At 60.6% G+C, this 228,203-nt stretch carries 217 protein-coding genes, 2 tRNA genes and 8 pseudogenes (2 of these 227 cut by a window edge); 121 read left to right on the forward strand and 106 right to left on the reverse strand.

Annotated features, from left to right (window positions below; genetic code table 11):
• The 5 genes from pcaD to QO231_RS03595 all read left to right on the forward strand — a co-directional run.
• Positions 1–242 carry the 3' portion of a 3-oxoadipate enol-lactonase gene (pcaD, locus tag QO231_RS03575; protein ID WP_316773423.1) on the forward strand. 547 nt of this gene lie to the left of the window's left edge, so only the last 242 of its 789 coding nucleotides appear in the window; the start codon falls outside the window, past its left edge; it ends in the stop codon at positions 240–242.
• Entirely contained in the window at positions 235–960 is a 726-nt protein-coding gene (locus tag QO231_RS03580) for an alpha/beta fold hydrolase (RefSeq protein WP_316773424.1), read from the forward strand. Before pcaD ends, QO231_RS03580 begins: the two co-directional genes overlap by 8 nt.
• A gap of 145 nt (positions 961–1,105) precedes the next feature.
• Positions 1,106–2,311, forward strand: a complete 1,206-nt coding sequence (locus tag QO231_RS03585; protein ID WP_316773426.1) for a TCR/Tet family MFS transporter — start codon at positions 1,106–1,108, stop codon at positions 2,309–2,311.
• 66 nt (positions 2,312–2,377) lie between these two features.
• Positions 2,378–3,463 (forward strand): Zn-dependent alcohol dehydrogenase, encoded by a 1,086-nt coding sequence (locus tag QO231_RS03590; protein WP_316773428.1) that lies wholly within the window; start codon positions 2,378–2,380, stop codon positions 3,461–3,463.
• Between the two features lie 56 nt (positions 3,464–3,519).
• On the forward strand, positions 3,520–4,752 hold the full coding sequence (locus tag QO231_RS03595) for a mandelate racemase/muconate lactonizing enzyme family protein (RefSeq protein ID WP_316773430.1): 1,233 nt from the start codon (positions 3,520–3,522) through the stop codon (positions 4,750–4,752).
• A gap of 138 nt (positions 4,753–4,890) precedes the next feature.
• Here QO231_RS03595 and QO231_RS03600 read toward each other — a convergent pair whose 3' ends face one another.
• Positions 4,891–7,836: an ABC transporter transmembrane domain-containing protein gene (locus tag QO231_RS03600; protein WP_316773432.1), complete on the reverse strand. Its 2,946-nt coding sequence runs from the start codon at positions 7,834–7,836 to the stop codon at positions 4,891–4,893.
• 285 nt (positions 7,837–8,121) lie between these two features.
• On the opposite strand from QO231_RS03600, the gene QO231_RS03605 reads away from it, so the two are divergent.
• Positions 8,122–8,487, forward strand: a complete 366-nt coding sequence (locus QO231_RS03605) for a DUF3307 domain-containing protein (RefSeq protein ID WP_394356569.1) — start codon at positions 8,122–8,124, stop codon at positions 8,485–8,487.
• Between the two features lie 92 nt (positions 8,488–8,579).
• Here the strand turns inward: QO231_RS03605 and QO231_RS03610 are convergent, their stop codons facing one another.
• The 4 genes from QO231_RS03610 to QO231_RS03625 form a co-directional block, all read right to left on the reverse strand.
• A complete protein-coding gene (locus QO231_RS03610) occupies positions 8,580–9,617 on the reverse strand; it encodes a calcium-binding protein (protein ID WP_316773436.1) in 1,038 nt (345 codons plus the stop codon).
• A 27-nt stretch (positions 9,618–9,644) separates the two neighbouring features.
• Positions 9,645–11,591, reverse strand: a complete 1,947-nt coding sequence (locus QO231_RS03615) for a TonB-dependent receptor domain-containing protein (RefSeq protein WP_316773438.1) — start codon at positions 11,589–11,591, stop codon at positions 9,645–9,647.
• Between the two features lie 75 nt (positions 11,592–11,666).
• A complete protein-coding gene (locus tag QO231_RS03620; protein ID WP_316773441.1) occupies positions 11,667–12,635 on the reverse strand; it encodes a calcium-binding protein in 969 nt (322 codons plus the stop codon).
• A gap of 269 nt (positions 12,636–12,904) precedes the next feature.
• The gene (locus tag QO231_RS03625) at positions 12,905–13,522 is read right to left on the reverse strand and encodes a TetR/AcrR family transcriptional regulator (protein WP_316773443.1); all 618 of its coding nucleotides are present in this window, start codon (positions 13,520–13,522) and stop codon (positions 12,905–12,907) included.
• Positions 13,523–13,657: 135 nt separating this feature from the next.
• On the opposite strand from QO231_RS03625, the gene mbfA reads away from it, so the two are divergent.
• The 8 genes from mbfA (at position 13,658) to QO231_RS03665 (ending at position 20,902) form a co-directional block, all read left to right on the forward strand.
• The gene (mbfA, locus tag QO231_RS03630; RefSeq protein ID WP_316773447.1) at positions 13,658–14,632 is read left to right on the forward strand and encodes an iron exporter MbfA; all 975 of its coding nucleotides are present in this window, start codon (positions 13,658–13,660) and stop codon (positions 14,630–14,632) included.
• Between the two features lie 41 nt (positions 14,633–14,673).
• Positions 14,674–15,603: an AEC family transporter gene (locus QO231_RS03635; protein ID WP_316773448.1), complete on the forward strand. Its 930-nt coding sequence runs from the start codon at positions 14,674–14,676 to the stop codon at positions 15,601–15,603.
• Positions 15,604–15,704: 101 nt separating this feature from the next.
• On the forward strand, positions 15,705–16,535 hold the full coding sequence (gene fghA / locus QO231_RS03640) for an S-formylglutathione hydrolase (protein ID WP_316773449.1): 831 nt from the start codon (positions 15,705–15,707) through the stop codon (positions 16,533–16,535).
• A gap of 5 nt (positions 16,536–16,540) precedes the next feature.
• Positions 16,541–16,999: a YaiI/YqxD family protein gene (locus tag QO231_RS03645; protein ID WP_316773451.1), complete on the forward strand. Its 459-nt coding sequence runs from the start codon at positions 16,541–16,543 to the stop codon at positions 16,997–16,999.
• A 34-nt stretch (positions 17,000–17,033) separates the two neighbouring features.
• Complete coding sequence (locus tag QO231_RS03650) at positions 17,034–17,654, forward strand: HAD family hydrolase (protein WP_316773453.1); 621 nt, start codon at positions 17,034–17,036, stop codon at positions 17,652–17,654.
• A complete protein-coding gene (locus QO231_RS03655) occupies positions 17,651–18,568 on the forward strand; it encodes an ornithine cyclodeaminase family protein (RefSeq protein ID WP_316773455.1) in 918 nt (305 codons plus the stop codon). The genes QO231_RS03650 and QO231_RS03655 overlap by 4 nt, the downstream gene beginning before the upstream one ends.
• A gap of 109 nt (positions 18,569–18,677) precedes the next feature.
• A complete protein-coding gene (accD, locus tag QO231_RS03660; RefSeq protein ID WP_316773457.1) occupies positions 18,678–19,631 on the forward strand; it encodes an acetyl-CoA carboxylase, carboxyltransferase subunit beta in 954 nt (317 codons plus the stop codon).
• Complete coding sequence (locus tag QO231_RS03665; protein ID WP_316773459.1) at positions 19,628–20,902, forward strand: bifunctional folylpolyglutamate synthase/dihydrofolate synthase; 1,275 nt, start codon at positions 19,628–19,630, stop codon at positions 20,900–20,902. The genes accD and QO231_RS03665 overlap by 4 nt, the downstream gene beginning before the upstream one ends.
• A 140-nt stretch (positions 20,903–21,042) precedes the next feature.
• On the opposite strand, the gene zapE is transcribed toward QO231_RS03665, so the two are convergent.
• Positions 21,043–22,101, reverse strand: a complete 1,059-nt coding sequence (zapE, locus tag QO231_RS03670) for a cell division protein ZapE (protein ID WP_316773461.1) — start codon at positions 22,099–22,101, stop codon at positions 21,043–21,045.
• 147 nt (positions 22,102–22,248) lie between these two features.
• Here zapE and QO231_RS03675 point away from each other — a divergent pair, with 147 nt between their 5' ends.
• The 6 genes from QO231_RS03675 to QO231_RS03700 all read left to right on the forward strand — a co-directional run bounded on the left by QO231_RS03675 (position 22,249) and on the right by QO231_RS03700 (position 27,554).
• Positions 22,249–23,487: an MFS transporter gene (locus QO231_RS03675; protein WP_316773463.1), complete on the forward strand. Its 1,239-nt coding sequence runs from the start codon at positions 22,249–22,251 to the stop codon at positions 23,485–23,487.
• A gap of 67 nt (positions 23,488–23,554) precedes the next feature.
• The gene (gene ilvD / locus QO231_RS03680) at positions 23,555–25,318 is read left to right on the forward strand and encodes a dihydroxy-acid dehydratase (protein WP_316773465.1); all 1,764 of its coding nucleotides are present in this window, start codon (positions 23,555–23,557) and stop codon (positions 25,316–25,318) included.
• Between the two features lie 111 nt (positions 25,319–25,429).
• Positions 25,430–25,564 carry a hypothetical protein gene (locus QO231_RS03685; RefSeq protein WP_316773467.1) on the forward strand — a complete coding sequence of 45 codons (135 nt, stop codon included), beginning with the start codon at positions 25,430–25,432 and terminating at the stop codon, positions 25,562–25,564.
• A 214-nt stretch (positions 25,565–25,778) separates the two neighbouring features.
• Positions 25,779–26,540, forward strand: coding sequence for a DUF6478 family protein (locus QO231_RS03690; protein ID WP_316773469.1), 762 nt, complete (start codon positions 25,779–25,781; stop codon positions 26,538–26,540).
• A 15-nt stretch (positions 26,541–26,555) separates the two neighbouring features.
• The gene (locus QO231_RS03695; RefSeq protein ID WP_316773471.1) at positions 26,556–26,945 is read left to right on the forward strand and encodes a hypothetical protein; all 390 of its coding nucleotides are present in this window, start codon (positions 26,556–26,558) and stop codon (positions 26,943–26,945) included.
• Positions 26,946–27,119: 174 nt separating this feature from the next.
• A complete protein-coding gene (locus tag QO231_RS03700) occupies positions 27,120–27,554 on the forward strand; it encodes a glyoxalase superfamily protein (protein WP_316773473.1) in 435 nt (144 codons plus the stop codon).
• A 164-nt stretch (positions 27,555–27,718) separates the two neighbouring features.
• On the opposite strand, the gene QO231_RS03705 is transcribed toward QO231_RS03700, so the two are convergent.
• The 3 genes from QO231_RS03705 to gpmI are packed head-to-tail and all read right to left on the reverse strand — an operon-like array spanning position 27,719 to position 31,680.
• Positions 27,719–29,059: a S41 family peptidase gene (locus QO231_RS03705; RefSeq protein WP_316773475.1), complete on the reverse strand. Its 1,341-nt coding sequence runs from the start codon at positions 29,057–29,059 to the stop codon at positions 27,719–27,721.
• 6 nt (positions 29,060–29,065) lie between these two features.
• A complete protein-coding gene (locus tag QO231_RS03710; protein WP_316773478.1) occupies positions 29,066–30,163 on the reverse strand; it encodes a murein hydrolase activator EnvC family protein in 1,098 nt (365 codons plus the stop codon).
• On the reverse strand, positions 30,160–31,680 hold the full coding sequence (gene gpmI / locus QO231_RS03715) for a 2,3-bisphosphoglycerate-independent phosphoglycerate mutase (RefSeq protein ID WP_316773479.1): 1,521 nt from the start codon (positions 31,678–31,680) through the stop codon (positions 30,160–30,162). The genes QO231_RS03710 and gpmI overlap by 4 nt, the downstream gene beginning before the upstream one ends.
• 210 nt (positions 31,681–31,890) lie before the next feature.
• Here gpmI and QO231_RS03720 point away from each other — a divergent pair, with 210 nt between their 5' ends.
• Positions 31,891–32,343, forward strand: a complete 453-nt coding sequence (locus tag QO231_RS03720; RefSeq protein WP_316773481.1) for a MarR family winged helix-turn-helix transcriptional regulator — start codon at positions 31,891–31,893, stop codon at positions 32,341–32,343.
• 6 nt (positions 32,344–32,349) lie between these two features.
• Here the strand turns inward: QO231_RS03720 and doeA are convergent, their stop codons facing one another.
• A complete protein-coding gene (gene doeA / locus QO231_RS03725; RefSeq protein ID WP_316773482.1) occupies positions 32,350–33,528 on the reverse strand; it encodes an ectoine hydrolase DoeA in 1,179 nt (392 codons plus the stop codon).
• A 203-nt stretch (positions 33,529–33,731) separates the two neighbouring features.
• Here doeA and QO231_RS03730 point away from each other — a divergent pair, with 203 nt between their 5' ends.
• A complete protein-coding gene (locus QO231_RS03730) occupies positions 33,732–35,102 on the forward strand; it encodes an aspartate aminotransferase family protein (RefSeq protein ID WP_316773483.1) in 1,371 nt (456 codons plus the stop codon).
• On the opposite strand, the gene QO231_RS03735 is transcribed toward QO231_RS03730, so the two are convergent.
• The 5 genes from QO231_RS03735 to QO231_RS03755 all read right to left on the reverse strand — a co-directional run bounded on the left by QO231_RS03735 (position 35,099) and on the right by QO231_RS03755 (position 40,080).
• Positions 35,099–35,947 carry an ABC transporter permease gene (locus QO231_RS03735; RefSeq protein WP_316773484.1) on the reverse strand — a complete coding sequence of 283 codons (849 nt, stop codon included), beginning with the start codon at positions 35,945–35,947 and terminating at the stop codon, positions 35,099–35,101. The two genes, QO231_RS03730 and QO231_RS03735, sit on opposite strands and share 4 nt — an antisense overlap.
• A gap of 4 nt (positions 35,948–35,951) precedes the next feature.
• Positions 35,952–36,809, reverse strand: a complete 858-nt coding sequence (locus tag QO231_RS03740) for an ABC transporter permease (protein WP_316773486.1) — start codon at positions 36,807–36,809, stop codon at positions 35,952–35,954.
• Positions 36,810–36,812: 3 nt separating this feature from the next.
• On the reverse strand, positions 36,813–37,907 hold the full coding sequence (locus tag QO231_RS03745) for an ABC transporter ATP-binding protein (protein WP_316773488.1): 1,095 nt from the start codon (positions 37,905–37,907) through the stop codon (positions 36,813–36,815).
• 70 nt (positions 37,908–37,977) lie between these two features.
• The gene (locus QO231_RS03750; RefSeq protein ID WP_394356570.1) at positions 37,978–39,030 is read right to left on the reverse strand and encodes an extracellular solute-binding protein; all 1,053 of its coding nucleotides are present in this window, start codon (positions 39,028–39,030) and stop codon (positions 37,978–37,980) included.
• Between the two features lie 177 nt (positions 39,031–39,207).
• Positions 39,208–40,080 carry a MurR/RpiR family transcriptional regulator gene (locus tag QO231_RS03755; protein ID WP_316773491.1) on the reverse strand — a complete coding sequence of 291 codons (873 nt, stop codon included), beginning with the start codon at positions 40,078–40,080 and terminating at the stop codon, positions 39,208–39,210.
• A 136-nt stretch (positions 40,081–40,216) separates the two neighbouring features.
• On the opposite strand from QO231_RS03755, the gene QO231_RS03760 reads away from it, so the two are divergent.
• From QO231_RS03760 to QO231_RS03790, 7 genes and pseudogenes are all read left to right on the forward strand, one after another.
• Positions 40,217–40,999: an N-formylglutamate amidohydrolase gene (locus QO231_RS03760; protein ID WP_316773492.1), complete on the forward strand. Its 783-nt coding sequence runs from the start codon at positions 40,217–40,219 to the stop codon at positions 40,997–40,999.
• Complete coding sequence (locus tag QO231_RS03765) at positions 40,996–41,517, forward strand: TRAP transporter small permease subunit (protein ID WP_316773493.1); 522 nt, start codon at positions 40,996–40,998, stop codon at positions 41,515–41,517. The genes QO231_RS03760 and QO231_RS03765 overlap by 4 nt, the downstream gene beginning before the upstream one ends.
• On the forward strand, positions 41,517–42,842 hold the full coding sequence (locus tag QO231_RS03770; protein WP_316773494.1) for a TRAP transporter large permease: 1,326 nt from the start codon (positions 41,517–41,519) through the stop codon (positions 42,840–42,842). The genes QO231_RS03765 and QO231_RS03770 overlap by 1 nt, the downstream gene beginning before the upstream one ends.
• Positions 42,843–42,896: 54 nt before the next feature.
• A complete protein-coding gene (locus QO231_RS03775) occupies positions 42,897–43,928 on the forward strand; it encodes a TRAP transporter substrate-binding protein (protein ID WP_316773495.1) in 1,032 nt (343 codons plus the stop codon).
• Between the two features lie 87 nt (positions 43,929–44,015).
• On the forward strand, positions 44,016–45,380 hold the full coding sequence (locus tag QO231_RS03780) for a glutamine synthetase family protein (protein WP_316773496.1): 1,365 nt from the start codon (positions 44,016–44,018) through the stop codon (positions 45,378–45,380).
• 46 nt (positions 45,381–45,426) lie between these two features.
• Positions 45,427–45,642 (forward strand): annotated as a pseudogene (locus QO231_RS03785) (aldehyde dehydrogenase family protein); the annotation flags it as partial.
• A complete protein-coding gene (locus QO231_RS03790; RefSeq protein WP_316773497.1) occupies positions 45,639–46,784 on the forward strand; it encodes an iron-containing alcohol dehydrogenase in 1,146 nt (381 codons plus the stop codon). The pseudogene QO231_RS03785 and the gene QO231_RS03790, both read left to right, overlap by 4 nt.
• A gap of 94 nt (positions 46,785–46,878) precedes the next feature.
• Here the strand turns inward: QO231_RS03790 and QO231_RS03795 are convergent, their stop codons facing one another.
• From QO231_RS03795 to QO231_RS03805, 3 genes and pseudogenes are all read right to left on the reverse strand, one after another.
• A complete protein-coding gene (locus tag QO231_RS03795) occupies positions 46,879–47,409 on the reverse strand; it encodes a hypothetical protein (protein ID WP_316773498.1) in 531 nt (176 codons plus the stop codon).
• A 242-nt stretch (positions 47,410–47,651) separates the two neighbouring features.
• Positions 47,652–47,789: pseudogene (locus QO231_RS03800) on the reverse strand (ABC transporter permease); the annotation flags it as partial.
• A 12-nt stretch (positions 47,790–47,801) separates the two neighbouring features.
• A pseudogene (locus QO231_RS03805) lies at positions 47,802–48,018 on the reverse strand (ATP-binding cassette domain-containing protein); the annotation flags it as partial.
• A gap of 222 nt (positions 48,019–48,240) precedes the next feature.
• Here QO231_RS03805 and QO231_RS03810 point away from each other — a divergent pair.
• The 3 genes from QO231_RS03810 (at position 48,241) to pdxR (ending at position 52,326) form a co-directional block, all read left to right on the forward strand.
• The gene (locus QO231_RS03810; RefSeq protein WP_316773499.1) at positions 48,241–49,632 is read left to right on the forward strand and encodes an aminotransferase family protein; all 1,392 of its coding nucleotides are present in this window, start codon (positions 48,241–48,243) and stop codon (positions 49,630–49,632) included.
• A 213-nt stretch (positions 49,633–49,845) separates the two neighbouring features.
• Positions 49,846–50,793, forward strand: coding sequence for a class I SAM-dependent methyltransferase (locus QO231_RS03815; protein WP_316773500.1), 948 nt, complete (start codon positions 49,846–49,848; stop codon positions 50,791–50,793).
• Between the two features lie 60 nt (positions 50,794–50,853).
• Positions 50,854–52,326, forward strand: a complete 1,473-nt coding sequence (gene pdxR, locus QO231_RS03820) for a MocR-like pyridoxine biosynthesis transcription factor PdxR (RefSeq protein ID WP_316773501.1) — start codon at positions 50,854–50,856, stop codon at positions 52,324–52,326.
• Here pdxR and QO231_RS03825 read toward each other — a convergent pair.
• A complete protein-coding gene (locus QO231_RS03825; RefSeq protein WP_316773502.1) occupies positions 52,316–52,771 on the reverse strand; it encodes a hypothetical protein in 456 nt (151 codons plus the stop codon). The two genes, pdxR and QO231_RS03825, sit on opposite strands and share 11 nt — an antisense overlap.
• Positions 52,772–52,962: 191 nt before the next feature.
• Here QO231_RS03825 and xsc point away from each other — a divergent pair, with 191 nt between their 5' ends.
• Positions 52,963–54,738: a sulfoacetaldehyde acetyltransferase gene (gene xsc / locus QO231_RS03830; protein ID WP_316773503.1), complete on the forward strand. Its 1,776-nt coding sequence runs from the start codon at positions 52,963–52,965 to the stop codon at positions 54,736–54,738.
• 105 nt (positions 54,739–54,843) lie between these two features.
• Here the strand turns inward: xsc and QO231_RS03835 are convergent, their stop codons facing one another.
• Entirely contained in the window at positions 54,844–55,695 is an 852-nt protein-coding gene (locus QO231_RS03835) for a phosphate acyltransferase (RefSeq protein ID WP_316773504.1), read from the reverse strand.
• Positions 55,696–55,728: 33 nt separating this feature from the next.
• On the opposite strand from QO231_RS03835, the gene QO231_RS03840 reads away from it, so the two are divergent.
• The 4 genes from QO231_RS03840 (at position 55,729) to QO231_RS03855 (ending at position 61,437) form a co-directional block, all read left to right on the forward strand.
• Positions 55,729–56,865, forward strand: coding sequence for a citrate/2-methylcitrate synthase (locus QO231_RS03840; protein ID WP_316773505.1), 1,137 nt, complete (start codon positions 55,729–55,731; stop codon positions 56,863–56,865).
• A gap of 122 nt (positions 56,866–56,987) precedes the next feature.
• Positions 56,988–59,783: a molybdopterin oxidoreductase family protein gene (locus QO231_RS03845; protein WP_316773506.1), complete on the forward strand. Its 2,796-nt coding sequence runs from the start codon at positions 56,988–56,990 to the stop codon at positions 59,781–59,783.
• Positions 59,780–60,559 carry a 4Fe-4S dicluster domain-containing protein gene (locus tag QO231_RS03850; RefSeq protein WP_316773507.1) on the forward strand — a complete coding sequence of 260 codons (780 nt, stop codon included), beginning with the start codon at positions 59,780–59,782 and terminating at the stop codon, positions 60,557–60,559. Before QO231_RS03845 ends, QO231_RS03850 begins: the two co-directional genes overlap by 4 nt.
• Positions 60,559–61,437 (forward strand): dimethyl sulfoxide reductase anchor subunit family protein, encoded by an 879-nt coding sequence (locus QO231_RS03855; RefSeq protein WP_316773508.1) that lies wholly within the window; start codon positions 60,559–60,561, stop codon positions 61,435–61,437. Before QO231_RS03850 ends, QO231_RS03855 begins: the two co-directional genes overlap by 1 nt.
• A 201-nt stretch (positions 61,438–61,638) precedes the next feature.
• Here QO231_RS03855 and QO231_RS03860 read toward each other — a convergent pair whose 3' ends face one another.
• Positions 61,639–63,216 carry a DUF5928 domain-containing protein gene (locus QO231_RS03860; protein WP_316773509.1) on the reverse strand — a complete coding sequence of 526 codons (1,578 nt, stop codon included), beginning with the start codon at positions 63,214–63,216 and terminating at the stop codon, positions 61,639–61,641.
• A gap of 143 nt (positions 63,217–63,359) precedes the next feature.
• On the opposite strand from QO231_RS03860, the gene QO231_RS03865 reads away from it, so the two are divergent.
• Complete coding sequence (locus QO231_RS03865) at positions 63,360–64,178, forward strand: sulfotransferase family protein (RefSeq protein WP_316773511.1); 819 nt, start codon at positions 63,360–63,362, stop codon at positions 64,176–64,178.
• 40 nt (positions 64,179–64,218) lie between these two features.
• Here QO231_RS03865 and QO231_RS03870 read toward each other — a convergent pair whose 3' ends face one another.
• On the reverse strand, positions 64,219–65,364 hold the full coding sequence (locus QO231_RS03870; RefSeq protein ID WP_316773512.1) for a lytic murein transglycosylase: 1,146 nt from the start codon (positions 65,362–65,364) through the stop codon (positions 64,219–64,221).
• Positions 65,365–65,505: 141 nt separating this feature from the next.
• Here QO231_RS03870 and smpB point away from each other — a divergent pair, with 141 nt between their 5' ends.
• Entirely contained in the window at positions 65,506–65,982 is a 477-nt protein-coding gene (smpB, locus tag QO231_RS03875; protein WP_316773514.1) for an SsrA-binding protein SmpB, read from the forward strand.
• A 19-nt stretch (positions 65,983–66,001) separates the two neighbouring features.
• On the opposite strand, the gene QO231_RS03880 is transcribed toward smpB, so the two are convergent.
• Both QO231_RS03880 and QO231_RS03885 read right to left on the reverse strand, forming a co-directional pair.
• Positions 66,002–66,343, reverse strand: a complete 342-nt coding sequence (locus QO231_RS03880; protein WP_316773516.1) for a hypothetical protein — start codon at positions 66,341–66,343, stop codon at positions 66,002–66,004.
• A 21-nt stretch (positions 66,344–66,364) separates the two neighbouring features.
• On the reverse strand, positions 66,365–66,940 hold the full coding sequence (locus QO231_RS03885) for a hypothetical protein (protein ID WP_316773518.1): 576 nt from the start codon (positions 66,938–66,940) through the stop codon (positions 66,365–66,367).
• A gap of 166 nt (positions 66,941–67,106) precedes the next feature.
• Here QO231_RS03885 and sseA point away from each other — a divergent pair, with 166 nt between their 5' ends.
• The 4 genes from sseA (at position 67,107) to QO231_RS03905 (ending at position 72,348) form a co-directional block, all read left to right on the forward strand.
• Positions 67,107–67,961 carry a 3-mercaptopyruvate sulfurtransferase gene (sseA, locus tag QO231_RS03890; protein ID WP_316773853.1) on the forward strand — a complete coding sequence of 285 codons (855 nt, stop codon included), beginning with the start codon at positions 67,107–67,109 and terminating at the stop codon, positions 67,959–67,961.
• Positions 67,961–69,145: an amino acid aminotransferase gene (locus tag QO231_RS03895; RefSeq protein WP_316773519.1), complete on the forward strand. Its 1,185-nt coding sequence runs from the start codon at positions 67,961–67,963 to the stop codon at positions 69,143–69,145. The genes sseA and QO231_RS03895 overlap by 1 nt, the downstream gene beginning before the upstream one ends.
• Before the next feature lie 219 nt (positions 69,146–69,364).
• Positions 69,365–71,497, forward strand: coding sequence for a polyribonucleotide nucleotidyltransferase (pnp, locus tag QO231_RS03900; RefSeq protein WP_316773521.1), 2,133 nt, complete (start codon positions 69,365–69,367; stop codon positions 71,495–71,497).
• 134 nt (positions 71,498–71,631) lie between these two features.
• Positions 71,632–72,348: a glycosyltransferase family 25 protein gene (locus tag QO231_RS03905; RefSeq protein WP_316773523.1), complete on the forward strand. Its 717-nt coding sequence runs from the start codon at positions 71,632–71,634 to the stop codon at positions 72,346–72,348.
• Here QO231_RS03905 and QO231_RS03910 read toward each other — a convergent pair.
• Positions 72,345–72,998: a peroxiredoxin gene (locus QO231_RS03910; protein ID WP_316773525.1), complete on the reverse strand. Its 654-nt coding sequence runs from the start codon at positions 72,996–72,998 to the stop codon at positions 72,345–72,347. The genes QO231_RS03905 and QO231_RS03910 overlap by 4 nt on opposite strands.
• Positions 72,999–73,164: 166 nt before the next feature.
• Between QO231_RS03910 and QO231_RS03915 the strand changes: the two genes are divergently transcribed.
• On the forward strand, positions 73,165–74,604 hold the full coding sequence (locus tag QO231_RS03915; RefSeq protein ID WP_316773527.1) for an aldehyde dehydrogenase family protein: 1,440 nt from the start codon (positions 73,165–73,167) through the stop codon (positions 74,602–74,604).
• A 48-nt stretch (positions 74,605–74,652) separates the two neighbouring features.
• Here the strand turns inward: QO231_RS03915 and QO231_RS03920 are convergent, their stop codons facing one another.
• On the reverse strand, positions 74,653–75,492 hold the full coding sequence (locus QO231_RS03920) for an alpha/beta fold hydrolase (RefSeq protein WP_316773529.1): 840 nt from the start codon (positions 75,490–75,492) through the stop codon (positions 74,653–74,655).
• Positions 75,493–75,610: 118 nt separating this feature from the next.
• On the opposite strand from QO231_RS03920, the gene QO231_RS03925 reads away from it, so the two are divergent.
• Entirely contained in the window at positions 75,611–76,450 is an 840-nt protein-coding gene (locus QO231_RS03925) for an alpha-1,2-fucosyltransferase (protein WP_316773531.1), read from the forward strand.
• 8 nt (positions 76,451–76,458) lie between these two features.
• Here QO231_RS03925 and QO231_RS03930 read toward each other — a convergent pair whose 3' ends face one another.
• Complete coding sequence (locus tag QO231_RS03930; RefSeq protein WP_316773533.1) at positions 76,459–77,112, reverse strand: RluA family pseudouridine synthase; 654 nt, start codon at positions 77,110–77,112, stop codon at positions 76,459–76,461.
• A 110-nt stretch (positions 77,113–77,222) separates the two neighbouring features.
• On the opposite strand from QO231_RS03930, the gene QO231_RS03935 reads away from it, so the two are divergent.
• Positions 77,223–77,633 carry a nuclear transport factor 2 family protein gene (locus tag QO231_RS03935; RefSeq protein ID WP_316773535.1) on the forward strand — a complete coding sequence of 137 codons (411 nt, stop codon included), beginning with the start codon at positions 77,223–77,225 and terminating at the stop codon, positions 77,631–77,633.
• A gap of 86 nt (positions 77,634–77,719) precedes the next feature.
• Here QO231_RS03935 and QO231_RS03940 read toward each other — a convergent pair whose 3' ends face one another.
• The 7 genes from QO231_RS03940 to QO231_RS03970 all read right to left on the reverse strand — a co-directional run bounded on the left by QO231_RS03940 (position 77,720) and on the right by QO231_RS03970 (position 85,689).
• Positions 77,720–80,158, reverse strand: coding sequence for a GcvT family protein (locus QO231_RS03940; protein ID WP_316773537.1), 2,439 nt, complete (start codon positions 80,156–80,158; stop codon positions 77,720–77,722).
• Between the two features lie 49 nt (positions 80,159–80,207).
• Positions 80,208–81,104, reverse strand: coding sequence for a homocysteine S-methyltransferase family protein (locus tag QO231_RS03945; RefSeq protein WP_316773539.1), 897 nt, complete (start codon positions 81,102–81,104; stop codon positions 80,208–80,210).
• Entirely contained in the window at positions 81,101–83,548 is a 2,448-nt protein-coding gene (locus tag QO231_RS03950; protein ID WP_316773541.1) for a GcvT family protein, read from the reverse strand. Before QO231_RS03950 ends, QO231_RS03945 begins: the two co-directional genes overlap by 4 nt.
• A gap of 11 nt (positions 83,549–83,559) precedes the next feature.
• Positions 83,560–83,940 (reverse strand): GFA family protein, encoded by a 381-nt coding sequence (locus QO231_RS03955; protein WP_316773542.1) that lies wholly within the window; start codon positions 83,938–83,940, stop codon positions 83,560–83,562.
• Positions 83,941–83,942: 2 nt separating this feature from the next.
• Positions 83,943–84,566 carry a LysE family translocator gene (locus QO231_RS03960; RefSeq protein ID WP_316773543.1) on the reverse strand — a complete coding sequence of 208 codons (624 nt, stop codon included), beginning with the start codon at positions 84,564–84,566 and terminating at the stop codon, positions 83,943–83,945.
• A gap of 4 nt (positions 84,567–84,570) precedes the next feature.
• Positions 84,571–85,143: a helix-turn-helix domain-containing protein gene (locus QO231_RS03965; protein ID WP_316773854.1), complete on the reverse strand. Its 573-nt coding sequence runs from the start codon at positions 85,141–85,143 to the stop codon at positions 84,571–84,573.
• Positions 85,144–85,212: 69 nt separating this feature from the next.
• Positions 85,213–85,689: a GAF domain-containing protein gene (locus tag QO231_RS03970; RefSeq protein ID WP_316773544.1), complete on the reverse strand. Its 477-nt coding sequence runs from the start codon at positions 85,687–85,689 to the stop codon at positions 85,213–85,215.
• Positions 85,690–85,839: 150 nt separating this feature from the next.
• On the opposite strand from QO231_RS03970, the gene mtgA reads away from it, so the two are divergent.
• From mtgA to QO231_RS03990, 4 genes are all read left to right on the forward strand, one after another.
• Positions 85,840–86,595: a monofunctional biosynthetic peptidoglycan transglycosylase gene (gene mtgA / locus QO231_RS03975; protein ID WP_316773546.1), complete on the forward strand. Its 756-nt coding sequence runs from the start codon at positions 85,840–85,842 to the stop codon at positions 86,593–86,595.
• Between the two features lie 57 nt (positions 86,596–86,652).
• Positions 86,653–87,318: an FtsZ-binding protein FzlA gene (fzlA, locus tag QO231_RS03980; protein WP_316773547.1), complete on the forward strand. Its 666-nt coding sequence runs from the start codon at positions 86,653–86,655 to the stop codon at positions 87,316–87,318.
• Between the two features lie 81 nt (positions 87,319–87,399).
• Entirely contained in the window at positions 87,400–88,431 is a 1,032-nt protein-coding gene (queG, locus tag QO231_RS03985; RefSeq protein WP_316773548.1) for a tRNA epoxyqueuosine(34) reductase QueG, read from the forward strand.
• A 68-nt stretch (positions 88,432–88,499) separates the two neighbouring features.
• The gene (locus tag QO231_RS03990; protein ID WP_316773549.1) at positions 88,500–90,506 is read left to right on the forward strand and encodes a hydantoinase/oxoprolinase family protein; all 2,007 of its coding nucleotides are present in this window, start codon (positions 88,500–88,502) and stop codon (positions 90,504–90,506) included.
• Here QO231_RS03990 and msrA read toward each other — a convergent pair.
• Complete coding sequence (gene msrA / locus QO231_RS03995; protein WP_316773551.1) at positions 90,503–91,009, reverse strand: peptide-methionine (S)-S-oxide reductase MsrA; 507 nt, start codon at positions 91,007–91,009, stop codon at positions 90,503–90,505. The two genes, QO231_RS03990 and msrA, sit on opposite strands and share 4 nt — an antisense overlap.
• The gene (gene msrB / locus QO231_RS04000) at positions 91,006–91,455 is read right to left on the reverse strand and encodes a peptide-methionine (R)-S-oxide reductase MsrB (RefSeq protein WP_316773552.1); all 450 of its coding nucleotides are present in this window, start codon (positions 91,453–91,455) and stop codon (positions 91,006–91,008) included. The genes msrA and msrB overlap by 4 nt, the downstream gene beginning before the upstream one ends.
• Positions 91,456–91,600: 145 nt before the next feature.
• On the opposite strand from msrB, the gene QO231_RS04005 reads away from it, so the two are divergent.
• On the forward strand, positions 91,601–92,122 hold the full coding sequence (locus QO231_RS04005; protein ID WP_316773553.1) for a glutathione peroxidase: 522 nt from the start codon (positions 91,601–91,603) through the stop codon (positions 92,120–92,122).
• A gap of 125 nt (positions 92,123–92,247) precedes the next feature.
• Positions 92,248–94,545, forward strand: a complete 2,298-nt coding sequence (locus tag QO231_RS04010; RefSeq protein WP_316773554.1) for a heavy metal translocating P-type ATPase — start codon at positions 92,248–92,250, stop codon at positions 94,543–94,545.
• 149 nt (positions 94,546–94,694) lie between these two features.
• On the opposite strand, the gene QO231_RS04015 is transcribed toward QO231_RS04010, so the two are convergent.
• A complete protein-coding gene (locus QO231_RS04015; RefSeq protein WP_316773556.1) occupies positions 94,695–95,285 on the reverse strand; it encodes an outer membrane protein in 591 nt (196 codons plus the stop codon).
• A gap of 325 nt (positions 95,286–95,610) precedes the next feature.
• Between QO231_RS04015 and QO231_RS04020 the strand changes: the two genes are divergently transcribed.
• A complete protein-coding gene (locus QO231_RS04020) occupies positions 95,611–96,543 on the forward strand; it encodes a ketopantoate reductase family protein (protein ID WP_316773558.1) in 933 nt (310 codons plus the stop codon).
• 67 nt (positions 96,544–96,610) lie between these two features.
• Here the strand turns inward: QO231_RS04020 and QO231_RS04025 are convergent, their stop codons facing one another.
• Both QO231_RS04025 and mutL read right to left on the reverse strand, forming a co-directional pair.
• The gene (locus QO231_RS04025; protein ID WP_316773560.1) at positions 96,611–97,846 is read right to left on the reverse strand and encodes a DNA recombination protein RmuC; all 1,236 of its coding nucleotides are present in this window, start codon (positions 97,844–97,846) and stop codon (positions 96,611–96,613) included.
• Positions 97,843–99,678, reverse strand: a complete 1,836-nt coding sequence (gene mutL, locus QO231_RS04030) for a DNA mismatch repair endonuclease MutL (protein WP_316773562.1) — start codon at positions 99,676–99,678, stop codon at positions 97,843–97,845. Before mutL ends, QO231_RS04025 begins: the two co-directional genes overlap by 4 nt.
• A gap of 125 nt (positions 99,679–99,803) precedes the next feature.
• On the opposite strand from mutL, the gene QO231_RS04035 reads away from it, so the two are divergent.
• Positions 99,804–103,379, forward strand: a complete 3,576-nt coding sequence (locus QO231_RS04035) for a hydantoinase B/oxoprolinase family protein (RefSeq protein ID WP_316773564.1) — start codon at positions 99,804–99,806, stop codon at positions 103,377–103,379.
• Positions 103,380–103,464: 85 nt separating this feature from the next.
• On the forward strand, positions 103,465–105,525 hold the full coding sequence (locus tag QO231_RS04040) for a DEAD/DEAH box helicase (protein WP_316773566.1): 2,061 nt from the start codon (positions 103,465–103,467) through the stop codon (positions 105,523–105,525).
• Positions 105,526–105,529: 4 nt separating this feature from the next.
• Here the strand turns inward: QO231_RS04040 and QO231_RS04045 are convergent, their stop codons facing one another.
• Genes QO231_RS04045 through QO231_RS04060 form a run of 4 tightly spaced genes read right to left on the reverse strand, consistent with a single transcriptional unit; the run spans position 105,530 to position 109,435 of the window.
• The gene (locus tag QO231_RS04045) at positions 105,530–106,459 is read right to left on the reverse strand and encodes a metal ABC transporter permease (protein WP_316773568.1); all 930 of its coding nucleotides are present in this window, start codon (positions 106,457–106,459) and stop codon (positions 105,530–105,532) included.
• Entirely contained in the window at positions 106,456–107,661 is a 1,206-nt protein-coding gene (locus QO231_RS04050) for a metal ABC transporter permease (protein WP_316773570.1), read from the reverse strand. Before QO231_RS04050 ends, QO231_RS04045 begins: the two co-directional genes overlap by 4 nt.
• Positions 107,662–107,664: 3 nt before the next feature.
• Positions 107,665–108,474 carry a metal ABC transporter ATP-binding protein gene (locus QO231_RS04055; RefSeq protein ID WP_316773572.1) on the reverse strand — a complete coding sequence of 270 codons (810 nt, stop codon included), beginning with the start codon at positions 108,472–108,474 and terminating at the stop codon, positions 107,665–107,667.
• Position 108,475: 1 nt separating this feature from the next.
• On the reverse strand, positions 108,476–109,435 hold the full coding sequence (locus QO231_RS04060) for a metal ABC transporter solute-binding protein, Zn/Mn family (protein ID WP_316773856.1): 960 nt from the start codon (positions 109,433–109,435) through the stop codon (positions 108,476–108,478).
• Between the two features lie 308 nt (positions 109,436–109,743).
• Between QO231_RS04060 and deoC the strand changes: the two genes are divergently transcribed.
• The gene (deoC, locus tag QO231_RS04065; protein WP_316773573.1) at positions 109,744–110,733 is read left to right on the forward strand and encodes a deoxyribose-phosphate aldolase; all 990 of its coding nucleotides are present in this window, start codon (positions 109,744–109,746) and stop codon (positions 110,731–110,733) included.
• 51 nt (positions 110,734–110,784) lie between these two features.
• Positions 110,785–113,121 carry an aldehyde dehydrogenase family protein gene (locus tag QO231_RS04070; protein WP_316773574.1) on the forward strand — a complete coding sequence of 779 codons (2,337 nt, stop codon included), beginning with the start codon at positions 110,785–110,787 and terminating at the stop codon, positions 113,119–113,121.
• Positions 113,122–113,159: 38 nt separating this feature from the next.
• Here the strand turns inward: QO231_RS04070 and QO231_RS04075 are convergent, their stop codons facing one another.
• The gene (locus tag QO231_RS04075; RefSeq protein ID WP_316773576.1) at positions 113,160–113,879 is read right to left on the reverse strand and encodes a helix-turn-helix transcriptional regulator; all 720 of its coding nucleotides are present in this window, start codon (positions 113,877–113,879) and stop codon (positions 113,160–113,162) included.
• Between the two features lie 101 nt (positions 113,880–113,980).
• On the opposite strand from QO231_RS04075, the gene QO231_RS04080 reads away from it, so the two are divergent.
• On the forward strand, positions 113,981–114,376 hold the full coding sequence (locus QO231_RS04080; RefSeq protein ID WP_316773578.1) for a RidA family protein: 396 nt from the start codon (positions 113,981–113,983) through the stop codon (positions 114,374–114,376).
• 64 nt (positions 114,377–114,440) lie between these two features.
• On the opposite strand, the gene QO231_RS04085 is transcribed toward QO231_RS04080, so the two are convergent.
• From QO231_RS04085 to QO231_RS04115, 7 genes are all read right to left on the reverse strand, one after another.
• The gene (locus QO231_RS04085; protein WP_316773579.1) at positions 114,441–115,754 is read right to left on the reverse strand and encodes a M16 family metallopeptidase; all 1,314 of its coding nucleotides are present in this window, start codon (positions 115,752–115,754) and stop codon (positions 114,441–114,443) included.
• The gene (locus tag QO231_RS04090; protein WP_316773581.1) at positions 115,751–117,106 is read right to left on the reverse strand and encodes a M16 family metallopeptidase; all 1,356 of its coding nucleotides are present in this window, start codon (positions 117,104–117,106) and stop codon (positions 115,751–115,753) included. The genes QO231_RS04085 and QO231_RS04090 overlap by 4 nt, the downstream gene beginning before the upstream one ends.
• Before the next feature lie 105 nt (positions 117,107–117,211).
• On the reverse strand, positions 117,212–117,724 hold the full coding sequence (locus QO231_RS04095) for a DUF3035 domain-containing protein (protein ID WP_316773582.1): 513 nt from the start codon (positions 117,722–117,724) through the stop codon (positions 117,212–117,214).
• Positions 117,725–117,762: 38 nt separating this feature from the next.
• The gene (gene lspA, locus QO231_RS04100; RefSeq protein WP_316773584.1) at positions 117,763–118,263 is read right to left on the reverse strand and encodes a signal peptidase II; all 501 of its coding nucleotides are present in this window, start codon (positions 118,261–118,263) and stop codon (positions 117,763–117,765) included.
• A 3-nt stretch (positions 118,264–118,266) separates the two neighbouring features.
• Positions 118,267–119,856, reverse strand: coding sequence for a bifunctional phosphoribosylaminoimidazolecarboxamide formyltransferase/IMP cyclohydrolase (gene purH / locus QO231_RS04105; RefSeq protein WP_316773586.1), 1,590 nt, complete (start codon positions 119,854–119,856; stop codon positions 118,267–118,269).
• A gap of 137 nt (positions 119,857–119,993) precedes the next feature.
• Positions 119,994–121,736, reverse strand: coding sequence for a heparinase II/III family protein (locus tag QO231_RS04110; RefSeq protein ID WP_316773587.1), 1,743 nt, complete (start codon positions 121,734–121,736; stop codon positions 119,994–119,996).
• Positions 121,737–121,806: 70 nt separating this feature from the next.
• On the reverse strand, positions 121,807–123,108 hold the full coding sequence (locus QO231_RS04115; RefSeq protein ID WP_316773588.1) for an RsmB/NOP family class I SAM-dependent RNA methyltransferase: 1,302 nt from the start codon (positions 123,106–123,108) through the stop codon (positions 121,807–121,809).
• Positions 123,109–123,192: 84 nt separating this feature from the next.
• Here QO231_RS04115 and QO231_RS04120 point away from each other — a divergent pair, with 84 nt between their 5' ends.
• Complete coding sequence (locus tag QO231_RS04120; protein ID WP_316773590.1) at positions 123,193–123,375, forward strand: DUF1674 domain-containing protein; 183 nt, start codon at positions 123,193–123,195, stop codon at positions 123,373–123,375.
• A 21-nt stretch (positions 123,376–123,396) separates the two neighbouring features.
• Here the strand turns inward: QO231_RS04120 and QO231_RS04125 are convergent, their stop codons facing one another.
• Positions 123,397–123,759 (reverse strand): hypothetical protein, encoded by a 363-nt coding sequence (locus QO231_RS04125; protein ID WP_316773593.1) that lies wholly within the window; start codon positions 123,757–123,759, stop codon positions 123,397–123,399.
• Between the two features lie 111 nt (positions 123,760–123,870).
• Here QO231_RS04125 and QO231_RS04130 point away from each other — a divergent pair, with 111 nt between their 5' ends.
• Positions 123,871–124,464: a hypothetical protein gene (locus tag QO231_RS04130; RefSeq protein ID WP_316773595.1), complete on the forward strand. Its 594-nt coding sequence runs from the start codon at positions 123,871–123,873 to the stop codon at positions 124,462–124,464.
• 486 nt (positions 124,465–124,950) lie between these two features.
• Here QO231_RS04130 and dapB read toward each other — a convergent pair whose 3' ends face one another.
• Positions 124,951–125,766: a 4-hydroxy-tetrahydrodipicolinate reductase gene (dapB, locus tag QO231_RS04135; RefSeq protein WP_316773598.1), complete on the reverse strand. Its 816-nt coding sequence runs from the start codon at positions 125,764–125,766 to the stop codon at positions 124,951–124,953.
• Positions 125,767–125,849: 83 nt separating this feature from the next.
• On the opposite strand from dapB, the gene rbfA reads away from it, so the two are divergent.
• The 3 genes from rbfA (at position 125,850) to truB (ending at position 128,221) form a co-directional block, all read left to right on the forward strand.
• The gene (gene rbfA, locus QO231_RS04140; RefSeq protein WP_316773600.1) at positions 125,850–126,245 is read left to right on the forward strand and encodes a 30S ribosome-binding factor RbfA; all 396 of its coding nucleotides are present in this window, start codon (positions 125,850–125,852) and stop codon (positions 126,243–126,245) included.
• Positions 126,242–126,982, forward strand: a complete 741-nt coding sequence (locus QO231_RS04145; protein WP_316773602.1) for a phosphodiester glycosidase family protein — start codon at positions 126,242–126,244, stop codon at positions 126,980–126,982. The genes rbfA and QO231_RS04145 overlap by 4 nt, the downstream gene beginning before the upstream one ends.
• Before the next feature lie 330 nt (positions 126,983–127,312).
• Positions 127,313–128,221, forward strand: a complete 909-nt coding sequence (truB, locus tag QO231_RS04150) for a tRNA pseudouridine(55) synthase TruB (protein WP_316773604.1) — start codon at positions 127,313–127,315, stop codon at positions 128,219–128,221.
• Positions 128,222–128,234: 13 nt separating this feature from the next.
• On the opposite strand, the gene QO231_RS04155 is transcribed toward truB, so the two are convergent.
• Positions 128,235–128,660 (reverse strand): hypothetical protein, encoded by a 426-nt coding sequence (locus QO231_RS04155; protein WP_316773606.1) that lies wholly within the window; start codon positions 128,658–128,660, stop codon positions 128,235–128,237.
• A gap of 66 nt (positions 128,661–128,726) precedes the next feature.
• Between QO231_RS04155 and QO231_RS04160 the strand changes: the two genes are divergently transcribed.
• From QO231_RS04160 to rpsO, 3 genes are all read left to right on the forward strand, one after another.
• Positions 128,727–129,236, forward strand: a complete 510-nt coding sequence (locus tag QO231_RS04160; RefSeq protein WP_316773608.1) for a DUF1643 domain-containing protein — start codon at positions 128,727–128,729, stop codon at positions 129,234–129,236.
• Positions 129,237–129,324: 88 nt separating this feature from the next.
• Positions 129,325–130,317: a calcium-binding protein gene (locus QO231_RS04165; protein ID WP_316773609.1), complete on the forward strand. Its 993-nt coding sequence runs from the start codon at positions 129,325–129,327 to the stop codon at positions 130,315–130,317.
• A gap of 171 nt (positions 130,318–130,488) precedes the next feature.
• Positions 130,489–130,758: a 30S ribosomal protein S15 gene (gene rpsO / locus QO231_RS04170; protein ID WP_316773611.1), complete on the forward strand. Its 270-nt coding sequence runs from the start codon at positions 130,489–130,491 to the stop codon at positions 130,756–130,758.
• Positions 130,759–130,985: 227 nt separating this feature from the next.
• Here rpsO and QO231_RS04175 read toward each other — a convergent pair whose 3' ends face one another.
• Together QO231_RS04175 and QO231_RS04180 are read right to left on the reverse strand one after the other, a co-directional pair.
• Complete coding sequence (locus tag QO231_RS04175; RefSeq protein ID WP_316773612.1) at positions 130,986–132,311, reverse strand: ammonium transporter; 1,326 nt, start codon at positions 132,309–132,311, stop codon at positions 130,986–130,988.
• A gap of 28 nt (positions 132,312–132,339) precedes the next feature.
• Positions 132,340–132,678, reverse strand: a complete 339-nt coding sequence (locus QO231_RS04180) for a P-II family nitrogen regulator (RefSeq protein ID WP_316773613.1) — start codon at positions 132,676–132,678, stop codon at positions 132,340–132,342.
• A 254-nt stretch (positions 132,679–132,932) separates the two neighbouring features.
• On the opposite strand from QO231_RS04180, the gene QO231_RS04185 reads away from it, so the two are divergent.
• Positions 132,933–135,170, forward strand: coding sequence for a transglycosylase domain-containing protein (locus tag QO231_RS04185; RefSeq protein ID WP_316773614.1), 2,238 nt, complete (start codon positions 132,933–132,935; stop codon positions 135,168–135,170).
• A gap of 12 nt (positions 135,171–135,182) precedes the next feature.
• On the opposite strand, the gene QO231_RS04190 is transcribed toward QO231_RS04185, so the two are convergent.
• A complete protein-coding gene (locus tag QO231_RS04190; RefSeq protein ID WP_316773616.1) occupies positions 135,183–135,791 on the reverse strand; it encodes an MlaC/ttg2D family ABC transporter substrate-binding protein in 609 nt (202 codons plus the stop codon).
• Complete coding sequence (locus QO231_RS04195; RefSeq protein ID WP_394356563.1) at positions 135,781–136,575, reverse strand: MlaA family lipoprotein; 795 nt, start codon at positions 136,573–136,575, stop codon at positions 135,781–135,783. The genes QO231_RS04190 and QO231_RS04195 overlap by 11 nt, the downstream gene beginning before the upstream one ends.
• A 192-nt stretch (positions 136,576–136,767) precedes the next feature.
• Between QO231_RS04195 and QO231_RS04200 the strand changes: the two genes are divergently transcribed.
• From QO231_RS04200 to QO231_RS04225, 6 genes are all read left to right on the forward strand, one after another.
• Positions 136,768–138,492, forward strand: coding sequence for a type I secretion system permease/ATPase (locus QO231_RS04200; protein ID WP_316773618.1), 1,725 nt, complete (start codon positions 136,768–136,770; stop codon positions 138,490–138,492).
• Positions 138,489–139,790: an HlyD family type I secretion periplasmic adaptor subunit gene (locus QO231_RS04205; RefSeq protein WP_316773620.1), complete on the forward strand. Its 1,302-nt coding sequence runs from the start codon at positions 138,489–138,491 to the stop codon at positions 139,788–139,790. Before QO231_RS04200 ends, QO231_RS04205 begins: the two co-directional genes overlap by 4 nt.
• A 71-nt stretch (positions 139,791–139,861) precedes the next feature.
• Positions 139,862–140,320, forward strand: coding sequence for a RidA family protein (locus tag QO231_RS04210; protein WP_316773622.1), 459 nt, complete (start codon positions 139,862–139,864; stop codon positions 140,318–140,320).
• Complete coding sequence (locus tag QO231_RS04215) at positions 140,317–141,087, forward strand: glycerophosphodiester phosphodiesterase family protein (protein WP_316773624.1); 771 nt, start codon at positions 140,317–140,319, stop codon at positions 141,085–141,087. The genes QO231_RS04210 and QO231_RS04215 overlap by 4 nt, the downstream gene beginning before the upstream one ends.
• 45 nt (positions 141,088–141,132) lie before the next feature.
• Positions 141,133–142,320 (forward strand): GNAT family N-acetyltransferase, encoded by a 1,188-nt coding sequence (locus tag QO231_RS04220; protein WP_316773626.1) that lies wholly within the window; start codon positions 141,133–141,135, stop codon positions 142,318–142,320.
• Complete coding sequence (locus QO231_RS04225; RefSeq protein ID WP_316773627.1) at positions 142,317–142,610, forward strand: 4a-hydroxytetrahydrobiopterin dehydratase; 294 nt, start codon at positions 142,317–142,319, stop codon at positions 142,608–142,610. Before QO231_RS04220 ends, QO231_RS04225 begins: the two co-directional genes overlap by 4 nt.
• A gap of 219 nt (positions 142,611–142,829) precedes the next feature.
• On the opposite strand, the gene QO231_RS04230 is transcribed toward QO231_RS04225, so the two are convergent.
• The gene (locus QO231_RS04230) at positions 142,830–143,318 is read right to left on the reverse strand and encodes a peroxiredoxin (RefSeq protein ID WP_316773628.1); all 489 of its coding nucleotides are present in this window, start codon (positions 143,316–143,318) and stop codon (positions 142,830–142,832) included.
• Positions 143,319–143,411: 93 nt separating this feature from the next.
• On the opposite strand from QO231_RS04230, the gene QO231_RS04235 reads away from it, so the two are divergent.
• Complete coding sequence (locus QO231_RS04235) at positions 143,412–144,623, forward strand: NAD(P)/FAD-dependent oxidoreductase (protein WP_316773630.1); 1,212 nt, start codon at positions 143,412–143,414, stop codon at positions 144,621–144,623.
• Entirely contained in the window at positions 144,620–145,177 is a 558-nt protein-coding gene (rsmD, locus tag QO231_RS04240) for a 16S rRNA (guanine(966)-N(2))-methyltransferase RsmD (protein WP_316773632.1), read from the forward strand. Before QO231_RS04235 ends, rsmD begins: the two co-directional genes overlap by 4 nt.
• Here the strand turns inward: rsmD and map are convergent, their stop codons facing one another.
• Together map and sfsA are read right to left on the reverse strand one after the other, a co-directional pair.
• Positions 145,178–146,005 carry a type I methionyl aminopeptidase gene (map, locus tag QO231_RS04245; RefSeq protein WP_316773634.1) on the reverse strand — a complete coding sequence of 276 codons (828 nt, stop codon included), beginning with the start codon at positions 146,003–146,005 and terminating at the stop codon, positions 145,178–145,180.
• A gap of 54 nt (positions 146,006–146,059) precedes the next feature.
• Positions 146,060–146,764, reverse strand: coding sequence for a DNA/RNA nuclease SfsA (gene sfsA / locus QO231_RS04250; RefSeq protein WP_316773636.1), 705 nt, complete (start codon positions 146,762–146,764; stop codon positions 146,060–146,062).
• A 48-nt stretch (positions 146,765–146,812) separates the two neighbouring features.
• Here sfsA and QO231_RS04255 point away from each other — a divergent pair, with 48 nt between their 5' ends.
• The 4 genes from QO231_RS04255 (at position 146,813) to QO231_RS04270 (ending at position 149,762) form a co-directional block, all read left to right on the forward strand.
• Entirely contained in the window at positions 146,813–147,535 is a 723-nt protein-coding gene (locus tag QO231_RS04255) for a competence/damage-inducible protein A (RefSeq protein ID WP_316773637.1), read from the forward strand.
• A complete protein-coding gene (locus QO231_RS04260) occupies positions 147,532–148,269 on the forward strand; it encodes a GNAT family N-acetyltransferase (protein ID WP_316773639.1) in 738 nt (245 codons plus the stop codon). The genes QO231_RS04255 and QO231_RS04260 overlap by 4 nt, the downstream gene beginning before the upstream one ends.
• Before the next feature lie 6 nt (positions 148,270–148,275).
• Positions 148,276–148,848, forward strand: a complete 573-nt coding sequence (locus QO231_RS04265; RefSeq protein WP_316773641.1) for a peroxidase-related enzyme — start codon at positions 148,276–148,278, stop codon at positions 148,846–148,848.
• Positions 148,849–148,919: 71 nt separating this feature from the next.
• Complete coding sequence (locus QO231_RS04270) at positions 148,920–149,762, forward strand: OmpA family protein (protein WP_316773643.1); 843 nt, start codon at positions 148,920–148,922, stop codon at positions 149,760–149,762.
• A 74-nt stretch (positions 149,763–149,836) separates the two neighbouring features.
• Here QO231_RS04270 and QO231_RS04275 read toward each other — a convergent pair whose 3' ends face one another.
• Positions 149,837–150,742 (reverse strand): LysR family transcriptional regulator, encoded by a 906-nt coding sequence (locus QO231_RS04275; RefSeq protein ID WP_316773645.1) that lies wholly within the window; start codon positions 150,740–150,742, stop codon positions 149,837–149,839.
• 252 nt (positions 150,743–150,994) lie between these two features.
• On the opposite strand from QO231_RS04275, the gene QO231_RS04280 reads away from it, so the two are divergent.
• Positions 150,995–151,435, forward strand: a complete 441-nt coding sequence (locus QO231_RS04280) for a DUF4399 domain-containing protein (RefSeq protein ID WP_316773647.1) — start codon at positions 150,995–150,997, stop codon at positions 151,433–151,435.
• 13 nt (positions 151,436–151,448) lie between these two features.
• Here QO231_RS04280 and QO231_RS04285 read toward each other — a convergent pair whose 3' ends face one another.
• Positions 151,449–152,123 carry an ArsR/SmtB family transcription factor gene (locus tag QO231_RS04285; protein WP_316773650.1) on the reverse strand — a complete coding sequence of 225 codons (675 nt, stop codon included), beginning with the start codon at positions 152,121–152,123 and terminating at the stop codon, positions 151,449–151,451.
• Positions 152,124–152,195: 72 nt separating this feature from the next.
• Here QO231_RS04285 and QO231_RS04290 point away from each other — a divergent pair, with 72 nt between their 5' ends.
• A complete protein-coding gene (locus QO231_RS04290) occupies positions 152,196–152,519 on the forward strand; it encodes an NIPSNAP family protein (protein WP_316773652.1) in 324 nt (107 codons plus the stop codon).
• Positions 152,516–152,863: an antibiotic biosynthesis monooxygenase family protein gene (locus tag QO231_RS04295; protein ID WP_316773654.1), complete on the forward strand. Its 348-nt coding sequence runs from the start codon at positions 152,516–152,518 to the stop codon at positions 152,861–152,863. Before QO231_RS04290 ends, QO231_RS04295 begins: the two co-directional genes overlap by 4 nt.
• Here the strand turns inward: QO231_RS04295 and QO231_RS04300 are convergent.
• Positions 152,860–154,887: an NADPH-dependent 2,4-dienoyl-CoA reductase gene (locus tag QO231_RS04300; RefSeq protein ID WP_316773655.1), complete on the reverse strand. Its 2,028-nt coding sequence runs from the start codon at positions 154,885–154,887 to the stop codon at positions 152,860–152,862. The two genes, QO231_RS04295 and QO231_RS04300, sit on opposite strands and share 4 nt — an antisense overlap.
• A 126-nt stretch (positions 154,888–155,013) precedes the next feature.
• Between QO231_RS04300 and QO231_RS04305 the strand changes: the two genes are divergently transcribed.
• Positions 155,014–155,496 carry an RNA pyrophosphohydrolase gene (locus tag QO231_RS04305; protein ID WP_316773657.1) on the forward strand — a complete coding sequence of 161 codons (483 nt, stop codon included), beginning with the start codon at positions 155,014–155,016 and terminating at the stop codon, positions 155,494–155,496.
• A gap of 6 nt (positions 155,497–155,502) precedes the next feature.
• Here the strand turns inward: QO231_RS04305 and QO231_RS04310 are convergent, their stop codons facing one another.
• From QO231_RS04310 to fliK, 6 genes are all read right to left on the reverse strand, one after another.
• Positions 155,503–156,507 carry an aldo/keto reductase gene (locus tag QO231_RS04310; RefSeq protein ID WP_316773658.1) on the reverse strand — a complete coding sequence of 335 codons (1,005 nt, stop codon included), beginning with the start codon at positions 156,505–156,507 and terminating at the stop codon, positions 155,503–155,505.
• A gap of 81 nt (positions 156,508–156,588) precedes the next feature.
• Complete coding sequence (locus QO231_RS04315; RefSeq protein WP_316773659.1) at positions 156,589–157,191, reverse strand: GNAT family N-acetyltransferase; 603 nt, start codon at positions 157,189–157,191, stop codon at positions 156,589–156,591.
• Positions 157,192–157,195: 4 nt separating this feature from the next.
• Positions 157,196–158,185 (reverse strand): adenosine kinase, encoded by a 990-nt coding sequence (locus QO231_RS04320; protein WP_316773660.1) that lies wholly within the window; start codon positions 158,183–158,185, stop codon positions 157,196–157,198.
• Positions 158,182–158,826 carry an endonuclease III gene (gene nth, locus QO231_RS04325; RefSeq protein WP_316773662.1) on the reverse strand — a complete coding sequence of 215 codons (645 nt, stop codon included), beginning with the start codon at positions 158,824–158,826 and terminating at the stop codon, positions 158,182–158,184. Before nth ends, QO231_RS04320 begins: the two co-directional genes overlap by 4 nt.
• Positions 158,827–159,034: 208 nt before the next feature.
• Positions 159,035–159,718, reverse strand: a complete 684-nt coding sequence (locus QO231_RS04330; RefSeq protein ID WP_316773663.1) for a flagellar hook capping FlgD N-terminal domain-containing protein — start codon at positions 159,716–159,718, stop codon at positions 159,035–159,037.
• A gap of 2 nt (positions 159,719–159,720) precedes the next feature.
• Positions 159,721–161,196, reverse strand: a complete 1,476-nt coding sequence (gene fliK, locus QO231_RS04335) for a flagellar hook-length control protein FliK (protein ID WP_316773665.1) — start codon at positions 161,194–161,196, stop codon at positions 159,721–159,723.
• 205 nt (positions 161,197–161,401) lie between these two features.
• Between fliK and QO231_RS04340 the strand changes: the two genes are divergently transcribed.
• The 7 genes and pseudogenes from QO231_RS04340 to QO231_RS04375 form a co-directional block, all read left to right on the forward strand.
• A complete protein-coding gene (locus QO231_RS04340) occupies positions 161,402–161,662 on the forward strand; it encodes a rod-binding protein (protein ID WP_316773860.1) in 261 nt (86 codons plus the stop codon).
• Positions 161,652–162,011, forward strand: coding sequence for a flagellar biosynthesis protein FlgN (locus QO231_RS04345; RefSeq protein ID WP_316773667.1), 360 nt, complete (start codon positions 161,652–161,654; stop codon positions 162,009–162,011). Before QO231_RS04340 ends, QO231_RS04345 begins: the two co-directional genes overlap by 11 nt.
• A 209-nt stretch (positions 162,012–162,220) precedes the next feature.
• Positions 162,221–163,045 carry a flagellin N-terminal helical domain-containing protein gene (locus QO231_RS04350; RefSeq protein WP_316773669.1) on the forward strand — a complete coding sequence of 275 codons (825 nt, stop codon included), beginning with the start codon at positions 162,221–162,223 and terminating at the stop codon, positions 163,043–163,045.
• A gap of 76 nt (positions 163,046–163,121) precedes the next feature.
• Positions 163,122–163,493, forward strand: coding sequence for a flagellar biosynthesis regulator FlaF (flaF, locus tag QO231_RS04355; RefSeq protein WP_316773670.1), 372 nt, complete (start codon positions 163,122–163,124; stop codon positions 163,491–163,493).
• A gap of 1 nt (position 163,494) precedes the next feature.
• Positions 163,495–163,899, forward strand: coding sequence for a flagellar biosynthesis repressor FlbT (flbT, locus tag QO231_RS04360; RefSeq protein ID WP_316773671.1), 405 nt, complete (start codon positions 163,495–163,497; stop codon positions 163,897–163,899).
• A complete protein-coding gene (locus QO231_RS04365; protein ID WP_316773672.1) occupies positions 163,896–164,705 on the forward strand; it encodes a DUF1217 domain-containing protein in 810 nt (269 codons plus the stop codon). Before flbT ends, QO231_RS04365 begins: the two co-directional genes overlap by 4 nt.
• 1,160 nt (positions 164,706–165,865) lie before the next feature.
• Positions 165,866–166,388 (forward strand): annotated as a pseudogene (locus QO231_RS04375) (transposase); the annotation flags it as partial.
• 36 nt (positions 166,389–166,424) lie between these two features.
• Here the strand turns inward: QO231_RS04375 and QO231_RS04380 are convergent.
• Genes QO231_RS04380 through QO231_RS04390 form a run of 3 tightly spaced genes read right to left on the reverse strand, consistent with a single transcriptional unit; the run spans position 166,425 to position 169,213 of the window.
• Positions 166,425–167,099 (reverse strand): GntR family transcriptional regulator, encoded by a 675-nt coding sequence (locus QO231_RS04380; RefSeq protein WP_316773675.1) that lies wholly within the window; start codon positions 167,097–167,099, stop codon positions 166,425–166,427.
• A 6-nt stretch (positions 167,100–167,105) separates the two neighbouring features.
• Positions 167,106–168,128, reverse strand: coding sequence for a Gfo/Idh/MocA family protein (locus QO231_RS04385; protein ID WP_316773677.1), 1,023 nt, complete (start codon positions 168,126–168,128; stop codon positions 167,106–167,108).
• Positions 168,125–169,213: an isocitrate/isopropylmalate dehydrogenase family protein gene (locus QO231_RS04390; RefSeq protein WP_316773678.1), complete on the reverse strand. Its 1,089-nt coding sequence runs from the start codon at positions 169,211–169,213 to the stop codon at positions 168,125–168,127. Before QO231_RS04390 ends, QO231_RS04385 begins: the two co-directional genes overlap by 4 nt.
• 519 nt (positions 169,214–169,732) lie before the next feature.
• On the opposite strand from QO231_RS04390, the gene QO231_RS04395 reads away from it, so the two are divergent.
• From QO231_RS04395 to QO231_RS04410, 4 genes are all read left to right on the forward strand, one after another.
• Positions 169,733–170,539, forward strand: a complete 807-nt coding sequence (locus QO231_RS04395) for a transporter substrate-binding domain-containing protein (protein ID WP_316773680.1) — start codon at positions 169,733–169,735, stop codon at positions 170,537–170,539.
• Positions 170,540–170,601: 62 nt separating this feature from the next.
• Complete coding sequence (locus tag QO231_RS04400) at positions 170,602–171,345, forward strand: amino acid ABC transporter permease (RefSeq protein ID WP_316773682.1); 744 nt, start codon at positions 170,602–170,604, stop codon at positions 171,343–171,345.
• Positions 171,345–172,181 carry an amino acid ABC transporter permease gene (locus tag QO231_RS04405; RefSeq protein WP_316773684.1) on the forward strand — a complete coding sequence of 279 codons (837 nt, stop codon included), beginning with the start codon at positions 171,345–171,347 and terminating at the stop codon, positions 172,179–172,181. Before QO231_RS04400 ends, QO231_RS04405 begins: the two co-directional genes overlap by 1 nt.
• Positions 172,182–172,190: 9 nt before the next feature.
• Positions 172,191–172,937 (forward strand): amino acid ABC transporter ATP-binding protein, encoded by a 747-nt coding sequence (locus QO231_RS04410; RefSeq protein ID WP_316773686.1) that lies wholly within the window; start codon positions 172,191–172,193, stop codon positions 172,935–172,937.
• Between the two features lie 55 nt (positions 172,938–172,992).
• On the opposite strand, the gene QO231_RS04415 is transcribed toward QO231_RS04410, so the two are convergent.
• The 3 genes from QO231_RS04415 to QO231_RS04425 form a co-directional block, all read right to left on the reverse strand.
• Positions 172,993–175,128 (reverse strand): hypothetical protein, encoded by a 2,136-nt coding sequence (locus tag QO231_RS04415; RefSeq protein ID WP_316773688.1) that lies wholly within the window; start codon positions 175,126–175,128, stop codon positions 172,993–172,995.
• Between the two features lie 337 nt (positions 175,129–175,465).
• Complete coding sequence (gene leuB, locus QO231_RS04420) at positions 175,466–176,572, reverse strand: 3-isopropylmalate dehydrogenase (protein WP_316773689.1); 1,107 nt, start codon at positions 176,570–176,572, stop codon at positions 175,466–175,468.
• 82 nt (positions 176,573–176,654) lie between these two features.
• On the reverse strand, positions 176,655–177,545 hold the full coding sequence (locus QO231_RS04425; protein WP_316773690.1) for a LysR family transcriptional regulator: 891 nt from the start codon (positions 177,543–177,545) through the stop codon (positions 176,655–176,657).
• 98 nt (positions 177,546–177,643) lie between these two features.
• Here QO231_RS04425 and QO231_RS04430 point away from each other — a divergent pair, with 98 nt between their 5' ends.
• The gene (locus QO231_RS04430) at positions 177,644–178,552 is read left to right on the forward strand and encodes a Rossmann-fold NAD(P)-binding domain-containing protein (protein ID WP_316773693.1); all 909 of its coding nucleotides are present in this window, start codon (positions 177,644–177,646) and stop codon (positions 178,550–178,552) included.
• Here the strand turns inward: QO231_RS04430 and QO231_RS04435 are convergent.
• The 5 genes from QO231_RS04435 to leuC all read right to left on the reverse strand — a co-directional run bounded on the left by QO231_RS04435 (position 178,502) and on the right by leuC (position 183,470).
• Positions 178,502–179,593, reverse strand: a complete 1,092-nt coding sequence (locus QO231_RS04435) for an endonuclease/exonuclease/phosphatase family protein (protein ID WP_316773695.1) — start codon at positions 179,591–179,593, stop codon at positions 178,502–178,504. The two genes, QO231_RS04430 and QO231_RS04435, sit on opposite strands and share 51 nt — an antisense overlap.
• Complete coding sequence (locus QO231_RS04440) at positions 179,590–180,423, reverse strand: hypothetical protein (RefSeq protein WP_316773697.1); 834 nt, start codon at positions 180,421–180,423, stop codon at positions 179,590–179,592. Before QO231_RS04440 ends, QO231_RS04435 begins: the two co-directional genes overlap by 4 nt.
• A gap of 406 nt (positions 180,424–180,829) precedes the next feature.
• On the reverse strand, positions 180,830–181,435 hold the full coding sequence (leuD, locus tag QO231_RS04445) for a 3-isopropylmalate dehydratase small subunit (protein ID WP_316773699.1): 606 nt from the start codon (positions 181,433–181,435) through the stop codon (positions 180,830–180,832).
• Between the two features lie 42 nt (positions 181,436–181,477).
• Positions 181,478–182,032 (reverse strand): HdeD family acid-resistance protein, encoded by a 555-nt coding sequence (locus QO231_RS04450; RefSeq protein ID WP_316773701.1) that lies wholly within the window; start codon positions 182,030–182,032, stop codon positions 181,478–181,480.
• Between the two features lie 34 nt (positions 182,033–182,066).
• Positions 182,067–183,470, reverse strand: coding sequence for a 3-isopropylmalate dehydratase large subunit (leuC, locus tag QO231_RS04455; RefSeq protein WP_316773703.1), 1,404 nt, complete (start codon positions 183,468–183,470; stop codon positions 182,067–182,069).
• Between the two features lie 298 nt (positions 183,471–183,768).
• Between leuC and QO231_RS04460 the strand changes: the two genes are divergently transcribed.
• The 3 genes from QO231_RS04460 to rlmH all read left to right on the forward strand — a co-directional run bounded on the left by QO231_RS04460 (position 183,769) and on the right by rlmH (position 186,161).
• Positions 183,769–185,130 carry a mechanosensitive ion channel family protein gene (locus tag QO231_RS04460; RefSeq protein ID WP_394356564.1) on the forward strand — a complete coding sequence of 454 codons (1,362 nt, stop codon included), beginning with the start codon at positions 183,769–183,771 and terminating at the stop codon, positions 185,128–185,130.
• 162 nt (positions 185,131–185,292) lie between these two features.
• The gene (gene rsfS, locus QO231_RS04465) at positions 185,293–185,655 is read left to right on the forward strand and encodes a ribosome silencing factor (RefSeq protein WP_316773705.1); all 363 of its coding nucleotides are present in this window, start codon (positions 185,293–185,295) and stop codon (positions 185,653–185,655) included.
• 35 nt (positions 185,656–185,690) lie between these two features.
• On the forward strand, positions 185,691–186,161 hold the full coding sequence (gene rlmH / locus QO231_RS04470; RefSeq protein WP_316773706.1) for a 23S rRNA (pseudouridine(1915)-N(3))-methyltransferase RlmH: 471 nt from the start codon (positions 185,691–185,693) through the stop codon (positions 186,159–186,161).
• Positions 186,162–186,239: 78 nt separating this feature from the next.
• Here rlmH and QO231_RS04475 read toward each other — a convergent pair whose 3' ends face one another.
• A complete protein-coding gene (locus tag QO231_RS04475) occupies positions 186,240–186,599 on the reverse strand; it encodes a hypothetical protein (RefSeq protein WP_316773708.1) in 360 nt (119 codons plus the stop codon).
• A gap of 194 nt (positions 186,600–186,793) precedes the next feature.
• Here QO231_RS04475 and QO231_RS04480 point away from each other — a divergent pair, with 194 nt between their 5' ends.
• The 6 genes from QO231_RS04480 (at position 186,794) to QO231_RS04505 (ending at position 191,783) form a co-directional block, all read left to right on the forward strand.
• Positions 186,794–187,741 (forward strand): aspartate carbamoyltransferase catalytic subunit, encoded by a 948-nt coding sequence (locus tag QO231_RS04480; RefSeq protein ID WP_316773710.1) that lies wholly within the window; start codon positions 186,794–186,796, stop codon positions 187,739–187,741.
• A complete protein-coding gene (locus QO231_RS04485) occupies positions 187,738–188,265 on the forward strand; it encodes a hypothetical protein (protein ID WP_316773712.1) in 528 nt (175 codons plus the stop codon). The genes QO231_RS04480 and QO231_RS04485 overlap by 4 nt, the downstream gene beginning before the upstream one ends.
• Entirely contained in the window at positions 188,262–188,651 is a 390-nt protein-coding gene (locus QO231_RS04490; protein ID WP_316773713.1) for a hypothetical protein, read from the forward strand. The genes QO231_RS04485 and QO231_RS04490 overlap by 4 nt, the downstream gene beginning before the upstream one ends.
• Positions 188,648–189,928, forward strand: a complete 1,281-nt coding sequence (gene pyrC / locus QO231_RS04495; RefSeq protein ID WP_316773715.1) for a dihydroorotase — start codon at positions 188,648–188,650, stop codon at positions 189,926–189,928. Before QO231_RS04490 ends, pyrC begins: the two co-directional genes overlap by 4 nt.
• Positions 189,928–190,536, forward strand: a complete 609-nt coding sequence (gene plsY, locus QO231_RS04500) for a glycerol-3-phosphate 1-O-acyltransferase PlsY (protein ID WP_316773717.1) — start codon at positions 189,928–189,930, stop codon at positions 190,534–190,536. Before pyrC ends, plsY begins: the two co-directional genes overlap by 1 nt.
• A 104-nt stretch (positions 190,537–190,640) precedes the next feature.
• On the forward strand, positions 190,641–191,783 hold the full coding sequence (locus QO231_RS04505; protein ID WP_316773719.1) for a beta-ketoacyl-ACP synthase III: 1,143 nt from the start codon (positions 190,641–190,643) through the stop codon (positions 191,781–191,783).
• Here the strand turns inward: QO231_RS04505 and QO231_RS04510 are convergent.
• The gene (locus QO231_RS04510) at positions 191,780–192,241 is read right to left on the reverse strand and encodes a hypothetical protein (RefSeq protein ID WP_316773721.1); all 462 of its coding nucleotides are present in this window, start codon (positions 192,239–192,241) and stop codon (positions 191,780–191,782) included. The two genes, QO231_RS04505 and QO231_RS04510, sit on opposite strands and share 4 nt — an antisense overlap.
• A gap of 331 nt (positions 192,242–192,572) precedes the next feature.
• Between QO231_RS04510 and QO231_RS04515 the strand changes: the two genes are divergently transcribed.
• Complete coding sequence (locus QO231_RS04515; RefSeq protein ID WP_316773723.1) at positions 192,573–193,163, forward strand: thymidine kinase; 591 nt, start codon at positions 192,573–192,575, stop codon at positions 193,161–193,163.
• 45 nt (positions 193,164–193,208) lie between these two features.
• Here the strand turns inward: QO231_RS04515 and QO231_RS04520 are convergent, their stop codons facing one another.
• The 4 genes from QO231_RS04520 to QO231_RS04535 form a co-directional block, all read right to left on the reverse strand.
• Positions 193,209–193,547, reverse strand: a complete 339-nt coding sequence (locus QO231_RS04520) for a tRNA-binding protein (RefSeq protein ID WP_316773725.1) — start codon at positions 193,545–193,547, stop codon at positions 193,209–193,211.
• Positions 193,540–194,355 (reverse strand): pyrroline-5-carboxylate reductase, encoded by an 816-nt coding sequence (gene proC / locus QO231_RS04525; RefSeq protein WP_316773732.1) that lies wholly within the window; start codon positions 194,353–194,355, stop codon positions 193,540–193,542. Before proC ends, QO231_RS04520 begins: the two co-directional genes overlap by 8 nt.
• A 35-nt stretch (positions 194,356–194,390) precedes the next feature.
• Positions 194,391–194,891, reverse strand: coding sequence for a type III secretion system chaperone family protein (locus QO231_RS04530; RefSeq protein WP_316773734.1), 501 nt, complete (start codon positions 194,889–194,891; stop codon positions 194,391–194,393).
• Between the two features lie 298 nt (positions 194,892–195,189).
• Positions 195,190–195,438 carry an accessory factor UbiK family protein gene (locus QO231_RS04535; RefSeq protein WP_316773735.1) on the reverse strand — a complete coding sequence of 83 codons (249 nt, stop codon included), beginning with the start codon at positions 195,436–195,438 and terminating at the stop codon, positions 195,190–195,192.
• A 93-nt stretch (positions 195,439–195,531) separates the two neighbouring features.
• Between QO231_RS04535 and lgt the strand changes: the two genes are divergently transcribed.
• The 4 genes from lgt to QO231_RS04555 all read left to right on the forward strand — a co-directional run bounded on the left by lgt (position 195,532) and on the right by QO231_RS04555 (position 199,391).
• Entirely contained in the window at positions 195,532–196,410 is an 879-nt protein-coding gene (gene lgt / locus QO231_RS04540; protein WP_316773737.1) for a prolipoprotein diacylglyceryl transferase, read from the forward strand.
• The gene (locus QO231_RS04545; protein ID WP_316773864.1) at positions 196,407–197,474 is read left to right on the forward strand and encodes a class I SAM-dependent methyltransferase; all 1,068 of its coding nucleotides are present in this window, start codon (positions 196,407–196,409) and stop codon (positions 197,472–197,474) included. Before lgt ends, QO231_RS04545 begins: the two co-directional genes overlap by 4 nt.
• Positions 197,471–198,226, forward strand: a complete 756-nt coding sequence (gene pgeF, locus QO231_RS04550) for a peptidoglycan editing factor PgeF (RefSeq protein ID WP_316773739.1) — start codon at positions 197,471–197,473, stop codon at positions 198,224–198,226. The genes QO231_RS04545 and pgeF overlap by 4 nt, the downstream gene beginning before the upstream one ends.
• Before the next feature lie 379 nt (positions 198,227–198,605).
• Complete coding sequence (locus QO231_RS04555; RefSeq protein ID WP_316773741.1) at positions 198,606–199,391, forward strand: Hint domain-containing protein; 786 nt, start codon at positions 198,606–198,608, stop codon at positions 199,389–199,391.
• A gap of 36 nt (positions 199,392–199,427) precedes the next feature.
• Here the strand turns inward: QO231_RS04555 and QO231_RS04560 are convergent, their stop codons facing one another.
• A complete protein-coding gene (locus QO231_RS04560; protein ID WP_316773743.1) occupies positions 199,428–199,928 on the reverse strand; it encodes an Lrp/AsnC family transcriptional regulator in 501 nt (166 codons plus the stop codon).
• Positions 199,929–200,133: 205 nt separating this feature from the next.
• On the opposite strand from QO231_RS04560, the gene trxB reads away from it, so the two are divergent.
• Both trxB and QO231_RS04570 read left to right on the forward strand, forming a co-directional pair.
• Complete coding sequence (trxB, locus tag QO231_RS04565; RefSeq protein ID WP_316773746.1) at positions 200,134–201,078, forward strand: thioredoxin-disulfide reductase; 945 nt, start codon at positions 200,134–200,136, stop codon at positions 201,076–201,078.
• 372 nt (positions 201,079–201,450) lie between these two features.
• A complete protein-coding gene (locus QO231_RS04570) occupies positions 201,451–203,166 on the forward strand; it encodes a bifunctional sulfate adenylyltransferase/adenylylsulfate kinase (RefSeq protein WP_316773748.1) in 1,716 nt (571 codons plus the stop codon).
• Positions 203,167–203,290: 124 nt separating this feature from the next.
• Here the strand turns inward: QO231_RS04570 and QO231_RS04575 are convergent, their stop codons facing one another.
• Positions 203,291–204,073 (reverse strand): DUF1013 domain-containing protein, encoded by a 783-nt coding sequence (locus QO231_RS04575; RefSeq protein ID WP_316773750.1) that lies wholly within the window; start codon positions 204,071–204,073, stop codon positions 203,291–203,293.
• A gap of 148 nt (positions 204,074–204,221) precedes the next feature.
• Here QO231_RS04575 and QO231_RS04580 point away from each other — a divergent pair, with 148 nt between their 5' ends.
• Positions 204,222–204,857 (forward strand): ribonuclease T2 family protein, encoded by a 636-nt coding sequence (locus tag QO231_RS04580; RefSeq protein ID WP_394356565.1) that lies wholly within the window; start codon positions 204,222–204,224, stop codon positions 204,855–204,857.
• A gap of 4 nt (positions 204,858–204,861) precedes the next feature.
• On the opposite strand, the gene QO231_RS04585 is transcribed toward QO231_RS04580, so the two are convergent.
• The 3 genes from QO231_RS04585 to QO231_RS04595 all read right to left on the reverse strand — a co-directional run bounded on the left by QO231_RS04585 (position 204,862) and on the right by QO231_RS04595 (position 207,482).
• Positions 204,862–205,359 (reverse strand): hypothetical protein, encoded by a 498-nt coding sequence (locus QO231_RS04585; protein WP_316773752.1) that lies wholly within the window; start codon positions 205,357–205,359, stop codon positions 204,862–204,864.
• A gap of 151 nt (positions 205,360–205,510) precedes the next feature.
• Positions 205,511–206,179, reverse strand: coding sequence for a VPLPA-CTERM sorting domain-containing protein (locus QO231_RS04590; RefSeq protein ID WP_316773754.1), 669 nt, complete (start codon positions 206,177–206,179; stop codon positions 205,511–205,513).
• 328 nt (positions 206,180–206,507) lie between these two features.
• Entirely contained in the window at positions 206,508–207,482 is a 975-nt protein-coding gene (locus tag QO231_RS04595) for a quinone oxidoreductase family protein (RefSeq protein WP_316773756.1), read from the reverse strand.
• A 232-nt stretch (positions 207,483–207,714) separates the two neighbouring features.
• Here QO231_RS04595 and QO231_RS04600 point away from each other — a divergent pair, with 232 nt between their 5' ends.
• Positions 207,715–208,569 carry a DUF2189 domain-containing protein gene (locus QO231_RS04600; protein ID WP_316773757.1) on the forward strand — a complete coding sequence of 285 codons (855 nt, stop codon included), beginning with the start codon at positions 207,715–207,717 and terminating at the stop codon, positions 208,567–208,569.
• A gap of 6 nt (positions 208,570–208,575) precedes the next feature.
• Here the strand turns inward: QO231_RS04600 and QO231_RS04605 are convergent, their stop codons facing one another.
• Positions 208,576–209,562, reverse strand: coding sequence for an NAD(P)H-quinone oxidoreductase (locus tag QO231_RS04605; protein WP_316773759.1), 987 nt, complete (start codon positions 209,560–209,562; stop codon positions 208,576–208,578).
• A 61-nt stretch (positions 209,563–209,623) separates the two neighbouring features.
• Complete coding sequence (locus QO231_RS04610; RefSeq protein ID WP_316773761.1) at positions 209,624–210,319, reverse strand: COQ9 family protein; 696 nt, start codon at positions 210,317–210,319, stop codon at positions 209,624–209,626.
• Between the two features lie 108 nt (positions 210,320–210,427).
• Here QO231_RS04610 and rpsU point away from each other — a divergent pair, with 108 nt between their 5' ends.
• Together rpsU and QO231_RS04620 are read left to right on the forward strand one after the other, a co-directional pair.
• Complete coding sequence (rpsU, locus tag QO231_RS04615; RefSeq protein ID WP_008207378.1) at positions 210,428–210,634, forward strand: 30S ribosomal protein S21; 207 nt, start codon at positions 210,428–210,430, stop codon at positions 210,632–210,634.
• Positions 210,635–211,084: 450 nt separating this feature from the next.
• Positions 211,085–211,909, forward strand: coding sequence for a CAP domain-containing protein (locus tag QO231_RS04620; RefSeq protein WP_316773771.1), 825 nt, complete (start codon positions 211,085–211,087; stop codon positions 211,907–211,909).
• A 132-nt stretch (positions 211,910–212,041) separates the two neighbouring features.
• Here QO231_RS04620 and QO231_RS04625 read toward each other — a convergent pair whose 3' ends face one another.
• The 10 genes from QO231_RS04625 to QO231_RS04665 all read right to left on the reverse strand — a co-directional run bounded on the left by QO231_RS04625 (position 212,042) and on the right by QO231_RS04665 (position 221,886).
• Positions 212,042–213,538, reverse strand: coding sequence for a class I adenylate-forming enzyme family protein (locus QO231_RS04625; RefSeq protein WP_316773773.1), 1,497 nt, complete (start codon positions 213,536–213,538; stop codon positions 212,042–212,044).
• Entirely contained in the window at positions 213,535–214,311 is a 777-nt protein-coding gene (locus tag QO231_RS04630) for an oxepin-CoA hydrolase, alternative type (RefSeq protein WP_316773774.1), read from the reverse strand. The genes QO231_RS04625 and QO231_RS04630 overlap by 4 nt, the downstream gene beginning before the upstream one ends.
• On the reverse strand, positions 214,308–214,733 hold the full coding sequence (locus QO231_RS04635; protein ID WP_316773867.1) for a PaaI family thioesterase: 426 nt from the start codon (positions 214,731–214,733) through the stop codon (positions 214,308–214,310). Before QO231_RS04635 ends, QO231_RS04630 begins: the two co-directional genes overlap by 4 nt.
• A complete protein-coding gene (locus QO231_RS04640; protein ID WP_316773776.1) occupies positions 214,723–215,850 on the reverse strand; it encodes an acyl-CoA dehydrogenase family protein in 1,128 nt (375 codons plus the stop codon). Before QO231_RS04640 ends, QO231_RS04635 begins: the two co-directional genes overlap by 11 nt.
• Positions 215,851–215,853: 3 nt before the next feature.
• Complete coding sequence (locus QO231_RS04645) at positions 215,854–217,044, reverse strand: acyl-CoA dehydrogenase family protein (protein WP_316773778.1); 1,191 nt, start codon at positions 217,042–217,044, stop codon at positions 215,854–215,856.
• 12 nt (positions 217,045–217,056) lie between these two features.
• Entirely contained in the window at positions 217,057–218,232 is a 1,176-nt protein-coding gene (locus tag QO231_RS04650) for an acetyl-CoA C-acyltransferase (protein WP_316773780.1), read from the reverse strand.
• Complete coding sequence (locus QO231_RS04655; RefSeq protein WP_316773782.1) at positions 218,229–220,325, reverse strand: FAD-dependent oxidoreductase; 2,097 nt, start codon at positions 220,323–220,325, stop codon at positions 218,229–218,231. The genes QO231_RS04650 and QO231_RS04655 overlap by 4 nt, the downstream gene beginning before the upstream one ends.
• Positions 220,326–220,793: 468 nt before the next feature.
• Positions 220,794–221,108: a hypothetical protein gene (locus QO231_RS04660; RefSeq protein WP_316773784.1), complete on the reverse strand. Its 315-nt coding sequence runs from the start codon at positions 221,106–221,108 to the stop codon at positions 220,794–220,796.
• Positions 221,092–221,295 (reverse strand): transposase, encoded by a 204-nt coding sequence (locus QO231_RS26080; RefSeq protein WP_394356566.1) that lies wholly within the window; start codon positions 221,293–221,295, stop codon positions 221,092–221,094. The genes QO231_RS04660 and QO231_RS26080 overlap by 17 nt, the downstream gene beginning before the upstream one ends.
• Before the next feature lie 515 nt (positions 221,296–221,810).
• Positions 221,811–221,886 (reverse strand) — tRNA-Thr (locus QO231_RS04665).
• Between the two features lie 402 nt (positions 221,887–222,288).
• On the opposite strand from QO231_RS04665, the gene QO231_RS04670 reads away from it, so the two are divergent.
• A tRNA-Gly gene (locus QO231_RS04670) sits at positions 222,289–222,362 on the forward strand.
• A gap of 77 nt (positions 222,363–222,439) precedes the next feature.
• On the opposite strand, the gene QO231_RS04675 is transcribed toward QO231_RS04670, so the two are convergent.
• The gene (locus tag QO231_RS04675) at positions 222,440–222,628 is read right to left on the reverse strand and encodes an IclR family transcriptional regulator domain-containing protein (protein WP_316773786.1); all 189 of its coding nucleotides are present in this window, start codon (positions 222,626–222,628) and stop codon (positions 222,440–222,442) included.
• 22 nt (positions 222,629–222,650) lie between these two features.
• Between QO231_RS04675 and QO231_RS04680 the strand changes: the two are divergent.
• The 5 genes and pseudogenes from QO231_RS04680 to QO231_RS04695 all read left to right on the forward strand — a co-directional run.
• Positions 222,651–223,132, forward strand: a pseudogene (locus QO231_RS04680) (serine--glyoxylate aminotransferase); the annotation flags it as partial.
• 48 nt (positions 223,133–223,180) lie between these two features.
• Positions 223,181–223,671: pseudogene (locus QO231_RS04685) on the forward strand (pyridoxal-phosphate dependent enzyme); the annotation flags it as partial.
• On the forward strand, positions 223,610–223,867 hold the full coding sequence (locus QO231_RS26085) for a hypothetical protein (RefSeq protein WP_394356572.1): 258 nt from the start codon (positions 223,610–223,612) through the stop codon (positions 223,865–223,867). The pseudogene QO231_RS04685 and the gene QO231_RS26085, both read left to right, overlap by 62 nt.
• Positions 223,866–224,412, forward strand: a pseudogene (locus QO231_RS04690) (DSD1 family PLP-dependent enzyme); the annotation flags it as partial. The gene QO231_RS26085 and the pseudogene QO231_RS04690, both read left to right, overlap by 2 nt.
• Positions 224,388–224,777: pseudogene (locus QO231_RS04695) on the forward strand (ornithine cyclodeaminase family protein); the annotation flags it as partial. The pseudogenes QO231_RS04690 and QO231_RS04695, both read left to right, overlap by 25 nt.
• Before the next feature lie 77 nt (positions 224,778–224,854).
• On the opposite strand, the gene QO231_RS04700 reads toward QO231_RS04695, so the two are convergent.
• Positions 224,855–228,203: the 3' portion of a CHAT domain-containing protein gene (locus QO231_RS04700; RefSeq protein ID WP_316773787.1), read on the reverse strand. Its footprint extends 2,069 nt past the window's final position; 3,349 of the gene's 5,418 nt are visible here — the last part of the coding sequence; its start codon lies beyond the right edge, outside the window; the stop codon is at positions 224,855–224,857.

Consider the following 228,203-nt stretch of genomic DNA (forward strand, 5'->3'; position numbering starts at 1 on the left):
CGGCGGCCATTGCAGGCACCGATTTCTATACACCGACCAGTGGGTTGCGCCTGCCGACACTCGGGATCGCAGGTGATCAGGATGGTGCGACGCCTCCTGATCTGGTCCGCGAAACAGTCGAATTGATCCCCGGCTCGCAATTCCACCTGATGAGAGGTTCGGGGCATCTGCCCTGTGTCGAAAGCCCGCAAGAATACGCGCGGGTACTGTCGAAGTTTCTTGTCGATACTGGCCATGTCTGAGCACGGGGCCGATTTTCTTCTGGTCCATGGCTCTTGCCATGGTGCGTGGTGCTGGCGCGACCTGATCCCGGAACTGGCAGCACTTGGCCATTCCGCCAAGGCCATCGACCTGCCCGGTCACGGTCAGGACACAACGCCCGCCAAGGGGCAAACGCTCGACGCGTGCCGCGATGCAGTTCTTGCCGCCAGCCAACCGGACACCGTCATTGTCGGACACTCATGGGGCGGCTACCCGATTGCTGCTGCTGCCGAGACTGATGCGGATGCCATGCGCGGTCTGGTCTTTCTCTGCGCCTATGTGCCGGTCTCCGGGCTGTCGATGGTCGATATGCGCAAGCGCGCGCCGCGACAGCCGATCCTGCCCGCAGTCGTGCGGGCACCAGATGGCCTGACGATCACCATTGATCCCGAACAGGCCCCCGCACTGTTCTACAACGATTGCACGCCCGAAACCGTTGCCTTTGCGCTGGAGCATCTCGGTCCGCAGGCGATCGTGCCGCAGGCGACACCACTGACGGTCACCGATCGTTTCGAACGCGTTCCTAAAGCCTATATCCGCTGCACCGACGACCAGACGATCCCGCCGGAATACCAGGCCGAAATGACCCGTGATTGGCCGCGGAACCGCGTGCACGAACTGCCCACGTCGCATTCTCCGTTTTTCTCGGATCCCGCTGCGCTTGCCGCCCTGTTGGGCCGGATTTGCAAAGATTTGTGAATGTCCAGATCGTTGCCTGTCGCCGGTCAGAGCTGATGACCGTTGCGATCACACCTCTGACGCGCGGCATTGATTGCCTTCGCGACGTGACATTTGCCCACGCAGGACTTAGGCCGGTTTGAACCGCTACTCAGGAACCTAGCCGTTGCGCCTGCCCATCTTGTTCATCGTCATTACTGTCATGCTCGATGCCATTGGCATCGGGCTGATCATGCCGGTGATGCCCGCCCTCATTCTTGAGGTGCAGGGCGGCTCACTCGCCTCTGCCGCGCTGTGGGGCGGCGTGCTCTCGACGGTTTTTGCCGTGATGCAGTTCCTGTTCAGCCCGTTATTGGGCAACCTGTCAGATCGCTATGGCCGCAGGCCGGTGCTGCTGTTATCGCTGGTCGTCATGGTGCTCGACTACATCCTGATGGCCGTGGCCAGCACCATGTGGCTGTTGGTTATCGGCCGGATCATCGGGGGCATCACCGCAGCCACCCACGGCACCGCAAGCGCCTATATGGCCGACATTTCCAAACCGGGGGAAAAGGCCGCGAATTTTGGCCTGATCGGGGCCGGGTTCGGGGTCGGCTTTGTCCTTGGCCCGCTTGCCGGTGGCCTGCTTGGCGAATACGGCACCCGCGCGCCCTTCTATGCCGCCGCCGTTCTCGCCGCTCTGAATGCGGTATTTGGCTGGCTGATCCTGCGCGAGAGCCTGGCCGAAGCGAACCGCCGTCCGTTCCGGTGGAGCCGTGCCAACCCGCTTGGCGCCTTTGTCAGCGTTTCGCGCCTTCCCGGCATCGGTCGGTTGCTGGTCGTCTATTTTCTCTATTCGGTGGCCTTTTACGTCTATCCCGCCGTCTGGTCGTTTTTCACACAGGCCCGGTTTGGCTGGACCCCGCAGACAATCGGAATTTCGCTGGCGCTGTTCGGGATCACGATGGCCATCGTCCAGGGCTGGCTGATCCGTCATGTCCTGCGATGGCTCGGAGAATGGCGCACGGTCATCTACGGGCTGGTCTTTGATATGTTTGCCTTCGGCCTGATTGCGGCCGTCACGCACAGCACCTTTGCGCTCATCCTGACCCCGATCGCGGCGCTTGGCGCGGTGATTACCCCCGCGCTTCAGGGTATCATGTCCCAGGCGGTGCCGGATGATGCACAGGGTGAGTTGCAGGGCGTGCTGACCAGCGTTGCGGCACTGTCGATGATCGTATCGCCCCTGATGATGACCTCGGTCTTTGCCGCGTTCACCCGCGAAGGGGCGGCAGTTCACTTTGCCGGGGCACCTTTCCTCGTTTCGCTCGTCCTGATGGTCCTTGCGCTGGTGATCTTTCTGCGCAGCCGGGAGGCCTCGGAGGCGTCGTAAGGGATTCCTGCTTGCGATGCTGATTTGCCCGGTCCACGGTAAATTCAGCAAACGGAGAGACAGTTCATGCAGACAATCAAGGCCGCAGTGTGCCGTGAATTCGGCGCGCCCCTCGTCATCGAAGATATTCGGCTCGCCGATCCGGGTGTTGCAGAGGTCGAGGTCACGCTTGATGCCGTCGCGATCTGCCATTCCGACATATCCTATGCCGAAGGCGCGTGGGGCGGGCATCTGCCTGCGGTCTATGGGCACGAGGCGGCTGGCGTCATCACAGCGCTCGGCGACGACGTGTCAGAGTTCCAGACCGGCGATACCGTGGTTGTCACGCTGATCCGCGCCTGTGGCACCTGTCCGAACTGCGCAGGAGGCCGGCCAACGATCTGCGAGAACCCGACTGATGGGGTGAAAGGGCCGATCAGGACTGCCGATGGCGCACCCTTGTTGCAGGCCATGGCCTGTGGCGCCTTCGCTGAAAAGGTCGTGGTGCACCGCAGCCAGATGGTAAAAATTCCCGCTGACATGTCGCGCGAAGCCGCCTGTCTGCTGTCCTGCGGGGTGATCACCGGCGTGGGCGCCGCAGTCAACGCGGCGAACCTGCGGGCCGGACAGGATGTTGTCGTGATCGGGGCCGGCGGTGTCGGGCTCAACGCGATCCAGGGCGCGCGGATTGCCGGGGCACGACGTATCGTGGCCGTGGACATGACCGAGGAAAAGCTCGAAATCGCCAGGGAATTCGGTGCGACCCATGGCGTACTGGCGAGTGACCCGACACCCTGGCGCAAGGCCCACAAGGCCTTTGGCGGACGCGGTGCGGATGCGGTGATGGTGACGGTCGGTGCTGCGCGCGCCTATGACGACGCTCCGAGATACCTGGGCTGGGGCGGCAAGGCGATCATGATCGGCATGCCCCATGCCGACGCGCAGTCCGGGTACAGCCCGATGGGCATGTCCTATCAGGGGCAGGGTCTGATCGGATCCAAGATGGGGGATACGGTCATTCAGCGCGATATTCCGTGGATGGTGGATCTCTACCAGCAAGGACGCTTGAAGCTGGACGAACTAATCTCGGGCCGTTGGACACTCGATCAGATCAACGAGGCGATTGCCGATACCAAGACCGGCAGCGCCAAGCGCAACGTGATCCTGTTCTGAGCCGGTCTCGCACCTCGCGGAAACGAACGGATGACGCCAAATGTACGGAGCCGCACATGAAACTGCGTGACCTTGATATCATCGTGACCGCGCCGCCCGCGCCGGGCTGGGGCGGGCGGTACTGGATATTGGTGAAGGTGACCACCGACACCGGGATCAGCGGATGGGGCGAATGCTATGCCTCGTCTGTCAGTCCCACCGCGATGCGCGCAGTGATCACTGACGTTTTCGACCGGCACATGCGCGACGAAAATCCCGAGAACATCGAACTGATGTTCCGCCGCGCCTATTCATCCGGCTTTACACAACGACCGGACCTGACGGTGATGGGCGCGTTTTCCGGTCTTGAAATCGCCTGCTGGGACATTCTGGGCAAGGATCGCGATCGTCCGGTTCATGCCCTGATCGGGGGGCGGATGAATGACCGCATCCGCGCCTATACCTATCTCTACCCCCTGCCACAGCATGACCTGAACGACTTCTGGACCTCGCCGGATCAGGCCGCCGAAGCCGCGGCTGCAATGGTGCGGCAGGGATATACTGCGGTCAAATTCGACCCCGCCGGCCCCTATACTCTGCGTGGCGGCCACATGCCCGCGATGAGTGACATTTCCCAATCGGTCGCCTTCTGCCGTGCCATCCGTGAGGCTGTCGGCGACAAGGCCGACCTGCTCTTCGGCACCCATGGGCAGTTCACCACCGCAGGCGCAATCCGGCTGGGACAGGCGCTGGAGCCCTACGCGCCGCTCTGGTTCGAAGAACCGGTTCCGCCTGACAACGTGACGGAAATGGCCCGCGTCGCCGCCGCCGTTCGTATTCCGGTTGCCACTGGTGAACGTCTGACCACCAAGGCAGAGTTCGGTGCCGTGCTGCAATCAGGGGCCGCGTCGATTCTGCAACCGGCTCTTGGGCGTGCGGGCGGAATTTGGGAGATGAAAAAGGTTGCGGCGATGGCAGAATGTTACAATGCCCAGATGGCGCCACACCTCTATGCCGGTCCCATCGAATGGGCCGCGAACATCCAGCTTGCGGCGTCGATCCCGAATCTCCTGATGGCCGAAACCATTGAAACACCGTTTCATACCGCCCTGATCAAAGGGACGATCGCGGTTCAGGATGGCTTTGTCACGCCACCGACGGCACCGGGTCTGGGGATAGATGTCGACGAGGACCTGGCCCGCGCGCATCCCTACACGGGCGACGGCCTGCATCTGCAGATGCAGGAAGACCCCTGTGACTATGTCCATGGCAATGCATTTCAAGGCGGTGCACCGGCGGCAGAAGGATGACTCCGGACCGCAATATGCCGGATGCTGGCGCGGCTGCGCGACGGCAGGACGATCTGTTGTTCGTTGTCGAATGATGACACCAAACAGGTGATCGGCCTGCTCTGTGCCTTGTTTCGCGACGAGGTTTGATTTACCAGATCACCTGTTTACATAGCCGGCGACAACCTGCAGCAGTTTGAAAGCCGTCGCCGCATCATTTTCGACAACCGCGAGGAACTCCTCGGCACCGACCCGCAGACATTTGAGGTCTGATGTCGCGACCATGCTCAACGCGCGTGGTTCGCTGCGGATCAGGCCAAGCTCTCCGACCAGCGCACCCGGACCGACGGTTGCAATCAACTCGTCCTCTTCATTCGCGTGCGGCTGAAAGAGATCCGCGGTCCCTTCGATCAGCATATAGGCCCCGTCTTTTGGCGGATCGCCCTTGTTGAAGACGATCTCTCCCTTGGTCGCTGTGAACCATCGCGCGCCAAAGGCCAGAAGCCTCAGCTGCTTGCGGTTAAGCCCCGAAAACATGTCTGTTTCTTCCAGCGCCCGCAGCTTGCGGGCAAGATCGGCCCCACCGACACTGTCGCCCTCGCCCTCGCGCTCCATATCGTCGCTCACCATGCGGCCCTGCCTAAGCTCGAAATGATGGTCAAAGACATCCTCTCGCTCGAAACTGTCACTCAGGTAAATCAGGGTGGACTCCGGCAAGAGATCACGCAGCTTCCTGTGCACGCCGACCTGTATCGCAATGTCGTAACTGGCGAGCGCCTTGTTCAGGATCAGGATGTCAGGCCGCTTGATCGCGGCGCGGCTGAACGCCAAAGGTTCCGCAAACAGCGCGGGCAGGTTCGTGCCGCCCAGACCGATTTGCAGATCGTAGATCAACTCGACCACCAACTGTTCCGCGCCGTTTTCGGCCAGAACCTTGGTGATCAGATCGTGCACTTCGTCCGCCTTGCCGCCCGCCGTCTCTGAAATCTTGCCGAACAGCGCGTTCTCGATCACCGTCCGGCCGGGCACGAACTGATCCTTGTCCAAAGGCGCGAAAAGATCATCGAGTGCCTTTTGCATATCCTGCGAGTGACTTTGGCGAAGTTCCAGGATCCGCGCCTTTATCTCTTCCGGAAAGGCCGGGCCAAGCTGTTCCGCCGTGATCTGGAACGGTACGGTCAACAGGATCGAGAGTTCCTCCGCCGTCAGCTTGTCGGTCCCCCCTTTGCGCGTCCGCTCGACCAGTTCCACAGCCGTTTCATACGTCTGGGCATTCAGCCCAAGTTTCCGAAACAGGGGATGGTCGGTGCCATCAAGCCCAAATGTCCGGCGTAGCAGGTCGATGACATCCCGGCTGAGTGTCAGCAAATCCCGGTCAAGCCGCAATGCCTTGAGCTGCGCCATGAAGTCGGTCTTCTTTGCCAGCAATTCCTGCGTGATCTGAACCCGCGGCGTCGCATACAGCAGGTTCTCTCCCACCGGCAAGCCGGGGTTGTAGAGTGTCGGATCAAACAGGAACACGTACTTGGCCAGCCCCGCCTCACGCACTGCCGCCTGCACCTTTGGCCGCAGCTCAATCAGGCGCGCGGTCAACTCCGGGTGATTGCTGGCCTCAAATCGCTGCTCGACACCGCGCCGAAACAGGTCTGATTCCGACCCGATTCCACCGATGAGCTTCAACCACCAGTCGCGCAGCCCCTGCACGTCTTCCAGTTCTGCGATCGACGGGGTCATCCAATCCACGCCGAACGGATCGGGGCTGTTGCCTGCCCGGACCGCTTCGCTCAGCTGCGCCTCGTCCGTGGCCGGCCCGCGTGGTTCCGCCATGACCGGCATCATGACGTTTTCCCCGAAGGTGCCCTGGAACAGAACCGGTCGTGAACTCGCATAGCCAATCCGCGTCGCGATCACGGTCTGATGCAAAGTCGCAAGATCCTGATCTCCGATGGTGATCTTTCCGGATGACGGAATGAACTCGCGAACAATCAACTCGGCCATGACCCTGCGATCTTCGGCACTTGGCGCAGTGATCCCCACCACCGATCCGGCAGGAAAACTAGCGGAGATGTCTTCCAGGACGGTGTTGCCGTCCGCATCATGGACCGTCACATGATCCAGCTCGACATCTCCCGTCAGATGCGGGATCTTCTCGGGGGGATCAACGAACAGCGTTTCGCTCACCATGCCGTCCGGCGCGAACCGCTCGAGGATCACGTCCCACCGCACCGCCATATCCTGTGTCTGATTGTAGTAGGCCAGCAGCTCTTTCCAAGGGCTCGACAGATCCTTGTAGGCCGCCAACGCCGCGACCAGGGCACCCAGCGACACCGATCCCTGCAAAACCAGATAACCGCCCACCGAAAAAAAGAAGAACGGTGTAAGCTGGGTGATGAAGTTGTTGAGAAACTTCATGAAGAATTTTTTCTGGTAGATCAGGAAGCGGATGTCGAACAGCCGCCCCAGTTGCCCGGTGATCCCGGCCATCCGATAACGCCAGCCTCCGTTGCTGCGCAGGGTAGATGCCCCGGCGGCACTCTCACCGATCATGCTCGCAAGAACCCGCACCTCCTTGATCCGGGACTTGTTCAGCAGGTTGATTTCACGCTGCAGTTTCGGAATGAGCCAGGCCTGCAACGGGATCAGCGCCACCGCCGCGAGACCGAACCAGAAGCTCTGCAGAAAGAGAAAGCCAAGAATCGTCAACATCTGTCCGGCCTGCAGGACGGGCTGGCTGATTGCATCGCCCATCAGTCCGCCCATCGGCTCGGACTCGGCGGTCACCATCGACACCAGCTCTCCCTGGCTGACGCGTTCGAAATAGGGCTGTGGAAACCGCAGGATGCGCGAGATCAGCTGAAAGCGGAACCGGCGCAGCATCCGTTCCGACAATATGCCCTTCATCGTGTTGATACGCATCTTCAACAGGCCATGGCAGAGGACCGCCAGCAAGAATGCGCCGCACAGCAGCCATAGGAACGTGACCTGCGGGATCTGCATGCCGAACACGTCGATGACAGAGCCCTGCGCACCAATGGCATCGTTGATGATCCGCTTGGGCAACTCCAGCGTCAGATAGAGCAGGGGAAACAACAGGCTGGTCACCATCAGCAATATCAGCTGATCGCGTTTCGAATACTTCCAGATGAAACCAAATATTGTAGGTTCTATAAGTGCATTCCAAATGTGTTTCCGTACACGCGACCGATACGAACGCCCGCGCCAACCCAATGTAGTCGTCAAAGCCTAGCAACCACACCCCCCGCGGCGCAAATCATTTAGCCATTGTGTTTCAATCGCTGCATGATTGCAGCGGCTCCGCGAAAGTCCTAAGCTAACGTTGGAGCGCACGGACAGGAGGCTGATTTGTCCGAAGTAACAAGTACGATTTTGGTGCTTTTCTGCTTGCTGCAGATAAAGCACATGTTTGCCGACTACTTCATGCAGACCCCGCGAATGCTGGCGGATCGTGCAGTCTATGTGCATGTGGGGCGCGCGCAGCATGCGGCCATTCATGCCGCCGGCTCTGCGATTGCGTTTTTTCTGATCGGCGCACCGATCGGGTTTATTGTCGCGATCTGCGCTGCCGAATGGGTTGTGCATTTTCATATCGACTGGGGCAAAGCCCGTCATGGCGAGGCCAGCGGATGCGGCCCGAATGACGCAGGCTTTTGGCGTGCCGCAGGAATCGATCAGGCGCTACATCAATTGACGTATATCGCCATGGTCTGGGCGTGGATTTACTTCGTCGCAACCTGACCAGTTGTCAAGGCGATCAAACTCTGCCTTTCGCCCGGCCCGGTGCGGCGCATCAGCCACCGCCGGTCCGAAGCACCCGGACCTGTGCCCGCTCAGAGGATGAAATCATCAACTGTCAGATCGTGCACCCCGTACACCTCGATCCGAAAATCGCGATCTCCGTCGCCATCCGTATCGCCAACGACAAATGTCGATTGCCCATTGTTCCACACCCGGAGCTCGCCCGATTGTCCTGAGAACCCGGCTTGACCGATCAGCGAGAAATCCTGATTGCCCGCGATATCCTCGCGCGCATCAATTCCCTTCAACTCGATCTGGTCGCCCTGTCCCGAACGGAAATCGGTGATCCTGTCGTTCTTCATATGCGCAAGTTTTGCGAAGACAAATGTATCTGCACCCCTGCCACCGGTCTGCGTGTCCTTTCCGGTGCCGCCGACAAGCCGGTCTGCGCCCTTGCCGCCGTCCAGCGTATCGATGCCTGCGCCCCCAAACAGCCGGTCGGCGCCGCCTTCTCCGAGTATCGTGTCAGCGCCACCTTTGCCCTTCAGCACGTCCTTGCCCGCAGCACCGTGAACTGAATCGGCAAAATCGGTTCCCTTGTAGCGATCTCTCCCGCTCGACCCGGTGACATCATGCCCCTCGGCCCAGATATGACCATAGATTGGCGTGGGGTCAGCGGCGTTGCCGCTCGGGCCGCCCCCCATCATGCCCGCCACGATTTCATGCACCTCGCCCGCCACGCCAACGGGATTGACGATGTTCATGCCCGATATGGTGATCATGTCCCCCATGTCCGTCACCAATCCATTCTGCAGCGCGAGGTCTTGTGTCGCCGGATTCCACGCTTCGTCCAAGGTGCCGAAGCGGATGGTATCGATGGTGCCGCTGACAGTATGATTGGAGAACGTATAGGCAAAATCACTGCCTTCGAGCAGGACAATCCGCGTGTCCGCTTCGCTGCCGGGCGTCGGCGTATCAAGATGCAGGATCTGGGTCGTTTCGCCGGTTTCGGGCAGGAAAACCGGTGTCTGGTAAGGTGCAAACCCGGCGAAATGCCCGACAAGATCGGCGTTGAAGTTCACACCGGCGCCAGTGATCGCATTTGCAGTGAGTTGGATGGAAAGTGTCATGGAGTATCCTTTCTGCGGCGCCTGCGTTCAGAACCGAACGATCAGTGACGCCTGTGCGTTGAACCCTGGCGACGGCTGGGTTTCGAGGTGAGGGGTGTAGTTTTTGTTGAGAATGTTGTTGAGAGTCACACCAAGCGTGGTGCGATCGGAAAGCGCCTGCTGATAGAACAGGTCAACGGTCTGCCAGGCGGGCGAGGGAAGGGTTCCGCCCTCCTTGGTTCCGACGGATGTGAGCCGTGCGCCAAGTTCGCGGCGCCCGTCAAGGCTGCGATATCCTGCGGTCAGCACAAGCCGGTCCGGAGGCACGCTGGTCAGCTCATCACCAGTGGCAAGGTCGATCCCGTCCAGTACCTGTCCTGCGAGATCGCCAAAGAAGACGCCCGTCTGATAGGACGCCTCAAGCTCGAGACCGCGAATGCGCACGTTGTCGATGTTGTCGTACTGATAGTAGCCGTTGAACAACCCGCCGACGCGGACAAGCCCGATGTAATCCTCGATCTTGTTGTGAAACCCGGTCGCGTGAAGCTCCAGGAAATCGCCCGATGTGAAGAGGTCCTGCCGTGCATAGCCGATGCCGATTTCAAACGACCGCATGCGCTCTGGCAGGAGATCGGGGTTTGGCCGGATCGCGAAATCTGCGGGTTCGGGATGCAGACCGTTGACAAGCGTTTCGTTCAATGATGGAAAGCGCGACGCCAGCGCCATTCCGCCATAAAGTGTCACGGCGGAACCCACCGGAATTTCCAGCGCGATCCGGGGCGACAGGGCTTGGCCGGTCACTGTGGCGTCGGAACTGCCCAGCTTGTAGCGGTCGGCACTCAGCCCCAGCGTAACGATTGCACCACCAAGCGCGATGCGGTCTTCAATGGACAGTGACCAGAGTTCGCGATTGCCCGATGGCGTCAGGCTTGCGTTTGCCGGATCATCGGTGGTGACCGTGTCGCGAAACCCTTCGAAAGCGACCCCGACGTCGTGATCCGTCGTACCGATCGCGAACAGGCGCGCTCCCTCGATCAGGATGCCCGTGGTACCCGTGTGATAGGAGCGGTCCACTCCCGTCTGGACAAGCTCTTCGGTCAGCAGCCGCTGGGACACCTGGGTAGAAACATCATAGAGTTTGGCATTGACCGCCCAGCCGCCAAGCACGTCATCCGCCCGGTAGCCGAAGGAATAGCTGTCGGTGCGCAGATTATTGTCGCGCGGAAGCCCGGAGGTACGACCGGTATAGTAATCCATGTCCAGACGGCTGGCGCTGAAGGTCAGTTGCCCACCATTTTCGTTGGTGAACCCCACTGTCGCAAGACGGCTCCGGGTTTCCTGCCAAGCGTAGACATTCGTTCCATCGGGCGATGTATAGTCGCCAACCTCGGCACGCGTGGCGGCGACGGTCAGATCAACGGCATCACTGAGTTGCGCGGCAACGGCACCATGCAGCGTCGGCTTTTCGGACAGCGTACCATAGCGCAAACGGAATTCGCCGCCCACGGCTCCGCCCTCAACCGGCAAAACGTCAGCCGCCTCGACCGTTCGCATCTCCAGTGCTCCGCCGACCGCGCCTACCTTGGCTCCCGGCCCGCGAGAAACAGAAATCTCGCGCAGCATTTCGGTGTCCACCGCGAAACTGCCGTTGGCACCATGACCAGAGCGGGCAAAGTTCTGGCGCATACCGTCGACGGTGACTGCAACCCGGCCATAGTCCTGCAGTCCGCGGATATTGACAGCGGTTTCCGCCCCACCGGCAGCACCGCCACGGACCGTGACTCCGGGCGCGCTGCGCAGGATGGTTTGAAGGGTGCTTCCCTGAAACCGGGTCTCAAGCTGATCTCCGGCAATGCTGGTCTCGTCCCATGCCAGGGCTTCGGGCACGTCGTCGACAACGTCGATCGTGTCCAAAACGTAGGGCTGGGTTTCCTGCGCGGTGACAGGACCGGCGAGCAGGGCGCATAGCCAGAACAGATTTGGGATTTTGGGCATGGGGAACCACATTGCTATTGCAGGACCGGCCTTGCACCACCGCTCAGTGGAAGGCCCGCCATTGCTCCGTGTCGCTTAGAACAAGAAGATGTCGTCAGACAGGTCGGCCAGCTCGACACCGAAAAGGCGGATCGTCGCGTCGCCTGCCGAAAGTTCGGTCCAGTTGCCTGTCTCGACCACTGTAAAGTCGCCGAGGGTCGTCAGGCCAAGTGCCGTCACATCGATCATGTCCTCAGCAACGTCGAGATCCGTGACGATATCGCGCGTATTGTTGGCAACGATCTCGAAAACATCCGCCCCGGCACCGCCGAACAACCGGTCGGCACCCGCGCCACCTTGCAGAACGTCGTCGCCTGCGCCACCGCGCAGCAGATCCCGTTGCGCGCCGCCCATCAATGTATCGTTGCCGGCACCACCGCTCAGGAAATCCGTGCCAGACCCACCGGAAATGACATCGTCACTGTGTCCACCGATCAGGGTGTCGTCGCCGGAACCACCCGTCACGTTGACCGCATACCCTGACCAGATGTCATGGATTGCATCCGCATCTGCATCCTGTACCGCCTTGTAGATGGCATAGACGGGGTTCGCAGCGACGTCCGTTCCAGCACCCGGCTCAACATCAAGATCGAACCCGCTCACGACGAGACCCGCCTCGAAATCAGTGATGCGGCCAGCGTCCCCGGTTCCTTGTTCGCCATTGGTGACGCCTTCGACCCAAACGCCGGACACCAGCGCATCGAGTTCACCGGTTATGCCGTGGCCCAAGGACGCCCCGTGATGCAAATAGTCATAAGCTAGGCCGGAACCTTCAAGGATCACGGCAGAGGCCGACAGGGCACCGCTGGCGTCGGTGTCATCCGAGTAACGCCCGAGCACCTCTGACCCATTCAGGTAGTAAGTCGTGCCAAACACCGGGTCCGGCGAACCGCCGTAGAAATCCATCGAGTCCCCGGTCAGGGTCTCAAAGAAATCGGCAAGATAGGTTTGCATGTCAAAGCCACCGCTCAGGGTGGAGGCATCAAAGTTGAGAATAGGGGGCAATGGTCCTCTCCGGTCAATCAGTTGAATTCACAGATTCATGCTGACTGGCGGACCGCTCGCTCGCACAACTCGGGTCGCTCCTATCTTAATCTTACTAATTTTGTCAACAAATGAATTACTGCCTCTCACAATGGATGTATTGTGTGGGGTTTCGGCAAATCTGCGGGCGTGCCTGCGCCCATGACCTTGAGCAATTGGCGATTGAGGGAGCGATTTCGTTGGGTGCGGTGGTGCTGGTTGTGACCCTCACCGCAACAAGGCGCCGATCTTTATGCCTCGTATCGCGCCAGGAACGTTTCCACCGCGTTCCGGACCACATCGTCGATTTCCTGCTGGGTAAACTCGGACTGAATGCCAAACACCGCGCGCACCCACAGCTTGGCGCGGCACAGCTCGGAAAACTGTTCCGCTGCCATATCCACGTCGCTGATATTCAGTTCTCCGCGCGCCATGGCCTCGAGAAAATAAGCGCTCAACCGTTGACGGCCCATTTCGGGGCCATTCGCATAGAACGCCCGTCCCAGTTCCGGGAACCGCTCACGCTCGGCCACGCAGATGCGAAAACACTGTTGCGCGAAGGGGGACAGCAGAAACGGAACCAGTTGTTCGGCGGCGATCGTCAGGACCTCGCGCGGCGGCGCGGTTTCCTCGATCAACTCCAGCGCCCTGTCTGCCATGTGTCTGCACTCGGTTGTCGCCACTTCCATGAACAACAGTCGCTTGTCCGGGAAATAGCTGTAGAGCGTTGCCTTGGACACACCTGCCGCCCGCGCGATATCGTCGACGCTCGCCCCCTCAAAGCCGTCAGCCATGAATACGGCACGCGCACCTTTGATCACCTGATCGAACTTGCGGCCGGTCCGTACGATGGTGCCTGGCTGATTCATGAAGTCTCCGTTCAAAGCAATCCGCTCACTCAACTTAAACCGAACGGTTCAGTTTCGACAACCATCATCACCGATACGGTTGTCATTCCCGACGGCATGTCTATGTTTAGAACAATTCTAAAACACGGACCACAAATGCGATTCTTCAGCCAGCGCAAACGCTTTCGCGATCTCTCCGAACAAGAGGTCCTTGCACTTGCCATATCCTCCGAAGAGGACGACGCCCGCATCTATCGCGGATATGCGGAAACCCTGCGCGCGGATTACCCGGCAAGCGCACGGATGTTCGAAGGCATGGCCGTGGAAGAAGACCAGCATCGCGCCCGTCTGATCGACCTGCACAGGCACCGCTTTGGCGATACCATTCCGCTGATCCGCCGGGAACATGTCGCCGGATATTATGCGCGACGCCCGATCTGGCTGATGGAAAATCTCGGGCTTGATCGCATTCGCGAAGAGGCCGAATTGATGGAACGCGATGCCGAGCGTTTCTATCTGGCCGCTGCAGCGCGGGCGACGGACGCCGATACCCGCAAGCTGCTCGGCGACCTTGCCGCGGCAGAGGCCGGACACCAGGCCACAGCATCGGAATTGGCAGACGAGAATCTAGACGGGGATACCCGCCAGCGCGAAGACGCGACCGCGCACCGCCAATTCGTGCTGACCTGGGTGCAACCGGGGTTGGCAGGTTTGATGGACGGCTCCGTTTCGACCCTCGCACCGATCTTTGCCACGGCGTTCGCCACGCAGGATACGTGGACCACCTTTTTGGTCGGCGTTGCCGCGTCGGTAGGGGCCGGCATTTCAATGGGCTTTACCGAGGCCGCCTCGGATGACGGCGAAATCTCGGGGCGCGGCTCTCCCATGAAACGCGGATTGGCTTCGGGTGTCATGACCACGATCGGCGGGCTGGGCCATGCCCTTCCCTACCTGATCGCCGACTTCTGGACGGCAACGATCATCGCGTTCGTCATCGTCTTTATCGAGCTCTGGGCGATTGCATGGATCCAGAACAAATACATGCAGACGCCGTTCTTTCGCGCAGCATTTCAGGTCGTTCTGGGCGGGGCCCTGGTGCTCGCAGCAGGCATTCTGATCGGCTCGGGCTAGTGGGCCTTGCAGCCCGGCGGGCTTGGCGCTACGCCTGAGATATGGTCGAGATCTTTCTGAGAACCCTGCCCTTCTTTGCGATCATCGGCCTGGGCTACTGGGCTGGCCGCATTCGTTTTTTCAGCGAAGAAGCCACCGCCTACCTGACCAAGTTCGTGTTCTATTTCGCTCTGTCCGCGATGATCTTTCGTTTCGCGGCAAACCTGCAGCTTGCCGAGATCTTCAATGGCCGCCTCGTGCTGGGTTATCTCTGCGGCACAGTCGTGGTCTACTGCATCGCCACGATCGTCGGTTTTGCCCGGAAACTGGACGTCCCGACCGCCGCGATCGAGGCGCAATGCGCTGTGATCGGCAATGTCGGGTTCCTCGGTTTGCCGATGTTCGTGATGCTGTTTGGCGAAGCCTCCATCGGCCCGATGATGCTGATCCTGGCAACCGATCTGATCGTATTTTCCAGCCTGATCGTGATCCTGATCAATGGCGGGCGCGATGGTCGGCTTTCGTTGTCCATCCTGCGGACGATTGCCCTTGGTCTCGTGCGCAACCCGATGATCGTTTCAATTGTTCTGGGGCTGACATGGTCGGGTCTGGCGCTGCCCATTCCCGAACCGATGAATGACTTTCTGTCGATCCTCGGCGGAGCTGCTACGCCGGGCGCCTTGTTCGCGATCGGTGCCTCGCTGGCGAGCAAATCCGCCGAGCGGGTCGAGGTCGCCCTGTGGCTGACATTCTGCAAGCTGATCCTGCATCCGATCTTTGTCGGCATCGGCGTGCTGATCCTGTTCCCGCTTGATACCTACTCTGCAATCATCGTGGTATCTGCGGCGGCCATGCCGGTTGCCGGAAATGTCTACATGCTCGCGCAACACTATGGCATCGCCCCGCACCGCGTCTCTGCCGCCATTCTGTTTTCTACCGCGATCAGCATTCTGACCCTGCCCGTCATCATGTCGTGGATGTCCGGCGGCTAGTCGGAGAACTCCTGACAATTTATCACGCGTTCGGGCTCGGGCACTGGACGGCGCGCGGTGCGCCCGCTAGCTGATGATCGACAAGTGTAAAGGGAGCCACTATGCAAACCGTATCGGAAAACGCCTGCTTTGGCGGCACGCAAGGTGTTTACAGTCACAAATCAACCGCTTGCAGCTGCGACATGACATTCGGTCTGTTCCTGCCCGAAGAGGCCAAGGACGGCCCGGTGCCGCTGCTCTGGTATCTCTCGGGGCTGACCTGCACCCACGAAAACGCGATGACCAAGGCGGGTGCACAGGCCTGGGCCGCAGACCATAGCATTGCGCTGGTCTTTCCCGACACTTCGCCACGCGGCGAAGGGGTCGCCGATCACGAGGACTATGATCTTGGCCAGGGCGCCGGTTTCTACGTCAACGCCACGCAAAAACCGTGGGTACCGCATTTCCGGATGTGGGATTACATCGCCGATGAACTCCCTGCCTTGCTCACCGAGAAGTTTGCCATCGACGGCGACCGTCAGGCGATCACCGGGCATTCCATGGGCGGGCATGGCGCGTTGACGCTGGCGATGAACCTGCCGGGGCGTTTTCGCTCGGTGTCGGCCTTTTCGCCCATCTGCAACCCGACGGGTGCCGACTGGGGCCGCAAGCAACTGGCGGCCTATCTGGGCGAGGATGAAAGCCTGTGGGAACGGCATGATGCCAGCATCATGATGCGCAAGACCGGCTTTGACGGTCCCGTTCTGATCGACACCGGAAGCAGCGACCAGTTCATCGAACTGCTGCGCCCCGAAACGCTCGCCGAGGCGATCGCCACGCGTCGGCAGCCCGCGACCCTGCGACTTCAACCCGGCTATGATCACAGCTACTTTTTCGTGTCGTCCTTTATCGAGGACCACGTCGCCTTTCACGCCCAGGCGCTCTGGTCCTGAGTCCGTTGGGTGCAGTCTACATCGATGCCGATGCCTGCCCGGTCAAGGCCGAGGCAGAGCGCGTCGCCACCCGCCACGGCCTGCGATTGCTCGTTGTCTCGAACGGCGGGTTGCGCCCCTCGGTCAACCCGCTGGTGGAAACGGTGATCGTGGCAGAAGGCCCGGATGCCGCCGACATGTGGATCGCCGAGCGGTGCGGGGTCGGCGATGTGGTCGTGACCGGTGATATCCCGCTGGCCGCCAAATGCGTGGCAACCGGCGCTCGCGTGCTCCGCCACAACGGCGAGGCATTCACCGAGGCCAATATCGGACAGCAACTGGCAATGCGCGACCTGATGGCCGATCTGCGCGCTGCCAACCCGCTTGGCGCGGGCGGCGGCGGCAAGGGCTTTACAAAGGCCGACCGCTCCCGTTTTCTGGACGCTCTGGAGCGGGAGATCAGAGCGGCCTCTCGTCGCAGCTGACCGCAAGACGCTCTTCGATACAGGGAGGCCCGCAATGCAACCAGAAGCCGTGGTTTTCGACATCGGCAATGTGCTGATCGAATGGCAACCGAAGCGGTTTTATGATCGCGTGATCGGCCCGGCCCGCCGTCGCGCCATGTTTCAGTCCGTCGATCTGTACGCCATGAACGAGTGCGTCGATCGCGGCGCGCATTTCACCGAGACCATCTATGCCACCGCCGAGGAATTCCCGGACTGGCGCAATGAAATCCGCATGTGGCACGATCGCTGGATCGAACTGGCACAGCCGGAGATCCCGCATTCCATCCGCCTGCTGCGCGCCTTGCGCAGCAAGGGTGTGCCGGTCTTTGCCCTGTCCAACTTCGGCATTCAGAGCTTTGACTACGCCGCCTCGCATTATCCGTTTCTGCACGAATTTGACCGGCACTATATCTCGGGCCACCTGCAGGTGATCAAACCCGATCCGAAAATCTATGACATCGTCGAAACCGACAGTGGCGTCGCCCCGACCGCGCTGCTTTTTACCGATGACATCGTTGACAATATCGACATCGCAAATAGCCGCGGCTGGCAGACCCATCTGTTTGAGGGCCCGCAAGGCTGGGCCGACCGGCTGGTCGGGGCCGGGTTGCTCACAACAACGGAGGCCGCATGACCATTCCATTCATCTCCTTTGCCGAGGGCGAGGCACAGCTTGACTGGCTCGGCCTGACCGAGGCGCTTGCGCGGGGTCACGATCTGCCCAAGGCCGAAATCGGAGATACGTTCCTCTATCGCGATCCTGACACGCTGCTGTCTCGTTCCGCCTGGATCGACGGCATGGGGCTGGCGGTCAAGACTGCGACGATCTTTCCGCAAAACCCCGAGCGCGGCACACCGATGGTCAATGGCGCAGTCTGTCTGTATTCTGACCGCGATGGAACCATCTCGGCCTTGATCGACTTTCACCTCGTGACCAAATGGAAAACCGTGGGCGACAGCCTGCTCGCGGCAAAACGGCTTGCGCGTGTCGACAGCAAATCCATTCTGATCGTAGGCACCGGCACAGTCGGCGGTGGGCTTTGCGACGCCTTTGCCGCCGGGTTTCCGGACGCAGAAATCACGCTCTGGAACCGCACCCGTGCCAAGGCCGATGCGCTGGCGGAACAACATCCCGGCGTCACCGTCGCCGATGATCTGGAACAGGCGGTCCGCGCCTCTGACATCATCATCACCGCAACCATGTCCTCGTCGCCGATCATCAATGGAGACTGGCTGCAACCGGGTCAGCACCTCAACCTGATCGGGGCCTACCGTCCCGACATGCGCGAAGCCGACGACGCCGCATTCAGGCGCGCGCGGCTGTTCGTGGATAGTTTTGACACCACCATCGGCCACATCGGCGAAATCCAGATACCTCTGGACGAGGGCGTGATCACGCGAAACGACCTGATCGCCGACTATTACGATCTGGCCGCCTTTGTGCGTCAGTCTGATGATGAAATCACACTGTTCAAGAACGGCGGTGGTGCGCATCTGGACCTGATGACAAGCCGCCATATCCTCGATCGCTGGCAAGCGAGTCAGTGAACACCCCCCATTTGCCGATGTGATCGCGGAGCGTAATGGTCGGGTACCAATTGCATTTCACTGAAAGGGCGCTTATCTGGGCGCCAGACCGGCCAACAGAGGCATCGCAATGAACTGGATTACCAACTACGTCCGACCCAGGATCAACTCGATCTTTTCGCGCCGCGAAACGCCCGAGAACCTCTGGCAGAAATGCGATGAATGCGGGACCATGCTGTTTCACCGCGAGTTGCGTGAACATCTGAACGTCTGCACCAGTTGCGGCCACCACATGGTGATCAGCCCGCGCGAACGCTTCAAGGCCCTTTTCGATGGCGGCGTCTTTGCCGAAATCGCGGTCCCCACTCCGATTGCCGACCCGCTGCATTTCCGCGACCAGAAGAAATACCCCGACCGGCTGAAGGCTGCGCAGCGGGACACCGGCGAAGCCGAGGCAATGCTGGCCGCGACAGGCGAAATCGGCCGGACTCCGATCGTGGCCGTGGCACAGGACTTCGGCTTCATGGGCGGGTCCATGGGCATGTACGTGGGCAATGCGATCATCGCTGCCGCGCAGGAGGCCGTGAAACTCGAACGGCCCTTGATTCTGTTTTCGTCCGCTGGCGGCGCCCGGATGCAGGAAGGTATTCTCAGCCTCATGCAGATGCCCCGAACAACGGTGGCTGTGCAGATGCTCAAAGAAGCCGGCCTGCCCTATATCGTGGTGCTGGCACATCCTACGACGGGTGGCGTCACCGCATCCTATGCCATGCTGGGCGATATCCAGATCGCGGAACCCAATGCGCTGATCTGCTTTGCCGGCCCGCGCGTGATCGAACAAACGCTGGGCGAACGCCTGCCCGACGGCTTCCAGCGCGCCGAGTACCTGCTGGATCACGGCATGCTGGACCGAGTCATTGCACGCACCCATATGCGCGACGAACTGATTACGCTCACGCGCATGCTGCTCGGCCTGCCACCCGCCGTTCGCGGCGAACTTCCAGCGCCCGAACCGACCAGTCCGAAAGCGGAACCCGACAAGGCAGAACCCAAGGCTCCTGCCGCAAAACCAGACAAGAAATGACCGCAGCCTCATCCGATATCATCCTTGAACGGATGATGGCCCTGCACCCCAAGATCATTGACCTGACGCTGGATCGAATGTGGCGCCTGCTCGCCGCGTTGGATCATCCGGAGCGTGAGTTGCCGCCGGTGATCCATATTGCGGGCACCAACGGCAAAGGCTCGACACTTGCCATGATACGGGCCGGGCTCGAAGGGGCCGGGCGCACGGCGCACGCCTATACCAGCCCGCATCTGGCACGGTTTCACGAGCGTATCCGCGTATCAGGCGACCTGATCAGTGAACCCGACCTGATCGCCGTTCTCGACGAATGCTATGCTGCCAACGGCGATGCCGAGATCACCTATTTCGAAATCACGACCTGCGCAGCCCTGCTCGCGTTTTCCCGCGCAGCGGCGGATTACACCTTGCTCGAGGTCGGTCTCGGCGGGCGATTGGATGCCACCAATGTCGCTGCCGCGCCCAAGGTGACGGTGATCACCCCGATTTCCATCGACCACCAGCAATACCTTGGCGATACGCTGGAAGAAATCTCATTGGAAAAGGCCGGCATCATCAAGCGCGGTGTCCCCTGCGTCGTTGCACCGCAAGCGGACGCGGCGATGTCCGTCATCGAAGACGTCGCCGCCCGGCTTGGCGCGCCGCTCCTGGTCCATGGCCAGCACTGGCACATCACCGAAGAACGCGGGCGGCTGGTGTATCAGGATGAAACCGGGCTGCGCGATCTGCCACTGCCTAACCTGATGGGTGCGCACCAGATCGTGAACGCAGGCACCGCTCTTGCCACATTGCGCCATCTGGATCCGGGCGAAGGTGCCTGCGAAGCGGCGGTCACACACGCCGAATGGCCCGCAAGGATGCAGCGGTTGACCTCCGGACCGCTCTTTGACGCGGCTCCCGACACCGAATTGTTCCTTGACGGTGGACATAATGCCGCTGCGGGTCAGGCGCTTGCGGATGTGCTTGACCGCCTGCCGAAACGGCCAACACATCTCATTTGCGGAATGTTGAACACCAAGGATGTCACCGGATACATGCGGCCCCTGGCAGATCACGCGGAATCGCTGACTGCTGTATCAATTCCTGGCGAGGCCAACACGCTCAGCGCCGATCAGACAGCAAAAGCAGCAAGCTCCGTCGGGTTGACGGCAACTACGGCGAGCACAGTGCGTGACGCGGTGCGAGCGATCACGACCCATACACCCCGCGCCCGCGTCCTGATTTGCGGATCACTGTACCTTGCCGGCGCCGTTCTGCGTGAAAACAGCTGACCAATCCGCGCTTGGCGACCCGGGTATCTTGAGTATTTGGACAAAGATGAAGCACTGGTTTCATCATTTCATCTTTGTCAAAATACTCCGGGGGAGACGCCCGCAGGGCGGCGGGGGCAGCGCCCCCAATGTACGATCGGTCAAGTTCCCCAATCCGCCGCCTGCATTTCGCGCAAGCGGCTGGCGGTACGTTCAAATTCAAATGTGCCCTCGCCTTCCACATAGAGCATTTCGGGTTGGTCCGCTGCTGAGGCGATCAGCCGCACACGCGCTTCGTATAGCGCATCGATCAGGGTCACGAAGCGTTTCGCTTCGTTGAAGTTCTGCCGAGAAAGACGTGGGATGTCCTCTAGGATCAGAACCCGGGTGGCCTCGGCCAGGGCAAGGTAGTCCGCAGGACCGAGCGCCGCGCCGCACATATCGTAAAAGCTTGCACGGGCGACACCGTTTCGGAAAGCCGGGATCAAGACCTCTCGCTTGTTCACGACCAGGGTCAACGGGTCGGCGGCCCCCCCCGCCAGGTCTTCCCAGACCGATTGGATATCAGCCCGCGCTTCGGGGCCGATCGGGGTGAAATACACCTGGGTGCCTTCCAGCCGGTCTTGCCGATAGTCCGTCGGGCTGGCCAGCTCATGCACGACCAGCCGTGCCTTGATCAGATCGATGAAGGGCAGGAAGAGCTGTCTGTTCAGCCCGTCCTTGTAAAGATCATCGGGCACGCGGTTGGACGTGGTCACGATCACGATCCCGGCGTCGAACAGCTTTTCGAACAGCCTCCCGACAATCATCGCATCGGTGATGTCGGTGATCTGCATTTCGTCAAAGGCCAGCACCCGAACCGATTTGATCACTTCTGCAGCAGCAGGTTCCAATGCGTCGCGCGCGCCGGCCTTGCGCGCCTTGTGCATCGCCGTGTGAATTTCCTGCATGAATGCATGAAAATGCACCCGGCGCGCGGGAACATCGTCCAGCGACACAACGAACAGGTCCATCAGCATCGATTTACCGCGCCCGACTCCGCCCCAAAGGTACAGCCCCTGGATCGGCTCTGCGGCCTTGCGAAACAATCCGCGTTTGACCGGTTTGGAGAGCGCGGTCGCGATGCGTTCGAACTCGGGCATCACGGCTTGCTGCACCGGGTCCGCCCGCAGGCTGCCATCCGCAATGCGCGCGGCGTAGATGTCGGAAACACGGCTCATGCGCCACGCATACCGCGCCGATGCGGGGTTGAAAAGCGGGATGGTGGGGGAGACATATCAGCGACTGTGATATGACAGCCAAAATATCCTGAATTGCAGTTGCAACATTTTCCGTTAGGTTTTCGGTCTGCGCCGCAGGAGCATCGTATGAGTCAGAAATCGCCCTTGTTTACCTCCGTGCTTCTCGTCGGGTGTGCCGTTATTCTGGTCAGTTTTGCGATCCGGGGCTCTTACGGCGTATTCCAGATTCCGATTGCCGAGGAGTTCGGCTGGCTCAGGACCGAATTTTCGCTGGCCATCGCGATCCAGAACCTCGCCTGGGGGGTCGGGCAGCCGATTTTCGGGGCGTTGGCGGAAAAGATCGGCGATCGCAAGTCGATCATCGTCGGGGCCCTATTCTATGCCTTGGGCCTGTTGCTTTCGGCGCAATCAGTCACGCCGTTCGAACACCAGGCCTATTCGTGGCTGGTCGGGTTTGGCATCGCGGGAACCGGATTTGGCGTGATCCTCGCGGTCGTGGCACGCGCGGCGAGCGATGAAAACCGCTCCATGTCGCTCGCGATCGTAACCGCGGCGGGCAGCGGTGGGCAGATCGTCGGCCCGCCGCTCGTCGAGTGGATGCTTGGCTTCATGGCATGGCAACAGATTTTCATGGTCTTTGCCGCCGCCATCCTCGCGATGATCTTTACGCTGCCCTTCATGCGCGCACCGGCCCGACCAGGTGGCGTGGAAACCGACCAGGGCATGGGTCGGGTGCTCGGACAGGCGTTGCGCGATCCGACCTTTCTCATGATCTTCATGGGTTTTTTCAGCTGCGGCTATCAGATAGGCTTTATCACCGCCCACTTCCCCGCCTTCGTGACCGAACTCTGTGGCCCGATCCAGCCCGGAGGCGTGCTGCATGGGATGGGCATCAGCAGCACCTCGGCACTTGGCGCCATCGCCATTTCCCTGATCGGAGCCGCCAATATCGCGGGGACGCTTTTTGTGGGTTGGGCCGGCAGCCGATACTCCAAGAAATATCTGTTGGCCGGGATCTATGCCGGCCGGACAGTGATTTCGGCACTCTTCATCCTGCTCCCGATCACGCCGCTGACGGTCATCCTGTTTTCGGTCGGCATGGGCGCGCTCTGGCTTGCAACCGTGCCACTGACCTCGGGGCTGGTCGCACAAATCTATGGCTTGCGCTACATGGGGACGCTTTACGGCATCATCTTCTTCAGTCACCAGCTTGGCAGCTTTCTCGGTGTCTGGCTCGGCGGGCGCATGTACGACATCTATGGCGACTACACGATAGTCTGGTGGATCGGCATTGCCGTCGGTGCCTTCAGCGCGATCGTCCACTTGCCGATACGCGAACGCCCGATCACGCTGGCCCCGGCCTAGCTTCTCCCTTGTGCCTCACCGGGCGCGCGGCTATTCCCGATCTCAGCAAGTTTTTCGGAGACCCGCCATGCTCAAGCGTAAGTTCGACAAGACCAATCTGCCCAGCCGTCACGTGACCGAAGGACCGGAACGCGCGCCGCACCGCTCCTATCTGTATGCGATGGGCATCAGCGATGAAGAAATTCATCAGCCGCTGGTCGGCGTCGCAACCTGCTGGAACGAGGCCGCTCCCTGTAACATCTCGCTCAGCCGTCAGGCACAGGCGGTGAAATTGGGCGTCAAGGCCGCCGCAGGCACGCCGCGTGAATTCACCACCATCACCGTGACCGACGGCATCGCCATGGGCCACGAAGGCATGCGCAGTTCGCTGGCCAGCCGCGAAGCCATTGCCGATACCGTGGAACTTACCATGCGCGGACATTGCTATGACGCGCTGGTCGGACTCGCTGGCTGTGACAAATCCCTGCCCGGCATGATGATGGCCATGGTGCGGCTGAACACGCCGTCCGTGTTCATTTATGGCGGCTCGATCCTGCCGGGCAAGGCCCCTCAGGTCGATGAAATCCCCGAGGACTTCCGCACCCGAGACCTGACCGTGCAGGATATGTTCGAGGCGGTTGGCCGCCACCAGAACGGCACCATGTCGGATGCGGCACTTGATATGCTGGAGCGGGTGGCCTGCCCCTCTGCGGGCGCCTGCGGTGGACAATTCACGGCCAACACGATGGCCTGCGTCTCTGAGGCGATTGGTCTGGCGCTGATGAACAGTTCGGGCATGCCCGCGCCCTATGAAAGCCGCGATCAATTTGCCGAGGCGTCCGGTCAGGCGGTGATGAACCTGCTGGAAAGGAACATCCGCGCGCGTGACGTCGTGACCCGGCAATCGCTGGAAAACGCCGCGCGCGTTGTTGCCTGCACCGGCGGTTCGACCAATGCCGGTCTGCACCTGCCGGCCATCGCACATGAAGCCGGGATCGATTTCTTTCTTCAGGATGTCTGTGACATCTTCCGTGACACCCCCTATTTCGTCGACCTGAAACCGGGCGGCGCCTATGTCGCCAAAGACCTCTACGACGCAGGCGGCATCCCTGTCGTGATGAAAGAACTGCGCAAGGCCGGGCTGATCCACCAAGATTGCATGACCGCAACGGGGCGTTCGATCGGTGAAGAGCTTGACCTGATCGACCGCGAGGCGGACGGCAAGGTAATCTATCCCATCGACAACCCGCTGACCAAGACCGGCGGCGTTGTGGGTCTGAAGGGCAATCTTGCTCCCGAAGGCGCGATCGTCAAGGTCGCGGGCATCCCGACGAACCACCAGCGCTTTGTCGGTCCCGCCCGCGTATTCGAGTGCGAAGAAGACGCGTTTGAAGCGGTCAAGGCGCGCGGCTATGAGGAAGGCGAAGTCATCGTCATCCGCAACGAGGGCCCCGCAGGCGGCCCCGGCATGCGCGAAATGCTGTCCACCACTGCCGCCCTCTCGGGTCAGGGCATGGGCAAGAAGGTGGCGCTGATCACGGATGGACGTTTCTCGGGCGCAACCCGTGGCTTCTGCGTGGGTCATGTCGGCCCAGAGGCGGCACAGGGCGGCCCAATCGCGTTGATCAAGACCGGCGACATCATCACAATCGATGCGCCAAACGGAGAAATCAGCGTCGATCTGACCGATGAAGAGTTTGAGGCGCGCAAAGCCGACTGGAAAGGCGCGCGCGACACGATCTATGCGTCAGGCGCGCTGTGGAAATACGCCCAGCTGGTTGGCGCGACCTACAAAGGTGCTGTGACCCATCCCGGTGGGGATGCCGAAAAGCACATCTATATGGACCTCTGATCAACCTGCCCGGGCGGGAACACCGGCCCAGGCGCACCTGCGACGGTGCGAGCGTTCCCCTATGAAACACCTTTGTGTGGTACACTCAGGTATCCTATTTGCGGATGTTTCATGGCCTTTGCCACCATTTCGACCTGGAAATCGGAGGACGATGCACAGAACACCGACGCTATCTGGCACATTGTTCAGGACAAATATGTGCCATATGAGCAGGGCTTTGGGAGCCACTTCAACCCCGATCCTTGAAATCGGAGAGGGTCCAACCGAGCTCACCACGAAGATGACCGGCGAAATGCGGCGCGAGGTTCGCGCCTCCAGCGGCTGATCTTCTGAACCATTGCATCACAATCCATTGACTGCAGGCCAGAATTTTAGGCGCATCCTCATTTGCCGGTTTATCCCATTGCAAGGATTTCGTTAGATAGTCACCGATCACACAAGCATGGTGGCAGACCGACGAATGAGCAGATATGTGGACCGGCTGGTACATGCAAAGACCCGTCGCCGCTGGCGCCGGTTGGCGGATGCCGCTGAACTGGCCGATCTGTCGGACCTGAGGCAACAGCGCAATCAGGCTCGCAAACTCTGTGCAGAGCTGGACCGCCTGATCCATGTGGCGGATGGCCGGTTGGCTCTGCCAAAACTCGGGTCGTCCTCTTTTCCCCGACCGCATGGCACCGATTGGGCCTGGCGACCGCAGCTTTGGTGTGGCCCGCTTCCCCGTCCCGGTTTGAGCTCTGCTCCCAGCGAGGCCATGCTTGGGGATGAGGTGCAGGTGTTCCACGACTGCACAGCCTGGGAACTGACCCTGCGCCAGTTGCGCAATACGCGGCCGCAGGACCTTGCGCCGTTCGCGCTGCGATTGGACGTGTTCAGATTTGACGGCTCGTTCCTGTCATTGGCGATCGACCTGCCACCCGACTCCGCCGAGGGCCTGTGCCGGGATCATATCCTGCGCGCCGAAACCATCCTTGAAATCGAAACGCCTCTGGAAATCTATGCACGCCTGAACATTCAGAACGGGCCGAACACGGAACAGATCATCCGGAAATTGCCTCTCCTGGATGAGACGGTACGCGTCGATTTTGATATGGCCGATACCAGGATCAACGAGAAACGCATCGAGAAGATCTGGCTCGATCTGATTTTCGGGACCCCCACCATGAACCAGGTGATCCTGCGCGACCTGACCTTTGCCCGCCACCGCCGCGCGGCCCTGTAGAAAGAAGCTCCTGTGATGAGTAATCTGACCCTGACCAAGACCCGCCTGGCACATGGCCGATGGGAAGGCCGCGTGTCGGGTCCGGCCACCGGTGCCAGACCCGACATACAGGTCCGGCATCTGGATCAGATTGTCCCCGGCACCGAACTCTCCGAAGGTTTAAAACCGGGGCAATGGGAGCTTGTGATCCCGGTCCCCACCTGGGCGATCGGTGACGGCATCCAGACCTTTGTCATTCTGGACGGGGTGGATGGCACAAAGCTCGGAGAATTCGGCCTGATCGCCGGAGATGCGGCGGCAGACAACCTGCGGGCCGAAGTCGATCTGCTCCGTGCGGAGCTCGACATGCTGAAGCGGGCGTTTCGTCGGCACTGCCGCGAAACCAGCGAGCCACGCAGGGGTTGACGTCGCGCCAACGCGTCCCTATCTGCCGCTCAGGGTGATGAGCCCCTGCCGCTCGCAGGCTATGCCATGGTGAAGCTCATCCTGATATCGACACTCCGCTCTTGTCTTTGCGGTACGTTGGCAATGCGAGCGCCCAACCGGTTTTTCCGCATCAGGAAAGGAACGAGGTGTGTTATGTCCATGCCCATCATGTCACTGGATGATCTGAAATCACAAGCGCGGTCCCTGCGCCAGGCGCTGACCGCTTCCGGTCACGCGGTGTCCCACAGCCAATCGCTGGAGCTTTTGGCCCGGCAACTTGGTCATCGCGACTGGAACACCCTGCACGCAAATGTCGGCAATACGCAGCCCAGCCCCTATCAGCTGGGTCAAAAGGTCAGGGGTGCCTATCTGGGTCAGCGCTTTACCGGCGAGATCGTTGGCTTGCGCGAAATGGCCGACGGCGCGCGCTATCACGTGACCCTGCGCTTTGACGCCCCTGTCGATGTGATCCGCTTTGAAAGCATGACCAACCTGCGCTCGCAGATCACGGCGATCGTCGACCGCAAGGGTGTCACCGCTGAAAAGACGTCGGACGGTCAACCGCATCTGGTGCTCGACAGGTCCTGACGATGCCAGCACCATCAACAAGCAAGGCCGCGCAATCCCTGCGCGGCCTTGTCTTTTCTGCGACCGAAAGACCTGAAATGTCTTGGTACATGTTGTATCACCCAGCGCGTTGAAATCTATGATTTCAGGCCGCGTTAGGTGGTACAGGTTTGACGCGAAACGCTTTAGTCCTGCGGACCCAGGGCAGACAACCCCTTGAGAATGTCGATGGCATAGGCCAGCTGGTAATCCTCTTCGCGTAGTTCGGCGGATTTCTCTGCTTTTTCGCGATCTGCCTCGATCTGGCGGATTTCATCCTCTGACAGGCTGTCATTGTTCAGACGCCCACGCAGATCAGCCTCCGAACGGATGCGCGCTGCGACACCGGTCTCGTCTTCTTCCTCGGTCTCGGGCTTGCGGCGCGGCTGTGCCACGACGATATCGGGCGACACCCCAAGGGCCTGAATCGACCGCCCCGACGGGGTGTAATACCGCGCCGTAGTCAAACGCATCGCGCCATCGCCACGCAGCGGCATCACCGTCTGCACCGATCCCTTGCCAAAGCTCTTGGTGCCGACAACGATCGCCCGGCGATGATCCTGCAAGGCACCGGCAACGATTTCGGAGGCCGAAGCGGACCCGCTGTTGATCAGAACCACCATCGGTTTACCCTCGATCAGATCGCCCGCCGTCGCGTTGAACCGCTCACCATCGGCGACGTTACGTCCACGGGTGCTGACGATCTCGCCTTCATCGAGAAAGGCGTCGGACACCGAGATCGCCTGAGTCAGCAACCCACCCGGATTGTTGCGCAGATCCAGAACCAGACCGTTGATATTGTCCAGACCCCCTGCGGCCTCGATCTGTTCTTTCAGTCCGGCCTCGAGGTTGGGCGTGGTCTGGTCGTTGAACGTGGTGACTCGCAGAACCACGCTCTCGCCTTCGGTCCGCGTGCGGACGGCGGTCAGCTTGATCGTATCGCGGATGATCGATACGTCAAAGGGTTCGGTCTCGCCTTCCCGCACCACGGTGATCACGATCTCCGACCCTACGGGGCCGCGCATCATGTCGACGGCCTTGTCCAGCGTCAGACCCAACAGGCTTTCGCCATCCACGTGGGTGATGAAGTCGCCCGCTTCCATTCCGGCCTCTGCCGCAGGCGTGTCATCGATTGGCGACACGACTTTGACAAAGCCTTCTTCCTGCGTCACTTCGATACCCAGCCCGCCAAACTCGCCACGGGTCTGCACCCGCATCTGCGTCGCGTCGTCCGGTGAAAGATAACTGGAATGCGGGTCCAGCGATGTCAGCATCCCGTCAATCGCGGCTTCGATCAGCTCCGCCTCGTCGACGTCCTCGACATATTGCGCGCGAATACGCTCGAAGATGTCGCCGAACAGATCAAGCTGTTCATATACGTTTGAACTGCGCTCGTTTTCCTCTGCCACCAGCGGGCCAGCGATCTGCGTTGTCGCCACGACGCCTGCAAGCGTGCCGCCCAAGGCAGCCATCACGAATTTCTTCATGTTCGTTTATCCATCCTTATCGGTTCGGAACCACGTTGCCGGATCAACCGGCCGCCCGCCCTCTCTGACTTCCATATAGAGCGCTTCTGACTGATGCGCACCAGTACCATCACCGCTTAGTGACAGAATTGTGCCGATTTCAGGGGTGTTCCCCCCCATAAACCCCACAGGTGTGCCAGCGGGAATCACATCTCCGATGCGACCGAACGCATCTTCCAGTCCCGCAAATAGCAGCAACAGGTCCGGCTGAGGCTCCAGTATCACCACGTTTCCCATGTCCAGCAGCGGGCCCCGATAACGGATCGTCGCCGCAGTGGGGGATGTCACCAACGCTCTCGGGCGGGTCGTCACGGTGATGCCTGCGCCTGATGGCCCTTGCACGTTGCCTTGCACCGGCAGGTCCAGCGCCCCTTTCCGGTCGCTGACATCGCCTGTCGACAGTGCAATCGGTTGTGCCGAAATCTGGGACAATCCGCTTGTAAACTCGTCCAGCGTTTCGACAGACGAGATCAGGATCGCGGTTCTGACCGGGTCCTCGCGAAAACGCGTTGGTAGCTCCGTGCGCGCGGCTATGGCGTCGCTCAGCGCCGAACGCGCCTGCTCGGCCCCGGGCAGGGCTTTCTGCAACACCGTCGCCGCCTGCGCCTGCGCCGCTTGCAGGATTCGCACTTCATCCAGCGCGATGCGCAGTTCTTCTGCCTGTTGCTGCAAGGCGGGCTTCATCTCGGCCATCATTATCTGTGCCCGCGCAGCACCGTCCGGTCCGGCCGGATGCATCAACGCGACTGCTGGCGGAGCCGCCTCGGCCGCTTGAAGCACCATGAGAAACCGCGCGATTTCCGTTTCGCGCAGTGCGAGCGCCTGGTTGAGCTGCGCTTCGCGCGCTGCCGCAATGCGCAGCCCATCGCCCATTGCATCCAACCCTGCCTCATAGGCGTGGATCGTTCGGGTCAATGCCTGTACCGGGTCCGGCGATGCCTCTGCCGCACGCAACGACTGGTGCGCCGTCTCCAATTGCTCGATCGCCGCTGTCGCCGGATCGGTCTGCGCAGCCCCGACCGCGCCACAGATCACCCCCGCGCAAAGGGCCAGACGCAGGATCATTTGAGCAGGCTCTTGCCGGTCATCTCCGGCGGTTGTGACAACGCCATGAGATCCAGAAGCGTCGGCGCAAGATCAGACAATCGCCCCCCCGCGCGCAGGTCTGCCCCCTCCGGCCCGTTGACCAGCACCACGGGCACCGGGTTGAGCGTATGCGCCGTGTGCGCTCCGCCGGTCTCCGGATCGACCATCACCTCGCAGTTGCCGTGATCCGCCGTCACGATCATCGCCCCGCCGACCTGACGTAGAGCATCGACAACGCGGGACAGCCCCGAATCAACGGCTTCACACGCCTTGATCGCCGCCTCCAGATCGCCGGTGTGCCCAACCATGTCCGGGTTGGCATAGTTGGTGACAATCAGGTCGTACCCCGAATGGATCGCCTCGACGAATTTGTCGGTCACCTCGCCCGCCGACATTTCCGGCTGCAGATCATAGGTCGCGACCTTTGGTGATTTCGGCATGAACCGATCCTCACCGTCTTCGGGCTGCTCCTTGCCGCCGTTCAGAAAGAAGGTGACATGCGGGTATTTCTCGGTCTCCGCCAGTCGGAACTGCCGCTTGCCCTGCGCCGCAACCCACGCACCCAGCGTGTTCACGATCTCGGCTTTGGGGTAGGCGGTTGTCATATAGGTTGAATGCGCGTCGGAATAGCCGACCATTCCCAGAAACGCCGCCAGATCGGGGCGCACGCCGGTGTCGAACCCGTCGAAATCGGGTTGTCCGATCGCGGCCAGGATCTCGCGCGCGCGGTCGGCGCGGAAGTTCAGGCAGAAAAATCCGTCGCCATCCTGTATTCCCGCGTACCCACCGATCACGGCCGGGGTGACGAATTCATCGGTTTCTCCGCGCCCGTAAGCCTCGGCGACCACCGCAGCTGGCGTTTCGGCAACCGCGCCCTTGCCCCGGACAATCGCGTCATAGGCCTGGCTGACCCGCTTCCAGCGATTGTCGCGATCCATGGCATAATAGCGCCCCGAAACGGTGACTGTCCGCACAGCCTCGGGCAATTTCTCGGATAGCATGCGCAGGTACCCTTCGGCGGATTCGGGTGCCACGTCGCGCCCATCGGTAACCGCATGCAGCGCAACCGGCACGCCAGCCTCGGAAATCACCGTGGCCGCTGCGATGATATGGTTCAGATGGCCATGCACGCCACCATCCGACACAAGCCCCATAAGATGCGCGGTGCCGCCGCTGTCCTTCAGCGCCGCGATAAACGCAAGCAGCGCCTCGTTCCTGAAAAAGCTGCCGTCTTCGATCGCCAGATCGATCTGACCCAAATCCATCGCGACCACACGCCCCGCGCCGATATTGGTGTGGCCAACCTCGGAGTTGCCCATTTGCCCGTTGGGCAGGCCCACATCAGGCCCGTGTGTGGTGAGCGTGGCATGCGGCCCGGCCTGCATGATCGCGTCGAATGTCGGGGTTTTGGCCAGATACGGCGCGTTGGCGTCGATCTGATCCGAGAGCCCCCAACCATCAAGGATACACAACACAACGGGCTTGGGGGCAGACATGGTTTCGCTCCGACGTTCTGAACATGCCGCCTTCTAGCGCCTGCATCCGGCAGGGTGAACCGGTAATAGGGCCCGATAGCCTGTAATACAGCCATAATCCGCCTTTCACGCGGCGTGACGCCGCTGATTCAGGCGTTTCCTGCCTCCCTTGCAGTCAGGGTTTGTGCGGGTATGTTCGCAACAGTTTCAATCGCAACAAGAGGCCAAACAATGGGGCTGACACTCAGCGAATTTCTGCCTTACCGTCTGAACTGCCTGTCCGAAGCGATGAGTCAGGAAATCAAGCCGATCTACCGCGACCATTTTGGCCTCAACCGCCCGGAATGGCGGGTCCTGGTGGCGCTGGCCGATCTTGGCACAGCCACGGCAAAAGACGTCGGCGCGCACAGTGCGCAACACAAGACGCGAATCAGCCGCGCCGTGCGCGCTCTTGAGCAGCGCCGTTGGCTGACGCGGGAATCCGACCCCAAGGACCGCCGCTCCGAAATGCTGACACTGACGGCGGCGGGCCACCGCGCCTATTGCGATCTTGTTGGCCCGATGCGCGCCCAGGAGGCCGGCATACTCGACCGGCTCAGCCCCGAGGACCGTGCAGCGCTCGGTACCGCGCTCAGCGCATTGGAAAACGCCCTGGGTCTCTCGGTTGCGCAGCCGCCCGAATGACGCGTTCTATTTCACGAACAGGGCCCGCGGTGTATCGCAGAAACAGTCACAGCCATCCTCGGTGATCAGGATCGGCTCGGTGATTTCCAGACCGCCATCCTCCAGCCAAAGCGCCGGCATGAAATGGAACGACATGCCCGGTTCCAGCACCGTCATGTCGCCACGCCGGAATGAGATCGTCCGTTCGCCCCAGTCTGGCGGATAGCTGATCCCGATGGCATAGCCACAGCGGCTGTCCTTGACAAACCCGGCCTTGTTCAGAGTCGCATTGAAGGCGTTGGCGATGTCCTCTGCATGGTTGCCAGGACGGGCCTGCTCCAGCCCCGCCTCGATTCCGTCCAGAACCGCCGCCTCGGCATCACGGTATTTTTGCGGCACCGTGCCAAAGAACAGCGTCCGCGATTGCGGGCATTGATACCGGCGATGCGCGCCGGCAACCTCGAAAAAGGTGGCCTCTCCCGAGATCATCGGTCGATCATCCCACGTCAGATGAGGTGCCGTGGCATCCATGCCCGATGGCGCCATCGGAACAATTGCCGGGTAGTCTCCCCAATAGCCGTCCGCACCGCGAATGCCCGCCGCATAGATCTCGGCCACCAGATCGTTCTTGCGCATGCCCGGTTCGGCAACATTCAGGATACGATCATGTATCGCCTCCACAATCCGGGCCGCACGCCGCATGTACTCGATCTCGCGTTCCGATTTCACAGCGCGTTGCCAGTTGACCAACCCGGTGGCATCCTGAAATGTTGCCTCGGGCAGACACTGTTCCAGTGTGCGATGGGCGGCGGCCGAATAGTAGTAGTTGTCCATCTCGACGCCGATCCGCGCCTTGGTCAGGCCAAGCTCCGAGAGCAGTCGCGACAGGTCTTCCATCGGGTGTTTCTCGGGGTTCTGCACGTAGGTATCGTCATACCCGCGAATACAGTCATCCTGCATGAACACGGTGCGGCGCGCGCCCATTGTATCCATGCCGCGTCCCCACCAGACCGGCTCGCCCTCTTGTCTGAGGATCACGCCCTGATGGACATAGAACGACCAGCCATCATAGCCGGACAGCCACGACATGTTGGATGGATCGCTGACCACAATCGCATCCAGCCCCAGCACTGTAATCTTGGATCGGGTCTTGTCGATTCGGTTCAGATACTCCCCAGTGGTGAAATTTGCTTCGAAGGTCGTCATGCTCAGTTTCCTAAAACTGGTTGTTGGTATGCCAACAACCCTCCGCCCGTTTGTCCGCCTCGTCAAGCATGCCCCACTCACATTTTTCGGAATGGTGAGCCTTGGCCAACGCCCCTTGCCGAGTCGATTGCACCATCAGCCCGCAGCGCCTAACACTTGCCATATGGCATTCGGACCGACGCAATTGCCCAAGAGGAAAGATCATGCTCAAGAACGACCTGCTGGAACAATGGGACCGCGAGAGTTTCTTTCATCCCTCGACCCATCTTTCCCAACATGCGCGCGGTGAGACACCGACGCGGGTCGTGACCGGTGGCAAGGGCTGTCACATCACCGACCGCGAGGGCAACCGGTTGCTGGATGCCTTTGCCGGGCTCTATTGCGTGAACGTCGGCTACGGTCGCCCCGAGATTGCAGAGGCCATTGCCGAGCAGGCGCGCGAATTGGCCTATTACCACGCCTATGTCGGGCACGGCACCGAGTCGTCGATCACCCTGGCCAAGATGATCCTCGACCGCGCACCAAAAGGGATGAGCAAGGTTTACTTCGGCCTCTCCGGGTCCGATGCGAACGAGACCAACGTCAAGCTGATCTGGTACTATTACAACATCCTCGGACGGCCCGAGAAGAAGAAAATCATCAGCCGCTGGCGCGGGTATCACGGCTCTGGGCTGATGACCGGCTCGCTGACCGGGTTGGAGCTGTTTCACAAGAAGTTCGATCTGCCGCTGGCGCAGGTGATCCACACCGATGCACCCTATTATTATCGTCGGCCCGATGCGGAGATGAACGAGGCGGCGTTTACCGCGCATCTGGTTTCCGAGCTCGAGGCGCTGATCGAAGCGGAAGGGGCCGACACCATCGCCGCCTTTATCGGCGAACCGGTTCTGGGCACCGGTGGCATCGTGCCGCCGCCGGACGGCTATTGGCCTGCGATACGCGAGGTGCTGAACAGGCACGACATCCTGCTGATCGCGGACGAGGTCGTTACCGGCTTTGGCCGACTGGGCAGCATGTTCGGATCGGACCACTACGATATCCAGCCTGATCTGATCACCATCGCCAAGGGTCTGACATCGGCCTATGCGCCGTTGTCCGGGTCCATCGTCGGCGACAGGATGTGGACCGTGCTCGAGCAGGGCACGGATGAAAACGGCCCCATCGGGCATGGCTGGACCTATTCCGCACATCCCATCGGGGCCGCCGCCGGCGTGGCCAACCTGAAACTGCTGGATGATCTGGACCTGATCGCCAATGCCAAGGACATCGGGGCCTATCTGAACGAGCAGATGCGCGGCGCACTGGCCGATCATCCGCATGTAGGCGACATCCGGGGCGAAGGCCTGCTCTGCGCCGTCGAACTGGTTGAGGATCGCGACAGCCGCACGTTCTTTGATCCGGCGCGCAAGGTCGGCCCGGCGATTTCCGCCGCCATGGCCGCACGCAACGTGATTGCCCGCGCCATGCCCCAAGGCGACATCATCGGTTATGCCCCGCCCTTCTGTCTGACGCGCGAAGAGGCGGATATCGTGGTGGCCACCACGGTCGAGGCCGTGGCCGAGGTGCTTGGCTAGCGTTTCTGGAACGCGATCATCGCCAGTGCCAGCAGGGACGAGCCGACCATCAACAACAGCGATACCGCATTGAGCAGCGGCGTCGACCCTTCCTTGAGCCGGTCGAACATGGTGATCGTCAGCGGCGCATCGGACCCGACCAGCATCAGAGTCGTGTTGAAGTTCTCGAAACTCATCAGGAATGCGACCACCCCGGCCCCGATCAGCGCAGGCATCAGATAGGGCAGCGTGATCGTACGCACCGCGGTCAGCCGGTTCGCACCAAGGTTCAGTGCCGCCTCTTCCAGCGTCTGGTCGAATTTCTGCAATCGCGCAGAGATCACCAGCGTTGAAATCGTAGTGACAAAGGAAAACTGCCCCAACACGACCAGAACCAGACCGGGGCGCAGGATCTCGGCGTCGTAGCCCACCCGATCCCACAGCCCGTTTGACACCGTCGAGGAAAACACCAGGATCGAGATTCCCAGCACGATCCCCGGAATGACCAGAGGCAGCAGCATCAGCACGTAGAGCACCCCTCTGCCCCGGAACTGGTAGCGATTGAACAGGAAGGCGTTGGCGGTGCCGACAGCGACGGACAATGCCGCGACGCAGACCCCGACAAAGGCCGACGTGCCTATGGATCGCAGAATGCTGCGGTCGTGAAACACGCCGATCATCGGACGTTCGTCGCCAAAGAACCAGTTCCAGGTGAACCCCTGCCAAGGTAGCGACGGAAACTGGCTGTCGTTGAAGGCAAAGACGGCGACCACCAACAGCGGCAAGGCAAGGTAGACAAAGAACAACGCGACATAGGCGTTATAGATCAGGCGCACAGCGCGGGGTTGCGGGATCGACGGTATCATCAGCCTATCCCATCGTCTTTTCAAGCGTCTGACCGGTCAGGCGCAACGTGCCCCAGACGATCAGCGAGGACAGGATCAGCAGCATGAAGCCAAAGGCCGCACCAAGTTCCCAGTTAAATCGCACGATGAACTGGGAATAGATCAACTCGGTAAACCACAGGCTGTCCTTGCCGCCCAGCATCGTGGGCGTCAGGTAATTGCCCAGCGACAGCATGAACACCACGATGCTGCCCGATACGATGCCGGGCGTGGCATGGGGAATGACGATTTCGCGCAAGACGCTGACCCCGGATCCGCCAAGATCATAGCCCGCCTCGATCACCGCGTCATCCAGGCTTTCGAGCGTAGTGACGAGGGGCACCACCATGAACAGCATCGAGGTATAGACCAGCCCGACCATCATCGCGACGTCGTTGTAGAGCATCTCGACCGGGCCATCGGTCAAACCGATCCACTGCAAGAGCGACGAAAACAGCCCGGTTTCCCTGAGCAGGATCATCCAGCCAAAGGTGCGCACGAGTTCGGAGACCCAGAACGGTACGAGGCACAACAGGAACAGCACCGATTGCACCCGGCCCCTGGCGATCTTGGCGATGTAGTAGGACACTGGGAAGGCGATGATCAGGGTCGCGATCGTCGCGAGTATCGACATCATCGCAGTGCGCAGGAACGTCCACATATAGAGCGGTTCGCCAAAGAACGTACCATAGTTGGCAAGGCTGGTAGCGTATTGCCTGACCCCGACCCGCTCGCGCAGCGACAACAACGCCATATCGATATGCGGGATGATGATGAGCAGGCTCAGCCACAGCAGGAGCGGCGTCAGCAGCAGGTAGAAACCCAGTTTTGTGCCCTGTGCCATCACTCAGGGCTCTGCGCTGAAACAGGCGGTCTGTTCGCCGGCCCAGCCGATATGCACCGGGGCGCCCTTGGCCAGACTGGCGAATTCACCGGATTGCGGCAGCGTCACCTCGATCTGCTGTCCGGTGTCACCACGCACCAGAATGCGGCTGGCGGCTCCGTTGAACAACAGGCTGCTGACTTCCCCGCTCAGACGATTGTCAAAGCGGGCGAGATCGGCGGCATCATGGGCGACTCGCACCGCTTCGGGGCGCAGGAAAATCTCGGCCATGCTGCCGGTGGGCAGGGATCCACCCTGCGTGGCGCTGGTGATCAGCATGCCGTCCTGTGTGCGCAGAGCGATGCGGTTGCCTTCGGCCTGTTCGACCGTCCCGGTCCAGCGATTACTGTCTCCGACAAACCCCGCGACAAAGGCGGATTGAGGACGGTAATAGAGATCGCGTGCGGTGCCGACCTGTTCGAACTGACCCTCGTTCATCACCGCGATCTGGTCGGACATCACCAATGCTTCGGACTGGTCGTGGGTGATGTAAACGAACGTGGTATCAAAGGCCGCCTGCAAGGATTTCAACTCGATCTTCATCCGTTCGCGCAGCTTGAGATCCAGCGCGCCAAGCGGTTCGTCCAGCAACAGCACATCGGGCTCCAGCACCATGCAGCGGGCGATGGCCACACGCTGTTTCTGGCCGCCCGACAGTTCGTCGATCTTGCGGTTTTCGATGCCCGGCAGGCCGACCCGATCCAGCACCTCTCCCACCTTGCGGGTGATCTCGGCCTTGGGCAAACCCACACGGCGCAGCCCGTATCCGATATTCTCCGCGATATTCATCATCGGAAACAGGGCCAGATGCTGAAACACCATGTTCACAGGCCGCTTGTTTGGCGGCACGTTCAGCATCGATTTTCCCTTGATCCGGATGTCTCCACCCGTTGGCTCGAGAAACCCGGCGATCATCCGCATGATCGTTGTTTTGCCACAGCCCGACGGGCCAAGGATCGAAAAGAAGGACCCCGGCGCGACCGAAAAGGACACGCCCTTTACGGCAGTCGTTTCGGTAAAGCTCTTGGTCAGGCTCTGGCATTCCAGATCGGGTATCATATTGGTCTTGCTCGTCTCAAATGACAGCGGCACCCGCAAGGCTGCGGATGCCGCAAGGATGTTTCAGGTCTCAGTTGGCGGCTTTGACGCGATCCAGAATGCCGCCTTCGATGGCTTCAAGACCGGCTGGCACCGGCGGATACCACTTGATGTTGTCGATTGCCGCGGGCGGAAAACTCTCCTGGAACCGTGCCTTGAGTTCGTCAGACGCGAACTGGTCCGCGCCCTGCGACGCGGTGAAATTGCCTGCTGCTTCGGTGATCATTGCCGATACTTCGGGCCGCATCACGAAGTTGATCCAGTCATAGGCCGCATCATCCGCCTTGCCCTTGGCGGGCAACACGAATGTATCGATCCAGCCCAGGGCACCGGATGCTGGGGCGACGAAGGTCACGTCGGGATTGTCGGCGTTCAGTTTCCAACCGCCGGTGTCCCAGGCCATCGCCGCCACGACTTCGCCGGACCGGACCAGCCCCATCAACTCGTCACCACCGCCCCAATAGGTTTTGACGTTGGGCTTGCATTCGATCAATTCGGACTCGACCTGGTTCATGATGTTTTCATATTCCACCGGGTCGCCATAGGCGGCGAACGGATCCATGCCCATCGCATAGGCAAACCCGATCAGCGTCGGGCGTTTCAGGCGGTAAGATACCTTGCCGGCGACCTCGTCAATGCACAGATCAGTGTAATCCCTGACCATCCCGGCCTTGGCGGTGTCGACGACCAGACCGCTGGTTCCCCAGACATGGGGCACACCATAAACGGCGTCGTCCACGGTGGTGTTGGCTTTGGTCGCGGCCAGCATCGAGCTGATGAATTGCGACGCATCGATACGGCTCAGGTCGATCGGTTTGTAGATGCCAAACTCGGCCTGCGGCCCGGCGATCCGGTCCTGGCTCGGCTGGGCCAGATCGAACCCGCCGCCCCCCGTGGCGCGCAGCTTGGCGATCATTTCTTCGTTGTTTGACAGCGTGACCTCGACGGTATGGCCGGTCTCCGCCTCGAACATCTCGATCACGTCGTCGGGCGCGTATCCGCCCCATGTCAGCAGGCGCAGATTGTCTGCAGATGCGCCGCCCGTCATGCCAGCCAGCGACACTGCAACCGCCGCGCCGATCATAAATTTGTGTTTCATGTCATTCCCCTGTTGTTGATTTTGTGAACCACGGCCCGACACCTGCCAGTGCCGCGAAACAGATTTGCGACAGTCGCGTCGCCTCTGTTTTCCTTTTTGTTCCTTTTGTCAGAGAAGGACGCATATCGCGGGCCCTGTCAACAATCACCTTTCTCCCTTCCGTTATGTAAACTTCCGAAAGAAGCGGGTGCGGTCAAACATGTCCTCGAGCGCTTCCATCCGGTCGCGTGTCTTATCCCACGTGCGTTCCTGCACGTCCGCGATCACCGTTTCCAGCATCAGAAGCAACGTCACCGAAGAATCCCAAGCAGACGGCACCACGATCCGCCCGCAAAACGAACAATCGGCCAGATCATGCACAGGCGAGCGCCATTGATCGGTAAACAGCACGATAACCGCGCCCCGCTCGCGCGCCATCTCGGCGAGCTTGAGAGTCGAGTTTTCGTAGCGGCGCACATCAAAGATCACCACAACATCGCCGGCGCTGACATCAAGCAGGTAATGCGGCCATGCGTTCGAGACAGACTGGATATGGGTCACATCCGCACGCAGGACCTGCATGTGCAGAAAGAAATGTTCCGCCAAGGACCGGGTGATACGCCCGCCGACCACATAGACCGACCGGTCGGCATCGGCGAGCATCGCACAGCAGCGTTCGAACATCTCGAGATCGATCTGGGTCAGGGTCTGGCGGATGTTGCCTATCACGGCGTCGGTAAAGCGGTTCAGGATATGCGCTTCGGGCACCTTGTCTGCCCAGATGTTGCGCCTGCTGATCGGGTCGGAGATCTGCGCTTCCAACTCGTCCCGAAGCGTCGCCTGAAACGCGGGAAAGCCGGAATAGCCCAGTTTCTGCACCATTCGAACCACGGTTGGCGTGGACACCTCGGCATTCTGCGCCACTTGCGTGATCGAAGACAGCCCGGACACCGGATAGTTCTGCAGCAGAGAATCAGCCAACTGCTTTTCCGCCCGCGTCAGCGTATCAAACGCCTCCTGCAACCGTTCAGCAATGGTTTCCGATGCATCCGACACCCGGCGCGCCCTCCGTTTTGCTTACAATACCAACAGCCCGGCACATCGTGAAGGAATAATTTCAGAGTTTGATTGACAGAACCGCATTCTGTGAAGAAAACTTTTCACAACAGGGATAAGTGAACCAGATTTGATCATGCCGGGACCAGACAGCGATCAGAGAGAAACCGCGGTGACCGTGCACAATCGCGACGGGCGCGGACCTGTTATGGTGGTGTGCGAACATGCCTCCCGCGTGATTCCTGCGCGGTATGGCGATCTCGGTTTGCGCCCCGAGTTGCTGGACAGCCATATCGCCTGGGATTCGGGGGCGCTGCCGGTTGCACAGGGGTTGAGCAGCGCACTGGATGCGCCGCTTGTCGCCAGCGACCTGTCGCGCCTGTTGTTTGATTGCAACCGCCCGCCCGAAGCGCCGGACGCAATTCCGGACCACAGCGAAATCCACGATATTCCCGGCAATCAGAACCTGAACGCCGCCGAGCGCGCCAATCGCGTCACCACCATTCATGACCCGTTCCGCGATGGGTTGCAGGGCGTGATGAACCGGTTTGCCTCGCCCCCGGTCATGATCACGGTACACAGCTTTACGCCAGTCTATCGGGGTCAGACGCGGGATGTCGAAATCGGGTTGATCTGCGACAGCGACGAGAGGCTGGCCCGTGCCATGATGTCCAATGCGGCGGATCATACCGCCCGGATCGTGCGGCTGAACGATCCCTATGGGCCGCAAGATGGCGTCACCCATACCCTGCGCACCCATGCGCTGCCCATCGGGGCGATCAACGTGATGCTGGAAATCCGCAATGACCTGATCCGCGATGCCGCCGCGCAGACCGCGATGGTGGCCATGTTGACCCGCTGGATCGTGGCGGCCTGCGCCGATCTGGGCGTGGCGCCGCCGTTGAAAGTATCCACATGATCGGTGTGCTCAAAGCCTATGTCCGCGTGATTGATGCGATCAACTACCGTGTGGGCCGTATCGTGATGTACGGCATCTTCGTTATGGTGGCGATCCTGCTCTGGTCCTCGATCTCCAAAACCTTCAGTGTGCCGTCGCTCTGGACGCTTGAAATGGCCCAGTTCGCGATGGTCGCCTACTACATCCTCGGTGGTCCCTATTCGCTTCAGCTCGGCTCGAACGTACGGATGGATCTTCTGTACGGCGAATGGAGCACGCGCCGCAAGGCCTGGACCGATGCGATCACCGTGCTGTTCCTGATCTCTTACCTGGCCATCCTGCTCTGGGGCGGCATTGAAAGTACGATCTATTCCTTCAAATACGGGGGAGAGCGCAGCCCCACGGCCTGGCGCCCCTATCTGTGGCCGATCAAGGTGATCATGATCACCGGCATCGCGCTGATGCTGCTTCAGGCGATCAGCGAATTGTTCAAGGACATTCTGCGCCTGGCTGGGCAGGACGTCGGGGAAAAGACCTGATGTCCCATGAGCTGATCGCCACGCTGATGTTTTCGACGATGATGCTGATGCTGTTGACGGGGCAACGCGTATTCGGGGCGATCGGGTTTGTGGCGGTTGTGGCGGCGCTGCTGCTCTGGGGGGACCGGGGCGGCTATGACCTCGGGTTTTCTGCGGCCATGAAGCTGATGAAATGGTATCCGCTGCTGACCCTGCCGATGTTCATCTTCATGGGCTATGTCCTCAGCGAGTCGCGCATCGCGGATGATCTCTACAAGATGTTCCACGTCTGGATGGGCGGGTTGTCGGGCGGGCTGGCGGTGGGCACCATCGGGTTGATGGTGCTGATCTCAGCGATGAACGGGCTGTCGGTTGCGGGCATGGCGATCGGGGCGACAATCGCACTGCCGGAACTGCTCAGGCGCAATTATGACAAGCGGATGGTCACCGGCGTGATCCAGGCCGGCTCGTCCCTGGGCATTCTGGTGCCGCCATCTGTGGTGCTGGTGCTCTATGCGATGATCGCGCGCCAGCCGGTGGGACAGCTTTGGCTGGCCGGTGTCGTGCCGGGGCTGATGATGGCGGCGATGTTCGTTCTCTATATTGTGATCCGCTGCAAGATCAATCCCTCTCTGGGACCTGTCCTGCCGCCGGAAGAGCGCAACATTCCGCTGCCGGAAAAGCTGCGCCTGCTACGCGCCGGGTTGCTGCCGTTCGGCATTTTCTTTGCGATGATGATCCCGTTTGTGAACGGATGGACCTCGCTGGTCGAAAGCTCGGCCATCGGCGCGATGACGGCATTCGGGGCGGCTGTACTCAAAGGTCGCATGACCCGCGAGGTGTTCGAGAATTCGGTCCGCAACACCCTTGGCATTTCCTGCATGTTCATGTGGATCATCCTTGCGGCACTTGCCTTTGGCGCGGTCTTTGACGGTTTGGGAGCCGTCAAGGCAATCGAAAGCCTGTTTACCGAGAAGCTGGGGCTGAACCCCTGGGTGATCCTGATCCTGATGCAGCTCAGCTTTATCCTGATGGGCACATTCCTGGATGACACCGCAATGCTGGTCATCGTTGCGCCGCTCTACGTACCGCTGGTCGGGGCGCTTGGATTTGATCTGATCTGGTATGGTGTGCTCTATACGATCACAACACAGATTGCCTATATGACACCGCCCTTTGGCTACAACCTGTTCCTGATGCGCGCGATGGCGCCACCCGAGATTACCCTGCGCGATATCTATGGATCGATCCTGCCCTTTGTGCTGGTGATGATCCTGGCGCTGACGCTGATCCTGTGTTTTCCACAGATTGCCCTGTGGCTGCCCAACTGGATCTACGGAAAATAACCCTCCGGCCAAGAGAGGGGAAACAACGACAACAACCAACTAGGAGAAAACCCGATGACAACAAGACGCAAGTTCCTGAGCACAGCCGCGGTGGCCGCACCTGCCGCCCTGGCCACCCCTGCGCTGGCGCAATCCACGATCAAGTGGCGCATGCAGACCTATGCCGGACCGGCACTGGCGGCGCATGTGATCGACCCGGCAATCGAGATGTTCAACAAGATCGCGGGGGACCGGATGCAGATCGAGCTTTTCTATGCCGATCAACTGGTGCCGACAGGCGAGTTGTTTCAGGCGATGCAGCGCGGCACCATCGACGCGGTGCAATCCGATGATGACAGCATGGCCTCGCCTACCGAAGTGACGGTCTTTGGCGGCTACTTTCCGTTCGGCTCGCGCTATAGCCTAGATGTACCGGTCCTGTTCAACCAGTACGGTCTGAACGAGATCTGGGACGCCGAATATTCCAAAGTCGGCGTCAAGCATATCAGTGCAGGTTCCTGGGACCCCTGCCACTTCGCCACCAAGGATCCGATCCGCAGCCTTGAGGATCTCAAGGGCAAGCGTGTGTTCACCTTCCCCACAGCCGGTCGTTTCCTGGCTCAGTTCGGCGTGGTGCCGGTGACGCTGCCCTGGGAAGACATCGAGGTCGCCGTGCAAACAGGCGAACTGGACGGCATCGCGTGGTCGGGCATCACCGAGGACTACACCGTAGGCTGGGCGGATGTGACGAACTACTTCCTGACCAACAACATTTCCGGCGCATGGGCGGGATCGTTCTTTGCCAATATGGACCGCTGGAACGAGTTGCCGGAAGACTTGCAAACCCTGTTCCGGGTCTGCTGTGACCAGTCGCATTATTACCGCCAGTGGTGGTATTGGGGCGGCGAAGCCGCGTTGCGGGTCGATGGAACCAAGATGGAGCTGACCACGATCCCGGACGCGGAATGGGCGACCGTCGAAGAGGCCGCGCTGGTCTTCTGGGACGAGATCGCGGCGGAATCCGAAACCAAGGCCAGGGTTGTCGAGATCTTCAAGAAGTACAACGCCGACATGCAGAAGGCCGGGCGCCCCTATCGCTACGGCTAGTGGCCATCGGCGTCACGAATTGCCGCTGTCCCGGTCACGCGCCGGGGCAGTGGCGCAAAGACCAGCAATACCAACAAGGGACAGATCATGCCGGGATTGATGACATTTGAGGCACTGAAATCGGCTGTTACGGACGGCACGGTCGATACCGTTCTCGCCTGCATCGTCGACATGCAGGGCCGACTGATGGGCAAACGCTTTCTCGCGCAGCATTTCGTCGACAGCGCCTGGGAAGAGACCCATTGCTGCAACTACCTGCTGGCCACCGATCTGGAGATGGCCACGCCCGATGGCTATGCCAGCACAAGCTGGCAGTCCGGTTATGGCGACTACGTCATGAAACCCGACCTGACCACCATCCGCCCGATGCCGTGGCTGGAGGGCACCGTCATGGTGCTCTGCGATGTACTGGACCACCACAACCACAAGCCGATCAGCCATTCGCCCCGCGCGGTGCTGAAACGCCAGATCGCCCGTTGCGAGGCGATGGGGCTGACGCCGGTCATGGCCACCGAACTGGAATTCTTCCTGTTCGAGAAATCCTTTGCCGAGATTGCCAAGGGCGGCTACCGCGACCTGACCCCGATCAGCGGCTACAACGAGGATTACAACATCCTGCAAACCAGCCGCGAAGAACCTGTGATGCGCCCCTTGCGCAATCACCTCTATGCCGCCGGCATCCCGATCGAAAACTCCAAGGGCGAGGCCGAAGCCGGGCAGGAAGAGCTGAACATCAGATACGGCCCGGCGCTGGACACCGCAGATTTCCACACCATCGCCAAACACGCAACAAAGGAAATCGCGGATCAGCAAGGCCACGCCGCCAGTTTTCTGCCCAAATGGCATCCGGATCGCGTCGGCAGTTCCGCGCATGTCCATCAATCGCTGTGGCAGGGCAGGGAAAACGCCTTTCATGACCCGGCGGGTGATCACGGCATGTCCGACCTGATGCGGCACTATGTGGCGGGGTTGATCAAATACGCTCCCGACATGATGGTGTTCATGGCCCCCTACATCAACAGCTACAAGCGCTTCTCCAAAGGCACCTTTGCCCCGACCAAAACGGTCTGGTCGGTCGACAACCGCACCGCAGGGTTCCGCCTTTGCGGTGCTGACAGCAAAGGCGTGCGGGTGGAATGCCGGATACCGGGATCGGACATGAATCCCTATCTGGCACAGGCCGCACAACTGGCCGCCGGGTTGGCAGGGATCGAAGAGGAACTGGAGTTGCAAAAGCCCACGACCGGCGACATTTACGAGGCCGAACGGGCGGGCGAAATCCCCCGCACCCTGCGCGACGCGCTGGCGACACTGAACGGTTCCGCGATGCTGCGTACCGCCATGGGCGAAGATGTGATCGACCATTACTGTCGGGCGGCAAGCTGGGAGATCGAGGAATTTGACAAGGCTGTGACCGACTACGAAATCGCCCGTGGTTTTGAGCGGGCCTGACACCGCCTGACTTCGCCTGCCCCCGGATTTTCTGGAGCCCATCAACATGAACGCATCTGTCTGGATCACCGACACCGCACGCGCCGAGACCATTGGTGCGCGGCGTGAGACCGGCACCGATTTCACGACCTGCGCCGGTTATCCTGACCCGGTGCTCTTTCGGACAGGATGCAAGGACACCGGACGCGATAGCGGGCTATCGGTGCTCGGCTACCATCACCTGACACGCACGAAATCCTATCATCTGAGGAAATTGCCATGACTGCGACCGTGAACTGGTCATATCCCACCGCGATCCGTTTTGGCGCGGGCCGTATCTCCGAGCTGGCCGAGGCCTGCAAGGCGAATGGGATCAAGCGCCCGTTGCTGGTGACCGACAGGGGGTTGTCGAACCTGCCGATCACCCAGCACGCGTTGGATGTTCTGGATTCCGCCGGGTTGGGCCGGGCGATGTTTCATGACGTCGATCCAAACCCGAACGAAATCAACCTTGCCGCTGGCGTCGTCGCCTATCAGGACGGCGGCCATGACGGGGTGGTGGCCTTTGGCGGTGGGTCGGGCCTTGATCTGGGCAAGCTGGTCGCCTTCATGGCTGGCCAGAACCGGCCGGTCTGGGATTTCGAAGATGTCGGCGACTGGTGGAGCCGCGCCGATGCCGACGCCATTGCGCCGATCATCGCCGTGCCAACGACGGCCGGCACCGGGTCCGAGGTGGGGCGTGCATCGGTTCTGACCAATTCGCTCACCCACGAGAAAAAGATCATCTTTCACCCGAAACTCCTGCCCTCGGTGGTGATTGCCGATCCGAAACTGACGGTCGATATGCCGCGCGCGATCACGGCGGGCACCGGAATGGACGCCTTTGCCCATTGCCTGGAGGCGTTCTGTTCACCGCATTACCACCCGATGAGTCAGGGCATCGCGCTGGAAGGGATGCGGCTGGTCAAGGAAAACCTGCCCGCCGCCTATGCCGACAAAACCGATCTGAAGGCGCGGGCGGAAATGATGAGCGCGGCGATGATGGGCGCGACGGCGTTTCAGAAAGGACTGGGCGCGATCCACGCCCTGTCCCATCCCATCGGCGCTGTCTTCAACACGCATCACGGCACCACCAACGCCGTGGTGATGCAACCGGTGCTGCGTTTCAATCGCCCCGCGATAGAAGACCGGCTGATCATGGCCGCCGCCTATCTGGGCATCAAGGACGGTTTTGACGGGTTCTACGATTTCGTCGGAAGTCTGACCAGCCGGCTGGGCATTCCCAAGACGCTGACCGATCTCGGAGTGGGTGATCCCGATATCGACGCGCTGGTCACCTCGGCGTTGAAGGACCCCAGCACCGGCGGAAATCCGGTGAAAATGACGCCCGAGAACACCAGGTCGCTGTTGCTCGACTGTCTGTAAGAAATCCCCCACCGCGAAACCGCGATGGGGGCGTTCATGAAGGAGCAGGCCCTGCGCAACGCGCGCGGGCGGTATCATAGTGCCCCAGGTTGGCTCAGGCGCCGATTTCCTCGTTGCATTTGCGGCTCTCCTCGATGGCTTTGAACGTCCCTTCCAGGTTGATCACAAACGCACCTTCATGTTCCGGCATGACAACCATGTCGTATTTCTTCATCACGTCCGAGATGAATTTCGGATCATTTGAAAGCACATAGCCACCGGTGTAGCCGTCGGCCAGATGCTTGCTCTTTTGCTGGGCTTCACCCTCGTAAAGATCACCGTCAATCGCAATCAGGAGCTTCTCCTTGCCGCCGGACAGACCGATATCGGCCTGGGTGAACACGCCGAGATAGCCAAGCGTGTGATCGGCGGTCAGCCCCATTTGCAGGACGTTGCCGGCATCGTCCACGCGCTCGGCAAGACAGGACTGCCGGGTCTCATCCTGATAGATCGTCCAACCTTCGGCCTCGCCCCATTTGGTAAAGACGCTGTCGCTTGACGGCAAAACCCCGTCTGATGCCAACGCTGCACCAACCGACAGGGAAAGAACGGCGCCAGCGGCCGCAACCATTCGCGTAAATGTCATTGAAAACTCCATGTGATTTCATTCGGGCCTGGACGCATATTCAGCGGTTGTCAGAACCGTCTATCAACGCCCCGATACAGCCGGAACGTGCATTGAACAGCATTAACTCACCGAATGCGTCATGAAGGCAAGATGCAGCTTTGGGCGCAAATTGGAAGGCCAAAAGCGCAAAAACGCAGGGCGCATTGTTCGACGTTCGCAGATCTGGTTCAGAATACCCGGAAAAACCGACCACATCCCGGCTCTGGCAGGCCTTTGGGCACGATCACAAAGCGCATGATCTGGCTCTTGCGGGCGCCCAGGGGACAGGCCGCGTGCACCTTCGAGATATTGACGCCCGACACCCCCGAACGCGCCGCGATGGCCATGATCCAAAGCGCACCTTGTTAAAGTACCATGCCGCGCTCTGCGTCGGGGCCGCTCACGGTATGCCCGTTCAGAACGATCTTCCCTTCGGTCGGTGCCAGCACGCCGGCCACAATGTTGAGCAACGTTGTCTTACCGCAACCGGATGGGCGAAAAACCGACAGGAGTTCGCCCTGATTCAAGGTTAGCAACACCTCCCCAAGCGCCTGTATGGAACCACCGGCCGGCAGTTCAGAACTGCATGGACAAATTCTTGACAATTCAACACTTTATCATGTATTTCAGAATGCTATGCAGCTATCGGCGCTGACCGTTCGGTGTGATGATCCGAATTTGGACTCAAGTTGAGAGCGCAACTGGCCCTACGATGTACACGGCTTTTGCCCTCATGCTGCAGAAGTAGCGACTCTGGCTTTTCAGGCCAGACTTGTCGCGCGTATCCCTTGTTCCCGGAAAGGACATGCCATGGACGGTACGTTCAGCGAAAATGATATTTCTCACGTGGTCGAGGCCGACAAGGCGCATATCTGGCATCACCTGAGCCAACACAAGCCCTACGAGACGACCGATCCCAGGATCATCGTCGAGGGCAAGGGCATGCGTGTCTGGGACCAGAAGGGCAAAGAGCATCTGGACGCGGTCTCCGGCGGTGTCTGGACGGTAAATGTCGGCTATGGTCGTGAATCCATTGCCAACGCCGTCCGTGACCAGTTGATCAAACTGAACTATTTCGCCGGTTCCGCAGGATCGATTCCCGGCGCACTGTTTGCCGAAAAGCTGATCGAAAAAATGCCGGGGATGAGCCGCGTCTATTATACCAACTCCGGCTCCGAGGCGAACGAGAAGGCGTTCAAGATGGTGCGCCAGATCGCGCACAAGAAGTTCGGCGGCAAGAAACACAAGATCCTGTACCGCGACCGGGATTATCACGGCACCACCATCGCCTGTCTGTCCGCAGGCGGTCAGGACGAGCGCGGCGCGCAATACGGCCCGTTCACACCCGGTTTCGTGCGCGTGCCCCATTGCCTGGAATACCGCGCCTTTGAACAGGACGGCGCGCCGGTCGAAAACTATGGCCTGTGGGCCGCCGACCAGATCGAAGCGGCGATCCTGCGCGAAGGTCCCGACACCGTCGGCTCCCTGTGTCTTGAGCCAGTGACAGCTGGCGGCGGCGTGATCACCCCGCCAAGCGGCTACTGGGAACGGGTGCAGGAGATCTGCGAAAAATACGGATTGCTGCTGCATATCGATGAAGTTGTCTGTGGCGTCGGGCGCACCGGAAGCTGGTTTGGCTATCAGGATTACGGGGTGAAACCGGACATGGTGACGATGGCCAAGGGTGTCGCCTCGGGCTATGCGGCCATTGCCTGCCTTGTGACCAACGAAGGTGTGTTTGACAGTTTCAAGACAAATGCCGACGACCCGCTCGACTATTTCCGCGATATCTCGACCTTTGGCGGTTGCACCGCCGGGCCCGCTGCGGCGCTGGAGAACATTCGCATCATCGAAGACGAAAACCTGCTGGAGAACACCAACCAGATGGGTGCCCGGATGATGGACAACCTGAACGCGCTGATGGAGAAACACGCGGTCATCGGTGACGTCCGCGGCAAGGGTCTGTTTGTCGGCGCGGAGCTGGTTCAGGATCGCGACAGCCGGGTGCCAACGGCAGAAAAGCAGGTGACGGCAGTGGTTGCCGACTGCATGGCCCAGGGCGTCATCATCGGTATGACCAACCGCTCGATTCCGGGCTACAACAACACGCTGTGCTTCTCGCCGGCGTTGATCGCAACGGCTGATGACATAGACCGCATCACCGACGCGGTGGATGGCGCATTGGGGCGCGTCTTCGGCTGAATGACAATGGCGCGCGCGGGTGGCTGAGGCCCCTGCGTGCGCCAGCAGTTGTCAAAGCAACCAGGCCGAACCCTGACCAGGAAAACCGCTCTGAACCAGGGCAGCCCGTCGTTGGCTGGTTTCTGTCCGTTCAAGATTTGACCGAAAGGTCTTTGTCCATTGTCCAAGCTGTGCAGAATGGCCTAACCGCCCCTGCCCGCAAAGGACGCAGCCATGCAAGCCCCCGATACTTCGCAAGAGCACGCATCTGCCCGGCTGCACGCAGCCCTTGGCGCACTGGACAGCGCCATGATCGAATTGGACGAGGTGCAAAAGAAATTCGACTCCGTCAGTGGCCGGATCGATTCCCTGCTGATCAACACGGCAAAGTCGCCAACTGCCAATCTGGGGGCGAACCTGCGCTCGCTGAATGCCCGCAGCGAAGTGCTGCGCAAGGCGCTCGACCGGGCGCGGCGCAATTTTGCGAGTGCCCGAAAGGGCTATCACCAAGCCTCGCGGGCCTATGCCAGCAAACACGAACAGCACACCGATGCGCTCGCCGCTGCGCGCATGGAGCTGGCAGATGCCGAGCGCTGCAAGGGTGCCTTGTCGCGCAGTATCTCGTCATGGCTCGACCCCAGGGATCTCGGAGGCGGGACCCAGAGCGCACAGACCCTGAAGGGGCATGAAGGCTCCTTCGGGTATCTCCCGATCAATCCGGCGCGGTTCTTTGACCTGCTGATCGTGCTTGAACGGGTTCTGGCGCTGGACGCGGATTTTGATGATCCGGTACTGCGCCACCGCCCCGTTCGATTTCTTGATGTCGGTTGCGGCACCGGGCGCAACCTGGCGCTGGTAAGATCGGGCAATGTGCTCAAGACCGAAGCGCTGGCCGGGTTCGATATCGACGCGGGACGGATCGCAGAGGGCAAGGCCGCGTTTGATCTCGATACGGAATTGAGCGTCGCGGATGCCATGACCTTTGACTATGGCGGCCACGATGTGATCTATTCCTTCCGCCCCTTTCACGATCCGGACATGATGCAACAATACGAATCCCATCTTGTCGCCTCGATGCAGACTTCGGCCTATCTGATTGCGGTGCTGCCCGAAGACCTGGTGCGGTTTCCCGAACTCAGCTGTGTATCCGGCTCGCGTGGCATCTGGAAGAAGACCGGTTGAACGGCACCGCGGCGTTAAGTCCAGATTGCAAATCCCGTTAAGTCCAGCCTATCCTGCAGCATGGCAATATCGGTTGAGACGTTTTTTCTGAATCCCGACGCACAGGGCACGCTGCAGGCGCAGATCCAGCAGGTTGTCGCCGAGGGCATCCTGTCCGGCCGGTTTCATCGGGGCGAAAAACTCCCCTCTTCGCGCAAACTGGCCAACCATCTCGGAGTCAGCCGGATCACCGTGACGCTGGCCTATACCGAATTGCTGGCGAACGACTACCTGACATCGCGTGGCCGGTCAGGCTATTTCGTGTCCGACAATGCGCCCGTACCCCCAGTCTATGCCCCATCGCACAGGACACCGGATCGGGTCGATTGGCCCCGTGCCTTTTGCCGCACCTTCACTGGCGGAGACACCCCCCACAAACCGGGTGACTGGCACAGTTACCGGTTTCCGTTCATTTATGGTCAGGCCGATCCAACGCTGTTTGATCATGCCAACTGGCGGCTCTGTGCGTTGCGCGCTTTGGGGCAAAAGGACTTCACCTCCCTGACCGGGGACTACTACGATCAGGACGATCCTCTGCTGGTGGAATTCATCGCGCGGCACACACTTCCCCGGCGCGGAATCGCGGCCAGACCAGAGGAAATCCTGATCACCATGGGCGCGCAGAATGCCCTGTGGCTGACGGCTCAGGTCTTGCTCGACTCCACGCGCAAGGCAGCGGTCGAAGACCCCTGTTACCACGCATTGCGCGACATTCTGAGGCAGTCAGGATGCCAGTTGGCCCCGTTGCGGGTGGACGCCGATGGCCTGCCACCGCAGGAACTGCCATCTGACACGGATGTGATCTTCACCACCCCCAGCCACCAGTCGCCGACCACGGCAACCATGCCGCTGGCACGGCGACGCGCGTTGCTGGACCGGGCGCGCGAACTGGATGCGCTGATAGTCGAGGATGATTACGAGTTCGAACTGGCGTTCCTTGCCGCCCCGTCCCCTTCGCTCAAATCCCTGGACAGCGACGGGCGGGTGATCTACGTGGGCAGTTTCTCGAAATCGCTATGCCCGGGGCTGCGGCTCGGGTACATTGTCGGGTCCGAACCGTTCATCCGGCAGGCCCGCGCGTTGCGCGCCAGCGTGCTGCGCCACCCCCCGGGCCACTTGCAGCGCACCGCCGCCTATTTCCTCAGCCTTGGTCACTTTGATGCTCAGATCCGGCGGATGTCCAAAGCGTTGCATGAACGCCGGCAGGTCATCGAAAAGGCCGTGAGCGATCATGGCCTGACAATAGCCGGGCGCGGGGTCTACGGCGGATCATCATTGTGGATGCAAGCGCCTGAAGAGACCGACACCTCGGATTGCATGCGCGTTCTGGCCAAGGAGGGTGTCTTGATCGAAGCCGGGGCCCCGTTCTTCGCAGGTCCAGACAGACCGACCCATTTCTACCGACTGGGTTACTCCTCAATTTCATCCGCGCGCATCGGAGAGGGAATCGGGAAGATATCCAGGCATTTCGCAAATCAACGGCTCAGGATTTGATTGCCAGGAAATACGTTTCACCGCACAGGACGGCAAAAACCGCGTTCAGCACTCCCAGCCAGAAGAATATGTGCTCAAACCGCGCAACATAACGTGTTTTGAATAGGTCGTTTTTTCCCCAAATCCCAACGCCGTTATCCCAGAACTGGTCAAAGTCCTTTTGCTCCGGCAAATTGCTGGCAATGATGCCGCCGCACAGCCCGGCGAAGAGAACCAATACCAAAGAAATGATGATCGGTAGCCGGTAGTACTCAGGTACAATCTGGGCATCGATTTTTCTCAACGCCATCAGGGTCGTGATGACCACGGCGTAGAGCCCGATATGAAGCTTGGTATAGTCCATCAGCATCCCCAGCCTGTGCTCGTTCGAGGCCGGTTTGGCGTGCCCTTCAGCCGAATCTCCAGCCTTCTCGCGATCTTGCGTGATGATAGAGGGATCAGTCATGGCATGCGCTCCTTGTGAATGCGTTCGCCCGGCTACCTTCGGGCGCGCGCATCCTACCATGATTTATCGCGCGCTTCTGGATATAGGGGAGCAGTCGAACTGGCCCTAAGCGCAGACCGGCTTCGGCAGGTAGAACCGATTGATCAGGCCGGCGTTTTCACCGGACCTTCTTGCATGGATGGAGTCCAGAAATGAAAATGACCACCGAAGAAGCCTTTGTGAAAACACTGCAAATGCACGGCATCGAACATGCGTTCGGGATTATCGGATCGGCGATGATGCCAATCTCCGACCTGTTTCCCAAGGCTGGAATCACGTTTTGGGACTGCGCCCACGAAGGCAGCGCCGGAATGATGGCCGACGGCTACACCCGCGCCACCGGCAAGATGAGCATGATGATCGCCCAGAACGGTCCCGGCATCACCAATTTTGTCACTGCCGTGAAAACCGCCTACTGGAACCACACGCCGCTGTTGCTGGTGACGCCACAGGCGGCAAACAAGACCATTGGCCAGGGTGGGTTCCAGGAAGTCGAGCAGATGAAACTGTTCGAAGACATGGTGGCCTATCAGGAAGAGGTCCGCGATCCCTCGCGCGTCGCCGAAGTCCTGTCCCGCGTGATCGCGCAGGCCAAGCGGCTGTCCGGTCCGGCACAGATCAACATCCCGCGCGATTACTGGACCCAGATCGTCGATATCGAAATCCCGGAACCGATTGAGTTCGAGCGCTCGCCCGGTGGCGAGAATTCGGTTGCGATGGCCGCCAGACTGATGAGCGAGGCGCAGAACCCCGTGATCCTGAACGGCGCCGGTGTTGTCCTGTCCAAAGGCGGGATCGCGGCGTCAAAGGCGCTGGCCGAGCGTCTGGATGCCCCCGTCTGCGTTGGCTACCAACACAATGATGCATTCCCCGGCAATCACCCGCTGTTTGCCGGCCCGCTGGGATATAACGGCTCCAAGGCGGGTATGGAGCTGATCAAATCCGCGGATCTGGTTCTGTGCCTCGGCACAAGGCTGAATCCGTTTTCCACCCTGCCCGGTTATGGCATGGAATACTGGCCCGCCAACGCCAAGATCGTTCAGGTCGATATCAACCCCGATCGCATCGGACTGACCAAGAAGGTCACCGTGGGCATCGTCGGTGACGCCGCCAAGGTTGCCAACGGTATCCTGGCACAATTGTCCGATGATGCAGGCGACGCAGGACGCGCCGACCGCAAGGCGCGCATCGCCGAAACCAAATCCCGCTGGGCGCAGCAACTGTCGTCGATGGACCACGAGGACGACGATCCCGGCACTGACTGGAACGAACGCGCCCGCGCCGACAAACCCGATTGGATGAGCCCACGCATGGCATGGCGCGCGATCCAGTCCGCGCTGCCCGCAGACGCAATCATCAGTTCCGATATCGGCAACAACTGTGCCATCGGCAACGCCTATCCGTCGTTCGAGGACGGCCGCAAATATCTGGCGCCGGGTCTGTTCGGGCCCTGTGGATATGGTCTGCCGGCGGTGATCGGTGCCAAGATCGGTTGCCCGGATGTACCGGTTGTCGGGTTTTCAGGCGACGGAGCCTTTGGCATCGCGGTCAACGAGTTGACCGCCATCGGTCGCGACGAATGGCCCGCCGTCACCCAGATCGTGTTCCGCAACTATCAATGGGGCGCGGAAAAGCGCAACTCGACCCTGTGGTTTGACGACAACTTTGTCGGCACCGAACTTGACACCGACGTGTCCTATGCCGGTATCGCCAATGCCTGTGGCCTCAAGGGCGTCGTGGCCCGCACCATGGAAGAGTTGACCGAGGCGCTTGATCAGGCGATCCGCGACCAGAAGGCCGGGACAACCACCCTGATCGAAGCGATGATCAATCAGGAACTGGGTGACCCGTTCCGCCGCGATGCGATGAAGAACCCGGTGGAAGTGGCGGGGATCAGTGCACAGGACATGCGGCCACAACAGGTATGATCATACCTCGTGCCGTCAGAACAGCCCCGGTTTTCCCCTTGGGAATCCGGGGCAATGTGGTGGCATGATGTGGTCATCGCATCGACATTCTGCACCGGTCGCGCCCTATGCCAGAGCCAGTGTCACGGCGGTGGCGGCGATGATGTCGTCCACCGTCGCGCCCCGGCTCAGATCGCATACCGGCTTGCGAAACCCTTGCAGGACGGGCCCGATCGCCTGTGCACCCGCGAGTTCCTGCGCCAGTTTGTACGCGATGTTGCCCGCATCGAGATCGGGGAAGACCAATACATTGGCATTTCCCCGCCCCAATCCCTTGAGGGCCGCAACTGCTGGGTTCAGCGCGGCATCCCCCTGCACCGGGCCGGCAAAACCCGTGGCCACTGCGGCAGCGCGCACCTTGTCCACACTGTCGCCTGCCCCGGAACTGCCAGTAGAGAAGGACAGCAACGCGACGCGCGCCTGCCCCAGCAGTGCTTTGGCGGTGGTTTCCGATGCACGCGCAATCGCGGCCAGTCCCCCGGCATCCGGCGAGATATTCAAACCGCAATCGGCAAAGATCAACTCGCGCCCGTCCGGGAACCGCATCAGAAAAAATGACGACGGCAATGCCACGCCATCGGCCAGGCCGATGGCCAGGCTCGCCGCCTCAATCACCTTCTTTGTCGAGGCAATCGCTCCGGCCACCATCGCGTCGGCCTGTCCCGCCGCAACCATCGCCGCGGCGCGGTACAATGGCCGCGATAGCATCCGCCGCGCCAGCGCCTCTTTCATCCCGCGGGCTCTAACCAGCGCCGCGACCAGTTCCCCGTTGGCTTCGGCAAGGGCAACCGGCGCACACAGACCCTCGGCCTGCATCCGCGCCGCCGCCTCGGCGATGCGCGGGTCCTCCATTTCCGGAAAGACCACCCGCCCAGTCTCTGCCTTTGCCCGCTCAAGGGCGCGTTCCAATGCCGACATCTCATCCCCTGCCTTGCTCAGAAGGAGACAGTGATGACCGAAAACGTCAAGATCAACCGTGGCCTAAAAGGCGTCTATTTCGAACGATCCGCGGTCAGCGATATCGACGGCGCGGCGGGGGAGTTGAGATATCGTGGCTATTCGATTCACGATCTTGCCACCCAGTCGAGCTTTGAAGAGGTGTGTTTCCTGCTGATCCACGGCGCGTTGCCGAGTGCCGACGACCTGGCCGCGTTCGACGCAGAGCTGAAGGCCGCCCGAACCCTGCCGACCGAAGTGTTCGACATCATCGCCGCCTGCAAACACGGGCACCCGATGGATGTGCTGCGTACGGCGGTCTCGGCGCTGGCAGCGCTGGAACCTGCCAGCCAGACCGTGGGCGAAGACGCGTTTGTCGCCAACGGCATCCGGCTGACCAGCCAGATCCCGATGATCATCGCGGCGCATGAGGCCATTCGCAACGGGCGTGATCCGGTGGCGCCGGATGCAGATCTTGGACATGCCGCCAACTGGCTCTGGATGCTCAAGGGTGAAAAGCCGAGCGCAGCGGCCGCGCACCTGGCCGATGTGGATTTCATCCTGCACGCCGAGCACGGCAGCAACGCCAGCAGCTTTGCCGCCCGCGTCACCATCGGAACCGAGGCGAACCTGCATGGTGGAATCGTGACGGCCTTGTCGACGCTGGCCGGACCCGCACATGGCGGGGCGGCCGAGGACGTGATGAAGATGGTGCGTGACATCGGCACACCCGAAAATGCCGCCGCCTACGTCAAGGCCAAGCGATCCGCGCGCGAGGCCGTCACCGGGTTTGGTCACCGCGTCTATCGCAAGGAAGACCCGCGCGCCCGGCACATGCGCGACGGGGTGCGCAGGCTGGGCGAGGAAATGGGCGCCCCGGAATGGTATGAAATTCTTCAGGCGGTCGTTGAGGCAATGAAGCCCTATGCGCGCCATGGATTGAACGTGAATGTCGATTTCTACTCCGGCGTCATCTATCAGCTTCACGGCATCCCGATGGACCTCTATGTGCCGATCTTTGCAATCGGGCGGATGCCGGGCTGGGTGATCCAGTGTATGGAACAGCAGCACAGCAATATCCTGATCCGGCCTCTGACGCTCTACAATGGTCCCGAGGCCCGCGACTATGTGCCGATCACCGCGCGGGGGTGACATCGAAGTATTCCGTGCAGCCCCCGGACAACGGGACAGATTTCTTAGTCTCCGCAAGGAACAGAACATCTTTACCGGACCAACACCGCTCCCTAGTGTGAGCGAAATCAGGAAGAGACCGAATGCCCCATATCCAGCCGACGCTTGATCTTTCGCCCAAGGTCTCCGACGAGATCCGCAAGACGACCTGCTACATGTGCGCCTGCCGGTGCGGGATCAATGTGCATCTCAAGGACGGCAAGGTCGCCTATATCGAGGGCAACCGGGATCACCCCGTCAACAAGGGTGTTCTCTGTGCCAAGGGCTCGGCGGGCATCATGCAGCACAACGCGCCTTCACGCCTGCGCAAACCCCTGCGCCGGGTCGGACCGCGCGGATCCGGCGAGTTTCAGGAAATCAGCTGGGACGACGCCTTGTCGATCGCCAGCGGCTGGCTGGAAAACATTCGCCACGACGCCCCCGAGAAGCTCGCGTTTTTCACCGGCCGTGATCAGAGCCAGAGTTTCACAAGCTTCTGGGCGCAGAATTACGGCACCCCCAACTACGCGGCGCATGGCGGATTCTGTTCCGTCAACATGGCGGCGGGCGGCATCTATACGATGGGCGGCGCGTTCTGGGAATTTGGCCAGCCCGATTGGGATCGTACAAGGCTGTTCATGCTGTTTGGCGTGGCCGAGGACCATGACAGCAATCCGATCAAGATCGGTCTGGGCAAGCTGAAGGAACGCGGCGCCAAGGTGATCGGCGTCAATCCGATCCGCACCGGGTACAACGCCATTGCCGATGAATGGGTCGGCATTACGCCGGGCACGGACGGGCTGTTTGTGCTGGCGCTGATCCATTGCCTGATGACGGCGGGCAAGATCGATCTCGACTACCTGTCGCGCTACACCAACGCGCCCGTGCTGCTGGACAATGACACCGGGTTGTTCCTGCGCGACGATGATGGAAAGCCTTTGGTCCGGGATCGCAAAGGCGGTGCGGTCACCGCCTTTGACACGGCTGGTATCTACCCCGACCTGAGCGCCGAGCATGACGGCCACCGCACAGTGTTTCAGCACATGGCCGACCGGTACCTGTCACCCGAGCACGCGCCCGAAGCGGTCGCGGAACGCTGCGGTATCCCGGCGACGCGCATCCGCGCCATTGCCGCCGAACTGGCCCGCGTCGCCTTTGACGAAGCGTTTGAAATCGAACGCGAATGGACCGATTTTCGGGGCGAAAAACACCATACGATGACGGGCAGGCCCGTATCGATGCACGCGATGCGCGGCGTATCCGCCCATTCCAACGGGTTTCAGACCTGTCGCGCTCTGCATGTGCTGCAAATCCTGCTGGGCACGGTCGAAGTGCCCGGTGGTTTCCGGTTCAAACCGCCCTATCCGAAACCGGCCGAGGCCCACCCGGCCCCCCATAGTGCCGCCAGACCGGATGCGCCACTGGACGGGCCGCACCTTGGCTTTGTCAGAGGACCGGAAGACCTGGCGCTCAAACCTGATGGAAGTGCCGCGCGCATCGACAAGGCGTTTACCTGGGAAAACCCGATGAGCGCCCATGGTCTCATGCATATGGTGATCTCGAACGCCCATGCGGGCGACCCCTACAAGATCGACACTCTGTTTCTGTATATGGCGAACATGTCGTGGAACTCCTCGATGAACACCGGCGGCGTCATGGAGATGCTGACCGACAAGGACGAGAACGGCGATTATCTGATCCCGCACATCATCTATTCCGATGCCTACTCCAGCGAAATGGTCGCCTATGCCGACCTGATCCTGCCGGACACGACCTATCTGGAACGGCATGATTGCATCAGCTTGCTGGACCGTCCGATTTGCGAAGCGGATGCGGCAGCGGATGCGATCCGCTGGCCCGTGGTCGAGCCCGACCGCGATGTGCGCGGGTTTCAGACGGCGCTGATACAATTGGCCAACCGGATGAAACTGCCAGGTTTTACCAATGACGACCGCAGCCCCAAGTGGAAGGATTACGCCGACTATATCGTCAATCATGAACGCCGTCCGGGCATCGGTCCACTCGCCGGGTTTCGCGGCGATGGCACCCAGACCGGGCGGGGCGCGGTGAACCCGGAACAGCTTGACCGGTATATCGAAAACGGCGGTTTTTTCGTCAGCCATATTCCGAACGGGGCCGATTACTACAAACCGTGGAACATGGATTATCAGAACTGGGCCGTCGGCATGGGTCTGTTTGACAGTCCCCAACCCTATCTGTTTCAGCTTTATGTGGAACCTATGCGCAAGTTTCAGCGCGCCGCCGAAGGGCATGGAGAGCGCCAGCCGCCGGATCACCTGCGCGAACGGATCAGGCAGACCATGGATCCCTTTCCGATCTGGTATCCTCCGTTTGAAGACGACAACGTGAATACCGACGACTTTCCCATTCACGCACTGACGCAGCGGCCGATGGCGATGTACCATAGCTGGGGCAGCCAGAATGCGTGGCTGCGGCAACTGCACGGCCGCAACCCGCTTTATGTGCCGACGAAACTCTGGAACCAGCACGGATTTCAGGAGGGAGACTGGGCTCGTGTCACATCTGCACACGGGTCAATCGTGGTCCCGGTGGCTCATCAAGGCGGGCTGAACGAGAACACGATCTGGACCTGGAACGCCATCGGCAAGCGCAAAGGCGCCTGGGCATTGTCGAACGATGCGCCCGAGGCGACCAAGGGCTTCCTGCTCAACCATTTGATCCATGAACTGCAACCGCCCAAGGGCGACGGGCTGCGATGGTCGAACTCTGATCCGATCACCGGACAAGCCGCGTGGTTCGATTTGCGGGTGAACATCGAAAAGGTCACCGCCCCAACCGAAAGTGATCCGGCCTTCCCACCGATTCAGTCCCCGGTCGGGCGGGGCCCCGAAGACCTCGCATGGAAGGTGGGTAAATGACTGATCTCCCCACCAGCACCGAAAAGAAACTTGGCCTTGTCATTGACCTGGACACCTGTGTCGGCTGCCACGCCTGCGTGATCAGCTGCAAGGGCTGGAACACCGAGAACTACGGTGCGCCACTTTCGGACCAGGAGCCCTATGGCGCCGATCCCGCCGGCACCTTTCTCAATCGTGTGCACAGCTACGAGGTGCAGCCAGAAACAGGCGCGCCCCAGTTGATCCATTTCCCCAAGTCCTGTCTGCACTGCACCGATGCGCCCTGCGTCACGGTCTGCCCCACCGGGGCGAGCTACAAGCGGGTCGAGGACGGCATCGTTCTGGTCAACGAGAGCGATTGCATCGGCTGCGGCCTTTGCGCCTGGGCCTGCCCCTACGGCGCGCGCGAACTCGACGCGGCCGAGGGGGTCATGAAAAAATGCACGCTGTGCGTTGACCGGATCTACAATGAGAACCTGCCCGAAGTCGACAGAGTCCCCGCCTGCGTGCGCACCTGCCCCGCCGGCGCGCGCCATTTCGGCGATTTTGCCGATCCCGACAGCAATGTATCGCGCCTGTCGGCAGAGCGTGGCGGGATCGACCTGATGCCCGAGCAAGGCACCAAGCCGGTCAACACATATCTTCCGCCCCGGCCCAAGGATCAACTGGAAGAGCAGATCGATATCCTCGCACCGCTTCTGGCACCGGTTGCCGAAGACGCCAGCGGCTTTCTCGGCTGGCTGGACAAGGCGTTGGATCGCCTGCCCGGAGCGCCAACCAAAGACGAGACAAACTGATGCATCCCGCCCCCTCTGTCATTCTCTTCACCGTCATGTCCGGCGCCGGCTTTGGCATGCTCGCGTTCCTTGGCCTTGGCATGCCCGATGTGACCGGCTGGATCGCGTTCGCCTTCTTTGCCATTGCCTATGTCCTCGCCGTCGGCGGGCTGATGGCATCGACCTTCCACCTCGGCCATCCGGAACGCGCCATCAAGGCGTTCAGCCAGTGGCGTACAAGCTGGCTCAGCCGCGAAGGGTGCTGCGCGGTTCTGGCCTTGCTGGTGATGGCGATCTACGGGGCCGGGCTTGTGTTTCTTGACACACGATGGAGCGCCCTTGGCCTGGTCGGCGCGCTCGCCAGCGTTCTGGCCGTCTTCACCACCTCGATGATCTATGCCCAGCTTCGCACGGTTCCGCGCTGGCACACGCCTCTGACACCCGCCTTGCTGCTGTCACTGTCGATTGCCGGCGGTGCCCTGCTGGCCGGACAGTCCGATGCCGCCATTGGCCTCCTGGCGCTGGCAGGCGCGGTTCAGATTGCGGCCTGGATCGTCGGCGACAAGGCCTTGTCACGATCCGGCAGCACCCTTGCAACCGCGACAGGCCTGGGGGACGCCGGAACGCTCCGTGCGTTTGAGCCACCTCACACCGGCACCAACTATCTGCTGAAGGAGTTCGTTCACCTCGTCGGGCGCAAACACAGCCTGCAACTCCGTGTGATCTCGCTGCTCCTGATGATCGTGCTGCCGATTGTCCTGCTCGTGCTGCCGTTCAATCACATGTTCGCGGCTCTGGCGGTCGTGTCGCATCTGATCGGTGCGGCGGTATCCCGTTGGTTGTTCTTCGCCGAGGCCGAACACGTGGTCGGACTATACTACGGCAAGCGGTCGCCCTGAGCGGCCCTTTCATCTTTGTCCCAATACTCCGGGGGAGGCGCCCGCAGGGCGGCGGGGGCCGCGCCCCCATTCGCGCCATAACCATCCTCCGGTCGCCCCGAGCGCGTTTCACGTCCTGCCTGCGTGATCAGATGGCACTTAACGCGTTGAAATCCATAGAGTCAGGCAGCGTTCGGTGATTCAGCCTTGGCGCGGAACGCCTCAATCGGAAAACAGATGGTCCATCTCCACAATCTGCACGGCCTTTTCGCGCGAAATCGACAGAAAGCCCTGTAACGCCGTTGCATTCTCTTCTTGCGAGAAACGCTCCGACATCTGCGCATAGGTCGAGAACCCGGCATCACGGATACGGTCGCTTTCAAAGTCGATATCGTTGCGGATCGTCGGCAGCAGGTGCTCAAGCGAGGCCTCGTTCGTCAGATGCCCCAAAAGGCCAACGCGTCGCGCATGCCCGATCAGATAAGCATCCGAGAACTGACAGGAAACCTCCAGCAAGCGGGTCTGTGACCGATCCTCGTAAAAGTCCTGCATCAATTCGAAACTTGACGGGTCCATGCACACGATCAACCTGTCGGTCTCGAATTGCTCAAACAGCAGCCGTGTCAGCGTCCGGCGGTGCCGGGTTCGTTTCTCAAGACTGCCCTCGATCCCGCCCAGATCGGGCAACGGCGTATCCTCTTCGTTGAAAAGGTACTCAATCGCCGGCAGGTTCGTGACCTTCCGGATACAGTCGAGCAGACGCTTGGCCACATGCCATTTCTTGCAAACGACGATCATCAGTTCCCGCTCGCGCCCAAGGGTGCTCCCGGTCTCCCAGGCTCGTCGCCCGAACCGCCGCCCGACGCGCCCTTTTTGGGTCAGGAACTCAAAGAGATTGCGCCCTTCGTTACTGATCCTGAAGTCCACGTCGCGGGTTGCATACAAGTCTCCCAGACGGGCTTTCAGATCACGTGCCTCCGGGCTGATCTTGCGCGCAAACAGGAAATCCTGACCCAGCAGCAGATCATACTGATCATTGTAGAACGTCACCGGCATCCCGTAGTCGGAAAACATCAGAAACGTCAGAGTCCGCGTCTCGATTTCTGTTTCCGGCACATGGTGGCGGACAAGGGACTGAAAAAAGGTCTCGTCCGGTATCCACGTGGTCCGGAAAAACCGCATCACGTCGGGCCTGTCCTGAATGAACGCCAGGATAGCCTCGATCGTGCGCCGCCTGAGACACCACCATTGGCTGCCGATCTGGACCTGTATGTCATCGGGAATGCCGCGTTGCAGACCCAACCGTCGCTGCAGGCCGACCGAGGCATAGAACAGGGCCTTGTTCTTGCGTTCGTTAAAGAAATGCCGGTAGATCAGCCGGTCGTCCTTCATCCCGGTCTTGATCCAGTTGCTTTGGAAAAAATCAAAGCTCTCGATGTAGTCGGCATCCCGGACGTCCAGAAACTGGTGGATGTACTGTGCCGTCTTGATCGCCATGCAATCCCCGGACAGCATGTAGAAATGCGTGGCCCGCGGGAACGCCTGTTCGGCCGCCTGAAGGGCATGGAGCGTCGCCTGCACCAGCGACCATTCGCCCCAACCGCATTTGATCCGCTTGGCGGCAAAGGTGACGTTTTCATCATCCGCAAGAGCGGATTTGATCCGGTTGAATTCTTCGGCGCCGGCGCGGGCGTCAAAGTGGACCGAGATGCAATCACCGGCGGCCGTCAGGCGCCGGGCCTGATCAATGATCGCGTCAGGATCCTTGTGGCACAACAGGATATACGCGATTTTTGCCATCAAGCTTGCACAGGGTCCGTGTACTCGTTCCGTCTCTAGACTGTTAAAGGTGAAGACGGATTGAATAAACCTGTATTTTTTGCTTTCTTGGCGCGAAAATGTCCGTACTCCGATCAGGCCAAACGGACCAGAGGAGGCAGTCTATGGGTTTTCCCGGAACATGGATGACCGAAACCGAGAGCATGGTTTATCGTGTCGTGCCCAAATGCGCCTGCTCGACCATCGGTCAGATCATGTATTACTCGGATCACGGCGAGTATTTTGACGGCGATATCCACGATGCCAAATCCGGCATTCACAAGTGGGCGCTGGACAACAGCCAGGATGCGATCTCGCGCAATGTCCAGTCACATCAATCATATGCCTTCACCAGCGTGCGCAACCCCTATACGCGCATCCTGAGTTCGTTCTTTGACAAGATCTGTGGCATCCAGCGCAATGGTAAACGCTATCGCGGCAACCTCGTTCCGATGCTGGCGGCCCGCTATGGCATCGAGTTCGGCGGCGAGGACGGCAAGGAAGAGTTCGATCAGATCAGATCCTTTCGCCGGTTCCTCCTGTTCGCCCGCGACACCATCCGCTGGCGGCGCCCGATGGACCCGGACATTCACTGGTCGGCCATGTCAGGTCACATTTCGACCTTCATCGTGAATGGCGGCACCTATGACAATATCTTCTGGACCGAACAGTTCGACGAGGGGATGCAGCGTGTGCTGGACGCCACCGAGACACAGCACAGCATCGATCTGACGGCAATCCCGCGCTTTAACGAGAGCGAAAACCACGGCCCGAAACGCACCCATCCGGTTGCCGACTATTTCGACGATCTGTCCATGCATCTGGTCTATGAAATCTACAAGCGCGATTTCAACCTGTTCAAATACGACTTCGAAAACCCCGGCAACAAGATGCCGGTGAGCGAGATCGATCTCGACGAGGTGCATGCCAAGTTGGGCGACTGAACGCCTGGCCTATTGGCATGGCGCTCCCCGTCAATTGGACCTAGCCACCCAATCGTCTCAGCAGGTCAAGTGAGGGATCGCCTGTAACCGGAACCCCAATGCTGCGCTGATAACCGCTGATTGCGGCCTCGGATTTCGACCCGATCACGCCATCGGCGCCACCGGTATCAAACCCGGCCAAGGTCAGCCGCCGCTGCATTTCCTTGCGATCTGCGAGCGTCAAGCCGTTCGCATCGGGGCCAAACTGCGCCTTGAGCGCCGCACCACCCGCGATCCGATCGGCAAGATAGCCCACGCCAAGCGCATAGCTGTCGGAATTGTTATATCGTTTGAGGACAGAAAAGTTCTTGAAGACGGCAAATTTCGGGCCCGGCACCTGCGGCTGTATCACTGCGGTGGGTGTGCCCGAGGATGCCGCTGCCGATCCGACCTCGCCACCCCAGGTCTGCCCCCTGACCCAGCCGTTCTTGGCAAGATACGCCGCCGCCGAAGCCAACGCATCCGTGGGATCATCATCCCAGATGTCGCGCCGCCCGTCGCCTGTGAAATCAACCGCGAAAGCTAGGTATGAGGTGGGAATGAACTGCGTATGCCCCATCGCCCCGGCCCAGCTTCCGGTCATCTTGTCCGGCGTGGTATCGCCGTTCTGCAAGATCTTCAGGGCCGCAATCAGCTGGCTCTCGAAAAACGATCCGCGCCGCCCGTCATAGGCCAGTGTCGACAAGGCCGAGACCACTTCCACATTGCCCCGCCGCGTCCCATAGCGGCTCTCCAGCCCCCAGATCGCGGTGACGATGTACTTGCTCACACCATATTGCGCCTCGATCTGCGACAGGGTCGAATTGTATTTGCGAACCATAGCCTTGCCATCGGCGACCCGCTCATCGGATGCGGCAATCGCGAGATAGTCTTCAAGTGAACGCTTGTACTCGGGCTGGTTGCGGTCAAGTTTGATCACTTCAGGCAGATACCCCGCCCCGCGAAAGGCCCGGTCGATGGTGCTCTGGCTGATCCCCTTGGCCGCCGCGCGCTGTTTGAATCCAGCCACCCAGGCATTGTAGCCCGCATTAGGCACCGTCTGCATCCGCGAAACCGGGGCCGCCGAGGGCCCGGTGCCCGCACCGGAACACCCTGCAAGTGTCGCCGCCGCCATACCCAGTGTCATAGTCCGTCGCGTGATCCGCATCTGTCCTGCCCTCTGCGATTGTTTTTCCAAGCCATACCGCAGCACGGCGCGCAGGCAAACAGCACACTGCGTCTTTGGCGAAAAAATGACCATCGCCGCCCATCTTGCGTCCGCAGGTCCGAGCGCCTACATCTGCGCGTCATGGCACAGACAAAATCAGATCCCAACTACAAGGTGATTGCCGAGAACCGGCGGGCACGCTTTGACTATGCCATCGAGGATGATCTGGAATGCGGCATATTGCTTGAAGGCTCCGAGGTGAAATCCCTGCGTGCCAATGGCGGCAATATCGCCGAAAGCTATGCGACGGTCGAGGAAGGCGAATTGTGGTTGGTGAACAGCTATATCGCGCCTTACGGACAGGCCAAGACATTTCGCCACGAAGAACGGCGGCGGCGCAAGTTGCTGGTCTCGCGTAAGGAACTCAGCAATCTGTGGACAGCGACACAGCGCAAGGGGATGACGCTTGTGCCGATCGTGATGTATTTCAATCATCGCGGGTTGGCCAAGCTCAAGATCGGCATCGCCAAGGGCAAGAAGAACCACGACAAGCGCGAAACTCAGGCCAAGCGCGACTGGTCGCGTCAGAAACAGCGCCTTCTCAAAGACAACCGCTGAGCCGGGCAGACGCCAGACATCAGACCAGGGTGAACCCGATCGCCGTGTTGATGTGACTCTTCAACTCGGACATGACTCCGTTCACCAGTTTCTGAACCGCCGCATCCACCATGACCGTCAGCATCGCCACCGTGGCAATCAGGTTCCGCCGCGCCATGCGCAGCAATATCCGGGCCGACGTCATGCTAAGCTCGCCCTCTTTGACCGCACTGCCGATTTCGCGAATGCGGCTGGCCAGAACCTTGAATTCATGCGTTGCGGTGGTCTTGATGTTGTCCCAGTGCGGGCCGGCGATATCCGTGGCCTTCGACACCATTCTGGGGACCAGGATATCGGTGCTCAGTGCATCCAGATTTACCATGACAGTTCCTTTCACAAATACCTATTTCTTGGCCTTTTCCGTCGTCAGCGCGATCCGCACCGAGTCATTCAGAAGGTCCCGGGTGATCGTCGATGTCGGCGGAACCAACCGTCCTTCGATCCGGTGCAAATCCTGCATCGACTTGTGATTGGCCTGCAGCACCCGGAGCGTGATGACCGTGCAACTCCCTCGCGCGATCTCGTCTCCGTCGGGAACGAGGTCGCTGCCCAGAACATTGCCCAGATCATTGGCCAGTTCCTCGGTACGCTGGCCAAGCCCTGCAAGCCCCAGCCGCGACAGTCGGGTCTGACCACAGGTGGCATCCGGTTCGCTCGCCTCGGCCTGAACAACGAGATTCCCAAGGGCTGCATTGGACGCGGCATAGTAGGCGCTGACCGTTTCGCCCTTGTATGACCCCTTCAGCGACGCGCGGCTGGTCTCCATCGTTGAAATGAAATCCAGTACCTCGACGTGATAGGCGTTCAGGCCGGTTTCGATCTCCGGATCATAGGCTGGAACAAGCCTCAGATCCGAACACCCGACGACCAAAAGGATGGCGGCAAGAATTCCGCCGATTTTGCCATATTTTTCAATCATGGTGCGTACTCCAATGCCCGGAGGGATACCATATTTCCCTGCAATTGTCTGCATTCGGCTTGGCAGCCAGGCACCGGACCGAACGAGCGATGAACTGCACCCACGGTCTTGCAACGCTGGCATCCGCCGCGTAGCAATGACGCGGACAAACAAGGGGCTGGCAGACATGCAGGACGATCCGAGAACACTGGTTTCCACCGATTGGCTTGCGGCGCATCTCGGGGACCCCGATCTGCGGGTTCTTGATGGGTCGTGGTACCTTCCCGCTGCGGGCCGAGATGCCAAGGCCGAGTATGACGCGGGGCACATTCCCGGCGCGCGGTTCTTTGACATCGACGAGATCTCCGATCACCGCTCGGAATTGCCCCACATGGTGCCACCGGTGGAGAAATTCATGTCGCGTCTGCGCGCCATGGGGGTCGGCGACGGGCATCAGGTGGTGGTTTATGATGGCGCCGGGCTGGTTTCCGCCGCGCGCGTCTGGTGGTTGTTCCGGCTGATGGGCCAGACCAATGTTGCGGTATTGGATGGGGGACTTCCCAATTGGCAAGCCGAAGGCCACCCGATCGAAGACCTGCCACCGGTTGTCCGCGACCGGCACATGACGGTGCGCGTGCAGAACAACCTCGTGCGTGACGTGACCCAGGTCAGCCAGGCGAGCAAGTTGGGCAATCACGCGATCATCGACGCGCGCTCTGCAGGTCGCTTTCGTGGAGACGACCCGGAGCCGCGCGACGGGTTGCGGGGCGGCCATATTCCGGGATCCAGGAACGTTCCGTTCAACACGCTGTTCAACGACGACGGCACCATGAAGTCGCCCGAGGCCTGCCGCGCAGTCTTTGAGGCCGCTGGCGTTGATCTGAACAAACCGGCCATCACCACCTGTGGGTCAGGTGTGACCGCCGCCATTCTCAGCCTTGCACTTGAACGCATGGGCAAGGCTGACCATTCGCTTTATGACGGGTCCTGGTCCGAATGGGGTGCCTTCCCCACCCTGCCCGTCGCAACCGGAGACGCATGATGTTCCAAAACCTCAAAGCCCAGCCAGCCGACAAGATCCTGACGCTGATGCAGGCCTATCGGGATGACCCGCGTGACAACAAGATCGACCTTGGCGTCGGTGTCTACAAGAACGCCGAGGGCATCACCCCGGTGATGCGCGCGGTCAAGGCCGCGGAACACCGTCTCTGGAAAGAACAGGTGACCAAGGCCTATACCGGTCTGGCCGGCGATCCGGCCTATTCCGACGCGATGATCTCTCTGGTGCTGGGCGATGCGGTTGCGCGCGAAAACGTGGCGGCCGCGGCGACACCCGGCGGCACCGGGGCCTGTCGGCAGGCGTTTGAACTGATCCAGATGGCAAACCCCGACGCACGGGTTTTCGTCTCGAACCCCACTTGGCCCAACCACCTGTCGATCCTGAGTTATCTCGGCATCGAAACCATCGCCTACCGCTATTTTGACGACGAAACCCGGGCCGTCGATTTTGGCGGCATGTTGGAAGATCTCGGGGCCGCGCGCGCGGGCGACGTGGTGTTGCTGCACGGGTGTTGTCACAACCCGACAGGGGCCAACCTGAACGCGGTCGAATGGCAGGCAGTGATTGATCTCTTGAACGAAAAGGGCCTGATCCCGATGGTCGACATCGCCTATCAGGGCTTTGGCGACGGTCTGGAAGAAGACGCCACCGCGACGCGGATGGTCGCCTCGCAAGTGCCCGAATGCCTGATCGCCGCAAGCTGTTCCAAGAATTTCGGCATCTACCGCGAACGCACTGGCCTTTTGATGGCGGTCAGCCAGGACAGGTCGCAACACGGGTTGAATCAGGGCACGCTCGCGTTTCTGAACCGACAGAACTTTTCCTTTCCGCCCGACCACGGAGCAAGGCTGGTGACGATGATCCTGTCCGATGATGCGCTGCGCACCGAATGGGCGGCGGAACTGGAAGAGGTCCGCCTGTCCATGCTGGATCTACGCAAGTCACTGGCGGATGAATTGCAGCGACTGTCCGGGTCTGACCGGTTTGCCTTTCTGGCGCAACACCGCGGCATGTTCTCGCGTCTTGGCACGACTCCCGAGATGGTCGAGAAACTGCGCGCGGACTACGGTATCTACATGATCGGGGACAGCCGGATGAATATTGCCGGGCTGAACGCGCAAACCGTTCCTGTATTGGCCAAGGCGATCATCGACGCCGGGATCTGACATCGCAGGATCGGGCGCGAACCACTCCTCGATTGCACACCGGGGGCCGTCTTGCGGCCCCTTTCCATCTGTGCCGAACTGATGTATGGCGACGCCATCTGAGACGTTGCGCCCGGACCCCGGCGCTCGGAACGATACTTGATGGGGTCGGCGGCAATGGGGCCGCTATGCAAACGGGAGACCCGGAGGGCCGGGAGTGCTCCCTTAAGGAAACGATATATGTTTAACGTTACGACGAAATCGATGGAGTGGGGCGAAGAAACCCTCACTCTGGAAACAGGCAAGGTTGCCCGTCAGGCGGATGGCTCGGTCATCGCGACACTGGGTGAAACCTCGGTCATGGCCAATGTGACCTTTGCCCGCAAACAGAAACCGGGGCAGGATTTCTTTCCGCTCACGGTCCACTACAATGAAAAATACTATGCCGCCGGCAAAATCCCGGGTGGCTTCTTCAAGCGCGAAGCGCGGCCGACCGAAAAAGAGACGCTGACAAGCCGTCTGATCGATCGTCCGATCCGCCCGTTGTTCGTTCCCGGCTTCAAGAACGAAGTCCTGGTGATCTGTACCGTGCTCTCGCACGATCTGGTCAATGACCCGGACATGGTGGCGATGATCGCCGCCAGCGCCGCGCTGACCATTTCCGGTGCCCCGTTCATGGGTCCGATTGGCGCTTGCCGCGTTGGTTTTGAGGACGGCGATTATGTTCTGAACCCGACCGTGGATGACATGCAGGACCTTCGTCTGAACCCGGAACAGCGTCTGGATCTGGTTGTCGCCGGCACCAAAGATGCCGTGATGATGGTCGAATCCGAAGCCTACGAGCTGTCCGAAGCAGAAATGCTCGGCGCGGTCAAATTCGCGCACGAGCAGATCCAGCCGGTGATCGACCTGATCATCGAACTGGCCGAAGCGGCGGCAAAAGAACCGTTCGATTTCCAGCCGGTTGACTATTCGGACCTCTACGAGGCCGTGAAAGCTGCGGGCGAAACCGAAATGCGCGCTGCCTTTGCGATTGGCGACAAGCAAGAGCGCACCGCCGCTGTTGCCGCCGCACGCGAAACCATCCTCGCCGCCCTGACCGAAGAACAGCAGGAAGACGCCAATCTCGGTTCGGCGATGAAAAAGCTGGAAGCCGGCATTCTGCGCGGTGACGTTGTGAAAACCGGCAAGCGGATCGACGGACGCAAGACCGACGAAATCCGTGACATTGTTGCCGAAACCGGCCTGCTGCCGCGAACCCACGGCTCGGCGCTGTTCACGCGCGGCGAGACCCAGGGTCTGGTTGTGACCACACTGGGCACCGGTGACGACGAACAGTTCATCGACGCGCTGCATGGCAACTTCAAGTCCAACTTCCTGCTGCACTACAACTTCCCTCCTTATTCGGTTGGCGAAGTCGGCCGCTTTGGCTTTACCGGTCGCCGCGAAATCGGCCACGGCAAACTGGCATGGCGTGCGTTGCAGGCGGTTCTGCCGGCCAGCACGGATTTCCCGTACACGATCCGCGTTGTGTCCGAGATCACCGAATCCAACGGCTCATCCTCGATGGCATCGGTCTGTGGCGGTTCCTTGTCGATGATGGACGCTGGTGTGCCTCTCAAGGCACCGGTGGCCGGTGTGGCCATGGGTCTGATCCTGGAAGACGACGGCTCCTACGCGATCCTGTCCGACATCCTGGGTGACGAAGACCACCTTGGCGACATGGACTTCAAGGTTGCCGGTACTGAAAACGGGATCACTAGCCTGCAGATGGACATCAAGATCGCCGGCATCACGCCCGAGATCATGGAGAAAGCGCTGGCACAGGCCAAGGACGGTCGCCTGCACATTCTCGGCGAGATGAACAAGGCGCTGTCGGGTGCTGCCGATTTCAGCATCCACGCGCCGCGCATCGAAACCATGCAGGTGCCGACCGACAAGATCCGCGAAGTCATCGGCTCTGGTGGCAAGGTGATCCGCGAGATCGTCGAAGTGTCGGGTGCCAAGGTCGATATCAACGACGATGGCATCATCAAGATCGCATCCCCCAACGGCGACGCGATCAAGAAGGCCTACGAAATGATCCACGCCATCGTAGCCGAGCCCGAAGAAGGCGCGATTTACACCGGCAAGGTTGTCAAGATCGTCGATTTCGGTGCCTTCGTGAACTTCTTTGGCAAGCGGGACGGTCTCGTTCATGTCAGCCAGATCGAAAACCGCCGCCTGAACCATCCTTCGGACGTTCTCAAGGAAGGCCAGGAGGTCAAGGTCAAGCTGCTGGGCTTTGATGATCGTGGCAAGGTCCGCCTGTCGATGAAAATGATCGATCAGACGACCGGCGAAGAGATGAAGAAGGACGAAACCGCCGAGTAGGACGCGCGGCAGAGAAACGTCAGAAAGCCCCGAACCTTGCGTTCGGGGCTTTTTTTGTGTGGCAGTGGCGAGAGGGCCGGGTCGGCAATCGACGCGCTCTTTCAACGGACCCGCTTCCGCTGTAGGCAGCAGATATGCATTCGCTCATCATTCACATGTCCTCCAGCACCGCCCGGCGACCCAATGCCGAGCGATTGCGAGACTTGCTGCCCGGGGCCGAACTGATCGAGGCGGTCGACGGGCGGGATGCGGCCCGCGTGCCGGACGTCGAACCCCTGACCGGCACCCTGCACCGGCCGCATTACCCCTTTCCCTTGCGTCCTGCCGAAATCGGCGTGTTTGAGAGCCATCGCCGCTGTTGGCGCAGGATCGTAGAAAGCGGCTGGGACTATGCCCTGATCACAGAGGATGATTTGCGGGTCGATTCCGCGCGGCTTGACCGGGCGCTGGCGTTGATCCGCGATCACGCCAATCCCGAGATGTACATCCGCCTGCCGGTGAAACAGCGCGAAAAGCCGGTAGAGACATTGGCGCGCGATGGCGACATGCAGTTCGTGCTGCCACGTGTCATCGGATTGCAGTGCATCTGTCAGGTGGTCGGGCGCGGCGCCGCGACGCGTCTGCTGGCAGCCACGGATCGCATTGATCGCCCGGTTGATACGCTGCTCCAGATGCACTGGGTCACGGATCAGCCCGTGCACACAATCCTTGGAGCCGGAAACGCAGAAATCGCAGGCCAGATCGGCGGCTCAACTATTCAGACAAAAACGCGCGCCAGCGGCAAGCTGGCGCGCGAATTCAAGCGGGCACTTTATCGGATGCAGGTTGCCCTGCGCCCACAAGCGTTTTAGCCGGGCAGTTTCGCAGTCCGCAGATATGGGAAATGGGTGGTGAATTCACCGTACTTCGCTGTCGCATCCGCATCCGTGACCGCAACCGGGATCACCACGTCGCCGCCGGGAGTCCAGTTGGCCGGAGTGGCGACGTTCTCTTTCGCCGCAGTCTGCAACCCGTCCAGCGCACGCAGCACTTCGGCAAAATTGCGGCCCACGTTCATCGGATAGGTCATGCTGAGCTTTAGCTGTTTATCCGGGCCGATGACGAACACCGAGCGCACCGTGGCGCTATCGGCAGGGGTGCGACCGTCGGGCAGATAGGCCTCGGCCGGCAGCATGTCGAACGCCTTGCTGACCGCCAGACCATCATCCGCGATGATCGGAAATCCCGCAGTCGCTCCGGCATACTTTTCGATATCACCCTTCCACTTCTTGTGATCCTCGACCCCGTCGACCGACACGCCAATCACCTTGGTGCCGCGCTTGGCCCATTCATCGGCCAACTGCGCCACGGCCCCGAATTCAGTGGTGCAGACCGGAGTGAAGTCCTTTGGGTGCGAAAACAGGATCGCCCAGCTGTCTCCGATCCAGTCGTGAAACTGAATGGTGCCCTGATCTGTCTCTGCGGTGAAATTCGGAACCGTATCGTTGATGCGCAAACCCATGTCGCTTTCCCTTTCCAAAGTCATGTGACGACTCACGTCGCGCCCAACCTAGTTCCTTCGCAGCCCTCTTGCATCCCCTCCCTTGCCCCGGATCATCAGCAATGACAGAGTGCCGCGAATCCCTGACCAACCGGTCGGGCTTTTGGCAGAATTGGGAGTGCTGAAAATGATCGAGAAGCGAGATTTCTATATCAACGGACAGTGGGTCGCGCCGTCCAGGGCAAACGATTTCGAGGTCATTGACCCGTCGACCGAAGAGCCATGTGCGGTGATTTCCCTCGGCGACAAATCCGATACCGACGCAGCGGTTGCTGCCGCCAAAGCGGCGCTGCCCGGTTGGATGGCAACGCCAGTGGCAGAACGCATCGCACTGGTCGAAACGCTGATTGGCATCTTCAAGGGCCGGGGCGAGGATCTGGCTCAGGCGATGAGCGCAGAGATGGGCGCGCCCATCGACATGGCCCGCAGCCAGCAGGTCGGCGCAGGCATTTGGCACCTGAGCAATTTCGTTGCCGCCGCCAAGGCGTTTGAATTTGACCGCCCACTGGGTGATCACGCCCCCAACGACCGGATCATCTATGAAGCGGTCGGCGTCGCTGCGTTGATCACGCCGTGGAACTGGCCGATGAACCAGATCACGCTCAAGGTGGGTGCTGCGGCCATCGCGGGCTGCACGATGGTTTTGAAACCCTCCGAGCAAAGCCCGCTGAACGCGATGGTTTTTGCCGAGATGATGCATGAGGCTGGTTTCCCGGCGGGCGTGTTCAACCTCGTGAACGGTGATGGCGTCGGCGTCGGCAGCCAATTGTCGACGCATCCGGATGTGGACATGGTCAGCTTTACCGGATCGACCCGCGCCGGCACGGCGATTTCCAAGGCGGCGGCAGATACGCTCAAGAAGGTGCATCTGGAGCTCGGCGGCAAAGGGGCCAACGTGATCTTTGCCGATGCCGATGACAAGGCGGTGAAACGTGGCGTTCTGCACATGATGAACAACACCGGCCAATCCTGCAACGCGCCCAGCCGGATGCTGGTGCAGCGTGACATCTACGATCAGGCCGTCGAAACCGCCGCAGAAGTTGCGCAAAAGGTGACGGTCGGCAACGCCCATGAAGAGGGCCGCCACATCGGTCCGGTCGTGAACGAGTTGCAATGGAACAAGATCCAGGATCTGATCCAGAAAGGTATCGATGAAGGTGCGCGCCTTGTTGCCGGGGGCAGCGGGCGGCCGGATGGGTTCAACAAGGGCTATTATGTCAAACCGACGGTCTTTGCCGATGTGAACAACCAGATGACCATCGCGCGCGAAGAGATCTTTGGCCCTGTCCTGTCGATGATCCCGTTTGATACCGAAGATGAAGCCATCGATATCGCCAATGATACGCCCTATGGGCTGACTGATTATGTCCAGACGCAGGACAGCGACCGCGCCAATCGCATGGCCCGTGCCCTTCGCGCCGGTATGGTCGAGATGAATGGCACATCCCGCGCCGCCGGGTCGCCCTTTGGCGGCATGAAACAATCCGGCAACGGCCGCGAAGGCGGCATGTTCGGCATCGAGGATTTCCTCGAGGTCAAGGCCGTCAGCGGCTGGACCCCGGCATAATCCAAAAAAAGAGTTCCGGCCTTGCCTAACTGGCGGGGCCGGAACACATCAGTCGATAAAACCCCGGATCGCGGCCACATAGTCATCGGGTGCCTGAAAACTGGCAAAGTGGCTGACATCATCCAGAACCAGCAACTCCGCGCCGGGGATGGTGTCGGCGATCATCCGAGAGTGGTCCATCAGGATCGCCTCGTCATGGGCGCTCTGCACCACCAGTGTCGGCACGGTGATGGATTTCAGGGCCTCGACCGCCCCGGGTTTTTCCGAACTCCACATCTCGACGACGCCACCAAGAAACGCGTCAAAGCCGTCAGGCGTTGGCGACATGCTGGCGTAGTCCTGTGCCATCATGCCCACATACTCGCCGAATAGCGCGTTGTTCTCGACGCCGGGGTCGATCCCGTCCAACGTGGCGTTACCCGCATGGGCGAAATGGCTGGCCAGCCGGTCGGGTGCCGTGACCGATAACCCATAACCGATGTTCGCGCCGTCCGACCAGCCGACCAGATGCACCTTGTCCACGCCAAGATGATCCAGCAAGGCAACATAATCCTGTGCCAGCAGGTCATAGGAATAGGCGCTGCCGTCGTTTGTTGATCGCCCATGCCCACGTGTATCGGCCACGATCACCCTGTGATCGGTAATCAGATCGGCGACCTCGGCCGCCCAGACATCGGCATGCGCCAATCCGCCATGGATCAACAGGATGGGCACACCCTCGTCTGCCCCATAGACCGCATAATACATGCCTATTCCGTTAACATCCGCAGTCCCGCTCTCGACTGCCTCGGGCATTTCAGGTGCCGGTGGGATCGTCATCCAGCGTTCGGCAGCATAGGCCGCGACAGCCACACAGGTCGCCACGGCTGTCATCAGAACTCTTCGCATGATATTTTCCCCTGTTGGATTCTCCTAGTCCCCCAAGCGTGACACAGCCGGGGCCCTCTGCCTACTCCCTGCCTCAAAGTCACTGGCACTGTCAGCTATTTCGCCCTAGACACTGCTCATGATCACCATCCGCTTGCATGGCCGTCTCGGCAACCAGATGTTCCAATACGCCGCCGCGCGGGGGCTGGCGGCGCGATTGGGCACCGAGGTTGCGCTGGATGCGCGTCTGGCCCGGGCGCGGGGCGAAGGCGTGTTGACGCGTGTGTTCAGACTGCCGGTGGTATCCGCAGACGACCTGCCGCCGCTCAAGGCAGACGCCCCACTGCGCTATGCCGCGTGGCGGTTGGCCAGTTCCCGCTTTCGCCGGGAGAACGGGTTGGGCTACAATCCCGCAATCGAGCACTTTGCCGACGGCAGCTATATGCACGGTTACTGGCAATCGGAGCGATACTTTGCCCATATCGCCCCGGAGATACGCCGCGATTTCACGTTCCCGGCCATCGCTTCTCCCGAAAACGCCGAAATGGCAGCCCGGATCTGCGACGGCCTCTCGATCGCGCTGCATGTGCGGCGGGGCGACTACCTGTCGCTGGGGGCGCATACGCTCTGCGATCAGGCCTATTACGACGCGGCGTTGACCCGCGTTCTTGACGGGCTCGCGGGCACCCCGACTGTCTATGTCTTTTCTGACGATCCCGACTGGGTGAAGGACAATCTACCTCTGCCATGCACCCGCGTCGTTGTCGATATCAACGGGCCGGACACCGATTTCGAAGACATGCGCTTGATGAGTCTGTGTGATCACAACATCATTGGCAATTCGTCGTTCTCATGGTGGGGTGCCTGGCTGAACACCAATGCCGACAAACGTGTGGCAGGGCCGGCACGTTGGTTCGGCGATCCAAAACTGGTGAATCCCGACATCCTGCCCGATCGTTGGCTGAAAATCACCGCCTGACGCACCCGTCAGAACTCCGGCGGCGCGCGGAATTTCATTGACGCACCACCATCCGGATGCTTGAGCCGCAGTTCCTCGGAATGCAGATACATGCGCGAATGATCGGCCGCCGCACCCTCGGCATAGAGCGGATCGCCCAATATCGGATGCCCCAAGGCCAGCATATGCACCCGCAACTGGTGGCTGCGCCCGGTTTTGGGCATCAGGCGCACGCGGGTCGTGCCCTCCTCATGACGCAAAACGCGCCAATCCGTATGGGCCTGTCGTCCGGTCTCTTGGCATACCTTTTGGCGGGGCCGGTTCTCCCAATCCACGATCAACGGCAGATCGACCGTCCCGGTCTTTGGCTCAAGCTCTCCGTTTAGACGCGCCACATAGCTCTTGCGGATCTGCCGCCTTTCAAATTGCAAGCCCAGATGCCGCTGCGCATACGGCGTCAACGCAAACACCATCACGCCTGACGTGTCCCGGTCCAGCCGATGCACCAGCAAGGCATCCGGAAACGCCGCCTGCAGACGCGACAGCAGACAATCGGCAAGATGCCCGCCTTTGCCCGGCACACTCAGCAAGCCGGCCGGCTTGTTGACCACCAACAGTTGGGCATCATCATGCAACACATCCAAAGGCGTGTCAGGCGGAGTATATTCACTGGAAACGGCCATTGCGCCTGACTAAACGCGCCGCGCCGCAAGGACAAGCTCCCGCAACGTCCGGCTTGAACCCCATCACGCCTTGCGCAAGGCTGCCCAAAGCAAGCGCAAGGAGCAGATCAATGCACCCGACCATCACCAGAATGCAGGACGTGATCGCCAAGGGCGACGATACCAGGATTGCAGGCCTGCTCGCCGAAGACGTGCGGTTCCTGCCGCCGACCTATTTCGCCACATGGACCGGTCGTGAACCCGTCGCCGCCGTCCTTGGTCATGTGGGCCAGGTGTTCAGCGAATTCAGCTATCGTCGTGTGATGGGCTCGGGCACTGACTGGGCGCTGGAGTTTCAGTGCAAGATCGGCGAACTGGACGCGATTGGCGTTGACCTGATCACCCTCAACGATGCGGGGTTGATCCAGACCTTTGAGGTTGTCATGCGCCCGTACAAGAGCGTCGGTGCCCTGCGCGAGGCGATGAACGCCCGCGTCATGACCGACCCGCGCTTTCTGGAGTACCGCAAGGCCCTGTCCTGAACCGCGCCCTTTTTCTTGCTGAAAATATCCCCGCCGGAGGCCGTCCGGCGTTCCCTGAACGCCGGACCAGAAAAGAATCTAGGCGGCTAAATCCGCACCCGCTCTGACTTGGGATCATAAAGCGGTTTGAGCGACGCCTCCGCCGCAACACGCACCCCGGCAACGTCGATGTCATAGGACGAGGCCAAAACCTCGGCCGCCGTCTCACCGCGACAGGGTACATAGCCGAGCCCGATCGCGCCGCCCAGATGATGCCCATAGGCGCCAGAAGACAGGTAGCCAACGATCGCGCCATCCCGCAGAATCGGCTCGTTGTGATAGAGCAGCGGCTCGGGATCGCGCAGCCGGAACTGCATCAATCGCCTGTTCAGCCCCTCATCCCTTTTCGCCAGAACTGCATCGCGGCCAATGAATGCGGGCTTGGCGGTCTTGACTGCAAAGCCCAGCCCGGCCTCAAGCACATGATCTTCGCAGGTGATGTCATGACCAAAGTGGCGGAATGCCTTTTCGATCCGCGCGCTGTCCATCATATGCAGCCCGCACAGCTTCAAACCCATTGACTGACCCGCCGCAAAGAGCGTTTCGAACGCATGCGCCGCCATGTCTGCGCTGACATACAGCTCCCAGCCCAACTCCCCCACGTAGGACACCCGGTGCGCCCGTGCCAAACCCATGCCCAGCTCGATCTCGCGCGCGGTGCCAAACGGCTGCGCATCATTGCCCAGATCGCTCGGCGACACCGCCTGCATCAGCCTGCGAGCATTCGGTCCCATCACGGCCAGAACGCCTTCTCCCGCCGTCACATCGGTGATCACGACGGCCCGGTCGCCCAGGTGCCGTCGCAACCATGTCTCGTCTGCCAGCCGCGTCGCGGCAGGCGTCACCACCAGATAGGCAGTCTCCGACAGGCGGGTCACGGTTACATCCGCCTCGATCCCGCCCCGCGCGTTCAGGAACTGGGTATAGACGATCCGCCCAGCAGGCACCGACATGTCGGCCCCGCAGACATGATTCAGAAACGCCTCGGCATCGCGCCCTTCAACGCGCAGTTTGCCGAATGATGACATGTCGTACATGCCGACATTCGTGCGCACTGCATTCACTTCGGCGGCGACATTGTCAAAGAAGTTCTGCCGCTTCCAACCATACTGGTACTCGGCCTGCTGGCCCGCCTGCGCGAACCAGTTCGCCCGCTCCCACCCGGCCAGTTCGCCAAAGACCGCGCCCTGCCCGGCCAGCTGCGCATGAAACGGCGAGCGTCGAACCCCGCGCCCCGTGGCCTTTTGCCGGTAGGGGAAGTGATCCGCGTAGAGAAGCCCAAGCGTTTCGGTCGAGCGTTCCATCAGATACTGCTTGTTGCCCTGAAACGGTTGCATCCGCGAAATGTCCACATCGCCCAGATCAAAGGGTTTCTCGCCATCCTGCATCCATTGAGCCAGCGCCATGCCCGCGCCGCCCGCAGACTGGATCCCGATGGAATTGAACCCAGCCGCCGCCCACACGTTATCCATCTCGGGGGCCTGTCCCAGATGATAGGCGTCATCGGGCGTAAAGCTCTCGGGACCATTAAAAAACGTGTGTATTCCTACGGTGCCCAGCATCGGCAATCTGTTCACCGCCATTTCCAGGATCGGCTCAAAGTGGTCAAAATCCTCGGGCAGCTGGTCGAACTCGAAACTCTCAGGGATCGGCCCCCAGGGCTTTGACACCGGCTCAAACGCGCCCAGCATCAGCTTGCCCGCGTCTTCCTTGTAATAGGCACATTCATCCGGCACCCGCAGCACCGGTAGCTGCGTCAGCCCGGCGACCGGCTCGGACACGATATAGAAGTGCTCGCAGGCCTGCAGCGGCACGTTGGTGCCCAGCATCTTGCCCACGTCATGCCCCCACATGCCGGCACAATTCACCACCTGATCGCAGGCGATATGGCCGGGTCCAGATGCGCCGTCATAGTCAACGCCGGTGATCCGTCGCCCCTCGCGACGCACGCCGGTCACGCGGGTATGTTCCGCCACAACCGCGCCACGCTGCCGTGCGCCCTTGGCCAATGCCAGCGCGATATTGCCCGGATCACCCTGCCCGTCCTTGTCAAGGTAAACACCCGCAACCACGTCTTGCAGATTAAGATGCGGGTATCGCACACCAATTTCGTTTGGGCTGATCTCTTCGATGTCCACACCAAAGGCCCGCGCCATCGCGGCAGAGCGATACAGCTCCTCGCGCCGCTCTTCGGTGAGCGCAACGGTGATCGATCCGACCCGTTTGAAGCCGGTGGCAACGCCGGTTTCGGCCTCGAGATCGCCATAGAGTTCCTGACTATACTTGGCCAGCCGGGTCATGTTCGCGGTCGCCCGCAATTGGGCGATCAGCCCGGCGGCGTGCCAGGTGGTGCCGCTCGTCAGTTGTTTGCGTTCCAGCAAAACGACATCTTTCCAGCCCAGTTTTGCCAGATGGTAGGCCACCGAACAGCCCACGATACCACCGCCAATGATGATGACACGGGCCTTGTCAGGAAGGTTGGTCATTTCTTGTTTCCTCAATCAGGTGATAGGCGTCCCCCGGACAGCGCGGGCCTCAGACGATGCTGTGTCCGGCCGCACGCAGTCGGCGGGCCAGTTCTGCAATGTGATCCGGCCCGACTTCGCAACAGCCCCCCACGATGGTGGCCCCCTGCGCGACCCAGTGCATCGCATGGTCGGCATAGGCCTCAGGCCCCAGATCGACGCGCTGTTCGAGGGCGTCAACCGTTGGCGCGTCGGTTAGAAAGCCCTCCGATATCCGGGCGAACCCGTTGGCATAGCCCCCAAAGGGGCGGCCAAACCCCGCGAGTTTTTCCAGCCCTTTCGTCACCGCCTCAGGGCGGGAACAATTCAGCAGAACCGCGTCGGGATCGAACCGGTCGAGCAACGGAACCATCCCGGCCAACCGCTCGCCCGACCGCAGGCGGGTGCCGTCATCATCGTCAACCGTCATGGCGAGCCAGACCGGCTTGCCGCAACCCTGCGTCGCCCGCAGCACGCCTTCGGCCTCAAGAACCGACGACACCGATTCGATCAGGAACAGGTCAACACGCGGGACCATCGCCTGCGTAAGTTCACCGAATTTCTGTTCTGCATCGTTCGGGTCGGGCTTCAGATCAGGGCGGTAGGAGGCCAGCAGCGGCCCCAGCACCCCGGCGATACGCCCGCTTCCATGCGCATCACGCGCACGCTCTGCCTGATCCAAGGCCACCTCAAGCAGCGACAGAACCTCGTCTTCCAGCCCCACCCGGACCAGACGGCTGCGATGCACCGCATAGGTGTTGGTGCTGGCGATGGTCGCTCCGGCATCGAAATAGTTCTGATGCACCGTCGCCACCAGATCGGGTCTGTCCATCATCACGCGCGTTGACCACAGCGGCGTCGCCCGGTCGCCGCTGCGCTTGACGAGTTCCTGCCCGATAGAGCCATCCAGAAGGGTGATGTCCGTCATCCGCGCAGCCGTTCGTTCTGCGGGTCCCACAAGGGTTGATCCGGTTGCACCACCGCCGAATGACGCTCGCCGTAGATCTCGACCTCGATCCGCGTTCCCGGCTCGGCCAGGTCCGCCCGCACCATGCCCAGTGCGACAGAGGCGTTGATTCGATAACCCCAGGCCCCTGATGTGGTTTCCCCCACCACCTGCTCGCCTTGCCACAGCGTCGACATATAGGGCGCGTCGGCCGCGCCCGCATCAACCCGCAGGGTGACAAAGCGCTTGGCGCTGCCGTGCTGTTTTTCCGCCTGCAATGCCGTCTTGCCGGGAAAATCCTGTGGCTTGTCCAGCTTTACAAACCGGTCCAGACCCGCCTCGAGCATCGAGTAATCCGTGGACAAATCGCCTTTCCACGCGCGATAGCCCTTTTCGATGCGCAGGCTGTTCAGCGCGAACATGCCGAACGGCCTGGCACCCGCTGCCAGCACCGCGTCATAGATCGCGGGCATCACTTCGTTCAAGGCGTGGATCTCCCAGCCCAGTTCGCCGGCAAAGGACACCCGCAACAGCGCGACCCAGTCTCCCGCGATCTCGCTCTCCTGAAAGCTGAGCCAAGGCAAAGACAGATCCGCCGCGCAGATCGCACCCAGCACCTCGCGCGATTTGGGACCGGTGACGATCAGGGTCGACATCCGGTCGGTCCAATCCTCCAGCGTAAAGGCACACGCGTTGGACATATGTCGTTCAAGCCATTCCCGGTCATGCCATTGCGCGGTTGCCGCGGTCACAAGGATGAACTGGTCTTCGGCGAACCGCGTCACTGACATTTCTGTCACGATGCGGCCCCGCGCATCGGCAAAGTAGAGCAACCCGACGCGTCCGACCTTGGGCAGCGCCCCGGTCACCAACCCGCGCAGCCAGTCATCGGCACCCGGACCCTGCACCTTGAACCGCGAGAAGCCCGGCAGGTCGAGCACACCACAAGCGTCGCGCACCGCCTCGCATTCCTCGCGGATACGCGGCTCCCACGGCCCTGCCCGGTTCCATGTCTGGGTTGTTGCTTCGCTGGTGTCGTCTCCCGGTTGCGCAAACCAATTGGCACGCTCCCAACCGTTATAGGCGCCCATCACCCCGCCCTGTGCCGTGACGCGGTCGTGCACCGGCGACAGTTTCCTGTCGCGCCCTGCAGGCCAGGAATGCCAAGGGAAATGCATGGCGTATTCGTGGCCATAGGTCTCCATTCCCTTGGCGACGCAGTAATCGGTGTCGGTATGGTCGGTATAGCGGCGCGGATCGACCGCCCACATGTCCCATTCGGTCTGACCCTCGGTGATCCATTCGGCCAGCACCTTGCCAGCCCCGCCCGACTGCGCAATGCCAAAGGTAAAGACGCAGGCCTCGAACGCGTTGGGCACGCCCGGCATCGGCCCGACCAGCGGCAAACCGTCCGGCGCATAGGGAATCGGACCGTTGATCACCTTGTTGATCCCCGCCTTCCCGAGCAGCGGCACCCGTGCCATCGCATCTTCGATGTACCATTCCAGCCGCTCCAGATCGTCGGGGTAGAGCTGAAAGCTGAAATCGGACGGCATCGGATCGTCGGGCGTGACCCAATGCGCCTTGCAGTTGCGTTCGTATGGACCAAGGTTCAACCCGGTCTTCTCCTGTCGCAAGTAATAGGAGCTGTCGACGTCACGCAGCAGCGGCAGCTTGTCATGGTGTTTCGTGTGTTCCGCGATTTCCGGAATCTCGTCGGTCAGCATGTATTGATGGCTCATCACCATCATCGGCACGGTGCGCCCGCCATAGGGTTTGAACCATTCCCCGACCCGCTGCGCGTAATAGCCTGCGGCGTTGACCACATATTCACAACGAATGTCACCCTTGTCGGTGTGCACGATCCATTCGCCGTTTTCGCGGCTTACGCCGGTTGCCGGACAAAACCTTTCGATCCGCGCACCCAGATCGCGCGCGCCCTTGGCCAACGCCTGCGTCAACTGACTGGGATCGATGTCGCCATCATGCGGGTCGAAAAGGACCCCCTGCAAATCATGCAACTCAAGGAAGGGATAGACGTCCTGCGCCTCTTTGGGCGACATCATCTCGATGTCCATCCCCTGATAGCGACCCATCCCCTTGGCGCGCTCGAATTCCTGCATCCGTTCCTTGCTGTGCGCCAGCCGGATCGAGCCGGTGACGTGATAGTTCATCGGATAATCGACCGCCTCTCCCAAGCCACGATATAGCTCGGTCGAATAGCGCTGCATGTTCATGATTGCCCAGCTGGTCGAAAACGTCGGGACGTTCCCGGCCGCGTGCCATGTGCTGCCCGCTGTCAACTCGTTCTTTTCCAGCAGAACACAGTCTGTCCAACCCGCCTTGGCAAGGTGATACAACGACGAGGCCCCCACCGCGCCACCGCCGATAATGACCACGCGGGCCGTCGTCGGAAAATCAGCCATTGTGTCTCTCCCTACTGAGCCCGCTCGGGCAAGCCATCTGAAATGTCGTAGTAATCGCCCTTGTCCGCGACAAAGATATGCCGCGCGAGGCGCACGCCTGTGGGAGCATCAATTGCACCCATGGCCACGGATATCTGGTCTTCGCCATTGTGCGCCCAGAACAGGAAGGCCCCGCAGGTTCCGCAAAATCCGCGCCGGGCGGTTTCGCTGGCATTGTACCAGCGCAGCGTACCCTCTGAAGTGAACCGCAGCTGCGTCTTGTCTATTCCGGTTGATGACCAGCAATGGCCCGACTGCTTGCGACACTGCCCGCAATGGCAGACCGAAGGTGGCGCAAGATCTCCGTCGATCTCGAATGCGACGCCGCGACAGTTGCAGGATCCGGTATGCATGGCTATCCCCGTGTTTGTGGTGTGGCGCTGGCTCCGAGAAGCGCGCCGTAGATGATGAAACAGACCGCCATGACCCGGCGCACCCAGACATTGAACACAGCACCCAGTGCCGCGCGCCCAAGGACCGCGCCCAAGGTCGTGAACCCGGTATAGCTGAGCGCGGTGATGATCAACGCCGTCGGCATGATCACCCACATTTGCTGCATGATCGGTACATCCGGCTGCACAAACTGGGAAAACGCTGCGAGATAGCCCGCGACGCTCTTGGGATTGATTACCGCGATCGCCAAGGCGTGCAGGTAGATGTGCCGCGCCGGACGCTCTTCGGCCTGCACCGGAATGGTCGCCCGCATCCAGCCGCGAATTCCCAGCCAGATCAGGAACCCGGCACCGGCCAATTTGGCGACAAAAAAGCCCGTCGGTGACGCGACGATCAAAGCCGTCACGCCCAAAGCGGACAGGATCAGGAACAGGCTGGCCTGGGTCAGGATCGCCAGCACACCGATCATCGCGCGCGCAAACGGCAGGTTCATGCCATTGGTGATGCAATTCACTGCGTTCGGCCCCGGCGTGGTCACAAAAACCACCCAGAACAGCGCAAATATGGTCCAGCCTTCGAAACTCATGGCGTCAATACACCGGCGGGGCGATCACCCAGATCGCGACCGCTGGGTCATCATAGGGATTGATCCACTCAAACGGCTCGCCCCGGATGCGGAAACTGTCGCCGGGATCGATGGTGAAATGCCGCCCCGAGATCACCAAATCCAGCTTGCCGGACACGAGATACCCAACCTCCTGCGTCGCCCGGGTCACGACCTCGCCAATGCGCGAATGTGGCTCGAATGTCGAATGCACCATTTCGAAATCATCGGTCAGATCCGGTGACAGCAATTCCTCGACCAGACCTGCCGGGCTGGATCCGATCGGGCGCCGCGCGCCTGTGCGAACGATATAGCCCGATTCATCCGCAGGTGCCGGGGCATGAGCAAACAGCATCGACACCGGCACGCCAAGCCGCGCCGCGATATGGCGCAGATCGGTTACCGAGGGGTCCGACAGATCGCGCTCGACCTGCGATAGCCAGCCCACCGATCGGCCCAGTGACTCGGCCAGTTCAGCTAGCGTGATGCCGCGCACCTTGCGCAAGGCCCGCAGGTCGGCACCCAATGTCTGTGGACGTGTTGTGTCGGATTGAAGCATCATCTGGCCGTGAAAAAGATATCTACTTTTTCACGCTGCGCCGAGTCGATGAAAAACGCAACACAAATTTCATGCGTTCAGTTGATCAACCGCCAATTGGCCAAAAACCGAAACAAGGATCCCGTTCAATTCAAGCGCATCCTCCTGCGAAAACGCATCAGGCTGATCGCTGTCGATATCGAACACGCCGATCAGCTTGCCATCACGACCTTTCACCGGAATCACCAGTTCCGACCGGGTTGATGCGGCACAGGCGATATGGCCGGGAAACGCATCCACATCCGCCACCACCTGAACCTGCCCGCTGCGCGCCGCTGCACCGCAAACGCCTCGGGAAAATGGAATCACAAGGCAGCCATGCTCGCCCTGATAGGGCCCGATCTTCAGCAACTCCGGCGCAACGACCCGATAAAACCCGGTCCAGTCGAATCGGGCGTCGGCATGGTGCACCTCGCAGGCGACGGTTGCCATGAGCGCGATCTCATCGGTTTCCCCGTCTGTCAGAGCGTCGATTGTCTGCGCGAGCGTCTTGTAATCCAGTGACATGTCCGTTCGATACCCCACCAATCATGCCGCCCGATGCAGCCGCCCACGGGCGATAATGTCAAGCCGGTGCTGTTGCGCAAGGGCACTCAAATTTTCGCAAATGCAACCCGGACGCTGTTGCCCGCAGCCCGGAGTGGTATAGCTGCGCACATGGCAAAGGCAGCGAGCAAGAAAAAGGCGAAGAGCAAGAAGGCGGGTGGTCTGCGGACTGCGCTGGCACAGGTGCGCACGCGCCCCATGGCGCTTTTGCGGTTCCTGTTGGTACGTGGTTTGTTCGTTGTCGTCGGTCTTTGTTTGCTGCTGGTGCTTCTGTTTTCCTTTGTGAACCCGCCAACCACCCAAACCATGTGGTCCGAAGGGCGCAGGCTCGGCAAACCCGTCAAACAGGACTGGGTGTCGATTGAAGACATCGCCCCTGTCATGGCCCGTTCCGCCGTGGCTGCCGAAGACGCGAATTTCTGTCTGCATTGGGGGTTTGACGTGACCGCGATTCGGGCCGCGATCTCCGAGGGCAATCAGCGCGGCGGCTCGACCATCTCGCAGCAAGTGGTCAAGAATGTGTTCCTCTGGCAAGGGCGCAGCTGGCTGCGCAAGGCGCTGGAAGCGGGAATCACCCCGGTGGTGGAAGCGGTCTGGTCCAAGAAGCGCATTCTTGAAGTCTATCTGAACGTGGCCGAGCTGGATGAAGGCGTGTTTGGGGTTGGCGCGGCGGCGGGGCACTATTTTGGCGTGTCCTCTGCAAGGCTGAGCGCGACACAATCCGCACGTCTGGCGGCGGTTTTGCCCTCTCCCAAAACCCGCTCTGCGGGCAAACCATCGGCCAGAGTGCGCAAACGCGCGGCTCAGATCGTTGACGGTGCGGCCACCATCCGCGCAGATGGGCGCGCGGGCTGTTTCGAGGATTGAAAATCCCGACGCGGCGGGGCATTGAAGTGAAAACCCCAGTTCATCGCTTGGATTCTCATGGCCCGCCTGTTTCACGTTCCTCTGTCCCCGTTCTGCCGCAAAGTCCGTCTGTCGCTGGCCGAAAAGAAAATTGAGGTTGAGCTGGTCGAAGAACGTTATTGGGAGGGAGACGCAGACTTTCTGCGCCGCAACCCTGCCGCCAAGGTGCCGGTGTTGAAGCTGGACGGCCGCATGATGGCCGAAAGCGCCGCGATTTGCGAATACCTCGAGGAAACCCGCCCCGATCCGTCGCTGTTGCCGAAGACGCCGGAGGACCGCTATGAGGTTCGCCGCCTCGTTGGGTGGTTTGACGACAAGTTTCACCACGAAGTAACGGCAAAACTGCTGTATGAGCGGATCAACAAGAAGGTCACCGGTCAGGGGTATCCTGACAGCCGCAACGTTAAAGATGGCGCACGCGCGATCAAGTATCACCTGGACTACATGACCTGGCTTCTGGATCATCGCCGCTGGCTGGCCGGAGACGTGATGACGCTCGCGGATTTCGCGGCGGCTGCGCACCTGTCATCACTGGACTACATATCCGACGTCGACTGGAACCGGTCCTCCGTGGTCAAGGATTGGTACGCCAAGATCAAGTCGCGCCCGGCGTTTCGATCAATCCTCGTTGATCAGGTTTCCGGGTTCCGGCCGCCGCCGCATTATGCCGATCTGGATTTCTGAACCGGCGGGAAAGCGGGGGCCGCTTGCCCCTGCCGGCGCGCCGCACCGGCGGTCAACAATGCCTGTCACCGGAAATGCGCCATGACTTCGCTCAAAGACAAGTTGGTCGCACAGGCGCTGGCCGAGGGCTTTGTATCCTGCCGGGTTTGCCGTCCCTGGGACGTGCCGGAGGTGCCGGGACGATTGGCGCGCTTTGTCGAGGCGGGCTATCATGGGCAAATGGGCTGGATGGCGGACCGCATGCACTGGCGCGGCAATCCGGCGGCGCTGTGGCCCGAGGCGCAATCCGTGATCATGCTGGCGGAAAGCTATACGCCGGATGAGGACCCGATGGCGGTGATCGGCCAGCCCGACCGGGGCGCGATCTCGGTCTATGCCCGCAATCGCGACTATCACGACATGGTCAAGAAACGCCTGAAACGGCTGGCTCGCTGGCTAATCGCAGAGAGCGGCGGCGAGGTGAAGGTTTTCGTAGATACCGCCCCGGTGCCGGAAAAGGCACTGGGAGAGGCTGCGGGATTGGGCTGGCAAGGCAAGCACACCAACCTGGTGAGCCGAGATTGGGGCAACTGGGCGTTTCTGGGGTCTGTCTTTACAACGCTCGATCTGCCTGCGGACGAACCGGACATTGATCATTGCGGATCGTGCCGCGCATGCCTTGACGCCTGCCCGACCGATGCCTTTCCAGCGCCTTACCAGTTGGACGCCCGGCGCTGCATTTCCTATCTGACCATAGAGCATCATGGCCCAGTCGATGAAGAACTTCGCAGCCTGATGGGCAACCGCATCTATGGCTGCGACGATTGTCTGGCCGTCTGCCCGTGGAACAAGTTCGCCGTTGCCGCGAGCGACATCCGCTATGCGGCCCGTCCCGAGTTGACGGCGCCCCGTCTGGCCGAACTTGCGGTATTGGATGATGCGGAGTTTCGCGCGATGTTCTCGGGTTCTCCGATCAAGCGGATCGGGCGGGATCGGTTCGTGCGAAATGTGCTCTATGCGATCGGCAACTCCGGCGAACCCGCTTTGCGGGCCGTGGCCCAGATGCTTGCCGATGATCCCGATCCCGCGGTTGCAGATGCAGCACGATGGGCAACGCAGCAATTGGGCCCATGATCACTTCTTGCTGGACGTGGCAGGTACAATCACTAGACCGGGTGGCGTGAGTTTCAAAGGAGGCCCGGATGGCGGTGCTGCTGGGGGTGGATACGGGTGGCACCTATACCGATGCGGTGCTGCTGCGGGACGAGACCGACGTGATCGCAAGCGCCAAGGCGCTGACGACGCGCAGCGATCTGGCGATCGGCATCGGCGCGGCGATTCGGGCCGTGCTGGAACAATCCGGCGTGAAGCCAACGGATATTTCGCTGGCGTCGCTATCCACGACCCTCGCCACCAACGCGTTGGTTGAAGGGCAAGGCGAGCGCGTGGCCTTGGTGTTTGTCGGGTTTCGCCCGTCTGATCTGGAGCAGCATGGGCTGCGTCATGCACTCAAGGGCGATCCGGTCGCGGCGCTGGCTGGCGGTCACACCCACGCCGGCGGCGAGGCGGCGCCGCTCGATATCCCCGGCCTTATGGCGTTTCTAGATGCGCACGCAAGCGGCGTCAGCGGCTATGCGGTTGCCTCGCAGTTCGCGACCCGCAATCCCGCGCACGAGCTTGAGGTGGCGCGTATCATCACCGGGCGCACAGGCGCACCGGTCACCTGTTCGCATCACTTGTCGGCCAAGCTGAACGGCCCCAAGCGCGCTGTTACGGCCGTCTTGAACGCGCGTTTGATCGGAATGATCGACCGCCTGATCGGGCAGGCGCAGGATGTTCTGGCCGACCTCGGAATTGACGCTCCGATGATGGTTGTGCGGGGCGACGGGGCGCTGATGTCTGCTCAACAGGCACGCGAACGCCCCATAGAGACCATTCTCAGCGGGCCTGCCGCATCGATTGTCGGTGCACGCTGGCTGACCGGTGCGGACGAGGCATTGGTTTCAGATATCGGAGGCACGACCACGGATGTCGCGGTGTTGCGCGATGGCAAACCCGCGATTGACCCGCATGGTGCCCGCGTCGGCAGCTTTCGCACCATGGTCGAAGCGGTGGCGATGCGCACCACCGGGCTCGGCGGCGACAGCCAGGTCCATGTGCAGGCCCAGGGACTGGCAGGCGGTGTTTTCCTCGGCCCGCGCCGGGTCGTTCCCATATCGCTGATCGGGCAAGAGGCTCCGGAGGTCGTCCACACCGCACTGGATGCGCAACTGCGCAATGTCACCACTGGCGAGCATGACGGCAGGTTCGTACGTGCCCTGCTCGGGATGCCAAAGGGCGAAATGGCCCGCCGCGAAACGGACTTGCTGGAACGGATCGGTGATCGGGTGCAACCTCTGGGGCAGATCTTGCGCAGCCGGATGGAAAACGGCGCATTGGGCCGGCTGGTGGATCGCGGTCTTGTCCAGATCGCCGGGGTCACGCCATCGGATGCCAGCCATGTGCTCGGTACGCTCAACGCATGGGACAGTGCAGCCGCGGACAAGGCACTGACGCTCTTGGCGCGGCGCAGGACCGGGTCGGGTGACATGCTCGCCGCGACCGCCACGGACCTTGCGCGCATGATTGTTGATCAACTGACTGAACAGACAGTGTTCACCTTGCTGGAAACCGCCTTTGCCGAGGAAACGTCGGATTTCGACCTGCCGCCGGACCTGCTGGCCCGGCATATCCTGTTGAAAAAGGGACTTGCAGGACATCGCGGGTTGCTGGCGCTGGACGCAGCGCTGAATGTGGATGTTGTCGGTCTCGGTGCCTCTGCGCCCAGCTATTATCCGGCGGTCGGCGACCGCCTGCACTGCCGGATGATCCTGCCGCACCATGCAGGTGTTGCAAATGCCATTGGTGCGGTCGTTGGTCGCATCACGATGCGCCACAGCGGCACCGTCACCTCGCCCAGCGAAGGCAGGTTTCGGGTGCATCTGGAAACCGGCCCGGAGGATTTCGCGGCCGCCTCCGACGCGATGGCGCGGCTGGAACAGGTGTTGCGCACGACTGCCAGACAGGCCGCGCTTGCCGCCGGGGCCGCAGGGCTTCAGATCGCGGTCGAGAGGGACATCAAGACCGCCCGCGCCGAGGCGCGGGAAGTCTTTATCGAGGCGACCCTGACGGTTGAAGCGAGCGGGCGGCCTCGAAACGCCTCGGGCTAGGACGCCTTGGCGCGCTTGGGCAACACCCAATCCGGGCGCACGAAATGACAAGTATAGCCGTTGGGAATGCGCTCCAGATAATCCTGATGCTCGGGCTCCGCCTCCCAGAATGCGCCCGCCGGTTCCACCTCGGTCACGACCTTGCCCGGCCAGAGACCGGACGCTTCGACATCGGCAATGGTATCAATCGCAGTCTGCCTCTGCGCCTCGTCCACATAGTAGATCGCCGACCGATAGCTCAACCCGCGATCGTTGCCCTGCTGGTTGAGCGTGGTGGGGTCATGGATCTGAAAGAACAGTTCCAGCAACTCGCGATAGCTGATCTGTGCCGGATCAAAGTGGATCTCGATCCCTTCCGCATGCGTCCCGTGATTGCGATAGGTCGCATTGGGCACATCGCCGCCGGTGTAACCCACGCGGGTCTCGACGACGCCGGGTCTCCTGCGGATCAGATCCTGCATTCCCCAGAAACATCCACCAGCCAATACTGCGCGTTCGGTCATGCCACGTCCTCCACCTGATCCAGATAGGTACCATACCCCTGGGCTTCCATCTCGTCACGATGGATGAAGCGAAGGCTGGCCGAATTGATGCAATATCGCATGCCGCCCCGGTCACGCGGCCCGTCGGGAAACACGTGGCCCAGGTGGCTGTCGCCATGGCTGCTGCGTACTTCGGTGCGAATCATGCCCAGCGAGCGATCCTCGATTTCGTTGATCAGCGCCGGTTCGATCGCCTTGGTAAAACTGGGCCAGCCACAACCGGATTCATACTTGTCCGACGAGGCAAACAGCGGCTCGCCCGACACGATATCGACATAAATTCCCGGTTCCTTGTTGTGTAGCAGCGCGCCGGTGCCGGGGCGTTCGGTTCCGCTCTCCTGGGTGACGTGAAACTCCTCGGGGCTTAGCGCGGCGATACGGTCCGGGTCTTTGGAATAATTCGGCATGTTGGTCCTCCGCCTTGTGGTTCGAAACAATAAATGGTCTGGCGCGGCGGAATGCAAAGGATTGTTTCATCCCGCTCGCGCGGACGTGCTATTGTTGATCTGACACGCCCCCTGCGACGTAGTCTTCACATGCTTGGAGGACGACATGAAACACCTGATTCTCGCAATATTGTTCGCGGTCATTGCCCAGGCCGGGATGGCGCGTGGCGTGAGCGGAACTTTTTCATCCATCGACGGAGGCTCGCTGAGCATCGAGGATTGGCGCGGTCAGCCCGTCCTTGTCGTGAACACAGCGTCACAATGCGGTTTTACCGGCCAGTACACAGACCTTCAAATCCTCTATGATCAGTACCGCGATCAGGGCCTGGTCGTGCTGGCCGTGCCGTCAGACGATTTCAACCAAGAGCTCGCGACAGCCTCCGAAGTAAAGGAGTTTTGCGAACTGAACTACGATCTGGATCTCCCGATGACCGATATCAGCAACGTTAAGGGCGCCAATGCGCATCCCTTTTACAAGGCTGTTCGGAAAGAGTCCGGGTTCGAACCAACGTGGAATTTCAACAAGGTTCTGATCGCGCCAGACGGAAGCGTCCTTGCAACATGGGGTTCCACCGTCAAACCCACCTCCCGCAAGATCAAACGGGAAATCGAGGCTTTGCTCAACTAGCGGCGGGCGGCCGCCAGGTCGGACTGCCCGTAAGTCCGCCGCTTGGCCAAGCCCATTTTCGGCCCGTATCTTTCAATCGGTGCTCTCCCCACCTATTCTCTTGGTAGGAAACGGGGGTAGGTCCGATGCCACAGCACCAAACCATACAGCTTCAGGTGTCCGGCCTGTCTTGCGCGTCTTGCGTCGGCCGGGCGCAGCGTGCATTGCAATCCGCACCCGGAGTGGTCACCGCCACGGTCAATCTGGCGACGGAAACCGCGACAGTCGACTTTGACACGACAATCGGTTCGCCAATCCAGATCGCTGATGTTGTCACCAAGGCGGGCTATCCGGCCCGGCCAAAGACGCCTGATGCTGCCCCCCAAGACAAGTCCGAAGACATCGCGCGGCTCAGGCGCATGACGGTGATTGCGGCGCTGCTGGCTCTGCCGGTCTTTCTGCTTGAGATGGGCTCGCACCTGGTGCCGGGCATTCACCAGCTGATTGCCCAGACCATTGGCACCCAGAACAGCCATATTCTCCAGTTCCTGCTCACGACGGCGGTCCTCTTCGGCCCCGGGTTTCAGTTCTTTGCCAAAGGACTTCCGGCCCTGCTGCGGCGCGTGCCGGACATGAATTCACTTGTGGCGATCGGGACGCTTGCGGCCTACGGGTTCTCGGTCGTGGCAACATTTGCGCCGGGCCTGTTGCCCGCCGGAACGGCCAATGTCTATTTCGAGGCCGCCGCCGTCATTGTCGTTCTCATCCTCTTGGGCCGCTATCTGGAGGCGCGCGCCAAAGGGCGCACCGGTGACGCGATCCGCCGGCTGATCAAACTGCGCAGCGGGGTCGCCCGTGTCGAAAGAACGGATCAGACAGTCGACCTGCCAATCGAAGAGATCGCCGTCGGGGATATCATTCAGGTGCGCCCAGGCGAACGTGTTGCAGTGGATGGTGTGGTGCTGTCCGGCACCTCCTTTGTGAATGAGAGCATGATCACCGGTGAGCCGATCCCGGTTCCCAAAGCTGTCGACGACACGGTGATCGGTGGCACGATCAATTCCACCGGGGCATTCCGCTTTCGCGCCGCGCGGGTTGGGGCGGATACCATGCTCGCCCGGATCATCGCGATGGTCGAACAGGCACAGGCCGCGAAGCTGCCCATTCAGGGTGTGGTTGACCGCATCACCACATGGTTCGTGCCTGCGGTGATGGTGGTCGCCGTGGCCACGATATTGTTGTGGCTCGCCTTTGGTCCTGCCCCTGCGCTGCCTTACGCGCTGGTTGCCGGGGTTTCGGTGCTGATCATCGCTTGCCCCTGCGCGATGGGTCTGGCGACGCCGACTTCGATCATGGTGGGGACCGGGCGCGCCGCAGAGTTGGGTGTGTTCTTTCGCAAGGGCGACGCCTTGCAACTGCTGCAAGAGGTGAACGTGGTCGCGCTCGACAAGACCGGGACGCTGACGCAAGGCCGTCCCGCGATGACCGACCTTGTCACCGCCGAGGGGTTCGACAAGCACCGTGTGCTTGGCTTGATTGCCACCGTCGAAGCCCTCTCGGAACACCCGATCGCCAATGCGGTATCGCGCGCGGCGGCCGAGGCCGGTCTGTCGTTAGGCGAAGCCACGGAGTTTGAATCGATCACCGGGTTGGGGGCGCAAGCGCGCGTTGACGGCCACCGGGTTCTGATCGGATCAGACCAGTTCATGGCCCGCCACGGGATCGAGCTTGGCGATCTGGCGGACACGGGCGCGACGCTGGCGCAGCGCGGACGCACGCCACTCTATGCCGCCATTGACGACCGTGCCGCGGCGGTTATCGGCGTGTCGGATCCGATCAAGCCAACCACACCCGTGGCGATCAAGGCCTTTCATGACATGGGGCTGAAGGTCGCGATGATCTCGGGCGACAACCAGACGACTGCCCAGGCCATCGCGGACGAGTTGAGAATTGATACCGTTATCGCCGGAGTTCTGCCGGACGGAAAGGTTGCCGCACTCACCGAATTGCGAGCAGGCGGCAAGCTGGCGTTTGTCGGTGACGGGATCAACGACGCCCCCGCCCTGGCATCGGCAGACGTGGGCATTGCCGTCGGCAGCGGAACCGATGTCGCAATCGAGGCCGCAGATGTGGTGTTGATCTCGGGCGATCTTACCGGCGTGGCCCATGCCTTTGACATTTCGTCGAAAACCATGCGCAATATTCACCAGAACCTGTTCTGGGCATTCGGGTACAACGTGCTGTTGATCCCGGTTGCAGCGGGGGTTTTCTATCCCATGTTCGGGCTGATGCTGTCTCCCGTTCTGGCCGCCGGAGCAATGGCGATGTCGTCGGTGTTCGTGGTGACGAACGCGCTGCGGCTGCGCCATGCCAAACCCGCAAGCTTCGCGCCCGCAGCCGACAAACAGGTACAGTCCGGAATGGTGGAAGCCGCATCGATCTGAACTGGCTGCCACGGCCGTTGACCTTGATCACTGAATAGGAAATCCCGCTTCGACGGCGCCTTGATATCGCCCAACGCCCTATCAAACAGAAATCGGCCCGCAATCATATGATTGCGGGCCGACCTTGGGAAAATCAGGCGTAGTGCGCCTTAGAAGCGGTAGGATGTTCTCAGGTAGATCGTGCTGAGGTCGACATCGCCACCACCGGATCCGATACCGTCAAAGCTCTGATAGAGGTACTCGGCACCGACTGTCCAGTTGTCATCAACCCACCAGTCATACCCGAAACCGATCGCGTAGCCATCGCTGCTTCCGTCAAAGAAGTCGCCGACACCATTCAGGTCGGTATAGGCGTAGCCGAGGCTGCCGTAGAGCATGCCGTTGCCCAATTCATAGCCACCGATCACGTTCAGGCGGGCAATCCCGTCGAAGGTCGCGGATTGGTTGGTGTCTGCGTTGTTGATCGTGATGTTGGCCCAGTCGTACTGGAATTCCGGTCCGACATACCAACCATTGCCCACGGCCCAGAGATAGCCGCCAGAGATACCGCCGATGACGCTGTCACTGTCGAAATCGGTGAGAGTATCGACAGCACTGCCGAGGTCGAAATCGCCGTAGGCGTAACCCAGTTGAACACCGAGGTATCCGCCAGCGAAATCACCCGCCTGTGCCGGTGCCGTGGCCAGCGCTGCGGTCGCGGCCGAAGCGAAAAGAAGAGCAGTAGTCGTACGTTTGATCATCATACTTCTCCATTGGAACGATTGTGTATTGCCGCAAGGCACCAGCTCATTTCCGCGTCCCGGAAACGACCTGTTTGATGCGTAGTTAAGATCACCTTAACGCATTTCAAGTGACAGTTCCACAACCGGTAGTAATTCGCAAACGCACCACGCGGCTGTGGCCAAATATCCACACCTGCAGCGAGGTCGTGCACAAATGCGCCGCATAAGGCGATCAGCCAAGGGCGTTCCTATCGACACCGAACGTGGTGTGTATACGCATATTTTCTGGGCTTTTTTCAGCCGCTGTCCTAGCCTCGGCAACACATGTGAGAACGGAGGCCAAATGAAAATCGCAACTATGGCAACCGGCGGGATCGGTGGGTTTCTGGCTGTTCGTCTGACACAGGCCGGACACCAGGTCGCGACAATAGCGCGCGGCGCGCATCTTGAGGCCATTCGCGAACGTGGCCTTACATTGAATGGACCGGATGAAGGCGATGATTCTGTGACTGTGACGCCCTGGGTCGCGACGGATATCCCGGAGCAGGTCGGGCCGGTTGATGCAGTCATCTTTGGCGTAAAGGGCGACGCGCTGGAGAGCGCAGCAAAGGCCTGTTTGCCGATGATCGGGCCGGATACGGTGGTTGTGCCGTTCCTGAATGGCGTCGAAGCCTCCAACCGCTTGCTTGCCATTCTGCCCGAGGCCTGTGTTGCCAATGGGGTTGCCCATGTTTCAACCACCATCGCCGAACCGGGCATCATCGATCAGGTCGGCACCTTCAACCGCTTTGTCTTTGCCGAGCGTGACAACCGCCCGTCGGCGCGCATTGATGCCCTGCGCAGCGCGATCAATGCGGCAGGGTCATCGGCGCCTGCAACCGATGACGTCGATCGCGATCTCTGGATGAAGTTCATTATGTTCTCGGGCGCGTCCGGGATCACCGCCGCCGCGCGCTGCATCATCGGCGACATTCTGGACAATCCGCCACTGGGTAATCTGTTCCGCGCTGTCGTTGCGGAAACGACGGCTCTGGGGCGGGCCAGGGGCATCTCGTTGCCGACGACCATCGAAGACGACACATGGGCCATCGTGCAGAACCTGCCACGCGACATGCGCGCCTCGACCGCGATTGACCTCGAGGCGGGACGGCCGCTGGAGATCGAGTGGATCTCTGGGGCGGTGCGACGGCTGGCGCAGGACTCCGACGTGCCCGCTCCGATCAACGCGGCGCTCTATGCGCTGCTGTTGCCGCACAGGTCCGGCCAAGGGGGCTGAGGGGCGCTGCCCCTCAGGCTCCCCGGAGTATTTTCCCAAAGATGAAGAGGCTTGAAACACAGCCAGATCAGGCCTCGGGCTGACCCAGCTTTACAACGTTGTCCGGCTCGGCCGCGATCTCTTCGAAATCGAAATTGTCCAGCCTCTGCGCCCGGCGTCCGGCCTTGTCAGCGCTGATCTTGATATCGGAAATATCCTTGGCCGCCTGCCCGAAATGCCGGTCGAGATTGCCGACCCGTTCGCCGAGCCGATCGACATCCTTGTGCAACAGGCCCAACTCCCTGCGGATGGCACCCGCCTGTTCGCGCATCCGCGCATCCTTGAGGATCGCGCGCATGGTATTGAGCGTCGCCATACAGGTGGTCGGAGAGACGATCCACACCCGCGCCGCAAACCCCTCGCGCACCAGTTCCGGGAAATTCGCGTGGAGTTCCGCATAGACAGCCTCGGACGGCAGGAACATCAGCGCGCCATCCGCCGTCTCGCCCTCGAGGATGTAGCGTTCGGATATCGCCTTGATATGAGTGCGCACTGACGTGCGCATGAACCGCCCTGCCTCTGTCACCTGGGCGGGTGTATCCGCCGCGCGCAGCGCCTCGTAGGCTTCGAGAGGGAACTTGCTGTCGATGACGATCGGCCCCGGCGGATTGGGCAACCGGACCAGGCAATCCGCGCGCTTTCCGTTGCTCAGCGTCGCTTGCAGGTCATAGCTGTCCTTGGGCAACGCCTTGGACACGATATCGTTGAGCTGGATTTCACCAAATGCGCCGCGCGTCTGCTTGTTGCTGAGAATGTCCTGCAGGGACAGTACATCACCCGACAGCTTGGTGATATTGTCCTGCGCCTTGTCGATGGTTGCCAACCGCTCCTGCAACTGCGTCAACGAGGTCGCGGTCTGCTTGGACGTGCCGTGCAGGGTTTCCTTCATCCGCTCCTGCATCTCGGTCAACGCGCGATTCTGGCGCATCATGTTGTCCGCCAAACGGTCGTTCATGTGTTGCTGCACATCCGACAGGCGGCTTTCGACGGTCTGGATCATCTGCACCTGCGCATTGGCCTGGGTTTCGGACACGTGCTGCAAGCCGCCGCGCATCTGCTCTTGCCCCTGCCCCAGTTGCTGCACGCTCTGACCGAGGAGACCCAGTTGCCGCGCCAGAGGTTCTGCCATCCGCGCGGACCGCGCCGAGGCGCGCACCGCGAGCACCAGCAGGATCAGCACCAGCAGGATCAGCACCGCCGCGCCAAGAACGGCCAGAACCTGTGGGTCATCCAGCGCGTAGGTGAATTCGCCGATCTGTATCATGTGCGGCCGAACAGCCGCTCAATGTCGGTCAGTTTCAATTCCACGTAGGTCGGCCGCCCGTGGTTGCATTGCCCGGAATGCGGCGTCGCCTCCATCTCGCGCAAGAGCGCGTTCATCTCTTCGGCCCGCATCCGCCGGCCGGACCGGACCGACCCGTGGCAGGCCACCCGCGACAGGATTGCCTCGATCCGCGCCTGTACGGTCTGGCTGGTATCGAGATCGGTGAGTTCGTCGACAATATCGCGGATCATCGCAGCCGCATCGACCGTGCCCAGTATTGCCGGGGTTTCGCGAACCGCGATGGCACCACCGCCAAAGGGTTCGATGGTCAAGCCAAGCCGCGCCAAATCCTCGGCCATCTCGAGCAACCGGGCGCAGTCCGCGTCTGACAGTTCGACAATCTCAGGGATCAGCAGCGCTTGTGCCGCCACGCCGTTCTCCGCCATCTGCGCCTTGAGCTTTTCATAAACCAGACGCTCATGCGCAGCGTGTTGATCGACAATGACCATGCCCGTGGCGGTCTGGGCGATGATGTAATTCTCGTGCACCTGCCCGCGTGCAGCCCCGAGTGGCAGGGCCTCGGCCTCTGGTTCGGTCTCGGGCACGGTGTCGACGACACGACCGCTGAAACTGTCGGCCATCTCGGCAAAACCCGGTGCCTGCGCGGCATAGGCCGCGTGGCGCGCGCCCATCGACGGGCGGTCCATCTGGTAGACGCGCGCGCCGGGTGACTCGGGCGTCATGGCGCCCAGCGTCGCGTGCGCCACGGTGGTCGACGCGCGATGCCCCGCTTCGGCAAGTGCATGGCGCAGCGCCGACACGATCAACCCGCGCGGGATGCCTGCATCGCGAAACCGGACTTCGGATTTGGCCGGGTGGACGTTCACGTCAACCAGCGTCGGATCGCAATCCAGAAACAGCGCCGCAACCGGATGCCGGTCCCGGCTCAGGAAATCGAAATAGGCGGCGCGCAATGCGCCCCCAAGCATCTTGTCGCGCACCGGACGGCCATTGACAAAGACATACTGCGCCACCGCCGCGCCGCGCGAATAGGTTGGCAGGGCGGCGTATCCAAACAGGCGGATATCTTCGCGCGTGGCATCAATCCGCAAGGCGTTCTCGGCAAATTCACGGCCCAGAACGCGAGCCAGCCGCCCGTGCAATGCGTCAAACAGATCGCCGGTTTCCGGGTCGGCGCGGAACACCGTGCGTGCGTCACCACCGCCGGACACATCGCGCAGGGTGAACCCGACAGACGGCTCGGCCATCGCCAGACGTTTGACGACATCGGTGATCGCCTGCGCCTCGGCCCGGTCGGTGCGCATGAATTTCAGCCGCGCGGGCGTGGCATAAAAGAGGTCACGCAACTCGACGACCGTGCCGGTATTCAGCGCTGCCGGCCGCACCGCACCCATGTCGCCACCCGCGACACGAATGCTGGCCGCCTCCAGGCCTGCCACCCGGCTGGTGATGGTCAGCCGCCCCACTGCCCCCAAAGACGGCAGCGCCTCGCCGCGAAACCCGAAGGTATGGATATGCAGCAGGTCGGACCCATCGATCTTGGAGGTGGCATGGCGCGACAGCGCCAGTTCCAGATCATCCGGCGCGATACCACAGCCATCATCCGTCACCCTGATCAGCGTCTTGCCGCCATCGGCAATGTCGACCCCGATGCGCAACGCACCCGCATCAATCGCGTTTTCGACCAGTTCCTTGACCGCCGAGGCCGGGCGCTCGACAACTTCGCCGGCCGCGATGCGATTGATCGCCGCTTCGTCAAGTTGCCGGATCACCGGAGGCTTTTCGCCGATATTGGGGTTGGTTTGCACCATGCCCCTATACCTAGCATGACGTGCAACGATTCTGCCACCGGAATGATGCGCAATCCTGCGTCCGTTCGTTGACAAATCCGCAGCACCCGGCAAAGGCTGCACCACAGGCAAGGGCGAGGGCAGAGATGAGCGGGCAGTGGGAATTCTGGATCGACCGGGGCGGCACCTTTACCGATGTGGTGGCACGCAAGCCTGATGGCACACTCGTCACACACAAGCTACTCTCGGAAAACCCGGAGCGCTATGCCGATGCCGCCGTTCAGGGCATTCGGGACATGATGGAGATCGATGGCGCGTTTCCGGACGGCGCTATCGGCGCGGTCAAGATGGGCACGACCGTTGCAACCAACGCGCTATTGGAACGCAAGGGCGAAGCGGTGCTTCTTCTGATCACCAAGGGGTTTCGCGACCTGCTTCAGATCGGTTACCAGACCCGGCCACGACTGTTCGATCTGCATATCGTCCGCCCGGAACTTCTCTATGACAGGGTTGCAGAGATGGACGAACGGCTGGACGCCGAAGGCAATGTGATCCGCCGCCTGGACGAGGACGCCGCAGGAGCCGCCTTGCAAACGGCCTATGATGCCGGTCTGCGCGCGGTCGCCATTGCCGGGCTTCATGCCTATCTGAACCCCGTGCACGAACAGCGCGTCGCAGAAATGGCCCGCGCGATTGGCTTTACCCAGATATCGACCAGTCACGAAGTCAGCAAGCTGGCCAAGCTGGTCGGGCGTGGTGATACGACGGTCGTTGACGCCTATCTGTCTCCGATCCTGCGCCGCTATGTGGATCAGGTCGCCGATGCGCTCGACATGGGGCGCGCCTGTGACCGGCTGCTGTTCATGCAGTCCAGCGGCGGCCTTACCGATGCGCGGCTGTTTCAGGGCAAGGATGCGATCCTTTCCGGACCAGCAGGCGGCATTGTCGGCATGGTCAAGACGGGCGAAGCGGCGGGCCATGACCACCTGATCGGCTTTGATATGGGCGGCACCTCGACCGATGTCAGCCACTATGCCGGCACCTTCGAGCGCTCCTTTGAAACCGAGGTCGCAGGCGTGCGCATGCGTGCGCCGATGATGGATATCCATACCGTTGCCGCCGGCGGTGGCTCAATCTGCAGCTTCTCCCAGGGGCGGTTTCAGGTCGGACCGGAAAGCGCCGGCGCGGATCCCGGCCCGGCCTGCTATCGGCGTGGCGGCCCGCTGACCGTGACCGATTGCAATGTCATGTTGGGCAAGCTGAATCCCGATCACTTTCCCCATGTCTTTGGCCCTGACGGCGATCTGCCGCTGGATGCCGACACGGTCCGCGCCAGATTTGCGGCCCTCGCGCAGGACGTTGCCGATGAAACCGGCGAAGCGCCCCGCCTGCCCGAAGACATCGCCACCGGCTTTCTGCACATCGCGGTCGATAACATGGCCAACGCGATCAAGAAGATCAGCGTCCAGCGGGGGCATGATGTGACCGGATATGCGCTGCAGTGTTTCGGCGGTGCGGGTGGTCAGCATGCCTGCCTTGTTGCCGACGCTCTCGGCATGTCTCGGGTCTTCATCCATCCCTATGCCGGTGTCTTGTCGGCCTATGGCATGGGCCTTGCCGAAATCCGCGCCCTGCGCGAGGTACAGGTCGATGCGCCGCTCGCCGATATCGAAGCCGCCCGTGCCGCGCTAACGGCGATCGAAACCGACGCCACTGCCGAAGTCAGCGATCAGGGGGCGGCGCAAATCCGTACCGAATGCCGCGCGCATCTGCGCTATGATGGCTCGCATCAGGCTCTTGAGGTTCCGTTCGGCGACACCAACGCCATGCAGGCCGCGTTTGAAGACGCCCACAGGAGCCGGTTTGGTTTTATCTCACCCGACCGGGCGATCCTGTTTGAAATGGTCGCCGCCGAGGCAATCGGTGACACCGGACAGGCCCCGGCACCGGTGCCTTTTGGCGACGACCCCGCGCCGCGCGCGCACATTCCGTTTCATTGCGACGGCACGTGGCAGACCGTTCCGCTCTTTGGGCGCGAAACCCTTCCCCGCGACGTCCATATCAAAGGCCCCGCCGTCATTACAGAGGCAACGGGCACCAACATCGTCGAACCCGGCTGGGCCGCGCGGCTGGACGACATGGGCAACCTGATCCTGGATCGCACCAGCGCCAAGATCCATTCCCGCGCCGCCGGGACCGAGGCCGACCCGGTCCTGCTCGAAGTCATGGGCAACCTCTTCATGTCGGTTGCCGATCAGATGGGTGCAACGCTTGCCAACACGTCCTGGTCGGTCAACATCAAGGAGCGGCTCGATTTCTCCTGTGCGATCTTTGACGTGAATGGCGATCTGGTGGCCAATGCACCGCATGTGCCGGTGCATCTTGGCTCGATGTCCGACAGCGTCAAAACCGTGATGCGCGAGAATGCGGGCGATATTCACGAGGGCGACGCCTTCATGCTGAATTCGCCCTATAACGGCGGCACCCATCTGCCCGATGTCACGGTGATCACCCCGGTCTTTTCCAACGGCACAGCGGTTTTCTGGCTCGGCAGTCGTGGCCACCATGCCGATATCGGCGGCCGCACCCCCGGCAGCGCGCCGCCCGACAGCACCCATATCGACGAAGAAGGCGTCCTGATCGACAATGTACGCCTCGTTTCGCGGGGCACCTTTCAACGCAAGACAGCCGAACAGGTGCTCGGCTCTGGCCGCTACCCCTGCCGCAATATCGCGCAGAACATGGCCGATCTTCAGGCGCAGGTGGCGGCCAATGAAACCGGGCGGCAGGCGCTGCTCAAGGTGGCAGAACGCTATGGGCTGGATGTGGTGACCGCCTATATGGGCCACGTACAGGACAATGCCGAAGAAAGCGTGCGCCGCGTGCTGGGCAAGCTGCCCGGTGGTCGGTTCAGCTATCCGATGGATCACGGGGCCAAGATCGAAGTCGCGGTCACCGTGGACAGCGACGCTCGCGAGGCCGTGATCGACTTTACCGGCACCTCGCCGCAACACACGGGCAACTACAACGCACCGTTCTCGATCTGCCGGGCGGTGGTGCTCTATGTCTTCCGCACGCTGGTCGGAGAGAACATTCCTCTGAACGAGGGGTGCCTGCATCCGCTTAAGATCATCGCACCCGAAGGGTCGATGCTGAACCCGGCCTATCCGGCGGCAGTGATTGCGGGCAACACCGAGGTCAGCCAGGCAATGTGCAACGCGCTCTATGGGGCGCTACACGTGATTGCGGGCAGTCAGGCGACGATGAACAATTTTGTCTGGGGCAACGACGCGTTTCAGAATTACGAGACCATTGCCGGTGGCACCGGGGCCGGTCCGGGATTTGATGGCTGCGACGCGATCCAGACCCATATGACCAATACCCGGATGACTGATCCGGAAATATTGGAGAAACGTTTCCCAGTGCGGCTCGAAGAGTTCGGTATTCGCCACGGCTCGGGCGGCAGGGGACACTGGAGCGGCGGGAATGGCGCCACACGCCTGTTACGGTTCCTGTCGCCGGTCACCGTCACCACCCTGTGTTCGCACCGCGAAATCCCGCCATTTGGCGTCGATGGCGGCGCGCCCGGCGCGGTCGGGGTCAACTGGGCCGAAATGCCCGACGGCAGCCGCGTTGATCTCAAGGGCAACGACGAGATTGACCTGCCCGTAGATGCGAGGTTTGGCATGTTCACGCCCGGAGGCGGCGGCTGGGGCACATAGTGCTATACATTGCCCCACCAAAGGTCTAGGTGGCAGCGCTTGATCCCCGCGCGCGATCCCGCGCGTCCATGCTAGAGGCGGCCCCGTGAAACAAACTATCGCAGATGCGCTGAGCCAACAGGGCTATGACAGCCTGACTCAGGTTCAAGAGGCTGTGACCGACCCCGAACTCGGACATTCCGACCTGCTGGTCTCGGCGCAGACCGGATCGGGCAAGACGGTCGGCTTTGGCCTCGCGATCGCCGAAACCATTCTTGGTGCTGCGGATCGCTTTGACAACGCGGCCGCGCCTCTGGCCCTGATCATCGCCCCGACCCGCGAACTGGCGCTTCAGGTCAAACGCGAACTCGGCTGGCTCTATGCCAAGGCCGGGGCGCAACTGGCCTCTTGCGTCGGCGGGATGGACATGCGCGACGAACGCCGCACGCTTGCGCGCGGGGCACATATCGTCGTGGCCACGCCGGGCCGTCTGCGCGACCACATCATGCGGGGCAGCATCGACATGAACGCCCTGCGTGCCATCGTGCTGGACGAGGCGGATGAAATGCTCGACCTCGGCTTTCAGGACGATCTCGAATTCATCCTCGCCAGCGCGCCCGAATCCCGCCGCACCCTGATGTTCTCGGCCACCGTGCCGCGCGGCATTGCCAACCTTGCGGGCAAGTACCAGACCGATGCGGTTCGTATCTCCACGGCAGCGGAAACCCGACAACACGCGGATATCGAATACCGTGCTCTCTCTGTCGCCGCGCGCGATACCGAGAACGCGATCATCAACGTGCTGCGCTACTACGAAGCGCCCAACGCACTGGTCTTTGCCAATACGCGCGCAATGGTGAACCGGCTGACAACGCGGCTCTCCAATCGCGGCTTTTCCGTCGTGGCCCTGTCGGGCGAGCTGTCGCAAGCCGAACGCACCCACGCGCTGCAAGCCATGCGTGACGGACGTGCACGCATCTGTGTCGCCACCGATGTCGCCGCGCGCGGCATCGACCTGCCCAGCCTTGATCTTGTCGTTCATGCGGAACTGCCCAACAGCCATGAAACGCTGCTGCACCGCTCGGGCCGCACCGGGCGTGCCGGGCGCAAAGGCGTCAGCGCGCTGATCGTGCCCCCCGCCGCGCGCAAGAAATGTGAACGCCTGTTGCGCTTTGCCAAGCTGACCGCCGAATGGGGTGAAGCGCCCTCTGCCGACGAGGTGCGCGCGCGCGATGGCGACCGTATGCTGGCCGATCCGGTGTGGCAGGACGCCGTGGCTCCTTCTGACGCCGCGACGGCGTTGGTGGCCCGTTTCAGCGCCGAACAGATCGCCACCGCCTACGTCGCGCTCTATGAAAGCCGCCATTCCGCACCCGAAGAACTGTCCGCACCCGGCCCGGCCGGCAAACCCGAACCGCGCGCGCCCTTTGGGCCCAGCGTCTGGTTCTCGGTTTCGGGTGGCAAGAAGGCCGGCGTCGAAACCCGACGCCTGCTGCCCATCCTGTGCAAGGCCGGAGGCATCACCAAGGACGACATCGGGGCGATCCGCATTCAATACAACGAGAGCTACGTGGAAATCCGGTCGGCCAGCGCAGACAGCTTTGCCGCGACACTTGGCCCGAACATGACAGTCGAGGGCGATGCCAAAGTCACGCGTCTGGACAAGGCCCCGGATCTGGGCGGCTCGTCCCGCCCCGGCGGCAAATCGAGCGACCGCAAGCCCTACGGCGGCAAGCCGTCGGGCCACAAGCCCAAACCGCATCGCGGGGCGGCCCCGGTTGAGCCGACACCCACACCGACCCCTGCGCCAGCACCCGCGCCGACTCCTGCACCCGCACCGGCCAAGCCAGCCGCCAAGACGGATTCGACGCCGATCGACTGGAACGACGCCCCGACACCGCGCGTCAAAAAACCGAAGCCGACCGCAAAAGCCAAGGGCGCTGCGAAACCTGCAAGCCCGCCGCGTGACCCAAAGGCCAAGGACACCTCGCAACCCTACAGGCCTCATGGCAAACCGCTGGCAGGCAAACGCAAATCGCGCACAGCTGAGCCGGGCAAGGCACCGCCCGTCGGCAAGGCAAACAGCAAGAAGAACAAGGCCCGCGCGGCTGCGGCCAAGGCACGCGGCGGTGACAAGCCACCCAAGCGACGCGCGCCGAAATCGTAGAACTCTAGCCCTGCTGTGGCGCACCGCTGCGGTGGCGGCAGGGTCCGAACCGCGCCGTGAGCGCCAGGATCAGACCAGAAACCGTGGCGATCATCCCGGCCGCGCTGACCGCATCCTGCGCACCCAGCCAGAGCGGACCGTAGCCTGCTGCCACATAGCCGATCACCGCCGATGCAATGGCGAAGACCACGCTCCATGCCACCTGATGTTCGAGCCGATTGGTCATCAGCCGCGCGGCTGCAGGCGGGCAGATGAACATTGCAATCACGATGATCGAGCCGACCGCGTCAAACGCCGCAACCGCTGCGACAGCCGCCGTGATAACCAGCGCAAAGCTCAAAAGGTCGGTACGAATGCCCAGCGTCCGGGCAAAGCCCTCGTCAAAGGTCGAGAGCTTCAGCGACCGCCAGAACAGCAGCGTGAACACCGCCACACCCACAAGCGTTATCGCCATCCGTGGCAACTCTGCCGGCATTCCACGCAGCGCCTCGATATCCAGCAATGATCCCCACCCGGTGGCATCCAGCCAGATCAGGCTCTCCAGGTTGCCATACAGCGCATGTTCGACGTCCAGATGCACCGCCGATGTGTCTGATTGCTCGAGCAGCAGCACACCTGCCGCGAACATGCTGGTGAACACCACGCCCATCGCCGCGCCTGGCTCGATCCGGCCCAGACGGCGGATCAGCTCGATCAGGACGACGGCAATCACGGCCGCCCCCGCCGCGCCCAGCATCATTGGCCAGGCAGCAATCATCCCGGTCGCCAGAAACGCCACCACGATGCCCGGCAGCACCACATGGCTGATCGCATCTCCGATCAGCGCCTGGCGTCGCAACACCAGGAAGTTTCCCGGCAGCGCACAGGCAATCGCCGCAAAAATGCCGATCAGCAACGGCGGCAACGACAAGGGAACGAACTCTGCCCCGTTCATGCCGGCACCCCTTCCGGGCTGCCGATGGCCCTGTCGACCTCGGCGATCTGGTCGCGGGTCAAAACCGTTTCGATATCGCGCAGACCGTCATAGAGCGCCGCTGCGGCTTCATGCGCCTGATCCGACCGCACCACTTGCCAGCGCCGCTCGTCGCGCAATGCCTTGGCGGCGCGCGCACGGCCCATATCGGTCGCCACGCCGTCCGCACGCGCCAGCCCGGCGCGCCGGAGCAGGCGCAACGTCAGAGCTTCGTAAATCGGTTGACCCTGCGCCAGCGCCAACAGACCCTGGCGCAGGTGCACCCGCTTTTGAAACCGCAGATGCCGCAGCAACGCCGCCAGCGCACCGCGCCCCGGTGCCAGAAGCAGTGAAACCGTGAAACAGCCAAAGCTGACCAACACGATGATCGGACCCGTCGGCAGGTTCGGCGCCGACGCCGAGACCGCCGCCCCGACGAAGCCCGACAGCCCGCCGACGATACCGGCGAGCAGCACCACCTGGTCGCTGCGTTCGGTCCAGAACCGCGCGGTAACCGGGGGGATAATCAACAGTGCCACGATCAGGATCAGACCGACGATCTTGAGGCCGACCACCGTCACTGCCATCACCAGGCCCATCATCGCCAGATCAATGCGCGCCACCGGCAGCCCGCGCGCCTGCGCATATTCGGGATCAAACGCCACCAGCGTCATCGGTCGTCGCAGCAAGAGGATCAGCGCCAGCGTCACCGCCCCGCCAATGGCAATCACCATTGCATCGGCCCAGAGCATTCCGGCAGTGGAACCGAGCAGAAAGCCTTCGAGCCCTGCCTGCCGCCCCGACCCCATCGTCTGGATCACGGTCAAGAGCACAATGCCGAACCCAAAGAACACCGACAGAACCGCCCCGATGGCCGCGTCTTCGGCCAACCGCGTGTGTCGCACCAGCCAGCTGAGACACACAAGCCCGATCCAGGCCGAAATCGCAGACCCGAGAAGCAACCCCACCAGATTGCGTCCGTCGCCTCCCAGCATCACCATGACGATGAACGCAAGGCACACTCCGGGCAGCGTGGCATGGCTGATCGCGTCGCTGACCAGCGCGCGTTTGCGCAGAAACAGGAATGTTCCGGTACTGCCTGCGGCAATGCCCAGCAGGGTCGCGCCAATGGCGACAAGGGTGGCGTTATAGCCCAGTTGCAGCAGCAGCGCGTCGCCGAGCATGGATCAGGCCAACGCCGCCGCGGCCAGTTGATCGACCTGTGCCGTCGCCAAACGCCCGCCATAGGTCGCCTGCAGCGTCTCGGCTGTGAATGTCGTTGCCACCGGGCCTTCGGCCACCTTGCTGGTATTGATCAGGAACACGTTGTCGAAATAATCCCGCACGGTGGCAAGGTCGTGATGCACGACGACAACTGTCCGCCCTTCGGCGCGCAGTGATTTCAACACGCCGATAATGGCTTTTTCAGTTGCCGCGTCGACCCCGGCGAAGGGTTCATCCAACAGATAGAGATCCGCATCCTGGGCCAGCGCACGGGCAAGGAACACCCGCTGTTGCTGACCACCGGAGAGCTGGCCGATCTGGCGCTCTGCGAAATCGCGCATGCCCACGCGATCGAGGCACTCCAGCGCCCGTGCCCTGTGCACAGCGCGCACCCGACCCAACAGGCCCAGTTGGCGATAGAGCCCCATCAGCACCACGTCGATCACGCGGGTCGGGAAATCCCAGTCGATGCTGGCACGTTGCGGTACATAGGCAATCCGCGCACGCTGGCGATCCAGCGGCGCACCAAACACCTGAACCTGCCCGGACAACGGCTTGACGATCCCCAACGCGGCCTTGAGCAGGGTCGATTTGCCCGCCCCGTTCGGCCCGATTACCGCCGTCATCGCGCCCGGCTGCACGGTCATGTCGACCGAAAACACCGCGGGCTTCTGTCCATAGGACACGGTCAACCCCCGGATCGCGAGCGGGCTGTCGACCTGCGGCTGTCGGTTGGCAATCGTGCCTTCCGATGCGATCAGCGCAATGCTCATTTCAAAACCCCGCCGATAGCTGGCCGGACATGCCGCGCGGCGGCACGACCGCACCCAATGCGGCGGCAATCACCGTCACGTTATGGTCGATCATGCCAACATAGGTGCCTTCATAGGTGCCGTCAGGGCCCATCGCATCACTATAGAGTTCACCACCAATCAGCACCTCGTGGCCACGCGCCGCCGCGCCCTCGACCAAGGCCCGCATGTTGCGATCCGAGACCGAGCTTTCCACGAACACGGCAGTAATCTCGCGCTCGACCAGCATATCCACAAGCGCACTGATCCGGTTCAGACCCGCCTCGCTCTCGGTCGAAATGCCCTGAATCCCCAGAACCTCGACATCATAGCTGTCTCCGAAGTAGCCAAAGGCGTCATGCGCCGTCAGCAGCACACGGTTGTCCTCTGGCACGGCTGCCATGCTCTCGGCGGCATAGGCCGACAGGGCATCCAGTTCTGCCAGATGCTCGGCGGCATTGGCGGCAAACACGTCGGCGGCGTCGGGTCGGGTCGCGGTCAGAGCGGCCTCTACCTGTTCGACCACCAACTTCCACAATTCGGGTGACATCCACACATGCGGGTCAAATTTGTCGTCATAACTGTCATGGCTGCGCAAGACCGCGTGCGGCAAACCATCGGCAACCGCCACCACGTTGCGCTTGCGCGACAGATCCTGAAAGAAATCTTCCATCTGCGCCTCGAGATAGAGCCCGTGCCACAGAACCAGATCGGCGCGGGTCATCGCGACGATATCGGTTCGGGTCTGCCTGTAGGAATGCGGATCAACGCCCGGCCCCATCAGCGCCCGAACATCGACCAGATCACCACCCACCTGTCGGGCGGCATCCGCGATCATGCCCGTTGTCGCAACCACCGTCAGCGACGGTTCAGCCATGGCACGCCCGGCCAGCGGCAGCGCGAGGGCAACCAAAGAGGCAATCAGCAATGAACGACGCAGCATCATCGGAGTCTTCCCATAAGGACAAGTCCCCACGAATATGAGAGTGGTTCGCAACCAAGTCAATGCTATTGCGAATTATTTGCAACTAAAAGTAGGATTCCGGTTGAAAAGCGGGGGGAACGCCACGTTGCTTGGCCCTTCACGCGCCTGATATTCGTGTTACCGGGGTAGATCAGGCCGCGACATCGGCCGGTATGGGACGATGGCGGCGATGCCAAACGCCCGCGCGTCTGTGGCAGAGTTGCCCGCCAGCTTGCCAAGTACGCGGCCCCATGCCACCCTGCGATCTGAATTGAACTGGGGACCAAATGCAGACCGAAACGATGCCGCACAGTTCGCTCCTGCCATTGGTGGCCGAACCGCGCAATCCGGGGATGGATCTGGATATGCAATGGGTGCGCGCGGTGCAGGCGAACACGTCGGCGATCGAACGCCGCGCCTCCTCGCTGCCGGGGCGGCGTTCGTTGAAAAAGGACCATCAGGCCGCCTGGCTCTTGCGTGCGGTTACCTGCATCGATCTGACCACACTGGCCGGCGACGATACCGTGGGCCGGGTGCAGCGGCTTTGTGCCAAGGCGCGCCAACCGGTGCGCGCCGATCTGCTGGATGCGCTTGGGATGCAAGGGCTTACCACTGGTGCCGTCTGTGTCTATCACGATATGATCGCGCCGGCCGTACAGGCGCTGGCAGGCACAGGTATTCCGGTTGCCGCTGTCAGTACCGGATTTCCCGCCGGGTTGTCGCCGTTCCACCTCCGCATCGCCGAGATCGGCGAGAGCGTTGCCGCCGGTGCGCAGGAAATCGACATCGTGATCTCGCGGCGTCAGGTGTTGTCAGGGAACTGGCAGGCGCTCTATGACGAGATGAAGACCTTTCGCGAGGCCTGTGGTGACGCCCATGTCAAAGCGATCCTGGCCACGGGCGAACTGGGCACCCTGCGCAACGTCGGCCGTGCCAGCCTTGTCTGCATGATGGCGGGGGCGGATTTCATCAAGACCTCGACCGGCAAGGAAAGTGTCAATGCCACCCTGCCGGTATCCCTGGTGATGATCCGCGCGATCCGCGACTATTACCAGCGGACCGGTTACCGCGTGGGCTACAAGCCGGCAGGTGGGATATCCAAGGCAAAGGATGCGCTGGTGTACCTGTCGCTGATGAAAGACGAGTTGGGTGATCGGTGGTTGCAGCCCGACCTGTTCCGGTTCGGGGCCAGTTCGCTTCTGGGCGATATCGAGCGCCAGTTGGAACATCATGTGACCGGCGCATACTCTGCCGGTTATCGCCATGCCATCGGCTGAGCCGCCCCTGGCCCGTGTCGCGCCGTTGAGTATTTGGACAAAGGTGAAACGATGACCGTCAAGGAGATATTCGAGACCATGGAGTACGGGCCGGCCCCGGAAAGCGCCGCCGAAGCGCGGGCGTGGCTGGCCGGGCACGATAGCCGGTTCGGGCATTTCATCGACGGATCCTTTACGTCGCCAGCCTCCGGGTTCGACAGTCGCAATCCGGCGACGGGCGCGCATCTGGCCGGGCTGACGCAGGCGACGCAGGCCGATGTGGAAGCTGCCGTTGCCGCCGCACGCAAAGCACAGGGCAAATGGGCTGGGCTGGGCGGGCCGGGGCGCGCGCGTGTTCTGTATGCGATTGCACGGCTGTTGCAGAAACATGCGCGGCTGTTTGCGGTGCTGGAAACGCTCGACAACGGCAAACCGATCCGCGAAAGCCGTGACATCGACATTCCGCTGGCGCAACGGCATTTCTATTACCACGCCGGCATGGCGCAGCTGATGGAAGAGGCGCTACCAGATGCCGATCCGTTGGGCGTCTGCGGGCAGATAATTCCCTGGAATTTCCCGCTCCTGATGCTGGCCTGGAAAATCGCGCCGGCGCTGGCCATGGGCAATACGGTGGTTCTGAAACCGGCCGAATACACCTCGCTGACGGCGCTGTTGTTTGCCGAGATCTGCCAGCAGGCCGGGGTTCCCTCGGGCGTCGTCAATATCGTCACAGGTGACGGCGCGGTCGGCGAAATGCTGGTCGCCGCCGATGTCGACAAGATCGCCTTTACCGGATCCACCACGGTCGGACGACGTATCCGCGAGGCAACAGCCGGGTCAGGCAAGGCGCTGACCCTCGAACTGGGCGGCAAGAGTCCCTACATCGTGTTTGACGATGCCGATCTGGACAGCGCGGTCGAAGGGTTGGTCGATGCGATCTGGTTCAACCAGGGTCAGGTCTGTTGCGCCGGATCGCGTCTGTTGGTTCAGGAGAGCATTGCAGAGGCCTTTCATACACGGCTCACCGCACGGATGGACACGTTGCGGGTTGGCGATCCGTTGGACAAGTGCATTGATATCGGCGCGGTGGTGGACCCTGTTCAACATGCGGCGATCACCCGTATGGTCGATGCGAATTCCGCAGGCACGCGCCATGTTGCCGCCATTGAGATGCCGGCAGAGGGGTGTTTCTATCCTCCGACGCTGATCACCGGGCTGACGCCATCAGACGCGCTGATGCAGGAAGAGATATTTGGCCCGGTGCTGGTCGCCACCACGTTTCGCACGCCCGATGAGGCCGTCGCCATCGCCAACAACACGCGTTATGGGCTGGCCGCGACGGTGTGGACCGAAAATGTCAATCTGGCGCTGGATATCGCGCCAAAGCTGACGGCCGGGGTGGTCTGGGTGAACGCGACCAACCTGTTCGATGCCGCAGCCCCCTTTGGCGGAGTGCGCGAGAGCGGGTTTGGCCGGGAAGGCGGCTGGGAGGGGCTGCGCGCCTATACCAGGCCAAAGAGGAAAACCAGGGCTCTTGTGCGACTTGACCCGCCAACCGGCCAGGGTGCCCCTTCCGACCCTGTCAACCGCACCGCCAAGATGTATGTCGGGGGCAAACAGGCGCGCCCGGACAGTGGCTATTCGCAGCCCATCTTTGGCAAATCCGGCACGCCGCTTGGCCATGTCGGCCTTGGCAGCCGCAAGGATGTGCGCAACGCGGTCGAGGCGGCGCAGGCGGCAGCGGGTTGGGCCGGAACCACGGCCCATTTGCGCGCGCAAATCCTGTATTACATTGCTGAGAATCTATCGGCCCGTGCGGATGAATTCGCCCATCGGATCAATGCCATGACGAGTGGGCGACAGGGCGCAAAAGAGGTCGACGCGAGCATCCAGCGTCTGTTCTCGGCGGCGGCCTGGGCTGACAAATTCGACGGCCAGACCCAATCCGTGCCGATCCGGGGCGTGGCACTTGCGATGAAGGAACCCGTTGGCGTGATCGCGGCCCTATGTGCCGACGAAGCGCCGCTCCTGGGGCTGGTTTCGGTCATGGCTCCGGCCATAGCGATGGGCAACCGCGTGGTGCTAGCAGCAAGCGAACCCTACCCGCTGGCCGCGACCGATTTCTACCAGGTGCTCGATACGTCAGACGTACCCGGCGGTGTCGTCAACATCCTCACCGGGCGGCACGCTGACCTTGCGCCGACCATGGCCGGGCACTTGAATGTGGATGCGGTGTGGAGCTTTTCATCAAGCGATCTGTCGGCAGAGATCGAACGCGCCAGTGCTGGAAACCTCAAACGCACATGGGTCAACAACGGTCGCGCAACTGATTGGTTCAGCGCGCAGACCGGGCGCTTCCTGGCACAGTCGACCGAGGTCAAGACGGTTTGGGTGCCTTACGGCGAGTGACCAAGAAGAACGAGGCGCGAAGGCCGATGCCCGCGACGTCAGCGTGGCGGATCATTGAAAGGGCAAACATCGTCTTCGAACGGCACATGACGTCGCCGGAACGGCGGGCCTTGGATGATGACCGGTTTGCTGATCCGATCCATACGAAAATGACGAAAGTCATCGCGTGCCGGATCCCATGCAACCAGATACCACACCGGTGCCAGGATCAGCATCGCTTGCGGCTCGACCTCGCGACGGGTGTCAACGCCTTTCGCATCGCGATATTGAAACCGAAGGTGCAAACGCTGGATAAACGCTGTTTCGAATGCGGGCAGCAGCGCGGTATCAATCGGCCTGAGATCCGATGTGTCCTGTTGTGGTGACAGATGGCCGATATGCAGGCAATCGAGGAAGCGGCGCAAATCACGCACTTTGTCCGAAGGCAGGGCCTTCTCGATCTTTGCAAGCCCTGCATCTGCAAGATCGGAAAACGGTAGGCTCTGAGCCGCACGCATGGCGGCAACGCTGATAAGAAGTGCGAACACTTCGGCAACGGACAGCCGCGCATTGGTTTGCACCGATTGCGGGTCTAGCTGCACCCCGCCACCGCGCCCGCTTTCGGCATGGATGACAAAGCCTTCATCGCGCAGGGCGCAGATATCGCGAAGGACCGTACGACGCGATGCGCCGACCTCCTGGGCCAACACATCGATCGTCGACGTGCCGTTGCGGCGCAGGCTGCGTATGATTGCATCATGTCGAAGGCGAATATTCATTTCTATACGTTAGCACATTCGGTGACAATATTTGGCACCAATTTATCATATCCGATTTCCAGACAGTTCCATTCAAACAGTTCAATAAGGAAACACCGACAATGCAACGCACCCCTGTAAACCCCTGGGATTGGTCCCTGAACCTTGGCTACAATCAGGCCGAGATCGTCACCGGCACATCGCGCCAGTTGATCTGTGCCGGACAAACGGCCGTAGATGGCGCAGGCAATCCCCAGCATCCCGGCGACATGCGCGGCCAGATCGGCCTGGCGTTGGACAACCTCGAGGCGGTTCTGGATGGCGCGGACATGGGCCTTGGCAACATCATTCGGCTTGGTATCTTTGCAACCGACGTGGGCGAGGCGCTCAGGCACTTCGATCTTCTGGGACTGCGATTTGGCGCACACCAATGCGCCCCGCCGATGACGTTGCTGGGTGTCACCCGGCTGGCACTCCCCGGCTTGATGTTCGAAATCGAGGCCACCGCCGCAGCCTGACGGGGCATTGCATGCAAGGCAACCATTCAGCGATTGCGCTGGATGGTTGCCTGGGTCCGGTGCGTCAATTCACCGATTCAACAAGTCCGACCGGGCGACCGACCACAACAAATTGCAAGCCCTCCGGGTCCAGCAATTCGGCAGCAACCCGGTTTACATCCTCGACCGTCACGGCGTTGACCTTGTCGTTTCGGGTGACGATGTAGTCAATTGGCAGCCCTTGCATCTGCATACCGGTCAGGATCCGCGCAATGGGGCCATTGCCGTCAAACCGCAGGGGATAAGCGCCGGTCAGATAGGTCTTGGCGGCTTCGACTTCCTCGGCGCTGATACCGTCGGTTGCGGCCTTGGCCCATTCCTCCCGGATCACCTTGATTGCTTCTGCAACCCGATCATTGCCCGATGCAACACTGCCCAGATACACCGCTGCCAGATCGCGCGGTGCCAGATAGGAATAGACCCCGTAGGTCAGGCCGCGTTTTTCGCGCACCTCTTTCATCAGGCGGCTTTCGAACGATCCGCTGCCCAAAACTTCGTTGAGCACATAGGCGGCAAAGAAATCCGGGTCCATGCGCTCTATCCCACGCTGACCGAACACCGCGACCGATTGCGGTGTGTCGAAATCGACCACTTTGACACCGCCGGGAATGGTAACCTCGGCGGGATCGGGAAGCGGCGCGCCGGTTTCCGGCAAATCCGCCAGCAGATCGTCCAGCATCGCGCCAAGTTCCTCGGGCGTGATATCGCCCACTGCCGACACGTACAGTCGATCGCGCGCAAAGACAGCGGCATGAGCCGCCAGGATGTCCTCGCGGGTCAATGCCGCAACCGACTCCACCGTGCCCTCGCCGTCGGAACCATAGGGATGATCGCCAAAGATCAACTTGTTGAGCGCGGCACGCGCGATATCGTCAGGGTCCTTGGTCGCCGATTCACGGCTTGCGATGACCTGCGCCCGCACCCGTTCGATGGCCTCGGGGTCAAATCGCGGTTCATGGATGGTATCGCCCAACAGAGTCAGAGCCTCATCGCGGTTCTCGGTGAGAAAACGCGCCGACACGGACACCGCATCATCGCTTGCATCATACCGGAACGAAGCCGCAAGCGCCTCTACCGCGCGCGCATGGGCACGCGCATCCAGATCGCCAGCGCCTTCCTCGATCAATGCTGTCATCAGGTAGACCGCTCCACGCTTGTCGGCTGGATCAAGCGACGTGCCCCCACGAAAGCGGATTTCCAGCGCGGTGAACGGTATGGTGTGGTCCTCGACGAGCCAGGCGTTGATCCCGGCGGGGCTTGTGACGTCCTGCACCTTGACCTCGGCCCAGGCGGGCAATGCCAGAACCAGCGTCAACAGGGCTGCTAACATACGCGTCATTGTATCACCTCGTCATCCTTCATCAGCCAGCCGGTCACCGACGCCTCGGGTTGAAAGAGCTCGCGCGCCACCGCCATGATCTCGTCCGAACTCACCGCTTGCAGGATATCGGGCCAGGCCTGAACATCCTCGATGGTCAGCCCACTGGCCAGACCCCGCCCATAGCGATTGGCAATGCCATCCACATTGTCGCGGGAATAGATCTGTGCGGCGCGAAGCTGCATCTTGATCCGGTCAAGTTGTTCTTCATCGACGCCAGCGCGCATGAATTCCACGATGGTCTCGTCCAGCGCCGCTTCGGCGTCTGCCAGTGACACACCGGTGCTGGGCACGATCACCAGGTCAAACGTGGTGTCATCCAGAGACGTTGCGTTGTAGAACGCGCCGGTGTAGACCGCCAGCTTCCGTTCGAACTGCAACTTTTCAGTCAGGTAGGACGTCGTGCCGTTGCCCAGTATCTCTGCAAGCAACACCAGTGCCGCCGCTTTTTCCTGCTCACCACTATCGCGCTCGGGTGCCAGGTAAGAGCGGGACACATAGGGCTGAGCCACCCGCGCGTCCTTGAATGTCAGCCGCCGCGCCGAGGTTTGGGGCGGTTCCTGCGACCGGATACGCTCGGGCAGGTCGGGGTTGGCCGGGATTACCCCGTAGTAGGTTTCGGCAAGACGCTTTACTTCGTCCGGGTCCGCATCGCCCGAGACCACCAGTATCGCGTTATTGGGTGCATAATAGGTCTGATAAAAGGACAGCGCGTCCTCAAGGCTCAGCTCTTCCATCTCGTGCTTCCACCCAATGACCGGCACGCCATAGCGATGGTTCAGATACTGCGCCGCGCTCATCTGTTCGTTGAACAGGGCGCCGGGGTTGTTCTCAGTGCGCATGTTGCGTTCTTCGAGGATCACGTCACGCTCGGTCAGGATGTCCGCTTCTGCCAGTTGCAGGTTGGTCATGCGGTCGGATTCCATCTGCATCATCAGTTCCAGCCGATCCGCCGCGACACGCTGGAAATAGGCGGTGTAGTCATAGCTGGTAAAGGCATTGTCCTGGCCGCCATTGGCCGCAACCACCGCCGAAAACTCGCCCGGCGCCAGCGTTTCGGTGCCTTTGAAAAGCAAATGCTCCAGAAAATGCGCAACGCCGGATGCGCCAACGGGTTCGTCGGCGGACCCTGCCTTGTACCAGACCATTTGTTGCAGGACCGGCGCGCGATGATCTTCGATCACCACCACCTGCATACCGTTGTCCAGTTCGAAGCTGGTGACGGTATCCTCGATCGTTTCCGCGGCTGACGCTCCGGCACCCCAGGCGGACAAGGCCGCCACCGAAGCCAGAGCAGATAGAACACGCGCCATTGGGCAAACCCTCCATGATACGCGGCTCAACCTACGGTCAGTTCCGCGAGGTTCAAGACGACCTACGCATATTTGAAGTTACAAATATTTAACCTGAACCCGCGCTCATTCGGCGGGGGGGGCGGTCGGCGTATCTCGGCCAGACTGACGGAACGCTTCATTGACCGGGAAAGGATCAATGGCCTCCCGACGATACGCCTGGCTATATCGGTCAACAGGGAACAGTTTGAAGCCGCTCCACCGGGCCTGGCGTTTGCGGAACTCCGCATCCTGCTGTGCCAGCGCTTCGCGCGTGTTGGACGGAACGCCGTATCGGCTTGCACTGGCGACCAGGGCACCGTCAGAAGCAGGCGTTCCGCCGGTCGCATCGAGCGCCGAAGGTCGGCCGCCAAGCGCCGCGATCGCATCACCTTCGGGGTTCTGATCCACGAGGTTGCTGCCACCCGGCGTCGGAGCCGGCAGCACGTCATAATCCTGCGGCGCGGTCAACGGTTTGACCGGCACCACCATGAATTCATCGGGACCGTCGGAATTGCTCCGAATGTCATGCAGCGGCTTGTTGCCGCATCCCACCAAGCCGACGCTTAGCCCGATTATCAAAACCTGCGCAATCCGCACCGGTCATCTCCTGCCTGTTTCACTGGTATCTAACCCATTCATCCCTCGGGGTCACGCGATGTTTTGTCCCCGCTTTTGCCCTCGAACAGCACCAGTCCGACGGCCCCGACAAAGATGAACACATCCGCGAGGTTGAAGACAAAGGGATTGGTGATGCCGCAACATGACATGTTCAGAAAATCAAGCACATAGCCATAGGCCAGCCGGTCGAAAACGTTGCCAAGGGCACCGCCGATCAGCAGACCGGCACAAAGCTGCATGATCCGGCTGCCCGGATGAGTGCGCCGCACCCAAAGCAAGACGGCCGCCACGACGGCCACGGAAAACACGATCAGGCCCCATCGGACAAGGTCGGACTCGCCTTCGAACAGGCCAAAATTGATGCCGGTGTTTTCGCCGTAGCGGAAGTTCAGCAGTGGCGGCAAGACATCGATCGCCAGCCGCCGTGACAATTCCATGGCATGCACCACCGCATACTTGCTGATCTGGTCGGCCGCAAAGGCCAGCAGAGCGGCACCGATCAACAATCGCTGCGTCATGCGTCAGTGCCTAAAATGGCGCATGCCGGTGAACACCATGGCAAGCCCGGCCTCGTTCGCGGCAGCAATCACGTCATCATCGCGCATCGACCCGCCGGGCTGGATCAAGGCCGTTGCCCCGGCTTGGGCAGCTGTGATCAACCCGTCGGCAAATGGAAAGAACGCATCAGATGCGACAACCGACCCTTGCGTCAGCGGCGCATCCAGCTCCAGCGCGTCGGCCATATCCTGAGCCTTGCGCGCGGCGATGCGAGTGCTGTCCACCCGGCTCATCTGTCCTGCGCCAACCCCGACGGTCGCGCCGTCCTTGACATAGATGATGGCGTTGGATTTCACATGCTTGGCCACCGTCCACGCAAACAGCAGATCCTCCAGTTCGGCGTCGGTCGGCACCCGCTTGGTGACCACCTTCAGGTTATCCCGGTTGATAGACCCGGTGTCCTTGTCCTGCACCAGCAGCCCGCCAGACACCTGCCGCCACGCCAGGGCAGTCGCCCGTGGATCAGCCAGCGACCCGGTGGTCAGAAGCCGCAGGTTCTTCTTGGCGGCAAATATCTCGCGCGCGGCATCATCGGCATCGGGGGCGATCACCACCTCGGTGAAAATCCCGGTGATTTCCCGCGCTGTCGCCGCATCCAAGGTCCGGTTCAGCGCGATGATCCCGCCAAACGCGCTTGTTCGATCACAGTCAAAGGCGCGCATATAGGCGTCTTTCAACGTCGCTCCACGCGCCACACCACAGGGGTTGGCGTGCTTGATGATCGCACAGGCCGGACCGTCTTCCGGGGCGAACTCGCTGACCAGTTCAAATGCGGCGTCCGTGTCGTTGATATTGTTGTACGACAGTTCCTTGCCCTGATGCTGCGTCGCGCTGGCGACTCCGGGCCGGTCCGATCCATCCTTGTAGAACGCGGCCTTCTGATGCGGGTTTTCGCCATAACGCAGGGATTGCGCCAGCTTGCCCTTGACCACGCGGCGGCGGGGAGTCTCGACCCCGATCGCCCCGGCCATCCAGTTGCTGACGGCCGCATCATAGGCCCCGGTCCGGGCATAGGCGGTCTGGGCCAAAGTCCGGCGGAAATCGTCGCTCGTGGCCCCGTCATTGGCATCCATATCCGCCAGCAGCGCATCGTAATCGTCGGTATCGACCACCACCGATACAAACGCATGGTTCTTGGCCGCGGCGCGGATCATCGCAGGACCACCGATATCGATATTCTCGATGCAGGTGGCGTAATCCGCCCCTGCCGCGACCGTCGCCTCGAACGGATAGAGGTTCACCACCAACAGGTCGATCGGGTTGATCACATACTCTTGCATCGCCGCCACATGCGCCGGGTTGTCGCGCAGCGCCAGCAGCCCGCCATGCACCATCGGGTGCAGCGTCTTGACCCGCCCGTCCATCATCTCGGGGAACCCCGTGACCTCGGCAACATCGAGCACCTCAAGTCCTGCGTCCCGCAACGTCTGTGCGGTGCCACCGGTGCTCAGCAGTTCGACATCCCGCTCAACCAGCGCCTTGCCCAGATCGACAAGCCCCGATTTGTCGGAAACAGAGAGCAGGGCGCGGCGGATGGGGCGATGGTCGGTCATGACAGATCCTGAATGCAATGGCTGTTATGCGCGGCATAATCCAATTTCCGGCGGGATAGAACCGTCGTTTTGCCGCGCCTACAGGTTTCTGCGCGCGCGCGACTTCGCTGCCGACGAAACCGTCGGCGCGGGGCCGGTCATGGGTCGAAAACCGGCTCATCGCGCTGCAGATCCCGAACCGCTATCGCCGTGTCCTGCGCCTTGGACAGGGTCCAACGTATCCGCGTTGCCGGCTCCATCGCCTGACCTGTCACTACGATCTGCCGCGATTCACGTGGCTTCAGCCTGGTGCTTTCCAGGTAGACGCCCGGCTCCACCGACACGTGCGCACCGCCCTCGGGGCGAAAAATCCAGACCTCGCCGCTCCTGAGGGTGAGCGACACAGCGGTCCCGGCCAGATCAAGCCTTGCCTCGACGTCCGGGTGCAGATGCAGACGGATGTCAAACCCGATCCCGGTCAGCCTGGTCCGGTCCATTGCCTGATCAAACCGTCGCTTGTGGGCGTCTTCGATCGCCAGCAGCATGTCTTCGCCGGATAGTCGCCGCCCGTCAAAGCTCAGATCCAGCCGCCGCGCATGGGTCAGGCCGAACTGCGCCAGATACCCATCATGGCCGCCCTGAAACTGAACACCATCCGCGCGCTCGGACATCTCGATCGGCACGTGCTGCGGTCCCTCGATCAGGGGCACCAGCCCGGTCTTGCTGTCCTTTTGCGCCAATCGCGCGCTGGAGTAACCGGTCAAACCCAGCGTCGAATGCGATGGGGTGGCCCGTCCGGCGCGCCGCCACTGGCTGCCAAAGGTCGCGCCGGAACCACTGTTCACGATCAACGGCCGCCGGCCCGACGTCAGTTCGAACGCCAGCGTCGAGGCATGGGCGTTGAACGACGCATCTCCGGACGGTGGCACGGCTGCATCGACAATCACGCTGGTGCGCCCTGCCGACAGCCGGGCATAGCCCATCGCCAACCCGTTAACATGCGCAGGCTTTACATGGCTCGCGGCCAATGCATGGTCCAACCGCCCCTCCAACCCGCGTCCGCCGCCGTGAAACCGCGCCAACGCCCCGTCCGCATGGCGCAACGCGCGCAAGGTTGGTGCGATCCGCTCGATCGCCCTCGCATGGGCAGGCGGTACGCCACGGCCAACCTGATGAAGCGCAGACGCAGCCCATGTCAGCAGCGTGAACACCTCCAGCAGCTCTTCCGGGTTACGGGTCGGCACACCGCCTTGCTCGTCGATCTGGGTATCGCATTCCTGCGCCAACGCCCGCACTGCCGGGTCGGCCAGCGTCTCCTCGCCCTCCAGCGACAATCCCGCATAGATCAACCCGGTCAGCGCCTCGAATCTCGGCAATCCCGGCGACGCGCTGTGCCACCGTTTGGACAGAAACCAGCTCTGCCGCGCCAGGGTCCGAAAAAACGCTTCGCTTTCGGCGCTGTTCTGACCACGCAGCAGGAAAATGGCATGGTTGATCCAGCGGATCACGCGCCGTCCTGCCAGGTCCGGGACCCATCCCGGCCCGCGCCCGTCGTCAAACCGCGCAATCCAGTTCCAGACCCATCGCTGGGCCTGTGCACGGGCCGGGGCATCGCCCACCGCAGCCAGATCATCAAGCCAGGCAAACCCGTGCCGTTCTGCATCAAAACCGGCATCCGGTGCGCGCAACGCCCAGAGGTCACGGCCTCTTGCCTCAACCAGATAGCCCGCAAACAGCAGGTTCCCGGCCATCAGTTGCCGGCCCCGGACGAATCCCCCGATGGTGCGTGGTTCTGGTTGTGACACGAACCCGCGAGCGCGCTCATGCCGGCGCGCCAGCCGCGCGTACAACCGGTTCAGCGCCCGGTCCCGCCGGGCTGCAAATCTCTGCGGGGCTGCCATCGTGCCTCTGCCTCTACGCTCTGCGGCGTTTTAAAGCGTTTTGTCATGATCTCTTATCAGTATTCGCGCCTTAAGACAGTTTTTTGTCGATGCGAGGGGACTGGGCGCTGCCAACCTTGCGCAGGACCGCCATGTAAAACCCGTCCATGCCACCCCGTGAGGACCAATAGTCAGGCCTCAGGCGCAAACCGCCTTCATCGGTGATCCAGTTCGGGTCGATACCGGGCCGCAACAGGGCGGCGCGATCCGCCTGCATGTCATCATGTGCGGCCAGCGCCTCTTCCACCTGCACTTCGCCTTCGTCTGGCAACAGGCTGCAGGTACAGAACACCATCCGCCCGCCGGGGCGCAGCAGCGTCCAGGCATGGGCCAGCATCTCGGCCTGTAGTCCGATCAGCGCCGCAAACTCCGATCCATCCTTGGCGTGGGGCAAGTCCGGATGCCGCCGGATGGTGCCCGTCGCCGAACAGGGCGCATCCAGCAGAAGGGCATCATAGCGCCCGCTTTGCTTCAGAGCATCACCAACCCGCACGTCAGCCTTCAATCCGGTGCGGGTCAGATTCTCATGCAGACGCTTCAACCGTTGCTCGGAGCTGTCCACCGCGACAACCTCGGCGCCCGCCGCCGCCAGTTGCAGCGTCTTGCCCCCCGGAGCCGCACACAGATCCAGCACCCGTTCACCAGGCTGAACCGCAAGCAGCGACGCTGGCAACGCAGCCGCGGCATCCTGAATCCACCAATCGCCCGCCGCATACCCCGGCAGGGCGGTCACCTGCCCCGGCGTCGCCAACCGCAAGGATCCGGTCGGCACAACCTCGCCGCCAAGCGCCGTCAGATCGGCACCCGGTTTGCCGGTGATGTCCAGAGGTGCACCGGCAAAATGCGCCGTCTCCATTGCCGCGACGGCTTTTGCACCCCAGGCCGACACCAGCGAACCGCGCAGCCATTTCGGCAAACGGGGCACCCGCAGTCTTGTCCAGGCCTCCGGGCCATCTGCGGCAATCTTGCGCAGCACTGCATTGACCATGCCCTTGAGCTGTCCATGCCGCTTGTGCGCACCGACGATCTGCACCATCGCATTGACCACGCCATGCGCCGCCTCGCCCTGGCACAACTCTACCGTGCCCAGCCGCAGCGCATTGCGCACCATCAGTGGAGGATTCTTGCGCAGATGTTTCTGCAAGAGCCGATCCGCACGCTCAAGACCACGCAGGGTTTGCAGCGCGAGTCGCTGCGCTCTTGCCCGATCTTCGGGGGCCAGCCGGTCAAGCGAACCCGCCGACAGGCACTCTGCCATCAGGCGACCTTCGCCCAGCACCTGATCCAGCAAATACACCGCGCTGCGTCTTGCGCTCAGGCCGCTCTCCGCCATAGGTTCATCCCCGCAATTCCGCCGCGTCCCTTGTCAGACGCGGACGCGGGCGTATATCACGCATCAGGCATAAAGGAACCCGCGATGACTGACGATTCGAACCCCGACCTGCCGCCCGCAGCCCAGCGTGCCCTCGCCGAGGCCGAAGAACGCCGCAAGTTGGCCGCCAAGGCCGCACCGCTGCCAACGGAGCTTGGCGGACGCGACGGGTTGGAACCCGTCCGCTATGGTGACTGGGAAAAAAAGGGCCTCGCCATCGATTTCTGAATGGAATTTGATCCTGTCAGGCTATTCGCCAGAGCTCTCGGTCGGTGGTGCTGCTGGTGCCGTCGTGGTCGTCACATCCGATCCGCCACCATCACCGATTAGCGCTCCGACCACAACTACGGTCAGGACAAGCGCAGCGGCGGCTTCAGGCGTCAGCGCCCCGCCGAGCGCGGCAGGAACGTTCGCAGAGGCTTGTGTTTCGCACGTCACCTCTATTGACCCGTTCGGCAACGTCACAGCGCCCAGAACAATACCGTTTCCGCAGGCCAGACGGGCCTGCGCCTGCGACAGCGGCGCCGGAGTAACCTGTGCCTGCGCCTGCGCATGCCCAGCGAGTCCGGCTGCAATGACACCGGCAATTGCTATGCTTGAAAATTTGACCATGCCCTCACACTCGAATCCTGTTAGAATAGTGTCAACGATAGCGCGCCATGCCGCCTCCGGCAACGCAAGGCGCACGAAACAAGTCATTTAACTGCAGGAGTCCGTTTCAACATGAGTACTTTTCGGAGATTGGGGATTGCCGCAACCCTCACCGCAGCTACAGCAACGGGCCTGCCCGCGTTTGCACAGGCAATTCCGCCCGTGATCTACACCGTTATCCTGCCGGCAGCAGGGTTCGGCTCTGCCAACTACACAGATGTGGTCACCGGCGGCATCGCTGCGGCCCAGAAGTTCTGTGCGGAGCTTGGCAACGACTCCTACAAGGTCGATTGCCTGGCCGAACGCCTTGGCAAAGTCGCCGACGACATCCCGAAGGGCACCGTCTATGACGAGGTGCGAAATATCCTGAAAGATACCTCCGATCAGCTTGAAACCCTGGCGCGACAGAACCGCGATCCATCGCAGACGCGCGGTCGCGCAAAACGACCTGCAACGGATACGACGCCGGAGGTTGCAACGTCCCGCCCATTGACGCCGGTCGCTCCGCAATCACTGCCACAGGTCAACCAGCAGGCCAGCGCCATTCTCAGCAACACCGAGACACTCCTGCTGCGCAGCGCCTCCGGGTCCGAGAGCAAAACCCAGCAATACAGCCGCATCGCCGAGGCGATCGGGTCCAGCAAGGTACTCCTGCGTTCGGCCTGAATTTCCTGGAACATGAAACCCGGCGGAACCCAAGGCAACCATGGGTTGTCGTTGGTTGAGGCCGATAGCGGCTTGGATGGTGGCCAGGCATAGACTTTGATCCGACGCCGGGATGCTGTAGAGAAGCCACCGCCGCGAACTTTGCCGTAGCTATGGCGCAGAATCCGTGCGAGATCGGTTCGGGTCACGCCAGAGAGTCTCGGTCTGTCAGGGCCGGTGATGCACCGGGCCAACAAGAAAGCCGTCGCGTTGAAAGGCGGCTGACCCGACCAGGTGCAGGCCGATTGGTCCAGCGCCCCGGCGCGAAACCACACCGATCTGCGAGCGACAGAAACCACAGGATGAGCGATCACCCATCAAAGGGTGCGGGACAGCAGGCAATGATGCCGCGACCCGATGTCCGGCGGACACCTTTGCATCCCGGTCCGCACTATGCCTGTTCCGGCCATGAAATTTGGGTCGAGCCGATGGGCGAAAAATCGCCGATCAGTCGTTGAGGCCCAGCACATCAACCATGTCATATGCGCCGGGGGGCTTGCCCTGCCCCCACAGTGCGGCCCGCAAAGCTCCCCGCGCAAACACACCCCGGTCGGTCGCCACATGGCGCAAGGTGATCCGCTCGCCCGGCGCAGCAAAGAGCACATCATGCTCGCCCACGATGTCGCCGCCCCGGATCGCCACAAAGCCGATGTTTCCCCGCTCCCGCGCGCCGGTGATACCATCCCGACGCCGATCCGCGACATCGGCCAAGGCCACGCCACGCCCCTCTGCCGCCGCCTCGCCAAGCATCAGCGCCGTGCCCGACGGGGCATCAACCTTGTGATGATGATGCGCTTCGATGATCTCGATATCGAAATCCTCGTCCAGCGCCGCCGCCACCTTGCGGGTCAATTGGGTCAACAGGTTGACCCCAAGGCTCATATTGCCCGCGCGCACGATCACGGCATGACGCGCCGCCGGGGTCAGCGCCTCGATCTGTGCATCACTCATGCCCGTGGTTCCGATCACATGTACCAACCGTGCCTGCGCCGCCAGTGCGGCGAACTCCAATGTCGCTTCGGGTGCCGTGAAATCGATGATCGCCTGTGCCTGCGCAAATGCTTCCAGCGGATCGTCGATCACGGTCACTCCTGACGCACGCGCGCCCATCGCAGTGCCAATATCCTGACCAACCCAGTCATGGCCGGTCCGCTCGACGGCCCCCACGAGCTGTGCCTTGTCGCTTTCGCTGATGATCCGCACCAGCATCTGGCCCATCCGGCCCGATGCCCCCGTCACAACAATCCCCGGCTTATGTGTCATCGCGCGTCACTCCCTTGCGTCAGATGCTGTTATCCGGTTGCGGCCCGCTTGGCAAAGCCCTCGGTTCGGCTTAGATCAGGGACATGGCAAAGAACAAATTTCATGATGGCCCCGGCCCGTCCCAACGGCAGCTTCGCGTCGGCGAACTGATCCGCCGGACCCTCTCCGAGGTGCTGGCCCGCGGCGATGTCCACGATCCCGACCTCAATCGCCTGTCGATCACGGTTGGAGAAGTGCGCACCTCTCCCGATCTGCGTGTCGCCACCGCCTATGTGCTGCCGCTCGGCGGACAGGGGCGGGAAGATGTACTGAAGTTGCTGGCGCGCAACAAGGGCGAGCTGCGCCGTGCGATCTCCAAGAAACTGGCCTTGAAATTCGCCCCCGACCTGCGGTTTCAGCTGGACGATACCTTTGATCGGATGGATGACACCCGCCGCATGCTCAACCAGGACGCGGTACGCCGCGACATCGACGGGTGAGAGGCCTCGCGGCCTGTCTGCTGGCCCTGCTGCTGGCTCCTGCCGCCGCACAGGCTCAGGATTGTCGCGACCTGACCCATGCCGGCAACGTCTATGCGATCTGCGAAATCCATATGACAGGGGCCGATCTGCGCCTGTTTCTGTATGATGATACCGGCGATCTGCTCGGCCATTTTTCGACCGTCAATGCCGCACTTGCCCCAACGGGCAAAACGCTGGCCTTTGCGATGAATGCCGGCATGTACCACGAGGATCGCGCGCCGGTGGGTCATTACCTTGAAAACGGCATTGAACAGATGCGGGTGATCACCACTGAGGGGCCGGGCAATTTCGGACTTTTGCCCAATGGCGTGTTCTGCATCCGCGAAGGCCGTGCCGACGTGATCGAAACACTGACTTATGTCGAGGACCAACCCGCCTGCGCGTATGCCACGCAGTCTGGCCCGATGCTGGTCATCGACGGCGAATTGCATCCGCGTTTCCTGATCGACAGCACCTCGCGCTATATCCGCAACGGCGTCGGCACGAATGCTGACGGCACCCGCGCCGTCTTTGCCATTTCCCGCAACGCCGTTACCTTCCATGAGTTCGGCAGCATGTTCCGCGACGCGTTGAACCTGCCCAATGCGCTCTATTTCGACGGCAACATTTCGCGCCTCTATGCTCCGTCGATCAACCGCAATGACCTCGGCTTTCGCCTTGGCCCGATGGTCGGGCTGGTTGTAGACGCCGACTAGGCCCGAGGCGGACCCTGTAGCTTGACGAAATCCCTGGCTATTGCGTCAGAGTATTTCAGACAATCGTCACACGGAGTGCCACATCGTCAGCGGCGATCGCGTATGGCTGCGCCTACTTTGTATCTCTGGTTGAGGATTACCTGACGCGACAAGCGTGAATGACGGCGTTGTCCTGCATCAACTGCATTTTTCTCGCGGAAACTGTTTTTGGCAACAATGGGGTCCGACGCCTGAAAAGGAATGGGTTTATCGGCCACGCCGCACGCATGGGTTTGACACCCCTGCCCGCCTCGGCTACCCCGCCGCAGCACAGGCCAAACCGGAGACATCATGGGACGCAAGCGCAAAGGCCGCGACATATCCGGCTGGCTGATCATCGACAAACCCGCCGGGCCGACGTCCACCGCCGTCGTGAACAAGGTCCGCTGGGCCATGAACGCGCAAAAGGCGGGCCATGCAGGCACACTGGATCCGACGGCGACAGGCGTGCTGGCGATTGCGCTTGGAGAAGCGACAAAGACCGTTCCCTACGTCACCGACGCGCTCAAGGCCTATGCCTTTACCGTGCGCCTTGGACAGGCCACCAACACCGATGACGCCGAGGGCGAGATCATCGGTGAAAGCGACCTGCGCCCCACGGACGCGCAGATCAAGGAGGCGCTGAGCCCGTTTGTCGGCGATATCCAGCAGGTTCCGCCACAGTTCTCGGCCGTCAAGATCGACGGGGAACGCGCCTACAAGCGTGCCCGCGATGGCGAAGACATGGACCTTGCGGCCCGGCCCCTGTGGGTCGAGGAATTGATCCTGACCGACCGTCCCGATGCTGATCATGCAACTTTGGAAATGACCTGCGGCAAAGGGGGCTACGTGCGCAGCATCGCCCGCGATCTCGGCAAATCACTTGGCTGTCTGGGGCATGTCGTGTCGCTGCGGAGACTCTGGTCCGGCCCCTTCACTGCCGTAGATGCGCTGACACTTGAACAGGTCGAGGAAATGGCCCGAACTCCGGAACTGGATGCGCATTTGCAGCCCCTGGAAATCGGTCTCTCCGAGTTGCCCGAACTGCGCTGCACCCCCGAAGGTGCCGCGCGTTTGCGCAACGGCAATCCCGGCATGGTTCTGGCCTCGGATGTCGACTATGGCGATGACGCATGGGCCTCGCATGATGGCAAGGCGGTGGCGGTCGGCGTATACAAATCCGGAGAACTGCACCCGGCGCGGGTGTTCAATCAATGCTGACTGCCTGCTCTGTTCAGGCCCCGGTCTGAAATCCGGACACGAGTATGCGCGGGCCCTCCGCGCCAATATGCAGCGTATAATAGTGCCGCCAGGCCCGCTCAAGGCGACCATCCTTGCGCAGCAATTCCCAGTTGACCACCACGAGCGCAAGATGCGGACCCTCACTGCCGACATCGATGCCCCGAAGCCGCGCGTGAGATGCGCCACCCTCGCGAAAAGCAGTCAGCCGGGTCAGATTGAACGCCTCGACGTCACCGGCGCTCTGGTATTCGGTCACCTCACCATCCTGCCCGACCATCAGACAGGGCAGATGAAAGAACCGGGTCAGCTCCATGATGTCAAGCTCGCCTGAAATTATCGCACTCCACGCGGCACAATACGATTCGATGAAATCCCTCATCTGCTGCATTGCGGGCCCCATCCAAATTGCAACGGTCACTTCACCCTCGTTATACCTCAACCGGGCGACCTTTCCCAGAGCGCGCAGATTGGCTAAACCCACAGCATGATTACCCGATCCCATACCAAGGGCGATGCGCCGTCGACCGCCGTCTATTCCGATTGCGAACGCTATCGTTACAGCCTCACGCGGGTCTGGGACCCGGAAGGCAGGCGCGCGCTCTTTGTCATGCTGAACCCCTCGACCGCCACCGAAGTCCAGAACGACCCGACTGTCGAACGCTGTGAGCGGCGGGCACGGGCGCTTGGTTTTGGCGCGTTCCAGGTGACCAACATCTTTGCCTGGCGCGACACCGAACCGCGCGCGATGCGCGCCGCCATCGACCCGGTGGGGCCAGAGAACGACGCGGCGATCCTTGCCGGGGCCGATTGGGCCGATCAGGTGATCGCGGCCTGGGGAACGCATGGCGCGCACTTGTCGCGCGGGGATGCCGTGGCAACCCTGCTCCGCAGCACCGGGCGGCCCTTGTTTCACCTTGGCCTCAGCAAGGCAGGTCACCCGAAACACCCGCTCTACATCGCCTACAGCCAACAGCCCGAACCCTGGATCCGGTAACCTTCGGTTAACCGTGACGTCAGCTTTGGTTTGACCGGCGCGATGTCTGCATGGCCTACTCTACCGGGATACTGTGTGGAGCATTGTGATGTTGATGTTGGCTGGATTGCTGGGCTTGCTTGCTGTCGGCGGCGCTGCACTTGCGGTGGATCTGTCCCCGGAACTTGAGGAGGATGGGGACGATAGCGTCCAGCCCGATGGCGAGGATCTGGCAACTGGCGAAGCCGCTGACGATATCGTGCCGATCGACCAGATTATTTCCGGTGCGGACGGGGCCGAGCAAATCTCGGGTGACGCCGGCAACGATCAGATCAACGGTTACTCCGGTGATGATGCGATCCATGGAGGTGCCGGCAACGACACGCTGCACGGCGCGACGGGCGATGATGCGCTGTTTGGCGGAGACGGTAACGACACGCTGCACGGTGAAGACGGGCAGGACATGCTGAGCGGTGATAGCGGTGCGGACATGCTCTTTGGCCATGGCGGCGCCGATCTGATGTTGGGCGGCGATGGCGAGGATACCCTGCAAGGCGGCGACGGTGCCGATAGCCTGCGAGGTGGCGACGGCGATGATGCGCTGCATGGCGGGTTGGGCGATGATACCCTTGTTGGCGGTCAAGGCCAGGATACCCTTTTCGGCGGATTTGGAGATGACTTGCTTGTCGGCTCCGAGGCGGATCAGGACGACGATGAGATCAAGGATTACCTCAATGGCGGCCAGGGCGACGACCTCCTGGTCGCCGGGCGTGGCGATGTGATGACTGGTGGCGATGGCGCGGATCAATTTGTGCTGGATGCGGGGGAGACAGGTAACCGTGATGATGCCAGTGATCCCGGGTCCATTCGCCTGATGGACTTTGACGCCGAAGAGGATCAGCTACTGGTGATGTCGGATCTCGAACAGAATCCGGCACCGCAAATCGAGGTGATCGCGGACGAGGACACACCCGGTCTCAGCCATATCCTGATCGATGGCAACGAAGTCGCCAGCGTCATGGGCGGCGCAACGCTGACCGCCGAGGATATCGTGGTCATGGATCACGCCGCAGGCGCGGCCCTGGGGCTGGGCAGCGCCTGACGCCACGCCCGTTTCCGAAACCCTTTGCCTTTCCTGTGAAATGCGCCTATACGCGCCCATCCCTGACCGACTCGCAGTCCTTGCGGGCCGGTTCTGGACCTTCTTCATGGGCCTGTGCTGGACGACATCCCGGCCTGCGCCATTCACTCTAACCCTGCAAAGGAGACCCCGATGTCGATTACGCTTGAAGAAAAAACACGTGTCATGAAGGAATTTGCAACCAAGGAAGGCGACACCGGTTCGCCCGAAGTTCAGGTTGCCATTCTGAGCTCGCGCATCGCGACCCTGACCGAACATTTCAAGACCCACAAGAAAGACAATCACGGCCGTCGCGGCCTGCTGAAGATGGTCGCACTGCGTCGCAAGCTGCTCGACTATGTCAAGCGCAAGGACGAAGCCCGATATCAAGACCTGATCAAGCGTCTGGGCCTGCGCCGCTAACGCATACTGCGGTGGGCGATTTCTGGTGCACCTACAGACACAGACGACTATCGATCTCAACGCCCGCCAACCTTAGTGGGCGTTTTGCTTTGCAACCTACGTTTCTGACGCGGACGTTGCCCGAACGTCTCCACGATCAATATCCACGACGCAAATCGCACCATGGGTGAGTTGGAAAAGGCCCCGGCGCAGAACACCGGGGCCTTTCCCACACATGCACGGTTGCGTTAACCTTTGGAGAATTCCGGATAGGCTTCCATGCCCAGTTCCGTCATGTCCAGGCCGTTGATCTCCTCTTCTTCACCGACGCGGATGCCACCGACGGCCTTGAGCGTGCGCCAGACCACTGCCGAAGTCACGACCACGAAGACGCCGACGACCAGGATCGAATAAAGCTGTGTGATCAGCGACGCATCGGGATTGGTGAAAACCACCGCGATCGTGCCCCAGATCCCTGCAAACAGGTGTACCGGAATAGCGCCAACCACGTCGTCAATCCTGAGTTTGTCGAGGAATGGCACGGCAAACACCACGATAATGCCGCCAACGGCACCGATCAGCGTCGCCGAGAGCAACGAAGGTGTCAGCGGCTCGGCGGTGATCGACACCAGACCGGCAAGTGCGCCGTTCAGGATCATTGTAAGGTCAGGCTTCTTGTACAGCGTCTGTGTCAGGATCAGAGCGGCCACGGCGCCCGCCGCAGCGGCGGCATTGGTATTGGCTAGGATGCGGCTGATATCGGCGACATTGCCCGCCGTATCCATATAAAGCTGCGATCCGCCGTTGAAGCCGAACCAACCCATCCAGAGGATAAATGTACCCAGTGTCGCCAGCGCGAGGTTGGAGCCGGGGATCGGAACCACGCGGCCGTCCCTGGTGTATTTCCCGATGCGGGGTCCGAGGATGAGTGCCCCCGTCAAAGCCGCCCAGCCACCCACCGAGTGAACCACGGTTGAGCCCGCGAAATCGAGGAATCCGGCCTTGTCGAGGAAACCACCGCCCCATTTCCAACTGGCCTGGATCGGATAGATCAACGCCGTCAGAATTACCACAAAGATCAGGAACGGCCAGAGTTTGATCCGCTCGGCAAGTGCACCGGACACGATCGAGGCCGTCGCCGCACAGAACATCAGTTGAAAGAAGAAATCCGATCCGACCGAAGCATAGGTCAGGTCAGGTTCGGCGCCTGCAAGGCCGACGGATTCGAGGCTGGCGGGTAAAATGGCTCCAAGTATGCCCGGAATGGACCAGCCATCGCCCGGATACATCAGGTTGTAACCGATCAGGAAGTAGAAGACCGCCGCCAGCGAGAACAGCGCCATGTTCTTGGTTAACTGCATGGTGACGTTCTTGGAACGCACCAGTCCCGCTTCGAGCATGGCGAAGCCCGCTGCCATCCAGAAAACCAGCACACCCATGACGAGGAACATGAAAGTGGTCAGGATAAAACCGATATCGGCATTCGTCGGCGTCGTATCCAACTCCTGAGCCAGTCCCAGCGACGGCAGCGCGACAAGCGCGGCTGTTGTGGCAAGTGTTTTTGTCGGTGTCATTGTGTCAAATCCCCTTGTTGCCGCCGAGTCACAGCGCGTCTTCGTTGGTTTCGCCTGTGCGCAGGCGAACGGCCTGCTCCACATCGAGGACGAACAGCTTGCCGTCTCCGATCTTGCCGGTCTTGGCGGTCTTGGTGATGGTTTCGACGACCTGATCCGTCATTGCAGCGCTGACAACGAGTTCAAGTTTGATCTTGGGTACGAAATTCACAGCGTATTCCGCACCGCGATAGATTTCCGTATGACCCGATTGCGAACCAAAGCCCTTTATTTCAGTCACCATCATGCCGCGAACCCCGGACTCGGTCAGCGCTTCGCGGACCTCTTCCAACTTGAACGGCTTGATTGTCGCTATGATGAGTTTCACCTCTTTCCCTTTCCTTTGCAGGTACCCTGCGTGTAGACACCCAAAGCAAAACGCCGCGATGCAGCGATGCAAATGATCGGAGAGCAGAGCTTGGGGAATAAACGCGCGATTATGCACATTTTTTGCACAAAACACCGTCGGCGCCCAATTGGCAGGCAGTTCAGAAAGCCAGCGTTGCGGGCAATGGAAGGCTCTACAAACCGCTTCCGGCACTGTAGTGTCGCTTCAAATACAAAGGCCGAGCAGGGCTGAGCATGACCAACAAATCTCCTCGCAAGCCACCATTGGTGGCCGACAAGCGGTATACGTCCGGGTCGCGAAAGACCCGAAAGCCGTCTGTGACCAAGACACGGAAGACACCTCAAAAGGCCAAGCCGGCCCCCCGCAAGCGTAAGACGACACGCCGCAAGGCAAGTGGCGGCGGAGGCCTCATCGGATTCTTTCGTCGGTTGATCGGCTGGTTCCTGCGTCTGATCTGGGCGATCACCTGGCGCGTTGGTTCGGTCGTCAGTCTCATCATCGCGCTGTGGGTCGGCTATATCTATACGACGCTGCCGGACGTAACCGAGTTGCTTGACGGTCGCGCGCGGGGCTCAGTGACGATGCTGGACCGCAATGGCGATGTCTTTGCGTGGCGCGGCGACCAGTTTGGCGGCGTCATCACCACCGACACCGTATCGCCCAACATCAAGAACGCCATCGTCGCAACTGAGGACAAGAGGTTCTATCGCCATTTCGGAGTCAGCCCGCGCGGCATCGCGAGTGCGGTGCGGATCAATCTGAGTGAAGGGCGCGGGCCGCTGTCGGGCCATGGTGGATCGACCATTACGCAGCAATCCGCCAAGTTGCTGTGCCTGGGTGATCCCTATGACCCGGATTCGGGGATGTCCGAGGCGGAGTATGAATCCGACTGTCGCCGGGGCACGCTACAGCGCAAGATCAAGGAAGCGGTCTTTGCGCTGGCAATGGAGGTCAAATACACCAAGGATGAGATCCTGACGATCTACATGAATCGGGCCTTTCTGGGCGCGGGTGCGCGCGGGTTCGAGGCGGCGAGTCAGCGCTATTTCGGAAAGTCTGCGTCCAATGTCTCGCCCGCCGAGGCGGCGATGTTGGCCGGACTTCTCGTGGCCCCGACGCGCTATGCGCCAACCAACAGCCTGACTCGGTCGCAAAACCGCGCAACGGTCATCGTCGGTCTGATGGAAGATCAGGGCTATCTTAGTGCTGCAGAGGCACGGGGCGCACGCGATCATCCGGCACAGCTTTCGGAAGCCGCCGCAGAACGTGCTGGTGGTTACTTTGCCGACTGGGTCATGTCCGCCGGACCCGAGTATTTTACCCGCAACACCACCGAAGACGTCATCATTCGCACCACTCTGGACCGCCGCCTGCAAGCAGCCGCAGAAGACGCGATGCAATATGTATTCGAGAACAAGGTTCGCCAAGGCTCCAAGGCAGAGGCCGCTATCGTGGTCATGTCGGCGGACGGCGCGGTACGTGCCATTGTCGGTGGCCGCGAAACCAAGGTTGTCGGCGCATTCAACCGGGCTGTTCAGGCCAAGAGACAAACCGGCTCGGCGTTCAAGCCCTTTGTCTACGGGGCGGCGCTTGACCTTGGTTACTCTCCGCTGGACACGGTGATCGATGAACCGTTCTGCATGAATATTCCCGGCTCCGGGCAATGGTGCCCCAAGAACTATACGAACAATTTCAAGGGGCGTGTGACCCTCGCGGATGCGCTGAAGGATTCGCTCAACATCCCTGCGGTCAAGGTCTCGGAGAAAGTCGGGCGTGAACTTGTCCGGCAGGTGGCCAGCCAGTTCGGCCTCGAAAGCGATCTCGCGGCGGGCCCGGCTCTGGCCTTGGGTGCGTCCGAAAGCACGCTGATCGAAATGACGGGCGCCTACGCCGGAATACTGAACGGTGGCTCTGCCGTGACACCCTATGGGTTGACAGAGTTGAAGCTCCTCGGCGAGAGCGAGCCGCTCATGGGCACAGAAGGCGGGATTGGCGAACGGGTGATTCAGACCCAGGCCGCAGAAGAACTGATCTGGATGATGGAAAAGGTGGTGTCCGAAGGCTCTGGCCGACGCGCAAGGCTCCCCGATTGGCAGGCCGCCGGAAAAACCGGCACCACGCAGGCCGCGCGTGATGCCTGGTTTATTGGTTTCACCTCGCAATATGTTGCGGGGGTGTGGATGGGATATGATGACAACACGCCCCTCAGCGGCGTCACCGGAGGCGGCCTTCCCGCAGAGATATGGCACGAGACCATGGTGCGGGTTCATGAGGGGCTGGAGCCAACACCCTTGCCGATGCGTGGCCCCACCGGGCCGGTGGAGAACTGGGATGGCGGCACCCCCGACAATCGTTCAGGCGGGACCGGCCTCGGCGGCGTTGTAGACAAGGTGCTGCGCGATATCTTTGGCGGCGGAGGAAACCGCAACAACAGCGGCAACCAAAACCCACAAGGTTCCGGCGACCGATAGCCGAGGGCTAACCTATCCCAGCCTGGACAGATCCGCCGTCAGCTGGTCGATGTTGCCCTTGCGTTTGTCGAGCATCGCGCCAATTTCCGTACGTTCGGTCAGCAGCAGGTTCACGCCCTCGATGAACATGTTGAAGAACTTTTCGCGGCCCGACTTGTCGGAGACCAGGAACGTCACTTCGAACGGCGCTTCGCCTCTCAGTTTGGCGATACTGCGTATCTCGTAGCCACTCTTGATCTTGCGCGTTGATGTAACCTCGACGCTGCCACCGATGAATTCGCGGAACCGTTTGCCGTATTTGCGCGAGATGTAGCCCTGAAACGCCTTGGTAAAGGCATTCAACTGCGCTTTGCTTGCACTGCGGGCGTCATTGCCAAGCGCATAGCGTGCCATGATCGGCACGTCGGCATATCTAACGAAGAGTTGCTCGAAACTCCGCAACATCGCGCTTTCGGATTTACCTGATGCGATGACAGCGTTGATCTCGCCGACAAGCTGGTCGACAAGTTTCTTGGCCCCCGCCTCGGTCAGGGCAAAGGCGGGCATCGGAAGGGCAGCAAGACCGGCAAAGGCGACGGCCGATCCCAGAAAGCTGCGGCGGATCAAGTGTTTATTCGGCATAGGGGTCTGCATATGGATCCTCGTATGGGTCGGTGTCGGATGTCGCATAGGGGTCAACATAGGTATCCCCACTGTTACCTTCCAGTTCAAAGCGACGATTCTGCAAGTAGATCACGCGCGCAACCGCATAGCTGTCGGCACTCTCGTACAGGATCGAATCGATGGTATCCGAGTATCTTCCCCGTGCGCTGAGCCGTTCCAGAGCATTCGCATAAAAGCCGACATTGTCGATCGGCCGTGTCGGTGCAAAGGTCAGCGGGTTGGTGAAAAAGTCAACAAAGACGCCAACCGAATCGCGTTGCGTCGAGGGGCCAAAGAACGGAAGCTCGACATAGGCCCCTTCGCCAACGCCCCAAACCGCAAGCGTCGCGCCGAAATCGGTCTCTGTAACGGGGATGCCGAACTCCGACGCCGGATCCGCCAGCCCGCCAAATCCGATCGTCGTGTTCATCAGGAACCTGCCGACCGATATGACCGCCTGCTTCAAATCGCCCTGCAGCAAGTAGTTGGCGGCATCGCCCGGCTCGGACAGGTTGGCGGCAAAACTGTTGAAGCTGTCTTCGATCGGATCGGGAATGAAATTCGAATAACCCTTTGATGCAGGTCGGAAAAACAGCTTGTCTACGCCAAGGTTGAACTTATGGACTGCCCGGTTGTTCTGTTCATAGGGATCGAACGGAACGGCGCTGTTTCGCTCATTGGGGTCACGAACCGTACAGGCTGTTGTCATCAACAGGCCAAGACAGGCAGCAATCATAGTCGGTGCGCGTAAGGGCAGGGTCATGAAAATCTTGTCCGTCTTCGGTGTGAGGTAATTCAATGGGGCAACTCACTAATGCAAACAGGAATGGTTCACACTCGCTCCAACTTCACTTAATGAAAATGTGGCAGTTTGGGAACAGCCCATGTAAGCGCTGCGCATGATCGCGCCGCCCTTGGGTAGAGCCGGGCACCAAAAGAACAGGGCAATTTCACGATGACGCCAAAGCCAGGTCGCGACGAACTTCGCAATGCGCGGCGCCAGGGGCGCACGCTCTATTGGGTTGTCGGAATCTTCAGCTTTTTTGCAAACCTGCTGATGCTGACCGGACCCCTGTACATGCTGCAGGTCTACGACCGTGTTCTTGGCAGCCGATCCGAAGAAACGCTGGTCGCCCTGTCGCTGTTGGTCGCGTTTCTCTACGGCGTCATGGGCATCCTCGACTATAGCCGCGGGCGTATCATGGCGCGCGTCGGGGCGCGGTTTCAATCGGCGCTGGATCATCGTGTCTTTGATGCGATGGTGCGCCGCTCCGCGATTTCGTCGGACGCATCCGCACAGACCGGTCTCGCCGATCTGGAATCGGTCCAGCGACTGATCTCGTCACCGGTGTTAATGGCTGTCTTTGACCTGCCATGGACACCCGTTTTTCTCGCCGGAATCACATTGTTTCATCCGTGGCTGGGCATGCTTGCCCTGGGTGGCGGCGCACTTCTCATCATGATCACCCTGCTGAACCAGTTGTTCTCTCGGGGTCCCTTGATGAAGGCCAACTCTGCGACACACCGCGCTTCGATGCTGTCCGACGAGATTCGCAACGAAGCCGAGATGATCCAGAGCATGGGAATGCGCGGCGCTGCATTCGATCGGTGGCAAACTGCGCGCGAAGCTTCGCTTGTCGAGAGCATCGGCGCAAATGACGTGGGCGGCACCTTTACGTCAATGACCAAGACGCTCCGCCTGTTTCTGCAATCGGCGATGCTGGGACTTGGTGCCTATCTGGTCCTGCAGAACGAAGTCACGGCGGGCGCGATGATCGCCGCCTCAATCCTGCTGGGCCGGGCGCTGGCGCCGATCGAAATGGCAATTGGCCAATGGCCGCTGGTTCAGCGTGCATCCAAGGGCTGGGACAGCCTCGCCGAACTGCTGGAAAAGGTGCCACCCGAAACGCAGCGCACCGAATTGCCCAAACCCAAGGCCGCGCTGGATATTCAGGCGCTGACAATCGTGCCGCCCGGAGAAACCCGCGCATCCCTGAAATCGGTAAGTTTCCGTGTCGAACCCGGACAGGCTGTCGGGGTGATCGGCTCGTCGGGGTCGGGCAAATCCACGCTGGCGCGCGCGTTGACCGGAGTCTGGCGGCCAGCAGGCGGAACCATCCGGCTGGACGGTGCCTCGCTGGATCAATACACACCGGACGATCTGGGGCGCTACATCGGTTACCTTCCACAGCGGGTTCAGTTGTTCGACGGCACTATCGCCGCAAACATTGCCCGCCTCAGCGGCGCGCCCGACAGCGCGGCCGTCGTGGAGGCCGCCAAGAAGGCCGCCGCGCATGACATGATCGTCAAACTGCCCGACGGCTATGATACGCGCGTCGCGGCAGGTGGCGGGCGTCTGTCGGGAGGGCAGATGCAGCGCATCGCCCTGGCACGTGCGCTCTATGGCAATCCGGTGATCGTCATCCTGGACGAGCCGAATTCCAACCTGGACAACGAAGGATCAATGGCGCTGAACAAGGCAATCCGCGACCACAAGGCCGAGGGTGGATCGGTTCTGATCATGGCACACCGTCCGGCCGCCATTCAGGAGTGTGATACACTGCTGGTGATGGACAACGGCACCCGCGCCGCCTTTGGTCCGAAAGACAAGGTTCTCAAGGAGATGGTCGCCAACCACGAGCAGTTGAAAAAGTCATCTTCCATGGGAGGTGTCCAATGAGCGTGAACAGTTGGTCCGCCCGCAAGCCTGTCCTCTTTGGCCTATTCGGACTCCTGCTACTGGTGGGTGGCTTCGGCACCTGGTCTGTCGTGTCAAACATCGCGGGCGCGATCATCGCTCCGGGTCGGCTTGAGGTCGATCGCAACCGCCAGGTCGTGCAACATCCAGATGGTGGTGTCGTTTCCGAGATTCTCGTCGATGAAGGCGACACCGTGGCCGAGGGCGCTGTGCTGATCCGTCTCGATTCCAAACTGCTGACGTCGGACCTCTTGATCGCCGAAGGGCAGCTCTTCGAACTCATGGCGCGGCGCGGCCGGCTCGAGGCGGAACGTGACGGCGCGGAAACGATAAGCTTTGACCCGATGCTGATCGAAGCGGCGGAACAGCGTCCGGAAGTCGCCGGGCTCATTCAGGGACAGGAGCGCCTGTTCACCGCGCGGCAGGATTCGGTCGCACGCGAGTCGGAACAATTGGAGAAACGCCGGGGTCAGATCCTCGATCAAATCACGGGTATCAAGGCACAACAGGACTCACTGCAAAGACAGGTTGTTCTGATCGCCAAGGAACTCGAAAGCCAACAGTCCTTGCTGGACCGCGGCCTCGCGCAGGCGGGAACGGTTCTGAATCTTGAACGAACCGCTGCCGATCTGGATGGAACGCTGGGAGAGCTGATTGCATCGGAGGCACAGGCCGAGGGCCGTATCACCGAAATCGATATCGAGGTGCTAAAGCTCGGTACGAGACAACGCGAAGACGCAATCACCCGTCTGCGCGATCTTCAGTACCGTGAACTCGAACTCGCTGAACAGCGCAGATCCCTGCTCGAACGGCTGGCCCGGCTCGACATCACCGCACCGGTTTCGGGCATTGTCTATGACCTGCAGGTTCAGACACCGCGTTCGGTCATCCGCTCTGCCGACCCGGTGCTCTACCTCGTGCCGCAGGACCGCCCGCTGGTCATTGCCGCGCGTGTGGAACCTATTCACATCGACAAGATCTTTGTCGGTCAACCGGTCACACTTCGTTTTTCTGCCCTGGATCAGCGAGAAACGCCCGAATTGTACGGCACGGTCACGCAGGTTTCAGCGGATGCGTTTGAAGATTCCAAGAGCCAGATTTCATTCTATCGCGCCGAGATCATGCTGGAAGAAGGCGAACAGGACAAGCTCCCCGAGGGCACCGTCCTGATCCCAGGAATGCCCGTCGAGACATTTATCCGCACCGACGCCCGGACACCGCTGGCCTATCTGGTCAAACCGCTGGCCGACTATTTCACCAAGGCCTTCCGCGAATCCTGACTTGGGGCTTTTCGGCGGGCCGGAACCCGGTTAGCGTCCGCGCGAAACCACGACTCCTGAGGGGATCAGATATGAGCATCGAAGACAAACTGGCCGAACTGGGTGTGACATTGCCGAATGCACCGGCACCGGCTGCGAATTACGTTCCGTTCGTGCAAATCGGCGATATCGTGTATATCTCCGGTCAGATTTCCAACGACGCAAACGGCCTGATCGTCGGCAAACTGGGCGACACGATGGAACTCGACGCGGGGGTTGCTGCGGCAAGATCCTGCGCGATCAGCCTTCTGGCCCAGGTCAAGGCCGCCTGCGGCGGCGATATCGGCCGGCTGGAGCGGGTGATCAAGCTGACGGCCTTCGTGAACTCGACTGACGATTTCACGGACCAACCCAAGGTGGTGAACGGCGCGTCAGACTTCCTTGTGGAAGTATTGGGCGATGCCGGACGGCACACCCGTTCGGCGGTCTCTGCGGCATCACTGCCACTGGGTGTCGCAGTCGAGATCGAAGGCATCTTTCAGGTCAAATGACGCCGCGCTTGCCCACGGCGTTCCTGACCGCGGCAATTGCGCATCGCGCGCTGCACGACATTTCGCAAAGGCGCCCCGAGAACAGCCGCGCCGCGATCCGCGCGGCTGTGGCGGCAGGGTACGGCATCGAAATCGACCTGCAATTGACGGCCGATGCACAGGCGTTGGTTTTTCACGACTATGACCTGACTCGGCTGACCGACAAAACCGGCCCGGTGAGGCAATTGACGGCGGCTGAAACGCGCCAGATTTCGCTAAAGCACGGCGACGGAGAGACCATCCCGACGCTGCCGGAAGTCGTGGACATCGTGGCTGGCCAGGTACCCCTGCTGATCGAAATCAAGGATCAGGACGGGGGCATGGGCCCCGATATCGGCCCGCTTGAACGGGCGACGGCGGCGGCTCTGCGCGGCTATCGCGGGCCGGTTGCGGTCATGTCGTTCAATCCGCACAGCGTTGATAGAATGGCCGAATTGGTACCCGAGTTGCCCCGTGGCCTGGTAACTTGCGGTTTTGACCCCGCCGAATGGCCCCTGCCCGTCACAACCTGCGAACGGTTGCGGGAGGTTCCCGATTTTGATGCCGCCAAGGCCAGCTTCATCAGTCATGACAAAGACGATCTGGCCAGTCCGCGTGTTGCGGAACTGCGCGAAGCCGGCGCGCCCGTTCTCTGCTGGACAATACGATCGCCCATTGACGAGGCAGAAGCCCGCCGGTTCGCCGATAATGTGACCTTTGAAGGCTATCTGCCACCGCTTCCGGGTTGATCGAGCGCCTGACAAGACCAGATACTACTCAGGCACGAGGACAAGATGGATCAGGCACAGATCGAGATTCAGGTGATCGGCTCTCTGTCGCAAATTGCGCCAGAAGAGTGGGACAGTTGCGCCGGTCCCGAAGCCGCCGATGGCGGGCGACCGATTGATCCGTTCACGACGCACCGGTTCCTGTCTGTGCTCGAGGACTCGGGCTCGGTCGGTCGGGGAACGGGCTGGCAACCGCAATACCTGACCGCCTATCTGGACGGAATGCTGATAGGCTGCGCGCCCCTGTATGCCAAATCGCATTCGCAGGGCGAATACATCTTTGATCACAACTGGGCGCACGGATACGAGCGTGCCGGTGGGGATTATTATCCCAAACTCCAGATCGCGGTTCCGCACACACCCGCAACCGGGAGACGGTTTCTCGTGCGGCCCGGTTACGAAGAGATTGGTCAATCGGCGCTGGTTCAGGGAGCGGTGCAATTGACCGCAGACAATCGGTTGTCATCGCTGCACGTCACCTTTTGCACTGAACAGGAGGCTGCCGCCGGTGAGAAAATGGGACTGATGTCGCGCGCGAGCCAGCAGTTTCATTGGCTGAACCACGACTATGCTGACTTTGGCGATTTTCTGGCCAGCCTGTCATCGCGCAAACGCAAGAATATCCGTAAGGAACGTGCGCAGGCCAATGACTTTGGCGGCAGCGTCCATGTGTTGACCGGGGATGAGATCGAGTCCGAGCATTGGGACGCGTTCTGGGTGTTCTACCAGGATACCGGCGCGCGCAAATGGGGCACACCCTATCTGACCCGCCGATTCTTCGATCTTGCACAAGACCAGCTGCGGGATGATCTTGCTTTGGTATTGGCCAAGCGAGATGATCGCTGGATCGCGGGCGCATTGAATGTGATCGGTCGGGATACGTTATTTGGCCGATACTGGGGTTGCATCGAACATCACCCCTGCCTGCACTTTGAACTGTGCTATTATCGGGCAATCGACATCGCCATCGCGCGAGGCATGAAACGAGTCGAAGCAGGTGCGCAAGGAGAGCACAAGCTGGCGCGAGGCTATCTACCGACCCAGACCCATAGTCTGCATTGGGTCGCGGATCCCGGGTTTGCCGAGGCAATTGCCAACTACCTCAGGGCCGAACGCGAAGCGGTTGAGGAAGAGATCGAAGTGCTGACGGAGTACGGCCCGTTCAGAAAGCCACAAGTGGAGGAACAGCAATGACCGAGAAACTGTCTGACGAGGCACGGGGACCATTGCTGGACCCGCTCTTCAAAACGGGCTGGGCGCCTGTGGATGGTCGCGATGCGATCGAAAAGACCTTTGTCTTCAATAATTTCATCGACGCCTTTGGCTGGATGACACGGGTCGCGATCTGGGCGGAAAAGTGGGATCACCACCCGGAATGGAACAATGTCTACAAGACTGTCAACGTGGTGTTGACGACGCATGATGTCGATGGGCTGAGCGCGCAAGATGCCAAACTGGCCCGTAAGATGGACAGTCTTGTGTAGGGCATCGCCGTGGCCGCGGGTTCGGTCACATATCCCGTTTGCGTATTGATGCCGCCGGGTATCGCGCCTGCATCAAGACCGACCAAATCCGGAACAGCACGAAACAGGTTCATCGTGGTGTCGTCGGTTGTTCGAAACGATTTCGCAGATATTGCGGACTTGCGCGACGGGATGGGCATGGCGATCATCAGGATTTCAATCCTGATGATCGCCACCGTCCTACATCGAAGCGAGCAGTCCCTCGCCACCAGAAACTTCGCATACGCCAGGGTTTTCCTCGGCCTGAAGAACCGTCACGGACCCGTCTTCGACCAGCATCGCATAGCGGCGCGACCGGGCAATCAACCCGGCGGGCGGCGCATCAAAATCCATGCCGATTGCCTTGGTGAAAGTGCTTTCCGGATCGGACAGCATGGTCAGGCCCGCCGCCTCCGCCCCGGTTGCATCGCCCCAGGCTTTCATCACGAAGGGATCGTTGACGGACACGCAAATGATCTCGTCGACCCCCTTACCATCGAATTCGGATTTGGTGCGGATAAAGCTCGGCACATGCGCGGAGTGACAGGTTGGGGTAAAGGCGCCGGGAACCGCAAAAATCACGACCTTGCGCCCCTTGATCTTGTCCGCGAGCGAGACCGTTTCAGGCCCCTCGGCACCCATCGTGACCAGTGTCGCGTCGGGCAGTTTCTCTCCGGTTGAAATCGTCATGTTGCGTCCCTTTCTGAAAATTTGTTTGCGCCAATGGCACAATTAGGATTTGTGAGCATCGGGACAACCACTTTCAAGGGGCGATGTCGATAGATGAGCCATATCATTGTGATCGGAGCCGGACAGGCCGGCGCCTCGTTGGTGGCAAAACTGCGCAACAGCGGGTTTGATGGCGACCTGACCCTGATCGGTGCCGAACCTGTTCCCCCCTATCAGCGACCGCCATTGAGCAAGGCCTATCTTCTGGGCGAAATGGAGCTTGAGCGCCTGTTTCTGCGACCCGAGAGCTTCTATACGGATCAGAACATCGCGCTGCGCAAGGGCAAGGCCGTGACCGCCATCGATCCGGCGGAAAAAACGGTGACGGTGGGTGACGAGGTGATCCGCTATGATCAACTGGCGCTGACAACAGGTTCGGAGCCCCGGCGGTTGCCCGCAGCGATCGGCGGCGATCTGGATGGCGTGCACGTGGTGCGTACCCTGTCGGATGTCGATGCAATGTCGAGTGCAGTCACCCAAGGTGCGCGCGCGTTGATTGTGGGCGGCGGGTATATCGGGCTTGAGGCGGCCGCGGTCGCGGCCAAGCGCGGTGTAAGGGTCACGCTTGTGGAAATGGCAGAGCGAATTCTGCAGCGGGTGGCCGCGCCGCAAACCAGCGACTATTTTCGTGCGCTGCATACGGCCCATGGTGTCGAGATTCGAGAAGGCATCGGGCTTGATCACCTGATCGGTGAGGAGGGCAAGGTCACCGGGGCGGTGCTGAGCGATGGCAGCGAAATTGACCTTGATTTCGTGATTGTCGGTGTCGGCATCACGCCCTCGACCGCGCTGGCAGAGATGGCTGGCCTGACCATCGACAACGGCATTGCCGTCGACGAACTTGGCCGCACGTCTGATCCCGCAATCTGGGCCGCTGGCGATTGTGCATCCTTTCCTTATGCCGGCGGACGGCTCCGGCTGGAAAGCGTGCCAAACGCCATTGATCAGGCCGAATGCGTGGCCGCGAACATACTCGGCGCGGCAACGCCCTATGTGCCCAAGCCGTGGTTCTGGTCGGATCAATACGATGTGAAACTGCAGATTGCCGGTTTAAACACGGGGTATGATCGGGTCGTCACGCGCACGGGCGACAAGGGCGCAGTGTCGTTCTGGTATTTCGCCGGCAACACGCTGCTTGCCGTTGACGCCATGACTGATCCGCGCGGATACATGATAGGCAAGCGCCTGATCGAGGCGGGGAAGTCTCCGGCGCCAGAGGCGATCGCCGACCCCGGGACCGATCTGAAATCGCTGCTGCGCGCGTGAGGATCATCGCGGGGCGATTTCGTGGCCGGGCGCTGGCGTCGGTCGGCAAGGGCGACAGTGCCGCGCATCTGCGTCCGACCACAGACCGGGTGCGCGAAAGCCTGTTCAACGTGCTGGCGCATCGCCATGATTTAGAGGGTGCACGGGTGCTGGACCTCTTTGCTGGGACCGGAGCGTTGGGGCTCGAGGCCCTGTCGCGCGGCGCGGCGCATGTCACCTTTGTCGACGATGGGCGCGTCGCCGGGCAACTCATCCGCAAGAACATCGATCTCATGGACAGTCAGCTACAGACCCACCTCATTCGCCGCGATGCCACCCGTCTGCCCTCCTGCCCCGGAGAACCTTGCGATCTGGTGTTTCTCGACCCTCCCTACGGCATGGCCCTTGGTCAGCGCGCCTTGTCCACGGTCACCGAGGCGGGCTGGGTTGCCCATGATGCCCTTGTCGTCTGGGAAGAAAACGCGCCGATGCCGGCACCGGTGGGGTTCGGATTGATCGATAGCCGCAAGTACGGCGACACACACATCACGCTCATGCTGGCATCAGGCCGCTGATCAAGCCTCGTAGGTCGGGTGAAAGCGCCCTGCGGGCGACAACGTGAAGATTTCAAAACCATCCCCGGTCACGCCGACCGAATGCTCGAACTGTGCAGACAGGGATTTGTCCCGCGTGACTGCTGTCCAGTCATCGGCGAGGGTCTTGGTTTCCGGCCGACCCAGATTGACCATCGGTTCGATGGTAAAGAACATGCCTTCTTCCAGGATTGCACCGGTTCCGGGGCGACCATAGTGCAGCACATTGGGCGGCGCGTGAAACACCCGGCCCAGCCCATGACCGCAAAAGTCGCGCACAACGCTCATGCGGTGCGCCTCGACATAGGTCTGGATCGCGTGGCCGATGTCACCAAAGGTGTTGCCCGGTTTGACAACCTCGATACCCTTCATCAGCGCATCATGGGTCACCTGGATCAAACGATCGGCCTTGCGCGGCAGTTTGCCTGCGACATACATCCGGCTGGTGTCGCCAAACCAGCCATCGACGATCACCGTGACGTCGATATTGATGATATCGCCATCCTTGAGCTTCTTGTCGCCGGGAATGCCGTGACACACCACGTGGTTGACCGAAATACAGCTGGCGTGCTCGTAGCCCTTGTACCCGATCGTGGCAGATTTCGCGCCTGCATCCTCGACCATCTTGGTGATCGCCGCATCGATGGCACCGGTGGTTTGACCGACAAACACATGGTCGCAAATGTCGTCCAGGATGCGCGCGGCCAAGGTGCCAGCAGCGTGCATTCCGGCAAAATCTGCGGGGTCATAAATTCGAATGCCATCCTTGGTCAGACGGCCGCGAAGTTCATTGTTCACCGATGACTCCATATTCGTTGTCTTCCCATATACTTAAAGCCTCAGGCGCAAAAGTTCCAGTGGGGCTCAAAACACAGAAGCGACAGGTTGGCCCAACTCCACCCCCTGCGTGGTGATCCGCGAGCCAAAGCACAGGGTTTCAACGCCACGATCACGGGCGGCCTGATAGGCCGCCGCATATCCCGGGTCAATATCGCGTGCCAGATCAAACCCCGTGCAATCGGTGCGCTGGATCAGGTACAGCATCACCCCCCGATGGCCCTGTTCAGCGACCCGCGCCAGTTCCTCAAGGTGTTTGGCACCGCGTTTGGTTACGGAATCCGGGAACTCGGCCAGCCCCGGCTGGCGACACAATGTCACGCTCTTGACTTCGACATATGCGTCGGGAAGGCCCGGTTGGCTCAACAGGAAGTCAATTCGGCTCGCCTCGCCATACTTGACCTCGGGGCGAACGGTTTCATACGCCGCCAGCCCGGCCACCTGTCTTTCTTCGAGAGCGGCGCGCAGCGCGCGGTTTGGAACCGAGGTATCCACGCCGGTAAAATGCCCGTTCTCGTGATCCACCAGCCGCCAGCCGAATTTCAGTTTCTTGCGAGGGTCGTCGTTTGGCTCCAGCCAGACCTTCTGACCCGGCGTCGCCAGTCCCATCATCGAACCGGGGTTCGCGCAATGCGCGGTGATTTCACGGCCATCCCCGAGCCTGCAATCGGCGAGAAACCGTTTGTAGCGGCGGATCAGCCTGGCGGGGACGAGAGGGGTTTCAAAGCGCATGGCCAAGGGCCTATACCTGCGAGAGAAACCATTCAAGCGAGGCATGTCATGGCAAATCCAACCGCCGCGATGCTGGTGATCGGGGATGAAATCCTGTCAGGACGCACACGCGATTCAAACATGCATTTTCTGGCTGGCGAACTGACCAAGAACGGAATCGACCTGAAACAGGTGCGTGTCGTCAGCGATGATCGGGTTGCGATCATCGATGCGGCGCGCGCATTGTCCGACACCCATGATGTCGTGTTCACCAGCGGTGGCATCGGGCCGACCCATGATGATATCACGGCCGATTGCATCGCGGCAGCCTTTGACGCTCCGATTGACGTCCGCGACGATGCCCGGAAAATCCTCGAGGACCATTACCAGAAGAGCGGGCATAGGTTGAATGCCGCCCGCCTGCGCATGGCTCGGATCCCGGACGGGGCCACCCTGATTGACAATCCGGTGTCACGCGCCCCGGGGTTTACCATCAGTAATGTTCACGTGATGGCAGGCGTTCCACAGGTCTTTCAGGCGATGGTCGCCAGTGTCCTGCCAACCCTGACCGGCGGTGCTCCGTTGATGAGCCAGAGCCTGCAGGTGTTTCGCGGCGAAGGTGACATTGCCGAAACGCTGTCGCAATTTGCAGAGCGCTACGCGGACCTGTCGATTGGCTGCTATCCGTTTCAGAAAGACGGGGCCTTTGGCGCGAATATCGTCATCCGCGGGCAGGATGGCACGCGGGTGGACGCCGCAATGACCGAATTGGCCAGGGCGCTCGCGCTATGAATGCACCCCTGCCATCCTGGTACGATGTGATTGACGGCACCTGGCCTGCCGCCAGCTACCGGCACCACGGGGTCTGGACCCTGCGCGAAGGATGCGGCGGCGGCAGCCGCGTGTCGGCGACAACGCTGGCCAAACCGGACGCTGACTTTACCGAGGCCGACATCGACAGCGCGGAAACCGCGATGCTGGACATGGGGCAGTCCCGCATTTTCATGATCCGCAAGGGCGAGACCGTTCTGGACCAGCACCTTGCCCAACGCGGCTATGCGCTCAAGGACCCGGTCACGATCTATGTGTGCCCCCCCGCACAAATGATGGATGAGCCGATCCCCCGCGTCACCGTTTTTTCCCTCTGGGAGCCGCTGGCCATCATGCGTGAAATCTGGGCCGCTGGCGGGATCGGGGCGTCTCGGCTCGCGATCATGGATCGCGCCCGCGGACCCAAGACCAGTTTCCTGTGTCGCCACAAGGACAAGCCCGCCGGGGCCGCCTATGCCGCGTTTCATGATGGCGTCGTGATGGTCCATGCGATTGAAATCCTGGCTCACCAACGGCGCTGCGGCATGGGTCGCTGGGTGATGCGCGCCGCTGCCTTCTGGGCCGACGAACAGGGTGCCGAAACCCTGTCGGTCATGTGCACGGTCGAGAACACGGCGGCCAACGCGCTCTACACTTCCCTCGGCATGCGGCCTGTGGGACAGTACCATTATCGACACCTCCCAGATGGAGCCTGATGCCAAGTGACAAATGAAACCCCGCCGACCGCCCTTGACCTTCCAATGGTCGATCCATTGCCCGAGGCGACACAGAAGTACTTTGATATCTGCCTCGAGAAACTGGGAATGATCCCCAACGTCTTGAAGGCCAATGCCTTTGATATCGACAAACTCAACGCGTTCACCGGCATGTACAACGACCTGATGCTGGCCGATAGCGGCCTGAGCAAGCTCGAGCGGGAAATGATCGCCGTGGTCGTGTCTTCGATCAACCACTGCTTTTATTGCCTCGTTGCCCATGGCGCGGCGGTGCGGCAATTGTCCGGCGACCCGAAACTGGGCGAAATGCTGGTGATGAACTACCGCGTTGCACCGCTCGAACCGCGCCAACGGGGGATGCTCGATTTCGCGGCCAAGATGACAACTGCCAGCGCCACGATCGAGGAAACCGATCGCCAGGCCCTGCGGGATCTGGGTTTCAGCGATCGCGATATCTGGGACATTGCAAATGTCACCGGCTTCTTCAACATGTCCAATCGGGTCGCGAGTGCCACTGCAATGCACCCGAATGACGAGTACCATTCACAGTTCAGATGATGAGCCGACTTGCATTCAGCACCCTTTTGTCGCTGATACCTGTTTTTTGTCAGGCTCAGGATCTGACACTGATGCCAGCGGCTCGGCAACTCTCGGAACGGGTAAGCCCGCTTGACAGCTACGAGCTGCCGACGGGAATCTTTGCCGATGGAACTATCCCGGTGCGCCGGTTCGAGGGGCGCGTCGAGCGCAAGACCTTTCGGATCAACGGCGCATCGGCGACGACGCTGCAGCTCCTGACTCCATTGCGCGAACAATTGGAATCGATGGGCTATGACCTGATCTACCAATGCGAGGACCGCACCTGCGGCGGGTTTGATTTCCGCTTTGGAACAGAGGTCGTCCCTGCACCGGACATGCACGTCGATATTCGAAACTACCGTTTCCTGTCAGCCGTTCTGGAACCTGACACCGCCATCAGCGTTCTGGTCAGCCGAAGCGGAAGTGCCGCTTACATTCAGATCATCCGCGTGTCGCCCTCCGATGCGCAGAACAGCATACAAGCAACAACACCCGAGGCGAGCGTTGCGACCACCGAGGATTTGGCACTGGCGCTACAGCGTGACGGACACGTGGTTCTGCGCGATCTTGAATTTGACAGCGGTGCTGGGGCGTTGCTGCCCGGCCCCCACGAAACGCTCGACCAACTCGCCAAATATCTGAGCGATCATCCCGATCAACGTATTGCACTGGTCGGACACACAGACAGTACCGGGGCACTTGCGACGAATATTGCATTGTCCAAACGACGCGCAGCTGCCGTCCGAACGCGCCTGATCGATAGTCTTGATGTCGATCCTTCCCGCATCGATGCCGAGGGCAACGGCTATCTGGCACCTGTTGCTTCCAACCTGACACCTCAGGGGCGAGAGGCCAATCGCCGGGTTGAAGCGATCCTGCTGCCAGCACGCTAGCGGTCCAGCGACGCTTGTGTGGTTACGATCCCAACTGGACGAGGGTGGCTGGCCCCGATTGCGCGAAGCCGATCCTACCAGTCGGTCGGACCTTTTTCGGCAAAGGCATGAACCAGAAAGTCGATGAACGCACGGACCTTGGGCTGGGTAAAGCGACCCGGAGGATAAACCGCATAGATGCCCTGTGTCTCAACCGGCAAAGACGGCATTGCATCTTCGACCAGCCCCGACTGCAACGCCTCGGAATAGAGGAAGCTGGGCAGGTAAGCGATCCCGAGCCCCGAAATCGCGGCGTTCAAAAGGGATTGACCGTCGTTGACACTGAGCCAGCCAGCGGTGCGGACCTGTCGCTTTTCACCCGAAGGGGCCGTCAGCCGCCAGACATTGCCGCTGGACTGGTTCGAGTAGTGCAGCAGCTTGTGTTCGTTCAGGTCATCGATTTTCTGCGGTCGCCCGTATTTCTCGAAATAGGACGGCGCGGCGATCATGCGCTTGGTGGTTTCCGTCAGCTTGCGTGCTCGCAAAGTGCTGTCTTCGAGCTCTCCGATCCGCACGGCCATGTCGAAGCCTTCGGAGATCAGTTCCACATAGCGGTTGTTCAGCACCATGTTGACCGTGATGTCGGGGAAATCCGCAAGGAACTCTGACAGAACCGGTGACAGATGATTGACACCAAAATCGGTGGCAACACTGATCCGCAACAATCCCGAGGGAGCGGATTGCATCGACGTCACCAATGCATCAGCCTCGCCTGCGTCGTTTAGCACACGGCGCGCCCGATCATAGTAGGCCAGTCCGATTTCCGTCGGGCTGACCCTGCGGGTCGTCCGGTTCAGAAGCCGTGCGCCCAACCGTGCCTCAAGGCTTGAGACATGTTTGGAAACAGCCGATTTCGAGATACCCATCTTCTTGGCAGCGTCCGTAAAGCCGCCTTGATCCACCACGTTGGCGAAGGCTTCCATTTCCGTCAATCGATCCATACGCAGTACCTCAAGAACTAATTCAGTTATGCAATCGGTATCCGTTCGAATCTGGGCAAGATCGCGGCGAGCGTGGGATAATATCAGGGTTTCATTGCCTATCGTTCTCGCTGGGGAAACGGCCCGGAGCGCGGAAATGGGCGATACTCGCATCTACAGAATATTGATTTTATTGATATTTTACCGGAGCCGTTGGAAATGTGGCAAGATCGTGCTACCTATTATGACAATTCTCAACAATTTGGTGCTGACATGAAACTCGCGCTTGCGACAGCCTTGGCCGCACTGATGGCCCTGCCCGCTCAGGTTGAGGGGCAAACCCCTTCCAACCCTGACGCGCGGCTCTATTTCGTAAATCTGTCGGATGGCGACACGGTGGCGTCTCCGGTCACGGTGAATTTTGGCCTATCGGGGATGGGCGTTGCACCAGCGGGTACAGAAATGGAGATGACCGGGCATCATCACCTGCTGATCGACCGCCCGCCATTGGGGCAAGGCGAAGATGGCGCGGACGAGTTGACCATCGGCCTGCCTTCGGATGAACATCACCGCCACTTTGGAGGTGGCCAGACCGAGGTCACGCTGGATTTGCCGGCAGGCCCGCATACGCTGCAACTGGTGCTGGGGGACGCGTCACATGTTCCTCATGCCGAACCGGTTGTTTCCGACGTGATCACCATCACCATAGATTAGGCGCCCCTCACTCTCAAAAGAGTGCGTTGAACTCCGAAAGTCCCCGATCCGAAAACTGCACGATCCGAGTGTCGGGAACCCGCCGCGCCCAGCCGAGTGTTTCGAACCGCGCCAGCATCGCACGCCCCAGCCGTCCGGCAAGATGCGATTGGCGCACGCTCCAGTCCAGACACTCGCGACACATCGGGGCTTTGCTGCGTGGCATGGCCTGCGCGCTGATGCCAAGTGCGGCCACGAAACGCTGCCCGGCCTCGGACAGATCCAGCCCTGTATCGCAAAACTCGAAATGCCCTTGGCGGCGCATCGCAGAAAACATCTGAACGCCCAGGTCGCCCGCGAGATGGTTGTAGCAGACCCGCGCAGTGCGGAGCGCCTGATCGCGCGGTCCCGTCCGGGTTCTCATGTGCCCCAGCCCTGCAGCGAGCCCCATCAACGCTTCAAGCGTCTGGGCGACATTGTCTCCGGACAGGGAGTAGTACCGGTGCCGGCCCTGCTTTTGCAGCTTCAACAACCCGGCGTCTTGCAATTTGTGCAGGTGCGAGCTTGCGGTTTGAGCGCTGACCCCGGCCTCGACCGCAAGTTCACCGGCGGTGAGCGCTTTGCCCGACATCAGGGCCGTCAACATGTTTGCGCGCGCAGGGTCGCCAATCAGCGATGCGATCGCGGTGAAATCCGGGCCTTCTCTCATAGTTCGACAGTAATCGAAGCATAGGGTGCATTCAATCGGCTATCCAAAGATCAGTTCACAAGGGAAACGCTCATGCTCACATGCATCATCAGATACCATATCGACCCGGCCAAAACCGATCAGTTTCGCCAATACGCCCGAAACTGGGGTCAGGCGATTCCCCGTTGCGGCGCGGATCTGGTGGGGTATTTCGCCCCGCACGAAGGTTCGTCCACCCGCGCATACGGCATCTACAACATCCCCAGCCTTGCCGCGTATGAAGCGTATCGTGCCCGTCTCAATGCCGATCCGCTGGGGCGCGAGAACTATGAATTTGCAAAAAAGGAACGGTTTCTGTTGCGTGAAGACCGGACTTGGCTGACTTTGGCGTCGGCACCTCACGGAGAAAAGTCATGATCGCCATCATCTTTGAAGTCGAGCCCGCCGACGGCATGAAGGACACATATCTCGACATCGCCGCCGAAATGCGCCCGCTGGCTGAACAGATCGACGGCTTTGTCTCGGTCGAGCGGTTCCAGAGCATAACCAACCCCGGCAAGTTGTTGTCACTGTCCCTGTTTCGCGACGAGGACGCGGTGCAGGAATGGCGCAGGCTGGCCGCGCATCGGCGGGCTCAGGCCAAGGGGCGCGGCGGGGTCTTTTCCGACTACCGCCTGCGCGTGACCCAGGTCATCCGCGACTATGGCATGACCGACCGCGACGAGGCCCCATCGGACAGCATCGCCGCGCACGATACCTAAAGCGCGGCGGCCAGGCGGGTGCCCTGATCGATCGCGCGCTTTGCGTCCAGTTCTGCGGCGACATCCGCGCCACCGATCACATGCGGCGTGACCCCACGCGCAATCAGCGCATCTGCCAGCGACCGTTCCGGAAGTTGCCCGGCACAGAGCACGATGGTATCCGCCTCGATCAGTGTCGGATTTTCCCTCGCTTCGCCAAAGGACACACGCAAGCCGTCTGCATCGATCGCCTCGTAGTTCACGCCACCGACAAACTGCACGCCTTTCATCTTGAGCGTCGCGCGATGAATCCAGCCGGTCGTCTTGCCAAGCCCTTTGCCGTGTTTGCTGGCCTTGCGTTGCAGCAGGGTAATCTGTCGCGCGGACGGATGCGGCTTTGGGCCCTCGGGGGCCAGACCGCTCCGATGCTCCGCCGGATCGGCAATGCCCCATTCTTCCATCCACAACGGCAGGCTCTCGGTGGGGCTGGTGCCTTCATGCGCGAGGTATTCGGATACATCAAAACCAATGCCACCCGCGCCGATGACCACCACGCGGCTGCCGACCTCTACCTTGCCCCGCAGCACGTCGATATAGTTGACCACATTCGGTGCATCCTGCCCCGGAATGCCCGGATCGCGCGGCGAAACCCCGGTGGCGATGATGATCTCGTCGAACCCGTCCAGATCGTCCGCCGTCACCTCGCGCCCCAACGCGGTCTTGATTCCGAGATCGGCCACCATCGTGCGATACCAGTCCACCAGTCCCCAGAATTCCTCTTTGCCCGGAACCTGTTTGGCCATGTTCAATTGCCCGCCAACCTCGTCCGCACGATCAAAAAGTGTCACGTCATGGCCCCGGTCTGCCGCCGTGATCGCCGTGGACAGCCCGGCCGGACCAGCCCCGACGATGGCCACCGTTTTGACCGTATCGGCCTTGGCAATCACCAGCTCGGTTTCATGACAGGCGCGCGGGTTGACCAGACAACTGGTCAGCTTGCCGCCGAAGGTGTGATCCAGACAGGCCTGGTTGCAGGCGATGCAGGGCGCAATGTGATCGCCCCGGCCCGCTGCCGCCTTGGCAACAAAATGCGCATCCGCCAGCATCGGCCGCGCCATCGACACCATGTCGGCGCAGCCGGTGGCCAGCACCTCTTCGGCAACTTCGGGTGTGTTGATGCGATTGGAGGTGATGACCGGGATCGAAACCTGGCCCATCAGTTTCTTGGTGACCCAGGCAAAGGCCGCGCGCGGCACCGATGTGGCAATCGTCGGGATACGCGCCTCGTGCCAGCCGATCCCGGTATTGATGATGCTCGCCCCGGCCTTTTCGATTTCCTGCGCCAGTTGCACGACCTCTGCATAGGTGGACCCATTGGGCACAAGATCGATCATCGAAAGGCGGTAGATGATGATGAAGTCGTCACCACAGACCTCCCGCGTCCGCCGCACGACCTCGATCGGCAAACGCATCCGGTTCTCGTAAGATCCGCCCCAGCGATCCGTGCGCTTGTTGGTGTGTGTGACGAGAAACTGGTTGAGGAAATACCCCTCGGAGCCCATGATCTCGACCCCGTCATACCCGGCCTCGCGCGACCTGCGCGCAGCTTCGACGATATCGGCGATCTGCTTCTCGATCCCCTCTTCGTCCAACTCGGTCGGGGGAAACGGCGAAATCGGCGATTTGACCGGGCTGGGTGCGACGCATTTTGGGCCATAGGCATAGCGGCCCGCGTGCAGGATCTGCATGCAAATCTTACCACCCGCCGCGTGGACCCGTTCGGTGATGACCGAATGGTTATCGATATCTTCCTGGGTGGTCATCATCGCGGCACCCGGCATAACCGACCCTTCAAGGTTCGGACCAATCCCGCCGGTGACCATCAACCCGACATCACCGCGTGCACGTTCGGCGTAAAATTCGGCCACACGGTTCCAGTCGCGGGTTTCTTCCAGACCCGTATGCATGGAGCCCATCAGAACGCGGTTCTTCAGAGTGGTAAAGCCCAGATCAAGCGGGGCAAGCAGGTTCGGATAGTCAGCCATGAGTGTCTCCCTTTTCGTCCTCAGCAATACCGCAGATACTAGGCAAGTCACGCGAAACGCCGCGTCAAACACTTGCGTCCGGATGCCGTACCGCTAGACAGGGAGCAGCATCGCAGGAGCCCTCACATGACCCCGGACGAGATCGCCGAACTGCCCTATCGCCAATGTGTCGGTATCATGTTGATAAATGCCGACGGCGATGTCTTTGTCGGCCAGCGCAATGACCGCCACGCCGAAGCCTGGCAAATGCCGCAGGGCGGTATCGACAAAGGCGAAGCGCCCCGCGAGGCCGCGTTGCGCGAGCTTTGGGAGGAAACCGGTGTCACCGCCGATCTGGTCGAGATCATTGCCGAGACCGACAACTGGCTGCCCTATGATCTGCCACACGACATCGTGCCCAAAATCTGGAAGGGCCGCTATCGCGGACAGGAGCAAAAATGGTTCCTGATGCGCTTTCACGGGCGCGATGATCAGATCAATGTCGAAACCGAGCATCCCGAATTCACGGTCTGGCGCTGGCAACCGGTGGATCAGCTTGTTGGCGCGATCGTGCCATTCAAACGCAAGGTCTATGAGCAGATCCTGCAGGCATTCGCCCCGAAACTGTAGCGCTTTCTAACAATATCGTTCCGGTCCGATCCACTGCGCGTCGGAATAGCGATCACCATGGGCCCATCCGACGGGCAGCACCGCGTCGATCCGGGCGAGGTCCTCCTCGCTCAGATACAGGTCCGCACCGGCCGCCAGTTCCTTGAGATGCGCCACGGAGCGTGTTCCGGGGATTGGAAGCACATGCTCCCCGCGCGTCAGCAGCCAGGCAATCGCAAGCGCGGCGGCCGATGTGCCCATCTCGGCGGCGAGCGCCCGAAACGGGGCGGTCGCGTCGATATTCGTCGAAAGGTTGGGCTCGATAAAGCGCGGATTGGTCTTGAGAAACGGCATGCCGGCAATGGCATCGGCGCGATGCGGCCTGTCGGTCAGCAACCCGCGGCCCACCGGGCTGAAGGCCACCAGCGTTGCGCCAAGCTCTGCACAGGTCTGGACAAGACCCAGTTCCGGAAAGCGCGTGGACAGGGAATATTCCGATTGTACCGCCGCGATCGGATGTATCGCCGATGCCCGGCGCAACGATGACGGTGCGATTTCGGAAAACCCGATGGCGCGGGTCTTTCCGGCCTTGACCAGCCCGGCGAGCGTTTCGGTCACATCTTCGATATCGATCCTGGAATCACGCCGGTGCACATAGAAAAGATCGACCGCCTCGACCCCTAGCCGTTTCAGACTGGCCTCGATCTCTTGCGTCAGATGTTCAGGTGAATTGTCGAAAATCGGGCGTCCGGTGTCCCTGTCGCGGGCGATACCGGCCTTTGTGGCGATGGTAAAACGCTCGCGCATCCCGCTGCCCCGCGCCGCCAGAAAGCTGCCGATGGAATTCTCGGACTTGCCCATGCCATAGATGTTCGACGTATCCAGATGGGAAATCCCAAACTCCAGCGCCGCATCCATGATCGCATGGGATTCACGCTCGTCCGTCGGGCCATAGAAATCAGCAAACGACATCGCACCGATGCCGATGGCGGACAGGGCAGGCCCATTTTTTCCAAGTGTGCAGCCTTGCATGTTCTATCCCCTCGGATTGCGATCAGTTGACGCAGCCAAGCAGCCCGACAAAACAATGTCCAGTCATGCGCGCGTCATTGTTCAATCTGTCGGAAACAGCGGCACATGGGTGCCCGCATCGCGTGGCACGACGCCAGTAAGGCGCGGGTCGTCCGCGATTTCGACCTGCTGTCGACGCGCCACAAAACCGCTGCCTTGGTAAAATCCGAGTGCCTGCGGAGAATCCAATGTGCAGGTATGCACGTGAAATCGGCTAATCGGGCGGGACCACGCCCGCGCAATCGCGTGATTCATCATGTAACGCCCCGCACCTTGCCCGATCAATTTGGAAGTCAGACCAAAAAACGCCAGTTCGCATTCATCAGATTGCCGAAAATCGAGTTCGACCATCCCCTGCGCGATTCCGTCCTGCATCAGGGCGTACAATTCGACATCCGGATCATGCAGGATCGCGCCAAGCGCCGCATCATCCAGTTCAAGCCGCGAAAACCAGAGCCAGTCCAGACCGCCGACCCGCATGAACAGATCACGATACCAGTCAGGCTCGGGCTGCTTCACACTCTGAAGTGTCGCCTCCTCCGGCATGCTGGCGGGCCGGGTCGTGACTTCTTCGCGCATTTCAAGATGCGTGACGACCGCGGCGACCTTGCCGGCAGGAATATCGTGAGACCCGTCCGTCAGCAAAGCGTTACAACAAGCCTTGGTCGCGCAGCAGTTCGGGCATGTCGGCTTCGGGTCGCGGGCCGAGATGCGATATCACCTCACTGGCGCAAACGCATCCGATCCGTGCGCAGGCTTCCAGATCGCGCACTGTCGCCATGCCATACAGGAAACCGGCCGCAAACTGATCGCCCGCACCCGTGGCATCGACCGGTTTGATGCGCTCTACCGGAATATCCAGACGCGACGTGCCCTCCATGACGGACACGCCGTCACCTGAACGGGTGCAAACCACCAGAGGGCACAGGGCGGCGGTCATCATCAGCGCGTCGTTCAGGTGGTCGGTTTCAAAGAGCGACTGAATTTCGGCCTCATTCCCGATCACGAAATCCAGATCATGCTGGATGAGCGACAGGAAATCAGCCCGATGACGATCAACGCAGAACGGATCGGATATGGCGATACCGGTCTTGCCCCCACCGGCGCGTGTTGCGCGTGCCGCCTCGCGAAAGGCCGTCTTTCCCGCGTCATGGTCAAACAGGTATCCTTCCAGGAACATGATCTGCGCATTGCTCGTGACAGCGGCCGGAACGTCGACCGAAGACAGACCGGTGGAGATACCGAGATAGGTATTCATCGACCTTTCCCCGTCCGGCGAAACAAAGATCATCGACCGCGAGGTCGGCAGTTCACCGTCAGTCACGGGCGGGTTCACGAAATCGATCCCGTTCTCGTTCATCGCGTCCGCGTAGAACCGCCCCAAGGCATCGTCACGCACACGCCCTATGAATGCCGTGTCCAGACCCAGCGCCCCGGCCCCCGCAATGGTGTTCGCAACCGATCCTCCCGGAGTCTGAACCCGGCGGTCCATCGCGCCATAGAGAATCTCGGCCCGCTCCTGTTCAATCAGTTGCATGATACCCTTCTCGATGCCCATATGATCGAGAAAGCTGTCATCCGATTGGGTGATGACATCTACAACGGCGTTGCCGATGCCGACCAGGTCATAGTTCTTCATACTGTCTTGTCCTCGTATTCACATAGGTCCCGGATCAGGCAGGTCGGACACAAGGGCTTGCGCGCCTTGCAATGATAGCGTCCGTGCAGGATCATCCAATGATGCGCATGCTGTTGGAAATCAACCGGGATATTGTCTTCGATCGACCGTTCCACCGCATTGACATCCTTGCCCGGAGCAACCCCGCTGCGATTGCCGAACCGGAATATATGGGTGTCTACGGCCTGTGCCGGAAATTGCCACCACATGTTCAGCACCACATTCGCCGTCTTGCGCCCGACACCGGGCAGCGATTCCAGGGCAGCACGTGAATTCGGCACCTCGCCGCCATAGTCATCAACCAGAATGCGCGAAAGCTTCATCACGTTCTTGGCCTTGTTGCGGTAGAGGCCGATGGTCTTGATGTGCTCGATCAGACGGTCTTCACCAAGATCCAGCATCTGCCTTGGCGTGGTCACAATCTCAAACAGTTTACGCGTAGCCTTGTTCACGCCAGCGTCCGTGGCTTGCGCAGAAAGCGCAACCGCAACAACCAGGGTATAGGCATTCACGTGATCCAACTCTCCCTTTGGTTCGGGTTCCGCCGCATGAAAGCGGATAAAGATCTCGCGGATCGTATGAAAGTCGAGTTGCTTTGCCATCCGAACCTTAATGCCTGCGGCAGAACGTCGAGGCAACGGGCAATGAACCATCTTCAGCGCGAAACGGAATTTGTACACTGCCGAGTATTCGAACATTCTGCATTTGGCAAAGTGATCTTCGCTTCCGTCACTTGTATCTACGCGACAGAGAGCTTTGGCCAATCAAGACTGGATATGATCCCAGTAAACTTGTGATCGGTGCGCGGCCCTAGCCGCCTTCGCGCAGCGCCGAAACCTCGCTGGCGGCCACGGATGGACCACCCTCGAGTACCAGAACAACAGCGTTGTCCTTGAACTGCGCTTCGGAAATCCGACCATAAACCTCGGTTGTGACAGGCGTGATTTCGGTTCCGTTTCGGAAGCTGGCCACAGAGAATGCATACACCCCGTTCGCAAAGGGGGCCCCGGAATCATCGACTCCTGCCCACTGTACGGGATCGCCGGTCAGGTCAATCATCGAGCGCTGCACTTCTCGCCCATCAGCACCCGTAACGACCAGATAGGCAGCATCCGCCGTCGGTGCCACGCCCGGAGAAACAGTCACCGGCTGCCCGTCAAAGTAGACAGGCGTATCCGCCCGGATTTCCATTCCTACCCAACCGGCGAGCGCGGCCATGTTGGATGAATCCATCTGGGCAAACAGGGCCGTCAGCGTATCATTGGTCTGGACCTGTTGTTCGACCATCGAAAACTGCGCCAGCTGTGCTGCATATTCGGTCGAGTCGATAGGTTCCAGCGGATCCTGGTAACGGGCCTGGGCCGTCAGCATCTTGAGAAACGTCTCGAAATCCGAGGTCAAGCCCGCGCTTCCCGAAGCCGAAGACGTGACAGATGCTGTGCGCGCCGCCGTTGATGCGGTAACTGATGCAACGGATGTGGTTATTTCGGTCATGATTAGAGCCTCAGGTCGAGCCCGGATTGAACCAGGCGGTTTGGCATTGTGTTCTGTGTTTCTCCAGCGGCGTTGGCGGCGTCGGTCGCTGCGTGGCCGCCGTCTTGTGAGTGATCATGACCGCTCGACCCGTCGCTGTTGAATTCGAAACTCGCCTGCCCATAGCCAAGCTTCTGAAACTCTTGGGAAAGCTGCTCAATATGGCGGCGCATCAACTCGAGCGTTTCGGGCCGTTCGGATGTGATCAGGACGGTCACACCGGCGTCGCTCGTTGATAAGGCCATGCGCACCCGGCCAAGCTCTTCCGGGTTAAGCGCAATTTCAACCGTTTTGCCCGATTCACGGGCAAATATCTCGACCGCGTAGGCTGCGGCATTGCGCACTGTTTCCGGGCGGGCCAGGATCGTCTCTGCAGAAACTGACGGTGCGAAGCCTGTGGCACCAACTGATCTCGACGGGGCCCAGTCGGGTGATTCGCCCGCCGACACGAATGTCTCCAAACCTGCGGTTTCGGTCGCGGGGAACAACGAAGCCATACTTTCAGGACCATGCGCAAGCGGGTTGGAAATCTGCTCCTGAGATATGCTTGGGCGCGGTGTGCCCTTGGCAGGCGATCCGGTCGGGGCTTCAGTTTCAGGTGCTGTGACCCTGCGTCCCCCCTCATCCAAGCCAGTGGCAGGCGACACGTCCTGCACCCTCTCCTGACCGATTTGCGCCATGTGATCAGTCGCTGGCTTGGCACCGCTGTACGGTTGCCGCCCTCCCCACACTTCGTTGAGCATGCCTGCAGCGCTTGCGGGGTTCTCGCTCGATTTTTCGACTGTATCGGTCGGAGATGGTACGTTGTTCGCGGACATCCGGGAGGTTGCGAGCAAGTCCTTATCGATTCCCTGCGCCCCATCCATTGCATTCGTGGCCTTCACCTGCACCGCGGATGGAACATCCCTTTTCGTGCTGTGTAGGTTGGGCAGCCCCCATGAAACAGTCCCGGTTTCCCGCGCTCGGGATGTGTCGTTCAGCACTTTCTCTCCGAGCTGGGCTTTGCTCCCACTCTCCCCGCGCGCACCCCGCGACGGATCCCACTCCGGCGACCCTTGGGTCAGCGCTTCGGCACCCGAGACCTGCGGCAAACCGGCGACCTCAGAAAGATTCTCGTCCGCGTGGTTCGCCGTCAAGAACCTCTCGTCTCTGGGTTCGACAGGATCGGTTTGTCGAGCAGAATGTTCCGTGACCGTTTTTGCGGGCTTGGCGGTGAATGCCCCCACGTCGGCCATCAACGCCATATCGTCGGCCGTGTCATCACCCATGCCATCGGTCTCCCCGATCGTGGCAAACTCTATCTCGCTGCTCTCGGCATCGACCTCATTGGCCTCCGAACTCTGTGGTTCTGTTGGCGCGGGTTTTTTGTGAGCATCACCAAGCATCCTTGCGAGAGCAGATGCGAAGGTGGTTTCCTTGGCGTTGACTTCGGTTTCCACGCGAGATGCCGGACTGAGGGCATCCGGCGCTCCACCAGTTGGTCGGACAGGATGGGAATTGATCTGCATGCGTCACCAGAATTCTTTCTTGATGACCCGACCATCATCCAAACCAGTTACGGATATTTTAACTGGAATGGCGTCATCCTCACAAAATCCGAGCAATTCGAGGCAATCCATGACTCCACTGACACTGACCACACCTATGATCGCAAAGCCCGGAGTCGATGCGCGCGACACCCCGCTGCGACAGGCCGCGACCGAGCTTGAGGCCGCTTTTCTGACAGAAATGTTGAAATCGGCAGGGCTGGGAAAGTCCCGCGAGTCGATGGGAGGCGGCGCCGGTGAAGACCAGTATGCTTCCCTTCTGGTGCGGGCCCAAGCCGAACAAATAGCAAAAACCGGCGGCATCGGATTGGCCGAGTCGCTCTATAATGCACTGAAGGAATCGCGTCATGACGGATGAAACTCACCAAGACCTGATCGACGCACTGGATGACCTCCTGGGTCGTGAACGCGAGGCGCTTCTCGGCGGAAAGCTGGAGCAGATCGCCAAGCTGATGTCGGCAAAGGAAGACCTGGTAGACAGGTTCAATGCTCTGCCTCCGGAAGACCGGCCCACCCTTGAGAGCGTTCACCAGAAGGTGACACGCAATCAGGCGCTCCTGAACAGCGCTCTGGATGGGATCCGCGCGGTCGCGAACCGCATGGCAGACCTTCGGCGGGTGCGCTCCGGGCTCGAGACCTATGACCGCCGCGGCAACAAGCAGACCTTTGGAACGCAGACCAGTACCAACGTCGAAAAGCGCGCCTGACGTTCAGTTTGAGGCAAATGCAATCAAACTTCGCCAAGCGGTTTAGGATTCCATTAGGACATAGCGCGCATGTTGATGAGGCATCTGAAACAAAAGGTGGCGCGAAACCGAAAGCACGGTCTTCGCAGTAGTCAGAAAGACGTTTGGGCTGCCCGGAAGGGCGGCATGAATCCGGGTAGAAGCTGCCCAATGACCAAAGGAACAATGCTATGTCAAGCATTCTGACAAACAACAGCGCAATGGTTGCACTGCAAACCCTGAAATCCATCAATACCAATCTGGCCAAGACACAGGACCAGATTTCCACTGGCAAGGATGTCGGTTCGGCCAAGGACAATTCTGCCATCTGGGCAATCTCCAAGGTGATGGAATCCGACGTGAGTGGCTTTCAGGCTGTTTCCGACTCGCTGTCCCTCGGTGAATCGACCGTTGCAGTCGCATCGGCGGGCGCAGAACAGATCACCAATGTTCTGAGTGACATGAAGGAAAAGGTGGTTGCGGCAACCGGTGAGAACGTTGACTACACCAAGCTGACGGCAGACATCAACGAATCGATTGCGCAGGTGACTTCGATCATCAATGCGTCGCAATTCAACGGAATGAACCTGCTGAATGATGACGGCGTCGACCTGACAGTGACCTCTTCGATCGATCGCGACAATGCTGGTGCGATCACGGTTGCCGAGATCACCGTTACAGCGGTTGATTTCACATCGAACCTCGACCTGTCCGACATCGACGTTAGCGACGCCACCAACGCCGTTGCGTCAATCACGGCCCTCGAAGCGCATATTCAGACGGCCGTGGATGGCGCAGCCGCACTTGGTGCCTCGGCCAAACGCATTGCCGACCAGAACGTCTTTGTCGGTAAAGTGATGGATGCGATGAAGTCCGGTATCGGCAGTTTGGTCGATGCCGATATGGAAGCCGCATCGGCGCGCCTGCAGGCACTTCAGACGCAACAGCAGCTGGGTGTACAGGCGTTGTCGATCGCCAACCAGGCACCGCAATCCATCCTGTCGCTGTTCCGCTAACGGAACCATGGAACCGGCCGGGGCGTCACGCGCCCCGGTTTCCCTTCTGAAGCACTCAGATATGTGAGGTCCTGATTTGAACGCCCTGTCCCAGGCGCACCGCGCCTATTCCGCCGCATCGGCCCCGACACGCACGACTCGGGGCACGGAATACGAAGCAATTGCCCGTATCACGACACGCATTCGTTCTGCCGACGCAGAGGGAGCAGGTGGGTTCGCAGCACTTGCTGAAGCACTGAGCGACAATCGCAAGCTGTGGACGATCTTTGCCATTGACGTTGCCGACAAGGCAAACCCCTTGCCTGCGGATCTCAGGGCCCGGATCCTGTATCTGGCAGAGTTTACCAATCATCACACCAGCAAGGTTCTCGCGCGCCAGGCGACAATCGAACCATTGCTAGAGATCAACACGGCCATCCTGCGCGGCCTCCGCGGCGGAACACAGTGATATGAGCGGACTCATCCTCAAGCTTGCCCCCAAGGAACGTGTGCTCGTGAATGGCGCCGTCATCGAAAATGGCGACCGACGCAGTCGGCTTTCCATCGTGACGCCTGATGCCAACATCCTGCGGCTGCGCGACGCGATCCACCCCGAAGAGGCGACGACACCCGTTCGGCGTGTATGCTATGCCGCACAGCTGATACTTACTGGCGACAGCGATCCTGAAACGGCACGACATGCCTTGTTGCGACGTATCGAGGAATTGAGCCAGGTCTTCAAAGATGCCGATAGCCGTGCCTCACTGGCCGAGGCAACGGATGCACTCATCGCAGAGCATCATTACAGATGTCTAAAAGCCCTGCGAAGTCTGATGCCGCGCGAAGACCGGCTCTTGGCGGCGCGCCCTTCATGACCTTCCAGCCAGTCGTCGTTGGCTCGGGAATCGCGGGCTGGAAATTTCTGCAGCGGACTTACGAGCCGCAGTTTGATGCGTTCGAGAAGTCGTCCCAACTGTCACGAAACATAGAGTACTTTACCGATACCATCGGTACGATCGAAACGGCGGAAGACCTCGTAAAGAACCGTCGTGTCCTGTCCGTCGCCCTTGGTGCCTTCGGGCTTCAGGATGATCTGGATAATCGGTATTTCATCCAGAAAATACTAGAAGACGGTACCGCAAGCGATGATGCCCTGGCCAACAAATTGGCCGACGATCGGTACAAGCGGCTGAGCGCTGCGTTTGGATTTGGGCCAGGAGAAGCAAAGACCACTGCCAACCCGCAGAAGATGGCGAAAATCGTTGAGAATTTCAAAGTTCAATCGTTTGAAATCTCAGTCGGTGAACAAAACGACACCATGCGAGTTGCCCTCTATGCACAACGAGAATTGGCAAGCCTTGCAAATGAAGAAATGAGCGAGGAAGCAAAATGGTACACACTGATGGGATTGCCGCCTCTCAGGTCCCTGTTCGAAACCTCTTTGGGTTTACCCGCGTCGTTCGGACAGATCGATATTGATCAACAGTACGAAGTTTTTCGGGAAAGGACCCGGTCTGTAACCGGGGACGACACGGTCGCGCAATTCGCAAACACCGAAAACATAGAGCGCCTGACACAGCTGTTTCTTGCGCGATCCCAGATCGCGGAGATCGGCACCGGTGCGACCGCAAATGCCAATGCACTGACGTTGCTAGAGGGCCTTGCCTCGCAAATCAGGTGAGAGGGCCATGATCATATCCAGCTGATAGATTGATTGTAGGCACGGGCAGGAGGGGTCCATAAGATGCACAAGACCGCGAATTGGTCGGCTCGCAACATCACACCGAAGCACCGCGGATCGCTGACAATCCGGTTTGAACCGCAATTGGTCCAGGCACCGCCGCCGATCGGCAAACGCGGTCGGCCGAGGCGTTTCTTCGAAGTGCGATCCAGCGCTTCCCGACTTTGAAACTCCTCTGCGGCATGCCATTGAGGCAAACAACCGGTTCATCCAAAGCCTGTTGCGATGGGTTGGGCTGTGCCGGATTTCAGCCGGATTTCCGGCCATCAACGAAGGCCGAATGCGACCCTGTTGTATCGCGGCTTCTACCACTCGCTCAACATTCTCATCGACAGCAACATAGGGGATGCCAATGTGCTGCCCCGACTCCTGAACAAATCCCACGCGATCGAAAACCCTAGCTGGTCACGGCGGATGGAACTCGCGAGTGTCGCGGACACAACGAGGCGATTGTCGCCATCCCACCGTAAAAGACTGTCAAGCCCGGTACGCCGACGATCACAGGGGCAATTGCTCGCAATGACACCTTGAATTCCCCAGGTGCTTTGGACGGACGCAGTGGCCAAAACCAACAGGCTACCACCGCAAGAACCGTGTCGAGACGCAAGATGTGAAATCTCTTGCTGCGTCAACCATCGCAATGGGCTTCGTCAAACAAGGCGTTGATCTCTAGCTCCGGATTGCTGTGCTCAAAGGCGACATCGCTGCAAACATACCACTGATACGTAAGTGGTGGCAGTGAGGTAATTCCAGCAGTCCTCCTGCGACTACGGGTCGCAAACGCCCGCAATTTCCCTGAATACGTTCATGTATCAGCGCGCCCTGATCCGAAGTAGGATGGCTTTGATAGAGGCCGCAAGATAGGCCCGGCCGGGGAAAGGGAATGTCCGGCCGGCAACCGGATTGTAGTATTGAGCGCAGCGCTGCCGTTACCCGGCAGCGGCTTGCTCTATCACCCTTGAACTCGGTCTGCTGTTTCGGGAGTTGACGACCTCACGCATGAGGCACAACTGCGTCTCAGTGTCCATCAGAGAACATCTTGAATCTTTGGAATCACATGTGAACCTTCGACTGAGGCAAGGTTTTGCAGAAGCTTCCGGATGTGGACGAACGAGAACCGCGGTCGTTATGACCGAAATGGTCTGCGCCATCCCAGCGATTTGACCGACGAGGAAAGTTGGGTCTTGATTGACCCACAGGGCTTTGACGCCGGCAAGAAGATCAAGGGCAAGAAGCGCCACATCCTCGTCGATACCCAAGGTCTTTTTGATGCAAGTCATCGTACATTCGGCCGGAATCCAGGACCGCGACGCAAGCGTCATGCTGATCGGCGCACTGTTCGGACGGTATCCATCATTGCCGAAAGTTCACGCCGACAGCGGCTACCAGGGACCAATGTTCCAAGATTGGCCGAATAAGGTATGTTGCAAGATCAATGTTGAAATCGTCAAGCGCACGGATGTCGGCAATTTCGTCGTCCTGCCCAGGCGGTGGGTGGTCGAGCGGACCATAGGATGGCTCAATCGCTGCCGCCGTCTGGCATAGGACTGGGAGTGCCTGAACCAGAACGCGTTGGCATTCGTGCGATTGGCTTCAATTCGAGCGATGCTCCGAAGACTTTGCCAAAAAACGGTTATGGCCTCGGACGGACTCTCAGTCCTACAGATGCCGAAGACGGTATTTCTCGAGAATGCCGAGCAATATTCCCTTGGCATCGGTCCGGTGCGCATGATGGAGCTGGCGTGCCTTAAGGGCATCCCCTGATCGGATGGCTTCGAGGACACCACGGTGATCCTGGTTTGATTTCAATGGCAACGGGCGGAATTGCAGCGTCAGGGCGCGGGCGCGGCGCACCTGATCCACCATCATGGCTGCGATGGACTGCACGCGGCTGTTCTTGCCGAGCCAAACGAGTTCAGCATGAAATTGGTCATCGGCGAGCGCCCAGGCCTCTAGGTTCTCGTGTTCAAGCGCGTCGTCCATGTCATTGATCGCTTGCGTGAGCTTTGATAAATCCGCGTCTGAATATCCCATGCGGGCAGCGTTTTCGGCGGACAGGCTTTCAAGTTCTGTCAGGACTTCGTAGATGTCCCGCATGTCGTCAGGTGCCAGGGCAAGGACACGTAGTCCCTTGCGGGGTCGCATTTCTACCAGACCTTGCGCCGCAAGCAACATGGCCGCCTCGCGAACGGGCGTGCGGGACATGCCCAGACGGTCTGCCAATTCACTTTCGAGATGATCGGAGCCAGCACCAAGCTCGCCGGAAAAGATCAATCGGCGCAATTCCTCGACCGCTCTCTGGGTGTTGGACATCTGTTTTGCACCGCCATCCATTCGCGATCAGATCCTTATTTTGGTTCCAGTCTCGGTAGAGCGGTATATCCCATCTCGCACGCGGATCACAGTCAGGTAATCCTGGCAGGTGTTCTCAAGCTCAGAGCCATTGAGCCGTGCGCAAACCACATGAGCCTGCAAGGCGCGAACGCAGTCACCGCCAAATCCCTGCCATCTGTCAGGCGCCAGAACCTGCCGGGTATCCAGATGACCGAACCTGCGCATTGTGACACTGCCATCCCCCAGGAGCGTCAGAGCACCGTCGGTCCCCTCGATCAGCGCTTCACCCATGGTACGGCGTTGATTGTCCGACGCGTGATCAAGCAGGCGATTGCCGTCAAAGAGCGCACGCACGCCGGACGGGTGATCAAGCAGGACAAAGCCTGCATCCTCACCGGCCAACACGGGATTGATGCGCCGCAGGTCGGCATAGACTGCGACAGGATCACCAAACAGATAGCGGAACGTATCGATCCAATGCACGCCCGTCTCGTGGATCAGCAGTTGGGGCATGGAATGAAAGTAGGGTTGCCGGTCGAGATAGGCACGCGGCCCCTGGCCGTCACCAGGACGCAGACGGAACGTGGCCTGAAGGATTGTGCCGATGCCGCCGGCGTCGATGACGGCCTTGATTGCACGGTACCATGGCATGAAGCGAAAGTTCTCGTGCACGACCACCGTCACGCCCGCCGCCTGGGCCTCGGCTGCGATTTGGGTGGCCTCTGCAAGGTCGAGGCAAAAGGGCTTTTGGCAAATGACGGTGGGAATCCCTGCCGCAATTGCCGTTCGAATCGATGCTGCATGGCCGGCAGGTGGCAGGATGATATCGAGGATGTCTGGCTTGGTCTGTTCGATCATTCGGTCGAGATTATCGAAGGCCGTCAGTCCGGTGGCCACCGCAGCGTCCAGGTCGAGATCCGTCGCTCCGACAAGCGTGACCTCTTTGATACGCGCCCATGCATCATAATGAAACTGGCTGAAATATCCCGCACCAAGGCACGCAACGCGCAGAGGCGCCATCGCCGTCATGCGATATCCAGTTGCGCCATTACAGCTACGGCCGCGTCCTGCGTGCTCGCAGAGCCGCCAAGATCAGCGGTCAGGACCCTGCCCTCGGCGATGACGGTCTCGACCGCCTCGCGCACGCGAGTACCGTCCGCTACCATTTGCGGCACGTCATGACGCAGGCCAAGCCAGTCCAGCATCATCGCACCGGATAGTATCATCGCGAGCGGGTTCGCTATGCCGTGTCCGGCAATATCGGGCGCAGAGCCGTGGCACGGCTGAAACACCGCGTGGTCCAAGCCGATATCTGCGGACGGGGCCACGCCCAATCCGCCCATCAGCCCCGCACCAAGATCAGAGAGGATGTCGCCGAACATGTTCTCTGTGACCAATACGTCGAACTCCCAAGGTTTCAGCACAAACCAGAGCGCGGTTGCATCAACATAGGCGTGATCCGCGATCAGATCAGGATTTTTTGCCGCTTCAGCATCGAAAATCTCGCGAAAGAAGGCAAAGGCCCGAAAGACATTGGCCTTGTCGACGCAGGTAACACGGCCTTTGCCGCGGCCCCGAGCCTTGCGTTCTCTTGCCAGCCCAAAGGCAAAGCGAAACAGTTTTTCCGATATGTCACGGGTGATCAGCAAGGTTTCGCGCGCTTCATCGCGGGTGATCTCGCCCCGGCCCTGGGTGTGAAACAGGCCTTCGGTACTTTCGCGGATCAGCACGAAATCCACCTCTTTGCCGTCCGGCATTTTCAGCGGCGTCCTTTGCCCCGGAAAGATGCGCACGGGTCGAACGCCCGCAAAAAGCGTCAGCGTCTTGCGCAGGTCGATCTGAGGTGAAATCTCTGTCCCGTCGTCATAGCGCACACTGGGCAGACCCATGGCCGACAGAAGGATCGCATGCGAATCACGTGCAGCCGCCATCGACGCCGCGGGCAGTGATTCACCGGTCTGCGCATAGTGGGCGGCGCCGGCCGGTACGGTGTTGAACTCAAGGTGATACCCCCCTGAATCCGACAGGCGTGCGAGAATTTCCAGTGTCGGTTTCATGATCTCGGGACCGATTCCGTCACCTTCAAAGACTGCGATATCGAATTGCTGTTTCATCCCGCCCCTAAACCCCTGCTTCTGGCCGCAAAGCTCACATAGCCCTCATTAACGTATACATAATAAAATCCAGTAATTGAACCATGGCCGGAAATGATCGTACCTGGCGGGCAAGTGTTGGCGCGGGCCGGGCATCCATCCAACCTGAAAACGACGATGACTGATGCGCAACGCAAAGTTCACGCTCGCCCAAAGTTATTGATCCGTGACGATCTCGCCGGGATGCGGGCATCCGATAGCTTCAGCGACATCCACTCTTCGACATGCAGCAGGGTCGTCTGCCCACAACGCATGGATAGGTGCGATTAGAGCGCCATGAACGCAGTCTGTAACGCATCGGTCGATTCAATCAACACACCTGTGTACAATCTCCCATGGCGCAGCCACACTATCTGATCGAAGTGTTGGCAATTGCCGCCATCGCCCGATGCGCTCGGATCGGACGAGTCTACCGGAAGACTGACGAGCAACCGAACGAACAAGAAACGAACCCAAGATACGTAACCAGGGAGAAAAACAATGAAACTCACATCCATCAAAGCACTCGCGGCAGCGGCGGTCGTCTCAGCGCTTGCCATGACGACGGCATCCGCCGACGCGCTTGACACCATCAAAGAGCGCGGGACTCTGATTGTTGGCGTCAAGGCCGACTACAAGCCCTACGGCTTTCTCGACTCATCCGGTGCCATCATCGGGATCGAGCCGGAACTGGCCAAGGACGTGGCAGACAAGCTGGGCGTCGAGATTGAATACGTGCCTGTCGTCAGCTCAAACCGGATGCAATTCCTGGAACAGGGCAAGATCGACCTGATGATCGCAACCATGACCGACAACGAAGAGCGGCGCAAAGTCGTGAACATCGTTGATCCGAACTACTATTCCTCGGGCACCAACGTTCTGGCGCTGAAAAGCCTCGGCCTGAAAGAATGGGAAGATCTGCGAGGCAAGCCTGTCTGCGGCATTCAGGGCGCATTCTACAACAAGGCCACGTCGCAAAACTACGGAGCCGAAATCGTTGCGTTCAAAGGTACGGCCGAGGCGTACGCTGCACTCAAGGCGGGCAATTGCGCCGCCTTCGTCTATGACGACAGCGCAATTGTCGCCAAGACCAATGATCCGGAATGGGCCGACTACGAAATGCCGCTTGCCACGATCGACGATGCGCCATGGGGACTGGCCGTGGGGCTGGGCGAAGACAATTTCGCCACACTCATGAGCGAGATGATCGTCGGCTGGCACAAGTCCGGTCGTATCCTCGAGCTCGAAACAAAATGGGGCGTGACAAACACGCCTTTCGCCACTGCGATGCACGACAAATATAAGTAAGATCAGGGATCAGGCGGGGCGATATGCACCGCCTGATCCACGTGTCTTGAGGGGGAACAGGCATGGATTTCATCTTTGAGTGGTTTCGCGTTCTCTACAACGAAACGGGCATCAATCTGCCGTTTCTCTATGATGAATACGACCGTAACCGCATGCTCGATGGATTTTTCACGACCATCTGGTTGTCGTTGGTCTGCTTGTTCTTCTCTGTCATCATTGGCGTGATAGGCGCTTGGCTACAGGGATCATCGTTCAAATGGACCCGCCGTTTCGTGAACGGCTACATCCAGCTGTTTCGCAACACCCCGCCGCTGGTACAGCTCTATTTTTTCTATTTCGCCATCGGTACGATGCTGCCCAAGGTCGAAAACGATTGGGGCGGCCAGTCCCCGATATTGGGAAGTTTCGCCTGGGCCGCCATATCCCTGTCGTTTTTTGCAGGTGCTTTCAACGTCGAGATTTTCCGCTCCGGCATCGATGCCGTACCGAAGTCAACGGTCGAGGCCGCCGAAGCCCTGGGCTTTTCCAAGTTGCAAATCTACCGTGACATCACCTTGCCGCTGGCAATTCGGGTGGTGATACCCGCGCTCAACAACAATCTGGTCAATCTGGTGAAAACCACAACACTGGCCTATGCGATTGCAGTGCCGGAGATGTTGTACGAGGCCAATCAGATATGGTCGGACAATGTGAACGTCACCGAGATGATGATCTTCCTGTTACTGGCCTACTTCGCACTTGTCGGTGTCCTTGTCAGCGGAATGAACCGTTGGGAACGCTCTATGAAAATTCCGGGGTTTGGCTGATGACTTACAAAACCGATCTTCCCGTGATGTTGCCGGTCACGCCACGCACGCCGGAACCTTTTATGGGTCTCAAGCCCAAGCATATCATGATGATCGCAGCGCTCGCAGTTCTCGGGCCTTCGCTGGCATTCGCACAGACTGGTGTGCCGATCCTGACGCCCTTTGCGGTCTTGCTGGACTGGATGCCATTGCTGCTCAAGGGATTCATCTTCAACCTTGTGATATCCGTCAGCGCAATGGCCTTGGGGACAGCCGTCGGCGCGATGTTGGGGCTTGGGCAGATATCGCTGTTCCGGGTGACGCGCGGCGGCTCATGGTTCGTGACCCAGTTCTTCCGCAACGCGCCCTGGCTGGTCCTGTTGTTTTTCGCGATGTTCCTGTTGCCGTTCGAGATCAACATTTTCGGACTCAAGGTGCCTCTCCCTGACTGGTTCAAAGCAATCCTTGGGCTGTCGCTGCCGGTTATGGCGAACGTATCAGAGATCGTGCGCGGCGCAGTCAAATCCCTGCCCAGCGGACAGTGGGAGGCAGCCGAGAGCCTGGCCTATACCCGCCAGCAGACGCTGTGGTTGATCATCCTGCCGCAATGCGTCAAGCGAATGCTGCCGCCTTGGATGAACCTGTATTCGATCCTGACAATGGCCACCGTGCTGGCGTCGATCGTTGGCGTCTCCGAAGTGATGACACTGACGGGTCAGGCCCTCGCGGCCGAGGGCGGCCGGCCTGAACTCTTGGCCCCGTTCTATGGCTTTGTCCTGCTGCTTTTCTTCGCCTACTGCTATCCGATTGCCCGGTTCACCGTGTGGTTGGAAACGAAATTCGCTGTTATCAACTGAGGATACGACATGAGCTGGACCCCTGCTGACCCTATGGTTTCCATCAAGGACGTGCATAAATCCTTTGGCGATCTGAAAGTCCTGAACGGCGTGTCGCTGGATGTCATGAAGGGCGACGTGATCTGTATCATCGGCCCGTCCGGATCCGGGAAATCGACCCTGATCCGCTGCGTGAACGCGCTTAACGACATTCAACAGGGGTCGATTCTCGTTGAGGGCCAAGAGGTTAACGACCCCAGGCTCGACAAGCTTGAACTGCGCAAGAAGGTCGGGATGGTGTTCCAGCAGTACAACTTGTTCCCGCACAAGACCGCACTGCAAAACGTCATGATGGCTCCCGTGCGTGTCCTGAAACAAGACAAGGCAAAGGCTGAAGCGACGGCACGGGCCTTGCTGAAGCGTGTTCGACTGGAGAACAAGGAAAACGCCTACCCCGGAGAGCTATCGGGGGGCCAACAGCAGCGTGTGGCCATTGCACGCTCGCTCGCAATGAACCCTGATGTGATCCTGTTCGACGAAGTCACCGCGGCACTCGATCCGGAGACTGTTGGTGAGGTCTTGCAAACCATCAAGGATCTTGCCGAAGACGGCATGACCTGCATTCTGGTGACACACGAGATGGCCTTTGCACGCGAAGTGGCCGACCACATCTATTTCACCGATCGCGGCGTGATCGTGGAACACGGGCCGCCTGCGACTTTCTTCAAGAACGCCGAAGACCCGCGAACCAGGGAATTCCTGAGCCAGATATTGTAGTCAGTGGTGGTCGCGGATTTTCGGACCATTTTCTCAACCCGCGCCATGACGTCGGTCAACACGGGTTGAACCCGACACTTTGCATCCAAACACACTCCTCCGGGCTGTAGTCGGGTCGGCTGTGTTCGAATGCACTTTGTGGCGGGATCAGAAGAAAGTTGACCAATGGCTCTGTAAGCTCGGCGATCTGCCACCGTTTGCCATCGTGTCGGAGCTTGAGATCAAATGTTTCATCTCGAGGACCTTGCCCGCCCATTCCGGTCAGGAACGCGCCAAGAACACCTCCGGCCGACTCATTGGGAAAGTCTATGAAATTCACCATCCCAATCGTGGCACTGCAGACAGCCGTTGTTGATGTCCCGTCGCTGATCTTGCAGCCATGAAGCTGAACCCGCCTGACACCGTGATGGAAAACCATCTGGTTTGCCAAGTTTGAAACGAGACCATTGGCGCTGTGGACGACCCCCGTCCCACGCGGCTCCAGAAAATGGAGTGCAGTAATCAAGGCGTCGCTCACATATGTTTCGTCGATCTGGTCGGCCGGATGAACCGCGTTTCGAAGGTGTAGCAGCGCCTCACCTGTCCGTTGTACTCGCCAAAAAGCACGTTCACTTTCGATTTCGCGCGCCAGCCAGTTCTTCTCTCTCGCTTTCTCGGCTTCAGCTTGCGCCGCCAAGAGCTCTTTTCGCGATTTTTCTTCAATAAATCGTTCGTTTGCGTCCATGAAAGCACCATAGGCATCGCAATCTATGGGAAAACCAGCAAGGCTGAGGGTCTCCTTTGATCCACCTTCAAGGTCCAGGACACGCCCATAGGCCTCCAAGAGAAGCTTTTCGACACCAATGCACTTTGTCGGGTAGAGGTCCACCGCTTGGTGCCTGTTGCGATTGCGCAGCGATTCCATGCAAGAAACACGCTCATCAATGGTCGGAGTCGTCGTCAGCGATCTTGCGCAGCTCGTCCAGGGGAGCACCGTGCCCAGTCCAAGCCGAGCTGCATCGGCAATCTCGACACAGCTCGGGACCGGAATCGGGGAAAGGGCTTCAAAACCTCTTGGATATGATTGCGCGCCCTTCGCGTTAAGCGCCGAGAGCTTGGCGCGCACCAAGTCCATTTGCACTTGGTTGCAGGACGGGTATCCGCTCTTGAGTTGATAGGACCAACGCTCATGTGATTTGGCAGTCAGGCATCTTGCCACGCTGTCTGAATCTCCGACCGACAAATTCGCACAAGGATCTACTTTAACACTCTGGTCCGTGTTTGCGAGTTTGATATCAGTTTCAATGACGGCTTCGGTTTGGCCGCGCCTGACAAGACGCAACGCATAATCACCCGGGACGCGTACGTCTATGCGCGCCTGGTGACTCGCTGTTGCCGTGAAAGATGTCGACGTCGCGACATAATACCCCACAGGAAGCGCCGTGTTTGCGACCTGGACACTGTAAACTGCGTCCTGGCTCAAGTTCTCAAGGGCAACGTTGATCCGAAAACGCCCATTCTCAAACGGACCTGCGGTCGCGGTCATGCTGGCCGGGCCCGCTGGCGGGCGGTGGGCAACATTTACCGACAAAACACTCAAGAGCGGCTCACCCTGCATCTTCTGGTGGAGGCGCAATTCCAAATTTCGAGACCGCGGTTGTTTCTCGAAAACGACATCCGCCTCGCTCTGACCCGTGATGTAGTGAAAGCTACGCCATCGGCCCACGGGCTCATCCGCTTCGATAAGTGTGATCCAATATGTCACGCCCGGATCGGGGTTCAACCCAGTCAAAGACACCCGTACCGGCTCGTTAAGGTAGGGCTCACTGAGAAGTGTGATGGTTTCGGTTCCATCGAGCGCCCCGGTGGTTGTCGCTTGTGGTGCTGCCTTTGCGACGTCAAGCACGGCATACAGCGGGTATCCCGCGGAACGGTCATGCAAGCGAACCTGGTAATCGCCCCCGGGGACACCGTCAAAAGTTACAGTAGCGTTGGTTTGACCCGCAAAATAGTGATATTGCTTCCATTCCCCGATGGGTAGCGTTGACGGAACAAGGGTGATCCAATAGGCGATTTCCGGTGTCATAGAACCGACTTCAACCACGATGGGACCGGCACCAGGCGCGCCGGACTTGATCGCCAACGTGGGCTTTGCAAGAGTTGGCGTGGCGATCACCAGCGCCCAGAAAATAAGACACATCAGTGTACGCAAGCGATGTTCCTTTCTTCGAAACGCGCTCTCTCTTGCTCGAATCGGCGTGCGTCGGATTGTGAGTTGACCACAATCTTGACGGCAAGAGCACGTCACTCAAGGCATCTATGCATCAATCGTGTCAGTGTGTGCATACGTGCCCTTTGAAGTTCCCCGGTTTGCTGGGCGGTCGGCGGGTTGAACAAACCGCCAGAGGCATCGCGTCGTCACACCAGACGACGAAAAATTAGCAAGAACCGTGTCAGATCAACGCGCAAAACGCTCTTTGAATGGCCACCGGCCCGATTGACGGCAGCCGCAGGAGGCGCATGTGGAGGCAGACCCCACGTGTGCGAATTCAGAGGCTTGCGTCAAGCGCGGCCAGAATGGCATCGCCCATTTGTTCGGTGCTCACCGGCTCAACACCTTCTTCACCAATCAGATCCGCAGTGCGCAGGCCGTCGGCCAGAACCTTTTCGACCGCTTTTTCAATCCGGACCGCCTCGTCGCCCTGATCAAAGGAATACCGCAACGCCATGGCAAAGCTGAGAATACAGGCGATCGGGTTTGCCTTGCCCTGTCCGGCGATGTCGGGGGCAGAGCCGTGCACCGGCTCGTACAGCGCCTTGGGACGACCATTGGCCATCGGTGCCCCAAGCGACGCAGAGGGCAGCATGCCGAGTGATCCCGTCAGCATCGCTGCGGCATCCGACAACAGGTCGCCAAACAGGTTGTCGGTGACGATCACGTCAAATTGCTTGGGCCAGCGGCACAACTGCATCGCGCCGGCATCGGCGTACATGTGGGACAGTTCCACATCCGGGTAATCTTCGTCATGCACCTTTTGCACGACCTCGCGCCACAGGATGCCCGATTCCATGACATTCGCCTTCTCCATCGAGCAGACCTTGTTGCCACGCCGCCGGGCCAGTTCGAACGCCGACCGGGCAACCCGGTCGATTTCGCTTTCGGTATATCGCTGTGTGTTGATACCAACGCGCTCGTTGCCTTCATGGATGATGCCGCGCGGCTCGCCGAAATAGATGCCGCTGGTCAGTTCGCGCACGATCACGATATCAAGTCCCGCCACCACGTCGCGCTTGAGCGAGCTGAAATCCGCGAGGGCGTCAAAACACTGGGCCGGGCGCAGATTGGCATAAAGGTCCATTTCCTTGCGCAGACGCAGCAAGCCGCGCTCCGGCTTTACGCTGAAGTCGAGCGCATCGTATTTCGGGCCGCCGACGGCACCCAGCAGAACCGCATCGACTTCCATTGCCTTGGCCATCGTGTCGTCATGCAGGGGCGTGCCGTGCTTGTCATATGCCGCGCCGCCGACAAGATCCTCGGACACGTCAAAGGCAAGACCACGCTTGTCGCCGATCCAATCGATGACGCGATTGACCTGGGTCATGACCTCGGGGCCGATACCGTCACCGGCAAGGATAAGAAGCGAGGGGTTGGACATGCGGGCTCTCCTGAATTTTTCTTGCCTGCCCCTACCGCGCACGACCCAAAGGGTCAATAACACGCGCGTGCGAACCGCCGTCTCAGGCCCGCGCCAGCCCCGCAGCCAGTAGATCCCAGACCCGACGCAGGCGCGGCGTCTGACGCATGGCCTGATGCGCCGTCAGCCAGACCGGCAGCGCTGGCAACGTGATGCCCAGATCGATTTTTTCAATCAACGGATCCGCCCGCGCGACACCGACCTGCGAAAAGCCGATGCCACACCCCGCCCTCACAAGTTCCCAATAGGTTGCCTGGTTGTCGCAACGCAGGACAAAATCCTCGCGCCGCACCGGCCAGCCCATTTCGGTCATCCTGCGCAGGATCAGATCATTGCGATCATAGCCAATGAGATCGCAATTCAGCAGGTCTTCGGCATTTTCCGGACGTCCCACACGATCCAGATAGCTGCGCGCGGCAAACACGCCCAGTTCAAGATCGGCCACATGGCGGGCAACAAGGTCAAGCTGCGTTGGCCGATACATACGAACCGCAATATCGGCCTCTCGAAATAACAGGTTCTCGGTGGTGTCCGATGGCAGCAGATCCAGTTGGATCGCCGGTTCTGCCCGGCGGATCTCGGCAAGGATCGAAGGCAACAGGTGGTGAGAGGCAAAAACGCTTGCCGTTATCCTGACCGTGCCTTCAAGCTGTTGCGATTGCCCGGCGGCGGCCAGGGTCATCGCCTGCATCGCAGCCTGCATCTGTCGGGCCATCGGAACCAGCCCTGCACCCGCATCACTCAGCGCAAAGCCGCGTGCGTGCCGGGTAAAGAGCTCAACGCTCAATTCGTCTTCGAGCGCCTGGATTTGCCGCCCCAAAGTCGGCTGGCTGCACCCCAGCAGGCGCGCGCCCGCAGACAGCGACCCCGTGTCAGCGACGGCCAGAAAGCTCTGAACCAGTGACCAATCGTTAAGTTTCGGCGGAGCATCCATTCATCCATGAATAGCTGACCGTCACTTTTTGGCAATACCTATAACCGTGGCGAATGGATATCTGGTTCACTGACACCACATTCAGTCAGGAGATGACCATGACCCAAACCGCATTGATACTCGGAGCCAGCGGCCGCTTCGGCCGCAACGCCGCCGAGCAGTTTGCCGCCGCCGGATGGGCGGTCCGCAAATTTGACCGTTCCCGAGATGATCTGATGGCCTCGGCCCGTGGTGCCGATGTGATCGTGAATGGCTGGAACCCGCCCTACACCGACTGGGCGTCGCAGGTTCCAGATCTTCATGATCAGGTCATCAAGACAGCAAGACAGACCGGTGCCACCGTGATCCTGCCAGGCAACGTCTATGTCTTTGGCGAAAACACCCTGGCACCGTGGACCGCGTCGTCAGACCACCGCGCAGACAACCCGTTGGGCCGCATCAGGATTCGAATGGAAAAGGCGTATCGCCAGTCCGGCGTACGCACCATCCTCTTGCGCGCAGGAGATTTCATCGACACCCGGAACTCGGGCAACTGGTTTGATCGGGTGATGACAAAATCCCTTACAAAGGGCCGGTTCATCTACCCCGGAAATCCGGAGATCCCCCACGCATGGGCCTATCTACCCGACTATTGCCGGGCCATTGTTCAACTCGCAGAGCGGCGCGAAGCAATGCCCGGGTTCACCGACATTCCATTTCCCGGATACACGATGAGCGGGCGGGATATGTCGGAGATTCTTGACCGGATATCGCCGGGCTCGGTGCGTCTGAAAAAAATGGCATGGTTGCCACTGATCCTCGCGCAGCCGTTCTGGCGCTTGGCGGGACACCTGCTTGAGATGCGGTATATCTGGGACACGCCGCACTGGCTGGATCGGGCAGCGTTTGATCGAGTTCTGCCGGGCTTTCAGAATACGCCCGTACGCAAAGCGCTGGCCTCTGCCGTGTCCCATCCGTCAGTCGAGCAGCAGATCGACCCAAACCAGACGGTGGCGGCTGGCAGCTAAGGCATCGTCATGTCCCGGTTCATCCGGCGCGGGCCAGAACACACCCGCGTCGATAACCTCCTGCTGCGCGGATGGCAGCACATAGTCCACGCGAAAGCGCCCGATACCATCCCAATCGACGGTGTCGTGCGCATTCCGGCTCTTGTGGCCCTGATCGGGCATCGCGGCGGCCCCTGCGCTGGCGGGCCTCGGGTCCACCAATCGCGGGTCTGCCATCAGCACACGGATCGCCTCGGTTCGTCCATCGCTGTCCTGCGGATCCAGATTGGCGTCCCCGGCCAGCACGAACCTGTCCGGCGCATCGCCGAATTCGCCGTCCAGGATCGCCCGCCAAAGAAGAATCTCATCGTGGTTACGACGACCATTCCTGTCCTCTGGCCCGTCAAACACCGGTGGACTTGCGTGAAAGGTCATCAGCGACAGAACCGTATCGTCCGGCAGCTCGATCGGAACAATCCAATGCGCCGTGCTCGAGAGCCGTTGAATGGCCTGCGCCTCCTTGGACGGAAACGGAGTGCCGTCGTCATTTGTCGGCAACAATGCACCGGGCATGTCGCGCCAGAGAAGGCCACTGAAATCCCGCACCTGTCCGGTTCGGATCGGAAAGCGCGACAGCACGGCAAGCCCGCTCTGCCCGGTGAAATCCCCGAACCCCTGTGCATCACCGGGACCGCCCAGCCGCCCGTCACCGTCCAGATCCAGATCGGTCGCCAGCCCGGCGTTGGGGCGCGCGGCGAAATGGTAGGAATATGACACCCCGCTGGCCGCGAGCAGATCAACCAGTGCATTCAAGACGGCACCGTCATAGTCCCAGTCGATCCCCTGAAGCGCGAGAATGTCGGGCGAAGTGCGCGCGATCACCCGCACGACCGCTTCAATTTGATCGGAGTCCTCTCGTGTCAGGTCACGCAAAAGCAGGCCGGGGCCATCGCCCTCCAATTCCGCGTTGAACGTGGCGACGCGTAGAGTTTCACCAATCGCCAGGGTCGACACAACGCTGAGGGATGCCGCGCAGAGCGCGCGCGTCCGCAACGGCGTCATAACAGACGCACAGGTTCGGATTCTTGCGAGGCGCGGCGGCGCTTTTCCTCTATCAGTTCGGCAATGCGTATCATCGCGATCCCCCGCATAATCATGCTTGCCGGCAGGAAGGCCCACGCGCTGATCGTCCAGATCATCGTTTGCGGATGCTCCACTGTGATCGGATCGATCAGGTCGGACGCCATCCTGACCAGCGTGGGAATAAGAAACGGCAGCAAGATTCCGAGCACTGCGTTGATCCGGCCGTCGCGCTGAAGGCGATGCACCACATCGCCACCTGTCGTCGGGTCAAAACGCGGCAGGTTCACCCAAACGTTGAATGCCCCCTGTCTTGTTGGCCACCCATAGAGGCGCACCGCACCGAGAAACACCACCACGCTGGCCAGTGCGATCGCATAGGCAACGCCTGCGGCATCACGCACCCTTTCCATGGTCACGACCGAAATGTCATCGGGCAACATCCCGATGACCAGACGGATCGGTGAATAGGGAAAGTCGCTGTAGTGGCCGACGACCTGCCCGATCCCGTTGAAAATCGCGGTGATGGCGGTGGGTTCATAGGCGTTCTTGGTCGCCAATGTCAGCATGAGAACCATCAGCAGCAGAGCGATAAAGCGCAGGCGATTCAGCGGTGGCGCATCGCGGAACTCAACGATGCTGGGAAAGTTGGTATAGTACTCGGCGAATGTCAGGCCCGCGCCGACGATGGCAAGCAAGGCAACGATTTCCGTCGCATCCGTCAAGTACCCCGGCAGCAACAACGATGGTGTCGCGATCATCAGGGCCACCAGAATGCCGCGCGTGAGTGCACCGGCGATCCGTCTAAACACTAGCTCTTTCCCTTCAAACTGGACCGGCAGCGACATTCGCCCGTGCCGCAATACCAACTTGAACCGCAAAGCAAGCGGGTGGCGCGGCGCCCTGCTACGACATTACTGCGCAAGAGCGGACAAGCGCTCAAGTCTCGGTGGCATTGAACCTTGCAATCCGGCGATAACAGCGGCGAACTGGTGCCAGTTTGCATCAATTTTGGCTCGCCTTCACTACAATTAATGCGTGTATCTCAATATGGCTCGGCGGCCTTGCCTACCCGCAGCATTGGTCCCGGACGAGGACCGTGCCTGGTACAGGCAGAAAAGCCGCAGAGGGCGCGCCCCGGCGTCCGCGCGCCAACTGAACGCAATCGGGCCACGTGGATACGCGGCCCAATCAGCATCAGCAGTCGACAAGACCGGATCAGACCCAGGGGCGTTCCAGCGCGGTCTGGGACTCGAAGGTATCAATCGAGGCGACCTTTTCCATCGTCAGACCGATGTCGTCCAAGCCTTCAATAAGGCAGTGTTTCTTGAACGAATCCACCTCGAACGCGAAACTTTCGCCATCCGATGTGGTCACAGTCTGAGCCTCAAGATCGATGGTCATGCGCGCATTCGCACCCTTCTCCGCATCCTTCATCAGGACATCGACAGCGTCTTGCGGCAGAGCAATCGGCAGAATGCCGTTCTTGAAGCAATTGTTGAAAAAGATGTCGGCAAAGCTGGGTGCGATCACACAGCGGATGCCAAAGTCCTTGATCGCCCATGGCGCGTGTTCCCGCGAACTGCCACAGCCGAAATTATCGCCCGCCACAAGAACTTCGGCGTCGCGATACTGCGGCTTGTTCAGCACAAAGTCGGGCCGTTCATTGCCGTCGTCGTCATAGCGCATTTCGTCAAACAGATTGACGCCCAAACCCGATCTCTTGATCGTTTTCAGGAATTGCTTGGGGATGATCATATCGGTGTCGATATTGATCATCGGCATTGGTGCCGCGATCCCCGTGATTGTCGTAAACTTGTCCATATTCGTCTCCGTAGGGCGAAATGCATATCACCCCGGTTGGTTCTATTTGTCGAATTTCGCCTGATGCTTGTCCTTCATGATGCCCTTCGCCGTCCGCAAAAAGAACGCGAGCGCAATCAGGCCCATGCCGTTGAACAGCAATTCAATGCCCAGAAGGATGCCCAGAAGGCTGGGTGCGATTTCAAAGAAATGCGCGAGGATATAGCCCGCAAGCAGGACGGACAGCCCGCCCGAAATGAGCATCGGCCAGAAGAACGGTGTCTCACGCATCTGAAACGCCGAGATCAGGCGGGTGATACCGCTGGCGGCGAACAGGATGGTCACCAGCGTCGCGAGCGATAGCACACCCTCGAGCGGATCGAACATCAGCGACAGGCCCAGCAACAGCATCAGCAGCCCAAGACCAATGCCAAGAGCCTTGGACATGCCGCCTTCTTCGCCAAAACCCGCGAAGAGTTGAAATCCGCCAGAGATTGCAAACAGCACACCGGCCAATGTTGTCACCGCAATCGACGCAGCAACCGGGTTGGCAAGCACGAACAGGCCAAACAAGACCGACAGCACGCCAACAATCAGCCATTTTGTCCAGGTTTTCATATCAGTGTTCCTTCAGAGGTTGTTTGCGCAGACGTTACATCAACTCTCGTATGTCTGTCAGGTGTCCGGTAATCGCCGCAGCCGCAGCCATCGCCGGGCTCAGCAAATGGGTACGTCCGCCGCGCCCCTGCCGGCCTTCAAAGTTGCGGTTGCTGGTCGCGGCACAGCGTTCGCCGGGCGCCAGCTGGTCGGGGTTCATGGCAAGGCACATGGAACAGCCTGCAAGGCGCCATTCGAACCCGGCCTCGATGAAGACATCGGCAAGGCCCTCTTCTTCTGCCTGCGCCCGGACAAGACCGGATCCCGGCACGACCATCGCGCGCATCCCGTCCTTGACCTTCTTGCCACGCAGAATCTCCGCGGCGGCGCGAAGGTCTTCGATCCGGCCATTGGTGCAGGATCCGATGAACACCGTATCGATTGCGATCTCGCTCAGCGGGGTGCCAGGCGTCAGGCCCATGTAATCGAGCGAACGTTGTGCCGCCTCGACCTTGCCGCCCTTGAAATCGGCCGGATCGGGAACCGTCGCGGTGATCGGCAAGACGTCTTCGGGGCTGGTGCCCCATGTGACGACCGGTGCGATATCTTCGCCCTTGATGGTGACAACCTTGTCCCAATGTGCGTCATCATCCGAGTACAGCGTTTTCCACCATGCCATCGCCGCTTCCCATTGTGCGCCCTTGGGTGCGTGGGGGCGGCCCTTGCAATACTCGAACGTCTTTTCGTCCGGGGCAATCAGGCCCGCACGGGCCCCGCCTTCGATCGCCATGTTGCAGACAGTCATGCGGCCTTCCATTGAAAGATCGCGGATCGCTTCGCCGCAATACTCGATGACATAGCCGGTCCCGCCCGCTGTGCCGGTCTCGCCGATGACAGTCAGGGTAATGTCCTTTGCGGTCACGCCGGGACGCAGCTTGCCGGTGATTTCCACCTTCATGTTCTTGGATTTCTTCTGGATCAGCGTCTGCGTCGCAAGGACGTGTTCCACCTCGGATGTGCCGATACCATGCGCCAGCGCGCCAAACGCGCCGTGGGTCGCCGTATGGCTGTCACCGCAAACCACGGTCATCCCCGGCAGCGTCCAACCCTGTTCCGGCCCGACGATATGCACGATCCCCTGCCGCACGTCGCTGACAGGATAGTAGTGAATGCCAAAATCCTTGGAGTTCTTGTCCAGCGCCTCGACCTGAATACGGCTTTCTTCGTTGTCGATGCCATTGACGCGGTCCAGCGTTGTCGGGACATTGTGATCCGGCACCGCGATGGTCTTGTCCGGAGCGCGCACGATGCGATTGGTCATCCGCAGCCCTTCGAAGGCCTGCGGGCTTGTCACCTCGTGCACGAGGTGGCGGTCGATATAGAGAAGGGTTGTGCCGTCGTCGGTCTCGTGGGCGACATGGGCATCCCAGATCTTGTCATAGAGCGTTTTGGGGGACATGGGTCCTCTCCCGTTGTTTGGAAACTGAACAGCGTGAATAGATGCGCGCGCGTTATAGCCGCGCCAGCACCGAACGCGTTGCGCCAAAGAACCGTTCGCGCAGGCGAAGCCGGTCCTGAAGGTCGAGTCTTGGCGTTACAAAAGAAATCATGCCGACCAGATACAGGGGCCGCCGGATTCATTCAAGGTTGATCATCGGCACCCGCCTGCGGGGCCTTGGCCCGGGCCGGGAAGAGAATACGCGATCCGCTTGCGCCCCGGCATTCGCCGTGCCAGCGTATCGCAAACGGGGAGCGCCATGGATCCGGTCACAGAAACCACGAGCACGCTGATACAGACCCTCATTCTATATTATCAGCAGGCGCGCGACTTGATCGCCTGGATGTTTGTGCCTGGATGGCGGCAAAATCAGGTTTTGATCATTCTGGTCCTGATTGCGCTCGCCTGGCTACTCAGGAAATCCACCGAACCGCGCCTGCAGGATTGGGCGCGATCGCGCGAAGGATGGCCCAAATGGCGCCTGCGCCTGATTGTGCAGATACGCCGCCGGCTGTTCCTGATCTGGTTCTCGATCATCGCCGGGCTGGTGTATCTGGTGATGCAGAACGTGACCTGGCCCTCGCGCAGCTACCTGATCGGGCTGTCCGCCACCCTGTCGACGGTCTGGTTTTCCATTGGGCTTGCCGCGCAGCTGGTGCGCAACCGCACGCTGCGCCGGACCGTGCGGTGGTTCCTGTGGATCTACGCCACGCTCTATTTCCTGAACGCGCTCGACGAGATCGCGGCGTTCCTGGATCGGCTCGCCATCGAATTCGGCGAGACCCGAATCTCGGCACTGTCGGTCATCTCAGCACTGGTCATCCTGGGAGTTCTGTTTGCCGGTGCGCGGCTCTTGTCGCGCATGTTCACAGCGAATGTCCGCAAGAACCAGGACATTTCCCCGTCGATGCAGGAGCTGACCACCAAAGGCGTGCAACTTCTGCTCTATGGTCTGGCCTTCTACATCGGCGCGCAGGCGATCGGGCTGGATCTCACGGGCCTGGCGTTTCTCTACGGGATCATCGGTGTCGGGCTGGGCTTTGGCCTGCAGACGGTGGTGTCGAATCTTGTTTCCGGCGTGATCATCCTGCTCGACAAGTCGATCAAGCCGGGCGACGTCATTTCGTTGGGCGACACCTTCGGCTGGATCGAATCCCTGAGCGCGCGTTATGTGTCGGTCAAGACGCGGGAGGGGCTGGAATACCTGATCCCGAACGAAGATCTGATCGCTAACCAGGTCGTCAACTGGACCCACTCCAATCAGCTGGTCCGGCTCGATATCTATTTCGGCACCGCCTACGACGATGACCCGCACACGGTCCGGGCGTTGGCCATTGAGGCGTCATCCGGGGTGAAACGCGTTCTGGTGCATCCGAATGCACCGGTGTGTCATATTGTCGGTTTCGGCGACAGCAGCGTGGACTACATCCTGCGTTTCTGGATCGGGGATCCGACAGCCGGGCTGACCAACGTGCGGGGAAATGTCTATCTGGCACTCTGGGATATCTTCAAGGAAAACGACATATCGATCCCCTTCCCCCAGCGGGAAGTGCGGCTGCTGCACGAACCGGAGGCCGAGGTAAGCGAGCGGACCGATACCGGCAATGGCGCACCGGGGTGACACTCTTTGATCATCGGGTCGCTGCCAATTGAAAAATAACCTACGGGTTGTTACCTTGAGATCAGCCCCAGCGTCGGGGGTCTGTCGGCGCGCCAAAAGGAGGACAATGTCCTGTCAATCCATACTGAGGCGGGCCTTTCCGCTGATGATCGGGCCGGTCTCATGACCGCCCAGACCCAGCCGACAAGCGAAACGCTGTTGGCGCGAATCCTCACTTCACTTGACGACGACAAGGCAGAGGACGTTGTGCAGATCGATCTGCGCGGCAAGACCGAGATCGGCGACTTCATGGTCGTCGCCTCGGGACGTTCGACGCGTCAAGTGTCGGCCATGGCCGAAAAACTGACTGACCGGCTCAAGCAGGAGTTCGGACGGACCAGCAAGGTCGAAGGCAAGGATGCCGGGGATTGGGTTCTGATCGACACCGGTGACGTCATCGTACATATCTTCCGTCCCGAGGTACGGGACTTCTATCAGCTGGAAAAAATGTGGCTGCCCTCCGGCGGCACGGTGACCGCCAACTGAACGCGAATTGCCGGTGATCCGGCCGGAAAGATGCTGTGCGCATAACGATTTGTGCGGTCGGTCGCCTAAAGGCCGGACCGGAGAAGACACTGATTGACGATTACCTGACCCGGTTCGACCGGACCGGTCGTGCGCTGGCCCTCGGGCCTGCGCAGGTCATCGAGATTGACGAGCGAAAAGGCGGCGGGATGAGCGGTGAAGCGGAATTGCTGCGCCGCGCCGTGCCCGAAGGCGCCTTGATCTGCACGCTGGACGAACGCGGGCGAACGCTGTCGTCGCCCGGCTTTGCCAAACGGCTGGCGGGATGGCGCGACGATGGCCGCCGGGATCTGGCGCTGCTGATCGGCGGCGCCGATGGGCTCGACCCGTCTTTTCGCGCCGAGGCGGATTTCAGCCTGTCTTTCGGCACGATGGTCTGGCCGCACATGCTGGTTCGGGTGATGCTCACCGAACAGCTTTATCGCGCGACAAACATCCTCGCCGGCGGGCCATATCACAGGGCGTGATCCAAATGCCGCGCTGACGCGCGATTTCATGCCTCGGCATTGCCGTTGGCAATGCACCGCGCCGCGAATCGGAACAAGTTACGGCAACGTAACGATAGTGGTTTGATCAGACCATCCATCAACCAGGCACCGCGCCTGTATCTGCACCTGCGTGGCTCCGTCCGGAACGCTGATACCCCCGAGCGAGCGGGTGAACGGCTGTTCTTCGACATGCGGATGAAGAAGAACCCGCAGGCCCAGCTCGTCCCCGGCCATATCCAGCACCCGCCATCCATCGGCATAGTGCTCCCATCCCGTATCCGGATGGGACAGGGTGACATCAAACGTCAACCCCCCTGCCCCCTGGCGCACTGTGACGTCCTCGATCACGGGAGCATCGGCACCTGCCGACAAAGGCGCAAGGCAGAGGGCGACGAAGAGCAGGCGGGAATTGATCATGCCGCAACTCTAGGCGGCGATTGCATTCATGGGAATGCCAAAACAACATCGCGCCGCATTCGGCCCTGTCGGCACCCGATCCCAGTGATCCTGCGGGTTTAGGACGTGAAAAAACACGCGCACGCGCGCAGCCCCGCCGCTTGCCCGCACCTTTCCTCCTACCTATAAGGCACATGCCAACATGCGGAGCGCCTATGTCCTTTGACCATCGCCACCTGCTGGGTATCGAACAGCTCGGCCCCCTCGACATCACCACTATTCTTGATCTCGCCGAAGATTACGTGACCATGAACCAGGGAACTGCCAAGCATTCTGACGTGCTGGCCGGCCTGACGCAGATCAACATGTTCTTTGAAAACTCGACCCGAACACAGGCGAGTTTCGAGATCGCGGGCAAGCGGCTTGGGGCCGATGTAATGAACATGGCGATGCAGGCCAGTTCGATCAAGAAGGGTGAAACCCTGATCGATACCGCGCTGACGCTGAACGCCATGCATCCCGACCTTCTGGTGGTACGCCATCCGCAATCCGGCGCTGTCGATCTCTTGGCGCAAAAGGTCAACTGCGCGGTGCTCAACGCCGGTGACGGTCGCCACGAACACCCGACCCAGGCACTTTTGGACGCGCTCACCATACGGCGGGCCAAGGGCCGCCTGCACCGCCTGTCCATCGCCATCTGCGGTGACATCGCCCATTCCCGCGTCGCGCGCTCCAACATTCTGCTGCTGGGCAAAATGGAAAACCGCATCCGCCTGATCGGCCCGCCGACCCTGATGCCCGCGCAGATCGAGTCTTTCGGCGTCGAAGTCTTTGACGACATGAAAAAGGGACTTGCCGATGTCGACGTGGTGATGATGCTCAGGCTCCAGCGCGAGCGGATGGATGGTGGATTTATCCCGTCCGAGCGGGAATACTATCACCGCTTCGGGCTTGATGCCGACAAGCTGACGCTGGCGAAACCCGATGCCATCGTCATGCACCCCGGGCCAATGAACCGCGGCGTCGAAATCGATGGCACACTGGCCGATGACATCAACCGCTCGGTGATTCAGGATCAGGTCGAGATGGGCGTCGCCATTCGCATGGCGGCGATGGAACTCCTGGCCCGCAACCTGCGCAACGCGAGGCCTACTGCCGCATGAGTGAACTGCTTACCGTGTCAGCGAACGAAACCGGCGTACTGCGGCTGTTCGCGCTCGATATGCGGCGCGAACAGATCAGGTTCCTGCACGAACCCGGTGCGCTGGAAGATATTCTGGGGGTCACCGGGCTCGACCCGCAGCATGTCGAGATCTTCCCGGTCAGCGATCTGGACGATCTCGGCCTGCCCGGCTACCTGATCGAGGGTCACGCCATTCCCGAGGATCAGATCGCCGACAGCCTAGCGGAGACAACGGGCCATGTTCTGCTTGTACATAGCCGCGCCTTTGGCGGGCGCGCCGCAAGTCTGACTCCGGCCGCCAGCTTGTCGCCACTTGGCGCCTACACGGTGACCCCCACCAACTGGACCACGCAACCGCAACCGGCGCCAGATAGCGCCAGGCGCCGCAGCGGGTCGCCGCAATCTCCCCGTGCCGCCCGGGCGCGCTCTCGCGCGATTGGCGGCAGTATCTTTGCCATGGTGATGATGCTGGTTGCGATACTCGTTTACGTGGTGCTCCGATGACCGAAATTCCCATTCGTTTCACCGCGGACCGGCAGGCCTATATCCAGAACCACATGACGCTGGCCGCCGTGGCAATGGCGCTGGCCATGTTCGTTCTATGGCTGATGGGCAGCCCGCATATCTGGACCGGCGCAGTCGCTGGCCTCGCCGCCATCGCGCTGCGTGGATGGTATCTCGCATCTGAACAACTCGCGGAAGTCTGGGAAATCACGGACGATACCCTGAGCGGACCCGGCGGCCGTCGCGTCCCCCTTGATCAGATCGAAACGCTGCGCAGCATGACTTGTTTCGTGCAGGTCATCACCAGAGGCGGCGACAAGCACCTGATCAAATACCAGGCTGACCCTGCCGCCACCATAGCGACCATCGAAAGGCATCGCCGATGACCGCCCAACTCTTTACAAACGCCCGCCTCATCAACCCCGAGGCCAGAACCGAAGCCCTTGGTGCCCTGCTCGTGCGCGATGGCCGCATCGTCGCAGCCGGAGCCGAAATTGCCGTGCCCGAAGACGCCGAACTGGTCGATTGTGGCGGCAAGTGCCTCGCCCCTGGCATTGTCGATATCGGCGTGAAAGTGTGTGAACCCGGCGAACGGCACAAGGAAAGCTATCGTTCTGCCGGACTGGCAGCAGCAGCGGGCGGCGTCACCACCATGGTCACGCGCCCGGACACCACGCCCGCGATCGACAGCCCCGAGACGCTCGAATTCGTCACCCGCCGCGCCAATGCCGCCGCCCCGGTCAACGTGCTGCCGATGGCGGCGTTGACCAAGGGCCGCGGCGGCCGTGAAATGACCGAAATCGGATTTCTCATGGACGCGGGCGCGGTGGCCTTCACCGATTGCGATCATGTCGTGCAAAACACCAAGGTCTTCTCCCGCGCATTGACCTATGCCCGCAGCCTTGATGCATTGGTCATTGCCCACCCCCAGGATCCCGGCCTTTCGGACGGGGCCTGTGTCACCTCGGGCAAGTTCGCCTCCCTGCGCGGATTGCCCGCCGTGTCTCCCATGGCCGAACGTATGGGTCTGGATCGTGACATTGCGCTGCTGGAAATGACCGGCGCACGCTATCACGCGGATCAGATCACCACCGCCCGCGCCCTGCCCGCGCTTGAGCGCGCCCGCAAGAACGGGCTCGACATCACCGCCGGGGTCAGCATTCACCATCTGACGCTGAACGAACTTGACGTTGCCGACTATCGCACCTTCTTCAAGGTCAAGCCACCGCTGCGCTCCGAAGATGACCGCCTCGCGGTGATCGATGCCGTTCGCACCGGCCTCATTGACATCATCAGTTCGATGCACACCCCACAGGACGAAGAGAGCAAACGCCTGCCCTTTGAAGAGGCCGCCAGCGGCGCGGTTGCGCTGGAAACTCTGCTGCCCGCCGCGATGCGCCTCTATCACGGCGATCAACTCGACCTGCCGACGCTCTTCGCAGCTCTGTCACTGAACCCCGCGACGCGGCTCGGGCTGGAGTGCGGCAGGCTGGCCCCCGGTGCACCCGCCGATCTGGTGCTGTTTGACCCCGATGTGCCCTTCGTGCTCGACCGCGCGATATTGCACTCAAAATCCCGCAACACACCGTTTGACGGGCAACGGATGCAAGGTAGGGTCCTCGCAACCTATGTTGCCGGAAACCCGGTCTATCGGAGAGCCTGATGCCCGCCTTTGATTCATCCATCGCCCAGATGATCCTGTGGGCGCTCGTCGGCTACGGGCTTGGCTCGATCCCCTTTGGCATGCTCGTTGCGCGGGTCATGGGGTTGGGAAATCTGCGTGATATCGGCTCGGGCAACATCGGCGCCACCAACGTACTGCGCACCGGCAACAAGACTGCCGCCGCGCTGACCCTGCTGCTTGACGGGGGCAAAGGGGTCGTCGCGGTGCTGCTGGCTCGTGCCTTTGCGCCCGAAGACTCGGTACAGCTCGCCGCCCTGGCCGCGATGCTTGGACATTGCTACCCGATCTGGCTCGGCTTTCGCGGCGGCAAGGGAGTGGCCACATTTTTCGGTATCTGGCTGGCGCTGGCATGGCCGGTCGGGCTTGCCTGTTGCGCGCTCTGGCTCGCCGCGGCCGCTGTGACACGCATTTCTTCCATGGGTGCGTTGGTCGCCGCCGCAGGATCGACCCTGTGCGCGGTGTTTCTCGGCTATGGCACCGCGCTGATCTTTGGCGGGCTGGTCACCATTCTCGTGTTCTGGCGGCACCGCGACAACATCAAGCGGATCCGCGCGGGCACCGAGAGCCGGATTGGTCAGAAAAGCTGACGGCAGCCACATCCGTGGGACTTGCTCCAGATCGCCCTGAGCCACGCCTCTTGCTCCCGCACATCGGCATAGCTAAGTTCTTCTGAACCCAGAAGGACGCCATCGTGACACACATTCCCGCAATCACCGGAACCGGGCTGTTCACTCCGGAACAGACCATCTCCAACGCGGAACTGGTCAAGGCGTTCAACGCCTATGCCGACATGTTCAATGCCGAAAATGCCGAGGCCATCGCCGCCGGCGAGGTCGAGGCCCAGGATCATTCCAGCGAAGAGTTCATCTTCAAGGCTTCGGGCATCGAGCAACGGCACGTGATAGACAAGACAGGTATCCTCGACCCCACCATCATGCATCCGCTGCTGCGACAGCGCAGTGACGATGAACCGTCACTGATGGCAGAGATGGGTCTGGATGCGGCGCAAAAGGCACTTGCCGCAGCGGATCGCACCGCCAGCGATGTCGATCTGGTGATCTGCGCCGCCTCAAACATGGAACGCGCCTATCCTGCCGTCGCGGTCGAGATCCAGAACCTGTTGGGCGCTCAGGGTTTTGCCTTCGACATGAACGTCGCCTGCAGCTCTGCCACCTTTGGCATTCAGACCGCCGCCGACATGATCCGCGCAGGATCGATCCGGTCGGCGCTCGTGGTCAATCCCGAGATCTGTTCGGCGCATCTGGAATGGCGCGACCGTGATTGTCACTTCATCTTTGGCGATGTCGCCACCGCCACCCTGATCGAACGCGCCGAAGACGCAAAGGGGGCATGTTTCGAGATCAAATCAACCCGCTGCGCAACCAGGTTTTCCAACAACATCCGCAACAACAATGGCTTTTTGCGCCGCTCGCGCCCGGATGGCACAAAGGACCGCCGCGACATGCAGTTCATGCAGAACGGCCGCAAGGTATTCAAGGAAGTGGTGCCAATGGTCAGCGCCCATATCACCGATCACATTGCGGATCAGGGCGTTCAGTCCGGCGATCTGAAACGGCTCTGGCTGCATCAGGCCAACAAGTCGATGAACGATTTCATCGGTCGCAAGGTGCTGGGCCGCGTGCCGGAGCCGGGCGAGCAACCCAACATCCTGCAGGATTACGCCAACACCTCGTCTGCGGGCTCGATCATCGCATTCTCAAAATACTCCGACGACCTGCTGGATGGTGACCATGGCCTGATCTGCTCGTTCGGGGCCGGGTATTCCGTCGGATCGGTGCTGCTGAAGCGCCGCAGCCAGAGCGTTTCGCGCTAGGTGCGGTGTTCCTCTTCGAGGTGCAGCTTCATGTCGATCAGCACCTGCTGCAACATCAGGGTTTCACGCAGCAGCCGCTTTGCCTCGTTGATGCTGATGATGCCATCTTCGATGGACTGCTGGTACTCGGCCATCAGCATCGCGAACCGCTGACTTAACGCGATCACATCATGGTTGACGCCGCCGCTCTCGGGCATGTTGGGGTGACGGTCATCGTAGGACAGCGTGATCTTTTTCAGATCCGCCAGAGCGCTGGTCACATGGGGAAAGGAAGACTCCGCCTCGAGCTTGGCAACGGCGTCCACCGGGATGAAGCGATCCGAATGCTCGTCATGTTCCGAATAGTAGCGTCCAAGCGTCGCTTTGGATTTCCCGGTGATCCTGCACGCGGCTTCGATCCCGACATCCTTGATCAGGGATTCCGTGTGCTTTTTCAGGTAACTGCCGGCTTCATTCATTCAATTCTTCCCTGAACTGGTACGCTTGTTGTTCCTTAGACGGGGAATGTCAGAATTGTTTTCCCATAACGTCCTCATAATCCAGATGGCATATGTTTTCCATACCTCTCAGCAGAAGAGGTAGCGGTACGAGTTTTGCGCCCCATGGGGCATTGTTTAAAGAGTTGACCGCGGGCCGCACCAAGTCCGCGGTCTTTGTCAGCGCAATACGGTCGGTATCCCTCTCTACCGACCGTATTCGCCCTTGGTGCCGACATTGTGCAGTCTGAAATTGTGCGGAACATTTGCGCCAACGCTTCAATGCCCGTGCAAAACGAGGTAAATGGCTGCAATGGCCAAACTTTTCTTCAACTACTCGTCCATGAACGCCGGGAAATCGACGCTGCTGCTGCAAGCGTCGCACAATTACCGCGAACATGGCATGGACACCTACCTCTTGACCGCGCGGGTCGACGACCGCGCTGGCGCCGGGCGGATCGCCTCGCGGATCGGCATCGGGGCCGAAGCCGACATCTTTGCACCCGCCGACGATCTCTTTGCCATGATCGCCACCCGGCTGAAAAAAGGGACAATCGCCTGCGTTTTTGTGGACGAGGCCCAATTTCTGAGCCATGAACAGGTCTGGCAGCTGGCCCGCGTCGTGGATGACCTGAACTTACCGGTCCTCTGCTATGGTTTACGCGTCGATTTTCGGGGAGAGTTGTTTCCGGGATCCGCGACGCTTTTGGCATTGGCGGACGAAATGCGCGAGGTCCGGACCATCTGTCGCTGTGGGCGCAAGGCCACAATGGTCATCCGCCAGGATGCACAGGGCCGGGCCATCACCGAAGGCGAACAAGTGCAGATCGGCGGCAATGAAACCTATGTTTCGCTCTGCCGCCGCCACTGGCGCGAAGCTGTTGGTGATGTCACACCAAAGTAGCCTCGGCGAGATTGCTGGCGGCAAAACGAGCCACCAACAGTCCTGTCAGTGCAGTCTGCCCCCAACAGGAACCTCTCCATCCGGCCCGATCAAGACGATCTCGCCCGAGTCATCCGGCAAGCCCAGCACCAGAACCTCGGACATGAACCGGCCGATCTGACGTGGCGGAAAGTTGACCACCGCAAGAACCTGCTTCCCGATCAGCGCCACGGGCTGGTAGCGGGCGGTGATCTGCGCCGAAGACTTGCGCTCCCCGATCTCGCCGCCGAAATCGATCCACAGCTTGATCGCCGGTTTGCGTGCCTCGGGATAGGGTTCCGCGCGCAGGACCGTGCCGACGCGAACATCCACCTTCAGGAAATCATCGAGCGTAATCTCAGCCATTGGCCAATTCTCTCGAGCGATCCGCAGCGGCCGCAACGGCCCGCTTCAGCAACGTTGGAAAGCCGGTTTTTTCGTCCATCAGAACCTCAAGTGCGGCCTGCGTCGTGCCATTGGGGCTGGTCACGTTGACCCGCAGCTGACCGGGGTCTTCGTTCGCCGCCTCCGCCAACGCGCCCGCGCCCGCAACCGTCGCCTTTGCGAGCTTCATGGCGAGATCGGCAGGCAGCCCTTGTGCCTCGCCTGCCGCAGCCATGGTTTCGATCATATGAAAGACATAGGCCGGGCCGGAGCCGCTCACTCCGGTGACTGCATCCATCTGCGATTCACTGTCCAGCCGCACGGTCTGTCCCACCGCCGACAACAATCCCTCGGCCAGGTCGAGATCATCCGGCCCGGCGGTGGCATTTCCGATCAGAGCCGTAATCCCGCGCCCGACGGCGGCAGGGGTATTTGGCATCGCACGCACGATGGGCGATGCGACGCCGAGGATCGCCTCATACGCCGAGATCGGCGTTCCGGCGGCGACTGATACAAACAACGTTCCACCGCCGCCCTTGGCCGCAATTGCGGGCAGCGCATCGCCCATCATCTGAGGTTTGACCGCGATCAGGATAATGGCGGGCCGCGCTGGCAGGTCGGCGTTCAGATGCAAACCCTGCGCCCTGACCCAGTCAGACGGATTGGGATCGATCACCCAGACCGAACCTGCGGGCAAGCCGCCGTTCAGCCAGCCAGCCAGCATGGCCGACCCCATCTTGCCACAGCCCAACAGAACCAGCCCGCGGTCCGCCACATCTTTCATGTCCATGATTGCCCCTTACCCAACCGGTTCAGGGCAAAGGTTTACGCGCGCCCGTAGGCCTCTGCAATGGCGACCTGCATCGCCTCGCGTGGCGTGCGGTTTCCCCAGATCATCAACTGCACCGCAGGGTAGTAGCGCTCGGCACTCAGGACCGCCGCGCTGATCATCGTATCGATCTGGTCCGGAGACGCCATCTGTCCGCCGGTCAGCACCAGACCATAGCGATAGACCATCAGCTTCTGTTCATCCCAATAGGTGAAGGCCCCCGCCCAGCACTGATCGTTCATCTGGTTGATCAACTCATACAGCGTCGGCAATTTCTCTTCCGGTGGCTCAAGCTCGAACGTGCAGACCATGCGCAAGGTCTCGTCATAGGCGGACCATGCGAGGGTGATGGAATAGGTGCGCCATTGCCCTTCGACGGCCATGGCGATCTGGTCGTCGCCAATACGGTCGAAATCCCAATCATGATCGGACGCGATGTGCTCGACGATGTCGATCGGGTGAATGTCGTCTTCCAGATACTGTTCGGAAAGGGCCATGATGCCACCTCACTGATCTCTAGCAGCGGGGGCGGTGTAGCGCCCCTAGCGCTAGCTGACTGCTCTACAAGCCGGGGCGATCCCCCGATCTCATACAATATATGGTGCGCCGCATGTGCATCTCTGGCAACCCCCTATTTTGGGGGGAGCCTCAATAAGTTGTGGACAGAGTTCGAAAACCGCCAAAATATTGGCAGATTCGCGATGCCTTGACGCCCGACCGCGCGCGCCGCTGCTGTTCTGCGTTGCGCCTGCCAGGTGTCAGAATACAGAATGGCGCGGCAGCGCCGCCTTTGGGTTATTTCCCGGCCTTGCCTTCAAGAGCTGCAATTCGCGCTGCGAGCGCGTCGTTCTCTTCGCGTGCCTTCTGGGCCATCGCACGCACTGCGTCGAACTCTTCACGGGTCACGAAATCGCGATCGGCCAGCCACCGGTCCAAGAGCGATTTCATCGCCGTCTCGGCCTCGCCCTTCGCGCCCTGGGCCACGCCCATTGCGTTGGTCATCAATTGCGAAATGTCGTCCAGGATCTTGTTGCGGGTCTGCATCTGTCTTCTCCGTATCGGGTTGCTCTCTATATGGGCAAGCAATGCCGCCGCGACAAGGTTGACTTCGTCGCGCGTGCACGGTCAGAAGGCGCCATGCAATTTCCCGACCTCTCCCCCGAGCTGTTTTCGATATCCATCTTCGGCATGGAACTGGCCCTGCGCTGGTATGCTCTGGCCTATATTGTCGGCATCCTGATCGCCTGGCGACTGGCAGTGATGGCAGTCCGCCGCCCCAATCTCTGGCCCGCCGATCAGGCACCGGCAACCCCGGCGCAGATCGAGGATCTGCTGACATGGATCATCCTTGGCGTCATCCTCGGCGGGCGGCTCGGCTTTGTGCTCTTTTACCAGCCCGCCTATTATCTGCAAAACCCGATGGAGATCCTCAAGGTCTGGCAGGGCGGCATGGCCTTTCACGGCGGACTTCTGGGCGTGATCGTCGCGACATGGCTCTATGCCATACGTCACAGTATCCCCCGGCTGTCCGTCGCCGATCTGGTGGCTCATGCGGTGCCCCCCGGCCTCCTGTTGGGGCGGATGGCGAATTTCATCAATGCCGAGCTTTGGGGTCGGCCTACCGAGTTGCCTTGGGGCGTGGTCTTTCCCGGCATTGCGGCGCAGAACTGTCCCGGCATCCAAGGGCTCTGCGCCCGCCATCCCTCGCAACTCTACGAGGCGCTGCTCGAAGGTCTGATTCTCGGCGCGATGCTTCTGTGGCTGGTCTATCGGCGCGGCGCGCTGAAACGGCCGGGTCTGGTCGCGGGCACCTTCTTTGCCGGCTATGGTCTTGCGCGGTTTCTTGTCGAATTCGCGCGCCAACCTGATGCACAATTCGTAGCGCCGGGCAATCCGCTTGGTCTTGTCTGGCATATGGGCGGGTACGGGCTGACCATGGGGCAGGTGTTATGCCTGCCGATGATGGCACTCGGCGTCTGGCTGATCCTGCGCGCCTGCCGAACACCCGCGACATGAACCTCAAGGAGCAGATCCTTTCCCGCATCCGAGCAGATGGGCCGATCAGCATTGCCAGCTACATGAATGACTGCCTGTTGCATCCGACGCTTGGATATTATGCCACCCGCGACCCGCTGGGGGCTACTGGCGATTTCATCACCGCGCCCGAGATCAGCCAGATGTTCGGAGAACTGATCGGCCTGTCGCTGGCGCAAGCGTGGTTGGATCAAGGCAACCCGGCTCCCTTCACGTTTGGAGAACTCGGCCCCGGACGCGGTACCCTCATGGCTGACCTGTTGCGGGCGACCCGCGCCGTTCCCGGTTTTCACGCCGCCGCCCAGATCGCGCTTGTGGAACTCTCCCCGCCTCTGCGCGCGGCGCAAGCCAAGGCCTTGCAAACCTACGATCCGACCTGGCACGACGACGTCGACACGCTGCCTGATCAACCGCTGTTCCTGATCGCCAACGAGTTCTTTGATGCCTTGCCGATCCGGCAATTCATCCGCGAAAGCACCGGCTGGCGCGAGCGGCGCGTCGGAGCGCAGAGCGGCGATCTGATCATTGGCCTGACAGACCCCGCCGCGTACCCCGCACTCGATCATCGCCTGACCGACACCAAGGACGGCGATCTGGTCGAGGTCTGCCCCGCCGCCACGCCGATCGTTACCGCCCTTTCCCAGCGAATCGCCCGGCATGGAGGGGCGGCCCTGATCGTCGATTATGGCGACTGGCGTTCACTTGGCGACACGCTGCAAGCTCTTCGGGCGCATCAAACTGCCGATATCCTGAGCACCCCCGGTGAGGCCGACCTGACCGCGCATGTCGATTTCGAAACACTGGCAACCGCCGCCACCGCCGCCGGATGCGCCCATAGCCGTCTGACCACGCAAGGGGTTTTTCTGGAACGGCTCGGTATCACCACCCGCGCCCAAACGCTCGCCCGATCGCTCAGTGGGAATGCACAGGAAAATCTCGTCACTGCGCATCGCAGGTTGACGCACCCCACCGAAATGGGAAACCTGTTCAAAACACTGGGCCTCTATCCCGCCACCGCCGCACCGCCACCCGGACTGGAACCATGACACTGGAAATCCTGACAGCGGACAGTCTCTCACCCCTGCAACACGGGTTCTTTACCCGGCGCGGCGGCGCGTCGTCCGGCGTGTTTACCGGATTGAATTGCGGCACCGGCTCCAGCGATCAGGCAGACGTAGTTGCGATCAATCGTGCCCGCGTGGCCGATGCGATCGGCGTTGCGCCTGACGCGCTGGTCGGGGTGCACCAGGTTCACTCTGCCGATGTGGTCGAGGTGAACGCGCCCCTGCGCGAAAAACCCCGCGCCGATGCGATGGTCACCACGACCCCCGGAATTGCGCTTTCCATTCTGACCGCCGATTGCCAACCCGTGCTTTTTGCCGACACCGACGCCGGAGTCATCGGCGCCGCCCATGCCGGCTGGCGTGGTGCACTGGATGGCGTGCTTGAGGCCACGATTGATGCGATGGAAGTGCTCGGTGCGCAGCGCAAGAACACCACAGCCGTTATCGGCCCCTCGATCAGCCAGCGCGCCTACGAAGTTGGCCCGGAATTCATGGATGACTTCATGGCGGATGATCAGGAGAACGCCCGGTTCTTTGCCAACGGCAACAGCGACCGGCTGCTGTTTGACCTGCAAGCGTTCGGTCTGCACCGGCTTCGACGTGCAGGTATCGGCCACGCGGAATGGACCCGGCATTGCACCTATTCGGATCAGGACCGCTTCTATTCCTACCGCCGCAGCGTGCACTGCAAGGACGTTGACTATGGTCGGTTGATTTCGGTCATCCGGCTTTGACCCGATCCTGCCGCGCCGCCCAATTGCGGGTTTCGCGAATCAACTGCACCCCTGTTTGCGCTAACCGATTCTGCTGTTGGCTTGCCTCCCTGGCAACGTCGCGGCGCTTCGCCATCGCGCTGACATAATCCTGGCGGGTTCCTGTCATAGTGATAACGAGGAATTGACACGAAGGATCTAAAAAGTGAGAAAACTCTGCAACAATACACGCCGTTGGGGGTGAATTGGTCCAATTTTACTAAATATGCTCTACTTTCGTTGACAATTTGAGTGGTATCCGGGCAAAATTGGATCATTACAGACCAACTCACAACTGTGTCGGTCTGTGTTGTCGGTGGGGGCCGACGCAGATTTGACCGGCAACAAGGGCCACGAATCCATGACGCTCCCAACCCCGCTGAGCCGCGCGGCGACCCGTGCCGTCCAGACCAATGTTCCAAGCTTGCTTGATCCCGCAGCGATGCGCGCCCAGCCGAAACCACAGTTGCGCCGCTACGAAGTCAGTTCACTGCTCCCAAACGGGAGTATTGCGGAAACCCGCCACATCGCCCCGGCACTGCCGGTATTTGAAGACGCCTTCTGTGCCTTTACCCGTGGGTCGATGGTCGAAACCGAATCCGGTGCCATCAGCATCGAAGACCTGCTGCCGGGCGACCGCATCCTCACCAAGGATGGCCCCAGCGAGCCGCTGATCTGGAAGGGCTGCACCACGCTTGCGCCGGGCCGCCCCGGACCGCAGGGCCGCAACCTGCGCCTGACACGGATCATGGCCGATAGCTTTGGCATGCAGCGACCGATGTCCTGCGTCATCGCGGGTCCGTCGGCCCGGCTCTTGCACACGCCCGACCATCTGCGGGCGGTTTCAGGCGGCCTTAAGACACTGACGCCGGTTCAGGAATTTCAAGACGGCATGAACGTGATTGAAACCGCACCGCCCACAGCTGTGGACCTGTTTCATATCTGTCTGCCACGCCACGCTGTGATCCGCGTTGCCGGCCTCGAGTTCGAGACCTACCACCCCGGCGCCAACGCCGCGCGCAGCATCAGCCACACGATGCGCAGTGTCTATCTCGACCTCTTCCCGCATATTTCCCAACTCAGCGATTTCGGCGATGTCGCCCATGCCCGCGCCGGCGATGGCGACCACGACGCGCTCACGGCCTGAACCCGTCGCAAAGTCGCGCCGACCGCCAGAAACGTCTTACGCGCTGCGGTTCATGCGGTCTTCCAAAATATCAAAGGGAACGCCCGGCTCATCCTTTGCCCCCCGGATCACCAGCGATGTCTTTACGCTGGCGACGTTCGGCGTGGTCAGCAACTCACCCGTCAAAAAGCTCTGAAAGCTGCTGAGATCGGGCGACACACATTTCAGAATGAAATCCACCTCGCCGTTCAGCATGTGACACTCGCGCACCAGAGGCCAGTCACGGCAGAGCGCCTCAAACGCGCTCAATTCCGCTTCGGCCTGGCTGTCCAGACCGACCATGGCGAAGACCTGAACCTCAAAGCCAAGATCGCGGGCGTTCACGTCCGCATGATAGCCTTGAATCAAACCCGATTCTTCCAGTGTCCGGACACGCCGCAGGCACGGCGGTGCCGAGATACCCACCCGTTTGGCAAGTTCTACATTCGTCATGCGCCCATCTGCCTGAAGCTCCGACAATATCTTGCGATCGATCGGATCGAGGCGTGTTGCAACCATGATCTGCTCCCTCGGAATTTTCATTTCTTATATCAGCGCCGCCAGTACGCGCAATAATATTTCGCCGCAACGCAACACCTCGGACGCCCTGTCACGTGAACGCTGTTTCCACTGAAATCGGGGGGTTTAAGCCGGGAGGGTCCATCGCTATATCGGCAGTCCGATGGGCAGCTCGCCCATGCGTCACGCTGCATTGGGGAAAATCATGGGTGAAACACGCCACACCAAGGTTCTGATCATCGGGTCCGGCCCTGCGGGTTACACCGCCGGGGTCTATGCCAGCCGCGCCATGCTCGAACCGCTTTTGGTGCAGGGTCTGGAACCGGGCGGCCAGCTAACCACGACGACCGAGGTCGAAAACTGGCCAGGCGACACAGAGGTGCAAGGCCCTGACCTGATGGTGCGGATGGAGGCCCATGCCAAGGCGATGGGTTGTGATATCGTTTCTGACATCATCACCGGTCTGGACCTGTCAAAGCGCCCGTTCACCGCAACCGGCGATGGCGGGACGACCTACACCGCCGACGCGGTCATTCTGGCGACAGGCGCGCGGGCGAAATGGCTGGGATTGCCCAGCGAAGAGAAATTCAAGGGCTTTGGCGTCTCTGCCTGCGCCACTTGCGATGGCTTTTTCTATCGCGGCCAGGAAATCGTCGTGGTCGGTGGTGGCAACACCGCCGTGGAAGAGGCGCTGTTTCTGACCAACTTTGCCTCCAAGGTCACGTTGATCCACCGCCGCGATGAACTGCGGGCCGAGAAAATCCTGCAGGACCGGCTGCTGAAACATCCGAAGATCACGCCCCTTTGGTTTCACACGCTCGAAGAAGTTACCGGCACCGACACCCCGCTGGGTGTCGAAGGCGTGCGTGTGCGCAACGTAAAGACCGACGAAATCACTGAAGTCTCCGCCAAAGGCGTGTTCATTGCCATTGGCCATGCACCTGCAAACGAGTTGGTCAAGGACGTGCTTGAGATGCACAATGGCGGGTATGTCAGCGTCAAGCCGGGCACCACGGAAACTTCGGTGCCGGGTGTCTTTGCTGCCGGCGACCTGACCGACCACAAATACCGCCAGGCTGTGACCAGCGCCGGCATGGGATGCATGGCTGCGCTCGATGCAGAGCGGTTTCTGGCGGAGCAAGACGGCTGATCGGCAATCGCGTCATCTGGCAGATCATCCCGGGGCATCCTCGTCGTTATGCCGGCGACACGCATCATCCCCGGGTCGGTCTGACCGGCGCATCTGAGATCGGGCGCCGCCGTGCAGGGGCAACACCAAAATCAGACCGTCCCTCGCGCCTGATGTGACGTCATAGCCGCCATGCGCCAAGGGAAAGCCAACAACAGACCCCTCAAAATCGAGCACTTTTTCCTCTCTCAGGGCGAAAATCCGCGCCATATCGACACCAACCGGCATAAAATGATTTCTGCGCCTAGACTTTTCCGAGACTCCGAGTCTATGCCCCGCGCGACCGGCTTTTCTGGCCCACGCTCCATTCACAATCAATCGAGAGTTGCTTTCATGACCATGCTCGCCAATCTGGCCCCGATCCCCGAGTTGTACGTCTCCTATGAATCGGCGCAAAAGCTCAAGGTCGAAGCCGGAAACCTCAAGAGCCTCGACCTGTCACCCCGCCAGATTTGCGATCTGGAATTGCTGATGAATGGCGGCTTCAACCCGCTCAAGGGCTTTCTGAACGAAGCGGACTACAATGGCGTGGTCGACGACATGCGGCTGGCCGACGGCACGCTCTGGCCGATGCCGATCAACTTGGACGTCTCGGAGAAATTTGCCGAGACCCTTGAGATTGGCGAAGACATCGCCTTGCGCGACCAGGAGGGCGTGATCCTTGCGACCATGACCGTCACTGATCGCTGGACCCCGAACAAGGCGCGCGAGGCCGAAAAGGTCTTTGGTGCCGATGACAGCGCCCACCCGGCCGTCAACTATCTGCACAACACCGCCGGGAGTGTTTACCTCGGTGGCCCTGTGACCGGCATTCAACAACCGGTGCACTACGATTTTCGCGGTCGCCGCGACACACCGAACGAGTTGCGCGCCTATTTCCGCAAACTCGGCTGGCGTCGCGTCGTCGCGTTCCAGACCCGCAACCCGCTGCACCGCGCCCACCAGGAACTGACCTTTCGCGCCGCGCGCGAGGCCCAGGCCAACCTCCTGATTCATCCCGTTGTCGGCATGACAAAGCCCGGCGATGTCGATCACTTTACCCGCGTCCGCTGCTACGAGGCGGTGCTCGACAAGTACCCGGCGTCGACCACCACCATGTCGCTCTTGCCGCTGGCAATGCGGATGGCGGGACCGCGTGAAGCGGTCTGGCATGGCCTGATCCGCGCGAACTTTGGCTGTACCCACTTCATCGTTGGCCGCGATCATGCCGGCCCCGGCAGCAACAGCGCCGGCGACGACTTCTATGGCCCCTATGATGCGCAGGACCTGTTCCGCAAGCATCAAGATGAAATGGGCATCGAAATGGTCGACTTCAAACACATGGTCTATGTGCAGGAGCGGGCCCAGTACGAGCCAAATGACGAGATCGAGGACAGGGATAACGTCACCATCCTGAACATCTCGGGCACCGAGTTGCGTCGTCGTCTGGCAGAGGGGCTGGAAATTCCCGAATGGTTCTCCTTCCCCGAAGTTGTCGATGAACTGCGCAAGACCAAGCCGGCGCGCAGCCAGCAAGGCTTTACAGTCTTCTTCACCGGCTTTTCCGGCTCTGGGAAATCCACCATCGCCAATGCGCTGATGGTCAAGCTGATGGAGATGGGTGGCCGCCCAGTCACCCTGCTGGATGGGGATATCGTGCGGAAAAACCTGTCGTCAGAGCTCGGCTTCTCCAAAGAGCACCGTGACCTCAACATCCGCCGCATCGGCTATGTGGCATCCGAGATCACCAAGAACGGCGGTATCGCCATTTGTGCCCCTATCGCGCCCTATGCCACCACGCGCCGCGCGGTCCGCGAAGACATTGAAGCATTCGGTGCGTTCATCGAAATTCACGTCGCCACGTCCATTGAAGAATGTGAACGTCGTGACCGAAAGGGCCTGTACAAGCTCGCACGTGAAGGCAAGATCAAGGAGTTCACCGGAATCTCCGATCCCTACGATGTGCCGCTGAACCCCGAGATGAGCCTCGACACCGAAGGCACCGACGTCGACAACTGTGCCCATCAGGTTCTGCTCAAACTCGAAAACATGGGCCTGATCGCCGGCTGATCCACTATCCATTTAGAGTCGAAATGCCGCCGCAAGATTGCGGCGGCGATAAGCGGGCGATCGTGACACAGTTCAGGCTATGGCAACAACCGCCTCGGGCCTCCCAACCCGGTGTTCTATCTGGTCAGACGCGCGGCTGATCGTCTTCGTCGTCCTCGTCGTCGTCCCCACCCGCAGGCAGGTTGAAGAGGCTGTCGGCATCGACAAACTTGGTGGTGTCGTCTTCGTCGTCATCATCGACGACATCCATCGACCCGCCGAGAGTAAAGGTTTCCAGACCTTCTATCGCGGTCGGGATCTTCGGTTCGGAATCCATGCCCAGCGACTGTTCGGTGCTCACCAGCTTGCGGCGCTCGTCATCGCTCATGACTTCGCCTTCGGCGGCTTTCTTGGCAGCGGCCTTCTGAACAACCGTATCCAGTTCGGACTGCTTGCACAGCCCCAGGGCGACCGGGTCGATGGGCTGCATGTTGGAAATGTTCCAGTGGGTACGCTCGCGAATCGACTGGATCGTCGGCTTGGTCGTGCCAACCAGCTTGGCAATCTGACCATCGGTGAGTTCCGGGTGGAACTTTACCAGCCACAGGATCGAGTTGGGCCGGTCCTGACGTTTGGACAATGGCGTATAGCGTGGACCCCGCCGCTTTTCCTCGCCGACCGCTGCCGAGTTGGACTTGATCGCCAGCTTGTAAAGCGGGTTCGCCTGCGCGTCGTCGATTTCCTTCTGGGTCAACTGGTTGTTGGCAACCGGGTCGAAACCCTTGACGCCGGTGGCCACATCACCATCGGCAATGCCCTGCACCTCGAGTTCATGCATGCCGACAAAATCGGCAATCTGCTTGAAACTGATGGTGGTATTGTCGACCAGCCAGACGGCGGTGGCCTTGGGGTGCAGCAATTTTGCCATCGGTGTTTTCTCCTATCTCATATCATCCGACAAATCTTTCCCGTGGCCTGGCGAAGCAGGCAGCCTTGGCTCTCAAGGCGGGTTACCGTTGTCGGGGAACTTGGCGTCTATATAGTCGGCGTCAGAAAAAAATGAAAGAGCCGAATCCTTGCGAACGATCCTGACCCTCTTGGCCATGCTTTGGGCCCTGCCTGCCGCTGCCGATGGCGAGAAAGCAGGAGAGTTCGATTACTATGTGCTGAGCCTCAGCTGGTCGCCCAACTGGTGTGCGGCCACAGGGGATGCACAGGGGTCGGATCAATGTGATGCGCGCCATGATCACGGCTGGATCATGCACGGCCTCTGGCCGCAATATCGCCGCGGATACCCGTCCTTTTGCCGGACGGTTGAACGCCCGCCCTCGCGTGGCATGACCGCAGCGATGGCCGATGTCATGGGGACCTCGGGGCTGGCGTGGCATCAGTGGAAAAAACATGGCACCTGCACCGGGCTGACGGCGGCACAGTATTACCAACTGTCACGCGAGGCCTACGGGTTGGTCAACCGGCCAGACGTCTTTCGCAGGCTCGATCAAACTGTCAAACTACCCGCTTCGGTGGTCGAGGACGCGTTTATCAAGGCCAATCCCGAATGGGACCGCGACATGCTCACGATCACCTGCAAGGACGGCTACATTCAGGAAGCGCGCCTGTGCCTGTCTCGCGATCTGACACCTGTTCCCTGTGGGCAGGACGTGATCAAGGATTGCCGGGCAAAAAATGCGGTGTTCGCCCCGATACGCTAGGCTCTTAACCCTGCTCAGCCTGACATTTTCGGGCATAGTCGAGCGCCTTGGCCGATCCTTTGAGATCAATCGCGATCACCTTTTCGCCCGCCTGATTGTAGACCGTCATGACCTTTTTCTGCGCGATCGAATGGATGAATTCGCGATCAGTAAAGAACACACCCGCGCCGGGAACCCGATCCTGGACGAACCCGGTTGCGACAGCATCGTATATCTGGCCATCCAGATCAAAGGTGACGTCGTATGTCTTGCCCTTCTCGATGTCTCCCCACGCCTTGTGAAACACCACGAAATAGCCGCGATTCCCCGTCACATCATAGCCGATGCGAACCACCGAAAGGTCCTGAGTGACAGTCTGGATCAGACAGCCATTGCCAAATGACGGGTCAACCATGACGTTCCAGCCCGAGACAAATCCCTTGTCGATCAGGGCCTGTGCAGAAGCGGCTGTGGCACCCAGGGACAGGATCGCCGCGGCACAGAGGGCTACGATGGTTTTCATGGGCTGACTCCGATCTGATCAAGGCTCGGATACCGATTAGCATTCCATCCCGGTTTTGCCCATGGCAATCGGAAGTATCCGTCAAATGGCCGTAGAATCGAAAAGGTCGACCCCGGAAGGGCCGACCCCAAACGCAGCTTTCTGGAAGAGATCAGGCCTTCTTGCGGCGACGCAGAAAGGCCAGGCCACCAAAACCGGTCAGCAAGAACAGGCCCGCAGCCGGAACCGGAACGGGGGAAACCGTGACGAGATCCTGGTACCCGTCGTTGTAGAGAAAGGTGATCTCATACCCATCCGTCGCTGCTGTACCCATGTTGTCGAGGTAGAATTGGGCCATGTTTGCAACGCCGGAGTTCTGGCTTACGCTGAACGCTCCGTCAGACACGTCCAGTGATGATCCGGTCTCGGTCACGATTTCCCACAGGGCAACCTGAAACCCTGCGGCTTCGAGGCTGGTATCGATCACGTCGGCAACCGTGCTGCCACCCAGAACGCTGTTATACAGCTTGGCGACATTGTCACGCACGGCAGCGCCGAACAGGCGCGGCTGGGTCGTGTAGGTGACCGGATCGTGCAGCCACTCCGCGAGATCCACGCAGAAGGCAGCAAAGTTGCCAAAGCCATTGTCGCCCGTCATCTGATAAAGTCCGGCATAGACATTGGTTGTCAGTTCCGGGCTCTGAACGCGCACAACCTGTCTCAGGTTGTCGGTTCCGAAAGGATTGCCAGAAGTCTGGTAGGTTGTGTTCACGGTGGTGGCTGATGCGACACCCGCGAGCACAGTCGTCGTCAAAGCGGCGATCGTCAAAATGCTCTTCATCATCATTATCCTTGGTTAACACGCGGGCGATCGACACCCGGTAACTTTTACAAACGCAGCACAAAAACCGCTGCATGGTCATAGATCGCACAACCCGGCGGCTCGTAACACTTAAATGACTGTTCTGCCAATATCAGGGCAATATTGCGACAAGAGGTTAGCCAATTAAGGCCATTTGCGCAGACTGTTGACCATTCGCGCTTCCGCAAGCGCTCAGTTGCGATCGTACCGCACCAGAGTCGTGCGTGTCCCGCCCATCCCCTTTGAGCCTCTGCCACCGATCATCAGATCAGGCCGCAAAGGACGAAACCCGCACTGTCCGCTCCTCTTAGACCTCCAGCACCGTGGATCCAGTTGTTTCGCGCGCCTCAAGTGCACGCTGTGCGTCAGCCACCTGCGCCAGCGGAAAACGTTGGCTGATGCGGATCGTGACGTCTCCCTTGGCGAGCTTGGCAAAGAGATGCTGCGCCATCGCCTGACAGGTGTCATGATCGGCGATGTGCGTGAACAGGGTCGGGCGGGTGATTTTCAGCGACCCCTTCTGACCAAGGATACCGATATTGAACGGCGGTACCGGACCCGAGGCATTGCCAAAGGAAATCATCATGCCAAGCGGCTTCAGGCAGTCGAGCGAGCCTTCGAACGTATCGGCACCGACCGCGTCCATGACCACGTCAACACCCTCGCCCCTGGTCAGGTCGCGGACTTGTTTGATCCAATCCTGAGTTCGGTAGTTGATGCAATGCGTCGCCCCGTGGTCGAGCGCCATCTGACATTTCTCGTCAGTTCCGGCAGTTCCGATCAGGGTGATGCCTTCCGAGCGAGCCCATTGGCACGCAATCTGACCGACACCGCCAGCGGCAGCATGGAAGAGAACCGAATCGCCCGCCTGCAACGGGGTCGTCCGGTGAAACAGGTATTGCACCGTCATCCCCTTGAGCATCATTGCCGCGGCCTGTTCGAAGGACACATCGTCGGGCAGCGGGCAAACCTGCGCTGCTGGCATTACTCGTGCCTCGGAATAGGCCCCCGGCGGGTTCGCGGCATAGGCGGCCCGGTCGCCGGGCTTTAGGTGCGTGACACCGTTGCCGACCGCCTCGATCACACCTGCGGCTTCCATGCCCATGGCCTGCGGCAAGGGCAGTGGATAGAGGCCCGAGCGCTGGTAGATGTCGATGAAGTTGAGCCCACAGATCTTGTGCGCGATCCGGATTTCGCCCGGACCGGGCTCGCCCACCGGGCGGTCAACGAGTTTCAGAACCTCTGGCCCGCCGGCGGACTCGATGATTACAGTCTTTGCCATTCCTGTTCCCTTCCCCGATCGTATGGATGCGCGCTTGCTGCGAACTCTGCACCGGCCCATGCCCGTTTGACCAGCCCCGAACCCGCACAGGGAACAACGCTCCCGATACCGTGACCCCACCAGCGGAAATCTGTGGTATACTGGGAGCAGCGTCACAGCGAGGCCCGGCCCGCGACGCGCGCGGACCTTTCCATGCTGACGCGAGAGCCTGTCGCCATCGGAGGGATCAAGAATGGCAAAGACAATTGGTAACCCGCTCTCCTGGACGGCCCGACAATTCGGGTCAGCCGGAGATCACATGGCCGCCACGGCGGCCGAGATCGGTGGAGAGGCCACGGCCCCGCCCCGCATCAACAAATTGACCATGGATGATGTGGGAGCGTCTTTGCGTGCGGGCAAGGACGATTTCTTTGCCTGCCGGACAGATGCGATCTTTGCGGTGCTGATCTATCCATTGATGGGCCTGACATTGATTGCCGTCGGTTTTCACTCGGATCGCATGCCACTGCTGTTCCCGCTCCTTGCCGGGTTCGCGTTGCTGGGACCTGTCGCTGCCGTCGGGCTCTACGAAATGAGCCGCCGCCGCGAGGCGGGCGAGCCCGTCAGCTGGCAAAGTGCCTTTGCGGTGATTCAGTCACCGTCCTTTGGCGCGGTGCTGGTGATGGGGCTGTACATGCTTGGCCTCTTCATCGTGTGGATGTTTGTGGCGCTGCAAATCTATAACTGGACGTTGGGTCCGGAGCCGCCAGTGTCGCTTTCGGCATTTGCAAGCGATATCGTTTCGACACCGGCGGGCTGGACGATGATCATAGCCGGCTTCGCGGTCGGGTTCGCCTTTGCCCTCGTCGCGCTGGCCATGAGCGTGGTATCTTTCCCGTTGCTTCTGGACCGCCATGTTGGGGTGCCCGTCGCAGTCGTGACGTCTTTCAGGGTCATGCAAAGGAATCCCGGCGTCACGCTGGCCTGGGGCGCGGTTGTCGCAGGCGGATTGGTTCTGGGTTCCATTCCCTTCCTGATCGGCCTGATCGTGATCATGCCAATCCTGGGCCATGCAACTTGGCATTTCTATCGCAGGGCCGTTGGCTGAAGACTGTTAGCCTCCGACCTTCAGTACGATCTTGCCGATATGTCCGCTGCTTTCCATCCTTGCATGGGCGGCGGCGGCGTCGGTGAGATCAAATTCACTGTCCATCACCGGCGCAAAACGACGCGCCGCGACAAGGGGCCAGACGATGGCGCGCAGGTCCTCTGCGATCCGCGCCTTGGCCAGGTCAGATTGCGGACGCAACGTGGACCCGGTGAGAGTCAGACGCCGGGTCATCATCTCGGCAAAGTTCACTGTCACCTCCGGTCCCTGCAAAAAGGCGATCTGCACCAGACGCCCATCGTTGGCGAGCGCCTTGAGGTTTCGCGGGATGTAGTCTCCACCGACCATATCAAGGACCAGATGCGCGCCGCCTTCGGCCTGCATCACCTCGACAAAATCCTCGGTCTTGTAGTTGATTGCGCGTTCCGCCCCCAGATCGAGGCATGCCTGACATTTGGCGTCGGAACCGGCGGTGACGAAAACCCGCGCGCCGAAGGCATTGGCCAACTGGATCGCGGTTGTGCCAATCCCGCTGGAGCCGCCATGGATCAGAAAGCGTTCACCCGCCTGCAGACCGCCTCGCGTGAAGACGTTGGAAAAGACGGTAAAGCAGGTTTCCGGCAGGCAGGCCGCCTGTTTCAGATCAAGCGCATCCGGCACCGGCAGGCAATGCGCGGCAAAGGTCGCGACATATTCGGCATACCCGCCACCCGGCAGCAACGCGCAGACCTTGTCGCCAATCGCGGGCGTGGTGACCCCATCGCCGATTGCCACAACCTCGCCCGACGCTTCGAGCCCCGGCAGATCGCTTGCGCCCGGCGGCGGCGCATAGCTCCCGGCGCGTTGCAGCGCATCCGGGCGGTTGACCCCGGCATAGGCAACGCGCAGCACAACCTGCCCGTGCGCAGGCTTTGGCACCGGGCGGTTGGTGATCTGCAAGACGTCAGGCCCGCCGGGACGGGCAATTTCAACGGCGCGCATATGCTCTGTCATGTGGTCATCTTCCCTTTGCTCGGAACAGGGGTAACACCGGCAGGCAGATTGCGGAACCGGCCTATTTTCGCGGCTTCATCATTCCCGGCAAATCAAGGTCCGGCATCTTGGCGGGCGGTTTGATCTGGCTTGCCAGCCAGTCTGGCCCGGCGAGAAACGGCTTTAGTATTGCCGAGCCCCGCACCTTGGCCTTCAACGTCTCGATCTGCATCACCTCGTCGATGCGCCGGTCGAGAAAGGCCCAGGTCGCCGCGTAATCGGGGCTGCTGTCCCCGAGCCAGTAGAGCAGCGTCGCGGAATACACACCGGCCAGCGTGGCGCGTTTGGTGTACCAGTTCACATCGTCACTGGTGTCGCCAAGCTCTGTCCAGATCAGATCGCAAGTCTGCCAGACCGCGCGCGCACCATCCGGGGCGTGATGTGGCAGGGAAAAGAGCGTGGTGCCCCGGCGGACCAATTCCCGATCTTCAACCGCCTCAAGACGAAAGCGCACGGCAGCAGCGATTTTTTCACGGAACTTCAGATTGCTGAGGTCCTCGGATTTGAGTCGGTCCACCATCGCCTGATCACCGCGCGCGTGATAGGCCAGCGCCAGATCGACCGGACCGCGCGAAAAAATCGCCCTGGCCGTAGCATCGTCGATGCCGATATCCTGTGCCGCTGCAACGAACGCGGTATCCGACCAGCCGTCGAACGGAACATGCACCAACGCGGCATCCAGAAGTGTGTCTTGCAGGGTCTCGTCAGGCGGTGTCATTTGGCTCTCCTACGGTTGTCAGCATACTAGACAAGCTAGCGGGGCTTTGCTATACGGCCACTTCCTGCAAATCCTTGCAACTCAACTTAGAAAGGTGGTGAAAACCACATGCAGGTTAGTGTTCGCGACAACAATGTCGATCAGGCGCTTCGTGCCCTGAAGAAAAAGCTGCAGCGTGAAGGCGTATTCCGCGAAATGAAGCTCAAGCAACATTTCGAGAAGCCGTCCGAGAAAAAAGCACGCGAGAAAGCCGAAGCGATTCGGCGCGCCCGCAAGTTGGCCCGTAAAAAGGCACAGCGCGAAGGGATGCTCTAAAGACGCTTCAGCGTTTTACAGACACTTGAAGTATTGACCCCCGAGGCCCTGCCGCGGGGGTTTTTATTTGCCGCAAGTGGATGAAGAAATCCGCTCGGGCCAAAGCCAATCCTATTTCGTGTGCGACCCGGTCAACCACAATCGGGGTTTGTCGCGTCATGCTCCCGAAGACCCATTTTTTTGTGTTTCGCCTCCAATCGCTTCCACGACGCTGGCACCTGTTTCGATACGCCCCGGTTCGCGCCAAGAGCGGCTTTTCGCGAGGCCGTTGGCTGGTCATTGCCGTCACGCAGCATGGCGGTTTGCAGCGGCGAAGTCTCGCCAGCGCAATGGTATCGAATCCAGCGCCTTTTGGCCCAACCCTGCGCCGGTGGCGGGCAGCACTAGGCAGTGTCGAAAGCCAATTCTAGGAGGGACAGACGAACCAAACAGCACACAGAGGAGCAGAACATGTCAAAGGCAAGCAATCTGGAACGGCAGATGCTGGATCTGATCAACGACGAGCGAACCAGCCGAGGATTGGACCCGGTGACGCTCGAATTGCGGCTCAACGATTCCGCAGAAGACCACAGCGACTGGATGCTGGACGTTGACCGGTTTTCACACACCGGGAGCGGCAATTCCAATCCGGGTGATCGGATGCGGGATGCGGATTTCGACTTTAGCGGCAATTGGACGTGGGGCGAGAACATCGCCTGGCAATCCGAACGCGGCGCACCGGGTCTAAGCGACGACGTCGAGAACCTGCATGACTCACTGATGAACAGCCCGGGCCACCGGGCCAATATCCTCAACCCCGATTTCGAAGTCATCGGGATTGGCATCGAGCGGGGCGACTACAACGGCTGGGACGCCGTTATGGTGACGCAGAACTTTGCCCGCACCAGTGCAGAGCTAGAGCTTGACCTGCCGGGCGGAAGCAAACCAATGCTGGACGTGGACGACATCACCGTCGCAAGAGTCAAAGGTTCGTTCCGCATCAACTTGGAAAAGCACGTAACCTTTTCGGACGCAGAGGGAGATAGCCCTGTCTGGTACGAATTGCTTGACAAAAAAGGGCGCGACAACTTCATTATGAGGGGTGAGGGACGGATTGATGCCGATACCCCTTATCGCGTCGCGGCGGAGGATTTCGACCAGATCCGTGTCGGGGCAAACAAGAATCCGGGTGATACCACCCTAAAGGTGCGCGTGTCTGACGGTGAGTCCGTCAGCGCATGGGAAGAGTTCACTCTGACCACGCTGTCCGCCGATGACTGGCAGGCGATGGCCTGACCCGGTCCATCGGGCGCAATTGAACACCAGCATCGCCATGACTGGTCGTTTTGCACACTCTCCATGCCTGCCGGGGGACCGGTGGGCATGGCACGACCGTCGATCCACGCGTGTCGAAACTGTCCGCCGCCATTAATCGGCCAGATCGGCGGAGAAATGCGCGACCAGACGGTGTTTCAGGACTTTGCCGGTGGGCGCGGCTGGCAGGGACGTGGCGACGATGATCAGCGCGGGGCGTTTGTACCCGGCAAGCCGTTCCGCCGCGAATGCACGCAGTTCGTCGACGTCTGGCCAATCATTTTCAGCCGCCTGCACAAAGGCCAGCACCTGTTCGTCGCCTCCGACACTGCGCCCGACCACCGCGCATTGGATGACTTGCGGATGATCGTTCAGCGCCGCCTCGACCTCGGGCGGATAGACGTTGAACCCACCGTGGATGATCAGCTCCTTGGTCCGCCCAATGATGTGCAAATGGTTCCTGGTGTCGATCCGGCCCAGATCGCCGGTGCGCAGCCAGCCATCGGGGCCCAGCACGGCAGCGGTCGCTTCGGGGTTGCGATAATAACCCTTCATCACCACCGGCCCGCGCACCAGAACCTCGCCCGCGCCATCGCCGCCGCCTGGCACGTTTTCGTCAATGTCGATCTGCACACCTGGCAGGACCGGCCCCGTGGAAATGTCCGGATCGCCGAATTCATTCATCGTGACACAGACTCCGGCGGTGGTCTCAGTCATGCCATAACCGTTTTGCAGCGCGACGCCGTAAAACGCTTCGGCCTTGCGTTTCCACGCCGGGTCAAGCGGAGCCGCGCCCGATGTGACCACGCGCAGGCTGCTGCCCGCGAGAGTTTCGTGCCCCTGTACGCGGGTGTATTGCATCAGCAGCGCGTGCATCTGTGGCACCGCCGACAACAGTGTCACTCCCTTGTTCAACGCCTCGTAGAGCTTGGCGGCGGAAAAGCGCGGTTCGAAGCGGATGAAGGCACCAGCGCATGAGACCGCAGTGACGATCGAGGCGAGGCCAAAGACATGGGTGATGGGCAACACCCCATAGATCACATCATCATCGCGCATGTCGCGCACGACGACCGAGGCCTTGCCCGCGAAAACCAGATTGCCATGGGTCAGCATCACGCCCTTGGGCGCACCGGTGGTGCCGGTGGTGTAAAGGATGACCGCAAGGTCCGGGTCGTCGTCGGGCGCCGATGGATAGGGCGTTGCAAGATGCAGAACGCCAAAGGCCCCATTTATCTGTTGGGCACCCATCCGCGTGGCATGGGCCGCCGCGTCAGGTGAGACCTCGGAGGTAAGAAGCACTGCCGCCGGGCCGGCGTGATCGGCGATATGGTCGATCTCGGCGGCGGTCAGGCGCGCATTGACCGGGATTGCTGTTGCCCCGAGACGGGAACAGGCAAAGAGCGCGGCGACCGCAGAGGCGCAGTTTTCCGACAGGATCAAAACCCGGTCGCCCGACTGAACGCCAGCCTCTGCCAAACGCTGCTTCAGCGCATCACAGGCCGCGCCAAGCGCGCCATAGGTCCAATGGATTCCAGTAGTATCGGCAAGCGCCGGCGCGTCAGGCCGCTCGGCCACCTGCGCGTCAAGAAAGCTGTGCCAGCGCGGCGTCATCCGGAGAAATCCGGGTGTCGCTTTTCGAGAAAGGCTGCAATCCCTTCGGCAGCCTCTGGACCACCGGCAGCATGGGCCATGGCGTTGCGTTCGGCGTCAAGCTGTGCGGCTTCGGTGGTTTCATAAGCAGTTGCGACAAGACCCCGGATCACCCGCTGTGCGTCACGCGGACCGGCCGCAAGTGCATCCGCCAGGGCATGCGCCCGGGCATCGCATTGCCCCGAAGGTGCGAGGGCGTTCACCACACCGAGCGCGTGCATCTGTTCGGATGAAACCGGCTTGGCCAAGAGGCACATTTCCATCGCCAGCGATCGCGGCAACATGCGCGCCAACGCCGAGGTCAGCCCGCCATCGGGCACCAGCCCCGCCTTGACATAGGCCGCAGTGAATTTGGCCCCTTCGGCTGCAACGATCAGATCGCAGGCCAGCGCGAGCGAAGCCCCTGCCCCGGCGGCACCGCCTTCGACCGATGCGATCACCGGCACCGGGCAACTTCGGATCACGCGGATCAGGTCGTGCAGATCATCGATCTTGTCGCGACGCTCGGCCTCGGACAGGGTGCGCCGTTCTATCAGCACGTTCAGGTCGCCACCTGCACAGAAAAAGCCTCCCTCGGCCGTCAGGATCACCGCGCGGATGCGCGGATCCGTGGCCTTGTGCATGGCCTCCATGATGGTCGCATAGAGTTCGGGAGAAAGAGCGCCGCGCCGGGTGGTATTCATGTTGACGACGACCAAACGGTCGCCCAGATCGTCCAGTCTTGCCAGCGTCATGGGGTCGGCTCCTTTCGCACGTATTTGAACACGCCATTGCCGGTTGCGAGCAGGGCGCCAGCGGCATCGCGCAATTCGGCATCCGCATAGCAGATGGACCGCCCGGCACGCTTGACCGTGCCGGTGGCAACCACTGTTCCCTGTCGCGCCGCCGCGAGAAACTGCGTGTTCAACGCCACCGTCAGCACCGGGAGCAGGTCACCTCCCCGCGCCAGCGATGCGGCGAACCCCGCACTGGCGTCGAGCATCATGGCGATGATGCCGCCATGCAGCGTCTCGTTGCGGTTGAGATGCTTGGGCAGAACATCAAGCGTCACCCGCGCCGTGCCGTCCTCAACGCACAGGTCGACATCATAGCCGATCAGCTGGTGCGCGCCGCTGGTGGGCGCGACCGGAGTGTGTTTGGCGGGATCAGGCGGCACTGAGGGCAATGAACCGTTCCAGATGATAGTCCGTGTCGCCCAATCGGTGATCGTTCATCACGATCCGCTTGGCGATATGAGCGAGCTCATATTCCTGTGTCATCGCAATGCCACCGTGCATCTGGATCGATTCCTCGGCGATCAGCCGGCCCGCCCGACCGATCAGGTTGCGGGCGGCCGCAATCTGACGGTCGCGATCCGGATCCTCCAGATGACCCGCAGCATTGATCACGGCAGAGCGTGCCTGCTCCAACTCGATCAGCATGTCGGAAATACGATGCGCCAGAGCCTGGAATGTGCCGATTGGACGACCGAACTGTTTGCGGGTCATGAGATACTCGCGGGTCAGTTCGGTGGCGGTTTCCATCGCGCCCAGTGTCTCTGCGGCAAGCGCCACGTTGGCTGCCGCCACTTGTTTGGCAATCGCAGGCCAGGCCGCTCCGGCAGCGCCAAGACGGGCAGAGGCATCAACCCGGACATTATCGAGCGTCACCTCGGCAGCGCGCCCGCCTGCGAGCATTGGATAGCCTCGCAGAGTCAGGCCACTGCTGTCTGCGGGAACAAGAAACAGCGAAATGCCGTCCTCAGCATCCACCGCCCCGTTTTCGCGCGCGGAAACGATGATCTTGCCCGCCGCCTCGGCATTGGCCACAACCGCCTTGCGGCCGTTCAGGACACTATCGTTACCTTCGGTTTTCACGGTGGTCTCGACACGCGTCAGGTCATAGCGGCTGGTTGGTTCGCCATGGGCAAAGGCCAGATGCAGGCCGCCAGCGATCACGTCTTCGATCAGGGCCTGTTGCTCTGCATTGCCGAGCGCCGCGATCAGGCCACCGCCCAGAACCGCCGTATCCAGAAACGGTTCGATCACGCCGGCGCGGCCAAGTTCTTCGAATACCGTGGTGATATCGAAACCAGCACCGCCGAAGCCGCCCTGCTCTTCGGTAAACAGTGCCCCGATCACGCCGAGTTCGGCCAGACCGGACCAGATGTCGTCGCTGATGCCTGACTCCGAGTCGATGATCCTGTTGCGGGTGTCGGTTGTATAGCGGTCTGACAGGAACCGGCGCAGGGTGTCCTGCAGCATCCGGCGTTCTTCGGTCAGTTCGAAATTCATCTGTCAGCCCCCCATCTTGACCTTGGCAATGATGCCACGCTGGATTTCGTTGGAGCCGCCGAAAATCGACAGCTTGCGGTAGTTGAAATACTCGGCGGCCAGGTGCCCGGCATAATCCGGCCCCACCGGGTCGTTGTCGCCTTCGATCGCTTCGGACACGAACGGCATGGCATAGGGGCCGGCAGCGCGGCGGGCGAGATCATTGATCTCTTGCCGGATGATCGTGCCCTTGACCTTGAGCATCGACGCCTCGACCCCCGGAGCCTGCCCGACCGCTGCCTTGGAGATGATCCGCAGGTTGGTTGTCGCCATGGCCATCAGGTCCATTTCGACCTTGGCAATGCGAGCCTGAAAATGCGGGTTCTCGATCAGCGGGCGTCCACCCGATTTCTCAGCCCGCGCCATGCGTTTGACACCCGCAAGCCCGGCTTGGGAAAAGCCGACCCCGGCGATGTTGGTGCGCTCATGGGTCAGCAGGTACTTGGCATAGGTCCAGCCCTTGTTCTCTTCACCCACCAGGTTCCCGACGGGCACCTTGACGTCGTCAAAAAACACCTCGTTCACCTCGTGCGTGCCATCCAACAGGATGATCGGGCGCACTTCGATGCCCGGAGTGTTCATGTCGATCAGAAGGAATGAAATACCTTCCTGCTGCTTCACATCCGGGTCGGTGCGCACAAGGCAGAAGATCCAGTCGGCATGCTGTCCCAATGTCGTCCAGGTTTTCTGGCCGTTGACGATGTACTGGTCACCCTGACGCACCGCACGGGTCTTGAGGCTGGCCAGATCCGAGCCTGCACCCGGTTCGGAATAGCCCTGACACCACCAGTTTGTTCCGTCCAGGATGCGCGGCAGAAAATGGTCGCACTGTTCCCTGCTGCCGAATTTCATCAACACCGGGGCCAGCATCGACAATCCGAACGGCACGACACGCGGAGCGTTGGCAAAAGCGCATTCTTCTTCGAAGATATGCCGTTGCACCGCGTTCCATTCACAGCCGCCGTATTCCTTGGGCCAGTTCGGGGCGAGCCAGCCGCGCTCGTTCAGGATCGCGTGCCAGCCTTCCTGTTCCGCCTTGGTCGGATGCCCGCCAAGCCGGAGTTTCTCGGCAAGATCCTTTGGCAGTTTCTCGTCCAGAAACGCACGCACCTCTTCGCGAAAAGCGATGTCTTCGGGAGAATAGCTCAGGTCCATATCCGTCTCCGATCAGTAGATTTCGAAGAGGCCCGCGGCCCCCATTCCGCCGCCGATGCACATCGTCACTACGCCGAGCTTTGCCCCACGCCGCTTGCCTTCGCGCATCAGGTGACCGGTCATGCGCGCGCCGGTCATGCCAAAGGGATGGCCAATGGCAATCGAACCGCCGTTGACGTTGCATTTCTCGTCGTCGATGCCCAACCGGTTCCGACAATAGAGCGCTTGGCTGGCAAACGCCTCGTTCAGTTCCCACAGGTCAATGTCATCAACGTTCAACCCGTGTCGCTCGAGCAGGCGAGGCACCGCAAAGACCGGGCCGATCCCCATCTCGTCAGGCTCGCACCCGGCCACGCAAAAGCCCCTGAACGCGCCCATTGGCTCAATGTTCTGGCGCTTGGCCTCGTCGCTATCCATCAGAACCACGGCAGCGGCACCATCCGACAGCTGGCTGGCATTGCCAGCGGTCACGAAATTGCCCGCACCGCGCACCGGCTCCAGCCCCGCCAGACCTTCCAGCGTCGTATTCGGGCGATTGCATTCATCCCGATCCACGGTGACTTCATGCATGGAGATTTCGCCGGACTCCTTGTCCTTGACCGCCATGGTCGCCTGCATCGGTGCGATTTCGTCGTCAAACCTGCCCGCCGCCTGCGCTGCGGCAATACGCTGCTGGCTGCGCAGCCCGTAGGCGTCCTGATCTTCGCGGCTGATCCCGTAGCGCTCCGCAACGATATCGGCGGTTTCGATCATCGTCATGTAGATCGCCGGCTTGTGCTCGAGAATCCACGGATCGGGAGCCGGGCGCATCTTGGGTTGCACCATGGTGATGCTTTCGACGCCCCCCGCGACCATCGGACCGGCCCCCCCTGCGGTGATCGCGTTGGCGGCAAGCGCGATGGTCTGAAGCCCGGACGAGCAAAACCGGTTGACGGTCATGCCCGAAACCGTCTCGGGCAAACCCGCGCGGATCGCGATCTGGCGACCTATGTTGCCCCCGGTTTCGCCTTCGGGCAGCCCGCAGCCAATCACGCAATCCTCGATCGCCGACGGGTCCAGCCCCGATCGTTCGACCGCGACCCTGACCGCGTGGCCGCCCATGGTTGCACCGTGTGTCTGGTTGAAGGATCCGCGGAAGGATTTTGCGAGTCCGGTTCGTGCGGCAGAGACAATGACGGCCTGTTTCATGATGCGGCTTCCTTGTTCAAATCATCAAAATTGCGGCCCTCTGCCACCAGCTCTTCCAGGAGTGGTGCGGGTTGCCAGAAATAGGGGTCTTCCTCGGCCCATGACCGAATGTCAGCCAGCAGGTCCGACAGGCCCTCCAGATCGGCCCATTTCAACGGCCCGCCGCGATAGCGTGGAAATCCGTAACCAAAGAGCAATGTCATATCGACATCCAATGGGCGGCGCGCGATGCCCTCACCCACGACCTTGGCGGCCTCGTTGACCATCGACGCCATGTAGCGGCGCACGATTTCTTCGTCGCTGAATTCACGCGGCGTGATCCCCTGCGCAGCACGCTCGGCCGCGATCAGCGGCAGAACGTCGGGGTTTGGCACCCTGGCCTTTGGCCCGGCGCCATAGTCATAGTAGCCTTTTCCGGTTTTCTGTCCGAAATGCCCGTCTTCACACAGCTTGTCCGCATAAGAGCTGTCGCGCGCGCGCGGATCCAACCCCTCTGCCCGTTTGCGTTTACGCACCGCATAACCGATATCCAGCCCGGCAAGATCGGCAACCGCGAACGGCCCCATGGCAAATCCGAACGCCTCAAGTGCGGCGTCGATCTGATAGGGGCTGGCCCCGTCCAGGATCATGTGATCGGCACAGGTCCGGTAGGTCGACAGGATACGGTTGCCGATAAACCCGTCGCAAACGCCCGCGCGCACGCTGATCTTGCGCAGCCGTTTGCCAAGGGCAAAGCCAGTTGCCACCACGTCGGGCGAAGTCTTGTCGGCCACGACGATCTCGAGCAGCTTCATCACATGGGCGGGCGAGAAGAAATGCAGCCCGATCACGTCAGCGGGGCGGCTGGTGACGGCGGCAATTTCGTTCACGTCCAGATAGGAAGTGTTGGTGGCCAGCACCGCGCCCGGCTTGCAGACCGCATCAAGCTGGGTGAATACCTTTTTCTTCACCTCCATCTCTTCGAACACCGCCTCGATCACCAGATCGGCGTCTTTCAGAGCGGCATAGTCGGTGGCCAGAGACAATGCCTTCTCGGTCAGGGTCTCGAATTTCTCCCTGTTGATCTTGCCGCGTTTCAGCGCACCCTGCAGATTGCCCGAGATCCGGCCCTTGGCCGCTTCGGCGGCTTCCGGCGACATTTCCAGCATGGTAACGGACAGGCCTGACAGCAATGCGGCAGTTGCGATCCCGGCCCCCATGGTGCCACCACCGATGACGCCGATCGCGTTCAGCGGGCGCGTTTCGACGCCTTTGAGCTCTGGCAGCTTTCCAACCGCGCGCTCGGAAAAGAAGGCGTGGATCAGCCCCAGGCGCTGATCGGTGTTCATGAGTTCCATGAACAGCTCACGTTCGCGGGCAATGCCTTGTTCAAACGGCAGCTCGGTCGCAGCCTGCACCGCGCGCACCGCGGTCGCCGGAGAAATCTGTCCTCGGCCCTTTTTCAGGACCGCATCATAGACCGCGTCAAAATCGACCGGTTCAGGCGACGGCATTTCGCTCACCGGACGGCGTGGCGCATTTGCATCCAACAGGTCCCGCACATAGGCCATACCGATCTCGCGTGGTTCACCCGCCTCGATCCTGTCAATGATGCCCAGCTTCATCGCTTCGTCTGCACGCACGTGGCGACCGGTGGTGATCAGGTCCAGCGCCGCCTCGACGCCGGCGACGCGTGGCAACCGCTGGGTACCACCTGCCCCCGGAAGAATGCCGAGCAACACCTCGGGCAGGCCAACCTTGGCCGACGGCACTGCGATGCGATAATGCGTGGACAGCGCCAACTCAAGACCACCGCCCAATGCGGTGCCATGCATCGCCGAGACCACCAGCAAAGGGCTGGCCTCGATGCGATCGCATACTTCTGGCAGTCCCGGTTCGCGCGGCGCCTGGCCGAATTCGCGAATGTCGGCTCCGGCGAAGTAGGTCGAACCGTCGCCATAGATCAGCACCGCCTTGGCCCCATCCCGCTCGGCGCGTTCCAAGCCGTTAACCAACCCGACCCGCACCGCGTGACCCAAGGCGTTGACCGGCGGGTTCTGCGCCTTGAGGATGGCAATATCTCCATCCAGCTCGTAACCAATGGCGTCTGTCATGCGGCTCCTCCCGTTTGAGAACGTAGCCGCAAGATGTGCGAATGCGGCCGTTGGATCAATCCTGAACATCGCGTCACCATGGTCATCTGGCGGACAGATGGCGATTCTCGGAATTTCACTATGCGGAACTCTATTCCACAAGAACGCCGGTGACCAGATGCCGGTTTTGCGAACGCGCTGGAACAGGTGAACTCGGCTATCTGCCGCTCGTTCTGAAGGGGTCCGGTTTTCAGACAGCATACCAAGATGTATCAAACACTGACGACAGGATACAGGAACGACGTAGAGACGTAAGCGGCGGCTGGAGGGCATTAGGGTTTCAGCTTGACGGCTGGAACTTCCAGGGAAGCGGGTCGTCGATGCGATTTTCGGGTGGCCCGCGGCGATGGCTTTGCGTGTTGATTTCAGCTCGGCAAAGGGCTCCACGCCGTTGATCTTACATGTCTGGATGAGCGAGGCGATGCGGCCCTATGCTTTGCCGCCTTCATCGTGACCCTTCCGGAACTCAACGGACTGCGTCGCCACCAGAATGCGCACACGGCCTCGCGGCGAATGTTCCATTCGCCTGTGAGCCAGTGGTATCGAGGGAAAGATCATGCGCCACCTCCGAGCGCGCGCGCTTTTCGCAATCCGGTCCGCGGGCTTGGCACCGTCCAGCCGGACAGCAACCGACCCGGCCATGAACTCGACCGGCCGAGCGGGCTCGACATCGAACACCACCAACGGGGCGAACCCTGCTTCGGTTTCCGGCGCAGGCAGAACAAGGTCACCATCCTTGGCCATCCGCCGCTAGGTGGTTCGGCCGCAGATCATACCTGCGCGCCACGTCATTCGCCGCCGCGCCCGGCAACAGCGTCTGCGCAACACTCCGAGCCTTTGCGCAATCCGGCCATCGCCGATGCCCGCTATCTGAGATTTCGACACCCAGACGTTTGAGAAACTCTCTCGTACAATCCTTGGAGAAACTCACCTCCTGTTATCCAACAGGACCTGAGTCTCAAATCAGATCGAACGCGGCAAGGTGCGCTTCCGAAACCGCATACGGTCTTTGACCTGCTCATCATCTATCACCAGCACCTTGCGACCACCGCGCTCAAATACTCCAGACGTCCCTTCAAGCAGCGCCCACTTCCATTGGTGGATCATCGTAGGGCAAACCCAAACCGGCTTGCCAACTCGCTGCCCATCTCATCGCCTTTCAGCGCCTCCAACGCCATCTTGCCATTGAATACCGGGCTATGTTGCTTCCGTTTTCGTGGTCTCCAGCATGTTGAAAATCAGCAGACTACAAATCGCAGCTTGTGTCAGTGTCCGAATCTCGGGGAGGGGGAAAGATCCGAGATTTGCTGTCATGCAAGGAAGTATGGCCTCAAAGCTTGGCGGAGGTTGATCCCCCGAATGGTTCGATCAACCAGGTAGAAATAGTAATACGGGCAGTGAATTCGCCACGCACTTCATATTAACCAATTGCTTTCATGGGATTAATGGTGCCTCAAGAGGGACTCGAACCCCCGACCTTGTCCTTACGAAGGACCTGCTCTACCAGCTGAGCTATTGAGGCATCGCGGGCCCTGCTATGGCCCTAAGACTTTTTTTCTCACTTGCCGTGAACCCCTTGGTATCGAAAATCATTCTAGCGGTGACCCGCTACTTACGAATGACGTGCCCTACAATCTGAGCTACTGCGGCAAACAGGCCCCATTGTGGGACTGCTGGTCCAATACTCGTGCCTTGAACCATTTGGCTTTGCAAGTCGTTCTCGCAGGATTCTGCGATTACTGAATGATGCACTCCACCAAATGGCCTGAATCACTGCGGTACTTCATTCAATAAATAGCTGCATGCTATTTCTCACTGGGTGCCAGACCAGGCACCAGACTCTTCTGCCGCGCGAGAAAATCCGGCGGAATCAAAACCGTTCTTGACGTTCCAACGCCAAAGAAATATCAGGTTATTCTGTTGAGCGGGCGTTGTGTAGTGGTAAGACCTTAGCCTTCCAAGCTAATGACGCGGGTTCGATTCCCGCCGCCCGCTCCAATTCCCTACTCCCTCTGACAGGCCCTTACCACACACGCGTGCCGGCACTAGAGAACCATCTCATGTCATTGGAATGTCTATTCCTTTAGCCGGCTCCGTGCGTTTCCGGCGCCGAGACCCCGTGAGATGGCGATTGCGGCGTCGCCAACCAAGGTGCCGACTGCGGCGCTCCGCTCCGGTGCCATGCGATGTGTCGGGCCAGACACGGATATGCCGGCGACCGCTTCGCCGTAAAGGTTGATGATCGGCGAAGCCAAACAACGCATACCGGCTGCGCGCTCTTCGCCATCAAAGGCATATGCGAGCAACGGTTTTCCATACACACCGCCCGTGGGGTTGATGAACGGCCTGATGCTGTCACTGGATATGCTGCTCAGCGAAGGGCTCGGCAATGTCCAAGCCCGCCATCATCGCATTGCCAAAGGCGTGCGTCTGGCGACACAGGCCTGGCGTCTGGACTTTTGCGCAGCATCGCCGGATCTCGATTCCGATACTCTATCGGCCATCCGGACCCCCGAAGGGTTCGAGTCCTCCGATATCGTCACCCGCGCGGCCAGCGAATACGGCATGGCTTGGGTGAAGCCGCAGACAACGTTTTCCGCATCGGTCATCTGGGCAGCGTGACGGACGCAATGGTGCTTTCTGGACTCGGTGTTCCCGAGATGGGCATGTTAGACTTGGGACTGAACATCAAACTTGGCGCGGGCGTGGCTGCCGCACAGGAATACTACGGCCATGGATCCGACATTGCCCACAGGGCCGCCGCGTGATGAAGGACGTACCGACCATGTACATCCCGACGATTGACGACATGCTTGCCGCGCATGATCTCCGGGCAGGGCGCCTGTTCACGCGAGTTCATCGAACAGACCGACGGACCCGATGCGGTGGTTGCACCGATCGGGGGACACGGCATAATTCCGGCACCTCCCTGACCCTGTTAGATCTGGCACCGGAAACCTAGGTGATCGCGACCGAGCCGGAACAGGCCGACGACGCCTATCGCAGCTTCAAGGCGGGGCACATCATTGCCGATGATACACCCAAGACCATCGCCGATGGCCTGCTGGTGCCGCTCAAGGCTCTGACCTGGCACTTCGTGAGCAACCCCGTGACCGAGATCTGTACGGCATCCGAACAGGAGATCATTGACGCGATGAAACTCACCTGGAACCATCTGCGGATCGTCATGGAACCGTAAAGCGCGGTGCCCCTGGCCGTCGTTCTGAAAAACCCGGACGCATTCCGTGGCAAGCGCGTGGGCGTCATCATCACTGGCGGCAACGTCGATCTGGTCAAGTTGCCCTGACTTCGGGGCTGACGAGGAGACCCACATTGAAAGACAGGTCGATTTTGACGCCTATGAAGTGGGCTGCGACATGCCGGCCAAACCCGGCATGGAGGCGGCTGACATCCAGACTCCGGCGCTGGTGCCGGATTTTGATGCACTGGAGCGCAACATCAGGAAGATGGGCGACTATGCCAAGGCACATGGAAAGCTTTGATGACCGAAAGGCCAAGATCGACGCCGCGGTGGCACAGGTCCAGGACGCGGTCGATACGATGAAATCCGACGGAATCGAGACCGAACCGGTCTCGGGTGGCGGAACCGGATCGTACAATTTCGAGGCGAATTCGGGCATCTACAACGAGTTGCAACGCGGCTCCTACGTATTCATGGATGCGGATTATGGCCGTATTCTCGACAATGACGGCAACCGCGACGACGCAGGCGAATGGGAAAACGCATTCTTCATCCTGACCAGCGTGATGAGTCATGCCAAAGCCGACAAGGCGCTCTGCGACGCCCGGCTCAAGGCACAGTCGATCGATAGCGGGCTGCCCTTCATCTACGGATGCGACGATGTGGAATACATCATGTGGTCGGACAAGCACGGCGTGATCGCGGACCCCGAGGGCGTGCTGAAGGTCGATAAAAATTGAAACTGGTCCCCGGCCACTGCGACCCGACCGCCAACGCGCATGATTGGTGGTCGGTGTGCGGGGCGGCAAGGTCGATAGCGTCTGGCCCGCGAGGATGCCAGGGTGATCGGCATGATCGGCGCCGGACATCAGGCCACGTTCCAAATGCGTTCCGCGCTCGAACAGCGCGCGTTCGACAAGGTCATCGGCTGGAAATTTCATCCCGAGATGCTCTCGAATATCGAAAAAGTGGCCGCAGTGGCGGGTCTGCCGTTTGAAGGCGTTGAGCTTGCGGGCATGTCCGAAGATGACGTCATCATATCGATTACCTCAGCCTTTGCGCTGTCGCTCATGGCCGACCATGTCGCGCCCGGCACCCACATTGCCTGCAGGTCTGGCGGCACCGGCGGCGGACTACAGGATCTCGCCGTCGCCTCCGCCGTGGTGAAACTGGCCGTGGAAAAGGGTGTCGCCATAAACGTCGGTTTCTGAGCCCGCCAGCGATTGGATACCGGCGCAATGCGGTTCACCGCAAACGCATTGCGCGCGGCACTGCAAGGGTCAAGCGCCTAAATTTCGGCATCCCCTGTCAGATCGCTCACGACCCTCTCGATCCGGGTCAGCCACTCTCCTTTTTGCGCGTCCACCTGCGCCATCATCGCCTTGATGAAGCTGATCTGGTCGCGGATCGACGCGGTCTGGCGGAACGATCCACCCCTGCGCCATGCCCGGTCAAGGCAAAGCTGGATTTCGGCCTCGGCCTTGCTGTCGGCGCAACCTGGATCCAGCAATCCGCGAAGAACGTCGGTTTGTGGGCGGACAATTCCGTTCCAGAAACTCGGCTCGGTCCGGTCCTGCACGATGCTCTCTGCCGCAAGCCGGTCCATCCACACCGCAGTGGAACTCGCCGCATGTTCCGTGTTTTCAGCGTCCAGCGTGCTCAGGATCACCACTCCCGTCAACCAGTTGATACCAGCATAGAGGTTGATGCGATCCGGATCACTTGCGAGCGATGTATGCAGGGCGGCGTGGTAGTTTTCCGTCATGAGTTTCAGCGTCTTGACGCGCGACGCGCCGACCTCTGACAAGGCCTGGCATTTCAGCGCCGCACCCCGCAGGCATTGGCGGTAGGCAGATGGATCACCTCCGGCCAGCATGTCAAGCTGGTCATAGCTAGCCAGCGCGTTCTTGACGGCCGCGCGCACGCTCCGGGCCGCTGCGGTCCGCTCCTTCTGGGAGTCGCATGCCTGCCAGTTCCGGCAGGCCTGTCTGACACTGAGGTCCACAAGCCGATGCTTTGCCCCCATAGAGCCATGCCGGCCCGTCGCCCGCATGGATTTGTCGAGATAGGCGATCGCCGTATCAAACGCGTTGAGGCGTGAATAGGCCTTGCCCATCTCGGCACACCACGCGCCATCCTTTTCCCAGTCAGGCTTTACGCTCAGTTCGATATCGACCAGTTGCGCCATCAAGGACGCGCGCCCCTGCCGGGTCGAGCCTGCCTTTTCCGCGATGTTCTGCGCCGCCTTGGTGGCCTGTGCCACGGAATAATACCGGGTTTGCGACGACTCTCCTGTGTCTGCGGTGATATCGCGGAACCGGTAGTCAGGATCGCCATAACACTGGTATGCGCCCCATGTGTTTGTCTTGGGAAAGCCCTGGAACACCTGCTCGCGGGCCAGATGCACGGATTTGCCAAATGTGTGCCCTGCCAGCATCGCGGTATAGAAACTGCGCGCAAACTGCTTTGCCGCGCCGTCGTCCACTTCCCAGCCCGCAGCGATAACCGCACGCACGCCGCGCTCGATAAAGGCGACGGACAGGCTGGCGGCGATTTCGTTGACCTCGGTACCCACGTGCCCGATGTGACAGCAATTCATGAACACGAACTCGGGCACGTAGCGCATCTGCTTGATTTCCGTGACCGTCAGGAACAGGTCCTTGCCCAGCACCATCCCCGTACGGTCATACTTCTCGGACGCGTACACCCCGTGGCCCGCAAGGTGGACAATCTTTGCAGGGCTCAGGATCATCTCCTTGATCACTTCAAAGCCGTTCTCGGGCTGATCCAGATGGCTGGTTTTCCAGCCCGCCTTGAATAGCAGGGTATTGACGATCTCCGCCTCTTCGCGCGCGCCGCTGAGCGCAGCCAGATCGCTGACCGGATCGCCGACCACAAGCGCACTCAGATCGTTGGGGCGCGACACTTTTGGCCCCGAGGTGATCAGTCGTCGGATGACGGGAGCACGCACCACCAGCGGCCCGGTATCTCGGGATGGCCCCTGCTCCTCCGCAGGCCTGACTCCGGAAAACTCGTAGCGCTTGAAGTCATCCTCCATCAATTCCCACGGATAGGCCGCCGTCTGCTTGTCCAGGATCAGCATGATGTTTTCGTTGTTCTTGGCGAATGTCTTGAGATCGCCCGGAACGAGCAATTCGAACAGCAATCTGCCCACATCCCGATCAACGGCCGTTCCGCTCTTTCGCTGGGTCAGCAACTGTTGCAACACCCGTGGCTGATAGGCTGTGGTCTGAAAGTCGGCGCGCGCATTCTCGCTGATCGCCGTAAAGCTCAGGCCGAGGTTGGCGGACTCCTTTGCGTCATCATCCCGTTTGTCGCTTTTCACCGTTATCCGCTGCCACCAGTCCCGCTGCATGCCGTAATGGGTGCGCACGCGGGCATCTCCGACCATGCGGATTTCACCGTCAAAGGCGAACATGTTGCCCATGCGGCCCATCGATTGCACATAGTCCAGCGCGCTGGCGGCCTGAAACGCGGTGTCGTCGAACAGTTCAACGAACTCCAGATGCTCGATCGGCGTATCGTCGAGGGCTTCATTGGCTTCGGCCACCGCCTGCAGAATGGCTTCGACACTTTGCTGGATCGTGATGTTCGCGCCCCGGTGGCCGATCAGCAAGGTGGACAAGCCAAGCGGAGCCGTAGGCGCATTCCCCAGAGAAGGAAGATTCTTGCGCCGCTCGCGCGTTACGAGGCCATATCGCAGAACCGCTTGCCGGAAGGTATCTTTCAACGCCCCCGGCGTGAGCGACCCATAAGTGCCAAGCCCCACGACAACCGCCCCCTGCGGGGCGCGGTCTTCGCGCAGGATCACCTCGCAGGTTTCGATATCGCCCGGATAGAGATCAAGATTGCGGACGTTCGTCAGCGTGTGATCAAGACATTCATCAAGCGCCTTTTCGGCCCCCATCATCGGGTCGTCTATGTGGTGACCAACGGTGACCGGGTAGCTGGCGAACCGCAGGTTGCCATGCAGCACCGAAACCTTGGTGGGGCGAACCTGCTTGGCCATCGCATCCGGTGCGCCGCTGCTGCCGCCCATGAAATCGTCCAGGATTTCCTGCTGGTCGGGGAACAGTTCGACCGGCGTTTCCAGAACCCTCGTCGGCGCGGTTGCCCCTGCCCGGCTGATGCTGGGCTTGTGTTGTGTCAAGCGTGCGGTGGTCCCGGTCTGCAAGAGGTCGAGATAGGCCGGAAACGCCTCGCGTGTCTTGGGCAGATCACCATGGATCGCGTGCGCATACCAGGTGGGTATGCCGTCGGGGATACCAGTGGCCCATGTCACGGTGCCATCGCCTTCCGGGGTCGCGAAAAACTGGATACGATCCTTGCCGCTGGCGGTCGGGTCCAGCCGAACAGACGAAATGGTATTCTTCGTCCCAAGGCCCGCGACATAACAGGTCAGATCCGGATCAAGCTGATGCGCCGCCAGCGCCTTGTGCCCGGTGCGGGCGACCTTGAGCGTTTCCTTGGATGGCTTCACCCAATCGGTGCCGTGCAGGGTATGAAGCTGTTCCCAGAACTCGTCGGACAGATAGCGACCCTCATCATCGCTTGGCAGCAACTGCAACGCGCCGGGCATCCCCGCGACAATCCGCAAAAGTTCGGGCATGTCGTGT

The organism is Sedimentitalea todarodis, assembly GCF_032595355.1.
GTDB classification, from domain to species: domain Bacteria; phylum Pseudomonadota; class Alphaproteobacteria; order Rhodobacterales; family Rhodobacteraceae; genus Sedimentitalea; species Sedimentitalea todarodis.

Excerpts from the sequence above, each read along its gene's own strand:
- QO231_RS03580 (WP_316773424.1), top strand. The coding sequence starts at position 235 with ATGTCTGAGCACGGGGCCGATTTTCTTCTGGTCCATGGCTCTTGCCAT.
- QO231_RS03590 (WP_316773428.1), top strand. The coding sequence starts at position 2,378 with ATGCAGACAATCAAGGCCGCAGTGTGCCGTGAATTCGGCGCGCCCCTC.
- QO231_RS03595 (WP_316773430.1), top strand. The coding sequence starts at position 3,520 with ATGAAACTGCGTGACCTTGATATCATCGTGACCGCGCCGCCCGCGCCG.
- QO231_RS03600 (WP_316773432.1), bottom strand. The coding sequence starts at position 7,836 with ATGGTGACCAGCCTGTTGTTTCCCCTGCTCTATCTGACGCTGGAGTTG.
- QO231_RS03610 (WP_316773436.1), bottom strand. The coding sequence starts at position 9,617 with ATGACACTTTCCATCCAACTCACTGCAAATGCGATCACTGGCGCCGGT.
- QO231_RS03615 (WP_316773438.1), bottom strand. The coding sequence starts at position 11,591 with ATGCCCAAAATCCCAAATCTGTTCTGGCTATGCGCCCTGCTCGCCGGT.
- QO231_RS03625 (WP_316773443.1), bottom strand. The coding sequence starts at position 13,522 with ATGAATCAGCCAGGCACCATCGTACGGACCGGCCGCAAGTTCGATCAG.
- mbfA (WP_316773447.1), top strand. The coding sequence starts at position 13,658 with ATGCGATTCTTCAGCCAGCGCAAACGCTTTCGCGATCTCTCCGAACAA.
- QO231_RS03635 (WP_316773448.1), top strand. The coding sequence starts at position 14,674 with ATGGTCGAGATCTTTCTGAGAACCCTGCCCTTCTTTGCGATCATCGGC.
- fghA (WP_316773449.1), top strand. The coding sequence starts at position 15,705 with ATGCAAACCGTATCGGAAAACGCCTGCTTTGGCGGCACGCAAGGTGTT.
- QO231_RS03650 (WP_316773453.1), top strand. The coding sequence starts at position 17,034 with ATGCAACCAGAAGCCGTGGTTTTCGACATCGGCAATGTGCTGATCGAA.
- QO231_RS03655 (WP_316773455.1), top strand. The coding sequence starts at position 17,651 with ATGACCATTCCATTCATCTCCTTTGCCGAGGGCGAGGCACAGCTTGAC.
- accD (WP_316773457.1), top strand. The coding sequence starts at position 18,678 with ATGAACTGGATTACCAACTACGTCCGACCCAGGATCAACTCGATCTTT.
- QO231_RS03665 (WP_316773459.1), top strand. The coding sequence starts at position 19,628 with ATGACCGCAGCCTCATCCGATATCATCCTTGAACGGATGATGGCCCTG.
- zapE (WP_316773461.1), bottom strand. The coding sequence starts at position 22,101 with ATGAGCCGTGTTTCCGACATCTACGCCGCGCGCATTGCGGATGGCAGC.
- QO231_RS03675 (WP_316773463.1), top strand. The coding sequence starts at position 22,249 with ATGAGTCAGAAATCGCCCTTGTTTACCTCCGTGCTTCTCGTCGGGTGT.
- ilvD (WP_316773465.1), top strand. The coding sequence starts at position 23,555 with ATGCTCAAGCGTAAGTTCGACAAGACCAATCTGCCCAGCCGTCACGTG.
- QO231_RS03685 (WP_316773467.1), top strand. The coding sequence starts at position 25,430 with ATGGCCTTTGCCACCATTTCGACCTGGAAATCGGAGGACGATGCACAG.
- QO231_RS03690 (WP_316773469.1), top strand. The coding sequence starts at position 25,779 with ATGAGCAGATATGTGGACCGGCTGGTACATGCAAAGACCCGTCGCCGC.
- QO231_RS03695 (WP_316773471.1), top strand. The coding sequence starts at position 26,556 with ATGAGTAATCTGACCCTGACCAAGACCCGCCTGGCACATGGCCGATGG.
- QO231_RS03700 (WP_316773473.1), top strand. The coding sequence starts at position 27,120 with ATGTCCATGCCCATCATGTCACTGGATGATCTGAAATCACAAGCGCGG.
- QO231_RS03705 (WP_316773475.1), bottom strand. The coding sequence starts at position 29,059 with ATGAAGAAATTCGTGATGGCTGCCTTGGGCGGCACGCTTGCAGGCGTC.
- QO231_RS03710 (WP_316773478.1), bottom strand. The coding sequence starts at position 30,163 with ATGATCCTGCGTCTGGCCCTTTGCGCGGGGGTGATCTGTGGCGCGGTC.
- gpmI (WP_316773479.1), bottom strand. The coding sequence starts at position 31,680 with ATGTCTGCCCCCAAGCCCGTTGTGTTGTGTATCCTTGATGGTTGGGGG.
- QO231_RS03720 (WP_316773481.1), top strand. The coding sequence starts at position 31,891 with ATGGGGCTGACACTCAGCGAATTTCTGCCTTACCGTCTGAACTGCCTG.
- doeA (WP_316773482.1), bottom strand. The coding sequence starts at position 33,528 with ATGACGACCTTCGAAGCAAATTTCACCACTGGGGAGTATCTGAACCGA.
- QO231_RS03730 (WP_316773483.1), top strand. The coding sequence starts at position 33,732 with ATGCTCAAGAACGACCTGCTGGAACAATGGGACCGCGAGAGTTTCTTT.
- QO231_RS03735 (WP_316773484.1), bottom strand. The coding sequence starts at position 35,947 with ATGATACCGTCGATCCCGCAACCCCGCGCTGTGCGCCTGATCTATAAC.
- QO231_RS03740 (WP_316773486.1), bottom strand. The coding sequence starts at position 36,809 with ATGGCACAGGGCACAAAACTGGGTTTCTACCTGCTGCTGACGCCGCTC.
- QO231_RS03745 (WP_316773488.1), bottom strand. The coding sequence starts at position 37,907 with ATGATACCCGATCTGGAATGCCAGAGCCTGACCAAGAGCTTTACCGAA.
- QO231_RS03750 (WP_394356570.1), bottom strand. The coding sequence starts at position 39,030 with ATGATCGGCGCGGCGGTTGCAGTGTCGCTGGCTGGCATGACGGGCGGC.
- QO231_RS03760 (WP_316773492.1), top strand. The coding sequence starts at position 40,217 with ATGCCGGGACCAGACAGCGATCAGAGAGAAACCGCGGTGACCGTGCAC.
- QO231_RS03765 (WP_316773493.1), top strand. The coding sequence starts at position 40,996 with ATGATCGGTGTGCTCAAAGCCTATGTCCGCGTGATTGATGCGATCAAC.
- QO231_RS03770 (WP_316773494.1), top strand. The coding sequence starts at position 41,517 with ATGTCCCATGAGCTGATCGCCACGCTGATGTTTTCGACGATGATGCTG.
- QO231_RS03775 (WP_316773495.1), top strand. The coding sequence starts at position 42,897 with ATGACAACAAGACGCAAGTTCCTGAGCACAGCCGCGGTGGCCGCACCT.
- QO231_RS03780 (WP_316773496.1), top strand. The coding sequence starts at position 44,016 with ATGCCGGGATTGATGACATTTGAGGCACTGAAATCGGCTGTTACGGAC.
- QO231_RS03790 (WP_316773497.1), top strand. The coding sequence starts at position 45,639 with ATGACTGCGACCGTGAACTGGTCATATCCCACCGCGATCCGTTTTGGC.
- QO231_RS03795 (WP_316773498.1), bottom strand. The coding sequence starts at position 47,409 with ATGACATTTACGCGAATGGTTGCGGCCGCTGGCGCCGTTCTTTCCCTG.
- QO231_RS03810 (WP_316773499.1), top strand. The coding sequence starts at position 48,241 with ATGGACGGTACGTTCAGCGAAAATGATATTTCTCACGTGGTCGAGGCC.
- QO231_RS03815 (WP_316773500.1), top strand. The coding sequence starts at position 49,846 with ATGCAAGCCCCCGATACTTCGCAAGAGCACGCATCTGCCCGGCTGCAC.
- pdxR (WP_316773501.1), top strand. The coding sequence starts at position 50,854 with ATGGCAATATCGGTTGAGACGTTTTTTCTGAATCCCGACGCACAGGGC.
- QO231_RS03825 (WP_316773502.1), bottom strand. The coding sequence starts at position 52,771 with ATGACTGATCCCTCTATCATCACGCAAGATCGCGAGAAGGCTGGAGAT.
- xsc (WP_316773503.1), top strand. The coding sequence starts at position 52,963 with ATGAAAATGACCACCGAAGAAGCCTTTGTGAAAACACTGCAAATGCAC.
- QO231_RS03835 (WP_316773504.1), bottom strand. The coding sequence starts at position 55,695 with ATGTCGGCATTGGAACGCGCCCTTGAGCGGGCAAAGGCAGAGACTGGG.
- QO231_RS03840 (WP_316773505.1), top strand. The coding sequence starts at position 55,729 with ATGACCGAAAACGTCAAGATCAACCGTGGCCTAAAAGGCGTCTATTTC.
- QO231_RS03845 (WP_316773506.1), top strand. The coding sequence starts at position 56,988 with ATGCCCCATATCCAGCCGACGCTTGATCTTTCGCCCAAGGTCTCCGAC.
- QO231_RS03850 (WP_316773507.1), top strand. The coding sequence starts at position 59,780 with ATGACTGATCTCCCCACCAGCACCGAAAAGAAACTTGGCCTTGTCATT.
- QO231_RS03855 (WP_316773508.1), top strand. The coding sequence starts at position 60,559 with ATGCATCCCGCCCCCTCTGTCATTCTCTTCACCGTCATGTCCGGCGCC.
- QO231_RS03860 (WP_316773509.1), bottom strand. The coding sequence starts at position 63,216 with ATGGCAAAAATCGCGTATATCCTGTTGTGCCACAAGGATCCTGACGCG.
- QO231_RS03865 (WP_316773511.1), top strand. The coding sequence starts at position 63,360 with ATGGGTTTTCCCGGAACATGGATGACCGAAACCGAGAGCATGGTTTAT.
- QO231_RS03870 (WP_316773512.1), bottom strand. The coding sequence starts at position 65,364 with ATGCGGATCACGCGACGGACTATGACACTGGGTATGGCGGCGGCGACA.
- smpB (WP_316773514.1), top strand. The coding sequence starts at position 65,506 with ATGGCACAGACAAAATCAGATCCCAACTACAAGGTGATTGCCGAGAAC.
- QO231_RS03880 (WP_316773516.1), bottom strand. The coding sequence starts at position 66,343 with ATGGTAAATCTGGATGCACTGAGCACCGATATCCTGGTCCCCAGAATG.
- QO231_RS03885 (WP_316773518.1), bottom strand. The coding sequence starts at position 66,940 with ATGATTGAAAAATATGGCAAAATCGGCGGAATTCTTGCCGCCATCCTT.
- sseA (WP_316773853.1), top strand. The coding sequence starts at position 67,107 with ATGCAGGACGATCCGAGAACACTGGTTTCCACCGATTGGCTTGCGGCG.
- QO231_RS03895 (WP_316773519.1), top strand. The coding sequence starts at position 67,961 with ATGTTCCAAAACCTCAAAGCCCAGCCAGCCGACAAGATCCTGACGCTG.
- pnp (WP_316773521.1), top strand. The coding sequence starts at position 69,365 with ATGTTTAACGTTACGACGAAATCGATGGAGTGGGGCGAAGAAACCCTC.
- QO231_RS03905 (WP_316773523.1), top strand. The coding sequence starts at position 71,632 with ATGCATTCGCTCATCATTCACATGTCCTCCAGCACCGCCCGGCGACCC.
- QO231_RS03910 (WP_316773525.1), bottom strand. The coding sequence starts at position 72,998 with ATGGGTTTGCGCATCAACGATACGGTTCCGAATTTCACCGCAGAGACA.
- QO231_RS03915 (WP_316773527.1), top strand. The coding sequence starts at position 73,165 with ATGATCGAGAAGCGAGATTTCTATATCAACGGACAGTGGGTCGCGCCG.
- QO231_RS03920 (WP_316773529.1), bottom strand. The coding sequence starts at position 75,492 with ATGCGAAGAGTTCTGATGACAGCCGTGGCGACCTGTGTGGCTGTCGCG.
- QO231_RS03925 (WP_316773531.1), top strand. The coding sequence starts at position 75,611 with ATGATCACCATCCGCTTGCATGGCCGTCTCGGCAACCAGATGTTCCAA.
- QO231_RS03930 (WP_316773533.1), bottom strand. The coding sequence starts at position 77,112 with ATGGCCGTTTCCAGTGAATATACTCCGCCTGACACGCCTTTGGATGTG.
- QO231_RS03935 (WP_316773535.1), top strand. The coding sequence starts at position 77,223 with ATGCACCCGACCATCACCAGAATGCAGGACGTGATCGCCAAGGGCGAC.
- QO231_RS03940 (WP_316773537.1), bottom strand. The coding sequence starts at position 80,158 with ATGACCAACCTTCCTGACAAGGCCCGTGTCATCATCATTGGCGGTGGT.
- QO231_RS03945 (WP_316773539.1), bottom strand. The coding sequence starts at position 81,104 with ATGACGGACATCACCCTTCTGGATGGCTCTATCGGGCAGGAACTCGTC.
- QO231_RS03950 (WP_316773541.1), bottom strand. The coding sequence starts at position 83,548 with ATGGCTGATTTTCCGACGACGGCCCGCGTGGTCATTATCGGCGGTGGC.
- QO231_RS03955 (WP_316773542.1), bottom strand. The coding sequence starts at position 83,940 with ATGCATACCGGATCCTGCAACTGTCGCGGCGTCGCATTCGAGATCGAC.
- QO231_RS03960 (WP_316773543.1), bottom strand. The coding sequence starts at position 84,566 with ATGAGTTTCGAAGGCTGGACCATATTTGCGCTGTTCTGGGTGGTTTTT.
- QO231_RS03965 (WP_316773854.1), bottom strand. The coding sequence starts at position 85,143 with ATGCTTCAATCCGACACAACACGTCCACAGACATTGGGTGCCGACCTG.
- QO231_RS03970 (WP_316773544.1), bottom strand. The coding sequence starts at position 85,689 with ATGTCACTGGATTACAAGACGCTCGCGCAGACAATCGACGCTCTGACA.
- mtgA (WP_316773546.1), top strand. The coding sequence starts at position 85,840 with ATGGCAAAGGCAGCGAGCAAGAAAAAGGCGAAGAGCAAGAAGGCGGGT.
- fzlA (WP_316773547.1), top strand. The coding sequence starts at position 86,653 with ATGGCCCGCCTGTTTCACGTTCCTCTGTCCCCGTTCTGCCGCAAAGTC.
- queG (WP_316773548.1), top strand. The coding sequence starts at position 87,400 with ATGACTTCGCTCAAAGACAAGTTGGTCGCACAGGCGCTGGCCGAGGGC.
- QO231_RS03990 (WP_316773549.1), top strand. The coding sequence starts at position 88,500 with ATGGCGGTGCTGCTGGGGGTGGATACGGGTGGCACCTATACCGATGCG.
- msrA (WP_316773551.1), bottom strand. The coding sequence starts at position 91,009 with ATGACCGAACGCGCAGTATTGGCTGGTGGATGTTTCTGGGGAATGCAG.
- msrB (WP_316773552.1), bottom strand. The coding sequence starts at position 91,455 with ATGCCGAATTATTCCAAAGACCCGGACCGTATCGCCGCGCTAAGCCCC.
- QO231_RS04005 (WP_316773553.1), top strand. The coding sequence starts at position 91,601 with ATGAAACACCTGATTCTCGCAATATTGTTCGCGGTCATTGCCCAGGCC.
- QO231_RS04010 (WP_316773554.1), top strand. The coding sequence starts at position 92,248 with ATGCCACAGCACCAAACCATACAGCTTCAGGTGTCCGGCCTGTCTTGC.
- QO231_RS04015 (WP_316773556.1), bottom strand. The coding sequence starts at position 95,285 with ATGATCAAACGTACGACTACTGCTCTTCTTTTCGCTTCGGCCGCGACC.
- QO231_RS04020 (WP_316773558.1), top strand. The coding sequence starts at position 95,611 with ATGAAAATCGCAACTATGGCAACCGGCGGGATCGGTGGGTTTCTGGCT.
- QO231_RS04025 (WP_316773560.1), bottom strand. The coding sequence starts at position 97,846 with ATGATACAGATCGGCGAATTCACCTACGCGCTGGATGACCCACAGGTT.
- mutL (WP_316773562.1), bottom strand. The coding sequence starts at position 99,678 with ATGGTGCAAACCAACCCCAATATCGGCGAAAAGCCTCCGGTGATCCGG.
- QO231_RS04035 (WP_316773564.1), top strand. The coding sequence starts at position 99,804 with ATGAGCGGGCAGTGGGAATTCTGGATCGACCGGGGCGGCACCTTTACC.
- QO231_RS04045 (WP_316773568.1), bottom strand. The coding sequence starts at position 106,459 with ATGAACGGGGCAGAGTTCGTTCCCTTGTCGTTGCCGCCGTTGCTGATC.
- QO231_RS04050 (WP_316773570.1), bottom strand. The coding sequence starts at position 107,661 with ATGCTCGGCGACGCGCTGCTGCTGCAACTGGGCTATAACGCCACCCTT.
- QO231_RS04055 (WP_316773572.1), bottom strand. The coding sequence starts at position 108,474 with ATGAGCATTGCGCTGATCGCATCGGAAGGCACGATTGCCAACCGACAG.
- QO231_RS04060 (WP_316773856.1), bottom strand. The coding sequence starts at position 109,435 with ATGCTGCGTCGTTCATTGCTGATTGCCTCTTTGGTTGCCCTCGCGCTG.
- deoC (WP_316773573.1), top strand. The coding sequence starts at position 109,744 with ATGCAGACCGAAACGATGCCGCACAGTTCGCTCCTGCCATTGGTGGCC.
- QO231_RS04070 (WP_316773574.1), top strand. The coding sequence starts at position 110,785 with ATGACCGTCAAGGAGATATTCGAGACCATGGAGTACGGGCCGGCCCCG.
- QO231_RS04075 (WP_316773576.1), bottom strand. The coding sequence starts at position 113,879 with ATGAATATTCGCCTTCGACATGATGCAATCATACGCAGCCTGCGCCGC.
- QO231_RS04080 (WP_316773578.1), top strand. The coding sequence starts at position 113,981 with ATGCAACGCACCCCTGTAAACCCCTGGGATTGGTCCCTGAACCTTGGC.
- QO231_RS04085 (WP_316773579.1), bottom strand. The coding sequence starts at position 115,754 with ATGACGCGTATGTTAGCAGCCCTGTTGACGCTGGTTCTGGCATTGCCC.
- QO231_RS04090 (WP_316773581.1), bottom strand. The coding sequence starts at position 117,106 with ATGGCGCGTGTTCTATCTGCTCTGGCTTCGGTGGCGGCCTTGTCCGCC.
- lspA (WP_316773584.1), bottom strand. The coding sequence starts at position 118,263 with ATGACGCAGCGATTGTTGATCGGTGCCGCTCTGCTGGCCTTTGCGGCC.
- purH (WP_316773586.1), bottom strand. The coding sequence starts at position 119,856 with ATGACCGACCATCGCCCCATCCGCCGCGCCCTGCTCTCTGTTTCCGAC.
- QO231_RS04110 (WP_316773587.1), bottom strand. The coding sequence starts at position 121,736 with ATGGCAGCCCCGCAGAGATTTGCAGCCCGGCGGGACCGGGCGCTGAAC.
- QO231_RS04115 (WP_316773588.1), bottom strand. The coding sequence starts at position 123,108 with ATGGCGGAGAGCGGCCTGAGCGCAAGACGCAGCGCGGTGTATTTGCTG.
- QO231_RS04120 (WP_316773590.1), top strand. The coding sequence starts at position 123,193 with ATGACTGACGATTCGAACCCCGACCTGCCGCCCGCAGCCCAGCGTGCC.
- QO231_RS04125 (WP_316773593.1), bottom strand. The coding sequence starts at position 123,759 with ATGGTCAAATTTTCAAGCATAGCAATTGCCGGTGTCATTGCAGCCGGA.
- QO231_RS04130 (WP_316773595.1), top strand. The coding sequence starts at position 123,871 with ATGAGTACTTTTCGGAGATTGGGGATTGCCGCAACCCTCACCGCAGCT.
- dapB (WP_316773598.1), bottom strand. The coding sequence starts at position 125,766 with ATGACACATAAGCCGGGGATTGTTGTGACGGGGGCATCGGGCCGGATG.
- rbfA (WP_316773600.1), top strand. The coding sequence starts at position 125,850 with ATGGCAAAGAACAAATTTCATGATGGCCCCGGCCCGTCCCAACGGCAG.
- truB (WP_316773604.1), top strand. The coding sequence starts at position 127,313 with ATGGGACGCAAGCGCAAAGGCCGCGACATATCCGGCTGGCTGATCATC.
- QO231_RS04160 (WP_316773608.1), top strand. The coding sequence starts at position 128,727 with ATGATTACCCGATCCCATACCAAGGGCGATGCGCCGTCGACCGCCGTC.
- QO231_RS04165 (WP_316773609.1), top strand. The coding sequence starts at position 129,325 with ATGTTGATGTTGGCTGGATTGCTGGGCTTGCTTGCTGTCGGCGGCGCT.
- rpsO (WP_316773611.1), top strand. The coding sequence starts at position 130,489 with ATGTCGATTACGCTTGAAGAAAAAACACGTGTCATGAAGGAATTTGCA.
- QO231_RS04175 (WP_316773612.1), bottom strand. The coding sequence starts at position 132,311 with ATGACACCGACAAAAACACTTGCCACAACAGCCGCGCTTGTCGCGCTG.
- QO231_RS04185 (WP_316773614.1), top strand. The coding sequence starts at position 132,933 with ATGACCAACAAATCTCCTCGCAAGCCACCATTGGTGGCCGACAAGCGG.
- QO231_RS04190 (WP_316773616.1), bottom strand. The coding sequence starts at position 135,791 with ATGCCGAATAAACACTTGATCCGCCGCAGCTTTCTGGGATCGGCCGTC.
- QO231_RS04195 (WP_394356563.1), bottom strand. The coding sequence starts at position 136,575 with ATGACCCTGCCCTTACGCGCACCGACTATGATTGCTGCCTGTCTTGGC.
- QO231_RS04200 (WP_316773618.1), top strand. The coding sequence starts at position 136,768 with ATGACGCCAAAGCCAGGTCGCGACGAACTTCGCAATGCGCGGCGCCAG.
- QO231_RS04205 (WP_316773620.1), top strand. The coding sequence starts at position 138,489 with ATGAGCGTGAACAGTTGGTCCGCCCGCAAGCCTGTCCTCTTTGGCCTA.
- QO231_RS04210 (WP_316773622.1), top strand. The coding sequence starts at position 139,862 with ATGAGCATCGAAGACAAACTGGCCGAACTGGGTGTGACATTGCCGAAT.
- QO231_RS04215 (WP_316773624.1), top strand. The coding sequence starts at position 140,317 with ATGACGCCGCGCTTGCCCACGGCGTTCCTGACCGCGGCAATTGCGCAT.
- QO231_RS04220 (WP_316773626.1), top strand. The coding sequence starts at position 141,133 with ATGGATCAGGCACAGATCGAGATTCAGGTGATCGGCTCTCTGTCGCAA.
- QO231_RS04225 (WP_316773627.1), top strand. The coding sequence starts at position 142,317 with ATGACCGAGAAACTGTCTGACGAGGCACGGGGACCATTGCTGGACCCG.
- QO231_RS04230 (WP_316773628.1), bottom strand. The coding sequence starts at position 143,318 with ATGACGATTTCAACCGGAGAGAAACTGCCCGACGCGACACTGGTCACG.
- QO231_RS04235 (WP_316773630.1), top strand. The coding sequence starts at position 143,412 with ATGAGCCATATCATTGTGATCGGAGCCGGACAGGCCGGCGCCTCGTTG.
- map (WP_316773634.1), bottom strand. The coding sequence starts at position 146,005 with ATGGAGTCATCGGTGAACAATGAACTTCGCGGCCGTCTGACCAAGGAT.
- sfsA (WP_316773636.1), bottom strand. The coding sequence starts at position 146,764 with ATGCGCTTTGAAACCCCTCTCGTCCCCGCCAGGCTGATCCGCCGCTAC.
- QO231_RS04255 (WP_316773637.1), top strand. The coding sequence starts at position 146,813 with ATGGCAAATCCAACCGCCGCGATGCTGGTGATCGGGGATGAAATCCTG.
- QO231_RS04260 (WP_316773639.1), top strand. The coding sequence starts at position 147,532 with ATGAATGCACCCCTGCCATCCTGGTACGATGTGATTGACGGCACCTGG.
- QO231_RS04270 (WP_316773643.1), top strand. The coding sequence starts at position 148,920 with ATGCCAGCGGCTCGGCAACTCTCGGAACGGGTAAGCCCGCTTGACAGC.
- QO231_RS04275 (WP_316773645.1), bottom strand. The coding sequence starts at position 150,742 with ATGGATCGATTGACGGAAATGGAAGCCTTCGCCAACGTGGTGGATCAA.
- QO231_RS04280 (WP_316773647.1), top strand. The coding sequence starts at position 150,995 with ATGAAACTCGCGCTTGCGACAGCCTTGGCCGCACTGATGGCCCTGCCC.
- QO231_RS04285 (WP_316773650.1), bottom strand. The coding sequence starts at position 152,123 with ATGAGAGAAGGCCCGGATTTCACCGCGATCGCATCGCTGATTGGCGAC.
- QO231_RS04290 (WP_316773652.1), top strand. The coding sequence starts at position 152,196 with ATGCTCACATGCATCATCAGATACCATATCGACCCGGCCAAAACCGAT.
- QO231_RS04295 (WP_316773654.1), top strand. The coding sequence starts at position 152,516 with ATGATCGCCATCATCTTTGAAGTCGAGCCCGCCGACGGCATGAAGGAC.
- QO231_RS04300 (WP_316773655.1), bottom strand. The coding sequence starts at position 154,887 with ATGGCTGACTATCCGAACCTGCTTGCCCCGCTTGATCTGGGCTTTACC.
- QO231_RS04305 (WP_316773657.1), top strand. The coding sequence starts at position 155,014 with ATGACCCCGGACGAGATCGCCGAACTGCCCTATCGCCAATGTGTCGGT.
- QO231_RS04310 (WP_316773658.1), bottom strand. The coding sequence starts at position 156,507 with ATGCAAGGCTGCACACTTGGAAAAAATGGGCCTGCCCTGTCCGCCATC.
- QO231_RS04320 (WP_316773660.1), bottom strand. The coding sequence starts at position 158,185 with ATGAAGAACTATGACCTGGTCGGCATCGGCAACGCCGTTGTAGATGTC.
- nth (WP_316773662.1), bottom strand. The coding sequence starts at position 158,826 with ATGGCAAAGCAACTCGACTTTCATACGATCCGCGAGATCTTTATCCGC.
- QO231_RS04330 (WP_316773663.1), bottom strand. The coding sequence starts at position 159,718 with ATGACCGAAATAACCACATCCGTTGCATCAGTTACCGCATCAACGGCG.
- QO231_RS04340 (WP_316773860.1), top strand. The coding sequence starts at position 161,402 with ATGATCGCAAAGCCCGGAGTCGATGCGCGCGACACCCCGCTGCGACAG.
- QO231_RS04345 (WP_316773667.1), top strand. The coding sequence starts at position 161,652 with ATGACGGATGAAACTCACCAAGACCTGATCGACGCACTGGATGACCTC.
- QO231_RS04350 (WP_316773669.1), top strand. The coding sequence starts at position 162,221 with ATGTCAAGCATTCTGACAAACAACAGCGCAATGGTTGCACTGCAAACC.
- flbT (WP_316773671.1), top strand. The coding sequence starts at position 163,495 with ATGAGCGGACTCATCCTCAAGCTTGCCCCCAAGGAACGTGTGCTCGTG.
- QO231_RS04365 (WP_316773672.1), top strand. The coding sequence starts at position 163,896 with ATGACCTTCCAGCCAGTCGTCGTTGGCTCGGGAATCGCGGGCTGGAAA.
- QO231_RS04380 (WP_316773675.1), bottom strand. The coding sequence starts at position 167,099 with ATGGATGGCGGTGCAAAACAGATGTCCAACACCCAGAGAGCGGTCGAG.
- QO231_RS04385 (WP_316773677.1), bottom strand. The coding sequence starts at position 168,128 with ATGACGGCGATGGCGCCTCTGCGCGTTGCGTGCCTTGGTGCGGGATAT.
- QO231_RS04390 (WP_316773678.1), bottom strand. The coding sequence starts at position 169,213 with ATGAAACAGCAATTCGATATCGCAGTCTTTGAAGGTGACGGAATCGGT.
- QO231_RS04395 (WP_316773680.1), top strand. The coding sequence starts at position 169,733 with ATGAAACTCACATCCATCAAAGCACTCGCGGCAGCGGCGGTCGTCTCA.
- QO231_RS04400 (WP_316773682.1), top strand. The coding sequence starts at position 170,602 with ATGGATTTCATCTTTGAGTGGTTTCGCGTTCTCTACAACGAAACGGGC.
- QO231_RS04405 (WP_316773684.1), top strand. The coding sequence starts at position 171,345 with ATGACTTACAAAACCGATCTTCCCGTGATGTTGCCGGTCACGCCACGC.
- QO231_RS04410 (WP_316773686.1), top strand. The coding sequence starts at position 172,191 with ATGAGCTGGACCCCTGCTGACCCTATGGTTTCCATCAAGGACGTGCAT.
- leuB (WP_316773689.1), bottom strand. The coding sequence starts at position 176,572 with ATGTCCAACCCCTCGCTTCTTATCCTTGCCGGTGACGGTATCGGCCCC.
- QO231_RS04425 (WP_316773690.1), bottom strand. The coding sequence starts at position 177,545 with ATGGATGCTCCGCCGAAACTTAACGATTGGTCACTGGTTCAGAGCTTT.
- QO231_RS04430 (WP_316773693.1), top strand. The coding sequence starts at position 177,644 with ATGACCCAAACCGCATTGATACTCGGAGCCAGCGGCCGCTTCGGCCGC.
- QO231_RS04435 (WP_316773695.1), bottom strand. The coding sequence starts at position 179,593 with ATGACGCCGTTGCGGACGCGCGCGCTCTGCGCGGCATCCCTCAGCGTT.
- leuD (WP_316773699.1), bottom strand. The coding sequence starts at position 181,435 with ATGGACAAGTTTACGACAATCACGGGGATCGCGGCACCAATGCCGATG.
- QO231_RS04450 (WP_316773701.1), bottom strand. The coding sequence starts at position 182,032 with ATGAAAACCTGGACAAAATGGCTGATTGTTGGCGTGCTGTCGGTCTTG.
- leuC (WP_316773703.1), bottom strand. The coding sequence starts at position 183,470 with ATGTCCCCCAAAACGCTCTATGACAAGATCTGGGATGCCCATGTCGCC.
- QO231_RS04460 (WP_394356564.1), top strand. The coding sequence starts at position 183,769 with ATGGATCCGGTCACAGAAACCACGAGCACGCTGATACAGACCCTCATT.
- rsfS (WP_316773705.1), top strand. The coding sequence starts at position 185,293 with ATGACCGCCCAGACCCAGCCGACAAGCGAAACGCTGTTGGCGCGAATC.
- QO231_RS04475 (WP_316773708.1), bottom strand. The coding sequence starts at position 186,599 with ATGATCAATTCCCGCCTGCTCTTCGTCGCCCTCTGCCTTGCGCCTTTG.
- QO231_RS04480 (WP_316773710.1), top strand. The coding sequence starts at position 186,794 with ATGTCCTTTGACCATCGCCACCTGCTGGGTATCGAACAGCTCGGCCCC.
- QO231_RS04485 (WP_316773712.1), top strand. The coding sequence starts at position 187,738 with ATGAGTGAACTGCTTACCGTGTCAGCGAACGAAACCGGCGTACTGCGG.
- QO231_RS04490 (WP_316773713.1), top strand. The coding sequence starts at position 188,262 with ATGACCGAAATTCCCATTCGTTTCACCGCGGACCGGCAGGCCTATATC.
- pyrC (WP_316773715.1), top strand. The coding sequence starts at position 188,648 with ATGACCGCCCAACTCTTTACAAACGCCCGCCTCATCAACCCCGAGGCC.
- plsY (WP_316773717.1), top strand. The coding sequence starts at position 189,928 with ATGCCCGCCTTTGATTCATCCATCGCCCAGATGATCCTGTGGGCGCTC.
- QO231_RS04510 (WP_316773721.1), bottom strand. The coding sequence starts at position 192,241 with ATGAATGAAGCCGGCAGTTACCTGAAAAAGCACACGGAATCCCTGATC.
- QO231_RS04515 (WP_316773723.1), top strand. The coding sequence starts at position 192,573 with ATGGCCAAACTTTTCTTCAACTACTCGTCCATGAACGCCGGGAAATCG.
- QO231_RS04520 (WP_316773725.1), bottom strand. The coding sequence starts at position 193,547 with ATGGCTGAGATTACGCTCGATGATTTCCTGAAGGTGGATGTTCGCGTC.
- proC (WP_316773732.1), bottom strand. The coding sequence starts at position 194,355 with ATGGACATGAAAGATGTGGCGGACCGCGGGCTGGTTCTGTTGGGCTGT.
- QO231_RS04530 (WP_316773734.1), bottom strand. The coding sequence starts at position 194,891 with ATGGCCCTTTCCGAACAGTATCTGGAAGACGACATTCACCCGATCGAC.
- QO231_RS04535 (WP_316773735.1), bottom strand. The coding sequence starts at position 195,438 with ATGCAGACCCGCAACAAGATCCTGGACGACATTTCGCAATTGATGACC.
- lgt (WP_316773737.1), top strand. The coding sequence starts at position 195,532 with ATGCAATTTCCCGACCTCTCCCCCGAGCTGTTTTCGATATCCATCTTC.
- QO231_RS04545 (WP_316773864.1), top strand. The coding sequence starts at position 196,407 with ATGAACCTCAAGGAGCAGATCCTTTCCCGCATCCGAGCAGATGGGCCG.
- pgeF (WP_316773739.1), top strand. The coding sequence starts at position 197,471 with ATGACACTGGAAATCCTGACAGCGGACAGTCTCTCACCCCTGCAACAC.
- QO231_RS04555 (WP_316773741.1), top strand. The coding sequence starts at position 198,606 with ATGACGCTCCCAACCCCGCTGAGCCGCGCGGCGACCCGTGCCGTCCAG.
- QO231_RS04560 (WP_316773743.1), bottom strand. The coding sequence starts at position 199,928 with ATGGTTGCAACACGCCTCGATCCGATCGATCGCAAGATATTGTCGGAG.
- trxB (WP_316773746.1), top strand. The coding sequence starts at position 200,134 with ATGGGTGAAACACGCCACACCAAGGTTCTGATCATCGGGTCCGGCCCT.
- QO231_RS04570 (WP_316773748.1), top strand. The coding sequence starts at position 201,451 with ATGACCATGCTCGCCAATCTGGCCCCGATCCCCGAGTTGTACGTCTCC.
- QO231_RS04575 (WP_316773750.1), bottom strand. The coding sequence starts at position 204,073 with ATGGCAAAATTGCTGCACCCCAAGGCCACCGCCGTCTGGCTGGTCGAC.
- QO231_RS04585 (WP_316773752.1), bottom strand. The coding sequence starts at position 205,359 with ATGAAAACCATCGTAGCCCTCTGTGCCGCGGCGATCCTGTCCCTGGGT.
- QO231_RS04590 (WP_316773754.1), bottom strand. The coding sequence starts at position 206,179 with ATGAAGAGCATTTTGACGATCGCCGCTTTGACGACGACTGTGCTCGCG.
- QO231_RS04595 (WP_316773756.1), bottom strand. The coding sequence starts at position 207,482 with ATGGCAAAGACTGTAATCATCGAGTCCGCCGGCGGGCCAGAGGTTCTG.
- QO231_RS04600 (WP_316773757.1), top strand. The coding sequence starts at position 207,715 with ATGGCAAAGACAATTGGTAACCCGCTCTCCTGGACGGCCCGACAATTC.
- QO231_RS04605 (WP_316773759.1), bottom strand. The coding sequence starts at position 209,562 with ATGACAGAGCATATGCGCGCCGTTGAAATTGCCCGTCCCGGCGGGCCT.
- QO231_RS04610 (WP_316773761.1), bottom strand. The coding sequence starts at position 210,319 with ATGACACCGCCTGACGAGACCCTGCAAGACACACTTCTGGATGCCGCG.
- rpsU (WP_008207378.1), top strand. The coding sequence starts at position 210,428 with ATGCAGGTTAGTGTTCGCGACAACAATGTCGATCAGGCGCTTCGTGCC.
- QO231_RS04620 (WP_316773771.1), top strand. The coding sequence starts at position 211,085 with ATGTCAAAGGCAAGCAATCTGGAACGGCAGATGCTGGATCTGATCAAC.
- QO231_RS04625 (WP_316773773.1), bottom strand. The coding sequence starts at position 213,538 with ATGACGCCGCGCTGGCACAGCTTTCTTGACGCGCAGGTGGCCGAGCGG.
- QO231_RS04630 (WP_316773774.1), bottom strand. The coding sequence starts at position 214,311 with ATGACGCTGGCAAGACTGGACGATCTGGGCGACCGTTTGGTCGTCGTC.
- QO231_RS04640 (WP_316773776.1), bottom strand. The coding sequence starts at position 215,850 with ATGAATTTCGAACTGACCGAAGAACGCCGGATGCTGCAGGACACCCTG.
- QO231_RS04645 (WP_316773778.1), bottom strand. The coding sequence starts at position 217,044 with ATGGACCTGAGCTATTCTCCCGAAGACATCGCTTTTCGCGAAGAGGTG.
- QO231_RS04650 (WP_316773780.1), bottom strand. The coding sequence starts at position 218,232 with ATGAAACAGGCCGTCATTGTCTCTGCCGCACGAACCGGACTCGCAAAA.
- QO231_RS04655 (WP_316773782.1), bottom strand. The coding sequence starts at position 220,325 with ATGACAGACGCCATTGGTTACGAGCTGGATGGAGATATTGCCATCCTC.
- QO231_RS04660 (WP_316773784.1), bottom strand. The coding sequence starts at position 221,108 with ATGGCCAAGGATGGTGACCTTGTTCTGCCTGCGCCGGAAACCGAAGCA.
- QO231_RS04675 (WP_316773786.1), bottom strand. The coding sequence starts at position 222,628 with ATGCGTTGTTTGGCTTCGCCGATCATCAACCTTTACGGCGAAGCGGTC.